Genomic DNA, 228322 nt, shown 5'->3' with positions numbered 1-228322 from the left:
AGGCAGCGAGAGCCGTGCTTCGGAACCGCTCGCGAGGCCCGGTGTGAAAGAGCCCGCAGCGAAAACGCCGAGTACGATGCAGGATAGGCGCCGGAAGCATCTCGGGAAGCTGCGATACATCGCGGAGCGTCCTCATGGAACATCGCGCTCATCAGGATCGTCCTTCGCAACTCCGGAGTCACTGTTCATAGGAAGACGCAACGCCGCTTCTTCAGCCGCTGCGGCGCATAAGTGACAATCGCAAGCCGAGACCCCGCACGCGTCAGCCGCGACCTCGGAGTACCGCTTGGAACACGGCGAGGCGGCCGACCACCAGTTCCGAGGCATCCGGCACGTCCGATCCCAGGCAGCGCTCGACGCACCGGTACGCCACGAACAGCGCCGGGTTCGGAACCCCAATGAAGAGCTGCTGGCGCCGGTCTCGCCGGTCGATGACCAACATCATATCCCGTGGCTCGCCAAGGGCGGCATATTGTGCCCGGAACATCTCGACGGCTCGTGCTTCGCATCCGCCGCCGGGACCAAGTCTTGCCCAGTACATGGCCTGAACTCCCATATCGGTTCGAGGATGCATGACCGGGTTGGTCGATAGGCTGAGATCGTGCAGATGCAGTATCTGCTGCGACGCGGCTCTTTCATCCTCGTCGAAATTGATAGGAGTTGGCCTGCCGCAGAGATATCCGACCTTTGTTGCTATGGATGAGACTTGAGTCTACGGATTCATACGGCCGTATATCGCAAGGTGGGCCAAGGCCCCATACAAACGGATCGATCAAGGGCTGCGGCTCGCAGACATCGTGGCCTGCCCGACCTCCGATCAGGGGTCATCCTGCCGCCGCGGCCTTCGAGCGCCACGGCTACGTGCGACGCACTCCGCGGCCTAGTGGCCGGCTCTCGGAAGCCGGACGCGGCGCCCTGCGGCACTCACTTCCGGGCACCGGCGGCTCATGGTGCACCGGGACATAGCGGTAGCCGGGGCCGTCACGCTCGGCGTGACCCACACCGGGGTAGGGCCAGTGGTAGCCGAGCAGCTTCGTGTGTTCGCTCGCCGCGCGATCCAGCAGGCGCCTGCGGCTTGCGATGGCCTGATCGTCGTCGGCGTCGAACCCGAAAGTCCATGCCGGATGCGGGAAGAAGATGGAAGGGGTCGTCACGACATCTCCGACGATGATCAGTCCGTCGCCTCCCGCAACCTCGAAGGAGAGATGCCCCGGAGTATGGCCCGGTGTCGCGATAGCTTGGATCCCCGAGACGACCTCGTCACCTGGACGGATCATGGTCACCCGGTCGCGTATGGCCGCATACTGGCGTCGGGCTCCCGTTGCAAACGGGTGTTGCGCGCTCGGCAGCTTCGTCCAGACGTCCTCGCCGTTCCAGAAATCCCACTCGGCCGCACCGGAGTAGTAGGTGGCGTTCGGGAAGCGTAGCGTTCCGTCGGCCAGCACGGTCCCCCAGATGTGATCCGGGTGTCCATGAGTGAAGATCACCTTCGTGATGCTGGCTGCGTCGATGCCTGTCGACAGAAGATGGTGCGAGAGCCGGCCAAGATCTGCCTGGAAGCCGACGCCGCCGGTGTCGAACAGGATCAGGTGGGCGCCGCTCCGGATCAGCGCTATGTTCGCTGCCGGCTGGTAGTTCCCGGAGACAATGGCGGCCGCCTCCAGCGCCGCCGCCCGCTCGCGCACCGGCACCTCCGGGGCAAGAAGCGAGGTGGGCAGCACCAGATGTCCGTCGCTGAGGACGACGACCTCGTGGTTTCCGTGCCGGAATCGGCGAGCCTCTGCCTGCGACGTGTCGCCGGTTCGGCCGGGCGACAGGCCGGAAGGCGAACCGAAATCGTTCGCTGGGTGGATTCCGTTGATCATGCAGCCACCTTCGAGGGCAGCAAGCCCATGTCGGAAACGGGCCGAGACGCCTGTCGCATGACTTCCTGAAGCATCCAGGAATGGCTTGAGACTGGGATGCGTTAAAACCCGAAGTCGCTCAAGCCAAGATGGGCGTCGGGGCGCCGCCCGAGCGGCCAGTGGAACTTGCGGTCGGTCGGTGTGATCGGATGCTCGTTGATGCTGGCGTGCCGTGCTCGCATGAGGCCGTCCTCGGCGAACTCCCAGTTCTCGTTGCCGTAGGTCCGGAACCAGTTGCCACTGTCGTCATGGTACTCGTAGGCGTAGCGGACCGCGATCCGGTTGCCTGCGAAGGTCCAGAGTTCCTTGATCAGCCGGTAATCGAGTTCCTTCGCCCACTTCCGTGTCAGGAACGCCTCGACCTCCTCGCGCCCGACCAGGAACTCGACCCTGTTCCGCCAGCGCGTGTCCGGCGTGTAGGCCAGCGCCACCTTCGCGGGATCGCGGCTGTTCCAGCCGTCCTCCGCGAGCCTGACCTTCTCGATGGCACTCTCCTGCGTGAACGGCGGTAGCGGGGGCGCGACATCGCACTTCTCCCTGTTGGACCGTGGTTGTGCCGGACGGGGATCGAGCGCTGGCCCGAAGGGCTAGCAGCCCTCGTGGACCAGCTTGGTGAAGAACGCGGGATCGATGACGAAATTGCCCCACTTGGCGTCGTAGGCCGCCGTAGGTCTGGCCGCGACGATCTCGTCCAGCGATCGTCCTTGCCGCTTCAGGGTCGCGACGTTTGTACGAACGGCGACCAGCATATCGCGGAACTCCCGAAGCTCGGACCGGTCGCTGACCGGATGGCCGTGGCCGGGGACGACCACCGTGTCGTCGGTCGCGATCTCCAAGTTCGCCTCGGCGGCCTGGATCGATCCGTCGATGCTGCCACCGGTGGAGTAGTCGATGAACGGGTAGGCCCCGTTCCAGAACGTGTCGCCGGTGTGCAGGACGTCGGCTTCCTCGAAATGAATCGAGATGTCGCTGTCGGTGTGGGCCGGGCCGTAGTAGTTCAGAGCGACGGTGGCGCCGTTCGCCGTCAACTTCCGCTCGGTCGCGAACACCTCGACGGGAAGCGCCGACGCGGCGGCAGGCGGGAAGTCGAAGTTCCAGTCCTCGACCCGCTGGGCCATGGCGAGATGCTTGCGGGTGTTCTCGTGCGCGAGGATGCGGGCGCCTTCCGCCTGCAGCCATTCGTTGCCGTCGGCGTGATCGAAGTGCCAGTGCGTATTGATCAGCCGCGTGATCGGATCGGGACCCAGGGTTGCCAGCGTCGTGGCGACCTGGGGCCGCGAGACGCCGATGCCTGCATCCACCAGCAGCTTGCCGTCGGAGCCGGTCAGAACGGCTATGTTGCCGCCCGAACCCTCCAGGGCGAAGATGCCGCCGCGAAGCTTGTGAACCGTGATCGGCGTCTTGGCGGCCTCGGATTTGATGAGATCGACGATGCCGCGCGCCTCGGCGAAGACTCGGTCCGGCGTCGGCCTTTCGTCGCTCGCCGCACGGCCGGAAGCGGTCATGCCGCAGATGCAGAACCCGCGGCGCGAGAGCGAATGCCGGGATGCGACAGACATCTCGTTCTCCCTTCAGGCCGGGTTTGCCGGCCGCCTCCATGTCGTCCGCATCGTGCAGGCGTCTACGGGTTCAGGAACGACAGCAGGTCCTCGTTGACCCTGTCCTTGAGCGTGGTGCACATGCCGTGCGGCGCGCCCTGGTAGACCTTGAGGGTGGCATCCTTGATCCTCTTCGACGATTGCAGGGCCGAGGCGGCGATTGGCACGATCTGGTCGTCGTCGCCGTGGAGGACCAGCGTCGGTATGTCGAACCGGCCGAGATCCTCGGTCAGATCCGTTTCCGAGAAGGCTTCGATGCAGAAGTACGATGCGGGGAAGCCTGCCATCATGCCCTGCAGCCAGAACGACTCGCGCACGCCTTCCGAAATCGTCGCGCCGGCCCGATTGTATCCGTAGAAGGGCAGGCTCAGGTCTTTCCAGAATTGGGACCGGTCCGCCTGCACGCCCGCCCGGAGCTGATCGAACACCTCGATCGGAGTCCCTACGGGATTGGTCGCCGTCTTCAGCATCAAGGGCGGAATGGCGCCGATGAGGACCGCCTTCGACACGCGCTCGGTCCCATGGCGCCCAATGTAGCGGGCGACCTCCCCGCCCCCGGTGGAATGGCCGACATGGACCACGTCCTTCAGGTCCAGCGCTTGAACCAGCGCGGCGAGGTCGTCGGCGTAGGTATCGAGATCGTTTCCGGTCCAGGGCTGGCTCGACCGGCCATGGCCGCGGCGGTCGTGGGCGATGCAACGGTAGCCTCGCGAGGCCAGAAAAAACATCTGGTCCTCGAAGGCGTCCGCGCTGAGAGGCCAGCCGTGGCTGAACACGACGGGCGGTCCTGCTCCCCAGTCCTTGAAGTAGATTTCGGTCCCGTCGGCGACCTTGATCGTTCCCATGATGAGGATCTCCTCGGACCGATCGTCCCGGCCAGTCTATGCCGATCGCCGGGACGCATGAACGTCCAGCTTGACCTCGACAGCGGTCAGCCACTCAGCGTACGAAGTCCACGCCGGGCGACATCGATCAGCGTGCGGATAGCCGATCCCGCGATGCGAGCGTCGCCCAGCCGAGCGGAAGGACGCAAATGGCCCCCGAGATCCGTCAGGGTGCGCCGTGGTTCACGGCAAGGTCGGGAAACCGTGCAGCAGCAGCACGACCGGCGCGTCCGCAGGGCCCGCCTCCCGATAGAAGACGCCCACGTCCTCGACCTTGACAGTACGGTAATGAGTAACCGGGATGCCGACGGAACTAGTCACGGTCACCCTCCTCGCCTCTAGCTAGTTGCCGAAAGTTAAGGCATCGAATGCGGGAGCAGAACGCCTAGTGTACGGGAGGCTAGGTTTCGCGAGGCGGAACAATGATCGATCGTCTCGACGCGATGCGGGTGTTCGTCGCCGCTCTGGACGAGGGCAGCCTCGCGCGCGCGGGTCGGCGCCTGGGCCGCTCGCCGGCTGCCGTGACGCGAGCCATTGCCGCTCTCGAAAGTCATGTCGGGGCCCAGCTCCTGCACCGGACGACGCGGCGCCTGTAGCTGACACCGCAGCGCGACGACCCATTTCCGGGTCGGCTGTGGCCCGCCCAGCCAGGGACCACAGCCTGATCCTGTGCGCGAACTTCGAGTTCAGCGATGCGTGCACGCAGCGGAACCGCCACCCGCTCGACCTCGGCCAAGTCTCCCGAATGTCCGATCCGGCATCGCTCTGCGGATACGCTTTTCGCGTGCCGCTGCCTCACCCTGAAGTTGGGATGTCCGAGAAGACGGTCATTCCGCCGGACTGCCCACTGCCTCCTGCAGGCAGCGGACGATCGCATCGCAATCGCAGGGCTTGCGGAGGAAGCCACTGGCGCCGGCCGCCAGGACGCTCTGGCGGACGGTCTCGGTCGGGAAGGCCGTGACGAAGATGATCGGAATGCGGTGCGCCGCCGCGATCAGGGCCTGCTGAAGCTCGACGCCGTCCAACTCCGGCATCTGCACATCGGTGATGAGGCAGGCCGGCTCCTGCTCGGCGCAGGCCTGCAGGAACTCGCTTGCCGAGGCGTAGGTCCGGGCCGCGTAGCCGAGCGAGCGCACGAAGCTACCCGTCGCGACGCGCACTCCCTCGTCGTCATCCACGATCGCGATCACCGATGTCTTGGACATGAGGTTGGACCTCGGGTTCTACCCGGCCGATTTGGCCGGGTGGAGGAACCCCGAACCGGATATGGGCCGTTCGTCCCACACCCGAAATCATACTCAGGTTTGCCCCGGACCTTCGTTGGCATGCTCAAGTCCGAACCACGAGTCGGCTCGGTTCTTCGACAGGTCCAGCTACGTCCGGTCAGTCTTGGCTATGCCGAGCGCCTCGGCCATGCGGACGAGGTCGGCGAGCGAGCGCGCGCTCATCTTGCGCATCACGTTGCCGCGGTGGATCTTCACGGTGATCTCGCTGAGGCCGAGATTGCCCGCCACCTGCTTGTTCATCAGCCCGGCCGTCACCTGCGCCAGCACCTCGCGCTCGCGCTGGGTCAAGGTCTCGTAGAGCGCGGCGAGCGCCTCGTGGGCGAGCTCAGCGTCGCGGCGGCGGGCGTCGCGCTCCAGGGCGACCGCGACCGCGTCGAGCATGTCCTGGTCGCGGAAGGGCTTCGCCAGGAAGTCGACGGCGCCGGCCTTCATGGCGCGCACCGACATCGGGATGTCGCCGTGGCCGGTCATCAGGATGATCGGCAGGCGGATGCCGAGCCCCGCCATCTGGCCCTGGAAGTCGAGGCCGCTGAGCCCGGGCAGGCGCACGTCCACGACGAGGCAGCCGGGCCCGTCCGGGCGTGAGCTCTGCAGGAACTCCGAGATCGACGGAAAGGTCGCGACCGTCAGATCGACGGAGCGGAACAGGCCCGACAGCGCCTCGCGGAGCTCGCCGTCGTCATCGACGACGAAGACCGTGGGTCGCAGCGAGGACGTGTCTCGCGGTTGGCTCCCTGTGCTGCGGATCATGCTATGCTCTCATGGGTGACCGGGACGGTGAGGTGGAAGGCGGCGCCGGGGCCAGAAGCTTCTCCGATCCAGAGGCGACCGCCATGCGCCTCAATCGTGGTGCGGCAGATGGCAAGCCCCATCCCCATCCCGTTGCCCTTTGTCGTGACGAACGGCTTGAAGATCGAATCGGCAATCTCCGGCGCGATGCCCGTGCCGCTGTCGATCACGGCGATCCCGACCTCCTTCCCGTCGCAACTCGCTTGAATGGTGAGAACGCGGGGGCGCTCCGATACGCCGGCCATGGCCTGGATACCGTTGACCATCAGATTGATCACGACCTGCTGAAGCTGGACGCGGTCGCCCAGAATCTCGGGGAGGTCCGGTTTGATCTCGCGCCGGGGCACGACGCCGTGGCGCATCATCTCCTGCTCGATCAGGAGCAGCGCCTCGTCGATCATGTCGACGAGATCGATACGTTCCCGGAGCGTCGGGGCCTTGTTCAGGAAGCTGCGGATGCGGGAGACGATGTCGCCGGCCCGAGTGCCGTTGGAGACCACACGCATCAGCGCCGCCTGCGCCTCCTCAAGGTCGGGCACCGGGCGGCGAAGCCAGCGCAGGGCCGCCTCGCCGTTGGTGACGATGGCGGCTAGCGGCTGGTTGACCTCGTGGGCGATCGATGCCGTGAGTTCGCCGAGCGTCGAGACGCGTAGGGCATGAGCCAGCTCGGCCTGAAGAGCGAGGAGCGTGGCCTGCGCCTCCTTGCGCTCGCTGATGTCGACGGCGAAGACCAGTACGCAGCCGTACCCGCCGACGTCGGGCGGGAAGGTGATGCCGAACAGGATCGGCACGAGCTCGCCCGAGCGCGTTCGGATCTGACTCTCGCCCTCGTAGAAGGTCTCGCCTCTTGCAATCGCCAGGAGCGCGCGTGGGAAGGTCGGCTCATCCTCCGGGAGGATGTCGTCGAGGTGACACAGGGCTTGTGTCTTCGAGTCGGCTCCGAGCAGCCGCAGGGTCACGGCGTTGAGGTCGACGATGCGCACGGATTGTCTCATCCGCCGCACGAAGTCGGGATGCTCCGCTAGGTACGTCTCGACGTCGGCCGTCCCGGCGAGGTCGTCGAGAGCCGCCTTCACGGGCGTCCAGTCCTGCTGGAGGATGGAGACGCGGGTCGTGTCGAAGATGGTGCGGTAGCGGCGCTCGCTCTCGACGAGGGCTTCGTGCGCGCGGCGGCGCTCGGTTATGTCCGTGTTCGTCTCCAAGACCGAGACAGGCTCGCCGCGCGCGTCCCGCTGCAGCGCCCAGCGGCTCTCGACGATCGCGGTCCGTCCGGACCGCACCGTCTGCACGAGCTCGCCCTCCCAGCGCCCCGTCCGCCTCAGCTCCCCCCGGATCGCCTCCCGGGGCATCGGGAAGACGGTGCGCAGGAGTTCATGCACGTTGCGGCCGAGGGCCTCGTCAGCGCGGAAGCCGTAGAGCTCCTCCGCGCCACGATTCCAGAATCTGACGATGTCGCCACGGTCGCGCACGAAGATCGAATCGTGCGTGAGATCGAGGAGACTCGCCTGCTCGGCAAGCCGCTCCGCGGCAGCCTGGTTGCGAAGCGCTAATGCCGTGCCGATCGCGATCGCCGCGAGGCTCACGAGCGCCCGCACCAGAGCCGCGTCCGTATTCAGCAGACCATGCGCCGGGAGATAGGCGGCCACCGTCAGCGTGATGCAGACGGTGGCCATCGCTATCACGCCTCGGCTCCGGAAGGCGCGGGCGGCGATCAGCATCACGACGACGTAGAGGACGGCGACAGCCCCTTCGAGCGGGGTCAACGCGTCGATCAGGAAGATCGCGAGCGCGAGCCCCACGGCGAGCCAGCCCGATGCGGTTCCGCTTCGACCCTGCCGATCTCCCGGAGCGCCGCCACTGCGACTGGACCACGTCTCCGCACGCGAATCCCGTCGCAGGGCTACCGGATCAGGTGTGGCGCTGCTCCGCATCCGACGTCTCCTCGTTTGCCGACCCTAGCTGCACGGCTCGTAAGGTCCGCCTTCTCCCCGCTGCGGAGATGAGGCTCACTGCTCCCGCCTAGCGCAGGCTTCCGCCTGAGGACTGTGTCTGATCTGCATGGATTTCACGTCGGCCGAGGGCTCAGCACGAAATCTGGAAGACATCGGAGCGCGGTCCGGATCACGTCAAGCCACAATCCCATCCCTTTGTATGGTCTTGCGACTGGCATGTATGTCCGTTGCAACCGCGCGTCTGAATGAAAGTAACAGTCTGATCCTTGAATATCCATCCATCGGCGAACTGCTTTCGCACCGCCGTACTATCGATGGAGATTCAGACCATGAAGTGCAACCTCATCCTCGCCCTCGCCCTGCTTGCCGGAACCCGGGGGCCGCTCTCGCGGACGGTAGCCGCACGATCAACGTGTGGGCAGCGAGTTGAGCGTCCCTGCACAAGGTCCCGGTGGGATCCTGAGCGGGCGCTCGAGCACATCCGGCACCATGACGGCCGGTTCGGCAAGCACATACGTCAGCCTGCGTAACGCGAGGTCCGCTGCTCCGACACGGCTCGATCCGTTCGGTGCTTCGTCCAGCTCGACCGAGCTCCGTCCCGGGCAGTGGCGCTCCTGCCCGTGGTGCTGAACCGCTTCACGAGACGGCACCTCCGGCTTCGGCGGAACTCAGTTCCGCCTGCCACGAACTGACGAACTAGGGATTCAGGTCATGAACACGTACATCCGTCAGGCCCTCGGGCTTGTCTCGGGACCGCTCTCCAGTCGCATCGGCCTTCACGCGGTGCGCATTGCCATCGCGATCGTCTTCCTTTGGATCGGCGGCGTGAAGTTCGCTCCCTACGAGGCCGACAGCATCACGCCCTTCGTCGCCCACAATCCTGTACTGTCGATGTTCTACAGGCATCCCGACCAATACGCCCGACACATGACACGCGAAGGCGAACTGAAGCCCGCCGAGCGCGCGTGGCAGACCGACAACAACACCTACGCGTTCTCGGACGGCCTCGGTGTCGTCGAGATCGGCATCGGTCTGCTGACCCTTGTCGGACTGTTCTCGCGCCGCTGGGGGATCGTGGGCGCCGCACTCGCGTTCGCCACGCCGTTCGTGACCCTGTCGTTCTTGGTGACGACGCCGGAGGCCTGGGTGCCGGCGCTGGGCGATGCGCAGCACGGCTTCCCCTACCTGTCAGGTGCCGGCCGGCTCGTGCTGAAGGACGTGCTGCTGATGGCTGGCGCGTGGCTGGTGCTCGCCGATAGCGCCCGAGCCCTCCTTGGGTACATCGACGAGCTGCCGTTGAGCAGCACCACCCGCATCTCGGGCCGCGTCGTCGCACGGAGTAATTGAGCATCGAGGACGCTGCCTCTCGGCAGCGTCCAACACCGATCCCTTTTCGATCGTCGGTTTCGAATACGGTGTCACAACCGACACCCTCTAAGCTCGACTTTGGCCGATCATGCGGCTTGGCAGAGGGCGTAGGCCCAGGGGCAGGGCAGGACGAAGCGCGGTTTCGGTCTGTGGCGTTGGCGGCGGGACATCACAGAAGTCTGTTCACGCCAGAGCGCGTGGCGCACCGCCGTGAGAGCGTCGACGAAGGTCGGCTTTGGTTTGGCGTACCATGCCGTTGTCGTGACCTGGGTACGTTTGCGGATCGGCAGACGGCTGGAGAGCAGCGTGACGATCGAGAACAGCGCGAGTAGGCAGGGTGTGGTGCGGGCAATCGCCTTGTCCGACCACTGTCGCTGGGTTTCCACGCCGAGGTGAGCGCGAGCCTCCTGGAAGGTGACCTCGACATTCCAGCGGCGCACGAACCAGGACACAATCTGCACCGGCTCGCGGTCGAGGTCGGTGCAGAGAAGGGCCTGAGGTGCAAAGCGGTTCTCGGGATCGCGCACCAGCACCCACCGGAGCGGCACGACGGGTAGGCCGCCGTGCCGCCAGACTGCAGTCGCAGAGGCGATCTCGATGGTGCGCTCGCCTGCACCGTACCAGCCGGGCACGACGATCGTATGCCACCTGGTGCGCGGGGTCGTGAGCACGTCGGACAGATTTGGCAGCCTGGCGCCTTTGGTGCGCGGACGTCCAATCGTGCCCGGCGGCCGTGGCGGGGCAGGCTCGTAGAGCGCCGCGTCGAGCCGCAGGCGGGTGATCGCCGTGATGCCGCCGCGGCGCATCGCGTCGAGGAACAGCAGAGCCGAGAAGCCGCTGTCGCCGACCAGCACGAGGTCGCGGCCCGGCAGCCAGCGACGGGCCTGAAGGGCGAGTTGGGGTCCGACGTCGAGCAGCGGCTTGTACCGGCATCGCTTCACGCGGCAGGCGCGCTCGGACGGCACCAGCGCGGTGAGGACCGGCAGGGCCCAGACGCGCTCCGCCCAGGAGACGGGGGCGAGCAGCATCAGGCTCATCCAGCGCAGCCCGCTCGCTTTGACGAAGTGAGCACCCGAGGAGCGGACCGGGTCGCGGTAGATGCCTTTGGCCGCGATGCGCTTGCCACGGCGGCGCTCGATCGTGTCGTCGAGCGCCAGGATGACCGGACCGCGCGGCGCGAAGGCTGAGATCAGCATCTCGAGCAGGATGCGACTGCCGGTCCGGGGACACCAGGCGGCGCGGTTGAGCACGCGATGGACGTTGACGAAGTGCCGGTCGCGTGTGTGGCCGGTGATGCGCAGCACGTTCGTCACGGTGCGCCGACCCGGGACAAGGATCGCGCCAATCAGCAGAAGCTGGGCATGGCGCCAGGAGCGATGGACGAACAGCGGCGCAAACGCCAGGATGATCCCGGCGAAGCGGGCAGGCAGGGAGGGCATGGCGGTGTCTCTTGCAGGAAACAGCGCCAGCCTACGCGTCACGCCCGCTTCGTCACCTCAGCCCACACAACACGCCGCAAATGGCCAAAGTCGAGCTAAGACCCCGTTTCATAACGGCGTGAGGGGCCTGCGGGGTGGGGTGAGCGACGAGCATCGCGAGCGTTGGAGAAGTGTCTGACGCTACTCCGGATCGCCGATGTGGACGCCCGCCGCCCGCGCAGAGCTTGCGCGCGAGAGCCTGCCTTACGCAACCAGCCTCAGCGACGCCGAATGGGCGGTCGTTGCCCCTCTGCTACCGGCCCCCGCCACGACGGGCCGTCCGCGCCGCTGGCCGATGCGCGTGGTGCTCGACGGCATCCTTTACGTGCTCAGGACGGGCAGCGCGTGGCGGCACCTGCCGCACGATTTCCCGCCCTGGTCGAGCGTGCATCGCTGGTTCTTGCGCCTGTCACAGGCGGGTGTGTTCGAGCGCCTCGCCCACGCCCTGACGATGGCAGACCGCGAGCGAACTGGATGCGAAGCAAGCCCCAGCGGTGCTATCCTGGATGCTCAAGCGACGCGCTCGGGCGGCGGCGGTGTCGAAGGTCCGCGCGGCTACGATCCAGCCAAGCGTGTCATCGGGCGCAAGCGTCACGCGCTCACCGATACGGATGGCCGTCTGCTGATCGCCGCCGTCTCGCCTGCCGACCTGCACGACAGTCATGGTGGCGTCGCAGTGTTGCGCGCCTCACGCCGTCTCTGGCCATTCCTGACGCATTGCTTTGCTGACCGCGCTTACAGAGGCGAGCGCGTCGGCACGGCGACCACCATCACCGTCGAGATCGTCCTGCCCGAGGAGGGACAGAAAGGCTTCGCCGTCCAGCCCCGACGCTGGGTCATCGAACGCACCTTCGGTTGGATCAGCCGCTGCCGAAGGCTGGTCCGCGATCACGAGGCCACGCCATCCTCGGCGCTCGCCTTCTTCGTCTTGGCCGCCTCCATGATCCTCGTCAGACGGCTCGCACGAGCGTTATGAAACGGGGTCTAAGGCGACCCGCAAGCGAAGCTCGATGATTGTAGATCCCAATTTTTTACTTCGGAATATTCGGTAAGTTACTGAAGTGCACCAGTCTAGTGGCCTTACCTTGGGCGCAGACATATCCCGGGACTTTCCATCATGGCCATCAAGCCCCTCTTCCGCCTGCTCGTGGCAGCCCTCAACGCTCAGTTCAACAATCTCGTCATGGCCACGGTCCTGGTCGATGTACGTGGTGCACTCGGCATCAGTCGCGATCCCAGGCTCTGGATCGGGAGCCTGTACGCGTCCGGTGTCGTGCTCGGGATGGCTCTCTCGCCGCCAGCCTGTGCCCCCGCCCATGTAGAGCTGGATTCGATCGTTCGTCACACAGGGTCGCCTGCCGCGCCTGGAAGTTTCCAGCGTCACCCGTAGACGGCGCGGAGCGTGCCGGGACGCGACACCGTCCATAGACAACGTCGGCGTCCGAGCTGAGTTGTCTCACGGTGGGAGAAGCAGCTCGTCGGCATGTCCGTACCGTTATCGAGAATGGTGCGCTGCTGGTCATAGTCCTCTCGATCCGCGTGATTTGATGAATTCAAGAGGATAGGGCCGGGCGGCTACAATCATGCGGCCGTCCAGCGTCCCTGGCCATCCCTACAGCGAGGCCGGCAGGCGCAGGTATGTCTGCTTCCAGGAAGCAGTAGGAGCATCGTGAGCGACCGAAATCGGCGGATTGTGTTGAAAAACTCCGCGGCGCGATCAAAGTCCTCTATAGCTAGTATTTGTCGCTCGATACGAACCCAGGTGTTGTAGGTTGATGTCCTCGAAAGGGGGGCAAACGGAGTTTTTCAACACAATCGGCGCAAAGCAGAAGGTCTGCTTGCCGACCGCGGACCAACTTTCACTCGCAGCACAGAGTGGGGGAACCTCATGCAGCTGACGAGAGTACGCGAACAACATAGCTTCAGGGCTTCCTCAGCAAGCCCCGCCACAGCCTCCCGAAGAGGCCGGGCTTCGCGTTCTCGGTCCCTCGCCGCGGATCGGCGGCGGGTGCCTCGTCCAAGCGTCGGGCTCCTCCGCGCCTGTAGCTTGAGGCGGCGCGCTCCGCAGGGTTGGAGGAGCGTCGTTCCGCCGGGCTCGCTGGCTGCTTGAGGTGATGCTTGTCGCTGGCCGGATCGAAGTAGGGCTGCGCCCAGGCCGCGACCTCGCGCTCCTCCACAAAGGCACGCAGTTCCTCCGCGCGCAGGCGCCAGCGGCGCTCCTGCGTCTCGGGGTTCCAAACTCGCCCATGCGCTGACACCGACAGCACCGCGCCAACTTCGATGCTGAAGGTTCGAGCAGCACCGGGCTTGAGAACAGACAGGACGGTGAAGCCGTCCGAGTGCCGCTCCATGACGCCCTGATAGACGACCTCGCGGATCGTCACGATCCGCCCGGCTTCGCCACGGCCGAGCGTGCGATAGGTCACCGCATCGAGGATGATGTGGGGCCCTGTGTAGATCACGACTGCTGCCCAGTGGAGGTTGCAGGTCTATCACAGACCTGCGGACGTTAGCTCGGGAGAAGCTATCTCATCCCGGCTGTCTCTGCGGAGCCACCGCCATGTCTCACCCGCTCATCGACCTCGCCCCGGATGTGCGCGCGGCCCTCGACACCCGCGCACCCGTCGTGGCGCTCGAATCCACGATCATCACGCACGGCATGCCCTATCCGCAGAACGTCGAGACGGCGCGCGACGTCGAAGCCGTGGTGCGCGACAACGGGGCGGTGCCCGCCACCATCGCGGTTATCGACGGCCGCATCCGCGTCGGCCTGCCCGACGACCTCCTGGACTGGCTCGGCACGGCGACGGACATCCTGAAGCTGAGCCGGGCCGATCTGCCCTACGCCGTCGCGAGCAGGCGTCACGGGTCCACGACGGTCGCGGCGACCATGATCTGCGCGCAACTGGCTGGCATCCGCGTGTTCGCCACGGGCGGCATCGGGGGCGTCCACCGCGGCGTCGAGGCGACGCTCGATATCTCGGCAGACCTCGACGAGCTCGCCCGCACGCCCGTGGTGGTCGTCTGCGCCGGCGCCAAGGCGATCCTCGATCTACCCCGCACCCTGGAGTACCTGGAGACGCGCGGTGTCCCTGTCGTGAGCTACGGCACCGATCGCTTCCCCGCCTTCTGGAGCCGCGACAGCGGGCTGCCGTCGCCGCTTCGGCGCGACACGCCGGAAGATGTCGCCGAGTTGGTGAGGACCAAGGAGGCGCTGAGCTTGGGCGGCGGGCTCCTCGTGGCGAACCCAATGCCGCCGGCCGACGAGATCCCCGCGGCGGAGATCGCCGGGCTGATCGAGGCCGTCCTAGCGCAGGCTACTGCGGCCGGGATCACCGGCAAGGCGGTGACGCCCTTCCTGCTCTCCCGCATCCTCGCACTGACAGGCGGCCGCAGCCTCTCCACCAACATCGCCCTCGTGAAGAACAACGCGGCGCTCGCGGCCCACCTCGCTGTGGCGCTTCAGGTATCGACCGGACCTCCTCCGGATCACGCTGCGGCATGACCCGCAGAACCGCGGGTGCGCCTCATCTCCACGATGTGGCGCGAAGCAGAAGCGCACGCAGCCACAGGGTTGCAGTCACTTCTCTGATTTCCCCCTTCAGTTGCTCGGAGCGATTGCAGCCTCGAGCCGAGCGCGAAACCGTGAGTGTGCCTCTTGGAGCAACCTGACACGCCGAGTTGCCAACCCGGGTTCGTCCGCGTCGGCAGCTATCAGGGCACGAACGCTGCCGTGCAGGTCATCGGCCGCGGCATCGAGGCCGGGATTTCGCTCTAGAAGTCCGAGCACGTCGATCAGGTTGTCGCGCATGTTCTCAGCCTCAGCCGAGGGATCGCCACCCTAACTGATGCTGCTGACAGATTGCTCGATGCCCTCTATGCGCTCCTTCAGCATCTCGGCCTGCAAGGCTGGGGCCATAGAGCCCTCGGGCTGAGCGCTTTGCCTACGCCATTAACGGCTTCGTTGTGCCGCCAAGCTCGCGAACCTTGGCGCCAGAATGTGTTGCGCCTGTGTTGCATGGAGCTGCCGGCCCTCGATCGTAACTCGTTGTAAAATCAGGGATTGTGCTGCGTCGTGTTGTCAGCCCCTTCGCGGCGGCTTTACACAGGAAAAAGCCCGCTAAGCCATTGACCGAGCGGGCTAATTCATGGCGACCCCGGTAGGGCTCGAACCTACGACCTGCCGCTTAGAAGGCGGCTGCTCTATCCAGCTGAGCTACGGGGCCTCGGCCGGGGATCCTCTATCAGAGGCGGGAGGGCGGGGCGAGTCGTTCTCGATCGCCCCCAGCCGAGAGCCGCGGCGGTAGGATGCCGTCAAGCATCCTTCTTTCGACGAGCGGGGCGCCGCTTCTTCTCGGCCTCATCGGCGGCCTCCTCGGGGCATCAGCCTGGACGACCTCCTCAGGGGCCGCCTTTGCCACGTTCTTGCGGCGTTGCTGGCCGAGGCCGAGGGCGCGGGCCAGCTCGGAGCGCTGCTCCGAGTAGCTCTGCGAGGTCATCGGATAATCGGGCGCGAGACCCCACTTGGCGCGGTATTGTTCCGGCGTCAGCCCGCGCAAGGTCAGGTGCCGCCGCAGGGTCTTGTACTGCTTCCCGTCCTCGAAGCTCACCAGATATTCCGGCGTGATCGAGCGGCGGATTTCCTGGGGCGTGGCCTTCTGAGGGCTGGCATCAGCACTCACGCTGCCGTTTCCGGACACCGTGCGGATCGCCTCGTGTACGTCGCTGAGAAGTTTCGGCAGCTCAGCGCTCTGTACATGATTGTTGCTGACGTAGGCTGAGACGATGTCTGCCGCGAGGGTGATGAGGTGGCCCTTATCGGTGTCAGTTTCGTTCATGATCGTTGTGCCGTATTACGGTGCGTTGATGATATTCTGAACCGTAAGCTCAGCAACGGAAATCGGCAAGATGTTTTGGCCGCGATAACGTCACCAAAAGGTCGATAAATGTGGATGGTTCGTCCGTTTTGCAGGAGGGGTGCGGTCTAAGACCGCGCGGGTCGGGTCTTCCTGCGGCTTTTCCCGCGCATTGGGCCATTGAATCTGCGCGATTTCTGCCCACGACAACGCTGGGCAAGGTCTTATCAGGATTGCGCAAAAACTGTTCAGAGCCAGCCCGGGCCCACGATCGATTCTTCGCGTCGGAACACGACAGCGCGAAGCTCGCCATCTGCATCGAGGCAGCGCGCGGATCGGTTCGACAGACTGACCGGCATGCCTTTTCTAACGGCATCTGCGCAGTCGACTTGTCCGAGCAAGCGACGCGTCGGTGCGCGGGAGCGTCCTGACCGTGCCATCGCGCGCATCCTGCCCGCGCGGGTCTTCGTATTGATTCGCGAGATTTGCTCTGGCGCGGCGGCCTGTCGCGGCGCGCGCGAACGCATGAGCACTCGCGGCGGCAACCGGATCGAGCCGGATGTTCGTCCGGAGGTCGCCGTTCGCGAGCGACGGGATTGCTGCCGGGCTCAGTCGAGCCCGAGCATCAGGCCGATATTCTGCACGGCCGCGCCGGACGCGCCCTTGCCCAGGTTGTCGAGGCGGGCGACGAGGACGGCCTGCCCGTGCTCGTCCGAGCCGAACACGCGCAATTCCAGGTGGTCGGTGTCGTTGAGGTCTTCCGCCTCCAGCCGCTCGCGATGCGCGCCCGTGGTCGCGCCTTCGACCACCGTGACGAGCTCCTGACCGGCATACCAGTCGCGAAGCGCCGCTTCGAGGTCGCCCGCGCCTGGCGCGCCGGGGAGGTCGTGCAGGTGGAGCGGGATGCTCACCAGCATGCCCTGGCGGAAATTGGCCACCGAGGGGATGAAGATCGGGCGGCGGGTGAGACCGCTGTAGGTTTGCGTCTCCGGCACATGCTTGTGCGCGAAGCCGAGCCCGTAGAGCTGGAAGGGTGGGGATGAGCCGCTCTCATAGGACTCGATCATGCTCTTGCCGCCGCCGCTGTAGCCGCTCACCGCGTTGATGCTGACGGGAAAGTCGGCCGGGATCAGGCTCCCGGAGACGAGCGGGCGAAGCAGTGCGATGGCGCCGGTCGGGTAGCAGCCGGGATTGGCGACCCGGCGGCTCGCACGGATCGCATCGGCCTGTTCCCGCGCCAGTTCGGCGAAACCGTAGACCCAACCCGGGCTGACCCGGTGCGCGGTGCTCGCGTCGAGGATCCGCGGACCTCCGCCTGCCAAGCCGTCGGCGAGCGCCACAGTCTCGCGGGCCGCCTCGTCGGGCAGGCAGAGCACTACGAGGTCTACCTCGCTCAGAAGCGCGCGCTTGGCGCCGACGTCCTTCCGGCTCTCGTACGGGAGGCTGCGCAGTTCCACGCGCCCGTCGCGCTCCAGCCGCTCGCGGATGCCGAGGCCGGTCGTGCCGGCCTCGCCGTCGATGAATACCCTGGGTATGTCCCAGCTCGTCCGGTCCGCCATCGCCTGTCGCCTCCGTGCGCGCCGCTGGTGCACCGCGAGGTGGAGGGCGGCGGCGCGCGAGTCAATGATGCCGGACGAACCTGACGGCGCTTTGAGGATCCGGCCTCGTCCACAGACTGTCCCGATGCCGCGGGTGATCGATCGGAACCGCTCCGCCTGCCTCCGGTTGACCGCCCAATCGTGCACGTACGGAGGTCAGACGATGTCGGGAACTGCCGAGAAGACCGATCCGAAGCTTTGGGACAAGGTCAAGACGCGTGTCACCCAATCCGCGAAGGGTGGCAGGCCCGGGCAATGGTCCGCCCGCAAGGCACAGATGGCGACCGCGGAATACAAGAAGGAGGGCGGCGGCTACGCCGGCAAGAAGAGCGACGACAACCATCTGAAGCAGTGGACGGACGAGGAATGGGGGACGAAGTCCGGCGAGACGAGTGCCGCCACCGGCGAGCGCTACCTGCCGAAGAGGGCCCGCAAGGCGGTGTCCGATGCCGAGTACAAGCGCTCCTCGGACAAGAAGCGGTCGGATACCGCGAAGGGCAAGCAGTTTTCGAAGCAGCCGAAGGACGTGGCCCGGAAAGCGGCCGCCGCCCGCAAGGGTGGCGCTGATGGATCGAGCGCGACGAAGGCCGAACTGATGAGGAAGGCGCGGGCGAAGAACATCCCCGGCCGCTCGAAGATGTCGAAGGGCGAGCTGGAGCGCGCGCTCCACGCATGAGCCAGATCGCGTCGGTGCCGGGGCAGGGTGTGACGGAGGCCACAAACAGAGAGGGCGGACCCTCGCGGATCCGCCCTGTTCGCTTGACCTGAGAGGTCGAGACCTCAGCGCTTCGAGAACTGGAAGCTGCGGCGAGCCTTCTTGCGGCCGTACTTCTTGCGCTCCACGACGCGGGAATCGCGGGTGAGGAAGCCCTCCCGCTTCAGCGGCGAGCGCAGCTCCGGCTCGTAGTAGGTCAGAGCCTTCGAGAGGCCGTGGCGCACGGCGCCCGCCTGGCCCGAGAGGCCGCCACCCGCCACCGTGACGGTGATGTCGTACTGGTCGACGCGGTTGGCCACCTGGAGGGGTTGGCGCAGGATCATGCGCAGCACCGGCCGGGCGAAATAGGTGTCGACCGGGCGGCTGTTGATGACGATCTTGCCGGAACCCGGCTTGATCCAGACGCGGGCGACCGCGTCCTTGCGCTTGCCTGTGGCGTAGGCGCGGCCCTGGGCGTCCAGCTTCTGGACGTGGACCGGAGCGTCACCCTGGGCATCCGAGGCGGTGTTCGCCCGGTTGAGGTCGGCGAGGGACTGAAGGGTCGCCATGATCAAGCGCTCACGTTCTTGCGGTTGAGGGCGCCGACGTCGAGCGCCTGCGGCTGCTGGGCATCGTGCGGGTGCTCTGTGCCCTTGTAGACCCGCAGGTTACCCATGATCTGGCGGAACAGCGGACCGCGCGGGAGCATGCGCTCCACGGCCTTCTCGACGACGCGCTCGGGGAAGCGGCCCTCAAGGATGAACTTGGCCGAGCGCTCCTTGATGCCGCCCGGATAGCCGGTGTGGTGGTAGTAAACCTTCTGGTTGTACTTCCGCCCGGTGAACTTCACCTTCTCGGCGTTGATGACGATGACGTTGTCGCCGCAATCGACGTGGGGCGTGTAGGCGGCCTTGTGCTTGCCGCGCAGGCGCATCGCGACGATGGAGGCGAGCCGGCCGACGACCAAGCCCTCCGCATCGATCACGACCCACTTCTTGTCGACGTCGGCGGGCTTCAGCGAAGTTGTTTTCATGGCCGAACCCGTGACTTGGGGTGTGACGTGGGGTGTCTCGAAAACGAGAGCCGCCGCGTTCGGTGGAACGCAGCGGCGTACGGCGGCTTCCATACGGGGCGAGCCGCGCCAGGTCAAGACACGTTCCGTGCGCCGGAAGGCGAAAAACCTGATATTTTGGAGACGTTTCCCCGATATGGTATTATGATACCGCGGAGCCCGGCGGGATCGAGTAGGTTCCGGTGGCGTGGCAGACGAGATCGTCGGACGCGGGCGGCGTGATGAGCACCTCGCCGACGGCGAGCCGCCGCCCGAGCTTCAGGAGCCGCGCCTCCGCCACCAGGCCGGTGGTGCCGGGCCTGCGCAGGAAGTTGAAGCTCAGGTTCGTGGTCACGGCGAGGCCGACCGGACCGATCTGCGCCAGGATCGCCGCGTAGAGCGCGAGATCGGCGAGCGCCATCATGGACGGGCCCGAGATGGTTCCGCCGGGGCGCAGGTGCCGTTCGTGATGGTCCATTCGCATGCGGGCGGAGAGCGGCCCCACCGCCTCGAGGTGGAAGGTGCGTCCCCCGTGATGCATCTGCGGGAACTCGCTCTCGAGGAAGGCCAGGACGTCGGCCAGGCTCATGCGAGGCGCGCGGCCCCGTTCGTCGCGCGTGTCTGACATCGCCCCCTCGGGTGCCCGTTCTCCGGCTGCCTTGCAGCACGCGCGCGGATGGCGGACAAGTCCCGCCATGATCCCGACTCACGACGCGCGTCCCGACGGCCTGCCGACCCGTCACGACAGATACCCCGACGCGCTGATCCGCCGGCTCCTTCGCGAGACGCGTTCGATCGCTCTCGTCGGCGCCTCGGCCAATCCGGCACGCCCCAGCTGGATCGTGCTCAAGTACCTGCTCGACCGGGGCTACGACGTCGTGCCGGTCAATCCGGGCCTTGCCGGACAGGAACTCCTCGGGCGTCCGGTCGCGGCCTCGCTCAGCGCGCTCGGACGCCGGGTCGACATGGTCGAGATCTTCCGCAATTCGGCGGCGGCGGGGCCGCTGGTCGACGAAGCTCTGGCGCTGCCGGAACCTCCGCGCGTGATCTGGATGCAACTCGGCGTGCGCAACGATGCCGCGGCCTCGCTGGCCGAGTCGCGCGGGATCACGGTCGTCATGAACCGCTGCCCCAAGATCGAGTACGGCCGCCTGTCGGGCGAGATCGGCTGGACGGGCGTCAACTCGCGCATCATCAGCGCGAAGAAGCCGGTCTTGGCGCGCGGAGGCGTTCAGAAGCTGACGATCGAGAGCCGGGGCGGCAGATCCTGAGGATCATCCATGCCGCACTCGCCGATCTGATGGGTCTGGAAAATTGGGCCGCCGCAGAGATCGCTCTGTGACATCGACGGCTCGAATGGTGGGCGCGACAGGGATCGAACCTGTGACCCCTACCATGTCAACTTAGTTCCCCTGGCCCAAGGCCTTCTAATCATTGAGGAACGGCTCGCCAGCTCCTCGACCAAATCGCGAATTGTTCCGTGGTTGTTCACGGGGAACAGGTTCGCCGAACCAGAGAGAACTACTTACGCCGTCGCGGCTAGCGGCTAGGCTGATTGGCGTCTCGGCGATCTCGGGCTAGAGCGCAGCAGCGCCTTTTGACACCGCCTCCGACGAGAAGCGGGCGTCGATCATGCGGTTACTCAAACTTTTAGTGTCCTCACGGAGGATATGGAGCCAAGCCTGCAAGTAGCAGGCGTGAGTCGGGTGTGGCTCGGCCGCCCAGCCCATTTTGGCCATCAGGAAGGCGAACCCGAGCTCTGTGACGAGCTCCTCCGCGGTGTTGGCCCGAGGCTTGAACCGGCTTGAGAGACCTCGGTCAGGCTGGTCGGGTGCCCGCTCTAGTGGGTCAGCACGTGCGCCAGGGTGCTCGCGTAGCCGTGTGCGGTTCAGAAGGCTGCTCGGGGCGGCATCACGATCCGGTCCTGCGCCGACTGGAAGAAGGCAGCCGCGCCCCCGTAGGGGATGGCGACACCGGGGCGCTCGACGAAGCCGTCGAACACTTCGGGCAGGGTCTATGCGCTGGCGGGCATGGACTACCCGACCTCGGGCACGCTCTCAACTTGCGCGGCATTGAAGGCGTAGCTCGCCTTCGCCACGCACCCGAGCTTGTCGTCCTCGCTCTCTTCGCCGAATTCCGTGAAAATGACCACTAGGGTGGAGCGCTCACCGCGGCGGACGTAGGCGCTTAGCTCGCCCCAATGCTTGTTGGTCGCCCAACTGCTGTCGGAGAACCAGTTCGCCCGTGCGCCATTCCAGAGGTAGTGGTCCAAATCTGACGCTTGTTACCCTCTGACGAGGATCTGCTGCCGACCTTCTGGTGCGTTCATGAAGTCTGCCTACCGACAGTCTGATTGACCTGAAACGACCGAACCTGGCCGATTGTGTTGAAAAACTCCGCGGCGCGATCAAAGTCCTCTATAGCTAGTATTTGTCGCTCGATACGAACCCAGGTGTTGTAGGTTGATGTCCTCGAAAGGGGGGCAAACGGAGTTTTTCAACACAATCGGCCGAGAGCGGCCTGTCCGCTTTGAGGGTCAAACTGTGGGTAACCGGACGTTCTTCGAGGCTCAGGTGGAGGCCTCAAAGGCACCCTTCTGGACCTTCCGCCTTGCTGGGTCGGGTGTCAGATTGGGAGGGAAAAGCGGACCTGACAGCGGGAGCCACATCATCAGGATATCGTGTCCCAATTAACGGGCCTGCGGCACCCAGCGCGAACCGCCGCGATACAGTACAGATCCGCACCGGGACCCCGCGTCAGTTCACGGGCTGGGCCTCAGGAAAGCTCCACGAACCGCCTAGGACCTCCGCTCGTGGTCGGTAGAGGCGCACCATGTAGTTCCAGCCCGGCATGATCGGCAGGCAGTTCGGAACCTTCCCGTCGCAGCCTCCAAACCGGACGTCGACGAACCCATCCTCGCCCTTCTTCGCGGTCAGGTTGTTGAGAGAGTAGGCGTTGTACGGGTTGGCTTGGTAGTAGCCTTCGGCGTCGTAGAGGCTGATCGACCAGAAGCCGTCGACGGGCACGGCGCCTGCCTCCAGCACGTAATTCGTCGTCCCATCGTTCCTGGGCGGCACCACGTTGAGGTAGATGGCATCGCGTGGCGCGTTCGCCCCCCAGGCTGAGGCGGCGCCGATCAGGTGCTGGACCGGGTCGACCTCGTCCTTCGAGCCGAAGGCGCGTCGCGTGTCGGTAACCGTGCTGGCGAGGACGAGCAGGGCGTCGCGCACCTTCTTCTGGCTCGCCGGATCCCAGTTCGGAGCCTCGAACTTGCCGGGCCCCCCCGGCTGCGAGACCTTGATCGCGTCTTGGAGCGCGTGAACCCGTTTCAGATCGCCGGGGTCGTTCGGATCGACCAAGGTTCGAACGCCCACGAGCGCGTAACGCGTGCCTGCCTTGGCCTTGTCGACGACATGCGGTCCGGCACCGTACTCGGTCGTCGTGTAGTGATCCTCGGTAATGACCTGCAGCGACATAAAGCGCTGCTCCACCTCGGGCAGGTCGATGGTCACCGGCCCGGCGTCGAGATCGAAAACCGCTGTCGAATACAGCGTGTCACGGTTACCGCGGATGACCGATTGGTGAGCGATGGGCATTAGCTCTCGGATGTGATGGAATTTCGCGAGGCCGTCTCCGCGCACCCTGTTGTTGAAGTACATGTGCGTCTCGGCGCGCACGAAGTTGTCGGGCGTGACCGGCACGGCGCCCTGCGCGAGCGCGAACACCGGCATCATCAGAAAACCGAAGCAGGCATAAGCTCGTAGGCTGCTCATCGTCATTGACCTCGCTGCTCCGCGACTTGCTCGATGTCCGGCAAACTCCACGTCTTCTCGAACAGGGGCTTCCGCGGGCCGTAGAAGCGGAAGATGACCTCCCATCGTTCTCCGGACCGGGTCGGTACCCAGTTCGTTTCCTTGCCGGCGGGGGCCTCCGGCCCGAACAGGATGTCGACCGAGCCGTCGGCGTTGGTCTCGAGCCCTGGGCTGTTTGAGCCGCGGCTCGACCATTTCTGGTCACGGATGAGCCCGTGCGTATCCCGGTCGTAGACCGTCGCAGACCAGTAGAGCGAGACGGGTGCCTTGGCCGGGACCGTCAGCCTGTAGCTGCTCCCGCCATCGAAGGCTTTGCCATCCTTGTCCCGGATGGTGACGAGGTAGAACTGGCCTGAGCCGAGATGCTTAATGCTGGAGAACGCGAACGAGAAGAACGTGCCGCGGTCGTCGACCGGATAGGTGCCGGGCTTGCTGAAAAGGTTAGACAATCCTTCGCTGAGGTCATGCGGCACAGGCAGGGCCCACTGCCTGCCCTCATAGAAAGGCGGCGTGAAAAGCGCCTCGTATCTTTGTTCGAGCAAGGCCTGGGCCTCGCCGGCCGCCTGCTCCAGGATCTTCCTCGTTTCGGGGCTGGGCTCGAACGGCTTACCCCGGTCGATGCCGATCGACTTGAGCTGGTCGATCATCGCCTTGTCGCGGTCGAGCCAGGGTTCCCGCTGAACGAAGCGGTCGAGCGCCTCGAAGAAGCGCAGGTCGTAAGGGATCGTGCTGTCGTACACCGTGCCGACCGCGTCGACGAAGGTCGTCGTCGGCGGATCGCTTGCCAGGGAAAGCGGGTAGAGCTTGACCTGCCTGGCGTAGGCGACCGCCTTCGCGACGTCCGCCTCGCTGCCGCTGCCGACGTTGGAGCGGAGCAGCGCGTAGGCCATGCGCGTGTCGGATGCGAGCCGGATGTACCCCTCGGGGATGGTTCCGGCATAACCGGGCGGGAGGATGAGGTACTTGCCGCCCTTGCCCTTATCCACGCCGGCCGGCCCGACATCGTCGAGGGCCGCCTGCCAAGCGTCCATGACCGTCCCGGTGATCTCGCCCCCGCTGGCCGGTGGGATTTCGAGCACCATCGGGTCGGTCCCCTTCGTGTCGATGAAGGGCATCAGGTAGACGGTGCTGGGGTTCGGGGTCAGCGTTTGGTTCTTCCAGTCGGGAATGCCGGACCAGTAGACGATCTGGTTCTCCTCCCCTCCTGCCTTCCGCATCGCCTGGAACATGCGGTCGAAGTTCACGGCCGGCATGCCCCAGATCACTGCCTCGACCGCGCGTCGGTGGATCGAACGCGCCGTGAGGTTCGGTGGTGAAGTCTCCTGTGCGATCGTCGGGGTTGCGGCGGCGATCAGAGCGAGCATTCCGACAACCATCCTCTTCATCGCACTCCCTCCAATCTTGCTCAGAACGGGTTGACGTAATTGAGGATGGCTGCCTGCCGCAGGACCACCTTGCGGACGACATGCGCCACCTGGACTCGCTCGGTGTAGATCGCGGCCGTGCCAATGCTGCCTGCTGGGAGGCGGCGGGCCACCTCCGGGTCGTCGAGCGTGAACCGGACCACGAACGGTGCAGACAGGACCTCGGGCGGCGCGACTGCCAGACCGCCGGGCTGTGCCTGCCCCGTCGCGATGGCTTGGAGCACCGCTTGGACACGTCCAGTGTGAATCGTGCCAGGATAAGCCTTGAACGTGACCTCGACGGGCTGGCCGGGCTCGATGAAGCGTGCGTAGATTTGCGGGATCTCCGCGCCGAAAAGGGTGTCGGCGCTGTCGATGAAGGCCATTACGGGCGTCTGGGCGGTGACCCGCGCCCCCTTGCGTAGCGCGAGGTTGGTCACGTAGCCGGCGGTCGGGGCCCGCACGGTCGTCTTGTCGAGGTTCCACTTCGCGCCTTCGAGTTGAGCGCGCAGCTGGTCGGCCTCGGCCTGGCGCTGCTCGACGTCGAAGGCCCGACCGGTTCCGCGGGCCTGCAGCTGGGACATCTCGCCGAGCCGGGTTTCCGCGAGCTTGAGCTGGGCCTCGATGGCCTCGACCTGCGCCTTGTAGGGCACGGGATCGATGCGGAAGAGGACGTCGCCGGCTTTCAGCTGCGCGTTGGCGGCGACGGGCACGTCGATGACCTCGCCGGCGACGGAGGGCACGATCTGCACCGAGTTGCGGATGACTGCCGCCGGGCCCGAGGGCGCCCCCCAGCCCATCGGAATGAACAGTCCGATCAGGAGGACGATGAGGACGAGCGCCGGCGAGAGCTTCCAGAACAGGTTGAAGGGGATGAACCGGAGCCAGACGAACAGCACCAAGAGCGCGAGGTAGCTGTTGAAGAGGAAGACGATCATGGCTTCGTCTCCCGGCGGGCCGGAGCGTCGACGTAGGCCCAGGTCAGGATGAGCGGCCAGAACACAAAGCCGCAGATTAGGGTGGCCCAGCTCCCGACTGCGACGGCTTGTGCCCAGGGATGCCCGCGGCGGCGGGCGATGCGGCCGGGCATCGCCCCAAGCGCGACGAAGGCCGCCACGAGCGTCAGGGCGGCAACAACGAGGACGATCCAGGCGAAGAGGTCGATGAAAGCCATCGTGGGGCCGCATTACTTGAAGGCGGAGCGGAAGGCGCGCCTCAGCCGCTCGCCGCCGGCGGGGCGCACGCGCAGGTGCGGGCCGATCAGCTTGCGGAAGGCGAAGGCGACTTGGTCGTACTCCTCGCCACAGCCCTCCGCCCGCTCCTTCGGCAGGTAGTCCTTGGCCACGATGGCGCGGTAACGCCGGCGGTCCGAGCCGTAGGCCATGCAGGCCAGGTTGTAGAAGCGCTGCCAAGACAGGCCGTGCACGTCGGCGAAGGCGCCCTTGTCGACCGGCTCGTCCTTGGCAGCCGTCGCGAAGTAATAGCCGCCGCCGGCCACCACCGTTCGGGCGTCGGCAGGCGAGAGATGGAGCAGGATCAGCGAGGCGATCTGGTCGGCCGCGTCCTCCTCGCGCCCCAGGATGGGCACGTCGAGGAGGTCGAACAGGGCGTGGCTGCTCTCGTGCAGCAGGATCTGGAAGACCGGACCCCGGATCGCCTCCTGGCGCGTGACGCCGGCCGGCGACTTGGTTTGGGGGCGGCCCGCACAACGCTGTCGAGTAGCTCGTAGCAGACCGTGACGCTCTGATTTTCGGGCGCGTACCAGGCGTTGAGCTCGCCGGCGCATTCCTTGAGCCGGTAGGTTAGCCGGGTTGGCAGGCGGACCAAACCGACGATGGCCCCGACGCGCTCCAAGACCCGGCGGTCCCGCATCTCCCGGTAGATCTCGCGATAGGCGGCCTTCTTCGGCAGGTCGTAGACGGCCCGGATTCGACCGGCGTCGGCCGCGCCCTTCCCCGCAGCGCTCCCGATGGGCACGATGGAGGCGGCGAGGGCAAGGAGGGCAAGGCAGGCTCGGGCGTTCATCAGCGTGCGCTCGCGCCGGGAACGTCCAGCCGGTCCATGGAGAGGACGGAAGCCCGGTCGTCCTTCGCGACAAGGCGTCCATTCCGCTTTGCCAGGCGGTAGAATGGGAGGGCGATCTGCCCGCTTCCCATCAGGCGCCGCACGCGGACGATCGCGGCCTCGTGCATGCCGTCCGGCGTGGTGCGCACGTCCAAGATGCGCCCGACGGCATGGCCGTCCGAGCTGTAGACCGTTCGGTTCAGCCCGATCCGCCGGAGCTCGTCGGCCATGATCTGGTAGTAGGCATTGTCCCATCCGTCGAAGGGGTTCGGCGGCGTCGGGGTCTGCGCCCTGGCCGAACCCACGGCCAGGGCGGCTACCAGGCAGAGGAGCGCGCGCTTGGCTGGGGCAGGACTGCGAGCGGCCATCCTCATCGCTCGCCACTAGGCAAGCGCGGGAAGATCGCATTCCAGTCCCGCCTCATGTCGACCACGGCCCAGCCTCGCCGGTCCGCCTCGTCGAGAGCCTTGTCGAGGCGTCCGACATGGGAGTGGCGGTCGTAGGCGTATTCGCGCTCGGCATCGGTGTGGTGGACGAGGCCGAGGAAGCGGGGACCATCCCCAGCCGCGGTCCACTCCAGCATCTGCCGCTCGCCATCGGAGTTGCCGAACGCGAGGACCGGCCGGCGCCCGATGAAGCGGTTGATGCCCGACGGCTTCCCCGCGCCGTCGTCGATGAACTCGACCTTGTCCTCCTTGACGAGGACCGGCGTACCGTCGGGCCTCGTCTCGAAACGCGTCACACCTGACGAGCCGACGACCTGCTCTGGTGGGATGCCGTAGGCGCGCTCGGCGAAGACCCGCAGGAATTCGACGCCTCCGCCCGAGACGATGAAGGTCTTGAAGCCGTTGGTGCGCAGGTAGCCGAGCAGTTCCAGCATCGGCTGGTAGACGAGGCTGTCGTAGGGGCGATCGAAACGCGGATGCCTGGCCGTCTTGAGCCAGTCCGCGACGATGCCGTTGAACTCCGCCGTGGTCATGCCGGAATGGGCTGCTGCCACGATCTGGACCATGCCCTTCTCGCCGGCCGCAGAGACCGCCTCCCGGTCGCCCTCGATCACACCCTTGAACGGCTGGGTCTCCCGCCACGCCGGGTGCCGAGGCGCAAGTGCCTTCACCCGGTCGAGGGCGAAGGCCACCTGGAAGTAGACGGGCTGCTCTGCCCACAGGGTCCCATCATTGTCGAAGACCGCGATACGTTCCGCCGGCGGTAAGTAACCGGTTTGTCCGTCGCGCGTGACGCGGGCGACGAAGTCTAGGATCGCACGCCTAGCGGAGCCATCGTTCCAGGAGGGCAGCGGGTCGGACTGGGCTAAGGCTGCCGGAACTGCCGGTAGCGTGACCGACAGCGCGGCAAGCACGAGGCGCCGGGTGAACCTCATCGACAAGCTCCTCGATTCGAGGTGTCCGCTCACTGGGTGATGGGATGCTGGCCGCCCTTCGCTCGGGCCGACGCGACTCCGGCTTAGTGCGGTGGCTCCAGGCTCCTCTGCATCTTCTCGACCAGTTGATCGATGCTGAAGCTCGATGGGCGCTGGCTTGGGGGATAGTCCTTGAACGTCGCCAGGAACGGCCCGATCACGGATTGCGAAGCCAGGAACGGGGCCGGGTTCGACATGAACCAGTCGTAGTAGGAGTTCGACGTGACGTCGGCGCGCTCGTAGGGGTCAGCCCGCAGATCGAAAGTCTTGGGAACCCGCAGCTTGGTGAAGGGCTCGGCCCAGATGCGCATTGTCCCCGTGGCGCGCTGCTCCTCGAAGACGAGCTTCCAGTTCTCGTAGCGCATGGCCACGAGATCCCCGTCGTCGTTGAAGTAGATGAACTCCTTGCGGGCACTCTCCGGCTGCTGGCCGGTGAGGTACGGCAGCTGATTGTAGCCATCGAGGTGAACCTTGAAGGTCTTGCCGGCGGCCTGATAGCCGTTGAGCAGCTTGCCCTTGATGTCCGGCTCTCCGGCCGCGGCGAGAAATGTGGGCAGCCAGTCAAGGCCGCTGACGATGTCGTTCGAGACCGAGCCGGGCTGGATACGGCCCGGCCAGCGGACCATGCAGGGCACGCGGAACGCGCCTTCCCAGTTGGTGTTCTTCTCGCTGCGGAACGGCGTCGTTCCGGCATCGGGCCAGGAGTTCTGGTGCGGGCCGTTGTCCGTCGTGTAGAGCACAATGGTGTCGTTCGCGATGCCGAGGTCATCTATTGCTTTGAGGATGTTGCCGACCACGGCATCGTGCTCGATCATGGCGTCTGCATACTCGGTCCTGGACTTCAAGCCAGGCTGGTCACGATGCGCCTCCTGCACATGTGTGCGGAAGTGCATCCGGGTCGTGTTGTACCAGCAGAAGAAGGGCGTATTCGCCCGCGCCTGACGCTGGATGTATTCGATGGCCGCCGCCGAGGTCTCGTCGTCGATCGTCTCCATGCGCTTCTTGGTGAGCGGGCCGGTGTCCTCGATGGTCTGCTTGCCCACCCGGCCCCAGCGCGGCTGCTCGGTCGGATCGTCCCGGTCGGAGGCCTTGCAACGCAGGACGCCTCGCGGGCCGAGCGCCTCACGGAAGCGCGGGTCGCGCGGATAGGTGCGGGATTCCGGGTCCTCCTCGGCGTTAAGGTGGTAGAGGTTGCCGAAAAACTCGTCGAAGCCGTGCACCGTCGGGAGGTACTCGTTGCGATCGCCGAGGTGGTTCTTGCCGAACTGTCCCGTGGCATAGCCGAGAGGCTTGAGAAGCTCCGCGATCGTGGCGTCCCGCGCCTGCAGGCCGACCGTCGCCGCCGGCATGCCGACCTTCGAGAGCCCGGTGCGCAGCGTGCACTGGCCGGTGATGAAGGTCGACCGACCCGCCGTGCAGCTCTGCTCGGCATAGTAGTCGGTGAACATCATGCCTTCCTTGGCGATCCGGTCGATGTTCGGCGTGCGGTAGCCCATCAGCCCGAACGAGTAGGCGCTGAGGTTGGTCTGGCCGATATCGTCCCCGAAGATCACGAGGATATTGGGCGGCCTGCTCGCCGTCCCCGAGCGCGTCGGCGTGGCTGGGCGGGGCTGGGGTTGAGGCTGCTGCGCGTAAGCCCCAGTCGCGCCACCGAGGGTGGCCGCAACCAGCGCGGTGCCCCGCAGCAGCATGGCCCTGCGGTTCACGGCCGCGGATCGACGCTCGTCGGCGGCTACCTGGGACGACACGGGCTCGGTCATGACCCACTCCTTATGACGCACCGGAAGCCGATATGGCTGGTGGAGGTGTCGACCGGGTGCGGATGGCGCGCGGCCGGGCGGTAGCGGCGGCAATAGTTCGGGGCGCATAGGTGCGAGCCGCCCTTAACCACCCGGCGGGGGATGCGGATTGCGGGCTGGTTGGGGTCGTAGCTGCCGTCCTCTCGGCCGCCGCGGGGGTTCTGGGGGATGCAGCAGGCCTTTGGAGCATCAGCCTGATGCCGTTGCGCGAACCAGTCGGTCGTCCACTCCCAGACGTTGCCGATCATGTCGTGGAGCCCGTAGCCGTTCGGCGGGAAGGCCGTGACCGGCGAGGTGCGCTCGTAGCCATCGGCGGCCAGGTTCTCGTTCGGGAAGGCGCCTTGCCAAGTGTTGGCCATGTGCCGACCATTCGGCGCGAGCTCGTCGCCCCAGGCGAACTCCGCCCCGTCGAGCCCGCCGCGCGCCGCGTATTCCCATTCGGCCTCGGTCGGCAGTTCCTTGCCGGCCCAGGCCGCGTAGGCCTCGGCGTCGGCGTAGGCAACGTGGACCACCGGGTGGTCGTCGAGCCCAGCGATGGAGGAGCCGGGGCCGTAAGGTCGCCGCCAGTGCACGCCGGCCTTGAACCGCCACCACGCACTGAAGTCCCGGAGGTCGACAGGCCGCTTGGGCGGCTTGAAGACCAAGGACCCGGCTTGCAGCATGTGTGGCAGCGCGCCCGGATAGTCCTCCGCCTTCGGCTTCCGCTCTGCGACTGTCACGTGGCCGGTGGCCCGTACGAAGGCCCGGAACTGGCCGTTGGTGACGGGCGTGCGGTCGATCCGGAAGCCGTCGACGGTGACCTGATGGACGGGCGCCTCCTCCGGGTAGTGACGGTCCGAGCCCATGCGGAAGGTTCCGCCCGGCACGAAGACCATGCCCCCGCCTGCTTGAGGCACGGCAGCTTGGACGAGGACGGTCGCACTCGACATCGGTCGCTCCCCTAAATGGCTTGGAGAGGGTTCGTCGTGCGCTCACTCCGCTGGGGCGGGGGGCACCATCCCGGTGATCTGAGCCGAGGGCTGCTCGCTCAGCCAGCGGTAGAGGATGCCGCCAAGGACGCCGCCGAGCACTGGCGCGACCCAGAATAGCCAGAGCTGCGCTATGGCCCAGCCGCCCGCAAACAGGGCTGGCCCGGTGCTGCGGGCCGGATTGACCGAGAGGTTGGTGACTGGGATGCCCACGAGGTGCACGAGCGTCAGGCAGAGCCCAATGGCCAGCGGCGCAAAGCCGACCGGCGCCTTGCCGTGCGTCGCCCCCATGATCACGAACAGGAACATCATGGTGAGCACCACCTCGGCCAGGAGGCACGAGAGCAGGCCGTAGCGTCCGGGCGAGTGCTCGCCGTAACCGTTGGCGGCAAAGCCCTTCGCCAAATCGAAGTCCGGCGCACCGCTCGCGATGGCGTAGAGCACCGCAGCGCCTATGACGCCTCCGATGACCTGGGAGGTCACGTAAGGCGCGATGTCATGCGCGGGGAACCGCCCGCCGGCCGCGAGCCCGCAGGTCACGGCCGGGTTGAGGTGGCAGCCCGAGATGTGGCCGATGGCGTAGGCCATCGTGACCACGGTCAGGCCGAAGGCGAGGGAAACCCCGACGAGGCCGATGCCGACTTGCGGGAAGGCTGCCGCGATGACGGCGCTGCCGCAGCCCGCGAAGCTCAGCCAGAAGGTGCCGATGGCCTCGGCACTGCACTTTCGGATGTCCATGGAAGCCTCCTGCGCTCAAGCCGGGCAGCGATCCCAAAAGCCCTGCGTTCGAGAGGAATCGGTGTAGAACCAGCAGTAGCCAGGTGCCGGCGGGGCCCCCGCCCAGGCTGCTGCTGTCGCCGCGCCAACGAAACCGAGGGCGGTTCCGGCGGCGATGGCACCGCCAGCCGGCCACCAGGCGCCGAAGGGCCGGTAGGCACCGCCGACCATGACGTTTCGGCGCACGACGACACCGCGTCGCTGCACACCGCCTCCGTGCCAGCCGGGCCTCGGTCCGTACCCACCCGCGATCCCGCGCCGCCGGACGCCCCCGCCGTCGAACCTGGGGCGAGCAATACCCCGGCCGTAGCCGCCGAACCGGCCGCGCCCTGCGAAACCGCCTCTGAAGGCGCGGCGCTGCGCGATAAATTCGGTGGCGGACTCCGTCGGCGGTACGATGACGGACGGACTCAAGGGCGCCGACCGCGCCGTCTGTGTCGTGGTTGAATAGAGAGAAGCGGCGACAGCAATGCACAGCGTGCGGCAATGCACCCGCATCGACATCTCCCCGTCATGATGCCCGCTCGGTGAAGTCGGTCGCTCGTCTTGCGAAAGCTTCAGCCGTTAACTTGCGGCAACCTTAGGGGGTGAAGTGCGCCCGAACTATCGGGCGAAACCCTGATTTGAGCACCGGATATGCCTGGGAAGGGCAGGAAATTGCCCTTAGGGCTCCACCAGCTTGTTCCGCACGGCGTAGCGCACCAGGGCGGCCGTCGTCTCCAGGCCAAGCTTGTGCATGGCGGACGCCCTGTGGGTCTCGACGGTCTTCAGGCTGATGGCGAGCGCCGCGCTGACCTGTTTGCTCGAATTGCCCTCCGCGATGAGCTGCACCACCTCGCGTTCGCGGCAGGTCAACGCGTCGAGCTGCGAGCTCTCGCCCCGATGGGCCAGGTAGTGGGCGAGCAGGGTCTCGTTCACGCGGCCGGTGAAGTAGGGCTGTTGGTGGGCCAGCGCCTCGACGGCGGCGATCAGGTGCTGGTCGGCGTCCGATTTCAGGAGGTACCCGCGTGCGCCGGCGCCGAGCACGTCCCGCACCAGTGCGTCGCTCTCGTGCATCGTATAGACCAGCACCTCGGTGCGTGGGCTGGCCTCCCGCAGGCGCCTGGTCAGTTGCGATCCGTTCATGGCCGGCAAAGAGTAGTCGATGACCGCCACGTCCGGCTTGTGCCGCGCCGCGAGGTCGATGGCCTTGGCCCCGTTACCAGCCTCGGCGGCGACCTCAAAGCCGCCGCGCCCCTCCAGGATGGCCCGGACGCCGCGCCGGATGGCGATGTGGTCGTCCACGATCAGGATGGTCACCGTCACGAGATATCGACCTCCCGCGTAGCTCCCGGGCATGCCGAACACCCACCGCCCCGGGACGGGCGATGGGCTCGCGGATTGCGGTATCAAGCGCCCAATGCCTGCCCTCGGCAAGCCTCGGTGCCACCGCTACGGTTCCTCCATCAGCCGGGACGCACGCTCAAAACTTCGTCGCCAGCGGCCTGGGTTCCGGTACTGGCTTCGGAGGGGCGACCCACAGCGGGAAGGACACCTGGAAGAAGCCAATGGTACCCTGGAAGCGGTTCTCCACCTCGACCTCGCGCAGTACCTTGATCCGGGCGGTGACCGGGATCTTCCCGAACTCGCCCGTCACGCCGATGGTCCCTCCAACGGCCGTCACGCGTCCCTTGAAGGGGCCGAGCCGGGCGCCGGGACCGCTATCGCCGGTGATCTGCAGGTAGTGCGAGGCGATGACGCCAACCGACACCTCCTTGGAGAGGTACTTCGAGGCCGAGACGTCGATGTGAAACTCGTCGCCGGTGTTGTAGCGCGTGGACGGGTTCGTGCCGTTGAGCGTGAAGCCGGCCGACGCGGAAAGTTCGTAGCCCTGCACCGGATCGAGGTAGGTCGCGGCGGCAGAGATGTCGCCGATGTAGCGGTTCAGGGCGACGTTCGAGAGCTGCCCGGGCTCGTAGGCGCCCGCTGGGATGCTGAGCACGCCCGAGAGCTTCCAGTGCCAGTTGCCGGAGTGCCAGCCGAGCGTGGCCGACACGATGGGGTCACCGAAATTGAAGTCCCGGTCGCTCGCACCGATGCCGATCGGGCGACCGACCACTTGGTTGATCAGTGGCCCGTTCAGGAGGACGCCAGCGCGCACGGCCGGCTCCCCGAACGGCATCACGAAGGCGAACCCTAGGTCGCCGCCGAGGACGTTGACCGGCGTGACCCAGAGCGCAGTCACGAAGTCGGCAACGAGGTTCACCTTCGCATTGGATATGACGTTGCCGCCGATCTGGGTTTGACGATTGCCGCCGATCCGAGCGCTGTAGAAGTAGGTGGTGCTATCGAAGTAGAGGCCCTGCGGCGGCACGATGCCGCCGAGCGGCACCGCCTGACCCTCGACGTAGAAGCTGAGGCCGCCCTCGGCGGCCCTTGCGTCGGGGACGGGAGCGAGCGCGGACGCCAGTGCGAGGCTTCCGACGAGACGCCGCGCGAAGGACCCCATCCTTACCTCCCCGGGTGCTACTTCGTATCCAAGCCGTAACTTCCCTATCTGGCGTGGGCTCTGGCAATCAGGGTAAACCCCGAGAGGGGTGGATTGGAACCCTGATGTGTTCGCGCTGCCGCGGTCTACACGAGCGCCGGTGGATAGTTCGGGGGTGCCGGCGTAAGCCGGCCTGATGCGGTCCGAGACCGCCTCAACGCGGGAATCCTTGCAAAGTCATCAGGGTTTATTAACCGACTGCTACACCATTCAACCTTAGGGTATACGTACGCACGCTGCGCAATCTGAGGGTAGGACGGCGTGCCGGAGGATTGGCCGACAGGGAGGTGTTCCCGTGGAACCGAGCCGGGCCGAGGGTAGGAGAAAGCCCGGCCCGGATGGGCCGGCAGCCACGTTCGGCTGGCCTTCCGGATCATGGATGAGTGCGCGTCTGCTGACGCCTGCCCTGTTCCTGGGCGTCTGGTCGGCATTCGCGGCGATGCTCGCCGTTCCGACAACGCTTTGGGCGATACGGGCCCATGACGCGGCTCTTGCGACGGCACGGGATGAGGTCGCGCATGTGGCCGCATCCAGCGCACGGTTCACCGAGAGCACCTTCGGCGTCGTCGACGTCGTCCTGAGAAGGCTAACGGAGATCGCGGTCGAAAAGGACATCGACCGCATCACCGACGACAAGATTTGCCCATCCCTGGTCTGCTCCAACAATGAGCGGGGGTCGCCATACCTGCTCCTCGCCTTCGCCCGTCCGAACGGGGACGTGTTGGTCCACAGCCCGAAACTGCAAGGGTTGAGCGTGGCGGACCGGGACTATTTCCACGCGCAGCGGGAGCGGGACGCCGGCTTGTTCGTGGGCGCGCCCAGACCCACCCCGTTTATGCAGGGCCTCGTCCTTCCGATGAGCCGACGCCTGTCCTCGGCGGGCGGGGAGTTCCGAGGCATCGTTGCGGCGGGCGTCAGCGTCGACCTGCTCCGAACCGTGTTTCAGGGACTGGGAGCCGGTAGGTCGAACACGGTCAGCCTACTCGGTGCCGATGGCCGGCACCTGGTCGATTGGACGGTGTCCACCCTGGAAAATGACCCGGGCCGCACGGGGCGGTCAGGGGACCCCGCATGCGCATTGGCGGATCACGGAAGCGCGGCGGACAGGATCACGTCGCGGGTCTCGGTCGGTTTGGGCAGCCTCTCTGTGGCGGTCTGCAGGTCGACCTCGGGAGCGCTCGAACGCTGGCGCGAGGAGGTCCTTCGAGCCGGCGCCGGTGTGGCCCTGCTCCTTCTGGTCCCGGTGCTCGCATTCCCGGCCGCTCGCCGCCGCCTGCGCCGCTACCTTCGACAGCAGACCGCCCTGACGGATCTCGTCGCCGGGTCGTCCGACGTACAGTTCATCATCGCGCTCAAGCCGAACGGCCAGTTCGTGCTGGAGGCACTCACGTTCAGCGAGGACCCTGAATGGGGTGTGCCGTCCGCGCGACTGATCGGGCGAACGACCCAGGAACTCTTCCCTCCGGAGGAGGCCGAGCGCGTCGAGGCCGACTATCGCTCGGTGCTTGCCTCCGGAAAGACGCGGCGCATTGAACGCGAGACTCGGCTCGGAGACAGACGGTTCGTCTGGAGCACCGTCCTCGTCCCGCTTCGCGATGCCGGCCACGAGGGCTACATCTACGGCGCGGCCACGGACCTTTCCGGCGACGGGACGCTCGGCGACGGCTTGCGCCGCTTCACCGAGGATGCCCTCCACCGTGAGGACAACGAGCGCCGGCGCATCGCGCGCGAGCTTCACGACACGACCGGACAGAACCTGATCGCCGCAGGGTTCGAACTCGGGGTCGCCGAGCGTGGCCTTGTCGACCCGCCACCGAAGGTCCGTGCTGCCCTGGCGCAGGCGCGGGCGCTCGTCGACGCCAGCGTGACGGAACTGCGGACGCTTTCCTACGTGCTCTACCCGGCCCTCCTCGACGAGGCAGGCTTGGGGACCGCCCTTCAGACCCTCGCGGATGGGTTCAGCCGGCGGGCGGGGGTGCAGGTGACCGTGTCCGTCGCGGACGGCTTGGTGGGCCGGCGCTGGGCTCCCGAGGTCGAGCTCGCGCTCTATCGCGTCGCGCAGGAGGCCCTCACCAACGTGCAGCGCCACTCCACGACCAAGGCCGCCCGGGTCGTCCTGCAGGGCGTCGGAATGCGGTTCTTGGAGTTGACGGTTGAGGACGGAGCAGCCCCGGACGGAGCCCCGAGCGCCTCGCCCATCGTTGAGGGGACCGGCATCCGGGGCATGCGAGACCGTATCGCGGCGCTGGGCGGCACGCTGAGTGTCTCACGCCAGGACGGCGGCATCCGGGTCGTCGCGGCGGTTCCGGAGCGAACCCTCGCCGAAGCGTGAGACACCGTTGCGGAGCTACCGATGGAAGCGGCCGCCACCGTGGAAGCCGCGGCCACCATGGAAGCCCACGACCCGACCTCCTCGGAACCCGCCCGCGCGGTAGGCGCCCCCACGATAGACCCGCCCTCCGTAGACACGCCGGCCATAGACGGCTCGGCCTCCGTAGACGGCGCGCCCGCCGTAGACCACGCCGCCGCGATAGTACCCGGGACCGCCGTAGTAGTTCGGCCGGCAGCCGCCGTAGGGGCCACGGTGGAAGTCGACGCCGCAGCCTCCGGCAGCCTCAGCGGGCGCGACGCCGATCAGGCCGCGTTCGAGCGAGCCCAGCGTCAGCCAGGCAGCCAAGGTCACAGCACCAAGGGTCATCCACTTCAGAGGGTTCATGGCAACCTCCTGTGATGAAGTGGCAGTGAAGCTATGAGGAAGTGTGGTCAGGGCCTATCGGGGAGAACCCGGGCCGTTTGCGGGAATAACCCTGAGGCAACGGCTCGGTCGGCCCTGCAATGGTCATCCTACCGCCCTTTCAGGACTTGGTCCGCCTTGGCGTCGACCTTCCTCTTATCCGCCGCGGACAGGTTTCCGGCCTTCGCCTGCTGGGCGGCGCGGGCCTTGGCGTTGCGGGCGTGGGCCTTGTCCTCGATGGGGTACTTGCGCTCCTCCGGCAGGGCGAACTTGCTCTTCGGGATGTCCTCCCGCTCGTCGGTGGTGAGCTTCGACATGGTGGCCTCCAGCTTAGAGGCTTGGTCAACGTCCCGCTTGGCTCGGCGTTCGGCCGAGGCGAGCCCTGCTCGAGGACGTCGAGGCCACCGGAGGATGCCGGGTGCATTAGGGTCTGGCTTTACCCCAGAAGCGCAGCTCCATTGGTCTGGATATGAAGGTCCGGAAGTGCCGCAATCCTGACTTATGATCCGACCTTCTTCTGTGCCTGCTCCGGAGAAGCGGCTCGGACGTATGAACGGCAGGGATGGGCGGATTTCGTTGAAAAACTCGCGGTTGGCCTGGATTGAGATTTGACCGGGTGCTTGGCCGGGGGGGCTCCCGCCAGCCGGTCAGGCTAGGCTCGGCTGCCCCAGCGGGATCAGCTTGGCCAGCTTCCGTAGGTTCTGGGCGGCGGCCGCGAGGTGGAACTCGTCTCGGGCCCCGTCTGGCCCCCGCAACCGAAGCCGATCCAGCCGCAGGATCCGCTTAAGGTGGGCAAACAGCATCTCGACCTTCTTGCGCTCACGCCGCGAGGTACGGCCCGCCTCCGAGGCGCAGATGTCGCGCGCCATCTGCCGGGCGCCCTCGTGGATCGAGCGTGGGATCTTGCGGGCGGATGCGTTGGGGCAGCATCGTGGCTTCAGCGCGCAAGCTTCGCAGTCGTACTTGCTCGCGCGGTAGCGCAGCATCCCGTCTGCGTCGACGAGCGGGGGCGGTGACCGATAGACCTTCTGGCGTTGCCGCAGGTGCTTGCCGGCCGGGCAGGTGTAGGCGTCGGCGCCAGGGTCGTAGGTGAAGGCCGACCGGCTGAAGGTGCCGTCGCGGCGCTCGGACTTATCGAAGACGGGGATGTGCGGCTCGATGCCCTGCTCGTGGGCGAGCCAGCCCAGCATCGCGGCCGAGCCGTAACCGCTGTCACCGGCGAGCCGGGCCGGGTAGAGGTCGAAGCGCTCGCGCGAGCGCACGATCATGCGCTTGGCGGCCGTGACCTCGGCCTGCCGGATCGCGGTGGTCGGCTCGACGTCCACGATGACCGCGTGGTCGAGGTCGATCAGGTAGTTGGCCGCGTAGGCGAAGTAGGCCAGCCCACCGTCCGCACCCGTCCAGCGCGCGGCCGGGTCGGCGGGGGAAACGAGCTTAGGCACGACCGGCGTCGCAGCTCCGAACGCGGCGTCGTCGAGCACAGCCAGGTACTCCCGGGCGGCGCGGCTGACGCTCTCGGGTGGCAGGCCGTTCGTACCCTCAACACCCTTCTGCCGGTTGGCATCAGCCTTGATAAGGCTGGCGTCGACCGCGAAGCCCTCGCCGCCCACGAGCCCCTCGGCGATGCAGCGGGCGAGCACGGTCTCGAACAAGCAGCGCAGCAGGTCGCTGTCGCGGAAGCGGCCATGGCGGTTCTTGGAGAAGGTCGAATGGTCCGGCACCCGGCCGTCGAGCCCGAGCCGGCAGAACCAGCGATAGGCGAGATTGAGGTGGACCTCGTCGCACAGGCGGCGCTCGGATCGGATGCCGAAGCAGTAGCCGATGAGCAGCATGCGGATCATCAACTCGGGGTCGACCGAGGGCCGGCCCGTCGAGCTGTAGAACGGCTGCAGGTGCGCGCGTAGACCCGACAGGTCAACGAAGCGGTCGATGGCGCGCAGCAGATGGTCGGCTGGGATATGTGTATCGAGCGAGAACTCGTAGAACAGGGCACCCTGCTCGACTTGCCGAGGTCCCATCATCTGCTTCGGTCTCCGTCTCTCGACAGAAGTGAATCACCTCACGACTACCGCCGCAACACCCGAGTTTTTCAACACAATCGGCGCATAGCTGCCGGCCGAGTTCAGTCGAAGGCGTACTGGCGGCGTTCGAGCAACCCAACAGACTAGAGCTGTTGCCGGTCAGTCTGAGTCGGCCGGGGTAGCGTGGTGGCCGTTGCTGTGACTCCATGGTGTTCGGATCACGGAGAAGCACCATGGTTGCAGCCCTGTCGCAGGATCTTCGCGAGCGGGTGATCGCCGCTATTGAGGCGGGCGCCTCGTGCCGACAGGCGGCGGAGCGGTTCGGCGTGGGCAAGGCGAGCGCGATCCGCTGGCACGCTCGCTTCAGGGCGGACGGCGAGATCGCTGCCAAGCCGATGGGCGGCGACCGGCACTCGCATCGAACCGAGGCCCATGCGGCCCTGATCCTGCAGACCCTTGAGGACCGGTCTCAAGCCTACCTGCGCGAGGTGCGGGCGACCTTGCAGGAACACGGCGCCACAGTGAGCCTGAGCGGGCTATCGCGCTTCTTCAAGCGCCACGGCATCAGCCGCAAAAAAGGGCGCTCCACGCGGCTGAGCAGAACCGCCCAGACGTGATGGAGGCGCGAGCGGCGGTTCGAGGGCCAGCTCGACCTCGATCCGGACCGCGACGTGTTCCTGGACGAGACCGCAGCCGCCACCAACATGGAGCGGCGCTAAGGGCGGGCGCCGCGCGGGCAGCGCTGCCGTATCGCAGTTCCTCACGGCCACTATAAAACCACCACGGTCACGGCGGCCCTGCGGGCGAGCGGCCCCTTCGCCCTTGAGTTGATGGACGGAGCCACGAACGGCAGGCGCTTTCGAGCCTATGTGGCCGACGTCCTCGTGCCAGCGCTCCGGCCGGGCGAGACGGTGGTGATGGACAACCTCGCCGCCCACAAGGTCGCCGGCATCCGGCACCTCATCGAAGCGGCCGGGGCGAGCCTGCTCTACCTGCCGCCCTACAGCCCCGACTTCAACCCGATCGAGAACGCCTTCGCGAAGCTGAAGGCGTTGCTACGCACGGCGGCAGTCCGAACCGTCCCGGACCTGTGGGCCGCTATCCGGGGGGCCTTCACCTGCTTCAAACCCGACGAGTGCCGAAACTATCTCGCAGCCGCAGGTTATGACGCCGACGACCCAGTCTGAGCGGCAACAGCTCTAAGCTAAAGCCCTTTTGTGTCATTGCGTCCCTTGGCAGGCTTTCGGAGCCGACGTTTCAAAAGGGTCTGATACGTCGATGTGTCAGCTGCTCCAAAATGCCAGGCGACTTGTACGGAACGAGGTACGTCGGCTAGCGGAACGTTCCGTTAGGGCAAGCCCTATTGGAACGGCGCGTCCGGCAGCGCTGGCTGCCCTGAGCCGCCAACATTCTTTCCGGCAGCTCTCCCGTCCGTTTGCTACGAACCCTTGCCGTACCATGCTCTGAAGCGCAGCATTCCTGTGCGCTTTGTTCGCACGAGGCGACTTCGATGGGCCAAGCCGGCCGGTAAACGGCAGCGCCTTGTGCTGCACCGCCTCCCTGACCTCGCGCTGCGCGAGTGGATGATGATGGGCCCTTCGGCCACCGGCACGACGATCAGGTTTACCTGAAGTGATCTGTCCGAGCCGGCCATTCACAGGAGGCGGTCATGGATGTCACCAGACGGATCTTCACCGCGGGCGCTGCCACGCTTCCCTTCGCTGGCTCGGGCCTGCCGCTCGCCCAGGCTCAGAGCACAGCACAGGACGCACCTCTCATCAGCAACAACGCGGTGGCTGATCCCCTGGAGCTGGCGACCGACGCCTACGTCTACGGCTATCCTCTCGTCACCATGGAGATGACCCGCCGCGTCCTCACCAATGTGGCCGCACCCGAAGGTAAGAACGCCCCGATGGGCCAGTTCGCCAACCTGCGGGAGTACCCGGACGCGAAGTTCCGCGCCGTCACCGCGCCCAACGCGGACACCCTCTACTCCAGCGCTTTCCTCGACGTTGGCCGGGAACCTTACATCCTCAGCATCCCGGATGAGGACGGGCGCTACTTCCTCATGCCGATGCTCAGCGCCTGGACGAACGTCTTCGCGGTGCCGGGCAAGCGCACCACCGGGACGGGGCCGCAGACCTACTTCATCGCAGGCCCCGGCTGGAGCGGCAGCGTGCCCGCCGGCGCCAAGCTGATCCAGGCTCCCACCAGCCTGGTCTGGATCCTCGGCCGGACCTACTGCACGGGCACGCCCGAGGACTACAAGGTCGTGCACGCCGTGCAGGACCAGTACAAGCTCGTTCCAGCGAGCGCAGCCGGCCGGTCGTACACGCCGCCGGCAGGCCGGGTCGATCCCGGCATCGACACGAAGATGGCCGTGCGCGAGCAGGTCAACCGCATGGACGCGACGACCTACTTCAACCTCATGGCCGCCCTGATGAAGGACAACCCTCCCGCGCTCGCGGACGGGGTTCCGGTCGCCAAGATGGCCTCGCTCGGCATCGTGCCCGGCCAGCCCTTCGACCCGAGCCGCCAGCCGCCCGCCGTCCGGGCGGCCATCGAGCAGGCACCCCGGCAGGCGCTTGCCCGCATCATGGGGCACCTGAAGGAGACGGGCAGCCACGTGAACGGCTGGACCTTCACGACCGACGGCGGCGACTACGGCAAGGACTACCTGCAGCGCGCGCTCGTCACGGCGGTGGGGCTCGGCTGCAACCTGCCGCAGGACGCGGTCTACCCCCTGACCACGGTCGATGCGGCGGGCCGGCGCCTGAACGGGACCTCGAAGTACGTGATGCGCTTCCCGGAAGGCGAGCTGCCGCCCGTCAACGGGTTCTGGTCGCTGACGATGTACGACGCGGACTATTTCTTCGTCGACAACCCGATCAACCGCTACTCGGTGAGCCCGCGCGACGACCTCAAGGCCAACCCGGACGGCTCGGTTGATCTCTTCATCCAGACCGAGAGCCCCGGCGCGCAGCGGGAGTCGAACTGGCTGCCAGCGCCGAAGGGACCGTTCGTGCTGATGCTGCGGACCTACTGGCCGAAGGACGCCGTGCTCAACGGATCCTGGTCGCCGCCGCCCGTCACCCGCAGCACGAGCGCCACGCTCTGAGCCGTCTGGTGGAAGCCGTTCGGGTCAGTCGCCAGGTCTCAGTTCTTCGCGACGATCGCTCTGGGCTCGGGCGCCGGCTTGGGCGGCGCGACCCAGAGCGGGGCGGCTACAGTCAGCCAGGTGGCAGTGCCCTCGAAGCGGTTCTGCGTGTCGATCTCGCGCAGCACCCGCACGCTCGCTGAGACCGGGATCTCGCCGAGCTTGAACGTGTAGCCGATCTGACCGCCTAGCGCCGTCACCCGCCCCTTGAAAGGGCCGATGCGGTTGCCCGAGCCGCTGTCGCCGGTGAGCTGGTCGTAGAAGTAGCCGACGAACCCGACCGTCAGCTCCTTGGTCAGATACTTCGAGGCCGACCACTCCAGGTGGAACTCGGTGCCGGTCAGGTACTGGGTAGCCGGATTGATCCAGTTGAAGGTGATGCCCGGAATGACCGAGAGCTCGTAGCCGAGGACCGGGTCGAGGTAGGTGAGCGCCCCGGAGAGGTCGAGCGCCGGGCGGTTGAGGGAGATGTTGGACAGCTGGCCGGTCTCGTAGGAGCCGGACGGGATGACGCCTGTCAGCGTCACGTTCCAGTGGAAGTTGCCTGAGTGCCAGCCGACGAAGGATGAGGCGTAGATGTCGCCGATGTTGAAGGCGGCATCGCGCTCGCGGCCGGCGATGATGCGGTCGACGCGCGGCGAGAACAGAACAGCCTGAGCATCGACAGCGGGCGTCCCGTACGGGATCAGGGGTAGCGTCCACGGACGAGGTGTAATTTCCGGGACCGTTTCGGTGGGGATTGGGGTGGCCATCGGGGCCGGCGGCTAAGGTGGAGTTTGCGGACTTCAACCTGAGCCGGGAGCACCCGATGACCGACGACAGAGTGGCACTGATCGAGGCGCTGCAGAAGGCTGACGACGGCAACTTCCTGCGCTCGTTGGCCGAGACGGTCCTGCAGATCCTGATGGAGGCCGACGTGGAGGGCCTGATCGGCGCGGGCCGCTACGAGCGCACAGGCGAACGCAGCACCTACCGCAACGGCTATCGCGAGCGCAGCCTCGACACACGGCTCGGCTCACTCAACCTGAAGATCCCCAAGCTGCGGACCGGCAGCTACTTCCCCGGCTTCCTGGAGCCGCGCCGCACGGTCGAGAAGGCGCTGGTCGCCGTGATCCAGGAGGCGTGGATCGCCGGCGTCTCGACCCGGCGCGTGGACGACTTGGTGCAGGCCATGGGCCTGTCGGGCATCTCCAAGTCCTCGGTGTCGAAGCTGTGCAAGGAGATCGACGAGCGCGTCGGAGCCTTCCTGACGCGTCCGCTCTCGGGTGCGTGGCCCTATCTCTGGCTCGATGCCACCTACCTGAAGGTGCGCGAGGGCGGTCGCATCGTCTCTGTCGCTGCCATAGTCGCCGTCGCGGTGGACACCGAAGGCCGGCGCGAGATCGTCGGCCTGCACATCGGTCCCTCCGAGGCCGAGGTGTTCTGGACAGACTTTCTGCGGAGCTTGGTCAAGCGCGGGCTCTCGGGCGTGCAGCTCGTCATCTCGGATGCCCACGAGGGGCTCAAGGCGGCCATCCGCCGGATGCTGAAGGCGACCTGGCAACGCTGCCGCGTTCATTGGACCCGGAACGCGCTGGCTTACGTGCCGCGCACCCAGCAGACCATGGTGGCTGCCGGCCTGCGCCACGCCTTCCAGCAGCCCGATCAGGACGCCGCCCGGGCCGCCCTTCAGCACCTGGGCGAGCAACTGCACAACCGCTGGCCGAAGCTGAAGGTCTTCATCGAGGCCACGTGCGAGGACGTGCTGGCCTACCTGACTTTCCCGCTCCAGCATCGGGCCAAGCTTCACAGCACGAACCCGCTGGAACGCCTCAACAAGGAGATCAAGCGGCGCGCCGATGTGGTCGGCATCTTCCCCAACACGGACTCGATCCAACGCCTGATCGGTGCGGTGCTTCTGGAGGCCAACGACGAGTGGCAGCTTCAGCACCGCTATATGCAGATCGAGGGCATGGCCGGGTTTGCTTCGGCGTTGATCGAGGAGAGCGTCACGACACTTCCACCACAGGCTGCCTGACCGATGGCGGCTCCAATTCCACCCCGAAAGTCCACCTCATTGACGGACGTAACCGGATCAGGACCTGGAAGCCGAGTGAGCCGCCGAAGATTTCCGCTGGCGTGATCCAAATCGGGTTCGCCACGCCGAGGTAGGTATCGAGCTTGACCCGGGACGCGACGACACCGCCACTCTGAAAGACGCGCCCCCCACCGAGGTCGCCCTGGTAGAAGAAGGCGTCGTTCTCGAAGTAGAAGCCCGGCGGCGGGGTCACGCCGGCGAGCGGACCGCGAAAGCCGAGCAGGTAGACGCCTTGGGCCGACTCGGCGGCCTGCGCGTCTGGAGTGGCCTGCAGCCCGGCGGCGCACAGGAGTGCCGTTGCGAGCGAGCGCCAGGTTCGCGACATGGTCACGCCTCCAAGTAAGCGAGATGCGGCCAAGCTTTCATGGGGCGCGCAGGTCATCAAGGGTTCAGACTTATACGCTGACGTACTACTACCGTTCTGTTGAAAGGCTGCATCAGGCGTTTACTGCTGCCGCTTTCACAAGCTGAACAGCCTGCCGGCTGATTGATCTTGCAGAACCGGACTTCGACACACTGCGTACGCCATGCTGGCGCAGCAAGAAGCGCTCACCCGCTCCATAACGCCCAATCGGCGAATGACCGCTTTGGAGATGCCGTCCGGAACGGCTGGACGGCAGCAATGGGCGCAAGGCGGAACGACCGCTTGCGGGCGCCAAGCCGATCTCCACCTCCCACCCTTTGCGGACCTCGCGAGTACGCATGCGAGACGTACGATCTCGGGTGATATAGCGGATCCACAGGTCAGCTCGCTGAGCACCTTGCGAGCCGGGACCGATAGGTAGCTTTTCTCCCGCGAGGGCGGAGGGAGGCAGCGAAGCTCAGTGGTCCGGTGAACCTGCAGAGTGCGAGGCTTGAACCCGAGACAGGTTCGTTGAACCTAAAATCAGAAATTTTTGGGAAAGCCTCGGCAGGGAAAACCCTGTGACATCTGAGACTTAAATGGTGGGCGCGACAGGGATCGAACCTGTGACCCCTACCATGTCAAGGTAGTGCTCTCCCGCTGAGCTACGCGCCCGTCCGAAGCCGTTCCGCTTCGGTGAGGCCGCGGCTATAGCTTCTGCCGCGGGGGGGCGCAAGTCGAAGTTCGGCGCCGATGCGAGAGTTTTCGCGCGGGGCCCGGTTCGGTCGGGCGCGCCCGCTGCAACCGCGGGTGAAATGCGTTAAAGCGCTCGCCGATCCGGCAGGGTTCGCACTGAACCGGGTGGTTCGCACGGCAGCGAGAGGGAATGCGCTTCTTCGTCGATTTCGATCGGGGCGACCTGATCCGGTTCTGGATGACGCCCGACAACCCCACCGCCATCGGCCGCGTGGCCGTCTCGGTTGGCGGCCGCCGGGTCGCCGAAGTTCCGGCGACCATCGTCGATCCCAACATCCGCGCCTTCGGCTGGCACGCGACCGGGCAGTGCACCTACGAGCTCACCGAGGCGGAGGTGCCGGGCCTGCCGGGCCTGCCCGAACTGGAGATCCACGACCTCGACACGAATCTGCTGATCTACCGCCGGGCGGGTGCGGAGGGCCTGTGCCGAAGCAAGGTCCTGCTCATCAACACCGGCATCAAGCCTGAGACCGTCATCCAGGGGCTGATGTACAAGCACTTCCAGCAGAGCTACTTCGGCCTGGGAAAGCTGACCGAGGACATGCTGCGGTGCATCTTCGAGAGTGGCACGATCGCCTCGTCGTTCCTGTCCGGCTCGATCGTGGTTCCGCGCTATGAGAACTTCCTGCCGCCCGACCAGATCCTCACCGCGGCCCTCATCCACGATCCCCATGTCGAGATGGCAACGCGCATGCTCTGGTTGCGGGCGCAGGCCGATCTTGGCGCCGATCCCGGACAGGTCTGGCGGTTGGGGCGCCTCGCCGAGGCGGCGACCTTCATGGCGGAATTCGATCTCCTCGACCTGAAGAGCCTGAAGCGGCTGTTCCGGCTCCTGCCGGAGCCCGCCTATCGCCTGCTCTACAATCCGCTGACACGCCAGCTCGGCACGCGCCTGCCTGACGACCGGGTGCATCCCGGCAACTCGATCGTTGCGGTGGAGATCCTGTCGCGGATTGGGATCGTCGGCCATCGGGACGCCTTCGAGGCCTTCGTCGCGACCTTGCTCGACCGCCTGGGGATCCAAGATACGGTACCCGCGCCGGAGCCGATTCCGGCGGACGTGATCGATCTCGCCGGACGTCTCCGGCAGGTGCGTCCCGTCGACGACATGCTGATCTTCGACACCGTGATGGCGGACGTCGTGCGCAGTTCGGTGGCCAAGGCCTGGACGACCTGAGCGAGGCGGCGTCCGGCCTGTCGATGAGCCGCCGGACCAACCAGGATTGTCGTCCGGTCGCCCGGCCGCGAAAGTGGGACGGGCGCTCCCATCCGGCCGGATGGTTTCCCCGGCCGTCAAACACCGCTAAGGATGCGGTGCGGCAAAGATCGCCCCGGGCGTAAGCTCGGGCCGGCGGAGGGTGGTGTCCGTGCGCATCGCGATGATTGGGTCTGGGTATGTGGGCCTGGTATCGGGCGCCTGCTTCGCGGATTTCGGCCACAGCGTGGTCTGCGTCGACCGCGATCCGGCCAAGATCGATGCGCTGAACGCGGGCCGCATTCCCATCTACGAGCCGGGCCTGGAGGCGCTGGTCTCCGACAACGTCCGCCAGGACCGCCTCACCTTCACCACCGAGATGGGTGAGGCAGTCGCAAAGGCCGATGCCGTCTTCATCGCCGTCGGCACGCCGTCCCGTCGCGGCGACGGCTTCGCCGACCTCTCCTTCGTCTACGCAGCCGCCCGCGAGATCGCCCGCAACCTTAGCGGGTACACGGTGGTGGTCACGAAATCGACCGTGCCGGTCGGCACGGGCGACGAGGTCGAGCGCATCCTGCGCGAGGCGGCGCCGCAGGCCGAGGTGGCGGTGGTCTCCAACCCCGAATTCCTGCGCGAGGGCGCGGCGATCGCCGACTTCAAGCGTCCCGACCGCATCGTCATCGGCGCCGAGGACGAGCGTGCCGCCGAGGTGATGCGCGAGGTCTACCGCCCGCTCTACCTGAACGCCGCCCCGATCCTCGTGACGGGCCGACGCACGGCGGAGCTGACGAAGTACGCGGCCAACGCGTTCCTGGCGACCAAGATCACCTTCATCAACGAGATCGCGGACCTGTGCGAGCAGGTGGGTGCCAACGTTCAGGAGGTCGCCCGCGGCATCGGGCTCGACAACCGGATCGGCGCAAAGTTCCTGCATGCGGGCCCGGCTACGGCGGCTCGTGCTTTCCCAAGGACACGTTGGCCCTGGTGAAGACGGCGCAGGATGCTGGCACGCCGGTACGCCTCGTCGAGACGGTGGTGGCGGTCAACGATCAGCGCAAGCGGGCGATGGCGCGCAAGGTGGTCGCGGCCTGCGGCGGGCAGGTACGGGGGAAGGTGATCGCCCTGCTCGGGCTCACGTTCAAGCCGAACACGGACGATATGCGGGACGCGCCGTCCCTGTCGATCGTGGCGGGTCTGCAGGATGCGGGAGCGACGGTGCGGGCCTACGATCCGGAAGGCATGGATCAGGCGCGCGCGCTCTTGCCCGACATCACCTATGCGACCGATCCCTACGATTGTGCGGAAGGGGCGGACGCGCTGGTTCTGGTGACGGAGTGGGACGCATTCCGGGCCCTCGACTTCGACCGGCTGAAGGCGACCTTGGCTGCCCCCGTGGTCGTCGACCTGCGCAACGTCTACCGGCCGGAGGACATGGCCCGGAGGGGCCTCAGATACTCCAGCATCGGGCGTGCCCAAAACCGGACCGAGTGATTGTGCGGATCCGCCCGGATCGCGCCGCCTTGCTGCCGGAAATCGATGGATAAAGCGCAGCGTCGGGGCGTCGCGGTACGTTCCGGTACGTTGCTGGACTGACGAGCCGCTTGTCTCGGAGGCTCAGGTAAGTGTTGCCCGGTCGGGCCCGTGCCCAGAGCAATTCAGTTCTGCGGCCGAAGCCAGAATTGTGGCAATTTCTGGATGATCAGCTGTGGATTCGGCGCAGATCTACCGGGTCGGACATTCCGTTCCTGCCAAGGGGCGCCGGCAACAGGTGATGAATACGTGTCACAGCCCGCCGCCATCTCGATTGCTTCCATCGGAAGCGGCCGTGGCGGGTTGGACACCATGATAGTGCCATACTAAGGGTGGACGGGATTGTTCCGTCGTCGGCAATCCGAATCGTCCCCCGTAAACGAGCGTGTGCGAATCGAACGTGACACAACGTGTAGACATCGCGATCGTCGGTCGCTCGTGCCGGCTCCCGGGCGCTCCCAGCGTTGATGGGCTCTGGCAACTCCTGACCGAGGCGCGCTGCGCCGTCAGTCGCATTCCCGAGAACCGCTGGTCGCTCGAGCGTTTCGGGCACCCGCGGGCGCAGGAGCGCGGCAAGAGCTACACCTGGGCTGCGGGTGTCCTCGACGACATCTGGTCGTTCGATCCGGCTGTGTTCGGCATCTCGCCCCGCGAGGCCGAGCAGATGGATCCGCAGCAGCGGCTCCTGCTGGAACTGACCTGGGAGGCCCTGGAGGATGCCGGGCTGCGCCCCTCCGCGGTGGCGGGCGAGAACATCGGCGTGTTCGTCGGCGCTTCCTCCCTCGATTACGGCAACCTGCGCATCCTCGACGCTTCGTCGGGCGACGCCTACGCGGCGACGGGCAACACGCTCTCGATCCTCTCGAACCGGATCTCCTACATCTTCGACCTGAAGGGCCCGAGCTTCACGGTTGACACCGCCTGCTCCTCCTCTCTCGTCGCCCTCGACGCGGCGGTGGCGGCGATCCGGGCGGGCCGGGTCGACACGGCGGTCGTGGCCGGCGTGAACCTCCTCGCCAGTCCCTTCAACTTCATCTGCTTCTCGAACGCGCAGATGCTCTCCCGCACCGGGCTCTGTCAGGCTTTCTCGTCGAGCGCTGACGGCTACGTGCGCTCCGAGGGCGGCGTCGTCCTGGTCCTGCAATCCGCCGAGGCCGCGCGTCGGCAGGGCAGCACCGTCCGCGGCGTCATCGCGGCGAGCGGCGTGAATTCGGACGGCCGCACCACCGGCATCTCCCTGCCCTCCGGCTACGCCCAGGGCGCGCTTCTGGAGAAGGTCTACCGCGAGGCGGAGATCCCCCTCGACGACGTCGCCTTCGTCGAGGCGCACGGGACTGGCACGCCGGTCGGCGACCCGATCGAGGCGAGTGCCATCGGCGGGCGGCTCGGGCGCCTGCGCCAGGCGCCGCTGCCGATCGGATCGATCAAGACCAATATCGGCCACACCGAGCCGGTCTCGGGGTTGGCCGGCCTCCTCAAGGCGAGTCTCGCGCTCGAGCACGACCTCGTACCGACCTCCCTCCACGCGGCCGAGCTCAACCCCGAGATCCCGTTCGGGGACCTGAATCTCGCGGTCCTGCAGAGGCCGCTCTCTCTAGAGCGGGGCTCCCGCGAGCGCTTCGCTGGCGTGAACTCCTTCGGCTTCGGCGGCACCAACGCGCACGTCGTGCTCACCGACGGCCGGCCCGTCGCGGCGGACGCTGCGCCCGGCCGAGCGCCGGAGATGCTGCTCCTCTCGGCGCAGAGCCGGGCGGCGCTGAACGAACTCGCCCTCGACTACGCCGACCGCCTCGAGGCGGCCGAGGGCGGCGAGGCGGCGCGGATCGCGGCCGCGGCCGCGCACCGCCGCGAGCGCCTTCCGGCTCGCGCCGCCATTGCCCTCGACGGCAAGACCGACGTGCTCGCTGCCCTTCGCGCCGTCGGCGAGGCCGAGGATACGGACGGGGCCCTCGTCGGCACCGCCGTCGACCGCTCGGCCGAGGTCGCCTTCGTCTATTCGGGCAACGGCAGCCAATGGGCCGGCATGGGGCAGGAGGCCTACGCCGAGAACGCGATCTTCCGCGAAGCGTTCGACCGTATCGACGCGCTCTTCGAGCCGCTCTCGGAGTGGTCGCTCAAGGACGCGATGTTCGCCGAGGATCTCGACGAACGCCTGATCCTGACGAGCGTGTCGCAGCCCCTGATCTTCGCGATCCAGAGTGCCTCCACCACGGCGCTGCGCGCGCAAGGCCTGAAGCCGGCCTACGTCCTCGGCCACAGCGTCGGCGAGATCGCCGCGGCGGAAGCCGCCGGCATCCTGAGCCTGGAACAGTCGGTGAAGGTCATCTTCTACCGCAGCCATCACCAAGAGACGACGCGCGGCCAGGGCACGATGGCCGTGATGCTCGCTCCCGTCGAGGAGAGCGAGGCTTTCCTCAAGGATTACCCGACCCTCGACATCGCGGCCTACAACAGCCCCAAGGCGATCACGATCGCGGGGCCCGAGGCCGCGATCGATGCCGCGCTGAAAGCGGCCTCGCGCAAGCGCCGCCGCGGGCGCAAGCTCGATCTCGCCTACCCCTTCCACGGCCGGATCATGGATCCGACCGAGAAGCCGCTGCTGCGCGACCTCGCGGGGCTGAAGCCCGATGCGGGCCACACCGCCATGGTCTCGACCGTGACCGGCAAGGTGCTGGCCGGCGACGCCTTCGGTGCCGGCTACTGGTGGCGCAACATCCGCGAGCCGGTGCGGTTCTGCGCGGCCGTGCAGGAGGCGACCCGCCTCGGCGCCCGCGTCTTCGTCGAGGTGGGCCCCCGCGCCACCCTGATGTCGCATGTGGGCGACGCGATCGAGCCGCTCGGAATCGAGAACGCCGTGGTGGGCGTCATGCACCGCAAGGCGGCCGGTGGCGATCCGATCCGCAAGGCCCTCGCCGCCGCCTTGGTGCAGGGCGCCGCGGTCGATGAGACCTGCGTCTTCGGCGACGCGCCGAAGGGCGCCGTCAGCCTTCCGGCCTATCCCTGGCAGCGCCGCAGCTTCCGCCTCGCTGAGACCAACGAGGGCGTCGGCGGCACGGCCCCCGCCCCTACCACCCGCTCGCCGGCTCGCGCATCGCGGCGGACGGCCTCGACTGGCACGGCTACGTTGACGTCGTCACGGTGCCGGAACTCGACGATCACCGCATCGAGGGCCAGCCCATCATGCCGGGCGCGGGCTTCGTCGAGATGGCGCTCGCGGTCGCCCGCGAGTCGCAGCGCAGCGAAACCGTGGTGCTGGCCGATTTCGAGATCCACGGGCCGATGGTGTTCGGCGAGGAGGCCCTGCGTGAGGCGACCGTCCGCCTCTCCGGCAGCGGCAACCAGCTCCAGATCCTGAGCCGCCCGCGCCTCACCCAGGCACCCTGGCAACTCCACGCCTCCGCCAAGATCGTCGAGGGCACCTACGCCCTACCGGCTCGCGAGGATGTCGAGATCCCGGCCGAGCACGCGGTGACGGGCGACGAACTCTACGCCCGCGCCGTCGCCGCCGGCCTCGGCTTCGGCCCGAGCTTCCGGCAGGTGGCGCTGAGCGCCCGCCTCGACGACACCACCATCGTCTCGGAGCTGATGCCCGCTGAAGCCGATGCGCGTTACGGCCTCGTGCCGGCGCGGCTCGATGCCTGCTTCCACGGCCTGATTCTGCTCTTCACCGATCTCCTCGGCGAGAACTCGACCAAGGCCTACATCCCCGTTCGTTTCGGCGAGGTCCGCCTGCTGCGTCCCGGCGCCGCGATCGCGAAGGCGGTCATCCGCACCCGTCGCTGCAACGAACGCAGCATCCTGGCCGATTTCTCGGTGCTCGACGCCGAGGGCGAGGTCATCGCGACGATCCGCGAGGGTCGCTTCCAGGCGCTCCGCGCCAAGGGTGGCAACGAGCTCGCGGCCTACGCGATCACGCAGCGGCCGGAACTCGCCACCGAGCCGACGGCAATCCCGACCGAGCGCGGCCCCGGCATCGCCGCCGCGATCGAGGCGCGGGCCCGCGTCGCCCGCGCCCCGGCCGATGCACCGCTCTCGCCCGGACACCTGCTTCTTGAGGGCTGGGCGACCTCGCTGGCCTATCGCCTCGCCAAGGGACTCGAGCGCGCCGGCGCGGTCTCGATCGACGGGCGCGTGCCCGCCGAGATCCGTCCTTGGCTCGTGAATGCCCTCTACGGGCTGGAGAGCAGCGGCCTCGCCGAGCTGAAGGGCCGGAACTGGAGCCTGCTCCAGGACGTGACGCTTCCCGAGCCCGACGCGATCATGCGCTGGATCGCGGCTGACCATCCCGACCTGTCGGCCGAGCTCGTGCTCATCGCCGATGTCGGCGCCCTGGTCGACCGCCTGCTTGCGGGCGAGCTGACTGAGGCGCCCGCCCTGCCGCAGAACGCGCTCGACGCCTTCGCCCTGCGCAGCGCCACTGCCCGCGCCTCCGCCGACGTCGCCGCGGCGATCCTCTCGGAGAGCCGCGAGGGGCTGCCGAAGGACCGAGCTGTCCGCCTGCTCCAGGTCGGCTTCGGGCCCCTCTCGGCCCAGGCCGCCACCTTCGCGGAGGCCGCCGAGGCGCGCCTGACCGTGTTCGAGACCGACCGGCGCCTCGCCGAGCGCGCTCGCCTCGCGTTGCCGCGGGGCGTCGCGGTCATCGAGGAGGCCGAGGCGCTGGGACATGCCGCCTTCGATGTCGTGATCGCGAGCGGCGTGCTGCATCGCGGGCCCCGCGAGATGATGGATCGGCTTGCCGAGGCGCTCGCCACCGGCGGCGTCCTGATGGCCGTCGAGCCCGGCGCCTCGCTGTTCCGCGACCTCGTGTTCGGACTCACCCCCGGCTGGTTCGAGGCCGCCGCCGACGACATGCCGGTCGGTCGCCTCGACGACATCACCGGATGGCAGCGCTCCCTCAGCGCCAGCGGCCTCGTGAGCGTATCGGTTGACAAGGCTAAGACCGGCAATGGCAACGACCTGCTGCTGACGGCGGAGGCGCCCACGCGTCCGGAGCCGGCCGCGGCCCAGAGCTTCGCCTTCGTGATCGGCTCGGACGACGAGTTCGCCGCGGAGACCGCCTCCTCACTGGCGACGCTCCTCGTGGCGAATGGCGTCCACGTCTCCATCATCCTCGATTCCGAGGCCTCTCTGATGGAGCTGGAGCGCGAGACGCCGGACACGGTAGTGTTCCTCGCCGGCGCCTTCACCCGCGGCGGTGACGCGGCCGAGCGCCTGCGCGATCGCTGCCTCAGCCTGAAGCGCTGCGTCGAGCATCTCGGCAGCCGCCAGACCCGCCTCTGGGTCGTGGCGCCGGGGGCCACCCGCGAGCGCGGCGGCTCGGCAGCCTCCGTCGAGGCCGGCGTCTGGGCCTTCACCCGGACGCTTGCCAACGAGATCGCGAATCTCGACGTCCGGCGGATCGATCTCTCGCCCGCGATGCTGTCGAAGCGGGCGGCCGAGCGGCTCTGCGACCTGATCCTGTCGGGCACGCCCGAGACCGAGATCGTCCTCGACGAGGATCGGACCCGCGTGATCCGCTTCGCGCCGGGGATCGCGCCCCGCCGCGCCTCCGCCGACGCCGTGCCGGCCGAGGCCGCGCGGCTCGAGCGCAGCAACACGGGCGGCCTCAACGAAATGGTCTGGGGCCCGGCCGAGCGCCGCAAGCCCGGCCAGGGCGAGGTCGAGATCGCGGTCGAGGCCACCGGACTCAACTTCCGCGACGTGCTCTGGGCCCTCTCGATGCTGCCGGAGGAGATCCTGGAGGACGGCTTCGCCGGGCCCCGCCTCGGCCTTGAATGCGCCGGCCGCGTCGTTGCGGTCGGGCCGGGTGTCCGCACCTTCAAGGTTGGTGATCCCGTCGTCGCCTTCGCGCAGTCCGGCTTCGCCACTCACATCGTGGTGCCCGAACTCGTCGTGGCGCCAAGCCCGCCCGGGCTCGATCCGAGGGCGGCGGCGACCGTGCCGGTCGCCTTCCTCACCGCCTATTACGGTCTCGTCTCCCTCGCTCGCCTCAAGAAGGGCGAGTGGGTGCTGGTCCATGGCGGCGCGGGCGGCGTCGGTCTCGCGGCGCTCCAGATCGCCAAGCTCAAGGGCGCCCGGGTCATCGCCACCGCCGGCTCGCGGGAGAAGCGGGCGCTGGTCAAGGCACTCGGGGCCGAGCACGTGCTCGATTCGCGCTCGCTGGCCTTCGTGGACGACGTTCGCCGGATCACCGGCGACGGCGTCGACGTGGTGCTGAACAGCCTGTTCGGCGAGGCGATGGAGCGTTCGCTTAACGCCCTGAAGCCGTTCGGCCGCTTCGTCGAGCTCGGCAAGCGCGACTACGTCGCCAACACCCATATCGGCCTGCGGCCGTTCCGCCGGAACCTGACCTATTTCGGGGTCGATCTCGACCAGGTGCTCCAGCACCAGGGCGAGGACGGCGCGCGCCTCTTCCGCGAGGTGATGTCCCTGTTCGACGACGGCGGCCTCAAGCCCCTGCCCTATCAGCCGTTCACGGCCGAGGAGACCTCGGACGCGTTCCGGCTGATGCAGCAATCCGGGCATGTGGGTAAGATCGTGATCGCCCCGCCGGCTCCCGGCCGAGTCCTCGCACAGGCGAAGCACGCCTTCTCGATCGCGGCGGACGGCGTTCACCTCATCACGGGCGGCCTCGGCGGCTTCGGAATCGAGGCGGCGCGTTGGCTCGCCGACAGGGGGCCCGCAACCTCGTCCTCGTCGGCCGGAGGGGCGCAACGAGCGAGGAGGCGAAGTCCCTCGTGGCCGAGCTGACGGCGCGCGGCGTCAGCGTCGAGGCGAAGGCCTGCGACATCACCAGCCGCGGGGCGGTCGATGCCCTGCTTGCCGAGGTCGAGCGCGGCGGCCGCAAGCTCGCCGGCATCATCCACGGCGCGATGGTGCTGCAGGACGGCCTGATCGCCAACCTCGACGCCGCAGCCCTGGACGCGGTGATCCAGCCGAAGGTGGTGGGTGCCCAGCATCTCGACGCGGCGACCCGCAACCGCAGCCTCGACTATTTCGTGCTGTTCTCGTCGGCCACGACCTTCATCGGCAATCCCGGCCAGGGCGCCTATGTGGCGGCCAACGGCTTCATGGAAGGCCTCGCCCGCCAGCGCCGTCGCCTCGGGCTGCCCGCGATGGCGGTCGCCTGGGGTGCCATCGGCGATGTCGGCGTCCTCGCCCGCAACAAGGCGGTGATGGAGACCCTCGCCGGCCGCGTCGGCGTCACGCCGATGGACGCCCGCCGCTGCCTCGACCTGATGGCCGAGGCGCTGGAAGGCCAGGGCTCGGGCCCGGACGAGGCCGTCGTCGCGATCGCGGCGATGCATTGGGGCAAGGCGCGCGAGCGCCTCGCCACGATGCGTTCCCCGAGCTACGCCGACCTCGGCTCCGACCAGCAGGCGGAGGCCGGTGGCGTCGCGACGATCGACATCGCGAGCCTCCTCAAGACGCAGGACATCGACACGGTGCGCAAGACGGTGGCCGACGCCATCGTCGAGGACATCGCCCGCATCTTGCGCCTGCCGAAGGACGACATCAGCCGCGTGCGCCAGCTCTCCGAGATCGGCCTCGACTCGCTGATGGGCGTCGAGCTCGGCGCGAGCCTGCAGGAGCGCTTCGCACTCGACGCGCCGCCCGCCGGCATCTCGTCGGGGCTGACCGTCAACGAACTCTCCGAGACGTTGATCCAGTCGATCTCGGCCCCGGTGGACGAGGCAGCGGGCGTGGCGCTCAGCCTCGCGCAGAAGCACGTCGGGGACATCGACGCGGAGAAGCTCGAGCCGTTCAAGACGCTCGTCGAGCAGAACAGCCTGGAGATCAAAGAGATCCTGCCATGACAGAGCCGGTTCGACCGGACGACGGGCGCGCGGCGCTCGCGGGCTTCGTCACCAATCGGATGGGTCGCGCGTCCGCGCGGCCCGCGCAGAACCGGCCGCAGCCGAAATCGGGCGACGCGGGCGTCCAGGATTTCGAGACGCTGCCCGGCTACCGGGAGCTCAGGCTTCAGCGTTCGGCCGCCGACCTGATCGGCCTCGGCAATCCGTTCTTCCGCGTCCACGACGCCAAGGCCGGCGCCACGACGCGGATCGACGGGCGGGACTTCGTCAATTTCTCGTCCTACGACTATCTCGGCCTGAACGGGCACCCGGCGATCAACGCGGCGGCGCGCGACGCGATCGACGCCTACGGCACCTCGGCCTCGGCGAGCCGCGTGGTGGCGGGCGAGCGGCCGGGTCACATCGCCCTGGAGAAGGCGCTGGCGCAGCATTACCGGACCGACGCCTGTGTCGTGATGGTGAGCGGGCATGCCACCAACGTCACGACGATCGGCGCGCTCCTCGAACCGGCCGACGTCATCTTCCATGACGCGCTCATCCACAACAGCATCGTCACGGGCGCGCAGCTCTCCGGCGCCCAGCGGCGCTCCTTCGCCCACAACGATCTCGACGCCCTGGAGAGCCTGCTCGCCGCGACCCGCCACGAGCATCGCCGCGCCCTCATCGTGATCGAGGGCCTCTACAGCATGGATGGCGACGCGCCGGATCTCGCGGGCTTCGTGGCGCTCAAGGAACGCTACAACGCGTGGCTGATGGTCGACGACGCCCACGGCCTCGGCGTTCTGGGCGCCACCGGCGCCGGTCTGTTCGAGCATTGCGGCGTCGACCCGAGTGCGGTCGACATCTGGATGGGCACCTTCTCGAAGACGCTCTCCACATGCGGCGGCTACATCTGCGGCCCCGGCCCCCTCATCGAGTACCTGAAGTGCACGGCGGGCGGATTCGTCTACAGCGTCGGCATGTCCCCGCCGCTCGCCGCCGCCGCGGAGGTCGCGCTCGGCGTGATGCATGCCGAGCCGGAGCGGGTGGAGCGGCTGCGCCGGAATGGCAACCTGTTCCTCTCCTGCGCCAAGGCCCGCGGCCTCGACGTCGGCACCAGCCTCGGCCTCGCGGTGATCCCGGTGATCATCGGCGACTCCCTGAAGTCCGTGACGCTGTCCGACCGCCTGTTCAAGCGCGGCATCAACGTCCAGCCGATCATCCATCCGGCGGTGCCGGAGCGGGCCTCGCGCCTGCGCTTCTTCCTGACTTCCGAGCACACGGAGGAGCAGATCCGCTCGACGGTCGATGCGATCGCCGAGGAACTCGCCGAGATGGAGAAGGGCGGTTCGCTGATCGAGCAGCTTCTCGCCAAGCGCGGCTGACGACCGGCCTTCGCCTCCGGGGTGATTCGCGGATTTTGCACCGCCGCCCCTCTGCGGTGACCATTCCGGCTAACTGTCGGAGCGGCGACGGAAGCACCTCAAATTCTGCTCAAGCCGCAAAATTCTACTTTAAAGTGTATAACGCAAGTTTATTTCCAGGGTGCAGCAGATTTCGCGCTCCCATCAAAATCGGCTGTCTCCGGCCATCATGCAACCGGAAATCGCATTGTTTCGAAATTCAGCGTTGGCACGCGTGAACCATCGAGATGATGCATTTGCTGCTGCTTTCCGGGTCACGGCAACAAAAAATTCGGCTCGCTCCGAGTTCGGTTACGCAATTTTTGCTCTCCGCCCTTTCTCATCCTGTTATGGTGAGCAATCTTCAGCCTTGTTCGGCCATGGTTGCCGATGGGAGCGGACATGGGGACTTCGGGAGTGGCCGCCCGGGCGGCGGCGACGGAGGCGGATCTGCGCGCCGCTCTGCACGCTTCGGGTGTCGTCGGCGTCTGGGAGTGGAATGTGCCGCAACGGCGCATCATCCTCGATCATGGAGCCGCAGGGCTCATCGCCGGTGATGCCCGCCTGGCCGGACGGCCCTTGTCGGTCGAGGAGGCGACGACCTGCATCCATCCGGACGATCAGGGCTGGCTCACCGAATACATCTTCAGCACGGCTCGGGTGGGCGGCTCCTTCCTCTGCGAGTACAGGGTCTGCACGCCCAGCGGCGAGGAGCGCTGGTTGCTGAGCCGGGGCCGGATAGATCTCGGCGAGGATGGCCAGCCCGTGCTGGGGCACGGCATCCTGATCGACATCACGGAGAGCCGCTCCGGTGGGCAGACGTTCTTCGCCATCCCGGACGATCCGAGCGCGCATCCCCTGGAGCGCGCGGCGGACCATTGCGTCGCGGCCCGAGAGGCGCTGTCGGGTGCAGGCAACTCGGTTCTGCAGACCCTGATCGACGTCGCGCTGTGGGAGATCGGGCGCGAACTCGCCCGCCTGGAGCGGGCCCAGCGGCGGCGCGCCATGAACTGACGCGCCGTCCGGTTAGTTTCAGCGGGTGTAAGCGTATGTTGCGGCGGCGGCGCTGATGGGTCCGGAGGCTGCGGCGAAGGCGGAGAGGACCTTCTGCACCTCGGTGAAGGGGGCGTTGGAGACGTAGATCAGGTCGCGGTTGCGCATCCGGAAGGCCTGGGTCAGGAACAGGCTGTTGGGGTCGCGCATGTTGACCCGGTAGACCACCGGCACCAGCGGCGTGCCCAAGAGCGCCGAGCCCGGGTTGAGGCGGCGCACCACGCTGGCCGGCTCGAAGCGGAAGATGAAGGTGCCGGCCGGATCGGCCTGGAAGTCGGACAGGCCGCGCGCCTTGGCCAGCGCCTGGGCGAGCGTGATGCCCTCGGCCTGGAACGGGATCTCGGTGGAGTTGCCCAGCGCGCCCACCGCCAGGAAGGTCTGGGGATCGCGCACGAGCGTCAGCACGTCGCCGGGGCGCAGGTAGATGTTCTCGCGCGGGTTCGAGACCACGGTGGTCAGCGGCACGGTGGCGGTGGTGCGCCCCCGCGAGAGCCGCACGAAGGTCTCGGAGACCGGCGCGCGCACGCCGCCGGCCGACGCCACGATGTCGAGCAGCCGGTCGCCCTTGGCCGAGAGCGGCAGGCGGGCGCCGCCGGCGACCTCGCCGGTGACGGTGACGGCCTGCGAGATCGGCTTGGTGACCGAGACCAGCACCTGGGGCTGGATGGCTTTGCCGGCCAGTTCGGTCTCGATCAGGGCCTGCACGTCCTGGGGCCGTCGCCCGGCGACCTGGATGCGGCCGGCATAGGGCACCGAGATGGCGCCGTCGCGGGCGACGACCTGCTCGGGGATCAGGGCGGATTTCGAGCCGGCCGAGAAGCGGTCGGCGACGAGGGGGCCGGAGAACAGGCCGCCCGAGCCCGCCTCCCAGATCGAGACCGCGACGAAGTCGCCAATCCCGATCACGCTCTCCAGCGCCGGGCGGTTGTCGCCGAACGAGGCGAGCAGGCTGTCGAGCGGCCGGGTGCGCAGGGCCTCGACCACGGCCGGCGAGATCTCCAGAAGCTCGTAGCGGGCGAACGTCCCCTCCGGCGTCGTCGTCTCCGCTCCCGACACGATCGCGCCAGCGGTCGGACCCGCCGCAGGCAGGACCGAGCAGCCGCCGACGAGGCAGGCGGTCAGCGCGGAGAGCGCCGTGATACGCAGCATGTACTCATCTCCGTCCCGCCGTCCTGCGACGGGCCTGGTGCCCGGCGCGCGACCTTTGCGCGCCAAACGCTGAAATCCGTTTAACGGTGGCTCAACCACGCCGTTTGCGACCACGGGCAGGCCCTGCATTTCATCCCGGGCCGGCCGCGTGCGTAGCCATCGGCCGACTTTGCGTCACGACCGTGGCACGGCCACGCTCGCGCCGGACGGTGCCCAGGATGAGCGGAGAAGGCGGCCGAGTGCGTCGGCGCTCAGGTCGACGCGGTCCCTCGGTGGCGCCTCCATCCTCCCGAAGCGGAAGATCGCGTAGTCGGTCGCCGTCTCGCCGAAGCCCGGCCGGCAATTCGGCAGCGCGGGGGCATGGTCGCCGAAGACGCAGAGCGTCGCGTTTCGCCCGGCAAGGCCGCGCACCAGATCCTCCACCATCTCGCCGGTGTGAACGACGTGGTGGAGATACTGGGCCAGCGGGTCGTCGAGACCGGGCAGGCGACCGGGCTTCCAGGGGCCGTGGTTCTCCATCGTGACCCCGAAGAGGAAGAGCGGCCCGCGCGCCGCCTCGACCTCGGCGAGGACACGCCTGCCGAACGCGCGGTCGTTCACGTAGGGGCCGATCCGGGGCGCGTCCGCGAAATCCTCTTCCATGACGAGGCGCTCGAAGCCGAAGGCGCGCATCACGGCGGCCCGCTGGAAGAAGTCGCGGTGGAACGGATGGACGAAGGCCGACGTGAAGCCGGCCGCCGCGGCGAGCCGGGCGAGGCTCGTCGGCTCGCACCCGCCGCCGCTGAGATACGGATCGAACCGCGAGAAGCCGAGGCTGCGGACATCGAGCCCGGTGAGCACGGCGTGCTCGGTGCGCATCGTGTAGGCCCCGTGCGCGGGCACGCGCAGGCGGCCATACTGGTTGGCGCAGGCACGCACCGTCTCCATGAGCGGCAGCGCCGGCCCGCCGAGGCGGGTCGGATCGATGAAGGATTCGAGCTGGATCACCACGAGGACGTCGTCGTGCCCCGCCCGGGGCGGTGCGGGCAGGGCCGGCGCCGCCGGCGGCCGGCGCGTCGCACGCCAGCGCAGAAGATAGGCGAGGATCGTCGCGGGCTGCCCGTAGCGGGCGATGTCGGCCTCGAGGTCGGGCTCGGGACAGCGACGCGCGGCCAGAGCGGCGAGCGGCGCCCGCTCTGCGGCGAATGCGAGCCCGGCGAGAAGCAGGGGCAGGGCGACGATCGAGCCGAGCGCCGGCAGCGTTCCCCCGGGCAGCACCGTCGGTTCCAGCCAGAACCAGAGGCCGATCAGGGCGAGCGCCGCCATCAGCGGCAGCCCAATCCGCGGATCGGTGACCGGCCGGGTGTAGTAGAGGTCCGGGTGGCGCGGGACCTGCGGCAGCAACGCGAAATCGCTGAACACCAGCGGCTCCCCGATCACGCCGCGCTTGAGCCGGCTAACGAGGGCGAGGCCCGTCACGGTGAGGACACAGGACGCTGCCGCGAGCCAGGGCCGCCAGGAGAACGCGAACCAGAACAGCGTGAGCAGCGCGTAGGACAGCAGGCGGATCGCGAGATCGCCCGGCCGCAGGCTGACGGGCCGGAGCGAGCCTCCCTCCGCGGCCTCGATCGCGAGGGAGACGGCGAGCGCGGCGAGGAGCGCGGACAGGAACGTCGTCACCGGTTCAGGATCCTCAGCGCGGCTCGCCGCCCGGACCGCGGGTGACGCCGCGCCGGGCGCGCAGGCGACGCACGATCGGGTTCAGCAGGGCGTAGCGCGCCCGCATCGTCGCATGCGCGATCCGGCCGATCGAGAGGGCCGTGCGCGGGGCGGCGTCACGGGCCGCGCTGAGCCGATCGAGGAGCCGCTCCGGCGTGCAGGGCTTGTTCGCCACCGGATCGAGATAGAGCGGATAGAGGATGAGCGCGCCCGCCACCAACTCGTCGAGGCCGAGCCGGCGTCCTCGATCCGCTTCCGGGGCGAGATCCTCGGTCAGGCCCCAGCCGGAATAGAAGGGGCGGCCGTGGACCGCGACCGTGAGGCCGCGGATCAGCGCCTCGAAGCCGGCGAGCGAGGTCATGGTCTCGACGTGATGCACCCGGTCGAGGAGATCGACGATGCTGAAGCCGCCGACGACCCGGTCGGCGAGCCTCAGCGCTTCCTCCTCGGGGATGGCGCCGGGACGGAACCCTGCCTCGACGTCGGGATGCGGCTTGAACAGGACGAACGCATCCGGATTGCGCGCGCGGGCGGCACGGAGCAGGTCGCGGTTCGATCGCACGTGAGGCGAGCCGTACATGACGGACGCGTCGTCCTCGACCTGGCCCGGGACCAGGACGAGGCGCCGCCCTTCCGGGACGTCGAGGGCAGGGGCGGCGAGGCCGACATTGTACTTGCTGAGGCGCCGCGCGACGATCGCCTCCCGCAGGCGACCCGCCCGGCTGACCAGGTCCGGCGGAAACCGGGTCTGCGCGAGAAGGACCGAGAGGCCGCTCTCGCGGCGCGGGTCGTAGTAGATGCCGCGATCGTCGACCACGATGGAGGCGCCCGGCTGCAGGCTGGCGCCGAGCCCGACCGAGCGCAGGAAGCCGTCCTCGATCCGCGCGAGTGGCAGACCGACCTCGGCGCAGCGCGCTTCCAGTTGGGCGGGCTCGCGGGTGGCCCAGGCGCGGATGCGGGCATTGTGCAGCATCCCGGCCGCCACGGCGTCCTCCGCGCTCATCGTGTGGATCGGTGGGCCGTAGGGGCCGGCTGCGAAGACGTCGAGGGCAGGCCGCTTCCAGCCCGAGACCCCGACATAGACGATCCGGCGGTCGTTGCCGGCGAAGCGATCGCGCAGCCAGGTGACGTGGTCGAGGCATTCGCCGAATCCGATCGGCCGGCGGGTCCAGGGATCGAAATAGTGCACGCCCGTGCCGAAGGCGGCGGCGAACAGGGCCGCGTCGGAGGGCGTCCCCGCCGCGCCTCCGCCGTCCAGGCAGATCGTCTCGACACCGGCGAGCCGCGGGCCGCAGCCCGTCTCCCAACGGTCGACGTAGACGCGCCCCGTGCGTTGGAACAGGAGCCAGGGGTTCACCGGATCGCTGAGCACCGCGAGACGGCTGGACAGGTGGCGGCCGAGGCCGGGGGCGCCGTCCGGACCTGCGACGACGAGCCGTTCGGCCGGGTAGGCGGCGAGCACCCGCTTCACGAAGGCGCGCAGACGGGCGGGACTCGATGCCGCCGGCCCGTCGGCCAGGACGAGGGCGGGCGTGGGTCGGCCGCCGAAGATCTCGTCGAGCGTCACGCCCGCGCTGCGCGGAAACAGGTTCCGGCCGTAGAGCCCGCGCTCGCGCAGGCTGGCGGCGAGGTCGCCGTCCGGGGCCTGACCGCCGACCGGCACGCCGCGGTGTCGGATCCGGAGGCTCGCCATCCCGCGCGCGGGCGTATCGTAGGGGCTGAGCAGGGGGCCGGGCTCCACGATGAGGCCGGGACGTCGCAGTCGCCTGAGGAGGGCTGCGGCCGGGTTGCCGCGTCCCCAGACGGCGCCCGTCGCGCCGCCGCTCCACAGGCTCGCAACCCGCGCGCCGGTAGCGGTCTCGATCTCGGCGCGGAGCTTCGCCGTGGCTGGGCCGGTCGGAAAGAACGCGGTTGGAAAGTTCGGCTGCATCGTTCAGGTTTTCGCCGCGACGGCCCCGGGCCGGCGCCGTACTCGTAGGTTCCACGCCACGGTCAGGCCCCCCGCAGCCTGCCGTCCGGGAGGGAGTTATTAGCGCAATTCACAGCCTAGGGGCGACCACCCCCGGCCTGCCGGAACGCGGACACACCCTCGCCGTGTTTTCTGCCTACCCGATACAGGCCGGAACTCACCGCGACCAGCGTTGCGGGCGGGTCACGGTGGTCAGGAATCACGGTTCGCGCTTCCGGGTTCGCATTGCGGGCATTCGGCGCCCGTGCGACCTCAGGTGTCGGACCGCCGGCCGGGTCTGAGAGCCCGGTGAAGGACAAGCGCCTCGTGATGCTGCAGCCTCGCTCCGACGCCTCTCCGGATTGCCCTGCGACATTCCTCTTCCTCCAGGGCATCGCCTCGCCTTTCTTCTCCGATCTCGGACGTGCCCTGAAGGCGCGCGGATACGCGGTGCGCCGCATCAACTTCTGCGCGGGTGACTGGCTGTTCTGGCCCCTCCCCTCCGACCATTACCGGGGCCAGCGCGACGGTTGGGAGAGCTACCTCGACGCTTACGTGGCCCGCCATGCGGTCACCGACATCGTCCTGTTCGGCGATTGCCGGCCCTACCACGTGATCGCCCGCGAGGTCGCCACGACTCGCGGCCTCCGGGTGCACGTCTTCGAGGAAGGCTATATCCGGCCGAACTGGATCACCTGCGAGCTCGGCGGCGTGAACGGACACTCCTCGCTGCCGAAGACCGCCGAGGATGTGCGGGCGCTCGCCCGTCGCCTGCCCCAGCCCGGACGGGCGATGCCATCCACGGGCAACATGGCACGCCGCGGGCTGTGGGATGTCGCCTACAACATCGCCAATATCGGCTTTCCCTACCTCTATCCCAACTTCCGCACGCATCGCCCCCGCCACATCGCGGCAGAATATGCGGGCTGGATCAAGAAGTTCGTCCGGCGCGGCCGCACCCGCCGGGAGGCGATCCACTGCAACGAGCTCTACACCGCGGTTGGCGCCGACTACTTCCTGCTGCCGCTTCAGCTCGACAGCGATTACCAGATCCGGGTCCACTCGCCCTTCCTCGGGGTCGAAGGCTTCATGGATCGGGTCATCAAATCCTTCGCGGATTCCTCGAAGGCGCCGACCCGCCTCCTCGTGAAGCTGCACCCGCTCGACAGCGGCCTGATCAACTGGCGCAAGTTCGCCCGCGCCTCGGCCCGGCGTCACGGCGTCAGCGAGCGGCTCGACTTCATCGACGGAGGCGACCTGCCGACGCTGATCCAGGGGGCGCGGGGCGTCGTCATCGTCAACAGCACGGTCGGCATGCTCTCGCTGGAGATGGGCCGTCCCACCCTCGCGATGGGCACAGCGATCTACAATATCGCCGGCCTCACGCATCAGACCGGGCTCGACGGTTTCTGGACCGAGCCGACCGCGCCCGACATGGGCCTGATGGCGGATTTCCGCCGGGTCGTGCTTCACCGGACACAGGTGAACGGCGGCTTCTTCTCCCGCGGCGCGATCGACCGGGCCGTCGCCGGTGCGGTGCCGCGCATCGAGGCGAGCCTGCCGGACGCGATGGTCGGTGCCGCGCGGGGCATCCGCGAGGGAGGCGCCGGGGACGGTCGCCTCGCACCGGTCTATTGATCCCGTACCCCTGCCGGGGGTAGCAGGCGGGCCATGTCCGTCATCCTGATTACCGGCGCCTCGAGCGGCATCGGCGCGGCGCTTGCCCGGCACTACGCCGCCCCGGGCCATCATCTCATTCTCAACGCCCGCGGGGCTGACCGGCTGGAAGCCGTGGCGCGAGCCTGCCGAGATCGGGGCGCTACGGTCGACGTCGCGGCGCTCGACGTCCGCGACCGGGAGGCGGTCGGCCGCTGGCTGCGGGACTCCGACGCGCTCCATCCCCTCGACCTCGTCATCGTGAATGCGGGGGTCAATGGCGGTCATCCCACCGGCGGCATCGAGACGGAGGAGACCGCTTTCGAGACGGTCGACATCAACCTCAACGGCGCGCTCAACGTGGCGATGCCCTGCGTGACGCTGATGCTCGCCCGCGGGCGCGGCCAGATCGCCCTGGTCTCCTCGCTCGCGGCCTACGCGCCGCTCCCCGACGCGCCGGCCTACAGCGGCACCAAGGCCGCGCTCCTCGCCCACGGGCTCGCGCTGCGCGAGAAGATCCGCCACCGCGGCGTGCGCATCAACGTCGTCACGCCGGGCTACGTGAAGACGCCGATGGGAGGCGACTACAAGGGATGGCGGCCGCTCGAGATGAGCGCCGACCAGGCCGCCGTCCGGATCGCCCGCGGGCTCGAGCGCGACCTCGACGTGATTGCCTTCCCCCGTCGTCTGGCGGCCGCCGCCCGCGGCGCCGGCCTCCTGCCCGAGCGCCTGCGCCGGCTCGGCATGCACGGGTTCCGGTTCCAGATCCGCAAGCGGCGCTGATGGGCCGGCCCCGCCTCGCCGTCTTTGCCCTCGAAGCCCTGCCGAACGCTCGAACGCTCCGCCGGTTCGTCGCCGAGCACGCGGCGGAGATCGCGTTCGTCGGCCTCTCGAACGCGGAGCGGCCGAGCACGGGCGGATTCACGGGCCAGATCCGGCGCCACCTCGCCCGGTCGGGCCCCGGCTTCCTGCCCTATCTCGGCGTCAATTTCGGATTGCCAGACCTGATGCGCCCGCTCGCTCCGGTGACACGCCGTTTCTCGGGGAGCGGCGACGCGCCGGAGGCGACGCCGCTTGAGCCCCTCTGCCGCCGGCTCGGCCTTCCGACCCTCAAGGTCGACGACGTGAACGGGCCGGCGGTGGCGGAGGCGCTGCGAGGGCACCGGGCCGACCTGATCCTGACCTTCCACTTCGACCAGATCCTGTCCGGCGCGACGCTCGCCACCGTCCCGCTCGGCGGGCTCAACGTCCATCCCGGCCTGCTGCCGCGCCACCGCGGCCCGGTGCCGACGGTCCACGCGCTGAGCGAGGGACCGGACGCGTTCGGGATCACCGTCCAGCACCTCGCCGTCGCGATCGACACGGGCGCGATCCTGGCGCAGGAGGCCGTCCGGCTGCCCCCCGACATCACGGCGACCCGCGCCTCCGTTCTGCTCCACGAGCGCGGCCGGGTGCTGGTGGACGGGATATTGGAGCAGGTCGCGGCCGAGGGCCGGCTGCCTTCGGGCCGGACTTTCCCGAGACTGCCCTATTGCGGCTTCCCGGACCGGGCGATGCTGAAGGATCTCCGCCGCCGCGGGCTCAAGCTGACGGACGCGCGCGACCTGCGGGAGGCAGCCTCGCTCAACGCGTGAGGACGAGGTGCCACCCCGCGCGTCGAGGCGGCAGATCGGGGTCCGCCCGAACGCTACCGGCTGAACTTCTTGTACTTCAGCCGCTTCGGCAGGATCGAGTCGGCGCCGAGGCGGCGCTTCTTGTCCTCCTCGTAATCCGAGAAATTGCCCTCGAACCATTCGACGTGGCTGTCCCCCTCGAAGGCGAGGATGTGGGTCGCGATGCGGTTCAGGAACCAGCGATCGTGGCTGATGATCACCGCGCAGCCCGCGTAATCCTCCAGGCCCTCTTCGAGCGCCCGCAGGGTTTCCATGTCGAGGTCGTTCGTCGGCTCGTCGAGGAGCAGCACGTTGGCGCCGCTCTTCAGCGTGCGGGCGAGGTGCACGCGATTGCGCTCGCCGCCCGAGAGGGTGCCGACCTTCTTCTGCTGGTCGCCGCCCTTGAAGGCGAAGGCCGCGCAATAGGCGCGGGAATTGATCTCGCGCTTGTTGAAGTAGATCACGTCGTTGCCGCCCGAGATCTCCTCCCAGACGGTCGCCTTCGGGTCGAGGGCGTCGCGCGACTGGTCGACGTAGCCGAGCTTCACGCTCTCGCCGACATCGATCCTGCCGGCGTCGGGCTTCTCGGCGCCGGTGATCATCCGGAAGAGCGTCGTCTTGCCCGCTCCGTTCGGGCCAATCACGCCGACGATGCCACCCGGCGGCAGCTTGAACGACAGGTTCTCGATCAGCAGCCGATCTCCGAACGCCTTGTTGAGGCCGTCGAACTGGATGACGTTCTGGCCGAGCCGCTCCGAGATCGGGATCACGATCTGGGTGGTGGCGTCGATCTTGTCCTGCTGCTTGGCGACGAGTTCCTCGTAGCGGGTGATGCGCGCCTTCGATTTGGTCTGGCGTGCCTTCGGCGAGGCCGCGATCCACTCCTGCTCGCGGGCGATGGCGCGCTGGCGGGCCATGTCCTCGCGGCCCTCCTGCTCCAGGCGCTTCTGCTTCTGCACGAGCCAGGCCGAGTAGTTGCCCTCGTAGGGGATGCCCCGGCCCCGGTCGAGCTCCAAGATCCAGCCCGTCACGTTGTCGAGGAAGTAGCGGTCGTGGGTCACGATCAGGATCGCGCCCGGATATTGCCGCAGGTGACCTTCGAGCCAGTTCACCGTCTCGGCGTCGAGGTGGTTGGTCGGCTCGTCGAGGAGGAGCAGCTCCGGCTCCCACAGGAGCAGGCGGCAGAGCGCGACGCGGCGGCGCTCACCGCCAGACAGCTTGTCGACGGGCTGCTCGTCGCCGGGGCAGCCCAGAGCCTCCATCGCCTGATCGACCTTCGAGTCGAGCTCCCAGAGGTTCTGGGCCTCGATCTGGTCCTGGAGGGCCGTCATCTCGTCGGCCGTCTCCTCCGAGTAGTTCATGGCGAGCTCGTTGTAGCGGTCGAGCAGCGCCTGCTTGGCGGCCACGCCCTCCATGACGTTCTCGCGGACCGTCTTCGTCGGGTCGAGCTGCGGCTCCTGCGGCAGGTAGCCGACGCGAGCGCCCTGGGCGACGAAGCCCTCGCCGGTCCACTCCTTGTCAATGCCGGCCATGATCTTGAGGAGCGTCGACTTGCCGGCACCGTTGATGCCGAGCACGCCGATCTTGGCGTCCGGATAGAAGGAGAGGTTGACGTTCTCCAAGACCTTCTTGCCGCCCTGGTAGGTCTTGGTCAGACCCCGCATGTGGTAGATGAATTCGCGGGCCATCGCCGTTCCCTTGCGTCTGAGATTCCGTGCGGCGCGCGGATGCGCGGCCGCGATGGGTCTTCATCGGGCGCCGGCCGATCGGTCCAGTCCCCGGCGCTCCGAACCCGGAGCCGCCCGCGGCGCCACTCTCCCGTGTGATGATCCGGCCCGAGTATCAGGGCCGCCCGGGAGGGGCAAGGACGCGGGACGATTCGCCCTCCCCTCAGGCGAAGGGATTGCGCAGCTTGCGTGTCGGTTCGGCGGGCGCCTCGCCGACGGATTCCGGCAGATCGGTCGAGCCGAGCGCCCGCACGATGGCGTCGACGGTGCGCTTGAGATCGCGCGCCTGGGCGAGACCGGCCCGGTCGCGGGTGATCTCGACGGATCCGTGCAGCGCGATCCGCTCGGTCCCGTTCTCGATCGAGAGGCCGCCCACGTTCTGCACACCCGTCTCGTCGGAGAACGGCGCGAAGCCGGGCTTTACCGTGCGGCGTGCCATGATGGTCCTCCTAGAAGAGGGAGCGGAGCGCGTCGCGCAGCGCCCGCCGCAGCGCGCGGAACAACTCGGACTTGAGCCAGGATTGCCAATCGTCCGTGCGGTGCGTCTCACCCGGCTCGCCGCGAGAAAACTCGCGCGGCTCCGGCAGGTCCATGATGTCCGCCTTGACGCGCTCCGGCAGGGTCGGGAAGACGTCGATACCCGCGACGGTGTTGAGCGTCCTCAGCGAGACCGCGCGCCACGTGCCGTCGGCCCGGTTCGAGGCGAGGTAGGCCCCGGCCTCGCCGCGCTTCGGGTCGTAGACGGCCTTGAAGATCTGGGTCGGCACCAGGACGCGGCCTTTGATCGCCTCGACCGAATCGCCCTCGAAGACCGGGCCTGTGACCACGTAGAGGTCGCCCCGCTGGCTCGCGAGGCGGCGCACGCTCTCCTCGATCGCCGACCACAATCCCCGATTGAACGCCCGGTTCTGGGGCACGATGTTGGCGAGGCTGAACGACTGGGCCTGCGCCTTCGCGCTCGGCATGTCGCCCGCGGGCGCCATGTGGCCGCGGTCGTAGCCGCTGCGGACGTAATCCTCGATGCGGGCGCGTTCGTCCGAAGGCACCCGGTCCTCGTCGTGGAACGCGTCCTCCCGGTCGACCCGCCGCGCGGCGGCGACGCTCGCCCGGGTCAGGTGCTCGGCCGCGTAGAGCGGCGTGCGCGAGACACCCGAATGCAGCACCGCATAGGCGTCGAAGCAGAGCGGCAGCGTCCGCGTCGCGAGCTTGGCGTTCGTCAGCACCGGCGCAGCGCCGTCGAGGTACAGGGTCGGGCAGGTTTCCGCCCCGTCCGGGACGGCCGCTTCGCTGGACGTGGTGAGCGCGATGAGCGCGACCGCGATCGACCCTGCGACTCGCCGCGCCCTCAGTAGCACACGCGCACCTTTCTCGAGCCCGACGGAGTCGCCCGCCAGCGCCAGCCGCAGGGGCGGCCGAGGCTGCCTTCGAAGGGTTGCACGTCGCGGTCGGGTGCGCCGGGAGAGGCCTGCAGCGGGCAGCGGCCAAGAAAATCGCACGCGAACGTGATCTCCGAGCTGCGCGATTCGACGGCCTCGGCCGAGGCGGCGAGGAGAATCAGCCCGGCCGCGCCGAGGCAGGCCACGAGAATGGACCGGATCATGAACCGAAGTGCACCTTCATCTCGCGGCAGAACAAGGAAATTCGAGTCGAGTAACATTGATCGTCGCGCCGTTCGTTCATAGGTGCCGCACTCTCAGTTGCATCCACCCGGCGCGTTCCCGCGCTGCCGGTAGCGGCAGCTCCGCAATCATGGACGTTGAAACCGGAGCGTTTGGGAGCCTAGACGGGCCGATGCCACCGCGGCGATTAGGGCTGCACCATGGCAATGCTGGCCGAGATCGGTATATAGGACCGAAATTCTCATCGATCGCTGCGGTGACTCGATGTCCGCGCCGACCCCGACGCGGCATTCATCGGATCGATGTGAGAGACGAGCAAGCGGGTATAGATCATTGGCACGGCAGGATACTTCCCCTCTCGACGGCATTGTGGATCCTTCGGCGCTTCGGCGTGTTGCGGAGGCTGATCTGCAGGGTGTGGCGGACGCGGTTCGCGCGGAGATGATCGACGCGGTCTCGGTGACCGGCGGTCATCTCGGCTCTGGGCTGGGCGTGGTCGAGCTGACGGTGGCGCTGCATCATGTCTTCGACACGCCTGACGACCGCATCGTCTGGGACGTGGGCCACCAGTGCTACCCGCACAAGATCCTGACCGGGCGGCGCGACCGCATCCGGACGCTGCGCCAGGGCGGGGGGCTGTCGGGCTTCACCAAGCGCTCGGAGAGCGTCTACGACCCGTTTGGGGCGGCTCATTCCTCCACCTCGATCTCGGCCGCGCTCGGCATGGCGGTGGGGCGCGACCTCGACGCGGCGGCGGCCCGGGCGGCCAACGCGAGCGCGAAGCGCCGCAACGTGGTGGCGGTGATCGGCGACGGCTCGATGTCGGCGGGCATGGCCTACGAGGCCATGAACAACGCCGGGGCGATGCACTCGCGCCTGATCGTGGTGCTCAACGACAACGACATGTCGATCGCGCCGCCGGTGGGGGCGATGTCGGCCTATCTGGCGCGGCTGGCCTCGGGGGGCACCTACCGGAGCTTGCGCGAGACCGCCAAGCAGCTCGGCAAGCTGTTGCCCAAGGCGCTCTACCAGCGCGCGGCGCGGGCCGAGGAATACGCCCGCAGCCTGCTGGTGGGCTCGGGCACGATGTTTGAGGAGCTCGGCTTCTACTACGTGGGCCCGGTGGACGGTCACAACCTCGACCACCTGCTGCCGGTCCTGAAGAACGTGCGCGACTCGGAGCAGGGCCCGATCCTGCTGCATGTGGTGACGCAGAAGGGCAAGGGCTACGCGCCGGCGGAGGCCTCGGCCGACCGCTACCACGGCGTGGTCAAGTTCGACGTGGTCTCCGGGGTGCAGGCCAAGGCCAAGCCGAACGCGCCGGCCTACACGCGGGTGTTTGGCGAGAGCCTGGTCAAGGCGGCGGACGCCGACCCGAAGGTTGTGGCGATCACGGCAGCGATGCCGGGGGGCACGGGCATCGACATTTTCGGCAAGGCGCATCCGGACAAGACCTTCGACGTGGGGATCGCCGAGCAGCACGCGGTGACGTTTGCGGGGGTCTGGCGACGGAGGGCTACAAGCCGTTCGTGGCGATCTACTCGACCTTCCTGCAGCGGGCCTACGACCAGGTGGTGCACGACGTGGCGCTGCAGAACCTGCCGGTGCGGTTCTGCCTGGACCGGGCGGGTCTGGTGGGGGCGGACGGGGCGACGCATGCGGGGGCGTTCGACCTGGCGTATCTGTGCTGCCTGCCGAACATGACGGTGATGGCGGCCGCCGACGAGGCGGAGCTGGTGCACATGGTGGCGACGGCGCATGCGCACGACACGGGCCCGATCGCGCTGCGCTACCCGCGCGGCGAGGGGGTGGGGGTGGACCTTCCGGAGCGGGGCGAGGCCCTGGCGATCGGCCGGGGCCGGGTGATCCGGCGTCCGGAGGGGGCGCGGGTGGCGCTGGTGAGCTTGGGCACGCGTCTGGCGGAGGCTGTGAAGGCGGCGGACGTGCTGGAGGGGTTGGGGATCGGTGTGAGCGTGGCGGATGCGCGGTTTGCCAAGCCGCTGGACGAGGCGCTTCTGCTGGATCTGGCGGGCACGCACGAGGTTGTGGTGACGCTGGAGGAGGGGTCGGTCGGCGGGTTCGGTGCGATGGTGCTGCATCTTCTGTCGGCGCGGGGCGTGCTGGACACGGGCCGGGTGCGGGTTCGGACGATGACGCTGCCGGACGCTTATCAGGACCACGACGCGCCGGACCGGATGTACGCGGAGGCCGGCCTCGACGCCGCCGCCATCGTCACCCTCGTCCAGAACACAATCCCCGAACGACAGGACAGCCGCACGAACCGTCTGCGCCTCGCCTGACTTCCGTGACCGGGCGGCCTGCTGGCTGCGGCCGCGTGTGGCCGCCCGATCCTTGTTCCTTCCGACGTTCGATGACACAAGCGCGCGGCGCGTCGCGGCGTCAGGGGTGACGGCGCCCTGCCGCGGCTGCAATCCGTGACGAAACGAGAGCGATGGCAGAGGCGACAGAGACCGGACTCTCCGATCCCGGCCCCGTGCTGATCACGGGCGCGAGCGGATTCCTCGGCGCTGCCCTGGTCGACGTGTTCCGCAACGCGGGCTTTCCCGTCCGCATCCTCGTGCGAGCCACGAGCCCGAACACCAACCTCGTCTGGCCGGACGTCGAGCGCGCGATCGGCGACATGCGCGATCGCGATGCGGTCGCCGCCGCGATGCGGGGACAGCGCTATCTCGTCCACGCGGCGGCCGATTACCGGCTCTGGGCGCCGGACATGGAGGAGATCGTCCGCACGAACCGCGACGGCACGCGCATCCTGATGGAGGAAGCGCTGAAGGCCGGGGTCGAGCGGATCGTCTACACATCGAGCGTCGCCACGATCAAACCGCACGACGACGGCACGTCGGCCGACGAAACGCGTCCGCTGACCCCCGAAACCGCGATCGGCGCCTACAAGCGCAGCAAGGTCGTGGCCGAGCGGGTTGTCGACGAGATGGTGACGCGCGATCGCCTGCCGGCCGTGATCGTCAATCCCTCGACCCCGATCGGGCCCCGCGACGTGAAGCCAACGCCGACCGGGCGGATCATCCTGGAAGCCGCGCTCGGCCGGATGCCGGCCTTCGTCGATACGGGCCTTAACCTCGCCCATGTGGACGACGTCGCCGCAGGTCATCTGCTAGCACTTCGGAAGGGGCGCGTGGGCGAGAAGTACATCCTCGGGGGCGAGAACGTGATGCTCGCTCAGATGCTCGCCGACATCGCCGGCTTGGTCGGCCGGAAAGCACCGACGATCCGGCTGCCTCGGGTGGCGACATACCCGGTGGCCGTCGTCTCCGAGCTGATGGCGCGGGTCACCGGCAAGGCGCCACTCGCCACGATCGATGGCATCCGCATGGCCCGCTACCGGATGTTCTTCTCGGACGCCAAGGCGCGCGCCGAGCTCGGCTACACCGCCCGGCCCTACCGGGAAGGGCTGTCGGACGCGATCCAGTGGTTTCGCGGTGCGGGGTACCTGCGATGAGCGCGAGCCTCCAGACCGCGACCGAGACCCGCTCGGGCAAGGGGCACCGCGACGAGAACTTCCCCGTCGCCTCCCACCTGATCCACCCGCGCCACCGGGGGGCGATCCTCGCCTTCTACCATTTCGTGCGCGCGGGCGACGACGTGGCGGACCATGCCGACCTGACGCCCGAGCGCAAGATCGCGCTCCTCGACGGTCTCGCCGACGCCCTGACCGGACGGGGACCCACCGATTCGGAAGCCGAGCCCTTGCGGCTTGAGCTCGCGTCCCGGAGCCTGCCGCCGACCCACGCGCTCGAACTCCTCGACGCCTTCCGGATGGATGCGCGCAAGAGCCGCTACGCGGACTGGGACGAGCTGATCCACTATTGCCGCTACTCGGCGATGCCGGTCGGCCGCTACGTCCTCGACGTGCACGGCGAGGATCCGGCCCGGGTCTGGGCGGCCTCGGACGCCATCTGCGCGGCCCTGCAGATCCTGAATCACCTGCAGGATTGCGACAAGGATTACCGCAATCTCGACCGGGTCTACATCCCGCAGGACTATCTCGACCTGCACGGCGCGACCGTCGAGATGCTCGGCGCCGACCGGGCGAGCCCGGAACTGCGCGGCGTGATCCGCGATCTCGCGGCCCGCACGCTGCTCCTCCTCGACGAGGGCGCCGTGCTGCCGAGCCTGATCGACGATCTGCGGCTGTCCCTGGAGATCGCCGCGATCCATCGGCTCGCCATCGTGCTGACCCGCGGCCTCCTCGATCGCGACCCCCTCTCCGAGAAGGTCCATCACGGCAAGGCCGGCTTCGCGCTGACGGCGCTCGGCGGGATCGTCGGCAGCCTCGCCCGCCGTCCCTTCCGCGGCCGCAGCCTGCGCGCCCTCCAGGAAGCTTCGCAATGAGCGCCACAGCGACGCCCATGCCCGACAGCGCGCCCGGGGCGGCCCCTGCCCTGCCGGCGGCCGGATCCTCGTTCTACACGGCGATGCGGCTGCTGCCGAAGGAGCGGCGCGAAGCGATGTACGCCGTCTATGCCTTCTGCCGGGCCGTGGACGACGTCGCCGACGATGGCGGGCCGGCCGAGATCCGCGCCGCCGAGCTCGACCATTGGCGCGCCGACATCGATGCCCTCTACGCGGGCAAGCCCCCCGGCCGCGTGCGCGACCTCATCGTGCCGGTGGCGCGCTACGACCTCCGCCGCGAGGATTTTCACGCCGTGATCGATGGCATGGCCATGGACGCCTTCGAGGATATCGTGGCGCCCGACGAGGCCACACTCGACCTCTACTGCGACCGGGTGGCGAGCGCGGTGGGACGCCTGTCCGTGCGCATCTTCGGCATGCCGGAGCAGGACGGGATTCGCCTCGCCTGGCATCAGGGCCGGGCCCTGCAGCTCACCAACATCCTGCGCGACATCGACGAGGATTCGGAGCGTGGGCGTCTCTACCTGCCGCGCGAGAAGCTCGCCCGGATCGGCCTCAAGGCGCCGACGCCGCGCTCCGCGATCCAGCATCCGCGCATCGGCGAGGTCTGCGCGGCCCTGGCCGCGGAGGCCGACGCCCATTACCGGGCGACGTGGGAGATCATCGGCCGCTCGCCCCGCAAGGCCACGAAGGCCGCCCGCCTCATGGCAGCGGCCTACCGGCTCTACCTCGACGCGCTCCTGAAGCGCGGCTGGTCGGCGCCCCGCGCCCGGGTGAAGCCCGGCAAGCTCGCGCTGCTGGCCGTCGCGCTCCGCCACGGGATCGTCTGATGGGCACCGTCCACGTCGTCGGGGCCGGCTTGGCCGGCCTCTCCGCGGCCGTCTCGCTCGCCGAGCGCGGGCGTCGCGTGGTCCTGCACGAGGCCGCCAAGCAGGCGGGCGGGCGCTGCCGCTCCTACTACGATCCGAGCCTCGGCCTCACGATCGACAACGGCAACCACCTCCTCCTGTCGGGCAATGCCGACGCGCTCGGCTTCATGCGCACGGTCGGCGCGCCCGCCGACGCGCTCACCGGCCCGGACGAGGCCGCGTTCGACTTCGCGGACCTGAAGACCGGTGAGCGCTGGCAATTGCGCCCGAATGCCGGGCGCCTGCCCTGGTGGATCCTGAGCCGCGCCCGCCGCGTGCCGGGCAGCCGCGCCCGCGACTACCTTGCTCCCTTGGGCATCCTCAAGGCCGCCTCCGGCAAGGCGGACGGCGCCGGCGGCACGATCGGGCAGAGCATGGCCTGCGAGGGCCTGCTCTACGAGCGGCTCTGGAACCCCGTCCTGCTCGCGGCCCTCAACACCGACCCCCGCGAGAGCGATGTCGGGCTCGCCGCCACGATCCTGCGTGAGACGCTGGGCGCGGGCGGCTCCGCCTGCCGCCCCCTCGTCGCGGTCGCCGGCCTCTCGGCGGCTTTCGTCGATCCGGCCGTCGCCTACCTGGAAGGCAAGGGGGCCGAGATCCGGTTCGGCCGGCGCCTGCGCGGCCTCGGCTTCGGTGCCGGGCGGATCGACCGGCTCGATTTCACCGACGAGCCGGTGGAACTGGCCGCCGACGATTCGGTCGTGCTGGCCCTGCCGCCCTGGGTCGCGGCCGAGTTGCTGCCGGGCCTCGCCGCGCCGCAGAGCTTCCGGTCCATCGTCAACGCGCATTTCGCTGTGGTTCCGAAGCCCGGACGCCCGCTCGTTCTCGGCGTGGTGAACGGGCTCACCGAGTGGCTGTTCGCCTATCCGGACCGCTATTCGGTGACGATAAGCGGCGCCGACAGGCTTCTCGACGTGCCGCGCGAGGATCTCGCCCGACAGATCTGGGGCGAAATCGCAAAGCTCGACTGCCTTGCTCCGGAACTGCCAAGCTGGCAGATCGTCAAGGAGAAGCGCGCGACTTTCGCGGCGACGCCGGCCGAGGCCGCCCGGCGCGCGAAGGCCGTGACCGCGCAGACGAATCTCGTCCTGGCGGGCGATTGGACCGCGACCGGCCTGCCATCGACGATCGAGGGAGCGATTCGCTCCGGCAAGACCGCTGCGCTTGCCCTGATGTGCGATCCGGCACTGGGGCGCGGCGCAGCTTGAGTCATAGGGCATCCTTTCGAGGAGCCGCTGAGGCGAGGATGATGCGAGAGGCTGTGAGCAAGGTCGAGGCGCTGCAGCGCCCGAAGACCCAGGACATCTCCCTGGACGACGTCGAGCGCGGGGTGGTCAACGCGACGCGGGCGCTCACGCGCCTCGCGCACGCGGACGGGCATATCTGCTTCGAACTCGAGGCCGACGCGACCATCCCCTCTGAGTACATCCTGTTCCATCAGTTCCGCGCGACCACGCCGCGCGCCGGCCTTGAGGCCAAGATCGGAAATTACCTGCGCCGGACGCAGGGCAAGCATGGCGGCTGGGCCCTCGTCCACGACGGTCCCTTCGACATCAGCGCCAGCGTGAAGGCGTATTTCGCCCTCAAGATGATCGGCGACGACATCGAGGCGCCCCACATGCGTCGGGCGCGCGAGGCGATCCTGTCCCGTGGCGGCGCCGCGAACGCCAACGTCTTCACGCGGTTCCTGCTTGCCCTCTATGGCGAGGTACCGTGGGCCGCGGTGCCGGTGATGCCCGTCGAGGTCATGTTCCTCCCGACGTGGTTCCCCTTCCACCTCGACAAGGTCTCCTACTGGGCGCGCTGCGTGATGGTGCCCATGTTCGTCCTGCAGGCTGAGAAGCCGCGGGCCCGGAACCCGCGCGGGATCGGCGTTCAGGAGCTGTTCGTCACCCCGCCCGAGCACGTCCGCACCTGGCCCGGCTCACCGCACGCCACTTGGCCCTGGACGCCGATCTTCGGCGGCATCGACCGGGTGCTGCAGAAGGTCGAGAACTACTTCCCGAAGACGCCGCGCCTGCGCGCCGAGGAGAAGGCGGTCGCCTGGGTCAGCGAGCGCCTGAACGGTGAGGACGGGCTCGGCGCGATCTTCCCCGCCATGGTCAACTCGGTGCTGATGTACGAGGTGATGGGCTACCCGGCCGATCACCCGCAGGTCCGCATCGCCTGCGACGCCATCGAGAAGCTCGTCGTCGAGAAGGACCACGAGGCCTACGTCCAGCCCTGCGTCTCGCCCGTATGGGACACGGCGCTCGCCAGCCACGCGCTGCTCGAAGCCGGTGGCTCCGACGCCGAGCGGCAGGCGCGCGACGGCCTCGACTGGCTGAAGCCCCGGCAGGTCCTCGACATCGTCGGCGATTGGGCGGCGGCGAAACCGAACGTTCGGCCGGGCGGCTGGGCGTTCCAGTACGCGAACGCCCACTACCCCGACCTCGACGATACGGCAGTCGTGGTCATGGCGATGAACCGCGCCATGCGCCAGCACGGGCTGGTGGCCGACATGCCCGATTACAGCGCGTCGATCGCCCGGGCGCGCGAATGGGTCGAAGGCCTGCAGTCGAAAGATGGCGGTTGGGCCGCGTTCGATGCAGACAACAACCACATGTACCTCAACCACATCCCGTTCTCGGATCATGGGGCGCTTCTCGACCCGCCGACCGCAGACGTGACGGCCCGCGTCGTCTCGATGCTGGCGCAACTCGGCGAGACCCGCGAGACCTCGCAGGCTCTCGACCGGGGCGTCGCCTACCTGTTCAAGGAGCAGGAGAAGGACGGCAGCTGGTACGGCCGCTGGGGCATGAACTTCATCTACGGTACGTGGTCGGTGCTGTGCGCCCTCAACGCCGCCGGCATCGACCCGAATTCCCCGGAGGTGCGCCGGGCCGTGACGTGGCTCATCAGCATCCAGAACCCGGACGGCGGCTGGGGCGAGGACGCGTCGAGCTACAAGATCGATCCGGCTTTCGAGCCCGGCTACAGCACCGCTTCGCAGACGGCCTGGGCCCTACTGGCCCTGATGGCCGCGGGCGCCAACGACGAGCCAGCGGTGACGCGGGGCATCAACTACCTTGCCCGCACGCAAGGTGCGGACGGTTTCTGGACCGAGGAGCGCTATACCGCGACCGGGTTCCCCCGCGTCTTCTACCTGCGCTACCACGGCTACTCGAAGTTCTTCCCCCTCTGGGCCATGGCGCGCTACCGCAACCTCAAGCGGAGCAACAGCCGTGAGGTCGCCTTCGGGATGTGACCGGGCGGCGAGCATCCGGGGCACTCCCGACCGCCTTCGGCGCGCTTTGTTGCCGGCTGGCCACAGGCCGGCCGCATTGGGATTGGTATGAAGGCTGCTAGAGCTTCACGCCCGGTCCGTCGACCGGGTGGTTCAGCCTCGAACAGCCGGGTTTCCATGATTCTGCCCGAGCCAGCCCCGAGCGGCCGCGTCGTTGCGGTTCGCACAGGCCCGATGGCCCTGTCCTTGCCGGTGCTCGCCGTGACCGGTCTCGCCAAGGAGGGCCGCCTCGCCGCCGGTCCCGGTGTCGCCGCGATCGGCGCGGGTGGAAATCCCCACCGCCTGCAGGCGATGCTGGCCGAGCGCGTGCAGCCGGGCTGCCGGGCCGTCGTCAGCATCGGGATCGCGGGCGGCCTCGATCCGGATCTGCTGCCGGGTGACGTGGTGATTGCCTCCGCCGTGCAGGCCGGCAACCGCCGCTACGAGGCCGACGCATCCATTGCCGCCGCCCTGCTCGCCCGCCTCGCCCGGCCCGGGCTGAAAGTCCTCCCCGGCGATCTCGCCGGCGTCGACGCGGCGGTGCTGAGCCTAGAGGGAAAGGCCGATCTCTGGTCCCGCACAGGCGCGGCTGCCGTCGACATGGAATCGCACGTCGCTGCCGCCTTTGCCGAGCGGCACGGCGTGCCCTTCGCTGCGATCCGCGTGGTCTGCGATCCGGCCCACCGGGCGCTGCCCGCCTTCGCCGCCCAGGCTCTGAAACCGAACGGCGAGCCCGATATCCTGGCGGTCCTCGCCGCCCTCGCCCGCGGTTCGGCCAAGGTCGGCGGCCTCGTCCGCCTCGCCCGGGATTCGAAGGCCGCCTTCGGGTCGCTCGCCCGCTGCCGCGCCCTGCTCGGCCCCGGGCTCGGTATCCCGTTGGCGGAGGAGCCCCTGCGCGAGGTCGCCTAGATCGAGGAAGCCACGTCCCTTTTTGACGCCGGCGGACGCCATGAAAAAAGCCCCGCGGCGGCGCCGCGGGGCTTTCTCGTTGGGATGACCTCGGCGCTGCCTCAGGCGGCCGTGCGCTTGCGAGCTTCCTGCTTGGTGTCTGCACCCGAGGCTTTGATCTCGGACAGCTTCTGAGCGACGTTGCGCGAGAACACGAACTCCGCCGGGCGCTGCTTCTCCAGGCTGACCTCGGGCGCCATCTCGCCCTCGGTCCGGATGCCGCGGATCGCGTGCAGCACGGGTTTCCAGGGCTTGCGCACGGAATCGACCACCGAGGACGCCTCATAGCCCGAATGGACCATGCAATCGGCGCACTTCTCGTAATTGCCGGTGCCGTACGAATCCCAGTCCGTCTCCTCCATCAATTCCTTGAAGGTCGCGGTGTAACCCTCGCCCAGCAGGTAGCAGGGCTTCTGCCAGCCGAACACGGTCCGGGTCGGATTGCCCCAGGGCGTGCAATGGTAGGTCTGGTTGCCGGCCAGGAAGTCGAGGAACAGGCCCGATTGCTGGAAGGTCCACTTCTCGCGGCCCTTCTCCTTGCCGTGGCGGAACACGCCCCGGAACAGGTCCTTCGTCGCCTTCCGGTTCAGGAAGTGCTGCTGGTCGGGCGCGCGCTCGTAGGCGTAGCCCGGCGAGACCGTGATGCCGTCGATGCCCATGCGGGTGACGGAATCGAAGAAGTCCGCGATCTTGTCAGGCGAGGAATTGTTGAAGAATGTGCAGTTGATGGTGACCCGGAAGCCCATCTCCTTGGCCGTCTTGATGGCCGCGACGGCCTTGTCGTAGACGCCGCGCTGGCAAACCGATTTGTCGTGCATCTCCTGGTCGCCATCGAGGTGGATCGACCACGTGAAGTAGGGGCTCGGCTTGTACTCCTTGATCTTCTTTTCGAGGAGCAGTGCGTTCGTGCAGACGATGGCGAATTTCTTCTGGGCGATGATGCCCTGAACGATCTGCGGCAGATCCTTGTGGAGAAGCGGCTCGCCACCCGCGATCACGACCACGGGTGCGCCGCACTCGCGCACGGATTCCAGCGCGTCGGCCACCGGCAGGCGCTTGTTGAGGATCTCGTCCGGGTAGTCGATCTTCCCGCAACCCGCGCAGGCGAGGTTGCAGCGGAACAGGGGCTCCATCATCATCACGAGCGGGTAGCGCTTGCGGCCCGTCAGATGCTGCTTGAGGATGTAGCCGCCGATCTTCGCGACGTACCGGAGGGGAATGCCCAAAACGCGGCTCCTTTGTTTTTGGCCCCAGATTGTCGGGCTGCTTAGCGCGAAAAGAACACGAATTCCAGCGATCTAGGTTGGAAACGGTCTCAATTGCCGTCCGCGAACGCGGGCGGGCGCACGTGTTTCGGCCGATGACGCAAGCGGGCCACAGATCACGGGATCGCGCCCGTCATCACACTGCGTTCCGAGCCGACGCCTATCCCAATCCGGGTGGTCTTTCCTAGTGCGCAGACCCAATGCCAGCTTTGCGTCCGGAATGCGACCAGACCAGCGATCTGAGCTTGAGCATAAGTTTGCTGCAGTGCGAAATCGCACCTCGAGACAGCTCTTCCACTGGAATTGCCCCTGCGTTGCATTCGCGGCTCAGGGCCTTTACTGAGCAGGCCGACCGCGAAGGGTCGGCGGCCGGATCGAGCGTCCGGTATCGCGCGGGCGGCTGAAACCGGCCGTCCCCGCCACTCGTTCCGGTCTCGGAGATGCCGGATCGGCGATCAGGGCATTTTGCGCGAGCCAAGGTTCGTGGCAGATGCCCCGTTTCCCCGTTGCGTCGCGCGGTCTCGACCGGACACCCGCTCCCGGTTTCCGGTGAGGGCTCTAGGCAGGCAGGATACTCGTGATCGAACGACTCGTCGCGTTTTCCGTTCATCGTCGCTGGATCGTCATCGCGGTCGTCGCGCTGATGACCGTCGTCGGCGCCGGCACCGCCGCGCATCTGTTCCGGATCAACACCGATGTCGAGCGGCTGATCGATCCGAAGGAATCCTGGCGCCAGGACGAGATCAACTACGAGAAGGCCTTCCCTCAGCGCACCAACACGGTGGTGGCCGTCATCGACGGGAAGACGCCGGAGGAGGCCGAGGAGGCCGCCGCCGAGCTGACCAAGGCGCTGAGCAATCAAAAGAAGTTGATCGAGACCGTGTACCGCCCGGACGGCGGCCCGTTCTTCGACAAGAACGGCTTCCTGCTGATGTCGCAGGCGGAGCTCGAGAAGACGACGGAGCAGCTCGTCCAGCAGCAGGGCCTGCTCGGCCCCCTCGCGGCTGACCCGTCGCTGCGCGGGATCATGCGTGTCCTGAGCCTGGGCGCCCGTGGCGTGAAGAGCGGCGACGCCAAGCTCGAAGAGCTCGACAAGCCGATGGCGCAGATCAACAGCACGCTGGAGACGGTGCTCGCCGGCAAGCCCGCGCGCATGTCCTGGCAGATGCTGCTCTCCGGCGGCGAGACCCGCGTCACGGACCTGCGTAAGTTCGTGATCATCCAGCCGGTCCTCGACTTCAACGCCCTCCAGCCGGGCGCGGAGGCGACGAAGCTGATCCGCGGCACCGCCAAGGATCTGAGGATCGACGAGGCGAACGGCCTGCGCATGCGGCTGACCGGACCGGTCGCCGTGGCCGACGACGAGTTCGCTACGCTGTCGGACGACGCCTTCCTCAACAACAGCGTCACGGTCGGCGCCATCGTCCTGTTCCTGTGGCTGGCTCTGCGCTCCGCGCCGCTCGTCACCGCCGTGATCATCACGACTTTCGCGGGTCTCATCGTCACGGCGGCGCTCGGCCTCCTCATGGTCGGCGAGCTGAACCCGATCTCGGTCGCCTTCGCGGCTCTGTTCGTCGGCCTCGGCATCGATTTCGGCATCCAGTTCGCCGTGCGATACCGGGCCGACCGCTACGAGCAGCCGACGCTGGAGGCCGCGATCCGGGCGGCTTCGCGGGGCGTTGGCTGGTCGCTGACGCTCGCCGCCGTCTCGCTGCTCGCCGGCTTCTTCGCTTTCCTGCCGACCGCCTTCCGCGGCGTGTCCGAACTCGGCCTGATCGCCGGCGTCGGCATGATCGTGGCCTACCTGTTCTCGCTCACCCTGCTGCCGGCGCTGATTGCCGTGTTCAAGCCGCGGGGCGAGAAGGAGGCCGTCGAGACGACCTGGCTGTCCGGCGTCGATCCGTGGATCATCCGCAACCGCAAATGGGTCCTGACCGGCGTCGGTCTCATCACCCTCGCGGGGATGCCGCTCCTCTGGAAGCTGCCCTTCGATTCGAACCCGATGCACCTGAGGAGCCCCAAGGTCGAGTCGATCGCGACCTATCTCGACCTGATCAAGGACCCGGCGACGAGCCCCAACATCATCGACGTGCTCGTTCCCTCCGTCGCCGACATTCCGGAGACGATGAAGAAGCTGCGCGCCCTGTCCTCCGTCGCCGAGATGAACAGCATCGACACCTACGTGCCGCGCGACCAGGACCAGAAGCTCGCCACGATCCAGGAGACGGCGCAGCTTCTCGATCCCGTCTTGAATCCCGGCCGCAAGCCGCCGCCGCCAACGGACGCCGAGAACGTGAAGGCGATCAAGGATGCGGCTGTCGCCCTGCGCGGGGTCGGCGGCGGCAGCGAGCCCGGCGCCAAGAGCGCGGACGCGCTCGCCAATACGCTCGACAAGCTCGCCAACGCCCCGGTCACGATCCGCGAGGCGGCCTCGGTCGCGTTGACCACCGACTTGAAGACCCTGCTGAAGCGACTGCGCGACCTGCTCCACCCGGAGAAGATCACGCTTGAGAACCTGCCCCCGCAGGTGAAGGCCGAGTGGGTCGCCGCCGATGGGCGCGCCCGCATCGAGGTCCATCCGAAGGGCAACTCGAACGACGATCAGGTCCTGCGCAACTTCGCCAAGGAGGTGCAGACCGTGGCGCCGCACGCGACCGGAGCGCCGGTGGCGACGACCGCGTCGAGCTACACGATCCTCGGGGCCTTCGTTCAGGCGGGCCTAACCGCGCTGGCGCTGATCTTCATCATCCTCTCGGTGGCTCTGCGCAAACCCTGGGACGTCGCGATGACGCTCGGGCCGCTGGTGCTCGCCACTCTCTGGACGCTGATGGCGCTCCACGTGGTCGGCATGCCGCTCAACTTCGCCAACATCATCGCCCTGCCGCTGATGCTCGCGGTCGGCGTCGCGTTCCACATCTATTACGTGATCGCGTGGCGAGCGGGCGTGACCGACATGCTGGCCTCAAGCCTCACCCGGGCGATCTTCTTCTCGGCGCTCACCACCGGCACGGCCTTCGGCTCGCTCGTCCTGTCGAGCCATCCCGGCACGGCGAGCATGGGTAAGCTGCTCGCGCTGTCGCTGTTCTTCACCCTGCTCGCGGCCTTCTTCGTGGTGCCGGCCTTCCTGGGCCCTCCGCCCAAGAAGCCCGACCCGAAGCGGCCCGAAGCGAAGACCATCGACGACGACGCGATGATGCCGAAGCGTTCCGAGGCGGCGCTGGCGAAGTAGGCCATCGAACGACGCGCGGTGCGGCCGGACCGCACCGCGCGCAAGCCCTGCCCGTGCCGGGCGGCATCGCGAGGTCGATCCTCGACGGCCACGTCCTGCCAGGCGGCGGCACCCAGGATCATCCCTCGGCGGCGACGTTCGCCGCGCGCGCGTCAGCGCGCGAAATCCGAGAACCCGCCGCGGATCGCTCCGGCCCGTTCCACCGCCTGCCGCGCCTCTGGCGCCGTGAGTGCGTCCCGCTCCGCCGCGTAGGCGTAGCCCGGCGCCTCGCCGGGAAAGCCACCCGCCGTGGCCGGATGGGTGTATAGCTCCGTCAGCCCCTCCGGCAGCTGCGACAGCAGGGCCGCCACGCGGGCCGGATTCATGGCGCCGGACCAGGCCAAGCCAAGCGTCCGGTCCGGGATCAGGAGGCCGGCGGCGCGGGCGCGTACGGCGAGGAGCGCGGCCCAGGGCGCGATGTCGAGGGCCGGTCGTGGATTCGAGCCGGGTTCCGCCCGCCGCAGGATCTCACGGGGCTCGCGGGGGACGCGGAGCGCCCGCATGCCGAAGGCGCGCCCGATCCTCAGCACGGCGCCCGCGATCAGCGGATGCACGTGGAAGTGCTTGTGGGCGTTGACGTGATCGAGCGGCAGCCCGGTGGCGCGGAAGGCCTCGAACTGGGCCCCGATCTCGGCGGAGAGCTGCCGTCGCGCGGCGGGTCTCAGGGCGAGGTCGAGCCCGAGCCGCTCCATGTCCCGGCGCATCAGCCCGGCCGCGTCGGTGAGATCGGGAAGCTCGACGGCCGGTAGGGTCGGCCACGCCTCGACGAGGACGAGGTGTAGCCCGACCCGGAGCGACGGCAGGCGCCGAGCCCGCTCGATCGCGTCGGCGGCCGCGGGCGCCGAGACCATCAGGCTCGCGGCGGTGAGGATTCCTTCGCGGTGCGCCTGCTCCACCGCTTCGTTGACCTGAAGGCTCAGGCCGAAATCGTCAGCCGTGACCACCAACCGCTTCACGGGATCTCCTCGCCGGGGCCGCCGCGAAGGCGAGGCCCCGGAACCTGGAACGACGTGCGTGTCGCGGGCGGTCTCGACCGCCCCCGTCTCAGAAGTAGGATTTCAGCGTGCCGCGGCGGCGCACGTCGAGCGTCGCGCAGTGGAAGGAGCCGCCGAACGGGCCGTAGGACAGGAACGGCGCCGGGATCGGATCGAAGCCCCAATCCTTCAGGGCCTTGATCAAGGTCGGCTGGCTCGCGTCGACGACGATCTTCTTCTCGTCGAGCATCAGCACGTTGATCGAGGTCCAGGGCGAGCACATCGAGATCTTGCTCATGAAGCCCGCGACGGGGTCGGGGCGCGGCGCGATCAGGACGTCCCACTTCTTGAGGACCGCCGGCAGGCGCTCGACATCGACGTAGTCCGGATTGACCAGCACCTTGCCGGGCGCCAGCGGCATGAACGACGAGTCGATGTGCATCGGCTGCGGGCAACGGCTCTCGATCTCGTGGATGCGAAAGCCCGGCCCGAGGTGGCGGCGCAGCCACTCGATGCCCATCAGGTTCGTGACGTTGGAGCGCGTGACGAAAAGGTCACGCCCGCAGCGCACGAAATCGGCCGCGTCGAAGACGGGCTCGAACTCGTTGACGGTGAACTGCATCGGCTCGCCGGCCTTCAGGTTCGGCACCCGATAATCGTAGTTGTAGAGATCGTCGGTGAGCTGGGGCCGCGGCGCCGAGGTCCAGCGGGCGCCGGCGCGGAAATACTCCTTGAACAGGGAGCGGTAGGCATCCCCCTCGAAGTAGCGGGAGCGCCAGCACATCGGGCTCTCGATGATCTCGTCACCGATCACGAGGTAGGGGTCGCGCGGGCAGGCCACGCAGAAGCCGCGCGAGGACCAGCGCGGCGCCTTGAACTTCCGCGAGAAGTCGACGCTGTCGGGGCGGCGCACCTTCACGCCCTCGCCGGCCAGGATGCCGATGAAATTGTCGAGCTCGGCCTGGGCGAGCTTCTTCATGAACTTCGGATAGCGCCAGCCGCTCGCGAACCGGTAGAAGGGCTGCGCTGCCCGCGGCAGGTTGAAAATCACCGTGAGATGGTGGGTCGGGATGGTCGCGCCGTCGAGCGAGCCGACGATGACCTCCTCCAGCGGATCCCACTCGTTCCAGGCCATTACCGGGGATTGAGGCGCCGGCACGCCCGCGCTGCCCTGATTGTGGCCGTTGAAGGCACCGGCGTGAGCGTCGTCGAGCACGGCCTCGCCGGCCGTGATGTGTGATTCGCGATCCATCGGTCAGTCCCCTTCGGCGTTCCCGCAGCAGTTCTTCGGGAGGCATTTCGCCCCTGTGCCGCTTTGGACCGCGGTGTGTCTCCCGGGTGATAGACAACGCTGACCAAAGCTGCAACTTGCCGAGATGCTCCTCGCTCCCGGCGATTTTTTTCCGTCGGAATCACGGCGGGAATTCAGCATTTCAGCCTTCGACGAACCCGAAAGAGGATCATGAAGCGCCTGACGACCCTGGCTCTCATCGTCGGACTCTGCACGGTCGTCGGCCTGTTCCTGTCCTCGGGTCTTGAGGATGTGGCGGCCGCGGTGGTGAGCGCGGGCTGGGGTGCCCTGTTCGTCGTGGCGGCGCGCGCCGTCGCCGTCGCGTGGGCCGGCCTCGGCTGGTTCGTGATCTTCCCGAAAATGGAGCGTCCGGCTCTTCCGGCCTGCGTGAACCTCCGCTTCGTGCGCGAGGGCATCAACACGCTTCTGCCCGTGGCGACCGTGGGCGGCGACTTCGTCGGGGCGCGCCTCCTCACGCGCCGCGGCGTCACCGGGGGGCTCGCCGGCGCCAGCATGTTCGTCGACCTGATGACGCAGGCGCTGACGCAGCTCCTCTTCACGGTGGCCGGCCTCGGCATCCTCGTCTGGTTGGCGGGTGACGGGCCGGTGGTCCGTGCGGTCGCGGGTGGGCTCGCCATCGCCGCCCCGGCGGTCGGTGCCTTCTATCTGATCCAGCGCCGCTCCGGGCATCGCCTGATCCAGGCCCTTGTCAGCCGGTTCGCCTCGGGCCGCGAGTGGCGCGCGCTCGGCGCCATCGACGTGCTCTACGACAACCTGCGCCGGCTCTACGGCCAGCCTACCCGAATCCTCTCCGGCATCGCGATCCACCTCGTCGGCTGGCTCATCGGCACGCTCGAAGTCTATGTCTGCCTGCATTTCATGGGCTATCCGGTGAGCTTCGCCGAGGCCGTGATCATCGAGAGCCTCGCCCAGGCCGTGCGCGGCGCCGCCTTCGCGGTGCCCGGTGCCCTCGGGGCGCAGGAGGGCGGCCTGATCGCCCTCTGCGCGATCTTCGGGATCCCGGCCGAGGCGGCGCTCGCCCTGTCGCTCGTCAAGCGCCTCGCCGACCTCCTCGTCGGCGTGCCGGGCCTCATCGCGTGGCACCTGATGGAGCGTGGCACCGAGGCCGAGGAGAGCGAGGAGCGCGCCGCCGAACTCGGACGCCGCCTCGGGGCGGTGCTCCAGCCCGCGACCTTGGGGCCGCTCTACAGCTACGCCCCGCCGCGCAACGCCTACGCCCCCTCGTTGAGCGAGGCCGAGCGGGGAGACCTGAAGAAGTGCGCCTGATCCGCGAATTCCTGGCCGCGCTCGTCTGCGTCGCCGTCCTGGCGGCAGCGCCCACCGCGCGGGCCGCGGACGATCCGGCCGCCAAGACGGTGCAGTCCCTGTACACCAGCTACGAGGCTGCGCTGAAGGACGGGTCCCGCGACGTGAAGGCCCGGGCGGATGCCATCTCCGGCCCGATGCGCGAGAGCTTTGACTTTCCGGCCATGGTCCGCGTCGCCGTGGGCCCGAAGTGGAAGGGCCTTGCGGCCGACCAGCAGACGGCCCTGACCGAGGCTTTCGCGCAACACTTCATCGCGACCTACGCCACGCGCCTGTCCGAGGCGATCGGCGGCAAGTTCGACGTCAACCCGAAGAGCGAGGCCCGCGGCGGCGCCCGCGTCGTCCGCACGCGGGTGGCGAATGCGGGCGGGGAGGATTCCGACGTCGACTTCGTGGTGAATGCGGGCAACCGCATCCAGGACGTCCTTCTGAACGGCAACGTCAGCGAGGTCGCCGCGCAGCGCACGAGCTTCGCCGAGCCGCTGAAGGCCGGTGGCGCGGACGGGCTGCTCAAATTCCTGCGCGAGCGCACGGACAAGATGCTCGCCGCCAAACCAGCGCCTTGAACGAAGCCGACACGTCACACCTCTGACGCCGCGCCTACCGGCGCGCCCCCTCCCTTCCGTGACCGAGCGATGTCCCTCATGGACCTGACCTGGCTCTCGCCGATCCTTCTCGTCCTCGCGCTCGCCGGTTGCGGCTACGGGCTCATCGCGGCCCTCCTCGCCGGCCGCTTCGCCGCTCGCATCCCGGCCCGCCTCGCCGCGGATGCGGCGCGACCCTCGGTCACGATGCTCAAGCCCCTCTGCGGCATGGAGCCGAACCTCTACGAGAACCTGGAGACGTTCTGCCGGCAGGATTACGCGGGCCTGGTCCAGATCGTCTTCGGCGTGCAGAACGCGGCCGACCCGGCGATCGGCGTCGTGCGCCGCCTGCAGGAGGCGCATCCGTCCGCGCGCATCGACCTCGTGATCGATGCACGCCAGCACGGCTCGAACCGCAAGGTCTCGAACCTGATCAACATGTCGGCTCTGATCGCCAATGACGTGATCGTGCTCGCCGACAGCGACATGGTGGTGCGGCCCGACTACCTGGAGCGGGTGGTCGCCGAGCTCTCCGCGCCCGGCATCGGCGGCGTCACTTGCCTCTATCACGGCGTGCCGGCCCACCGCGGGATCCATGCCCACCTCTCCGGCCTCGCCATAGACGTACAATTCCTGCCGAACGTGGTGATGGGCACGGCGCTGAAGCTCGCCAAGCCCTGCTTCGGCTCGACCATCGCCTTCCGCCGCACCGCGCTCTCCGCGATCGGTGGCTTCGAGGCGTTTCGCGACGATCTCGCCGACGATTACGCGATCGGCGAGGCCCTGCGCATCCATGTGGGCGAGGTGGCGATCCCAAACTTCACGATCGGGCATACCTGCGTCGACACCGAGATGTCCGGCCTCTGGCGGCACGAGCTGCGCTGGAACCGCACGATCCGCAACGTCGATCCGGCCGGCTATGCCGGTTCCGTCGTCACCCACGCCTTCCCGCTGGCGCTGATCGGCGCGCTGCTGCCGGGGGCGGGCCACAGCGCCCTCGTCGTGGCCGCCCTGGCGCTGGCCTGCCGCATCCTGCTCTGCGTCCGGCTCGAGCGCGCTTTTGGGCTGGAGCCGCACGCCTACTGGCTGTTGCCGATTCGCGACATGCTCTCCTTCGCGAACTTCTCGTGGAGCTTCGTCTCGGGTGCGGTGACATGGAAAGGTCACGATTATCGCGTCGTTGCGGACGGAACGCTTATTCCGGAGGCGACGCTCAGCCGCGATGCTGAAGCCACCTCCGTCTGATCTTCGCTTCGTCTGACTTCGTCTCGCATTGCACTGAGGCCTTGAACCCCATGCGCACGCTCTTCCTCCAGGCACCGACCTTCGACGGCTTCGACGGGGGCGCCGGCTCCCGCTATCAGGCCAAGCGCGAGATCAAGTCGTTCTGGTATCCGACCTGGCTCGCGCAGCCGGCGGCGCTCGTCGAGAACTCGAAGCTGATCGACGCCCCGCCGCACAAGACCAAGCTCGACGAGATCCGCGGCCAGGCCAAGGATTTCGACCTCGTCGTGCTCCACACCTCGGTGCCGTCCTTCAAGTCGGACGTGAAGACCATCGAGGCGCTGAAGGCCGAGAACCCGAACCTAAAGGCCGGCCTGATCGGCGCCAAGGTCGCGGTCGATGCCGCCGGCAGTCTCGCCCAGGCGCCCGCGGTCGATTTCGTGGCTCGCAACGAGTTCGACTTCACGATCAAGGACGTCGCCGACGGGATCGACATGTCCAAGATCAAGGGCCTGTCCTATCGGAATGCCTCGGGCGTCATCGTGCACAACGAAGACCGTCCGATCATGACAGACATGGATCAGCTGCCTTTCGTCACGAGCGTCTACAAGCGCGATCTCGTGATGGAGAACTACTTCATCGGCTACCTGAAGCACCCCTATATCTCGTTCTATTCCGGCCGCGGCTGCAAGAGCCGCTGCACGTTCTGCCTGTGGCCGCAGACGGTAGGCGGCCACACCTACCGGACCCGCTCGGTCGGCCACGTGATCGAGGAGATCAAGTACTGCCTGAAGGCGTTCCCGCAGACGAAGGAGTTCTTCTTCGACGACGATACCTTCACCGACAACCTGCCCCGCGCGGAAGAGATTGCCCGCGAACTCGGCAAGCTCGGCGTCACGTGGTCGTGCAACGCGAAGGCGAACGTGCCGCGCGAGACCCTGAAGGTCCTGCGCGACAACGGCCTGCGCCTCCTCCTCGTCGGCTACGAGTCGGGCAACCAGCAGATCCTTCACAACATCAAGAAGGGCATGCGCGTCGAGGTGGCCGAGAAGTTCACCAAGGATTGCCACGAACTCGGCATCGCCATCCACGGCACCTTTATCCTCGGCCTGCCGGGCGAGTCGAAGGAGACGATCCAGGAGACGATCAAGTTCGCCACCCGGATCAACCCGCACACGATTCAGGTCTCGCTCGCGGCGCCCTACCCCGGCACCTTCCTCTACAAGCAGGCGGTCGAGAACGGCTGGCTCGATGTGGAGAACGCCGAGCTCGTCGACGAGAACGGGGTGCAGGTGGCGCCGCTGCACTATCCGCACCTCTCGCACACCGAGATTTTCAACTCGGTCGAGGATTTCTACAAGAAGTTCTACTTCCGCGCCCCGAAGATCGCCTCGATCGTCGGCGAGATGGTCCGCTCGCCGGACATGATGAAGCGCCGACTGCGCGAGGGCGTCGAGTTCTGGCACTTCCTCAAGGAGCGTCAGTCGAGCGCCAAGGCCGCCTGAGGCCCGAGCAGATCGGAAGCCAGGAGCGGCCGGGCCTCGTGGCCCGGCCGTTTCCTTTTCAAGCCGGCCTCAGCGCTCGACCTCGGCTCTGACGGCAAGCGGGGCCCGCCGATAGGCGGCGCGTGCCAGGATGACGGCGCCCCCGAATTGCACGAATCCGTTCTCGGCGAGGTCGCTGGGCGCCACCTGACAGATCAGGGCGAGGCGGGTCAGGGCGTTGAGGGCAATCAGGCCGAGGCAAAACGCGGCGGCGGCGGTGAGGGCGGCGACGAAATCGGGCATGGCTGCGCATCCCACGAATGAGATGCCAAGCGTAGCAAGAGCTGCGCCATTGCGCACTCACCCGACGATTTAAGCTTGAGCGCTTAACACCACTTTAGATTGATCTGGCCGCTGCGCGCCGAGACAGCCAAGCAGGTCGGCCCTTCCGAGCAACGCTCCCCGCGCCTCGGCCCATCCGGGATGGCGGCCGAATTGGCCGGATCATGCAGAGCGACGACGCATCAGCCGGCCGGCGGACGGCTCAGCTGCATCGAGGGCCGCTCGGCGAACGCCCTGTACCACGCGGCGAGGCGCGGATGCTGCGCGCTCCAGGCGAACTCCGCGAAGCGCAGGTCGAGATAGGCGAGCGCGACGGCCGTCGCGATCGTCCCGATGTCGAGGCGCTCGCCGAAACCCTCGGCCCGTGCCTCGAACCAGGCGAGGCTGCTCCCGATCTTCGCCTGCTGACCCGCGATCCAAGCGGCGGAGTGCTCGGCGTCCGGTCGTGCGGTCAACTCATAGCGGATGAGGAGGGCCGCATCGAGGAGCCCGTCCGCGACCGACTGCTCGTTGAGGGCGCGCCAGCGCTCGGGTCCGGCTGCGGGAAAGAGGCGGTCCCCGCCCAGCGCGTCGAGGTATTCGCAGATGACCCGGCTGTCCGCCACCGCCTCGCCGGCATCGTCGAGGAGCGTCGGCGCCTGGGCGAGCGGGTGATGCGCAAGCACCTTGCCGTCACGGTTCGTCGGATGAACGGCGCTCGGCAGAAGCTCGATCCGGTCCGCGAGACCGAGTTCGTGCGCGCAGACCATGACTTTGCGCACGAAGGGCGAGAAATGCGAGTGGAACAGCTTCATCGTCGATCAGGCGGATCTCTCGAGGGACATTCTGCTCAGCGGCGAGCCGGTGCCGTAGAACTACGGGCCGCCGGGGCGGTGCTGCTCGCCGCGGGCGTCGGAGCGGGCTGGGGGGCGGCCCGCGGCGTCTCGACGGCGAGGCGTTTCACCGGCCATCCGTCGGTCCAGCGCTCCATGTCGCTGAAGCGGGCGTTGTTCTTGAGCGCTCCGGCATCGGCGCCCGAGAAGGCCGCCGCGGCGGCGAGGTCGAACGTCTTCCAGAAGGCGAGGTAGTCCAGCGCGTCGGTGCGGGCATTGTTGATCTGGGAGACCAGCGTCTGCTGCTCGCCCGTCAGCGCCATGTCGGCCGACCACTTGAAGGGGGGCGCCTTCTGATCCTTGGGGTCGGGCGGCAGCTTGATCGCACCCCCGTCGTACCCGGATTCGACGCCGGCCGGCGCCGCGAGCGTCGCGGTCAGCGCCGGAAACCCGTGGTCGTCCGAGAGGGCCCGCACGAACAGCTTGCGCTCGGGCGGCACGGCGCTCGCCTCGCGCAGGATGCGGCGGGCGGCGGCGTCGGCCGCACGGGCATCCCTGTCGCCGATGACGGTGATCACCATCGTGCCGGCGGGGATCGCGGCGAGGTCCTTCAGGGCGATGCCGCGGGCCTTCGGGTTGCTCGCGATGCCGCCCGGCATCACGGCGAAGACGAGCTTCGGCGCCGGCAGGTCCTGCTCCTTGGCCCCCGCGGCGAGGTTCAACGCCAACGGCGCTCCTGCCAGATGCCCGATCACGGCGACCCGCTTCGGGTCCGGCTTCGCATCGGGATCGCTCGCGAGTTCGGCCAGCGCCGCCTTGAGAAGACTCTCGGCATTCGCCGTGGCGTCGGCGGGACGGGTCCGGTTCACCTCCTGGAAACGGGGAAACAGGACGAGATTGCCCATCCGGGCGAGGTGGTCGATCCAGGCGCCGTAGCTCTGCGGGTTCGGCGCGCCCCAGGCATGCAGGAAGATCACGACGGGGCGGCCCTCGGCGGGGGCGGCGCCCGCCGCGTAGAAGGCGAAGGTCGCCGCGCTCGCCCGGCCGACGGCCCGCTTGACGATCGTCGCGGAGCGGTCTCCGACGCCGCCCGGCCCCTGTGCCGGTTGCGGCGGCGGCGCGGCGGCGCGCGCGGGGGCAAGGCCGGCGAAGCCGAGCCATGCTGCGGCCAATCCTGCGGCCCCTAAGCCGTGCCAAGCTGTCAGACGCATGAAGTGCTCGATCGTACGGGACGCGACGGCTGAGCCGGTGCGCTTCCATAGCAGATTTGCGCGCCCTGGCGATGCCGCGCCGGGACGTTGTGCGTTCGATCGGGCAGCGGTCGGTTCAGGCGCGGGCCGAGTGCGCGCGCCGCTCGTCGAGGAGATGGGCGAGCCGCGCGAGCTGGAGCGGCGGAGCGCCCGCGGAGACCTCGCGGTAATGCTCGCGCAGATCCTCGCCGATCTTGGCGAGGAGGAGCGCGTCGGCCATCGACGCGGTGGAGGCGCCGGGACGACGGTAATTCGCGGCGTGATTGAGGGCGACGGATTTCATGACGGCTCACGGCACCGGGGGCGGCGCATCTTGCGGATCGCCGTCAACGGGGATCGGGCGTCAAGTTTCCATCTCGCGGGAGATAATTTTTCCGCCCGGGCCGATCACGGAGGGTCCGCGATCCGGACGGCCGGCCGCCTGCTCCACCCAGGCGAGAATATCCTCCGCGCGCCAGGGCTTCGGGATGAAGGTCGCCGAGACGCGGAGATCGCTTGGCTGGTCGCCAGCGTCGCCCGAGGTCAGCAGGACCCGCACCCGCGGCCAGGTCACCCCGATGATGCGGGCGAGTTCGAAGCCGCCGATCGGGCCGGGGGTGCGGACGTCGGAGAATACGACGCTTACCTCGTCCGCACGGTCGTTCAGGATCGCGAGCGCCTTCTCGGCGGTCTCGGCCTCGATCACCGTGAAGCCGGTCTCCTCCAGCAGGGTCGCAGCGAGAAACCGCTCGTCGGGTTGGTCTTCCACGACAAGGATGACCGGCTTCCTTCCCGACGGCTTCACGTCATTCATGATTGGGCCACTCTATGGGGGCTGAACGGCGAGGCCGTCCTTTTGTTTCATCGCGCCTTCGCCGTAACTCGCCAGCCCTGAGACAAAGCAAGTCCTGCACCGCACCCTGGCACAGAATGATTGGGCTGAGCGTGTCCCGAAGAGCACAGGCCGACCGAAGATCAGCCCGCGCGCTCTACGATCGAGACGGCCGGAAAGTCCCCGAAAATGCCGCGCGCCCCGTCGCAGGACGGGCCGCGATCAGGAATGCAGCGCTCGAAAATCCGAGTTGCGGCTGCCGTTGCGCGGCGTGATCGGCGGCCGCGCCCTCAAGCCCGCGCGGAGACCTTCGCGGCGCGGCGCTCGCCGCGCCCTGCCCGCCCCGCATGGCCCGCCTGCGGGCGCGGCCTCACGATCTCCGAGAGGCTGACGAAGCCCTCGCCGGCGACGCCCTGCCCAGCGCGTATGCCGATGCCGACCGCGAAGGACGGGGCCAGCTCGGCGTCGCGCGCGATGCCAAAGCGGTCGAGCGCCACCAGGAACGCCTCGCGGAACAGGCTCGGCGTGCACCAGCGCTTCTCGGCCATGTGGAGGGGCCAGGCCCAGAGGTTCTCCTCTCGGCGCTGTCCGAGCGCGTCCCGATCGATGAAGTAGCCCGAGCGGTGCTCCAGCCCGTCCTTGGACAGGGTCCAGTCGTCGTTGCGGAAGAGGATGCCGCCGCAGGTGCCGTCGTACCGCCCGCTCTCGATCATCGCCGCGCCCCTCCCGTCCGCTCCCTGTCAGGAAGCTGGAACAATAGAGGAACACTGGCCCGAATCGGGACGAGGGTCAAGCTATGCGTTCACGGTGCGTTCGTGTTTCGCACCGTCGGTGAGCGCAGCCGCTCGTCAGCGCGGGCTCCGGAACAGCGGGTGGTCGATCCGGTCGCCGGGCCGGAGGCCGAGCTTGTTCGCGACGCCCGCGTTGAGTTCCAGCACGGACAGGACCGGCTCGCCGGACGCGATGACCCGCGTCGACAGCGGTTCGGTGTCCGACTCGATCCGGGCGATCGTCCCGTCCGCGCGGATGAACACCATGTCGAGGGGAAGGTAGGTGTTCTTCATCCACATGGTGACCGGCAGCGACCGCTCGAAATCGAACAGCATCCCGCGATTCGCCGGCATGCTCCGGCGGAACATCAGCCCCCTGGCTCGGGACGCGTCGTCGCGCATCACCTCGACCTGAAACGCGTGCGCCCCGGATCTGGAGACGACGGTCAGGGGCTCTGTCTTCGCCTCCTGCGGGGCCGCCTGCGCCAGGACGGGCGGCACCGCGGCGAGGCCAGCAGGACAGGTGAGCGCGAGGCCGGCACGGAGGAGCGGAACGACGCAACGCAACGGAATACACCCATCATCAATGGGAGGACGGCAGGGCCCCGTCGATCAGACGGACCTCGGCGGCCATCGCCCCCTTCGATCCGTCGCCGTAGCGCACCAGCACCGCCTCTCCGGGCTTCAGCTCGGCGATTCCGTAGCGGCGCAACGTCTCCATGTGAACAAAGATGTCCGGCGTCCCGTCGCCGCGGCTGAGGAAGCCGAAGCCGCGCAGGCGGTTGAACCATTTCACGACGGCGGTCTCAAGGCCGCTCGTCGGCGTCACGGTGACGTGCGTGCGGGGCAGCGCCAACTCGGACGGATGCGTCGCCGTCGACTGGTCGAGGGAGATCACCCGGAAGGCCTGCCAGCCGCGCGCGCGCTCCACCGCCTCGACGACGATGCGGGCCCCCTCGCTGGCGCCCTGATGGCCGTCCCGGCGCAGGCAGGTGACGTGCAGCAGGATATCGGCGCTGCCGTCGTCCGGAACGATGAAGCCGAAGCCCTTGGAGACGTCGAACCACTTGATCCGGCCGGCCACCTCGACGAGATCGAGCGGCTGGTCCTGCTCGCCGGTCTGCGCAGCGCTGCCCAAGCCATCTGCCGAATGCAGGCCCCGCGGCCCTGATCCGAATTCGTCAGACATGATTAAGCAACCCACACCGAATCGCGACTTGCGGTTCACAAACGAGATTAACAAAGTCCCGACTCGGCGGAAGCCTGTTTGGCCGGCAGGTCTGGCGCGCGCCTACGCAATTTCCCGCGAGACGGCAGCTGAGCCACAGGTCGAGCCCGCCTCGAACAGGCGGGTGCCGCGGCCAAGCCCGTGATCCGATTCGCAGATTGCCGGACGCAAGATTTGCGGCCCGCTCGTGCGCCGCCCCGCTTTCACGTTTTCGAGAGCGATGCGGCCGGACGTCGCGTATGCAACCGCGCATTGCGACGACCGCCAATACGCAACGGGACGCCGTGATCAGACCCCATCCCTCGACCTCGGGGAGGCGCCAGCGGCCGTGTCTTCGCCTATGACACGCCGATGTCGCTCTCACAGACCATGAGTTCTCGGGCTCCCGCTTCGGAGGTTGCGGCCTCGCCCGGGCCGCGCCTCGCGGTCATCGACGCGGCCCGCGGTGCGGCCATCGTCGCTATGGTGGTCTATCACACGGTCTGGGACCTCGGCTTCCTGAGCCTGACACCCGACAATTACGCGCTGACGTCGCCCGGGCGCGCGGCCGCCCACCTCATCGCGGGCAGCTTCCTGTTCCTCGTCGGGGTAGGCCTCGTGCTGATGAACGGCGACCGGATCCGGCCGCGCCCGTTCGGGCTCAGGCTCCTGCGGATCGGGGCGGCGGCGCTTCTCATCACCCTCGCAACCTACTTCGCCTTCCCAGACAGCTTCATCTTCTTCGGGGTGCTCCACTGCATCGCGCTCGCGAGCGTCCTCGCTCTTCCCTTCCTGCGTCTTCCGCCGGCCCTGATCCTTCTGGCGGCGGGGCTCGTCGCGGCAGCGCCGCACCTGATCGCGAGCCCGCTTCTCGACGCACCCGCCCTGCGCTTTCTCGGACTCGGGGTCACGCTCCCCCGCACCAACGACTACGTGCCGCTGTTTCCCTGGTTCGGCGCCGTACTGGCCGGGCTCGTCGCTGGGAGAGCGTTCCTGCCGAGGCTCGCGGCCTCGCGCATTGGGCGCTGGCACCCGGGCCGGGCGGGGCGTGCGCTCGCCTTCGCCGGGCGCCACAGCCTCGCGATCTACCTCCTGCACCAGCCGCTGCTCCTGGCCGCCCTGACCGGGATCGTGACGCTGACCGGGCCGCATCCGCGCGCCGGGCTCGCGCGATTCCACGCGGATTACGAGGCCAATTGCGTGCGCACCGGCGGCGAGGCGGCCGCCTGCGCAAGGGCTGCGCGCTGCACGGCCGAGGCGCTGCGTCGGGAGAGCCTGTGGTCGGCCGACGGGCGCCGCTTCACGCCGGCCGAGACCTTGCGGGCGCAGGCGCTGTCCGAGACCTGCTACGCTGAGGCCGAGGGCGCGGCACCGAACCCCTGAAACGGATCGAGGCCGGGCGCTTCCGCCCGGCCTCGACCGCAAACCCCGCTGCGGCCCGGGCTAATCCTTTGCGCGCTCCACGTAGGAACCGTCCGCGGTCATGATGACGACGCGGGTGCCGGCCGCGATGTGCGGCGGCACCGTGGTGCGCACGCCGTTCGAGAGGACGGCCGGCTTGTAGGAGGAGGAGGCAGTCTGGCCCTTCAGCACCGGCTCCGTCTCCGCCACCTCCAGGGTGACGCGCTGGGGCAGCTCGATGGTGAGCGGCGTGCTGTTGTGGATCGAGAGCATCACGGCCATGCCCTCCTGCAGGTAGGGGGCGGCGTCGCCGACGACGTCCTCCGGCACCGCGATCTGCTCGTAATTCTCGGGGTTCATGAAGTGGAACCCCTCGCCGTCGCTGTAGAGGAAGGTGTGCTCGCGGTCCTCCACGAAGGCGCGCTCGACCTGCTCGGTCGTGCGGTAGCGCTCCGAGACCTTCACCCCGTCGGTGATGCGGCGCATGTCGAGCTGCGTCACAGGGGTGCCCTTGCCGGGATGGATGTTCTCGGCGAACAGGATCACGTAGAGCTTGCCGTCCTTCTCGACGACGTTCCCCTTGCGGAGCGTTGAGGCGATCACCTTCACGGGGTTCTGGTCCTGACGTTGACAAATCGGGGTGGCGTCCCCCATCGCGGTTTCCCGCGGGGACGACTCGCTCCCGCCACTATCGCATCCGCGGCCCGGTTGCCAGTCGCCGCGAGCCGAGGCCCCGCCCGTTCCATGCCGTCTCGCCCGGACTTCCACGCCAGAGCGCCGTTCGGAGTGTTCGGCCCGTGACCACGCCCACGCCCTGGTGGTCGCCGCAGGTACACGCCGATCGGCGCCCGCTCCTGATCCTGCGCAACCGCATCGCCGCCCGCATGCGGGCGCATTTCGCGGCACTCGACTTCGTCGAGGTCGAGGCGGCGGCGCTTCAGGTCTCGCCGGGCAACGAGGCGCATCTCTCCGCCTTCGCCACCGAGGTGATCGGGCCGGACGGGATGCGCAGACCCCTCTACCTCCACACCTCGCCCGAATTCGCCTGCAAGAAGCTCCTCGCCGCGGGCGAGCCGCGCCTGTTCAGCCTCGCCCGCGTATTCCGCAATCGGGAACGGGGCGCGCTCCACCATCCCGAGTTCACGATGCTCGAATGGTATCGCGCGAGCGAGAGCTATACGGTGCTGATGGCCGATTGCGCGGAGCTCCTGGCGCTCGCCGCCGAGGCGGCGGGCGCGCGCCGCCTCGCCTTCCGCGGGCGGGAGACCGATCCGCAGGCCGATTTCGAGCGGCTGACGCTCGCCGAAGCCTTCGCCCGGCACGCCGGGATCGATCTCCTCGCGACGATCGGCTTCGACGGCTCGCCGGACAGGGAACGCCTCGCCGCGAGCGTTGCTGCCGCGGGCCTCCGGGTCGCCGAAGACGACACCTGGGCCGACCTGTTCAGCCGCGTCCTGGTGGCGCGGATCGAGCCCAATCTCGGCCTCGGCCGCCCGACCATCCTGTGCGAGTACCCGGTCAGCGAGGCGGCGCTCGCGAAGCCCTGCTCCCGCGACCCCAGGGTGGCCGAGCGCTTCGAGCTCTACGCCTGCGGGGTCGAGCTCGCCAACGCCTTCGGCGAGCTGACCGACCCGGACGAGCAGCGCCGCCGCTTCGAGGTCGAAATGGCCGAGAAGGCGCGGATCTACGGTGAGACCTACCCGATCGACGAGGATTTCCTCGCCGCGCTCGCCGCGATGCCGGAGGCGAGCGGCATCGCCCTCGGCTTCGACCGGCTCGTGATGCTGGCGACCGGCGCCCCGCGGATCGACGACGTGATCTGGACGCCCGTCGCGGAGGCCGGACCGTGACCCGCCCGCTGCGAAACCCCGACGATCTCGCGGGCGCCGGCCTGATCCGGGCCGAGGATCTCCCGGCCCTCCGGGCGGTCGCCGCCCGTTACGCGGTCGCGGTGACGCCGGACATGGCCGAGCTGATCGACGCGGCCGACCCCGCCGACCCGATGGCGCGCCAGTTCCTGCCACGGCCCGAGGAGATCGAGACCCTGCCCGAGGAGCGGGCCGACCCGATCGGCGACGGCGCGCACGCGCCGGTGCCCGGCCTCGTCCACCGCTATCCCGACCGGGTGCTCCTGAAGCCGCTTCACGTCTGCCCGGTCTATTGCCGCTTCTGCTTCCGCCGCGAGATGGTGGGGCCGGACGGACTCGGGACCTTGAGCGAGGCGGAGCTCGCCGCGGCCTACGCCTACATCGCGGCGCAACCCGATATCTGGGAGGTGGTGCTCACGGGCGGCGATCCCTTCGCCCTCTCGGCCCGTCGCCTCGGCGCCATCGCGCAGGCGCTCGCCGCGATCCCGCATGTCAGGGTCCTGCGCGTCCACACGCGGGTGCCGTTCGTCGCGCCGGACCTCGTCAGCGAGGACCTTGTCGCGGCGCTCAGGCGCTTTCCGGGCGCGGTCTTCGTGGCGCTTCACGCCAACCACCCGCGCGAGTTCACGCCGGCCGGCCGGGCCGCGGTCGCGCGGATCGTGGATGCCGGCATCCCCATGGTGAGCCAGAGCGTGCTGCTGCGGGGCGTCAACGACGACGCCGCGACGCTGGAGCGGCTGATGCGCAGCTTCGTCGAGAACCGCATCAAGCCCTACTATCTCCACCACGGCGACCTCGCCCCGGGGACGGGCCACCTCCGCACGGGGATCGCCGAGGGGCAGGCGCTGATGCAGGCGCTGCGCGGGCGGCTCTCCGGCCTCGCCCAGCCCCTCTACGTCCTCGACATCCCGGGCGGACACGGCAAGGTCCCGGCCGGGAGCGCCTACCTGCGCGAGACCCGGGACGGCTACCGCGTCACCGACCCGGCGGGCGCGGAACACGATTACCCGCCCGGACCTGCGGACGCGTGATCGTCCGGCCGTGACGGCGCGCGATGCGCGACGCCGCGAGCAGGGCGTTTTGCACGTGTCACTGTGGTTTCCAGAATGATTCCAAGTCGGCTTCATCGATGAGGCAACGTTTTCGGCCATTGCGCCCAGTGGTCGTTGTCTGAACAGGCAAGTACAATGCCGGTACGTTTCTCGACCGTTCCGGCCGGTTGCGCGCTTTCCTATGGCTCGATTCTTGGCGCGAGCGTATTGCAGGGGACGGATCGCAGGCCCACACGTTTCGGTCGCCTCTTATCGCGTCGCGGTTCGATCCTCCGGCGCTCGCGCCGCGGAAGACGCCGCATCCTCATCGTCCCGGTCGACCCTCGCCTGCATCACGCATGGAGTCTGGTCATGAGCGACGATCTGATGCGCCGTGCCACGGCGGAATTCTTCGGCACCTTCTGGCTCACCTTCGGCGGCTGCGGCGCCGCCGTCCTGTCCGCCGCGTTCCCGGGCCTCGGGATCGGCTTCCTCGGGGTGGCCTTCGCCTTCGGCTTCACGGTCCTGACCATGGCCTACGCGGTCGGTCACATCTCGGGCGGCCATTTCAACCCGGCCGTCACCCTCGGCCTCTGGTCGGCCGGGCGCTGCGCCAACCACCACGTCGTTCCCTACATCATCGCGCAGGTCGTCGGCGCCATCATCGCGGCGGGCGTGCTCTACGCCATCGCCTCGGGCAAGCCGGGCTGGATCCCGGAGGGCTTCGCCTCGAACGGCTACGGCGATCTCAGTCCCGGCAAATACGGGCTCGTGGCCTGCGTCGCGACGGAGGTGCTCGCGACCTTCTTCTTCCTGTTCATCATCATCGGCACGACCTCGAAGGGCGCGGCGGTGGGCTTCGCCGGCATCCCGATCGGCCTGACGCTGGTGCTGATCCACCTGATCTCGATCCCCGTCACCAACACCTCGGTGAACCCGGCCCGCAGCACCGGTCCCGCGCTCTTCGCGGGCGAGCCCTACGTGATGCAGCTCTGGCTGTTCTGGCTCGCCCCGATCGCGGGCGCGATCCTCGCCGGGATCGTGGCGCGCTGGCTCTACGAGCCGGCCGACATCGTCGACACGGTGATCGTCGAGAAGCGGGCGGTGGCCTGAACTCCGCGGCGCCCCGCCCCCGCGGGCGGGGCTTGCGCGCGGGCCGCGCAGGGTCGATGTCCCCTCGTCGCCGGCCGACCCGGTTCGGCGGAGACGGGAGGGATACGGCATGCGCAGGCTCTGGGGCCGGGCCAACTCGGTCAACGTCCAGAAGGTTCTCTGGGGCCTCGACGAACTCGAGTTGCCCTACGAGCGGCTCGATGCGGGCGGCGCCCACGGCATCGTCAACGATGCCGCCTACCGGGCCCTCAACCCGAACGGTCTCGTGCCGACCCTTCAGGAGGACGGCTTCGTCCTGTGGGAATCGAACGCGATCCTGCGCTATCTCGCCGAAGCCCATGGCGGCCCGCTCACGCTGCCGGGCGACGCCCGCGCCCGGGCGCGGATCGCCCAGTGGCTCGACTGGCAGGCGACGAGCTTCACGCCGGCCATGCGCGACGCATTCCTCCAGACCTTTCGCGTCGCGGAAGCCGAGCGGGACGGGGCCGCGATTTCGGCCTCCCTCCTCCGCACGGAGCGCCACGCTGAGACTCTCGACCGGCATCTCGCGGGTCAGGCCTTCGTCGCCGGGGAGCATTTCAGCATCGCCGACATCGCCGTCGGCTGCGCGGCGCATCGCTGGCTGCACCTGCCCCACGCGCGAGTCGAGCGTCCGGCCCTGTCCCGGTGGTACGCGGGGATCGCGGCCCGCCCCGGCGCCGCTCAGGTGATCGCCGAGCCGATCTGCTGATCCCCGGCGCGGCTTGCCGGAACCCGTGCGCGACCCACCTTGGGCGGAGGCCGAACCCCTCGGCATGGAGATCTCTGGCATGCCGATCGACACGACCCTGCGGGATGCCCTGTCGGCCGTCACGACGGCGAGCCTCGCGCGGGCCCTGATGCGCCGGGGACTCGGCGCCTGCGTGCCGCGCGGCCTGCGCCGGCGCACGGGCGGCACGCGCGCGGTCGGCGCCGCCGTGACGATGCGCCTGATCCCGGCCCGCGACGAGGCGGGCCCCTCGTTGGCCGAGGCTGTCGAAGCCGTCCCGGAGGGCGCCGTGGTCGTGATCGATGCGGGAGGTGCCGGCAGCGCCCTCCCCTTCGGCGCGATCCTGGCCGAGCGCCTCCTGCGCCGCGGTGCAGCCGGACTCGTCGTCTCGGGCGCGCTGCCGGTCGGCGGCAGCCTGCCCGTCTGGGATTGCGGCGAGGCACCGGCGCTCGCGGCCCCCGGCCTCGTCCTCGCCGGCACGAACGAGCCGATCGGCTGCGCCGGCGCGGCGGTCCATCCGGGCGACATCGTGGTCGGCGACGGCCACGGCGTTGCCGTCGTGCCGCCGACGATCGCGGAGGTCGTCGCCTTCGAGGCGGTCGAGCAGCAGCGCCTCGACCTCTGGATCCTGCGCGCCGTCGAGAATGGCGGCAGCCTCGCGGGCCTGCTGCCGCCGGACGAGGCCGCCCTCGCCCGCTTCAGGGCCGAGACGGAGAACCGCTGAGCGCCCGCCGAAGCCATCCGAGATCATCCGCCAGAGGCCCGTCCGGACGATGTTCTTCCCGCTTTCGAAGGTGATCTTCTTCGTCCTGACGCCGTCGAACTTCCTGATCTTCGTCGGATGGCTCGGGCTCGTTCTTCTCGTGGCGACGCGCTGGCGGCGCACCGGCGCGGGTCTCGCCGGCTTCGGCCTCGGCGGCCTCGCACTCGCCGGGCTCTCGCCCCTGCCCTTCCTGGCGCTCGCGCCCCTCGAGCAGCGCTTCCCGGCCTTCGCCGAGGACGGCGCCCCGCCCACCGGCATCATCGTCCTCGGCGGCGGCGTCGATTCCGGATTGTCCGAGGCGCGCCGCCAGATCGTCGTGAACGACGCGGGTGAGCGTCCGATCTACCTCGCCGACCTCGCCCGCCGTTTCCCGAGCGCGCGGCTCGTTTTCTCGGGTGGCAGCGGCAGCCTCAGCCAGGGCCTCTCCGAGGCCGAGATCGTCGGCCGCATGGGCGACGTGCTGGGCGCTCCGCGCTCACGCCTGATCCTGGAGCACCGCTCCCGCAACACCCGCGAGAACGCGCTCTTCACCGCCGATCTCGTCAAGCCGAAGCCCGGCGAGCGCTGGCTCCTCGTCACCTCCGCCTGGCACATGCCCCGGTCGATCGGCTGCTTCCGGCAGGCGGGTTTCGAGGTCACCGCCTTCCCGGTCGACTACCGGACGCGCGGCTTCGCCGACGCGTTCCGCTTCAACAGCTTCGCCTCGGACGGCCTCCTCCATCTCGACCTCGCGGTGAAGGAGTGGATCGGCCTTCTCGCCTACAGGCTCGCCGGCTACACCTCGGACGCGTTCCCGGCACCGTCGCCCGAACTGGTCCCCGAAGCCGCGCCCGAAGCGTCGCCCGGGGCGGCTGCCAGCCGGTAGATGCCGCGGAAATCGTCCGGGTCCGGCACCGGTCGTCCCTTGCGCAGGATCACGACCTGTCCGGATTTCGTGAGCCGCACCGCGACGCGCCGCACCGGCTGCATCAGCGGGCCCCAGCCGTCCGGGTGCGGGCCGCCGAGGGCCCGAGCGACCTCGGAGGGACAGATCGTCTTGCCCGCCCCACGCTCGGCGACGAGCCGCAGCATGGTCTCGGCGATCGCCTCTTCGCTCGCGCGGGCCGGGCGGATCGGGTCCGGAGGGTTCGTCATGGATTCGGCTCCCTGACCTTCAGCGGGTGCTCCGAGAGCAGCGCGGCCCGGATCTCGGAGACGAACTGGCGCCGCCACATCACCAGGACGACCGCGGTCGTCGTCAGCATCAGGATGATCGGGCTCACGAACCAGCCCAGATAGGCGAGCGCGAAGAAGAAGGCCCGCTGGCCCCGCGCGAAGTGATTGCCGGCCGCGATGTTCATCGCGGCGGCCCGGCGGGCTGCGCGCAGCATCTGGGCCTCCGAGGCGCCGCTGCCCTTGGGGGGCACCGCGCCGATCAGGATGGCGCCGTAATTGAACAGCCTGTAGGCCCAGGCGAACTTGAAGAACGCGTAGACGAACACGACAGCGAGCCCCGCCACCTTGATCTCCCAGGTGGTGCGCGTCGTGATCGCGCCGAACGGCAGCGTTCCGAACAGGCTCAGCACCTCGTCGCCGGAGCGCGAGAGCGTGAGGACGCCGCCGAGCGCGATCAGCGAGGTCGAGGCGAAGAAGGCGGTGCCGTTCTGCAGCGAGGCGTTGATGGTGGTGTCCACCACGCGGTTCTCGCGCACGATCATCTGCCGCGCCCAGGACTCGCGCTGCGCGTTCATGATCTGGCTGAGGCTCACGAGCCGCCCGCGCATCCGCCCGACCGAGAGGCCGTAGCCGACCCAGGCAATGACGAAAAAGATCAGCGCGGCGAGATCGAGGTGCGAGAAGGCGGCGTCGGTGGGAAGGTTGGTCATGCGGTCGGGGGTCGGGCGGAGCGCCGCCGCTCGCTAGCCCGGCGGCAGGTCACCTGTCGAGGGGGTGGGCCGCGCGAGCGGTCGGACGCGGGAAGTGCGCCGGGCGTCAGGCGCCGCGGATCTCGAAATCCGGAAACGTCTCGGATCCGGGCTGCTCCGTCACCGCGACCGCGTCGACCCGCGCGCCACGCGGGCCCGCCTCGCAGGCCTTCAGCATCGCGCCGATTGCGTCGGCAGGGCCCGAGAAGGTGGCGATGACCGCCCCGTCGTCGCGGTTGCGCACATGGCCGGTCAGCCCGTGCAGCTGCGCCTGATGCTGCGTCCAGACGCGGTAGCCGACGCCCTGCACGCGGCCGGTGATCACGACGTCGACGGTTCTGGTCTCGCTCAAGCGCGACTCCCGTGTTTGCGCAGGCCCCTTGGCGGCACCCTCGTGTTCAGGCCGGGGAGGTATCACGCGGGAGCGCGGATGAGAACGCCGTCCCGAACAGGGGGCGAGCAGGCCGGTCATGCCGGCGCCAGGGCCCGCAGGCGCGCCCGGCGGGAGCGCCAGACGGCGAAGCCGGAGGCGAACAGGAGGAGGGGCGCGAAGCCCGCCGCGAACACGAGGAGGCGCCCGGGCAGGCCGGCCACGGAGCCGTTGTGCAGCCAGATCTGAAGCGCCTGATAGCGGTTCCCGTTCGACATCGCGCCCCAGCTCCGGTCCTCGACGATGCGCCCGCTCCAGGGATCGAGCCAGAGCACCCCGTCGCTGCGGAAGGCGGGGTCGACGCCCGGGGGCGCGAGGAAGACGCGCCAGGAATTGCGGCTGCCGGAGGGCGGGTTGATCCGCGTGACCGCAGCCTCGGGATGGGCCGACCGGACCGCCGCCAGGATCGCGTCCGCGCCGAGCCGCGGGGCATCCGAGGCGGGCAGGTTCGGCGACGGCAGGGCCGTGACCGGCGAGAACGCGCCGACGACCGGCCGCATCAGACCCGGGAAGATGTGGCCGATCCCCGTCACGGCGACGACGACGAGCACGGCGCAGGCCCAGAAGCCTGCGGCACCGTGGAGATCGAGCCAGAAGCGCTGGCGCGACACGCCGCGCCGCAGGGTGACGGAGCGACGGAAGCGGCCCGGCCTCGGCCACCACAGCCAGAGGCCGCTCAAGCAGGACAGCAGCAGCCCGATCCCGGCCACGCCCACCGCCTCCTTGCCCCACCAGTCGCGCAGCAGCAGCGTGTGGTGCAGCCGGTAGACGAGGTGGGCGAAGGCGGTCCCCGTGTCCCGCCGGCCGAGCACGCGGCCGTCCGACGGGTCGATCATCGTCGTCCAGGTCCGGCGGTCGGGGTGCGCGTGAACGATCACCCAGACCGGCCAGACGCAGTCCGGCGGCGCGATCTGGCTCACGGGCTCGCGGTCGGCCTGCGCGGCGGCGGCGAGCGCCTCCGATGGGCCGATCCGCCGCTCCGGCGAGGCCGGCCGGTAGAGGGCCGGATTCAGCGCCGCGTCGATCTCCCGGTAGAAGACGTTGAGGCTCCCCGTCAGACCGATCAGCACCAGCAGCGCGCCCCCGCCGAGGCCGAACCAGCGGTGCAGGCGCTTCCAGGCCGCGCGGAGCCGCCCCCGCGGCGATTCCCGCCCCGTCACCGGCCCGCTTCCGCCCTCGGATCCGCGGCGGGGTGCGCGACCAGCCCGTGAATCAACGTGCGATTGCTAATGGTGGATTTCATTTCAACCAAGCATCTGTGCATTTCTTGAAATACTTCTAAAGACGACGCGAAATAGAAATAGATCTTCATCCAGAACAAGGTTGATGCAATAAGTCTATTCCGTCAAGACTTCTAAATTTATAGTTGTATCATGCACAGATCGAACGATATTCACCGCGCGGCGCGCGTCGCGTTGCTGTGGCTTGCCGCCGGCTGCACGGCCGCCGGGGCCGCTCCGGGCGCCGAAGGTCCGGCACAGGCATCCGTGACGCTGGAGGAACTCGACGTGACCGCGAGCCCGCTCGCCACCGTTCGCGTCCCGGCGGCGGCGCGCATCTATGCCGGCAGCCGCGGCGAGGCGACCCGGACGGATCTTGAGGCCGCCGGCGCCAAGAACATCACGGACGCGCTGCGCCTGATCCCCGGCGTGCAGACGCCGATCCCGAACGGGCCCGCCACGGGTGACTTCGCGCAGAGCGTCGGCATCCGCGGCCTCGCCTCGCGGCTCGGCGGCTACGCAACCGTGCTCCTCGACGGCGTGCCGCTCTCCAGCGCGCCCTATCTGCAGCCCGAACTGTCCCTGGCGCCGGTCTCGTTCGGCATGCTGGAGCGGATCGACGTGATCAAGGGTGGCGCCGCCGTGCGCTACGGGCCGCAGAACGTCGGCGGCGTCATCAACTACGTGACCTGGCCGATCCCGAGGGATTTCGGCGGGCAGATACGATTGCGGGGCAATCTCAACGGCTCGGACCCGGCCGGCGGATTCCTCAACGGCCAGTCGGACATCGTGATCGGCGGCTCTAACGGCGAGGGCAGCGGCCTCGCGCTGCTTTACTCGGGCAACCACGGCCCCTCCTTCCGGCCGCGATCGAACCAGGACATCGACGACGTGATGCTCAAGTACCGGGTCCAGCTGACGCCGGAGAGCTACGTCGACGGGCGCGTGCACGGCTACAGCGCCTCGGCGGAGCTGCCCGGACCCCTCGATCAGGCGGCCTACCGGCGCAACCCCTACGGCTCGACCAACGCGTATCAATCCTACGACGGCAGCCGCATCGAGGGCGTGGCCCGCTACGTCAACGAGTTCGACGGCACCAAGTACTTCGAGACGACCGTGTTCGATCTCAGCAGCCACCGCAGCTTCGCGCTCTCGAACCGGAACCGCGACAGCCTCGCGACGCAGTTCGACGTCACGCCGCGCAACTACAACACGTTCGGCGTCGAGCCGCGCTTCGGCCTCCGCTCGGACCCGTTCGGCGTCCCGCAGGAGACCTCGATCGGCTACCGCTACATCCGCGAGGATGCAGACGAGAAGCGGCTTCGGCGCAGCTTCCGCGCCGGCTCCTACCCGTTCCTGTACAGGCCCGTGCCGAACCGCGACTCGGTCGGCGCGACAGAAGCCCACGCCTTCTACCTCGACGACAAGCTGACCTTCGGCGCCCTGACGGTGATGCCGGGCATCCGCGTCGAGGACGTCACGATCGGGCGGGCGAACAACCTGAACGGGTTCCGGGCGGAGGAGCACTACACCGTGCCGCTGCCCTCGCTGCGCCTCGGCTACACGGCGAGCCCCGACCTGTTCCTCTACGGCAATGTCGGGCGCTCGTTCGGCTCGCTCAATTTCTTGCAGCTCCCGCTCAGCCGCAGCGACCAGAAGCTCGCCCCCGAGATCGCCACGACCGCCGAGATCGGTGCCCGCACCACGCTCGGCGGCCTCACCGCCGAGATCGCATGGTTCCGCCTGAGCTTCGACAACCAGATCGAGTTCGACGCGATCCGCAGCGACTACGTCAATGTCGGCCGCACGCTCCACCGCGGCGTCGAGATGGGCCTGCGCTACGATTTCGCCAGCCTCGACACGGCGCTCTCGGGCCTCAGCGCCTACGCCACCTACGCCTACACCCGCGCGACGATCCAGGAAGGCGCTTTCGCGGGCAACGACCTGCGCCTGTATTCCCGGCACACGGGTACGGTCGGGGCGGGCTACGCCACCGGGCCCTGGAGCTTCGACTGGTTCGGCTACGCGCAGTCGGACCAGTTCGCCGACGAGGCCAACACCGTGCCCCCCTCCGCGGACGGGCGCTTCGGCCGCATCCCAGGATGGGTAATCTGGAACGCCCGCGCCACCTACGCGGTCACGCCCGCATCCCGCCTCAGCCTCGGCGTGGCGAACGTCTTCGACAGGCGCACCTTCACCCGCGCCAGCGCGGAGGACAATGGCGGCATCTTCGCGGGCCCGCCGCGCACCCTGTACGTGGAGCTGCGCACCCGCTTCTAGCGGTGCGGCCTCAGCCGGGCCCGCGCAGCCACGCGCGCATCTCCTTCCGGTAGGCGGCGGGCAGTTGCGCCGCCTCGCCGGCCCGCAGCACCGCCTCCAGGTAGCCGGGGCGGGGGACGCCCGGCGCGGTCGAGCGCCCGAGATAGATCAGCGCCCGCTTGACGCCGCCCTCGGTCGCGATCGGCTGCGACGCCTTCGCGTAGAGGCCGCCCGCGACGCCCTCGTAGCGGTCGAGAGCGGGGATGTCGGCGAGGGCGAGGTCCCAGAGCACGCCCCAGACGGTGCGGGCGGGGTCCCGCACCACGGAGGCGTAGCCTTCCCGCATCACGATGAAGCGGTGCCGGTGGAGGCGGCCCTGCCCCACCAGCCGCGAGGCGGGGCAGCGCAGCGCCATCGCGGCGGCGTCCATGTTGGCGCCGTAGGCGAAGTAGAGCGGCAAGGGACCGCCCGGTCGCTCAGGCGAATTCCAGGATCACGGCATCGACCGCGAGGCTGTCGCCCTCCTTGGCGTGGATCTTCGAGACCGTGGCGTCGCGCTCGGCGCGCAGCACGTTCTCCATCTTCATCGCCTCGACGATGGCGAGCGGCTCGCCGTTCTTCACCTCCTGGCCGTCCTTGACCAGGATCTGCTTCACGAGGCCCGGCATCGGGCAGAGCACCTGCTTGCCCGAGCCCGCCTGCTCCTTCACCGGCATCAGCGCGGCGAGCTCCGCCTCGCGCTTCGTGAAGACGCGGGCCTCGGCCGCCGCGCCCGCGTGCTGGAGCGCGACCCCGTTGAGGAGGCCGCGCACCTGGATCGCGACGCGCTCTCCGCCGATCGTTCCGGTCCAGACCGGCTCGCCCGGCCGCCAGGTGCTCGCCACGGCGAGCGGCGTGCCGTCGGCCTCCGTCACGACGAGGTCCTCGCCGTCCGAATCGACGGTGACGGGGTAGGATTCGCCGGCCAGGATCACGACGCGGTCCCGCTCGAAATGCAGGAGGCCGGGGTCGCGCATCTGGCCCGAGATGCCGCGCTTACGCTGGTTGAGCTTGTGGTCGATGGCGGCTGCCGCCGCGGCCATGTGCCGGGCGATCTCGCCCCGCGGCTCCGGCGCCGCGAAACCCTCGGGGAATTCCTCCGCGATGAAGCCCGTCGAGAGCCGGCCCTCGCGCCAGCGCGGATGCGCCATCAGCGCGGAGAGGAACGGGATGTTGTGGCGGATGCCATCGATCGCGAAGGCGTCGAGCGCCTCTCCCTGCGCCTCGATCGCCTCCGCCCGGGTCGGCGCCCAGGTCACGAGCTTGGCGATCATCGGGTCGTAGTGGATCGCGATCTCGCCGCCCTCCTCGACGCCCGTGTCGTTGCGCACGATCGCGGTGCCCCGGCGTCCCTCCTCCGGCGGCTGGTAGGTGGTCAGCCGGCCGATCGAGGGCAGGAAGTTGCGGGTCGGGTCCTCCGCGTAGACGCGGCTCTCGACGGCCCAGCCGTCGAGCTTCACGTCGGATTGCGTGAGCGGCAGCCTCTCGCCCGCCGCGACCCGGATCATCAGCTCCACGAGGTCGAGGCCGGTGATCATCTCGGTGACCGGATGCTCCACCTGCAGGCGGGTGTTCATCTCCAGGAAGTAGAAGGACTTGTCCTGGCCCGCCACGAACTCGACGGTGCCGGCCGAATCGTAGTTCACGGCCTTCGCGAGCGCGACGGCCTGCTCGCCCATCTTCCGCCGGGTCTCCTCGTCGAGGAGCGGGGACGGGGCCTCCTCGATCACCTTCTGATTGCGGCGCTGGATCGAGCACTCGCGCTCGCCCAGGTAGATGACGTTGCCGTGCTTGTCGCCGATCACCTGGATCTCGATGTGGCGCGGATCGGTGATGAATTTCTCGACGAACACCCGGTCGTCGCCGAAGGAGGAGGCCGCCTCGGATTTCGCGCGGGCAAATCCCTCCGCGACCTCCGCCGCCGAATGGGCGATGCGCATGCCCTTGCCGCCGCCGCCGGCGGAGGCCTTGATCATCACGGGGTAGCCGATCTCGTCGGCGATCGTCACGGCGTGCTCGGGGGAATCGATGACGCCGAGGAAGCCCGGCACGGTCGAGACCTTGGCGGCGGAGGCCGCCTTCTTGGACTCGATTTTGTCGCCCATCGCCGCGATGGCGCCGGGATTGGGCCCGATGAAGACGATGCCGGCCTCGGCGAGCGCCTTCGGGAAGGCCTCCCGCTCGGACAGGAAGCCGTAGCCCGGATGCACCGCCTGTGCGCCGGTCTGCTTGCAGGCGTCGATGATGCGCTCGATCAGGAGGTAGGACTGGGCCGCCGGCGCCGGGCCGATATGGACGGCCTCGTCCGCCATCGCGACATGCACCGCGTCCCGGTCGGCATCCGAGTAGACCGCGACGGTCTTGATGCCCATCCGGCGGGCCGTCTTGATGATGCGGCAGGCGATCTCGCCGCGGTTCGCGATCAGAATTTTCTCGAACATCGAATACCGTATTCAGTTCAAAGGAACTCGGCGGCGAAACCGGCGCCCAAGCTTCGCCCCCGTTAAAGCACTTGCGCGCGTTCTGGAAGGCGACCTTCGTCGGTGGGGACAGGTTTCGCGCGGGCGCGCACCCGGGACGGCCCCGGCTGCCGCCTCAGGCGGCGCGGACGTCGCCCGTCTCGGCGGGCGCGACCTTCATGGCCCAGGCGGCGACCACGCTGTCGCGTCCCCGAGCCTTGGCCTCGTAGAGGGCTGCATCGGCGCACTGCAGGAGCCCCTCCGCCACGGATGCATCGCCCTCGGCGGGTGCGAGCGCGATTCCGACGCTCACCGTCACGGAGCGGCCGTCGGAGAAGCCCGGATGGGGCAGCGCGAGGGCGGCGACGTCGGAGCGGATCCGCTTGGCGATCGTCGCGCGGCCGGGTGCCGGGCACGACGGCGACGAATTCCTCGCCGCCGTAGCGGGCCGCGAGCGCGCCGTCCGGCATCGTCGCACGGATCGCCGCAGCCACGGCGACGAGGCAGCGGTCGCCCGCGGCGTGGCCGGCGCTGTCGTTGAAGCGCTTGAAGTGGTCCACGTCGATCAGGATGGCGCCGATCGTGCCCGATCGTGCCGCCTGCTCGGCCCAGTCCCGGGCGAGGCGGCCCTGGAAGGCGCGGCGGTTCGGCAGGCCGGTGAGCCCGTCCGTGTCCGCCAGGACCGCGAGCCGCGCGTTCGCGGCGGCGAGCGCCTCTGTCAGGATCCGTTTGCGCAGGCTCAGAAGGTAGGCATGTGCGAGGACGGTGTTCATCGCCTGCCGGGCTGGCACGAGGCAGCCGATCACGAAGGTGAAGAAGGTCGTCTCAAGGATCGGCACCTTGGCGTCGACATTCGGGTTCATCAGCCCGAACATCAGGAACAGGCCGATGACGACGACTGTCCCGGCGATCGACCAGACCCGCTCGATCGGGAAGACGACGATCGCGGTCGACGTCGCGAACAGGCCGCCCATGAGGTAGCGCTCGTGCAGCGCGCCGCCTCCGGCGCTGCCGAGGAGCTCCGCCACGAGCATCATGGCGGCGACGGTCAGCGGCAGGGTCACCCCCTCGATCCAGGACGCCCTCGGCCGCACCCAGATCCAGGCCAGGACGGCGTAGAAGACCGGGATGAAGACGCTGCGCAGGGCCAGGGAGACGCCCAGGAGCGGCGGGTGCATCACGTAGTCGATCAGGCAGGTGACGGCGCTGAAGACCGAAACCCAGAGCAGCCAGAACCGGATGGTGCGGCTGCGGTGGCGCCAGCTCGCGGCGCGGTAGATCTCCCGGAGCCGCCCCGTCAGGCTGATGTCGCGGACACGGCACGCCAGGACGGCGTCGAGTTCGGCGAGGAGCTTCTCGCGTCCCGCCGCGTCGAGACCGTCGAGGGCCACGTAGCGGGACGAGCGGCGTTCCACCTGCCCTTGCTCGTCCGCCTTCCGTGAGACGCGTCTGGCCATCCCTGCCCGCCCGATTGCCACGGCGGCGAGTATCCGATCTTCGGCCGGCCATTCCGTTACGATCGGCGCGCTCTCACGCGGGGGAAGACGGCGGATCGGCGAACATTTTTGCTGAAGGGCGCGTCTTACGCGGCCGATGACAGCACTATCTGTCCAATCCTCGGGTCGGGCGACCGCTCACGCATAGAATGGCTCAGGCCGCGAGGCGGGTCTCGACGTCGACCCCTTCCGCCACGCGCCTGTTGGCGGCGAGCGCGAAGGCGATCAGCGTCTCGTCGCTCGCCTGGGCCTCGCGCACGATCTCGACCGCGATGCGGGCGCCGGTCGCCGTCGGACCGCGCCCGTTGCCGATCGAGGCGGCGAGCCAGCGCGCCGTCTCCGCGTTGATGTAGCCGGTCGGCCGTTCGCCCCAGACGGCGAAGTCGACGATCGCGGCGACGAGGAAATCGGCGAAGGCCGGGTTCGAGACCGGCACAGCGCGGTCGAGGGCGATCAGGAGGTCGGCCTCGTCGCGGACCGTGATGCCGTCCGGCAGAAGCTCGTCGCCGAGCACCGACAGGTCGGCGGTCGTGATGCGTCCGGCGGCGGCAATACGGTTACAGAAATCCTGCAGCGAAGCGTTGATCATCTCTTGATGCTCCCCCGGCTTTTGCTTGAGCCGGTCTTTGAACCTGTCTGAAATCGACTATGCGGGAGCGGATCGACTTCGCGGTTAACGGGCAAGTCTGAACTGGCGTTCAGGTTAAAGCGTGCTCACGAAGCAGCCTTTCGCGAATCTTGCCGGCGCGCGTTCCTCGTAGCTCGCGCCGACCGTTCCATGCCACAGTCGACCCGCGTCCGGCAGCGACGCGTCGCGAGCGGTTTGCCGGGAACGGCCGCCGGGAGGATCCGCGTGAGCACCCTGTACATGAGCCATCCGGCGGCCCTCGACCACGCGATTCCTGAGGGGCATCCCGAGCGGCCGGACCGGATCCGTGCCATCGAGCGGGCGCTCGAGGACGAGCGCTTCGCCGGCCTCGTGCGCGGCCTCGCCCCGAAGGCGGAGCCCGAGGTCGCGACCCTCGTCCATCCGGCCGCCTACGTGGAGGCGATCGTGGCGGCCTCGCCCGCGAGTGGCTACGTCCAGATCGATTCCGACACGCTGATGTCGCCGGGCACCCTGGAGGCGGCGCTCCGCGCCGTCGGCGGCGCGGTGCACGCGGTCGACGCGGTGATGGCGGGCGAGTGCGCCAACGCCTTCGTGGCCATGCGCCCGCCGGGCCACCACGCCGAGCGCGCCACCGCGATGGGCTTCTGCCTGTTCAACCACGCGGCGATCGCGGCGCGCCACGCGCAGAGGGCGCACGGCGCCGAGCGCGTCGCGATCGTCGATTGGGACGTGCACCACGGCAACGGCAGCCAGGACATCTTCTGGGACGATGCCAGCGTCATGTACGCCTCGACGCACCAGATGCCGCTGTTTCCGGGCACCGGCGCGGCCTCGGAACGGGGCACGCGGGACACGATCGTGAACGTGCCGCTGCGCCCCAACGACGACGGCGCGGTGTTCCGCGAGGCGTTCGAGGCGGGCATCCTGCCGCGGCTGGAGGCGTTCCGGCCGGACATCCTCATCATCTCGGCGGGCTTCGACGCCCACCGGCTCGACCCGCTCGCGAACCTGCGCCTCGACGATGCCGATTTCGCCTGGGCGACGCGCAAGCTGATGGACCTCGCCGACCGCCACGCGGGCGGCCGGATCGTCTCGGTGCTGGAGGGCGGTTACAGCCTGGAAGGTCTGGCGCGCTCGGCCGCCGCGCATGTGGACGCGCTGCTCGGGCGCTGACCCGCTGGAGCATGTCCCGTGATCATCGGATCACGGGACATGCTCCAGCTCATTGATAAGGCCGCCTTTTCTTTCGCGGAACCGGCAACCACCCCCGCGGAAAATGCTCTAGCCGTCCAGCGGCTCCTCACCGAGCATCTCGATTCCGAAACCCGACAGGCCGACATAGGCGCGCGACGACGCGGACAGGTTGCGGATCGAGACCACGCCGAGGTCGCGCAGGATCTGGGCGCCGAGCCCCACCTCGCGCCACTGGCGCACGCGCTGCGCCTCCGTCCCCTCCTCCGCGAAGCGCGAGAGCGGCACGCCCGCCGTGCCGTCGCGCAGGTAGACGAGGACGCCCCGTCCCTCGCGGGCGAAGCGGGCCATCACGCTCTCGATCAGCTTGCCACCCTCGATCACGTCGGCGACGACGTTCGAGCGGTGGAGCCGCACCAGAAGGTCGCGCCCGTCGCCGATGCGCCCGTGCACGAAGGCGAATTGCTGGATCGACTCGAAGGGCGTGGTGTAGGCGTAGCCCGTCATCTCGCCGAACTCGGTCCGGACGGGGAAGCTCCCCACCCGCTCGACCAGCTTGTCGCGGGCCTGCCGGTAGGCGATCAGGTCGGCCACCGAGACGCGCTTGAGGGCGTGGCGCTCGGCGAAATCCTCGATCTGCGGCCCCTTCATCACGGTACCGTCGTCGTTGGCGAGCTCGCAGATCACGCCGACAGGCGGCAGGTCGGCGAGCCGGCAGAGATCGACCGCCGCCTCCGTATGGCCGGAGCGCATCAGCACGCCGCCGTCCCGGGCGATGAGCGGGAAGACGTGGCCCGGCCGAACGAAATCCGAGGCGCCCATGTTGCCGTTGGCGAGCGCCCGCACGGTGTTGCAGCGCTGCTCGGCCGAGATGCCGGTGGTGAGGCCGTGCTTCACGTCCACCGTGACGGTGAAGGCGGTGCCCAGCGGCGCGTCGTTCGAGGCCACCATCGGGTCGAGGCGCAGGCGGCGCGCCTCCCCTTGCGTGATGGGCGCGCAGACGATGCCGCAGGTGTTGCGGATGATGAAGGCCATCTTCTCCGGCGTACAGAGGGAGGCCGCGACGACGAGGTCGCCCTCGTTCTCGCGGTCGTCATCGTCGGTGACGACGACGATCTCGCCGCGGCTGAACGCCTCAATGGCTTCGGTGACGCTGGTATGGGGCACGAACAAGCTCTTCTCTCAAACGGGCGGCTCAGCGGCGCTCGCCGGTCTCGCCGCCCACCTGCCCCCGGTGGCGCAGGTAGTGATCGGCCAGGACGCAGGCCATCATCGCCTCAGCCACCGGCACGGCGCGGATGCCGACGCAGGGGTCGTGGCGGCCCTTGGTGACGAGGTCGATGTCGCGGTTGTCGCGGGTCACCGAGCGGCGCGGCGTGAGGATGGACGAGGTTGGCTTCACGGCGAAGCGGCAGACGATCGGCTGGCCGGACGAGATGCCGCCGAGGATGCCGCCCGCGTGGTTGGCGAGGAAGGTCGGGCGGCCGTCGTTCGAGGCGCGCATCTCGTCGGCATTCTCCTCGCCCCGCAGGGCCGCAGAGGCGAAGCCGTCCCCGATCTCGACGCCCTTGACCGCGTTGATCGACATCATGGCCGCGGCAAGGTCCGCGTCGAGCTTGCCGTAGACGGGCGCGCCGAGGCCCGCGGGCACGCCCTCGGCCACCACCTCGATCACCGCCCCGACCGACGAGCCGTCCTTGCGGATGCCGTCGAGATAGGTCTCGTAGGCCGCGGCGGCCTTCGGATCGGGGCAGAAGAACGGGTTGCGGGCGACCTCCTCCCAGTCCCAGTTCCCCCGGTCGATCGCGTGCGGGCCCATCTGCACGAGGGCGGCGCGGATCACCACGCCGCCGGGCAGCACCTTGCGGGCGATGGCCCCGGCCGCGACCCGCGCCGCGGTCTCGCGGGCCGAGGAGCGCCCGCCGCCGCGATAGTCGCGGATGCCGTACTTGGCGTCGTAGGTATAGTCGGCGTGACCCGGCCGGTAGCCGTCGCGAATCTCCGAATAATCCTTCGAGCGCTGGTCGGTGTTCTCGATCATCAGGGCGATCGGCGTGCCCGTGGTGAGCTGGCGCCCGCCGGTTCGGTCGTCGGCGAAAACGCCGGACAGGATCTTGACCTGATCGGGCTCCCGCCGCTGCGTGGTGAAGCGGGACTGGCCGGGCTTGCGCCGGTCGAGCTCGGCCTGGATCTCCGCAGCCTCCAGCGGCAGGCCGGGCGGGCAGCCGTCCACCACGCAGCCGAGGGCGACCCCGTGGCTCTCGCCGAAGGTGGTGACGCGGAAGAGATGGCCGAACGTGTTGTGGGACATGGCTCGCCCGCTCTAGCGCGGGATCGCGCGGCCCACAAATCCGATCGGAAGACGGGCCGCCCTGCTCCGGATGCGTACCGGGAACCCGAGCGGACACGCCCGCGCCGATCGGCGAAACCGTCTCTCGACGTCCGGCGTAGGGATGGGGCAGGTCCCTCGCAGGGGTTCGGGATCGGGAGCGTTTCGGGATGGCGTTGCGGGATGTTCTGACGGCCCTCCTGGTCGTGACCCTGCTCGGCCTCAATTTCGTGGCGATCAAGGTCGGGCTCGAGACGCTGCCGCCCCTGCTGCTCACGGCGCTCCGCTTCCTGCTCGCCGCCGTTCCGGGCGTCCTGCTGGTGCGGCCGCCGCGGGCGCCGGCCCGCACCGTCGTTGCCTTCGGATTCTCCCTCGGCGTCGTCCAGTTCGGCCTGCTCTTCCTCGCGATCGCCATCGGGATGCCGGCGGGCCTGTCCTCCCTGATCATCCAGGTCCAGGTCTTCTTCACGATCGGCCTCGCCTTCGCGGTGTTCGGCGAGCGGCCGACCGCGCTGCAGATCGTCGGAGCCCTCGTCGCGGCGCTCGGCGTCGGGATCATCGGGGTGTGGAAGGCGCAGCACGCGCTCCTCACGCCGCTCCTCCTCGTGCTCGGCGCGGCGCTCGCCTGGGCGACCGCCAACATCATCGTGAAGGCCGCCGGCCGCATCGACATGCTCGCCCTGATGGTCTGGGGCAGCCTCGCGGCGAGCCCGCCCCTCGTCGCCCTGTCGCTCGTCTTCGAGGGGCCGGCCGCCATCGCGGGCGGCTTGGCCCGCGCCGACGCGCGGACCCTTGCGGCGATCCTGTTCATCGCCTACCCGACCACGATCCTCGCCTTCGCCCTCTGGAACCGGCTCCTCAGCCGCTATCCGGCCGCGACGGTGACGCCCTTCGCCCTGCTGGTGCCGGTGGTCGGCATCTCCAGCACGAGCCTCCTCCTCGGCGAGCCGTTCGGCCCGGTCGAGGCGGCCGGCGCCGCCCTGATCCTGCTGGGGATCGCGATCAACGTTCTGGGTGCCCGAAAGCAGCGGCGCGCTCATCCCGCGAAGGATCGCGCGCGCCTCATCCCGGCACCGCCGCGAGCCCCCGCGCGCCCTGAGCGCCCGGTAGGCGGCGAGCGCCGCTTCGAGGTCGCGCCGCAGCCGCCGCTCGTCCGCGAGCTCGCCGATCCCGTAGCGCAGGCCGAGAATATGGGCTGCCTCGTAGCCGTCGGAGAGCGCGCTGCCGCCGCCGAGGCGGATCTCCCGGACCGGCAGGCGCCCGGTGAAATCCGCGAGCACCCGCCGCAGCCGCTCGCCCGAGGCGCGCAAGGCCGCCGGTGCGCCGGCCCCGTGCTCTCGCAGAGCCGCGACCGTGCCCTGGACGAGGGCGAGATGCACGGAATCGGCATCCGCCGGGAACAGGTAGACGAGGTAGTAGCCGCGGGTCGGACTCGTGGTGACGGCCGGATCGAGCGCCGCGATCCAGGGCACGGCGGCCCAGCGCGGGCCGCGCCCGGCGCTGCCCCGCACGACAAGCCCCGCCTCCGGCCCGAGGGCGCGGCGCAACTCGTCCGGGGCGCCCTTGCGGATGACGGCGCCCAGGGGATGGTTCGCCGCCGGGTCGAGCCGCGCCTCCGGGTATTCCGCGACGATCCGCGCGAGGGCGTGGCCGAGGCTCACCGGCGCCGCGTCACGGCTGCGCCAGCACGCCCCCGCTGATCGCCTCGCGCACGCCCGTGGTCGACGGGAAGGTGATGGGCAGCCCCTTCAGGGAGCGCACCGCAAGATGGGCGAAGGCCTGCGCCTCGAGATAGGCCGAGGACCAGCCGATCGCGTCGGCGGTCGTGATCTCGGTGCGCAGATGGTAGTGCAGGAGGCGCACCAACTCGCCGTTGCGGGCGCCGCCGCCGGCCACGATCCAGCGGGTCGGGACCTCCGGGGCGTGGTCCAGCGCGCGCGCCACCGCCCGAGCGGTGAAGGCGGTGAGCGTCGCCGCCCCGTCCTCGGTCGAGAGCTGGCCGGCGAGCTTGTGCGAGAACCAGTTCCGGTCGAGCGATTTCGGGGGCTTCCTCACGAAGAACGGGTGCATCAGGAGCCAGGCGAGGAGCGACTCGTCCGGCCGGCCGCGAGCGGCGGTGCGGCCGCCGTCGTCGAGGTTCTTATTCTCGCGCTCCTGCATCCACTCGTCGATGAGCGCGTTGCCGGGCCCGGTGTCGAAGGCGATGATACCGCCCTTCGCGTCGATCAGGGTCGCGTTCGCCACGCCGCCGATGTTGAGGATGCCGAAGGGCCCTTCGAAACCCGAAGCCTCGGCGAGCGCCTTGTGGAAGATCGGGACGAGCGGCGCCCCCTGCCCACCCGCCTCGATGTCGGCGCGTCGCAGGTCCGAGACGACCGGAATGCCGAGCCGGCGCGCCAGCGCCTGCCCGTCGCCGATCTGGATGCTGATGCGGTGGTCGGGCCGGTGGATCACGGTCTGCCCGTGGAAGCCGATGACGTCGATGTCGGCGGTCGAGAGACCGTTCTCCGCGAGGAATTGCTCCACCGCCTCGGCATGAGCCCGCGTGACGAAAGCTTCCGCCTCCGGCAGGCAGCCCGGGCGGTCCTCCGGTGCCACCACGCTCTCCGCATCCTTGGTGGCGGCGCGCAGGAGCGCCTTCTCCTCATCGGCGTAGCCGCGGTAGCCCGTCGGGCCGAGCGGCTCCAGGAAGTTGTTGTGGCCCTTGACGACGTTGACCCGTTCGCCGTCCGTCTCGATGAGCGCGACGTCGACGCCGTCGAGGGAGGTGCCGCTCATCAGCCCGATCGCGCGCATCATCGCCATGCCGTCCCGCCCCCGTGCCTTTCCCGGGCCGCCCTGCTAAGAGCGCGGCCATCCGTGCCGAAGCGCAGGAGCTAGCACGCGGGCCGCGATCCTGTCCCGCCCGCGACGCCTCGCACCCGGTACCCATCGAGATCCGACCGCGCCATGACCACCGCCCCCGACGAATTCAGCCCGAAATCCGACTTCCTGCGGATCCTCACCGAGCGCGGCTACATCCACCAGGCCTCGGACCTCGCCGGCATCGATGCGGCGGCCCGGGAGGGGCGGCTCACGACCTATGTGGGATACGATTGCACGGCGGCCTCGCTCCATGTCGGCCACCTGCTCTCGATCATGATGCTGCACTGGCTGCAGGCCACCGGCGGCAGGCCGATCGCGCTGATGGGCGGGGGCACCACCCGCGTCGGCGACCCCTCGGGGCGCGACGAGGCCCGCAAGATCCTGACGCTGGAGCAGATCGAGGAGAACAAGGAAGGCATCAAGAAGACCTTCTCGCGCTTCCTCAGCTTCGGCGAGGACGGCAACGGCGCCCGCATGGTGGACAACGCGGAGTGGCTGACGAAGCTCAACTACATCGAGATGCTGCGCGATATCGGGCGGCACTTCTCGGTCAACCGCATGATGTCGATGGACAGCGTGCGGATGCGGCTGGAGCGCGACCAGGAACTCTCGTTCCTGGAGTTCAACTACATGATCCTCCAGTCCTACGATTTCGTGGAGCTGAACCGCCGCTACGGCTGCATCCTGCAGATGGGCGGCTCGGACCAGTGGGGCAACATCGTCAACGGCATCGACCTCGGCCGCCGGCTCGGTACGCCGCAGCTCTACGGGCTGACCTGCCCGCTGCTGACGACGGCGTCGGGCGCCAAGATGGGCAAGACCGCCGCCGGCGCCGTCTGGCTCGATGCCGGGTTTCTCTCGCCCTACGATTACTGGCAGTTCTGGCGGAACACCGAGGATGCCGACGTCGCCCGCTTCCTCAAGCTCTTCACCCTCCTGCCGATGGACGAGATTGCGCGGCTCTCCGCGCTCGCCGGCGCCGAGATCAACGAGGCCAAGAAGGTGCTCGCCACCGAGGCGACCGCCCTCATGCACGGGCGCGAGGCGGCGGACGCCGCGGCCGAGACCGCGCGCAAGACCTTCGTGGAGGGCAGCCTCGCCGCCGATCTGCCGACCGTCGCCGTCTCGCGGGATCTCCTCGCGGCCGGCCTCGGCGTCCTCACCGCCTTCGGGCCGGAGCACGCCAAGCTCGTGCCCTCGACGAGCGAGGCCCGCCGCCAGATCAAGAATGGCGGCCTGCGGGTGAACGACGTCGCCGTCACCGACGAGCGCGCGGTGCTGCGCGAGAGCGACCTCACGGGCGACGGCGTGATCAAGCTCTCGTTCGGGCGGAAGAAGCACGTCCTGCTGCGGGTGGGCTGAGCGCCTTAGCGCTCCATCGGCGCGGCCTGGACGCCGTCCGCGAAGGCGTCGGGCCCGCCGCCGGCGCTGAAGAGCTTGCGCAGGAAGCCCGGCGCCACCGCCGAGAGGGGGTTCACGCTCACGTCGGGCGCGCCGAGCTTGCCGGCCACGCGAAAATTCACCGCGAACAGCCCCTCGTTGTGGCCGCCCGCGAGCAGTGGGCCGAACAGGGGCACCTGCGCCACCACGTTGTTGAGCCCGTAGAGCGGCACGAAGGTGCCGTTGATGTCGGTGCGCTCGCGTCCCGTGTCGAGGTAGCCGCTGAGCGTGAAGCCCATCGCCGCGTTTGAGATCGCCGCGTCCGTGAAATCGACCCGGCTGCCGGTGCGCACGAAGTTCGCCCGCATCCTGTCGAAGGTGACCTCGCTGCCCTGGCCCTGCACGACGCGGCGGCGCCCGCGGGTATCCGTGACCTCGCTGCTCGCCGGTCCCTGCGCCATGATGCTCGACAGGGCCGGCTCGTTGCGCAGGGCGAAGTTGCGGACGTTGACCGCTCCGGCCTGCGGACCGTCATTCATCGACACGTTGAGGAGGAGGCGGCCGCCATACATCCGGCGGTAGATGTCGACGAAGCGCAGCGTCGCGCCCGCATCGGCCGAATCGACGTTGAGCACCGGTGCTCCGCGCTCGCCGCGGGCGATGTTGGCGGTGAAGGGCGCCGAGCGGAAGCGGCCCTGGAAGCTCGCCTGCCGCACCTCACGCCCGCGAAGCGAGAGCTTGAGGCTCGCGTTCGTCAGCGCCTCCTCGTTGAACCCCGTCAGGATGTTGAGGGCGAGATCAGCCTCGATCTCCTTCGGGCTCGCATCCTTCGGCGTCTTGGTATCGGGCCCCGTCAGCGAGCGCAGGAAGGGCCGCGCGTCGGCGACCGCTCCCTTCACGCTGAGGCGGTAGCCACCCCCGCCGCGCTCGACGCTGACGCGCATCTCGTCGCCGGGCGAGAGCTTGAGTGTCGTGAAGTCCGCCCGCTCGATCCCGCCATCCGCGCTCAAGGTCGCGGTGCCGCGGGCGCTCGCCGGGGCCGCGTCGAGGACGATGTCCCGCAGGTCGGTCGGGCGCTCCGGCCCATTGTCGATCAGGTTGAAGGACAGGCGCCCGGGCTTGCCGGCGGGCTTCACGAAGCCCGGCACCAGTCCGTCGATACCGGCGCGTGAGAGGTCGGCCTCGACCCGAACCGGGCTCTTGCCGGGCCCCGTCCGGCCGAGCGGCACCACTGCCCGGACGGCGATCGGCCCGGTGAGCTGGGGCGCGCCCGGCAGCCCCTTGCGCACCCGCAGGGCCTCGTCGAGGGTCAGGCTCACCAGGACCTCGCCGACGCCGCCGGCCTTCGGCTGGCGCAGATCGACGGTGATGGGCGACCCGACGATGCGGCCGTCGCCCTTGAGGGAGAAGCCGCCGCGATCGTAGCCCACCGCGAACTTGCCGTTCTCCAGCTTCTCCTTGCCGAACACCTTGTCGACCGTGAGATCGGTGAGCGTCCCGCTCAGGGTCACAGGCAGGTCGACGAGGTCGGGCAGGTGCTTGAGGTTCAGCGGGAAGTCGACGCGCAGATCGGCGTTGCCGCGCACCGTCGCCGGGTCGAGGTCGGAATTGGTGAGGCTCCGGAACATCTTGGTCTGGAGGAGGGCCGCCAGCGCGTCGGCGCCGCCGCCGAGGTGGAAGCCGATCTGCGCCACCACCTTGTCCGGCGTGATCTCGGGGATCACGAAGCTCCCGTCCGTGATGGCGAGGCTGCGCCCGTCGCTCACACGGATGTCGGCGGTGACGCCGCGGATCGTGGTTGTGCGACCCGTGATCACGCCGCTGACCCGGCCCTTCGTCAGGGGCGGCGCGTCCGCCGAGACGTTGAGCGTGGCGTCCGAGACGCCGAAGGCGATCCGCACCGCGTTGTCGGGCATCGGGTCGCCCTTGGTGGCTGCGGCGAGTTCGGCCGCGGACATGTCCACCGTGATGTCCACGCTGTCGACCCGGCCGCCCCTCAGCTCGTCCGACAGGTAATTGCGGGTCGGGGGCGCGATATGCTCCGGCCACAGCCGCAGGGCGGTGCGTACGTCTGCGTTCGAGGCCGTCACATGCAGCGTCAGCCCGTCGTCGTCTCCGCTCGTGCCGATCGTGCCCGTGATTCGGCCGCCAAAGGTCTCGCCCGCCATCGCGAGGTCGTCGATCGCGATGCCGCCGGACCGGCCCGAGAGGCGGGCGTCGAGGGTTGCGATCCGCACGGGCTTGTCGGCGGCGCTCGCGCCGCGCAGCACGGCGTCGCGGCCGGACACGGTCGCCGTCCAGGCCGTGTCGGCGCCGGGCGGGCTCTCGGTCCAGGCGCCGGTGAGACGCACGGCGTTGCCGGCGCCCGCATAGTCGAGCGCGTCGAGCTTCAGCGCGCGGTTCGCCTCGTCCCAGCTGGCGCTCGCCTGCAGGGTCTCGATCGTGACCGGGTTGAAATCCTTCTCTTCGATCAGGAAGCTGCCGTCGCTGGTGCGCAGGGTCGCCTTCATGGCCTCGATGCGGCCCCCGTCGAGGGCGACGTCGGCCTTGGCCGAGAGCTTCAGGTCGGTGGTGATCGGCAGGCGCGACTGGCCCGAGAGCAGCAGCAGGTCCGTCACCGGGAGATCGTCGAGGGTGATGATGCCGGTGCGCTTCGTGCCGCCCGCCTCACGCAGGTTGCCGCCGAAGCGCCACTCGCCGTGCGGCCCGTCGATGCGCAGTTCGAAGATGCGCGCCTCCTGCGCGGCGTCGCGGCCGAACAGGCCGTTGACGCGCTCGAAGACCGCGCGCTCGCGGGCATCGTCGTCGACGAGGGTGAGGCGGGCATTGGTGATGCGCGCCCGGTCGAGGGCGCCGACGATCCCGGCGGAATCGAGCACCACGCCGAAGATCGAGGCGACCGCCGCCGAGATCGGCGACACCGTGCCGCGGGCCGGGTCGACGCTCGGCAGCGTGTGGGGCTTGGCCTCGCCAGGATGGGCGGGCTCCGAGGCCGCGAAGGCGATCGAGCCGTCCCGGTGGACGAGCGCCGTCATCTGCAGGTCCCGAAACTCGATTGAGCGCGGCTGCACCGCCAGACGCATCAGGCTCCAGGTGTCGAGGCTGACGACGGCGAGCGGCGCCCGCACGACCAGCGCGCCCTGCGGGTTGCGGATGTCGAGGCCGGCGACGCGCAGTGCCAGCGAACGCTCGCTGTCGAGCTCGAGCGCCGAGTCGCGCAGGGTGATGGTCCAGCCGGGCCCGATCCGGTCGGCGATCGCGGAGGCGACCTGGGAGGAGAGGCCGTCGATCCGCAAGGGGCCGTAGGTCAGACGCAGCAGGGCGACGCCGATTCCGAGGCCGAGGACGAAGACGAGGGAGAGCGCGGTGAGGAGGCACACGCCGCCCCAGCCACGGGCCGGCGGCTTCGGTCGAAGTCCCTGGGCCGTATCCTCAACCATTCGAACCTTGACCGCTGGATCGGCTTGCCCGCTCGGCCTAGAGATCGAGGGACATCCGTGTTTCGTGGCCGCCTCTTCGGCGTCTCGCGGATGGCGTTCCCCACCGGACACCCATAATCGGCCGAAAGGAAGGCACGATGGCCCTCGAAACCGGCAATCCCGCCCCCGATTTCACTCTGCCGGGCGCCGGCGGCGAGGACATTCGCCTCCAAGACCTCAAAGGTCACAAGATCGTGCTCTACTTCTATCCGAAGGACGACACGAGCGGGTGCACCCTTGAGGCGCAGGGCTTCAACGCGTTGCTCGACGCGTTCGCGGCGGCAGACACGCGGGTGATCGGGGTCTCGCCGGATCCGGTGAAGAGCCACGACCGGTTTCGGGCGAAATACGGCCTGACCTTCTCGATCGCTTCGGACGAGACCAAGACCATGCTCGAAGCCTACGGCGTCTGGGTCGAGAAGAGCATGTACGGCCGCAAATACATGGGCGTCGAGCGCACCACGATGCTCCTCGACCGCGAGGGCCGCATCAGCCGGATCTGGCCGAAGGTGAAGGTGCCCGGCCACGCCGACGCGGTGCTGCAGGCGGCTCGCGATCTCGGTTGAGGCCGGGCGCTCGCTCACCGGGCGGGTAGGTTCCTTCTCTCAGACCTTCGCGGTTCGTTAACCTTGATCCCCGCTTAATTCCGGCTCGTCTCACGGGTCGGTCCCGATGCCATTCCCCTTCCGGGCCACGACGCCGACGCCCCTGCGTGCCGGGCATCTCGCGCTCGGCATCGCGCTCCTCCTCGCGACGCTCTGGGCCGCGGGTGCCACCTACGTCCTCGTCTTCCACGACGAGGTTCTCGCCCGCTTCGTCGCGCGCCAGGCCGCGATGCAGGCCGCCTACGAGGCGCGCATCACCGACCTCCAGGCAAGTCTCGACCGGAGCACGACCCAGCGCAGCCTCGACCGCGACGGGGTCGAGGCACGCCTCTCCGCCCTCGTCGAGCGCCAAGCCGGCCTCGAGCGTCGTCAGGCGGCGATCGCCGACCTCGTCGGTGTCGCCGGGTCGGAGTCGGGCGCTGACCCGTCGCCGATTGGCGCATTGCCGGAGCCGGTTTCACCGGGGCTCGAACTGCGTACCGGCGAGGGACCACCCGGCCGACGATCCGCCCGCGAGACGGGGTCGCGGCTGGCCGCCGTGGAGCGCGCCCTCGACAGGTTCGGGCAGGTCCAGGCGCTGAGTCTCGGGCGCCTCGCGGCGCGGGCCGGGCGCGGCACCGAGCGCCTGCGCAGCCTCGTCGCCCGGACCGGTCTCGATCCGAACCGGTTCGACCAGCCCAAGCCGGGCCTCGGCGGGCCCCTCGTTCCCGTGAGCGGCGATCCCTTCGCCCTGGCGCTCGCACAGGCCCAGCGAGCGCGGGGCGATGAGGAGCGCCTGCGCCGGGTTGCGGCGGATCTGCCGCTTCGACGCCCGATCCTTGGGGAATTCAGCCTGTCGAGCGGCTTCGGCACGCGTCTCGACCCGTTCACGCGCGGGCTGGCGCTCCACACCGGACTCGACCTGAAGGCGGAGTACGGGGAACCCGCCCGCGCGACCGCGCCGGGGCGGGTCACCGCCGCCGAGACGGCCGGCGGCTACGGCAACATGGTCGAGATCGACCACGGGCATGGCGTCGTCACCCGCTACGCCCATCTGGCGCGGCTCGCGGTCAGCCCCGGTCAGTGGGTCCGGGCCGGCGACATCGTCGGCCGGGTCGGCTCGACCGGCCGCTCGACGGGCAGCCACCTGCATTACGAGACACGGATCGACGGGGAGCCCGTCGATCCGCAGCGTTTCCTCAGGGCCGGCGCCGCCCTCGACGCGTGGCAGTTCAGCGGTCGCTGAACCGTCAGTCGATGTCCTCCACGGCTTCGGCGCCGCCGTAGACGCGCTGGGCCAGGGAGGATTCCATGAACGGATCGAGCTCGCCGTCGAGCACGTCGTCGGGACTCGTCGATTGTGTGCCGGTGCGCAGATCCTTCACGAGCTGGTAGGGCTGCAGCACGTAGCTCCGGATCTGGTGGCCCCAGCCGATATCCGTCTTGGCGGCGGCCTCGGCGTTGGCCTTCTCCTCCCGCTTCTTCAATTCGGCCTCGTAGAGGCGCGCGCGCAGCATGTTCCAGGCGGTGGCCCGGTTCTTGTGCTGCGAGCGCTCCTGCTGACAGGCCACCACGATACCGGTCGGGATGTGCGTGATGCGCACCGCCGAGTCGGTGGTGTTCACGTGCTGGCCGCCGGCACCGGACGAGCGGTAGGTGTCGATCCGGCAATCAGATTCCTTGATCTCGATCTCGATCCGGTCGTCGATGACCGGGTAGACCCAGACGCTGGCGAAGCTGGTGTGGCGCCGTGCGCTCGAATCGTAGGGCGAGATCCGCACGAGGCGGTGCACGCCGGACTCGGTCTTGAGCCAGCCGTAGGCGTTGTGGCCCTTGATCAGGAGCGTGGCGCCCTTGATGCCGGCCTCCTCGCCGTCGGACCACTCGACGATCTCGACCTTGTACTTCCGGCGCTCCGCCCAGCGGGCGTACATGCGCTGGAGCATGTTGGCCCAGTCCTGGCTCTCAGTGCCGCCAGCGCCCGAATGGACTTCGAGATAGGTGTCGAAGCCGTCGGCCTCGCCCGAGAGCAGGCTCTCGATCTGGCGCCGCGCGGCCTCGGCCTCGACGGCGCGGACCGCCCGCTCCCCCTCCTCGATCGTGGCCTGATCGTCCTCGGCCTCGCCGAGCTCGATCAGGGTATGGGCGTCATCGAGATCCTGCTCCAGCCGTTTGATGGAGGAGACGGCCTCGTCGAGTTGGGTGCGGTCGCGCATCACCTTCTGCGCGGCCTCGGCATCGTTCCAGAGTTCCGGGTCCTCGGACGCCGCGTTCAGTTCGGCGAGGCGTTTCTCGACGGTATCCCAGTCAAAGATGCCTCCTCAGCAGTCCGATCGACTGCTTGGCGGCATCCGAGGCTTGCTCGATCTCGGCGCGCATCTAGGGGTTCACTCGTGGTGCGGATGGTGGAGGGGCCTGATACCGGCCCGGCGGCGCCCTGTAAACGGCGCCGGCCCCGCGGACGCGCCCCCTCTGGAACCTGCTCGCGGCCACGCGTTGATAGGCAGGTTTGCAATCGGAAGTGAGCGCGTGCGCGATGGCGAAGTCGGAGGACGACGACAAGACCTGGGCGGAGTTCAACGAGGCCGTGAACATGACGCCGGCCGCACTCCGCAAGCACCTCGACAGCGAGGAGAGTCAGGCGGTCGGGCAGAAGACGGACGGCGGCGAATCGACCGGCCACAAGGAGGGCCGGCGCATCCTGGCGATCAAGGACAAGAGGAAGACCGACCTCAGCGAAGACGATTACGCACACATGCGCAAGGTCGTCTCCTACGTCCATCGCCATCTCGCCCAAGGAGGCAAGGCGCGGCAGGACCCGGACTCACCCTGGCGGATGTCCCTGATGAACTGGGGTCACGACCCGCTGAAGACGTGATCGCTCCGGATCGGGCCGAGGGCGCTCAGCGCGCCACGAGCGGCGGCACGGGCGCCGGTACGAGGACGAAGACGCGGGGGTGGCGGCGTCCGCCGAGGCGCCCCTCGCTGTCGCTGTCGTTGTAGTAGGCGTTGCCGGTCAGGCCGAAGCCGCCGCCGTTCATCACGTGCGGCACCGGCACGGCCGGCACCGCCAGCAGATCCGGGCGCCACGGGGGCGGGATCGGCCGCCCCGTGTCCGGGTCGGGCTGGAGCACCGTCGGGCCCTCGCCACCCATGTAATAGGACGGCACGCCCTGCGCGGCCGCATTCAGCGGGAGCGCGAGGGGCAGGCCGAGGAGGCACGCGGCGATGAGAGGGCGGAAGATCGTCACGCAGGGTCTCCAACACGGGTGCCGGGGCCGGCTCGCGGCCCCGGAGCCGACGAGCCTAGCCCGATCTGCCTTGTTCGTCCGCTCCGGCTCGGCCTTCAGCCCTTCGAGCGCAGGACCACCTGCGGCTCGCGGGCGACGGGGTCGCACTTCGTGTCGAAGGCGTTGAGCACGAGCGGCCGCGAATCGCAGACGTAGCCGACCTCGGGACCCGGCGCGGGCACCGGATCGCGGGCGATGATCGGATTTGGCGCACAGGCGCCGGCGGCGCCGGTGAGCAGGAGGGCGGCGAGCAGGTTCAGGCGGCGCATGCAACCCTCGGAACGCGGGCATCGAGACAATCGCCCCGAGCCTTGCGGGCGGGGAGGCCGCCTGACAAGCGCCGATGACCGTACGGCTCCGCTTTGCCGCCGCCTGTCGCCCCGCCGCAACATCCAGCAGGCGGGAGGAGGGTCCGGTCAGACGGCCTTGGCCATCGGCACCACGTTGTGCAGCGTGCGGTCCGAGGTCTCGAGGAAGCGCCGAACGTTGCGCGCGGCCTGCCGGATCCGCTGCTCGTTCTCGACGAGGGCGATGCGCACGTACTCGTCGCCGTGCTCGCCGAAGCCGATGCCCGGCGCCACCGCGGTGTCCGCCTTCTCGACGAGGAGCTTCGAGAATTCGAGGCTGCCGAGTTCCTTGAACCGGTCGGGAATCGGCACCCAGGCGAACATCGAGGCGGAGGGCGCGGGGATCTTCCAGCCGGCCTTGGCGAAGGATTCGACCATCACGTCGCGGCGCTTCTTGTAGATCGCGCGCATCTCCGCGATGCAGGAATCCGGGCCGTTGATCGCGGCGGTCGCCGCCACTTGGATCGGCGTGAAGGCCCCGTAATCGAGGTAGGATTTCACGCGGGTGAGCGCGGCGAGCAGGCGCTCGTTACCCACCGCGAAGCCCATCCGCCAGCCCGCCATCGAGTAGGTCTTCGAGAGCGAGGTGAACTCGACCGTGCAGTCGATCGCGCCCGGCACCTGCAGCACCGAGGGCGGCGGCTCGCCGTCGAAGTAGACTTCCGCGTAGGCGAGATCCGACAGGATGATGATTTCGTGGCGCTTCGCGAAGGCGACGAGGTCGCGGTAGAAGTCGAGGGACGCGACGTAGGCCGTCGGGTTCGACGGATAGCAGACGACGAGGGCCACCGGCTTCGGGATCGAGTGCTGCATCGCCTTCTCGACCGCCGGGAAGAAGGCCGGCGTCGGCTCGGCCGGCACGGAGCGGATCACGCCGCCCGCCATCAGGAAGCCGAAGGCGTGGATCGGATAGCTCGGGTTCGGCACCAGAACCACGTCGCCGGGCGCCGTGATGGCCTGCGCCATATTGGCGAAGCCCTCCTTCGAGCCGAGCGTGGCGACGACCTGCGTGTCGGGGTTCAGCGTCACGCCGAAGCGGCGCTGGTAATAGCCCGCCTGGGCCCGGCGGAGGCCGGCAATGCCCTTCGAGGCCGAGTAGCGGTCCGTCCGAGGGCGCCCGGCCGTCTCGACGAGCTTGGCGATGACGTGGCGCGGGGCGTCGAGGTCGGGATTGCCCATGCCGAGATCGACGATGTCGGCGCCGTTGGCGCGGGCGGCGGCCTTGATCCGGTTCACCTGCTCGAAGACGTAGGGCGGCAGTCTTTTGATGCGGTGGAAGTCGGTCATGGTCTTCGCGTTGTCCATCGGCGCGATCCCGTGATTCGCGCGTGCGGGGTCATCGAACAGCGGGATCGGCCTGTCTAGCACCTCGCGGGGCGTCCGCCGACCCTGAAAATCTCACTCCGAACCGGTGCCCTTGCCGGCACCCTCTCCGGCACCGTGGCCGCCGCTCGTGCCGGTGCCCCGGGCGGCGCCCTGCGCGGCCCGTCCGCGGGCCTCGTTGCGGTTGCGCGCGCCTTCCAACTCGGCCTCCAGCGCCTTCTGGCTCTCGGCCGACTTCGCCCGCACTGGCCGCACCGGCGCCGAGATGCCGACGGGCAGGTAATCCCCGCTCGTGCGCGACTGGGCCACGAAGTCGGGCGCCGGCACCGGCTTGGGCTCGGCCGCGGCGAGCCGCAGCGGACTCGTGTCGGCCGAGCAGGCCGCTGTCAGCGCCGCGCCGGCGACAGCGATGGCGCGCAGGACGTGTCGGGCTGAGTCCATGAATTTTCTGTAGCGCTAAACAGAACCGGCGGGCTGGCGAAAGTTCGAGGTGAAGCGTTAATTTGTCGGAAACGAGGCCCCGGGACAGTTGCGGCGGGCGAGCGTGCGGCGGGGCCCGGAACCCGCGGCGACAGGGAGAGAGAAGCGCGTGACGGAGCACAAGACGCCGGCACAGATGCCCGACTTCGAGGCGCTGTCGCGCAATGCGAGCCTGTTCGTCGAGGAATTCGGCCGCACCGCCGCCACCTACTTCAAGCCCCTCGACGGAGAGGGCGCGAAGGCGGGCGGCTCCGACGAAGTCGGCGACGTGGTCAAAACGCTCGGCACGGTGGCCGAGAAGTGGCTGTCCGATCCGCAGAAGACGCTCGAGGCCCAGACGGCGCTGAGCGAGGCCTTCATCAATCTCTGGGGCACGACGTGGTTTCGGATGCAGGGCAAGAACCCGCCGCCCATCGCCGTGCCCGAGCCGAGGGACAACCGCTTCGCGCACGCGGAATGGTCCACGAACCCGGTCTTCGACTTCCTGAAGCAGAGCTACCTCATCACCTCGCGCTGGGCGGAGGGGCTCGTCGAGCGGGCCGAGGGGATCGACGAGCACACCCGGCACAAGGCGCAATTCTACCTCCGCCAGATCACCGGCGCCCTCTCGCCCTCGAATTTCGTGATGACGAACCCGGAGCTGATCCGGCACACGCTGGAGGAGAGCGGCGCCAACCTCGTCCGCGGCCTCAAGATGCTCGCGGAGGACATCGAGGCGGGCAAGGGCGAGTTGCGCGTGCGGCAGACCGATCCGTCGGGCTTCGAGGTCGGCGTGAACGTCGCCGTGACCCCGGGCGAGGTCGTGTTCCGCAACGACCTGATGGAGCTGATTCAGTACGCGCCGCAGACCGAGACCGTGCTGAAGCGCCCGTTCCTGATCGTGCCGCCCTGGATCAACAAGTTCTACATCCTCGATCTCAACCCGCAGAAGAGCCTCATCAACTGGATGGTCTCGCAGGGCCTCACGGTGTTCTGCATCTCCTGGGTGAACCCGGACGAGCGGCACGCCGACAAGGATTTCGAGAGCTACATGCGGGAGGGCATCGAGGCGGCGATCGACGCGATCGGCGTCGCCACCGGCGAGACCGAGGTCGCGGCGGCGGGCTACTGCGTCGGCGGCACGCTGCTCGCCGTCACGCTCGCCACGCAGGCGGCGACCGGCAACCGGCGCATCCGCAGCGCGACGCTTCTCACGACCCAGGTGGACTTCACCCACGCGGGCGACCTGAAGGTCTTCGCCGACGAGGCCCAGATCCAGGGCATCGAGGCGCGCATGAAGCAGCGCGGCTACCTAGACGGCTCGCGCATGGCCAACGCCTTCAACATGCTGCGGCCGAACGACCTGATCTGGTCCTACGTCGTTAACAACTACGTGAAGGGCAAGGCGCCGATGGCCTTCGACCTTCTCTACTGGAATGCCGACGCCACCCGCATGCCGGCGGCCAACCATTCCTTCTACCTGCGCAACTGCTATCTGGAGAACAACCTCTCCAAGGGGACGATGGTGCTCGGCAACGTGCGGCTCGACCTGAAGAAGGTGAAGATCCCGATCTTCAACCTCGCCACGCGGGAGGACCACATCGCGCCTGCGCGCTCGGTCTTCGAGGGGTCCGCCCGGTTCGGCGGCAAGGTCGATTACGTCCTGGCGGGCTCGGGCCACATCGCGGGCGTGGTCAACCCGCCCGCGAAACCGAAATACGGCTACTGGACGGGTGGCCCCGCCAAGGGGCGGCTGGAGGATTGGATCGAGGCCGCGACCGAGAACAAGGGCTCGTGGTGGCCCTACTGGTTCGAATGGCTGGAGAAGCAGGCGCCGGAGCGTGTTCCAGCCCGCAAGCCCGGCGGCGACGCCCTGCCCTCGCTGGGACCGGCGCCCGGCACTTACGTCCGCATGAAGGCGTGAGCGGGCGGGCGCCGGTATTCGCCGCTGGTGGAGCGGGCTGAGAGGGGCGGGAAGCCCCGTCTCCGGAATGGGCCGGCCATTCCCGCATCAATCCGGGCCTGCCGGATCCTGATGCCTCGACCGGAATGGATCGAGCGCGGCTCATCTCCCCCGAACGGAAGAGCTGAGCCGCGTTTCTCGTCGTCAGTACTTGCGCACCAGCGGCGCCGGGGCGATCGGCGCGGCCGGCTCGCCGAAGACGTAGCGAATGCCGACCGACACGATGTCGGCGCTGCCTTCCGCGAGGCCCGCGAAGGTGATCGGGATCGCTGGCGCGGCGATGTAGCGGCTGTCGTAGTCGCGGCCCGGCCCGGCGAGGAGACGGCCGCGATCGACGAAGAGGTGCGAGTAGGCCGCGTTGAGCGTCAGCTTCTCGCTCCAGCGGTAGCTCGCGCCGACCGCGAGGTTGATGCGATCGGCATCGGGGAGGCGGGCCGAGCGGTTCGAGAAGTCGATCGGCGATTGCTCGTAGGACACGCCGGCCCGGACCGTGAGCGCCGGCGACCACTCGTACTCGGCGCCGACCGAGTAGGTGAACCCGTCCTTATAGTTGAGCGGCAGGGCTTGGACGGCCGCGCCGGTCACGATCGACGTCACCGGGATCACCCCGAGCCTCGACCAATTGTCCCACTCGAAGCCGAAATTCACCCGCGCGACCGGGCTCAGCGCCTGCGTGATGCCGAAGCTGACCTTGTCGGGCGTGTCGAGGATCGCCTTCACCGCGGTCTTCGGCGCGATCAGCGGGTTGATCGGCGGCAGCAGCAGCAGACCCTCGATGCCGTGATTGACCGAGGAGCGGTAGCCGACGCCGACCTGCGTGCCGGCCCAGGGCGTGACGAGCACGCCGGCCGTGAAGCCGACGCCCCAGGACTCCCCCTTCAGGATCGCGGTCGGCAGGTTTGCCGGCGGGATCAGCGGGCTGAAGGGAAAGGCCGATTTCAGGTTGAGCTTGAAGTACTCGAAGGTCGGGCCGGCGGCGACCGAGAGCCACTCGTTGACCTTGTAGCCGATCACCGGGTTGATGTTCAGCGAGAAGATGCGGCTGGAGCGGGCGTAGACCTCGCCGGCCCAGACCGGGTTCGGCTTGGTGACGAGGCCGAAGGGCGCGCCGGTTTGCAGGCCGACCCAGAGACGGTCGTTCAGCTGGTAGGAGGTGGCGCCGGACGGCACGACCGCGCCCTGGCCGATCTCGCCCGAATTGCCGAGGGCCGCGAAGCCCGGGGAGGTGCCCGGCTGCGTGCGGATGTCGCCCGACAGGTTGATGAAGGTGAAGTTCTGCTCGCTGACCCAGCCGGGACGCATCGTCACCGTGGCCGGGTTCCAGAACATCGACGAGACGCCGCCGGCGCCGGAGGCGGCGCCCGCATCGGCGAGACCTGCGGCAATCGTGCTCTGTTCGCGGATGCCGAAGGCACCCGCCATCGCGTCACTCACCCCGAGGGCGAGCACCGCCCCCGATACCCCCGCCAGAGCGAGCGCGCGCAGATTCCCCTTCATGGTCGTCCCAGCCTTGTTTGCGACGCTCGATTGTCCCGTCGCCACAACGGGCACGACGCCTTAAAACCAAGATTGCCCTGCTCGGCGAGACTTAGCAATCCCACGCTGCGTGCGATAACGAACACGCGAAAATCTTGCGAATACAGATGAGAACCGAATATATCGCTCTCCGCCGAACATCAGGCCCGCGCCATTCAGATTCGTTCACATCTAAACCTTCTGCACGATTGTGCTGGCGACTCGTCCGAAAACGGCGGCTTCGGCGTTTTTGTGCAAGCCGTGTGTGCTTTGCGCAACAAGGGGACGGCGGCGATCCGATGACGGTCGCTTGACCGGCGCCGGATGGGACCCACTTGCCGTCCTCAGGATCTGAATCGGGTTGGGAGGGCGGCGACGATGAAGCTGGTGCGTCACGGAGAGAGCGGGGACGAGAAACCCGGCCTGATCGATCAGGACGGGGAGTTGCGCGACCTCTCGGGCGTGCTGCGCGACCTCTGCGGGCCGGCCCTCGCCCCGGCGGCGCTCGACCGACTCCGCCTGATCGATCCGGAGACGCTGCCGCTGCTGCCCCCGGAGACCCGCCTCGGTCCGTGCGTCGGCGGGACCCGCAACTTCATCGCGATCGGCCTGAACTACGCGGACCACGCCGAGGAGACCGGCGCGCCGATCCCGACCGAGCCGATCGTCTTCAACAAGGCGCCGTCCTGCCTGTCCGGGCCGAACGATCCCGTCATCCTGCCGAAGGGCTCGGCAAAGACCGACTGGGAGGTGGAGCTCGCCATCGTGATCGGCACCCGCGCCTCCTACGTCCACGCCAACGAGGCGCTGAGCTACGTGGCGGGCGTCTGCGTCTGCAACGATCTCTCGGAGCGGGAATATCAGTTCGATCGCGGCGGCACCTGGACCAAGGGCAAGGGCTGCCCGACCTTCGGGCCCCTCGGGCCCTGGCTCGTCACCCTCGACGAGGTGCCGGACCTCAAAAACCTGAACCTCTGGCTCGACGTGAACGGCGAGCGGATGCAGACGGGCTCGACCGGCACGATGATCTTCGACGTACCCCAGATCGTCGCCTACCTCTCGCATTTCATGATGCTGGAGCCCGGCGACATCATCACCACGGGCACGCCGCCGGGCGTCGGGCTCGGCCGCAGGCCGCCGCGCTACCTGCAGAGCGGCGACGTGGTCACGCTCGGCATCGACGGTCTCGGCGAGCAGCGCCAGGAGGTCGTCGCCTTCGACGACTGGACCGCCAAGGTTGCGGCGGGCGAGCCGACGAACTGACGGGTCGGCAGGGGAGGAAGCGTGGGCTCGTGCGGCGGGTTGCGGCCGGCCCCGCTTGATTTTCCGGCCAAGTTCCGCTGGATGGGGCCCATGACGCTGACCCCCGCCCCCCTGCCCGCTCCGACCAGCCCCGCGATCCGCCACGATTGGACGGTGGCCGAGATCCAGGCGATCCACGATCTGCCCCTCCTCGATCTCGTCTACCGGGCGGCCGAGGTGCACCGGGCCCACAACGACCCGGCGGACATCCAGCGGGCGAGCCTCCTGTCCATCAAGACCGGCGGCTGCCCCGAGGATTGCGCCTATTGCCCGCAATCGGCCCATCACAAGGGGGCGGGGCTGGCCCGCGAGCGGCTGATGCCGGTCGAGGCCGTGCTGCAGGAGGCGGCCGCCGCCAAGGCCGCCGGGGCCCACCGCTTCTGCATGGGCGCCGCGTGGCGCCAGCCGAAGGATGGGCCGGAATTCGACGCGGTGCTGGCGATGGTCCGGGGGGTGCGCGGCCTCGGCATGGAGGCTTGCGTCACCCTCGGCATGCTGACTCCGAGCCAGGCGCAGCGCCTCGCCGAGGCCGGCCTCACCTCCTACAACCACAACCTCGATACCGGGCCGGACTTCTACGGAGACATCATCTCGACGCGGACCTACGAGGATCGCCTGCGGACGCTGGAGAACGTGCGCGACGCCGGCATCGGCGTCTGCTGCGGCGGCATCGTCGGCATGGGCGAGGGCGTCAAGGACCGCGCCGCCATGCTGCAGGTTCTGGCGAACCACGCGCCCCATCCCGAGAGCGTGCCGATCAACGCCCTCGTCGCCGTCGAGGGCACGCCGCTGGAGGGCCAGGCGCCGGTCGATCCGATCGACCTCGTGCGCATGTGCGCCACCGCCCGCATCGTGATGCCCCGCGCCCGCGTGCGCCTCAGCGCCGGTCGCCGTGGGCTCACACGTGAGGCGCAGATCCTGTGCTTCCTCGCCGGTGCCAACTCGATCTTCTACGGCGAGCGCCTGCTGACGACCGCCAACAACGAGACGGACGCGGACGCGGAATTGCTGCGCGACATCGGCGTGCCCGTGCCCGGGATCACACTCGCCGCCGCCGAGTGAGCGGACGGCGCACGCTCAGTGCAGCTCCTTCGGGCCGGGGATCCAGTCCGGCACCGTGATCCGGAAGCTCGCGCCGGGCACCCCCTCGTCCAGGCGCAGCGTCCCGCCGTTGAGCTGCACGAGCTCAGCCGCGATGGCGAGTCCGAGCCCGGTGCCGCCCGCGCGCATGGAGCCTTGAAAAGGCGCGAACAGGTGGGCCTTCGCCCGCTCCGGCAGACCGGGGCCGTTGTCGGAGACGAGGATCGTCACGAAGCCTGAGCCGACGCCGCCGTGGCGTGAAGCCGTCACCCGCACCTCCGGGGCCTCGCGGCCCGCACCCGCCGCGTCGAGCGCCTGGACGGCGTTGCGAACGAGATTCGTCAACGCCCGCGAGAGCTGCTCGGGATCCGCGCAGATCTGAAGGCCGGACGGCACCTGCTCGCGCACGCTCACGCGGGATTCCGTCGAGAGGCCGGCAAGTTCGGGCAGCTCGGCCAGGATCGGCTCCAGCAGGACGAGGCGGCGCTGCGGGTGGCGCTCGGTGGCGCGCCCATAGGCGAGGGTCGCCTCGCAGAAGCGAATCGCCCGGCCGAGCGTCGCCACGAGGCGCGGCGCCACGCGCTGCACGGTCGGGTCGGCGGCCCCTTCCAGGCGGTCGACGAGGAGTTGCGCGGTCGTGAGGAGGTTGCGCAACTCGTGGTTGATCTTGCTGACCGCGAGGCCGAGCTCGGCCAGCCGCCGCTTCTCGCGCAATTCGCCGGCCAGCGCCTGCTCCATCTTGGCGAGCGCCGTCTCGGCATGGCCGATCTCGTCGGTTCGGCGCGAGGGCGTGATCACGCGTTCCAGGCTCTCCGGGTCGTCGGCGAAGGCGGTGATGTTGTGTGCGAGCCGGCGCACGGGGGCGACGATCACCCGCTGCAGCACGATGAAGACGAGGCCCGCCGCCGTCGCCGCAATGATCAGCGAGGACAGGAGCAGTCGGATCGAGAAGTCGACGATCGCCGCCCGCAGCGGCGCCTCGTCGATCAGGATCTCGACCATGTCGAAGCCGGCGCGCCCCTGGTCGATCACGCGCAGCGGCTCCTCGGCCGGCGCGATCAGAGTTCGCCAGGAGCCGTGGATCGAGTCCCACCACGAATCGTCGCGCAGGTCGACCGTCTCGACGACGCCCTCCGGCATGGCCGCGTTCGAGAGGAGGCGGCGGGTGCCGCCGCCGCTCACGACGATCGCCCGGGCGCCGACGCCCGCGAGCAGGCGCCGGGCGAGATCCTCGGAGACCGGCTGGCCGGGCGCGGCGTCGAGCACGGTGGCGGCCACCTGCGCGGCGGCGATCCGGTCCGAGAGCCAGGTCAGGCGGTAATTTGCCACCGCCGGCACGTAGATCAGGATCTCGGCGATCGCCACGAAGGCGACGGTGATCAGGAACAGTCGTCCGGAGAGGCCGAAATGGCGCCCGAGCCCTCTCGCCGGGGCCGTCACGGCCTCCGTCGGCAGGCCGAGCATCGGCGCCGTCTCGGTCTCCGAACGCGTACTCACGCCCATCTCGATCCCTATCGGATCCTGAGTGCCCTCTTGCCTGCGGCCACCCCGGGTTTGCCTGAGATGCGCGCCTCGCCGCGGTCTACGGAAAATCGAACTGCGCCCGTCCGCAAACAAATGTCAGATCAGACCTGTCCTTCGTACGCGCCCGCAAGCGCGGCGTCGAGAGGCAAGCTCGACGAGAAAGCAACAGAACTGAACCGGCTTCGGCGTGACTAGTAACCGAGGGTTGACGGTATTTTTAAGTAATTTCTCTAGGTTGTATAACGCCCGCGAGCGTATACAAGATACCGGCGATTGCCGTCAGGATGTCGGCGGCAGGACCTTCGGCCCGAAACGCCGCCGCAAAAGGATCGTCAGCAGGGCGAAGGCGGCGAGGCTCGCGAGACCCGCCACCATCTTCGGCGTCACCAGGGCCGAGACGGCGATGGCCTCGTCGCAGGCGAGGCTGCCGGCGGCGCGGCAGGCGGCCTTGGCGCTCTCGTGGGCGGCGACCACGTCCTCGATCGCGGCGCCCGTCGCAGCGTAGACGAAGGCGCCCGGCAGGAGCCCGAGCATGGTGGCGAGGACGAAGATCCGGAGCCGGACGCCGCAGGCGGCCGGAGCCAGGTTCGTCATCCAGAAGGGGAAGATCGGAAGCAGCCGCAGGAAAGCGATGTAGCCGAATGCGTCCCGCCGGAACCCTTCGGCGAGGCGGCTGAGGCGCGGGCCGGCGACCCGCCGCAGCAGGTCGCCCGCCGGTCCCCGGCCGATCGAGAACACGATCGCGGCCCCCGTCGTCGCGGAGGCGACCGCGAGGAGCGCGCCGGTGACGATCCCGAACAGGAACCCGCAGATGATCGTGAGCACCAGCGAGGCCGGCACGGAGAGTACCACCGCGCAGACGTAGACGAGCCCCGCCACCACGATGGCGCGGAGGCGGTCGGCCTCGACGAAGCCCTGGAGCCAGGCGCGCGAGGCGAGCAGCCGGTCAAGGCTCAGGAGGTGGTAGGCGCCCGAGACCAGCACGGCGAGCGAGGCGAGGACGAGGATCGCCAGGGGCAGCCAGCGCAGGATGCGACCATCGCGCTCCTGCGCGGGAGGCTGCGGAGCCACGGTCCTCAGCCGGCCTTGCGCATCCGCAGGATCTTGAAGAAGCCGCCCGGGAAGGTCGGCGCGACGCCGACGAACTCGACGCCGTTGCGCCGCGCCCAGGCCTCGATGCGGGTCGACTTGAAGTCCGACGACCAGCCGATCTTCGTGCAGAGCGGCGCCACGATCTCCTCGACGCGGGCGACCGGACCTTCGGTTTGGCCGAAATGGTTCGCCAGCACGATGCCGCCGCCGGGGCGCACCACGCGCAGGAACTCGGAGAGCGCGGCCTCCGGGTCCGGCACGAGGGTGATCAGGAACTGCGCCACCACCGCGTCGAAGGAGGCGTCGGCATAGCCGAGGCGGCACACATCCATCACCTGCAGGCCGCGGACCTGGGAGAGGCCACGCCGCTGCACCTTGCGGCGCGCCCGCTTCAGCATGTCCTCCGAGAGGTCGACGCCACAGACGAAGGAGCCGGCCGGGTAGTAGCCGAGCGACAGCCCGGTGCCGACACCGGCCTCCAGGATGCGCGGCCCGTGCGAGACCGCCGCCTCGACGGCGGCGCGGGCGGCGGGCTCGGTGAGCTTGTCGTAGACGACGTCGTAGACCGGCGCCCAGCGGGCGTAGGCCTTGCGCATCAGGGCGGTGCTCGGCCCGGCCGCCTGCGGCTCGCTCAGCATGGTGCTCTCGGCTTCCTGTGGGTGTGGGGGAAGGGTCAGGCCGCGCGGGCGGCGCCTGCCTGCAACGCGTCGACGCGCCGGATGGTGCCGCCGCCGAGCACGCGGGCGCGCGGGCCGTCGTCGGCGTAGATGGCGCAGGCCTGACCCGGCGACACCCCATCCTCCGGCGTCGCGAGGACCACCTCCGTGGTGCCGGCGACGGGATCGTGGTGGAGCGTCGCGGGCCGCGGCTCGCGGGTGGAACGGACGCGCACGGCGACCGGGTGATCGGGGAGGCCGTCCAGCGGACCCTCGCCGAGCCAGTTCACCGCGTCGAGGCGGATCCGGCTCGTCGCCAGCGCCGCGCGGGGGCCGACCACGACGCGCGCGGTCTCGGGCTCAAGGCGAATCACGTAGAGCGGCTCGCCGACCGCGAGGCGCAGGCCCCGTCGCTGGCCGACCGTGTAGTGGATGATGCCCTCGTGCCGGCCGAGCACCCGACCGCTCGTGTCGACGATCTCGCCGGGATGCGCCGCGTCCGGGCGAAGCCGCGCGATCACGTCGGCGTAGCGTCCCTGCGGCACGAAGCAGATGTCCTGGCTGTCGGGCTTCTCGGCGACCGCGAGGCCGAGCTCGCGGGCGAGCCGGCGGGTCTCGTCCTTCGGCAGCTCGCCCAAGGGGAAGCGCAGGAAGTCGAGCTGCTCGGGCGTCGTCGCGTAGAGGAAATAGCTCTGGTCGCGGGCCGGATCGAGGGCGCGGTAGAGGGCACGCCGGCTCGATCCCGGCGCCAGCGGCCGGCTCGCCACGTAATGCCCGGTTGCGAGCGCGTCGGCGTCGAGGTCGCGGGCGGTGGCGAGCAGGTCCCGGAACTTGATCGAGCGGTTGCACTCGACGCAGGGGATCGGCGTCTCGCCCGCGAGGTAGCTCTCGGCGAACCGGTCGATCACGGCGTCACGGAAGCGATCCTCGTAGTCGAGGACGTAATGTGGGATGCCGAGCCGCTCGGCGACCCGGCGGGCGTCGTGGATGTCCTGGCCGGCGCAGCAGGCGCCCTTGCGGTGGGTCGCCGCACCGTGGTCGTAGAGCTGCAGCGTGATCCCGACGACGTCGTAGCCCTGGCGCTTGAGCAGCCCCGCCACCACCGACGAATCGACGCCGCCCGACATGGCGACGACGACGCGCGTCTCTTGGGGAGGCTTCGGGAGGTCGAGCGAGTTCATCGGGCCAGGTTTCAGGGGCCGTCGCGCGAGAGGGCGCGCCGCCTGCCGGGATCTATAGTGACTGTCGCCCGCAAGTTCCAGCGAGCGGGCGGCGGGAGAGGCCGAACCGGCAATTTGTGCCCGGCGGGCGGCAGCTTCGGCCCGGTCCGGCCGCTGAGGTCTCGAGCGCGCTCAGAAAAGCTTCGTTCTTTCAGAGGCTTGCCGTGCCGGGTTTCTGGCCTGCCCCTTGCTGACCCCTCGCCCAGGGAGTGTGGCATGGGCTTCTCGGCAGCGGATCTGATGGACGTGGTGGCGCGAAGGCCGTCGCAGGGCGCGGCCCAGGATTCGCGCCAGAGCCGCCCGAGCATGCCCGCGCGCGAGCGTTTCAGCCTCGATCTCAAAGCGCACGAGCGTCCGGTCCCGCGCGAATCTTCGCGGCAGACGGACGCGCGCGCCGCCGATCGGGCGAGCGATGCGAGGTCCGCGGCGCGCAGCGATCCCGAGGCGATCCGTCCGAAGACCGCTTCCGCGGATCGCCCGCGCGCGACCGCCCCCGACGCTCCGGCCCGCTCCGCCCGCGGCGCGGAGGCCGGGCCGCGCCCGCCCACACCGCAGGCACGCGAGGCAGAAGCGGCCGCGCCGGCCCCGCCCGCCGCGAAGGCGCCCGCGGCCGCACCGGCGGAGCCGGCGATAGGCGGCGACGGGCCGGCCGAGGCACAGGCCGAGGCACAGGCCCGGGCGCTCGCAGAAGCCGAACTGCCAGAGGAGGATGTCGAGACCTCCGAGACGAACATTGCGGAACCGGACCCGTCCGCGGGCGGCCTGTTCGCGCTCCTCTCCGCACTCCAGGCGGCGCCTCCCGTCCCGATGCACGCGCCGCCCGGCCAGGAACCGGTCGGTTCTCGGGCTCCGTCAGGGGACGGCGTCGAGGCGCAGGCGGCCGACGCCGCGCCGAAAGCTGCGCAGAGCGCCCCGGAACCTGGACCCGAGTCCAAGGCTGGCGGAGCGGCGGGTGCTGTTGCGCAGCGCCTGCCCCGCGCGGGCGATGCCGCGGAGGCAGTGCCGGCCGGCACCGAGGCGCTTCCCGAGGGCAGCCGTGTCGATTTCGCCGCGGACCTCGCCGCGCTGGCGCCGCAGGTGCCTGCGGCCGATCCCAAGCTCCTCACGAAGGACATGGCCGCGGCGATCGGGACGCCCTCCCACGTCGCGCAGGCGTCCGAGAAGGCGGCTGCGCCGGCTCTCCCCGCGCCGGTGCCCCTCGGACAGGTGCCGATGACGATCGGGCTGCGCTCGCTCTCCGGATCGAGTCAGTTCGAGATCCGCCTCGATCCGGCCGAACTCGGGCGGGTCGACGTGCGCCTGGAGATCGACAAGGAGCGCGGCACCGTGACGACCCACCTCGTGGTCGAGCGCGTCGAGACGCTCGCCATGCTCCAGCGGGACGCGAACGGGCTCCAGCAGGCGCTGGCCCAGGCCGGTCTCGACCCGAGCGAGGGCGGCATCAACCTGTCGCTGCGCGGCGAGGGCCAGTCCGGCGCCGGCACGGAGCAGCGCGAGGGGCAACGCCGCGGCGGGCAGGCCGTCGCGGATGCGCCCGAGATCCGCGCCCTCGATACGGCGCCCCTGCGCAGCCTGAGGGGCCTGACCGGCCTCGATATCCGGATCTGAGGAGAACGACATGGCCTCCGGCGTCGGCAGCACGACGAGCAGCACGTCCACTGCGAGCACCAGCACCGCGAAGGGCGACGCCCAGCAGATCGCGGGCAATTTCACGCAGTTCCTGACGCTGCTGACCACGCAGCTCAAGAACCAGAACCCGCTCGACCCGATGGACACGAACCAGTTCACGCAGCAGCTGGTGCAGTTCGCCCAGGTCGAGCAGCAGCTGAAGGGCAACGACCGGCTCGACTCGATCCTGACGAACGCGAAGGCCGCGAGCGCCGCTTCGGCCACGAGCTTCATCGGCCAGACCGTGACCTCCGACGGCAAGACGGCCCAGCTCAAGGACGGCTCGGCGACCTGGAACCTGACGCCGGCCCGCGCCGTCTCGAAGGCGACGATCACCATCCTCGACGCGAAGGGCAACGTCGTCGGCACCCAGACGAAGTCGCTGACCACCGGCTCGCAGACCTTCTCCTGGAACGGCCGCAACTCGGCGGGCCTCTCCGCGACGGAGGGCCAGTACACGCTGAAGATCGACGCGTTCGACGCCACGGGGCAAAGCGTGAGCGTCGACACCGCGGTGAGCGGACGGGTCGACGGGGTCGATCTCAGCGGCAGCGAGCCGGTGCTCGCGATCGGCGCGTCGCGCGTTCCGGTGTCGAGCGTGCGCTCGATCTCATCCGAGTTGTCCACATAGCGTGGGGAAACGAATCACATCCGAGGGATGCGCTTCAACATATCTTAAGCGGGCGCAAGTAGCGTCGGACATCGATAGGTCAGTCGAGTGTAGAGCGTATCTGATGACCGAACCCCACCGCCCGAGAGTGAAATACGTGATCGGGCCCGATGGCAGCCCCCTGACGATCGCCGATCTCCCGCCGACCACGACCCGCCGCTGGGTCATCCGCCGCAAGGCGGAGGTGGTCGCCGCCGTGAGAGGTGGCCTCCTCAGCTTGGAGGAGGCCTGCCAGCGCTACACCCTCACCACCGAGGAGTTCCTGAGCTGGCAGTTCTCGATCGACCAGCACGGGCTTGCCGGCCTGCGCACCACGCGCATCCAGCATTACCGTCACTGATCGCGCGTGCGCGGCCGGTTCCACCGGCCTCGCGCGGACAGGCGAGAGCACCGGAGCCGCGCCCGTTCCCACGGGTGCGGCTTCGTTCGTTCACGGTCCCGCTCCGGCGTTAACCCAGCGCTAACCACGAACCGGGCAACTTTTGCCGAGCGGAAGCGGGCCGTCGGCAGCGCGGCTTCAGGTGGGTGCGTCGCGTCGTGAAGCCGGTCCTCGATCTCGTGACGAAGCTGGGACCGGCGCGGCTCGCAGCGATGGCGGCCGTGACGCTGACCCTCGTGGGCTTCTTCGCCTTCGTGATCCTCCGCGTCTCGCGCCCCGACATGGGCGTGCTCTTCTCCGACCTGTCGATGCAGGATTCGAGCGCGGTGGTCCGCGATCTCGACGCCCGCGGCATCCGCTACGAGACCCGGGGCGATGCCGGCCAGACCATCCTGGCGCCGCGGCCCGATCTCGCTCGGCTGCGCATGGACCTTGCCGGTAAGGGCCTGCCGGCGCAGGGCGGCGTCGGCTACGAGATCTTCGACAAGGGCGACGCCTTCTCCTCCACGAACTTCGTCCAGAACGTGAATCACCTCCGGGCGCTCGAAGGCGAACTCGCCCGCTCGATCCGGGCGATCGGCCGGGTGCAGGCGGCGCGCGTCCACCTCGTCCTGCCCGAGCGGCGTCTGTTCGAGCGCGACCGCGAGGCGCCGAGCGCCGCGATCGTGCTCAAGCTGATGGGCGATCTCGACGCGGGCCAGGTCCGGGCGATCCGCCATCTCGCCGCATCGGCGGTCGAGGGGCTGAAACCCGAGCGGGTCTCGATCGTCGACGAGCGTGGCCGGCTCCTGGCCGACGGCGCCCGCGGCGCCGATGCCCGCACCGGCGCCGATTTCGAGGAGAAGCAATCGGGCCTCGAGCGGCGCCTGCGCCAGCAAATCGAGGAGATCGTGGCCGGCATCGTCGGCCAGGGCCGGGCCCGCGTGCAGGTGAGCGCCGAACTCGACACGAACCGGGTCGAGAGCCGCTCCGAGACCTTCGATCCCGAGAGCCGCGTCGTGCGCTCCAGCCAGACCCGGAACGAATCCTCCTTGACGGGCGGCACCGAGGGACAGGTGACGGTGGGCAACGAATTGCCCGGCGCGAACCAGCAGGACAAGGCACCGGCCCAGAAGGACCAGACCAACAAGACCGAGGAGACCACGAACTACGAGATCTCCCGCGTCACCAAGACCGAGGTGGTCGAGGGTGGGCGTCTCAAGCGCCTCTCGGTGGCGGTCGCGCTCGACGGGGTCTACGCGCCCGGCGCCGACGGCAAGCCGGCCTATCAGCCCCGTCCCGCCGCCGAGATCGAGCGGATCGCCGCCCTCGTGCGCACCGCAGTCGGCTTCGACAAGGCCCGCGGCGATCAGGTCGAGGTCGTCAACCTGCGCTTCGCCGAGGCGCCGAGCGTGGCCGAGTTCGCAGAGCCGTCGCTGGTCCAGTCGCTCCTCGCCCCGACGAAGGAGGACGTGCTGCGGGTCGTGGAGCTCGGCGTGCTCGCCCTCCTGACGCTGATCGTTCTGATGGCGGTGGTGCGCCCGCTCCTGCGCCGCGTGCTCGAGGCCGAGCCGGCGCCGCCCGCCCTCCTCGCAGGGCCGGCCCTCGCGGGGGCGGACGGGCTGGCCGGCGACATGCCGGTCCTGTCCCGAGACAACCCGACGGCGCGGCTCGTCGAGTTCGCCAAGATCAACGGGCAGGTACAGGCGGAGACGGTCCAGCGCGTCGTTGACATGGTGCGGGCGAGCCCGACCGAGACAGTCGAGGTGCTGCGCAACTGGATCCAAGAGAACTGAGACGCCGGCAGGCCGAGACCGGACGGATCGAGAGCGGGGTTGGAGTAGCGAGCGATGGCGGCGGGGCCGAACATATCGAGGGCGATCGAGCAAATCGGCGGGTCGGCGTTCGCCGCCATGCCGGGGCCTCAGCGCGCCGCCGCCCTGCTTCTTCTCCTCGGCGAGAGCGAGGGCGCCCCGATCTGGCAGATGCTGGAGGAGGACGAGATCAAGAAGGTCTCGCACGCCATGGTCCAGCTCGGCTCCCTCGACGCGGAGGTCGTCGAGAAGCTGATCGTCGATTTCGTGTCGCGGCTGTCGTCGGGCGGCGGCATCACCTCGAACTTCGAGCGCACCGAGTCGCTCCTCCTCAAGATCTTCCCGACCGATCAGGTCTCGGCGATCATGGCCGAGATCAAGGGCGCGTCCGGCAAGCGCGTCTGGGCGAGCCTGACCCAGATCGACCCCGAGATTCTCGCCTCCTTCCTGCGCAACGAGTACCCGCAGACGGTCGCGGTCGTGCTCTCGAAGGTGCGCTCGGACTACGCCGCCAAGGTGCTGACCATCCTCCCCGAGGAATTCGCCATCGACGTCCTCAACCGGATGCTCCGGATGGAGACGGTGCAGAAGGAGGCGCTCCGCCACATCGAGGAGACGCTGCGCGTCGAGTTCGTCTCCACGATCTCGCAGGCGACGCGCCGCGACGCGCACGAGCTGATGGCCGACGTCTTCAACGCCTTCGACCGGCAGACGGAGGGCCGCTTCCTCGCCGCCCTCGACCAGGCGAACCGCGGCTCGGCCAAGCGCATCCGCGAGCTGATGTTCACCTTCGAGGACCTGCTGAAGCTCGATCCGGGCAGCGTCCAGACCCTGATGCGCAAGATCGACAACGACACCCTCTGCCGGGCCCTGAAGGGTGCGGACGAGCGCGTGCGGGGCTTCTTCATGAGCCAGATGTCGACCCGCGCCGCCAAGAACCTGACGGACGAGATGGGCTCGATCGGCCCGATCCGCCTGAAGGAGGTCGATGAGGCGCAGGCCAAGATGACCGAGCTCGCCAAGGACCTCGCGGAGAAGGGCGAGATCATGATCGCCAAGAACAGCGCCGAGGAGGAGCTGGTCTATTGAACGCCCGGCCCTTCCTGTTCGACACCGATTTCCGCCGCCCGCAGGCGAGCCCGGCCGCCGCCGCCGCGGCGCAGGAACTCGCCGCCGCCACCGGCGCCGCGCATGCGCGCGGCGTGCAGGAGGGGCGCGCCCAGGCCGAGGCGCAGGCGCAGGGCCGCCTCTCCGATGCGCTGACCCGCCTCAGCCTCGCCGCGGCCGGGCTCCTGGCTCAGGCCGACGCGCAGGATTCCGAGCGCGAGGCGCAGGCGATCGCGGTTGCGACGCTGCTCGCCACCCGCATCGCGGGCGAGGCCCTCGACGCGCGTCCCCTCGCCGTGATCGGCGAGGCGGCGCGGACGGCGCTCCAGCACCTGCGTGGCGTGCCCCACCTCGTGGTCCGCGTGAACGACGCCCTGGTCGAGGAGACCGAGGCCCTGATGAAGGGGCTCGCCCGCGAGCGCGGCTACGAGGGCCGCCTCGTCGTCCTCGGCGAGCCCGACCTCCTGCCGGGCGATGCCCGCCTCGAATGGGCGGATGGCGGCATCGTGCGCGACCGTGCCCGCATCGAGGCCGCCTGCCTCGACGCCCTCGGTCTCACCCCCGTCCTCCCGACCCGATCCTGAAGACGAGCGATGTCCGACGATTTCAATCTGCCGCAGCTCAGCGACGGCGACCACGGCTTCGAGGGCGGCTCGATCCAGGAGGGGCCGACCTCGGCCAAGAGCGCGGGCGACCTGGAGCAGGTCTTCGACGTGCCCGTCGTGGTCTCGGCGGTGCTCGGCTCCTCCCGTATGCCGATCGGCGACCTGCTCCGTCTCGGGCCGGGCGCGGTGCTGGAGCTCGACCGCAAGGTCGGCGAGGCGATCGACATCTTCGTGAACAACCGGCTCGTCGCCCGCGGCGAGGTCGTGCTCGTCGAGGAGCGCCTCGGCGTCACCATGACCGAGATCGTGAAGAGCGATCACTGATCCCGCCGGGACGCGCCGCCGTCCCGCCCGCACGCTTGAGAGAACGGAGTGCCCGCGATGCGGCTCCTGATGATCGGACGGCTCAACGGCGAGCTCGTCACCGCCTCGAAGATCGCCATGAGCCGCGGCGCCGCGGTCACGCAGGCCGACGGTGTCGACCAGGGTCTCGCGACCCTGCGCGCCAAGGGTGCGGACCTCGTGATGATCGATGTCGGCCTGTCGGTCCGTGACCTCGTCAGCGCGCTCAACGATGAGCGCATCCGCACGCCCGTCGTCGCCTGCGGCGTCGCCGCCGATGCGCGGGCGGCCGTCGCCGCGATCCAGGCCGGCGCCAAGGAGTACATCCCCCTCCCCCCGATCCGGAGCTGATCGCGGCGGTCCTGGAGGCGGTGGCCGCAGACGGGCGCGCCTTCGTCTGGCGCGATGCGTCCATGGAGCGGGTGGTGAAGCTCGCCGAGCAGATCGCCCGCTCCGAAGCCTCCGTGCTGATCACGGGCGAGAGCGGCACCGGCAAGGAGGTGCTGGCCCGGCACGTCCACGCCCGCTCGAACCGGGCCGCCAAGCCCTTCGTCTCCGTCAATTGTGCGGCCATTCCCGAGGCGCTCCTCGAATCCGAGCTGTTCGGCCACGAGAAGGGCGCCTTCACGGGCGCCGTCGCAAGGCGGATCGGCCGGTTCGAGGAGGCGAACGGCGGCACGCTGCTCCTCGACGAGATCTCGGAGATGGACGTGCGCCTGCAGTCGAAGCTGCTGCGGGCGCTGCAGGAGCGGGTGATCGACCGTGTCGGCGGCTCGGCGCCCGTCAAGGTCGACATCCGGGTGCTCGCCACCTCGAACCGCAACCTCGCCGAGGAGGTCCGCAAGGGCACGTTCCGCGAGGATCTGTTCTACCGCCTCAATGTGGTGCACCTGCGCCTGCCGGCGCTTCGCGAGCGCCCGGCCGACATCCTCGAACTCGCCGCGCATTTCGCGAAAAAATACGCCGCGGTGAACGGCCTTCCGGACCGTGCCCTGAGCCGCGCGGCTCAGACCCTCGTGCGCGAGAATCCCTGGCGCGGGAACGTGCGCGAGCTGGAGAACACGATCCATCGCGCCGTGCTCCTGGCGAGCGGCGCCGAGATCGGCACGGAGGCGATCCTGACGCCCGAGGGCGAGAGCATCGGGGCGGCCCCCGCCGATCCCGCCGCCCGCGCCGCCCTGACGGCGGAGGCCGCCACGAGAGGGCTGGTCGGGCGCACGGTGGCGCAGGTCGAGTGCGATCTCATCCTCGACACGCTCGACCATTGCCTCGGCAACCGGACCCACGCCGCCAAGATCCTCGGCATCTCGATCCGGACGCTGCGCAACAAGCTGAACGAGTACGTCGAGTCCGGCCTCGACGTGGCGGAGCCCGGCAGCGTCCGCGCGGTGGCGGCCTACGGCTAGCCCCTTCCGCGAATGGGCGGTGAGATCCGGGACCGATCGCTCAGCGCCGGCCCTTGGCGTGGGCCTCGGCCTGCGCCACCATCGCCTCGTCGAGCTTGCGCAGGGATTCGTGGCGCGCGATGTCCGCCTCGACGTCGCGGATCGTCTCCTCGACGATATGGCGCTGCAGCGACACCCGCGCGTCGTCGGGGGGCAGCGCCTCGCGCTCCTGCAGGCGCAACACCGCCTGCCGCACCACCGCGTAGACCTGCTCGCGCTCGGCGCGGCTCATCGCGGGCGTGATCGCGCGGGCGACGAGGTCGGCGAAATCGGACATGGGAGCTTCGGGAAATCCTGCGCGGCGGGGCCGCGATCGGCTCCCGCCCGGCCGTGATTAGCAGATCCGCGCTCGGGCGATCCAGCCTGCCTTCAGGGTGGGCCTCGCCGGCTCCGAGCCACAGGAAACTGCTTACAGACGCTGGTCCTTGACGCCGGCCAGCACGAGCGAGACCGAACTCCAGATCACCAGGAAGCAGAAGAAGGCGATGAGGATGCCGTAGCCGCGGTGCGGGTACAGCGAGGCGATCGGCAGCACCGGGGGCACGAACGTCGCGAGGTAGATCTGCTGCTTGCTGGCCGAGACGCGGGCCCGGTCGAGCAGCGTGTTCGCCGATTCGTTGAGCTTCTCGGCGATCGTGCGCTCGATCAGCAGGCCTTCGTATTCGAGGAGCGCCTGCGTCATGTTCGGCGCACCCGTCGCGGTGCTGTTCTCGGTGGTGAGCTGGTCCTGCAGCTGCTTCATCTGGTGGTCGATCGCCGCGATGCTGGCGACGAGAACCTGAATGCCGCGCGAATTCTCGTTGAGGTTCGAGCCGCGCAGCACTTGAAGGTCGTTTTCGGCCTTCAGCTTGTCCTTGCGCAGGCTGGTGAGCGTGATCAGGGTCGATTCCGCGGACTTGATCGGGTCGATGATCCCCCAGCGGTTCCGGTATTGCTGGAGGGCGAGGTGCGCCCGCTTCAGGCGTTCCTGCGCGTCGGTCGCGTCTTTCTGGGCGTGCTCGATCATGTCGGCCTGCGCCCGCCGCGAGATCGCGTTGATCAGCCCTTCGGACTTCGCGACGACCTCCTTCGCGATCGCGAGCGCGTCCTCCGGCGTGAAGGCGCGGGCCGTGAGCGTGATCACGCCTGAGATCGCGTCGATCTGCGCCTCGACGTGGCGACGCCAATAGCGCGTCAGCTCCTCGATCGGCTGCGGAGGGTTGAAGCGAGCCCAGAAATCGGCGTCGCTGCGGGAGAACATCTTCGTGACGCCGATCTCCTTCTCCGCCGCCTCGACCATGGTCTGGCTGTGAATGAAGTCGCGGACGATGAAGCTGTCCTGGCTGTTGTGCTTCTGGATAAGGCTCGTGAACTCGCCCAGATTCACGTCGCCCATCGGCTCCACGTTGCCGCGCACGGCGAACTGCGCCTCGGCGATGTACTGATCGGAGGCGACGACGAAGAGGTAGACCGCCACCACCGCGGTCGGCAGCAGGACGAACAGGCTGAAGCGGCGGATCAGGAAGGGAAGGAGATTCTCCTCCTTCTGCGGCCGGGGGCGCAGGCCCGGGATGCGCGTCCAGTCGAGCCTGTCGCGCGCCTGCCGCAGCAGGGCCGGGAGCTTGCGGTCGGGGATCGGCTCGATCGTCTCGGCGTTGCGGCGCAGTTCAGGCACCGCGTTGCGCGCCACGTCGATGATGCCGCGGAGCCGCTCGCCTTGCTTGACCTCGTCGACGCTCATCCGTTCGTTTTCCTGGGGACACCGTCCCGCGGCCGGCGGAGATCGGATTTCACGTCTCGGGCTCCGAGGCCCGGTCCAAGTCCCGTTCTTTTCGGCCCTTTTTATGGCATCGACCCGCGCGTGGGGAAGCCTGGCCGTTCGGAGCGCTCCATTGACACGGGGCCCGCCGCCGCGGTTGCGCGGCGCCACCCGGCAGCCTAGGTGTTTGATCCCAGGGTTTGATGGTGCAGTTTTCTCACGAGAGTGGAAGGACGCGCTATGGGCCAGGTTCAGCACGGGAGCGCCACGACGACAGCGGCAGTCCGTCGAGCGATACAGCATAGTCAAGCGAGCCTGAGGGCGTTGGCGGCCCGTTACGGCGTCAACCCGAAGACCGTCGCGAAGTGGAAGAAGCGGTCCTCGGTGGCTGACCGGAAGACGGGGCCAACGGAACACCGGTCTACGGTGCTGACGGCCGAGAACGAGGCGGTGATCGTCGCCTTTCGCCGGCACACCCTGCTGCCACTCGACGACTGCCTCTACGCCCTGCAGCCGACGATCCCGCACCTTACACGCTCAAGCCTGCACCGGTGCCTGCAGCGCCATGGCATCTCGCGGCTCCCCGAAGTGGATGGCGACAAGCCGCTACGTGCAAAATTCAAGCGCTACCCGCTCGGCTACTTCCACATCGATATCGCCGAGGTGCACACCAAAGAAGGCCGACTCTACCTGCTTGTGGCGATCGACCGGACCTCCAAGTTCGCCTTCGCCGAGTTGCACGAGAAGGCCACGCGCCGGGTCGCCGGCAACTTCCTGCGGGCCCTTGCTGCCGCCGTTCCCTACAAGATCCACACGGTGCTCACCGACAACGGCACGCATTTCACCGAGCCGTCCGGGAACACTTGGACGCCGGAAGAGATCAGAGCGATGCGCGCCGAGAAGGTGCTGTTCCGCTGCCACTCCTTTGAGGGCGCCTGCGCCGACCTCAACATCGAGCACCGTCTCACGAAGCCGCGCCATCCCTGGACGAATGGTCAAGTTGAGCGGATGAACCGCACGATCAAGGACGCCACCGTCAAGCGCTTCTACTACGACAGCCACAGTCAGCTTCGGCAGCACCTCGCCGACTTCGTGGCCGCCTATAACTTCGCCCGCCGCCTCAAGACGCTACGCGGCCTCACGCCCTACGAAGCTATCTGCAAAGCTTGGACGGAGGAGCCCTCTAGGTTCACCCAGAACCCGCACCACCAAATCCCGGGACCAAACACCTAGGAGCCCGTCCGAGTAACGGTGTTTGAGGCCTGGGTAGAGGGGGCGAGACCGGAGCCGATGAGGGCGGACAGCGGGCTCAACGGTCGGCCTGTGCCAGCTTCAGGAGGTTATGGGCCGTGCAGATCATCGCCCACTCGCCCCGGACCTGCTCAAGCCCTCTCATCAGGAACTGTCGGAAGCCTCGGGCCTGCTTGATCTGCCCGAACACCGGCTCGACGACCTGCTTCCTGAGGCGATAGCGACTGCGGCGGCCAGCCCGTTTTAGGCGGGCGGCCATCGCGCTCATCAACGGCATCTTGGTCAGCCTCCGGCGGCCGGCCGCATCCGCCTCGCCGTGTCGCGCCCGGCCCGGAGCGAGGTAGCCCGTAATGCCCCGCTCCCTGAGCGCGACGAGGTTCGCCTCGTTGGCAAACCCGGCATCGCCCGAGACCTCCCGCGGCTTGCGCCTGAGATGAGCGCGGACCCCGTCCACAAGCGGCACGAGGGCGCGGTAGTCGGCCGAGTTGGTCACGAGGCGGTGCGCGACGATCACCTGATGCGCGGCGTCGACCGCGATCTGACCGTTGTAGCCCTGCACGAAGCCGTCGCGCGTGGGCAGGATCCGGCTGTCCGGGTCGGTGAAGTTGCGCTGCGCCCGGTCGGGCGGACTGCCGTCGTCACCGCGCAGTGGCCGACCCTGCCAGCGCATGCCCGACGAGGCACCCGGCCCGTTCTCGTCCTCCGGATCGGGCGGATCTGCGGCCTCCGCTTCCAGCGCGGCCTTGGCGGCGCGGATTGCTTCCAGCCGTCGCTGCTTGTCGGCCATCCAGTCCGGCGTTTCGTCGCCCCGACGGCCGGCACCGTGAGCCTGATCCTCCGCCGCGTCAGCCTCGCGCGCTCGCTCCAGCCAAGCGTCCACCTCGGCCGCCAGGGCCGGCTCGGCCGTCTTCATCCGCCCGTAGCTCATCGCTTTGTGGCGCGAGGCGTTTGCCTTCAGCTTGGTGCCATCCACCGCCACGTGAGCGAACTCGACGAGACCGGCCGCCCGACACAGGCGCAGCACCTGCACGAACAGGTCCGACAGGGCCACGAGGTGGCGCTTGCGGAAGTCGGCGATGGTTCGGAAGTCGGGCCGGTTCAGGCCGGTCACCGCCATGACATCGACCCGCTCCTCGCAGGCGCGGGCGAGCTGGCGCGAGGAGTACAGGCCTCGGCTGTAGCCGTAGAGCAGGAGCGCCACCATCATGCCCGGATGGTAGGGCGGGTAGCCGCGCTCCTCGGTGTAGGTGTCGAGAATGGCCGAGAGGTCGAGCGCCTCTCGCACCGTGTCGCGCACGAAGTGCGCCCTGTGCCCGGGCGGCACGAACTCGTGCAGCGAGGGCGGCAGCAGCCAGCCCTGATCGACGTCCCAGGAGCGAAACACCTTGGCCATGAGCCAAGTGAATCATCCCGCGGCCTCGTCGTCGAGACGCTTACTCGGACGGGCTCCTAGGCCGGCCGCATGAGCGATCCCGTTCCCGCCGAGACCGGCCGCCCGCGCACCGCGAAGACGAAGCTGTCCGAGATCGTCCTCGTCTGCGCCAAGTGCGCGAAGCGCCAGAGCGTCGGCAAGCGGGCGGTGCGCCGGCTCCTGAAGAGCGGGCTCAAGGGAACGCACCCGAAGCGCAAGGTCCGCATCGTGGAGACGGGGTGCCTCGGCCCGTGCCCGAAGCGAGCGCTGGCGGTGGCCACCGGCGCGAGCCTCGCCCGCGGGCGCGTGGTGCTCCTCGACCCCGCCGCCACGCCCGAGTCGGCGATCATGGCAATTCTCCCCGAATTCGGCCCCAAAGCCGCGCTAGCGCCCGGCTCGGAAACGGGCAAAGAACCTGTTCCCCTCACCTGACGATTGCAGCCGGCCCCGCGCCGGGCCCGAGGCGTCCGCCATGCCGGTTCATCGAAGACCCGTTCGAGACGTGCGCGCTCCGCGCCGCAAGCGGGAGTTCGCGTCCCGATGACGGCCGGAACCAGCGGACGGGCCGACGGCGGCCTCGGGCGGGCCCTCATCCGGCGGCTGCCCCTCGTCGGGACCGCCCTCGGGCTCGTCCTCGCGCTCTGGCTCGTCGCGACGAACGACGTCGGCGCCGTCGCCGCCGCCTTCGGCCGAATCGGCCTGACGGGCCTCGCCGCCGTCGTGCTGGTGCGGGCCGTCATCGTGTTCCTGTGCGGGCTCGCCTGGGCGCGCCTGCTGTCGGGCCTCTCGCCCGCGGAGACCGGAATCTTCGTGGTCCTGCGCTACGTGCGCGAGGGCATCAACGTGCTGCTGCCGGTCGCCTCCGTCGGTGGCGACGTGGTGGGCGGGCGCCTCCTGACCTTCTGGGGCGTGACGGGCGCCCTCGCCGCCGCCTCGATCCTCGCCGACCTGCTGATCCAGGCCGGCACGCAGGCCGTGTTCGCCCTGGTCGGTGCCCTGCTCCTGACGCGCCTCGACAGCCCGCCGGCCACGGCGCTGGCCGAGTGGATGCTGCACGCACTCGCCATCGCGGCGCTTGCGCTGGCCGCCTTCTTCGCCATCCAGCGCAGCGGCGCGGCGCGCTTCATCGAGCGCCATCTCGCCGGTCTCGCCCGCCGCTTCGCCCGGGAGACCGCGCCGTCCGGCGGGCCCGCGGGCAGCGCCGCCAGCGTACAGGACGCCCTCGATAGCGTGTGGGGATGGCGCCGCTGGAGCCCGATCGCGCAGGGAATCGGGCTGCATCTCGTCGCCTGGGGGCTCGGCGCCGCCGAGATCTGGATCGCGCTCGCCTGCATCGGAATCGAGGGGGTCACGATCGCCGAAGTTCTCGTGATCGAGGCGCTGGCGCAGGCGGTGAAATCGGCGGCCTTCCCCATCCCGAGCGGGCTCGGCGTGCAGGAGAGCGGCTTCGTCGTCGTCGGCGCGCTGTTCGGCATCGATGCGGGCACGGCGCTCGCCGTCTCCCTCGCCAAGCGCGTGCCGGACGTGGTGCTGGGGCTCCCCTCCCTTCTGGTCTGGCAGAGCCTGGAGGCGCGCCGCTCGGCCGGTCTCGCCCGATGAGCGCCGGTTCGCCGCGCGCCGATCGCTTGCCTCACGGCCAAGGTCCGACCACCGTCCCGTCCGTCATGACCGTTCCGAATCGGCGTTCCATCCCGCGTGCGATCTGCCTTGCGGCGGCCTCGCTCCTCCTCGCCCTGTCGCTCGCCGTCTGGGCGCGGCCCGCGCTCGCCCAGAGCGTGACCGTCGATCTCGGGGCTGGCGGCGTCACCGAGCGGGCGCTGCAACTCGTCGCCCTCATCACAGTCCTCGCGCTCGCGCCCTCCGTCCTTGTGATGGCGACCTCCTTCACGCGGATCGTGGTGGTGCTCTCGATCCTGCGCTCGGCGCTCGGCACGCAGACGGCCCCGCCGACCGCGGTTATCGTCAGCCTCGCCCTGTTCCTCACCGCCTTCGTGATGGCGCCGACCGCGCGTGAGGCCTACCGCGCGGGCATCGAGCCCCTGATCGCCGGCCAGATCACGCAGGGCGTGGCCTTCGAGCGCGCGTCCGCCCCGTTCAAGACCTTCATGCTGCGCAATGTCCGCGAGAAGGACCTCAAGCTCTTCCTCGACATGGCCAAGGTGCCGACGCCCTCAGGGCCCGAGGCGGTGGGGCTGGAGATCGTCACCCCGGCCTTCATGATCTCGGAGCTGCGGCGCGCCTTCGAGATCGGCTTCCTGCTCTTCATCCCGTTCCTGATCATCGATCTCGTCGTCGCCTCGGTGCTGATGGCGGTCGGCATGATGATGGTGCCGCCCGCGACCGTGGCGCTGCCCTTCAAGCTGATCTTCTTCGTGCTGGTCGACGGCTGGACGCTGGTGGCGGGCTCGCTCGTCCAGAGCTACGGGACCTGAAGCGCCGGGCCGTCAGCCCGGCGGCGGCGCCTCGCTCCGGTTCTCCGCCCGGCTCTCGGGCTTCTCGGGAGGCCGGCCCCGGTCCGGGACGCCGGTCTCGGGGTAGCGCTTCCGATACTCGGCGAGGAAGGCCGCCAGCGTCTCGGCGCTGGTGGCGCGCTGGGCGATCTCGCGGAAGCCCGGATTCCGGAGGGCGTTCGCCGCGGTCAGCAGCGCGAAGGTGCGCGCGTCCGCGCTCTCCGACATCGGCCCAGCGAACTTTCCCTTCAGGCGCTCCAGCCCGATCGTCTCGCCCGAGAGATCGTAGGCGATCGCCGCCCGGATCACGTCCGCCCGGGCCGCCTCGTCGAGGACTTTGCGCCCGCGCCAGATATCGCCGAGGAGCGCCTCGTGCGCCTCCCCGGCCTCGCGCCAGCGGCGTGCGCCCCACAGGATATCGGCGCGCAGGCGCTGCGCGTCGGCGGCCGTGTCGCCCTCGATCGTCTCCAGCGCGAGGTCGGTGCGCGAGAGGTCCGACAGGGCGCGGGCGCGGATCAGGCCGCGGGCGCGGCGCAGGTCGCCCGGCAACTCTGGCAGGTGGGTCGCCTCGAGGACGTCGAGGGCCATCAGCGGCTTGCCGTCCATCAGGCGAATCGCGGCGAGCCGCGCGGCGACGCTCGCCCGCGCCGCGCCGGTCAGCCGGTTCTCCACTTGGTGCTGCAGGAGTTCGGCCGCCGAATCGAGGAGGTCGAGCCCGACCAGCCGGTCGGCGAGGCGGCGCACGATCTCGTCCCCGCGTCGGCCGACGGGGGCGAAATCCCGGAAGTCGAAATAGAGGGCGACCGCCTCCACCCCCGACAGCTTGTCGCCGAGCGGGCTGAGGAAGAGGTCGTCGAACAGCGTCTGCGCCTCGGCGTAGAGGCTGCGCGAGACGGGCGAATCCGGTGCCGCCGCGTTCGCACGCCGGGTCGCCTGGAAGGCGTCGCGGTAGCGCCCGGCCTCGGCGTAGAGATGCGCGAGGCCGGCCGTCATGGCCTCCTCGGTGGCGCCGCCGTGCCAGGTCATCAATTCCCGCTCCAGGCGCTCGGTCGCCTCCTTGATGGAGATCTTGCCCGACGCGTGGGCGAGCAGGGTTCCGCGCAGGGCCGCTGCGACCGCCACGGGCCGCTCGGCCTCGGTGCCGAGGCGCTCGTAGGTCGCGAGCGCGGCCACATTCTTGCCGGTCGCCTCCTCCAGCCGACCCCGCAGCAGGGCGAAGCGGTCCCGCAGGAGAGGCGATGACGCGTGTTTCCCCGCGGCGACGAGCCCGCGGGTCGCGCCTTCGAGGTCGCCGGTCTCGATCGCGCCCTCGATGATCGCGGCCTTGAGGAGCGCCTGCAGATCCTCCGGATAGCGCTCGACGAGGTCGCCGGTGGCGCGGAAGGCGTTGTCGGCGGCGACCCAGCGGCCGGCTTCGGCCTCCGCGAAGCCGCGCCAGAGGGCGGCCTCCGGGTCCTGGGCCAGCGTGTCGGCGCTGAGCACGCGCTTGGCCTCAGCGAGGCGGCCGAGACGGGCCTGGGCGAGGCCGGTGAGGATGGGCAACTCGCGCTGCCCGGCGAGCACGGGATCGTCCGCGGCCGCGGTGGAAAGGACCGTCAGCGCCTCGGGGTCCAGTCCGTTGGCGAGGAGGACCCGGGCGAGGTCGAGCCGCGGCGGCCCGCGCAGGGCGGGGCTCGCCTCGATCACCGCGCGCATGTGCTCGCGCAACGTCTCGCGGACGTCGCCGCGCCGCGCGATCTCCCAGGGCGCTCGCTCAACGGCGAGCATGCCGGCCCTGGCGAGAGGCGCCTCCGCCTCGCGCGTCACCGTCGAGACGGCGAGCCCGCTCTCGCGGCCGATGCTGACGCCGTCGAGGTCGGGCCGCACCGCGAGGTCGTCGGCCTGCGCCGCGACCGCCACGCCGAGCCGGCTTGGCAGCAGCTCGAAATCGACGAAGCGCTGACGCTTGGCGACGCCTGCCGGGCGCCGGGCGCGGCTCGTCACCACGGCGACCCGCTCGCCGTCGAGATCGAGCCAGGTGGCGTTGCCGGGCTCGGGCAGGCGCAACCCGATGCCGAAGCGACCGCCGGTCCCCGCCAGGCGGCTGGCGACGAGGCTGTCGCTCGGGGCGAGCGCGTCGCCCGTCACGAGCTCCCACCCCCGGGGCCGCGCGCCGGCCCGACCGGCAGGAGGTCGATCAGGCGGCCCGCCGGCACGGCGAAGCTCAGGCTCACGACGCCCCCCGTCCGCTTCGGCTCGCCGAGGAGCTTCACGCCGAGCCGCTCCGCATCGGCGGAGGCGACGGGCTCGTCGGTCTCGAAGACGAGCGTGGCGATGCCCGCCCGCTCGAACAGGGCGGCCGGCGGCGTCTGGCGGAAGGTGAAGACGAGGCCGTTGCCGGGCGCGCGCGGCTCGGGGGCCGGGGGCACGGCACGCTTCTCCTGCGCGGGGGCCTCCGTCCGGCTCTCCGCCCGAACGGCCTCGGGGGTGGCCGTCCTCGCCTCGGCCGCCTTCTCCCCGGCCGGCGCGGGCTCGGCGACAGGCGGCGGCGTCGCGCTCGGCCGCGGCGCCGGCGTTCGCGGGATGAGATCGATCGTGAGGCCGTCGTCGTCCCGCTCCGTGGTCAGCAGATAGCCGTCACCCGGGGTGACGAGGAGGGAGGCGCCGCCCTCCTCCTCCTCCGCCGCGACGCTTGCGACCGCCGGCTTGGTGCGGCCGCGAATCTCGGCCGCCTCGATGCGCCACGGGCCCGCGACCCGGATCCGGGTCGCCGCGCCGGCAGGCTCTGCCGAGGTCGCATTGCCCGGCGGCAGCCGTATCGCGAGGCGGGTCAGGTTCGGCAGATGGGCCACTTCCACCGCGAGCGCCTTCCGCACGGGCGCCGGCGTGGCGGCCTTGAGCGCGGCCTCGGCCCGCTGCACGCGCTTGGCGAGGTCGGCGACCACGTCCGGCGGCAGCGGCGGCGGCAGGCCGGACCAGCCCTCGGGCAGCAGGTCGACGAAGACCTGCTCGCCGGCTTCCTGAACGTTGAGCCGGTAGGGCTTCTGGAGCGCGAGGCGCAGGCCCGAGCCGTCGGGGTCGCGCCGCACTGTCGCGACGAAGGCCGGCATCTCGGCCGCGAGCCGCTCCGAACCGGCCTGAACGCGCTCGCCGTAGCTCAGCACCAGCACCGTGCCGAGGAGCTTCGCCTTCACCGAGACGGGGGCGTCGAAGGTGAGTGCGATGCGGCCGTAGCGGTCCGGCTGGCTGCCCTTCATCGCCAGCAGCCGGGCCGCCTCCGCCGAGCCGGCCTCCAGGCACAGGCCGAGGCCGAGGGCGGCCAGTGCCGCGCGCCTCCGCAATCCTGTTGCGAGACCAGCCGCCATCGCGAACGCCACACCCGAGAGCGGCGCGCACCCCCTCGGGGGCGCCTCGCCTGAACGTCACATCGGGGATGGAGTGTGCCCGGACAGGGCTAATGGCCGCTTAACCGTGCCGGCGCCCGCCGGTCACTTCCTGACGATGAGGCCGGGAATCGCCTTGCCCGACGCGCCGAAGGTCTCGGCGGCGCGACTGCAGCTCGCCTCCGTATCCTTCTGGTATATCTCCGTGTAGGCCTTCGCGCGCAGCTGCAGGTCACCCCGCGTGAGCTCGTCCGGATCGACGCCGAGGCGGGTCACCGCCATCTGAAACTTCTCCGGATCACTCTTCAGGTCCGCGCAGGACGCGTCGACGAAGGCGACGAGGCCCGCGAGCTTCGCGGCGTTGTTGCGCTGGCGCTCGGCCTGGGAGGGCGGGCCGGGCTCGGACGGCGCCTCCTGCGCTGCGAGCGGGCTGCCGAGCAGACTGAAGAGAGCGATGGTGATGATCCCGCGCGTCATGATGAACCCTCGCCTGACGAACAATGTCCTCGGTGGTACTGCCGCCCGCGCGGTCCGGGCCGGCGGGCGTTTCGTTTCTCTCGGAACCGGGAGCCCGCCGCGGACGTCTCCCCGTCAGCTCCCGAACGCGATCACCCGCGCGAAGGCGGCCGCGAAGCCTGCGAGCGGCACCGTGATGACGGTGGGCTCCTGGCCCTCGGGTCGCTGGGCCGTAACCGTCAGGTTCTGCGCCGTCTTCATGGTGTCGGTGGCCAACGTCGGGAAGCTGATCGGCACGAGGCAGCCCTCCGAGCCGCAGGCGACGTAGGGGGCGCCCTTGCCGAGCACGGTCTCATCGAGCTTGAACGAGACGCCGGGCTCGATCGAGACGCCGAACGGCATCAGGATCAGCCCGTCCGATCGGCCGTCCTTCGGCGCCTTCAATTCGATGGCGAACTGGCGACGCCCCGTCTTCTTGTCGCCTTGGCTCTGGGTCATGGTGCACTGGGTCGCCGCGTTCTCACGGCTGCAATTGACCGTCCAATTGTCGTAGGTCTCGCTCACCGCGCTGGCGCCCGCGGGCCAGGTCGCCGCGCCCGCGGCGGCGGTCGGAGCGGGCTCAGCCGGCTTTGCCGCTTCCGCGGGCTTCGGGGCAGGCTTGCGCGGTTGGGGCTTCGGCTTCGGCTTGGCGGCGGGCGCCGCGCTCTCGCCCGCGGGTGCCTCCTCCTGCGCGAGGCCAGGTGCGGCCGCCAGCGGCAGCAGGGCAAGCCCCCCGATCAGAACGAAGGAGCGGATCGCGCGAAGCTGCGTCATGCGGCGGGTCCCCGGCCCGACGCGGACGGCGTCCAGGCTCGGGAATGCCGCCTAGCTGCCCCCGGCCCGCGATGCAATCGCGGGTCTCTGGGATTCTTGTCGCGCCGGCGCGCCTCAGAAGGCTGCGCCGAAGCCGTTGCCGCGGGCCTGGGCACAGCGGCGCGCGAAGGCGGCATCGTGGCCGCGGCGCAGGGAGCGCAGGATCGAGACGGCGAGGGTGAGGAAACCGGGATCGCGATCGAGGGGCTCCTCGACCGGGTCGGCGATGTTCGAGACGAGGACCGCGAGCATGGAGAACTCCGTGAAAGGCTGCGCGCGGGCGTTTCCGGCCTGTCTTTGCGTGCGATGTTGCGTTGCAATATCGATCTCTGCTGCAGCGCATGCAACGCGGTAGGCCGCGCGGCGGCCATGCAGGGCGCTCATGCGCTTGCAACGAAGCCTTCACATTTGCTCCGGCACCGGCGGTTGACCGCACGGGTCAGAGGCGCCAGTGAGCGCGTCGCTCATTCGTCACGTCCGCTGCGTATGGACGCCGCTTCGCCTGCCGAAGCGACATGAGAGGAAGGATTGCCCGCGAGATGACCGAACCCTCGACCCAGCACCCCGTCCACGGCCGCATCAGCGGTCCCATCGTGATGATCGGGTTCGGCTCGATCGGCCGCGGCACCCTCCCGCTCATCGAGCGGCACTTCACCTACGACAAGGCGCGCTTCACGGTGATCGACCCGTCGGACAAGGACCGGGCGCTCGCCGAGAAGCACGGCCTGCGCTTCGAGAAGGTGGCGCTGACGAAGGAGAATTACCGCGAGATCCTGACGCCCCTCCTCACCGAGGGCGGCGGCCAGGGCTTCTGCGTGAATCTCTCGGTCGACACCTCGTCGCGCGCCATCCTGGAACTCTGCCGCGAACTCGGCGCGCTCTACATCGATACGGTGGCCGAGCCCTGGCCCGGCTTCTACTTCGACAAGACGAAGAGCCAGGGCGACCGCACCAACTACGCGCTGCGCCAGGAAATCCTCGCCGCCCGCGAGGCGAGCCCCGGCGGCCCGACGGCGGTCTCCTGCTGCGGCGCCAATCCCGGCATGGTCTCGTGGTTCGTCAAGCAGGCGCTCCTCAACATCGCCGCCGATACCGGCCTGTCCCGGCCCGAGCCGACGTCCCGCGAGGAGTGGGCCGCGCTGATGAAGGATCTCGGCGTCAAGGGCATCCACATCGCCGAGCGCGACACCCAGCGCGCGAAGTCCGAGAAGCCGATGGGCGTGTTCGTGAACACGTGGTCGGTCGAAGGCTTCGTCTCGGAAGGCAACCAGCCGGCCGAGCTCGGCTGGGGCACGCACGAGACGTGGAAGCCGGACAACGCCCGCGAGCAGGAGAAGGGCTCGCGCTGCGCGATCTACCTGCTGCAGCCCGGCGCCGACACCCGCGTGCGCTCGTGGACCCCGACGGCGCAGTCGCAGTTCGGCTTCCTCGTCACCCACAACGAGGCGATCTCGATCGCCGACTACTACTCGGTGACGGAGGGCGGTCAGGTCGTCTACCGGCCGACCTGCCACTACGCCTACCATCCCTGCAACGAGGCCGTGCTCTCGCTGCACGAGATGTTCGGCAACGCCGCCAAGGTGCAGTCGGAGCACCACATCCTCGACGAGAACGAGATCGTCGACGGCATCGACGAACTCGGCGTGCTCGTCTACGGCCACGCCAGGAACGCATACTGGTACGGCTCGCAGCTCTCGATCGAGGAGACGCGCCGCGTCGCTCCCTACCAGAACGCCACCGGCCTGCAGGTGACAAGCGCCGTGCTCGCCGGCATGGTCTGGGCGCTGGAGAACCCGGAGGCAGGGATCGTCGAGGCCGACGAGATCGATTTCCGCCGCTGCCTCGAGGTGCAGACGCCGTATCTCGGCCCCGTCATCGGCGTCTACACGGATTGGACGCCGCTCACCGACCGGCCGGGCCTCTTCCCCGAGGACATCGACGCGAGCGACCCCTGGCAGTTCCGCAACGTGCTCGTGCACGGCTGAGACGGGATGTCGTGGCGGGGCGTTTCTCACGCCCCGCCCGCTGCGTATGCCTGTCGCGTATCGGCGGCGAGTGATACGCTCCCGCGCGGGAGCGGGAGTGTGCGATGGTGCTGGCCGTCCGGCGCGATGCGCGACAGCGGGTCGCTGAATTCCTGACGATGCCGGAAGCGGCGCCCGAGGGCGAGCGCTGGGAGCTGATCGACGGTCAGGCGATCCTGATGTCGCCTCCTTCGGAGCGACATCAGCAGATCACGGCAAACCTCGTCGGGCGCCTCGGCGAGATCGTGCAGCGGCAGGGCTGCCGCGCGCTGCCGGGGCTCGGCATCTTGAACGACTTCGTGGACGATTACGCGCGGTTTCCCGACGTCGTGGTGCGCTGCGGCCCGCTTCTCCCCGATGGCTTCGCCCGCGATCCGCTCCTGATCGCCGAAGTCCTGTCGCCCTCGACGATGAGCCGGGATCGCGGCTACAAAGCCGAGTTCCATCGCGGCCTACAGACCCTGCGCGTCTACCTCATCGACTACCAGGATGAGGAACGGGTCGAGATCTTCCGGCGGTCCGGCTCAAAATGGTCGTTCCACTCGGCGGGAATCGACGGCACGATCGACCTGCCCGAATTGGGCGCAAGTCTCCCCGTCTCCGCGATCTACGCGGGCCTCGATACCTGACCGCCCTGCAATCCCAGGTCTCCGCCCTTGCCCCACTTCGAAGAATTCTACGCCGACAAGCTGCGCGGCTCCCTCGGCCTCACCGATGCCGAATCGGTGCTCGATCTGCGCGGCACCAACCGCCCGACCGCGGAAGCCTCGCTAAAGGACATGCTCGAGCGCAGCCGCTTCGGGAATCGCAAGACGGTGGCGATCCGCCTCGACCCGCCCCCGGAGGGCGGCGGCGAGACCCTGTTCCAGCCGGCCGGCCGCCTGCTCCTCGACGCGAAGAAGCGCGGCCTGATCGAGCGGCTGCAGACGCTTCCCGCGCAGGACGGTCTCGGCTTCTACGTGTCGCTCGCCGGAAAGGCCGCCCGCGCGCCGGAATAGCGGCAGGCTCAGGCGGCGGCGCGCGCGAGGGCAGCGAGACCGTCGCGGGAGCTCGTCGCCGGCGTCCAGCCGAGCGCGCTCAGCCCGTCCGCCCGCGCGACGAGGCTCGTCGACAGGCTGGCATAGGCGTCGGGACGTCCGGCGACGCGGCAGGCGAGGCCGAGGAGAGGTCCCGGCATCGGCAGGAGGCCGGGACCGCGGCCGAGCCCGGAGCGGAGTGCCGCGATCATCTCGGGCAAGGTCAGGGCATCGGGATCGGCGACGATCATCGGGCGGCGCAGCGGCGTGTCCGTCCGCAGCACGGCCTCGACGGCGCCCGCGAGACTCTCGACCGAGACGAGGGAGCGCCGCTCGCGCAGGCCGCCCAGCGGCAGCGGATAAGGCAGCTTGGCGAGCCGTAGCAGCTCGGCCATGTTCCCCTTGACCCCGGCGCCGTAGACGAGGACCGGCCGGAGGGCGACCCAGTCGAGCCCGGCCTCCGCGAGCGCGCGCTCGGCGTCGAGCTTCGAGCGCCCGTAAGCCTCGGTCGGCGCGGCCTCATCGGCCTCGGTGACGACGCCGCGCGCGCCGGAGCCGCACTGCGCCCGGATCGAGGAAAGGAAGACGAACCGGCGCACCTTCGCGCGGGCGCCGGCCTCGGCGAGGCGGCGCGTCGCCTCCGTGTTGAGGGTGCGGTAATCGTCCTCGGGGGCGCCCGACATCGGATGGGCGATGCCGGCCGAATGGACGATCGCGTCGACGTCGGTGAGCGCGGCTGCCATGTTCATCGGCCGCGTGAGGTCGCCGACGACGGCGCTCGCCGCGCCGTCCGGCACCTCGACCGGCCGCCGCAGCAGGACCCGCACCCGGAAGCCGCGGGCCGAGAGCGAGCGCAGCAGGTGGCGGCCGATGAAGCCGGTTGCCCCGGTCAGTGCGACGAGCGGTGCACTCAAGGCCCGGACCTCACCCTCTCCGCATCCATCGCCGATCCTGCTTGGCCGATCCTGTGTGCCGGTCCGGGCGCGGCCGCCTCAATAGACCTGGGCCGCGCCCTCACCTTTGCGGGCCTTGCCGTCCTGACGACGGGCCTTGGCGGTGTCGAGGGACTTCTCCACGACCTTGGCGAGGCCGACCATGATCCGGTCGATGGCGTAGTCCTTCGGCGTGTAGACCGCCTGCACGCCCATGTTCTTGAGGACGAGTTCGTCCTCAGGCGAGATGATGCCGCCGACGACGACGGGCACGTGGTCGAGCCCGGCCTCGCGCAGCTTCGCCTTCACGTCGCGGACCAGAGGCACGTGGCTTCCCGACAGGATCGAGAGCCCGACGACGTGGGCGCCGGTCTCCTTCGCCTTGGCGACGATCTCGGTGGGCGTCTGGCGGATGCCGTCGTAGGTCACGTCGAAGCCGACGTCGCGGGCGCGCAGGGCGATCTGCTCGGCGCCGTTCGAGTGGCCGTCGAGGCCCGGCTTGCCGACGACGAGCTTCGGCGTCTCGCCGAGGCGCTCGCCGAGATCGGCGATGAGCAGGCGCGCCTCCTCCGCAGCGCCGGCGGACGCCGTCTCCAGAGTCACGCCGGTTGGCGCCCGGTACTCCCCGAAGACCGCCCGCAGCCGGCCGCCCCACTCGCCGGTGGTGACGCCGGCCTTCGCCGCGGCGATGGAGACCGGCATGATGTTGGCGCCGGACCGCGCGGCCTGCTCCAGATCCGCGAGGGCCTTGTCGACGGCCGCCTGGTCGCGCTCGGAGCGCCAGGCGCGGATGCGCTGCTCGGCCTCCATCTCCACCGTCTCCGAGACCGTGAAGATCGCGCCCTCGCCCGCCGTCAGCGGCGAGGGTTCGCCGGCCTGCCACTTGTTGACGCCGACGACGATCTGCTCGCCCGCCTCGATCGCCGAGATGCGCTTGGCGTTCGACTCGACGAGCGCGCGCTTCAACGCTCCCGTCTCGACCGCGGCGACGGCGCCGCCGATGCCGCCGATCCGCTCCAGCTCGGCGCGGGTCTCGGCCTTCAGCGCCTCGACCTTCGCGTCGATCACCCGCGAGCCGTCGAAGATGTCGTCGTATTCGAGAAGGTCGGTCTCGAAGGCGAGGATCTGCTGCATGCGCATCGACCATTGCTGGTCCCACGGGCGCGGCAGGCCGAGGGCCTCGTTCCAGGCCGGGAGCTGCACGGCGCGGGCGCGGGCGCGCTTCGAGAGCGTCACGGCCAGCATCTCGATGAGGATGCGGTGGACGTTGTTCTCAGGCTGCTGCTCGGTGAGGCCCAGCGAATTCACCTGCACGCCGTAGCGGAAGATGCGCTTCTTCGGGTCCGAGATGCCGTAGCGCTCCTGCGCGATCTCGTCCCAGAGCTCCGAGAACGCCCGCATCTTGCAGATCTCGGTGACGAAGCGCAGCCCCGCATTCACGAAGAAGGAGATGCGCCCGAAGACGTCGGCGAAGCTCGCCTCGTCGAATTCGGGGTCGTCCCGCACCGTGTCGAGCACGGCGATGGCGATGGCCAGGGCGTAGGAGAGTTCCTGGACCGGCGTCGCCCCCGCCTCCTGCAGGTGGTAGGAGCAGACGTTCATCGGGTTCCACTTCGGCACTTCCTTGGTCGTGAAAAGGATCACGTCCTTGGTGAGCCGCAGGCTGGGGGCCGGCGGGAACACGTAGGTCCCGCGCGACAGGTACTCCTTGATGATGTCGTTCTGCGTCGTGCCCTGCAGCGCCGAGATCGGCGCGCCCTGCTCCTCGGCGACCGCGAGGTAGAGCGACAGCAGCCAGGGCGCCGTCGCGTTGATGGTCATCGAGGTGTTCATCTGCGCGAGCGGGATCTGATCGAACAGGGTCCGCATGTCGCCGAGATGCGCGATCGAGACGCCGACCTTGCCGACCTCGCCGCGGGCGAGCTCGTGATCGGGGTCGTAGCCGGTCTGGGTCGGCAGGTCGAAGGCCACCGAGAGGCCGGTCTGCCCCTTGGCGAGATTGCCGCGGTAGAGCTTGTTCGAATCCGCGGCCGTCGAGTGGCCGGCATAGGTCCGGATGATCCACGGCTTGTCGCGCTTCACCTCGGCGATCGCTGCCTGCCCGCTCATCCGCTCGTACTCCGATTCCCTGAGACCGTGGCGCGGCATACGCGTGACGCGCCTTTCCGCCACCGTAGCCGAGGGCGCCGCCCCCGTCATCCGCCCCGAAGGTCCGAGACGGGTGGGAAGGCGCCGACGGGTTTCGAGAAAAATTCACCCAGGGTCTGAACCGGATTTGGCCCCGCGGCGACCAACGTCTCGAGGGCCGCGCTGGACGGCCCCGAGACCGGAGCCGATCCCATGACACTCACCGTGACCCGCGCCCTGCGCCTCCTCGCCGCCACAGTCGCCCTCGGCGGCGCCGCGCTCGCCGCCTCCCCGGCCGCGGCCGGCGGCTTCCACCACCATCACCATCACGGCCATTGGGGCCACGGCCGCTGGGGCCATCGGCACTGGGGCTGGGGCGGCCCGCGCCTCGTCGGCTTCGTCCCTGCCTATTACGGAGCCTGCCGGGTGAAGCGCTTCATCGACGAGGACGGCGACCTCGTGATGCGCCGCCGCTGCTACTGAGCCGCCGCTCCGCAGCGGAGCACGCGGACCTCCTCTCCCCTGGCCGAGGTCGGATTCGCGGCACAGGGATCGGGGGAGGGAGGCGGCCATCCCGGAGGTGCCATCCCCTCCCCCGCAGGTCGCGGGGCGAGACCTGCCAATACGGCCCGATCGGCCCGTGGCCGGGCAGCCCGGCCGGCGGATCGTCTTGCGGCCGAAGGCGTTCCGCAGTCGTAATATTGTATACAAGAGACGCACTCTTGAGCCGGCGCGCTTTTTTCGTGGAAACAGCCACCGCACTAGCCTTTGGTGCCACTTGGAGTGCCGAAACATCGTCGCTATAGGGGCCCAACGACGATGTCAGGGAGAGCTCAGATGGCTGCGAGTGCGGCGGTGCAGGCGGGGACCGAGGTCAAGGACCTCTACGAGATGGGCGAGATCCCGCCCCTCGGCCACGTGCCCGCCAAGATGTATGCCTGGGCGATCCGCCGGGAGCGCCACGGGCCCCCGGAGCAATCCCACCAACTCGAGGTGCTGCCGGTCTGGGAGATCGGCGACGACGAAGTGCTCGTCTACGTCATGGCCGCCGGCGTCAATTACAACGGCGTCTGGGCGGGTCTCGGCGAGCCGATCTCGCCCTTCGACGTGCACAAGGGCGAGTACCACATCGCGGGTTCGGACGCGTCCGGCATCGTCTGGAAGGTCGGCGCCAAGGTGAAGCGCTGGAAGGTCGGCGACGAGGTCATCGTCCACTGCAATCAGGACGACGGCGACGACGAGGAGTGCAACGGCGGCGACCCGATGTTCTCGCCGACGCAGCGGATCTGGGGCTACGAGACCGGCGACGGCTCCTTCGCTCAGTTCTGCCGGGTGCAGTCCCGCCAGCTGATGGCCCGGCCGAAGCACCTCACCTGGGAAGAGGCGGCCTGCTACACGCTGACGCTCGCCACCGCCTACCGCATGCTGTTCGGCCACGCGCCCCACACGGTTCGGCCCGGCCAGAACGTGCTGATCTGGGGCGCCTCCGGCGGCCTCGGCGTGTTCGGCGTGCAGCTCTGCGCGGCGAGCGGAGCCAACGCCATCGCGGTGATTTCGGACGAGTCGAAGCGCGACTACGTGATGAGTCTCGGGGCCAAGGGCGTCATCAACCGCAAGGACTTCGATTGCTGGGGCCAGCTTCCGAAGGTAAACTCGCCGGAATTCCATGCCTGGACCAAGGAAGCCCGCAAGTTCGGCAAGGCGATCTGGGACATCACCGGCAAGGGCAACGACGTCGACATCGTGTTCGAGCACCCGGGCGAGGCGACCTTCCCGGTCTCGGCGCTGGTGGTGAAGCGCGGCGGCATGGTGGTGTTCTGCGCGGGCACGACCGGCTTCAACATCACCTTCGACGCCCGCTACGTCTGGATGCGCCAGAAGCGCATCCAGGGCTCGCACTTCGCGCATCTGAAGCAGGCTTCGGCCGCCAACCAGTTCGTGCTCGACCAGCGGGTCGACCCCTGCATGAGCGAGGTCTTCCCCTGGGACAAGATCCCGGCGGCCCACACCAAGATGTGGAAGAACCAGCACCCGCCGGGCAACATGGCCTGCCTCGTCAACTCCCCGCGCGCGGGCCTGCGCACGGTCGAGGACGTGATCGAGGCCGGCCCGCTGAAGCGCTGAGGCACCCCGCACCGGCGGCAAGGGAGGCCGCGCGGCGACGCGTGGCCTCGACGCCTCCGGGCCTGTTACCGCGACCGGACGTAGCCGCGCTCGAACGGGCGCGGCCCGACCGAGCCGGTCGTCTCGGCATCCTTCGGTTCGATGCCCCCCGTCATGCCCATCACGGTGAGTTCCCGCCGCGGACGCGCGACGGACCCGGTCGCGTAGCCCTGGCCGTTGAGGGGGTGGCCGCATAGCCGAGGCTCGCGGCGGCCGGGACGTCGGCCGCCACGGTGCGGCTCTGGGCGATGGCGCCCCCGGCGGAGACCGTCAGGGCGGTCGCGACGAGCGCGGAACGGATCAGCTGGGCCGACATGGTGAGCCTCCTGGCTCTCGGGCCGGTCCGGCCCCCACGCGGCGCGGACCTCGATGCCGAGGCAGATGGGGCCCCGTGTCGCGAGGCAGCGTGCGGCAGCGCACGACGCCGGGTCCGCCGGACCCTCGTGTCTTCAGCGCCCCCGCGGCGGGTCCTGCGGGAGATGCCGGTTGTAGGCTTCCTCCTTCTCTTCCCGCTCCTTGATCATCTTCGCGTAGGCCTCGCGCATCTCCGGCGAGACCGCGACGTTGCGGCCCCGCATCGGCTTGCGCTTCGGCGCCTTCTTGAAGGTGTTGCTCGGATCGCTCATCGCATCGGCCCCCGGTCGAATGCCTCGCCGTCAGCATAGGGCGCGCCGCAGACAATCGCGAGACGCGTTCGCGAGACTTTGAGACGCCCGGCCCGACTGCTAAAAGCCGGCATCGCGCCGGTTCGCGAAACGGCCGGCCCCATCCTCACGGCACCGATCATGGACAAGTTCACCACCCTCGAAGGCGTCGCGGCGCCGATGCGGATCATCAACGTCGACACCGACCGCATCATCCCGAAGCAGTACCTGAAGACGATCAAGCGCACGGGCCTCGGCAAGGGCCTGTTCTCGGAGATGCGCTATCACGACGACGGCTCCGAGAACCCCGACTTCGTGCTGAACCAGCCGGCCTATCGCGACGCCAAGATCCTCGTCGTCGGCGACAATTTCGGCTGCGGCTCGTCGCGCGAGCACGCGCCCTGGGCGCTGGCCGATTTCGGCATCCGCTGTGTGATCTCGACGAGCTTCGCGGACATCTTCTTCAACAACTGCGCCAAGAACGGCATCCTGGCGATCGTGGTCTCGCCGGAGGATCTGGAGAAGCTGTTCGAGGACGCCGAGCGCGGCGCCAACGCGACGCTGACGGTCGATCTCGCCGCGCAGACGATCAAGGGGCCGGACGGCGGCACCCTGCATTTCGACATCGACGAGGGCCGCAAGCACAATCTGCTGAATGGGCTCGACGAGATCGGCCTGACGCTGGAGCGCGCACCGAAGATCGACGCCTACGAGGCACGGCTCGCGGAGCGCGGCTGGGCCTGATCGCGGGCCCGTCGTCACGGTTCGTTTACCATCAGGGCGCCTTAAAGATGGGGAATCGCTCGGATTCCCCAGGAGACGCCCCATGACGTCGCGCGCGAAGACCACCGCCCTCCTCTGCCTCGCGAGCCTCGCGGCGACGGGAAGCGCCCGCGCCGACTTCCAGTCCTGCCTCGCCGGCATCCAGGCGCAGGCGGCCGGTGCCGGCGTCTCCGCCCAGACCTTCCGGGCGGCGACGAGCGGCATCAGCTACGACGACAAGGTGATCGAGCTCTCGCAGGCGCAGCCCGAGTTCAAGACGCCGATCTGGGACTACATGGCGGCCCTCGTCGACGACGAGCGGGTCGACGACGGCAAGGCCGCCATGCGCCAGCACGCGCAGGCGCTCGCGGCGGCCGAGGCGAAGTACGGCGTCGACCGCTACACGATCGCGGCGGTCTGGGGGGTCGAATCGAATTTCGGCAAGAACCTCGGCAAGATGCCGCTGGTGCAGTCGCTGGCCACCCTCGCCTGCTCGGGCAATCGCCGGCGCGACTTCTTCCGCGGCGAGCTGATCGCCACCCTCAAGATCATCGAGCGCGGCGACATCGAGGCCTCGCGCCTCTACGGATCCTGGGCCGGCGCCTTCGGCCAGACCCAGTTCATGCCCTCGACCTACCAGCGCCTCGCGGTCGACCTCGACGGCGACGGACGCCGCGACGTGGTCGATTCGGCGGCGGACGCGGTGGGCTCCACCGCGAATTTCCTGCGCGTGGCGAAGTGGTCGAACGGGCACGGCTGGGGCTACGAGGTCCGCCTGCCCCGCGGCTTCAACACGGCCGCCGCCGGCCGCAAGAACAAGAAGCCGGTGGCGCACTGGACGAGCCTCGGCGTCACCCGCATCGACGGGCGGCCGCTGACCGCGGAAGGGCCGGTCGGCATCCTGGCGCCGGCGGGCGCGGACGGCCCCGCCTTCCTCGTCACCCGGAACTTCGACGCGATCTACTCGTACAACGCCGCCGAATCCTACGGGCTCGCCATCGCCGTCCTGTCGGACCGCCTGCGCGGCCGTCCCGGCATCCAGGCCGAGTGGCCCACCGACGACCCGCCCCTCTCCCGCGCCGAGCGCCGCGACCTCCAAGCCCGCCTCACCCGCCGCGGCTACGACGTCGGCGAGCCGGACGGCAAGGTGGGCGCCAAGACCCGCGAGGCGATCAAGGAGATCGAGGCGCAGCTCGGCATGCCGCGCACGGGGCGGCCCGGCGCGAAGGTGCTGGAGGCGCTGCGGCGGGGGTGATTCCGTTGCGGCCGACACGGCCGTCATCGCTCACCGTGACCCGTACGGATCGGCCGAGACGATAACGAATCTTGGCAGGAGGTCTCGCTGCGCCGTAGAGCGTTGGGGTCCGGAGCTCTCGTGGTAGCGCGCGACCAAAGATGCTACAGTAGCGCGCTACCAATGGAGAGGACGATGCCGCGCATTGCCCCCGAAGATGGCCTGACCAAGTTCCAGCGCTATCGAGAGGCCCGGCGCAGGAAGGGAATGAAGCTGCTCCGGGTGTGGGTACCCGATCCGGCAGCCCCAGGTTTTCAGGCTGAAGCCCGGCGCCAGGCCGCACTCCTGCGCGACGCGCCGGAGGAGGCGGAAGCGCTCCGGTTCATCGAGGGCGCTGCCGACTGGCCCGAACCGTGAAGCGCGGCGATCTCGTAACCGTCTCAGCACCAGGCGACTATGGCAAGCCCCGCCCGGCGGTGGTCGTGCAATCGGATTGGCTGGATGCGACGGACAGCGTGCTGGTGTGCCTTGTGACGAGCACGCTGCGCGATGCGCCGATCTTCCGGTTGACCGTGGAGCCCTCACCCGGAAACGGGCTGAAAACGACGTCGCAGATCATGGTCGACAAGATCGTCGCGCTGCGGCGCGAAAAATGCGGCGCGCCGATCGGTCATCTTGGTCCGGCGCCCTTGATGGCGCTGGGACAGATGCTGTCGGTCGTGCTCGGCATTGCCGATTAAGGGAGCGGCTGGCTCGTCATGGAAAAGCCCGCCGCGACGCGGTCGCAGCGGGCTCTCGCAATCCGGTGGAGCGGCGCTTCAGAGGACGCCAGCCCCGAAAAAGGCGTCACTCGGCGGCGGCGGGGGCCTTCTCGGCCTTGGCCGGACGGTCGGAGCGCTCGACGATGCGGGCCGACTTACCGCGGCGATCGCGCAGGTAGTAGAGCTTGGCGCGGCGGACCTTGCCGCGGCGGGCCACCTTGATCGAGTCGATCATCGGGGAATGCACCGGGAAGACGCGCTCGACGCCCTCGCCGTAGGAGATCTTCCGGACGGTGAAGCTCTCGTTGAGGCCGCCGCCGGACCGGGCGATGCAGACGCCCTCGTAGGCCTGCACGCGGGTGCGGTCGCCTTCCTTCACGCGGACGTTGACGATCACGGTGTCGCCCGGCTCGAAATCCGGGATGGTCTTGGCAAGACGAGCGACCTCTTCCTGCTCAAGTTGCTGGATGATGTTCATGGCAAAGCTCCGGCCGTTGCGCCCGCGCCCCGAGACGGGAATCGAGCGTCAGGATTTCGGCATCCTGTTGTGAGTTGGCGCTGCCCGTACACGAACCGGGGCCCCTTGTCGATTGCCCGTGCGCAGTTTTCGGCCCGCGGGTGCGGAGCGGACCCGTTGAGAAAATTCGCCCGGCGGTCCACATGGGACGGGGCGCCCCGCGCGCCGTTCCCGGCCGGCCTTGAACCGGCGCAGAGGACGAGGATCCGACGAAGCCATGTTCATCCAGACCGAAGCCACCCCGAATCCCGCCACCCTGAAGTTCTTGCCCGGCCGCGTCGTGCTGCCGGAGGCCACCTTCGAGGCGCGCGATGCCGAGGCCGCCGCCCGCTCACCGCTGGCGCAGCGCCTATTCGACGTGCCCGGCGTCGCCGGCGTCTATTTCGGGCACGATTTCATCTCGGTCACCAAGGCCGAGGGCGGAGACGGCTGGCCCCAGGTGAAGCCCGCCGTGCTCGGCGCCATCATGGAGCACTTCCAGTCGGGCGCGCCCGTCCTCGCCGAGGGCGTTTCCGTCGCTGAGGAGAGCGACGACGAATTCTACGACGAGGCCGACGCCGACACGGTGGCGACGATCAAGGATCTGCTCGAGACCCGCGTTCGGCCGGCCGTGGCGGGCGACGGCGGCGACATCACCTTCCGCGGCTACAAGGAGGGTGTCGTCTACCTGGAGATGAAGGGGGCCTGCTCTGGCTGCCCCTCCTCCACCGCGACGCTCCGGCACGGAGTGCAGAACCTGTTCCGCCATTTCCTGCCGGACGTGCGCGAGGTCCAGGCGGTCTGATCGCCGCCGACAGGGGGCCGCCGACGCAACGCGGCAACACTCGCCGCCGGCATGACGCTTCGGGGGCCGCGCCGCGCTGACGGGGCGGCCCTTTTGCCATACCATTTCGTTCGCGCTCGCAGCGCGTGGGATTTCGAGGGGCGACCGTCCGGCCCGTCGCCGGCGGCATCTGGAGTCAGCGTGCGTATCCTGGCCATCGACACGGCGCTCGACGCCTGCGCAGCCTGCGTCGCGACGGACACGTCGGACGACCTTCTGGCCGAGGAGAGCATGGTGCTGTCCCGCGGGCACGCGGAGGCCCTTCTGCCCCTTGTCGAGCGGGTGATCTCCCGGGTGGAGGGTGGCTTCGAGAGCCTCGACCGGGTGGCCGTCACGGTGGGTCCCGGCAGCTATACCGGCCTGCGCGTCGGGCTCTCGGCCGCCCGTGCGGTCGGGCTCGCCGCCCGCATCCCGGTCGTCGGCGTCACCACCCTGTCGGCGCTGCTCGCGCCGCTCCTGGCGATGAACGGCGGCGGCCTGATCGCCGCCGCGATCGATGCCCGCCACGGCGCCGTCTACCTGCAGGCGATGAGCGTCGGCGACGGCATCGTGGTGCCGCCGAGCCATCTCCCCGTCGAGGCCGCCCTCGACCGTCTCGGGACGGGGCCGCTCACCCTGGTCGGTTCGGGCGCGCCAGCGCTCGCCGCCGCCGCGAAGGCCCGCGGCATCGCGGCCGAAATCGCCGGCACGCACCCGCCCGAGATCGCTTGGGTCGCCTCCCTCGGCCTCCTCGCCGATCCGGATCAGGCACTGCCCCGACCCCTCTACCTGCGCGGTCCCGACGCGCAGCCGCAGGACCATGCGAGGCTCGCCCGCCGATGACGCGACCGGTCTCCCCGTTCTGGCCCCTCGAATGGTGGCTCGCCTGGTGGGATGCCTGGGGCCCCGAGCCCTACGTGGCGCCCCTGCGCGATTCCGGGCAGGCGCGGGCGCTGGCCCGCATCCACGCCACCGCCTTCGCCCGCCCCTGGGACGCGCACGAGTTCGAGCGGATGCTGTGCGAGCGCTCGACCGAGGCGCACGCCCTCTGGCGGGCCGGCGCGGTCCAGGGCTTCATCCTCTCCCGCCGGGTCGGGGACGAGGCCGAGATCCTGACCCTGGTCCTCGCCCCCACCGCGCGGGGCGGCGGCCTCAGCCACCGCCTCCTGCGCGAGCACCTGACCCATCTCGCCCATGCGGGCGTGCGCCTCGTGCATCTCGAGGTCGACGAGGGCAACCGGCCGGCGCTCCGACTCTACGCGCGCCACGGCTTCACGCAGGTCGGCGAGCGCACCGGCTACTACACCCGTGCCGACGGCAGCCGGACGACCGCGCTCACCATGCGCGCGACGCTCGCCTGAGCCGGCCTGCGCCCCGGACGATGAGCGCCCTCCTCACAGCCCTGCGCCTCGCGCTGTGCGCGCTCGCCTTCGCGGTGCTGATAGGCCCGCACTGGCTGAGCCTGCGCTTTGGGCGCGGCCGGGTCGCCGCCCACGCGCCGGCCTTGTTCCACCGGATCGTCCTGCGGATCTTCGGCGTGCGCGTCACGCAGAGCGGGACGCCGCCCGCCCTCGGCGAGCCGGCCCTGGTCCTCGCGAACCACGTCTCCTGGCTCGACATCGCGGCGCTCGGCTCCCTGCGGCCGCTCTCCTTCGTGGCGAAATCCGAGATCGCGGGCTGGCCCCTGATCGGGACGCTCGCCCGCCTGCAACGCACCGTCTTCATCGACCGCGCCCGCCGCGCGGCCACCGCGCACGTCAACGCCACGGTGGGGACGCGGCTCGCCGCGGGCGATCTCATCGTTCTGTTCGCCGAGGGCACGACGGGGGACGGCAACCGCATCCTGCCCTTCCGCTCGTCCCTCGTCGGCGCCGCCCGCGCCGCGATCCAGGCCGAGGGCGCCCGGCTCGACCGGATCCGGCTGCAGCCGCTGGCTATCACCTATCCGCGCCGGAACGGCCTGCCGCTCGACCGGAACGAGCGGCCGGAGGTGGCGTGGTACGGCGACATGGAACTCGCGCCCCATCTCGCCCTGTTCGTGCGCCGCGGGCCGATCGACGTGCACGTCGTCTGGGGCGCCCCGATCACCTTCGAGGCGGGCACGGACCGAAAGGTGGTGACGGCGCTGGCGGAGGCCCAGGTCCGCGCCGCCATGCGGCGGGCCGTGACCGGGCGGCCGGAGCCGCTGGCGCCCTGCGAGGAGCGCCGCGAGCCGGCTGGCCCCACCGCCGATCTCGGCGCCGCAGGCCTCCCGGCCGTCTAACGAAGCATTCCCGTCTCCGGACACGGCGAATTCCTCACCCTGTCCCTCTCGGAACGAGAAGGGACCCGCGCCCGGTCCATCCGCGTCGAGGCGGGCGGACGCCCCACCTCCCCCGTCGGAACGGGAACGGGCCGCCACCTCGTGGGTGACGGCCCGTCCGGGAAGGCGTGGCCGGCGCGGAGCCCGCGCCGGGTCTCGTGGATCAGGCCGCGGCCTTCGACGCGCTGCCGGTCTCGACCGACGCGATCGTCTTCAGGACCTGCGAGGCGATCTGGTAGGGGTCGCCCATGGAGTTCGGGCGGCGATCCTCGAGATAGCCCTTGTAATCGTTCTTCACGAAGCTGTGCGGCACGCGGATCGAGGCGCCGCGGTCGGCCACGCCGTAGCTGAACTTGTTCCACGGCGCCGTCTCGTGCTTGCCGGTCAGACGCATGTGGTTGTCCGGGCCGTAGACCGCGATGTGGTCTTCGATGTTCGCCTCGAAAGCCGCCATCAGCGCCTCGAAATAGGCCTTGCCGCCCGTCTCGCGCAGGTACGTCGTCGAGAAGTTGCAGTGCATGCCCGAGCCGTTCCAGTCGGTGTCGCCGAGCGGCTTGCAATGGTACTCGATGTCGATCTCGTACTTCTCGCAGAGGCGCTGCATCAGGTAGCGCGCCATCCACATCTCGTCGGCGGCCTTCTTGGAGCCCTTGCCGAAGATCTGGAACTCCCACTGGCCCTTCGCCACCTCGGCGTTGATGCCCTCGTGGTTGATGCCGGCGGCGAGGCAGAGGTCGAGATGCTCCTCGACGATCTGGCGCGCGACCGAGCCGACATTCGAGTAGCCGACGCCCGTGTAGTACGGGCCCTGCGGGGCGGGGAAGCCGGTCTCGGGGAAACCGAGCGGGCGGCCGTTCTTGTAGAAGAAGTATTCCTGCTCGAAGCCGAACCAGGCGCCCTCGTCGTCGAGGATGGTGGCGCGCTTGTTCGAGGGGTGCGGGGTGGTGCCGTCCGGCATCATCACCTCGCAGAGCACCAGCACGCCGTTGCTGCGGGCGGGGTCCGGAAAGTGGCGGACGGGCTTCAGCACGCAGTCGGACGAGCTGCCCTCGGCCTGCTTGGTCGAGCTGCCGTCGAAGCCCCAGAGCGGGAGTTGCTCAAGCGACGGGAAGCTGTCGAATTCCTTGATCTGGGTCTTGCCGCGCAGGTTCGGGGTCGGCGCGTAGCCGTCGAGCCAGATATATTCGAGTTTGAATTTCGTCATTGGAGATCTCTCGTCACCTGCTCATGCGATTCTGGCGTTGATTCTTGACGATCCGTCGCAGCCTCCGGCCGAAGCCCTCGTTAGCATGAATGATGCCAGCTTCGTTCCGGGGTCTTCTGCCCGCGCGTCGCCACTCCGTACGCCCCGCGCTTCTGCTCACGCCCGCGTTAACGAAGGCTGTGCCGCCCATCGCGTGGGCTCCGCGCGGGGGCGCTGCCGCCTCAAGCAGGCCCGTTGCACGGATCGGATGCAGGTCAAAAAAGCGCCAGGAGCCTATGCCGAGCGAATTGGCAATACCTTGGCTGCGCAAATTGCCGGCAAATGCTGATTTTATTGCAAGCAGGCGGTGCAAAGCCTGTGCAGCGCCGATATCTTGAACCGGAGCCTCGGTTCGAGGTTGTCGCGTCACAGGGAGATACGGTCCGATGACAGCGAGTCCCCGTCGCGAGACGGCCAAGATCTACCAGTTCCCCGTGCGGCCGCGGGCGGCCGGCTGGCACGCCGGCACACCGAAGGCTGCCGCGGCCTCCTATCCGGTCGTCGAGACCGGCGCCGGCGCCTGGTACCACGAGGCGGCGATCCAGGAAGCCGAGCGCACCCGCAAGCCCTGACCTCGTCAGGTTCCGAAGATCGACCAGCCCATCCGCCGGGTCAGCGCCTCGAGCGCGATCCGGCCGAGATGCGAGTTGCCGGCGGCGTCGAGGCCCGGCGACCAGACGGCGATCGACGCCTTGCCCGGAGCGACCGCGAGGATGCCGCCGCCGACCCCGCTCTTGCCGGGCAGGCCGACGCGATAGGCGAACTCGCCCGAGCCGTCGTAATGGCCGCAGGTCAGCATGATCGCGTTGATGCGGCGTGCCCGCTCCGGCTGCACCACGAGATGCCCGGTCGCCGGGTTGCGCCCGGAATGGGCGAGGAAGCGCCCGGCCTTCGCGAGCTGGCGGCAGGTCATCGCGATGGCGCAGTGGTGGAAGTAGACGCCGAGCGTGTACGCGACCGGATTCTCGATCACGCCGAAGGATTTCATGTAATTGGCGAGCGCACTGTTGCGGAAGCCCGTGCGCTGCTCGGAGGCCGCCACCGCCTCGTCGATCGCGATCGACGAATCGTCGGCCACGAACTGCATGAAGCGCAGGATCTCGCCCAGCGCCTCCCGCGGCTGGTGGCCTGACAGGATCACGTCGGTCACCGCGATCGCGCCCGCGTTGATGAAGGGGTTGCGCGGGACGCCCTGCTCCCGCTCCAGCTGCACGATGGAGTTGAAAGGGCTCCCCGAGGGCTCGCGCCCGACCCGCCGCCAGAGCCGGTCGCCGACCGTGCCGAGCGCGAGCGTCAGAGTGAACACCTTCGAGATGCTCTGGATCGAGAAGGCGACGTCGCTGTCGCCCCCCGCGGCCACGTTCCCGTCCGCGTCGATCACGACGAGCCCGAAGGCCTGCGGGTCGACCCGGGCCAGTTCCGGGATGTAGGAGGCCACCTCGCCGCGGTCCGGCCGCTGCCGCATCTCCTCGGAGATCTCCCGCACGGCACGCTCAAGCTCGGTCACGCACACCTCGTCATTCCGGCCCCGGCCGGTTCGGCGCCCGGGGGCAAGCAAGCGCGGCGCCAGCGCGCCGCCAGAGCGCCGCCAGAGCGCCGCCAGAGCGCCGCAGCGTGAATCGGGCCGCGCGACGCCCGGTGAAAAACGTGGTAGACGCGCGCCCTCGATGATCCATCCGGCCCCCGCGACGCGCGGACGGGCCCGCCCCCTACGCCGTCCGGGACCCGAATCGTTGAAGAAAGCCTTCGTCCGATCCTACGGATGCCAGATGAATGCCTACGACGCCGCCCGCATGGCGGACGTGCTCGGGCAGCAGGGCTACGCGGCGACCGATTCCGTCGAGGACGCGGACGTCGTCGTCCTCAACACCTGCCACATCCGCGAGAAGGCTGCCGAGAAGGTCTATTCCGAGCTTGGACGCCTGCGCGTGCTGAAAGGCGAGCGCCGGCAGGAGGGCCGCGACACCCGCATCGTGGTGGCGGGCTGCGTGGCGCAGGCCGAGGGCGCCGAGATCCTGGCACGGGCGCCTGCCGTCGACGTGGTGGTGGGCCCCCAGAGCTATCACCGGCTGCCGGAGCTCCTGGAGCAGTCGCGGGAGAAGCGCGTCGTCGACACCGAATTTCCGGTCGAGGACAAGTTCGACCACCTGCCCGCGCGGCGGAACAGGGGCGTCTCCGCCTTCCTCACCGTGCAGGAGGGCTGCGACAAGTTCTGCGCCTTCTGCGTTGTGCCCTACACCCGCGGGGCCGAAGTCTCGCGCTCGGTCCCGGCCGTGCTCGCCGAGGCGCGCGCCCTCGCCGAGGGCGGCGTGCGCGAGATCACGCTGATCGGGCAGAACGTGAACGCCTATCACGGGGCGGGCCCGGACGGCGGGCCGGCGACGCTCGCCGACCTGATGCGCGCCGTGGCCGAGATCCCCGGCATCGCGCGCCTCCGCTACACGACGAGCCACCCCAACGACATGGGCGAGGACCTGATCCGGGCCCATGCCGAGATCCCCGCCCTGATGCCCTACCTGCACCTGCCCGTGCAGTCGGGGTCGGACCGGGTGCTCGCGGCGATGAACCGGCGCCACACCGGCGACGCGTACCGCCGCCTGATCGACCGGGTCCGTGCGGCCCGGCCCGACATCGCCCTCTCCTCCGACTTCATCGTCGGCTTTCCCGGCGAGACCGACGCGGAGTTTTCCGAGACGATGCGCCTCGTGGCCGAGATCGGCTTCGAGAGCGCCTTCTCGTTCAAGTACAGCTCCCGCCCCGGCACGCCCGCGGCGGAGCGCGCCGACGCGGTGCCGGAATCCGTGAAGAGCGAGCGCCTCGCCGCGCTCCAGGCCCTCCTCGACCGGCAGCGCCACGCCTACCAGAAGGCGGCGGTGGGCCGGACGACCGAGATCCTCGTCGAGAAGGCCGGGCGTCACCCGGGGCAGGTCGCCGGCAAGACGCCGCACCTGCTCGCCGTGCAGGTCGACGCTCCGGCCGCCAGCATCGGCACGATCCTGCCCGTGCGCATCGTCGAGGCCGGCGCCAACAGCCTGTTCGGCGCGACCCTGTCCGAAGCGGCCGCCGCGTGAGACCGTTGACCAGAAGGACATCCGCTTGAGCACGAGCGACGGAGCCTCCGGCCGTGGGGGCGCCTTGCGGGGGCGCGGCCCCGCTTCCCGGCCCGGCGAGATCATGGAGACGGTCGAGGTGTCGCTGACCTTCGACGACAACCGCCTCGCGAGCCTCGTCTTCGGCCAGTACGACCAGAACGTCGCCCATATCGAGCGCCGCCTCGGCGTGACGGCGACGGCGCTCGGCAACCACCTCGTCGTGAAGGGCGCGCCGGACGCGGCCGAGAAGGCGCGCCGCGTCTTCGAGCGGCTCTACGCCCGCGCCCAGGAATCGGGCACCGCGCTGACGCTCGGCGACGTCGATGGCGCCATCCAGGAGACGACAGTCCAAGGCAACCTCTTTCCCTCGGCCGAGATCGCCGCCGAATCCGACCGGCCGCAATTCGACCAGATCGCCACCCGCCGCCGCGGTGCCGTACGCGCCCGCAGCGCCGCGCAGGACGCCTACATCAAGGCGCTCCGCAGCAACGAGCTCGTCTTCGCGGAGGGGCCGGCCGGAACCGGCAAGACCTGGCTCGCCGTCGGCCACGCGGTCTCGCTCCTGGAGCAGGGCCACGTCGAGCGCCTGATCCTGTCGCGCCCGGCGGTCGAGGCGGGCGAGCGGCTCGGCTTCCTGCCCGGCGACATGCGGGAGAAGGTCGATCCCTACCTCCGCCCGATCTACGACGCCCTCTACGACTTCATGGAGGCGCGCCACGTCGACCGCGGCCTGCAGACGGGGCAGATCGAGATCGCGCCGCTTGCCTTCATGCGCGGGCGCACGCTGACGAACGCCGTGGTGCTCCTCGACGAGGCGCAGAACACGACCTCGATGCAGATGAAGATGTTCCTGACCCGGCTCGGCGAGAACTCGCGCATGATCGTCACCGGCGATCCGAGCCAGATCGACCTGCCGCCCGGCCAGCGCTCCGGTCTCGTCGAGGCGGTCTCGATCCTCGACGGGGTCGAGGGGATCGGCCGCGTCACCTTCAGGGACGTCGACGTGGTGCGTCACGACCTCGTCCGCCGCATCGTCACGGCCTACGAGAAGGCGTCGCACGGCGAGGCGGAGGCCGACCGCAACCCGAACCCGCGCCGCCGCCCGCTCGCCTGACATGCCTCTCGAGATCGACGTCGCCGTGGAGGACCCGCGCTGGGAGGGCGTCGCGCCCGATCTCGAGGCGCTGGTGATCCGCGCCGTCGAGGCGGGGTACGCCGCCGCACCGGGGGCACCCGGGGGCGCGCTCGAGGTCAGCGTCCTGCTCACCGACGATGCCGCCGTGCAGGCGCTGAACCGCAGCTGGCGCGGCAAGGACAAGCCCACCAACGTGCTGTCCTTCCCGGCCGCCCCGCAGCCCGCAATCGCCGGGATGGCGGCCCCGCTCGGCGACGTCGTCCTTGCGTATGACACGATGCTGCGCGAGAGTGCCGAGCAGTCGAAGCCGCTCGCCGATCATCTCGCGCACCTTCTCGTTCATGGCACGCTGCACCTTCTCGGCCAGGACCATGAGACCGGCGAGGCCGAGGCCGATGCGATGGAAGCCCTCGAAGTGGCGGCCCTGCGCACCCTCGGCGTGCCCGACCCCTACGCCGATTGAGGCAGACGCCCGGCGCATACCCCAGACCCGAGAGACATGACGAACGATCGAAGTCGCGGCGCGGCCCAGGCCGCGCTCCCCTCCGCAGACGGTGAGGCCGGCGCCCGCGAGCCCTGGTACGACCGGCTGCTCCAGGCCCTCCACCTGAAGCCGCGCGATTCGCTGCGCGACGACATCGAGGGGCCCTCTCCGAGCCCGACAACGGCGAGAACGCCTTCTCGCCCCTGGAACGGGCCATGCTCAAGAACGTGCTCGGCCTGCACAAGGTGCGGGTCGACGACGTGATGATCCCCCGGGCCGACATCGTCGCGGTCTCGATCGACACGAGCCTCGGCGACCTCCTGAAGCTGTTCCGTACCGCCGGGCACTCGCGTCTGCCGGTCTATGGCGAGACCCTCGACGACCCCCGCGGCATGGTCCACATCCGCGACTTCGTCGACCATATCGCGGCCCGCGCCGAGGCCGGGGCGCGCCGCGCTGGCGCGAGCGCGCCCGAGCCTGCGCCCGCCGAGGAGAAGCCCGTGCCCCGCACCCGCCGCAACGGCGGCGCGCGGGCGCTGCGCTCGCTCAACCTCGCCCATGTCGATCTCGCCGCGACGCTCGCGGCGACGCGCATCCAGCGGCCGGTCCTGTTCGTGCCGCCCTCGATGCCGGCGATCGACCTGCTCGTCCGGATGCAGGCGACCCGCACCCACATGGCCCTCGTCATCGACGAGTACGGCGGCACGGACGGCCTGATCTCGATCGAGGACCTGATCGAGATGGTGGTCGGCGACATCGAGGACGAGCACGACGTCGCCGAGGGAAGGCTGGTGCAGCGCCTCGACGGCGAGGCCGAGATCTTCGTGGCCGATGCCCGCGCGGGCCTCGCCGAGGTCTCGGAGGCGACCGGCGTCGATCTCGTCGCGGCCGTCGGCGAGATGGCCGAGGAGATCGACACGATCGGCGGCATGATCGTCACGCTGGCCGGCCGCGTGCCCTCTCGCGGCGAGCTGATCGCGGGACCCGGCGATCTCGAATTCGAGGTTCTCGACGCCGATCCCCGCCGCCTCAAGCGCCTGCGCTTCCAGCGGGGCCCGGCCAAGATCGAGGCGGTCGTCCCCCTCGCCCTGCCGCCGCCGAAGCCTTCGGCCCCGAGCGTCGAGACCCACGGCACGTGACCGCGGGCGAGGCGTTGCTCCGGGCGGACCTGCCCGCGCGCGACCAAGCGGGCGGCCCCCTCGCCGCGCCCGTGCGCTGGCTGGCGCTCGCCCGCGGCTGGCGCCGGCTCGGCGTCGCGATCCTGGCCGGCGCGCTGGGCGCCCTCGCCATGCCGCCCTTCGGCCTGCTGCCGGCGCTCGCCGTCTCGCTGACCCTCGCGGTCTGGCTGATGGACGGGGCGGCCGCGGGCCGGGCCGGGCTCGCCCGCACCCTCATGCCCTGCTTCCTCGTCGGCTGGGCCTGGGGCTTCGGCTACCTCACGGCCGGCCTGTGGTGGCTCGGCTCGGCCTTCCTCGTGGAGGCGGACGAGTTCGCCTGGGCGCTGCCCCTCGGCGTCGTCGGCCTGCCCGCCGTGCTCGCCCTGTTCTACGGCGCCGGCTTCGCGGCCGCGCGCCTGCTCTGGTCCCGGAACGCCGGCCGCATCGCGGCGCTGGCCGTCGGGATCGCCGCGGCCGAGTGGCTGCGCGGCCACCTCTTCACGGGCTTTCCCTGGAACACGCTCGGCATGGCGCTCGGCCAGGATCTCTGGCTGATGCAGGCAGCCTCCTTCGTCGGGCTCTACGGGCTGACGCTGCTCGCCGTCCTGATCTGCGCCGCGCCCGCGACGCTCGCCACCGGCGCGCATCCCCGCGCGCGCTACGGGCCGACGGCCGCGGCCGCGATCACGCTCGCCGCCCTCGCCCTCTGGGGAGCGGAGCGCGTGCCGCCCGGCCACTCGGCGCCGGTCGCGGGCGTGCGACTGCGCCTCGTGCAGCCGAACCTGCCCCAGGACGCCAAGTTCCGCCCCGAGAACCGGGAGGACATCGTCGACCGCTACGTCGAGCTGAGCCAGCGCCCGCCCGAGGCCGGCGCGCCGGCGCCGACCCATGTGATCTGGCCCGAATCCGCCTTTCCCTTCCTGATCCAGCGCGACCCCGCCTCGCTCGCCAAGGTCGGCGCCGGCCTGCCGCCGGGCGCGCGCCTCGTCACGGGCGCGGCCCGCGCCGAGGAGCCCCTGCCGGGCGAGCGCCTGCGCTTCTTCAACGCCATCATGACGATCGAGGCGCCCGGCCGCATCAGCGACACCTACGACAAGGTCCACCTCGTCCCCTTCGGCGAGTACCTGCCGGGCCCCCTCGACGCGGCCCTGCGGGCCCTGGGCCTGCGCCAGTTCGTGTCGGTGCCGGGCGGCTTCTCGGCCGGGAGCCGCGCGGGCCAGCGCATCCTGACCGTGCCCGGCCTGCCGCCGGCCGCCGCCACGATCTGCTACGAGGCGATCTTCCCCGGAGCCATCGTGCCCGCCGGGCAGGCGGGCGCCGCGGAGCCGGCGCCGGGCCTGATCCTGAACGTCACCAACGACACGTGGTTCGGCGACACGCCCGGCCCTCGCCAGCACTTCGCGCAGGCGCGGCTGCGCGCCGTCGAGGAGGGGCTGCCGCTGGTGCGCGACGCAAACACGGGCATCTCGGCCGTGGTCGACGCCTACGGGCGCGTCACCGCGAGCCTGCCCCTCGGCCGCGAGGACGTCCTCGACGCCGACCTGCCCGCCCCCGTGCCCGGCCGCACCCTCTACGCGAGGCTCGGCGACATTCCCTTCGCCCTGATGCTCGCGGGCGCGCTCCTCTGCGCCCTGGCGGCTTGGCGCCGGGCGTGAGCGCCGGGGAGAGCCGGCCGCCCATCCTCCTCCTCGGGGCCGGCCTCCTGCTCGTGGCGTTCAACCTGCGCCCGGCCCTGACTACGGTCGGCCCGCTGCTTTCCGGCATCCGCGCCGAGACCGGGCTCGGCGCGGCGGGCGCGGCCTTCCTCACGACGCTGCCGGTCCTGTTCCTCGGGATCGCCAGCGCGCTGGGTCCCACGATCAGCCGCCGCCTCGGCCCCGACCGCGGCGTCCTCCTCGCGATCCTCGTCGTGGCCGCGGGCCTGTCCCTGCGCGCGCTCGGCGGCCTCGTTCCCCTGTTCCTCGGCGCCTGCGTCTCGGCCGCCGGGATCGGGCTCGCGGGCGGGCTGCTCCCCGGCCTCGTCAAGCGCGACTTCCCCGGCCATGTCGGTCTGGTGACGGGCCTCTACACGATGACCCTCTGCCTCGGCGCCGCCGCAGGCTCGGGGCTGACCGTGCCGCTCCTCGACATCCTGCCCGGCGGCTGGGCGGCGGCGCTCGCCGCCTGGGCCGTCCCGGCGCTGATCGCGAGCCTCGCCTGGGCGCCCCTCGCCCTCGCCCGGCCCCACCGGGCCGCCGCGGGAGCGGCCGGCTCGATGATCGCGGGGATCGCCCGCCATCGCCTCGCCTGGCAGGTCACCGGCTTCATGGGCCTGCAATCCTCGCTCGCCTACATCGCCTTCGCGTGGCTGCCGAGCGTGCTGCAGGATCGCGGCCTCAGCCCCGTCGATGCCGGCTTCGTCGCCTCGCTGATGAGCCTGGGCCAAGCCCCGAGCGCGCTCCTGGTGCCGACGCTCGCCGCCCGGGCGCGGGAGCAGCGCGCCTACGTCGTCGCCCTCGTGAGCCTGACGGTCTGCGCCTTCCTCGGCCTCCTGATCGCGCCGACCGGGCTCGTCGCGCCGCTGGCGGTCGGCCTCGGCTTCGGCCTCGGCGGCACCTTCGGCCTGGGGCTGACCATCATCGTCCTGCGCGCCCGCGATCCCGCCAGCGCCGCGGCGCTCTCGGCGCTGGCGCAGGGCGTCGGCTACGCCATCGCGGCGCTCGGCCCCTTCGGCTTCGGCCTCGCCCACGAGACGGACGGCTGGAACCTGTCGGCGGCCCTGTTCTGCGCCTTCGCGCTGGGCGCCCTGCTGTTCGGCCTGCATGCGGGCAGGGCCCGGACGATCTCGGCGGAATCCGAGCCGGTCGCGCGCTGACGCGGGCCGGCCACGCTCAGCCCGCCTCGCTCCAGCCGTCGAAGCCTTCCAGCGGCTCCTGGTCGTAGCGGCGCATCAGCCGCTCCATCGCGGCCTCGTCCGCGAGCCGGTTCTCCGCGGCGAGCTTGGCCAGACCCTCGAAGAAGCCCTCGCGCTCCAGGGCCGGCGTGAAGCTTAAGGTGAAGTGCACCGGGGCCTGCGAGCGGTTGGCGAAGGCGTGCGGCTGGCCGGGCGGGATCAGCACGAAGTCGCCGGGCCCGAGATCGACGTCCCGCCCGTCGATCCGCATGGCGAGCGTGCCCGCGTGCACCTCGAAGGTCTCGGTGAGCGCCGCGTGCCGATGCAGCCCCGCCCCGGGCGAGCGCGCCGCCAGCGTGACGCCGTAGATGCCCATCGCGTCGTGGGTCGAGGCGCTGCGGGCGAGGTAGGTGATCTCCATCCCGTTGATGCGGACATGCGCGCCCTCGCCGGCTCGGAGGATCTGGCCCATGCATCGTCTCCCGGATCGTTGCGCGGCCCCGGCGGGGCGCCCTCGCATCTGATGTGCGCACGCGGCCGCGAAACGAAAACCCCGCCCGGTCGGGGACCGGGCGGGGCGATGGCGTCCCGAACGGGGCGGGAGGCTTACTCGGCGGCGACCTTGTGGGCCTGCGAGCCGTCCGTGTAGGTCTCGGGCGTCAGGCGCTTGCCCGGCGCGGCGCGGCCCGGCAGCGGCGGCAGGGCCTTGGCCTTCTCGAGGTCGATCCCGGCGCCCTCGGCGACGCGGCGGCCGTAATCCTCGTCCGCGTGCCAGAAGTGCCAGACCATCCGGAGCTGGATGGGCTCGGGGCACTGCTTCATGTCGGCGACGAGGTTGGCGATCAGGTCCTCGCGCTCCCAATCCGCGAAGGAGCGGTAGCGGATTCCCGCCTGGGTGTAATCGTCCTCGGTCCGGGAGGTCTGGTAGCGGCCGAGATTGCCGCTCACAGGCTGGTGGTAGTCCTTCGCGGGCTTGGGCGCCTCGCGCAGGCCCTCGGCGAGCGTCGAGGGCTCGTAGTTGATGTGCCGGTTCGGGCCGGTGCCGTCGACCCCGTAGGTCATCTGGCCGTCGCGCTGGTTCGAGTAGACCTTCACGCCGGGCTGCGGCGCGTTGATCGGCAATTGCAGGTAGTTCGCGCCGACGCGGTAGCGCTGCGTGTCCGAGTAGGACAGGGTCCGGCCCTGCAGCATCTTGTCGTCCGAGAAGTCGATTCCGTCGACGAGCACGCCCGTCCCGAAGGCCGATTGCTCGACCTCGGCGAAGAAGTTGTCGGGCACCCGGTCGAGCACCATGCGGCCCACCGGCAGCAGCGGGAACTGGTCGACCGGCCACAGCTTCGTGTCGTCGAGCGGATCGAACGACAGGTGGTCGTTCGGCCCGTCCGGCATGATCTGCAGGCAGAATTCCCATTCGGGGAAATTGCCGGCCTTGATGTTGTCGTAGAGGTCGCGCGTGGCGTGGCCGACATCCTTGGCCTGGATCTCGGATGCCTGGGCCGAGGTCAGGTTGCGCACGCCCTGCTTGGGCTCCCAGTGGAACTTGCAGAGCACCGCCTCGCCCTGATCATTGACGAGCTTGTAGGTGTTGACGCCCGAGCCCTCCATCTCGCGGTAATTCGCGGGGATGCCCCAGGGCGACTTCAGGTGGGTCACCATGTGGATCGCTTCGGGGTGCTGGGCCACGAAGTCGAAGAAGCGCCACGCCTCCTGGCGGTTCGTCACCGGATCCGGCTTGAACGCGTGGATCATGTCGGGGAACTTGATCGCGTCGCGGATGAAGAAGACCTTCAGGTTGTTGCCCACGAGGTCCCAATTGCCGTCGACGGTCTTGAACTTCACCGCGAAGCCGCGCGGGTCGCGCTCGGTCTCCGGGCTCTCCTTGGCGCCGGCCACGGTGGAGAAGCGCACGAACATCGGCGTCCGCACGCCGGTCTCGTTCAGAACGCGGGCGCGGGTGTACTTGGAGGCCGGCTCGTTGCCGATCTTGCCGTAGGCCTCGAAATAGCCGTGGGCGCCGGCGCCGCGGGCGTGGACGACCCGCTCCGGAATCCGCTCGCGGTCGAAATGCGTGATCTTCTCGATGAACTGGTAGTTCTCGAGGGTCGCCGGGCCGCGCTCGCCGACCGTCCGCGTGCTCTGGTTGTCGCGGACCGGATGGCCCTGGCGGGTCGTCAGAATGGGACGTTGGTCGCTCATGCGTGGCGCCTCTCTGGATGTTCGGATGCGTCGTGCCGGATGCCGGGGCAACGCCCGGCAGGCTGGAACCGTTCTGGGCTGCCGTTATGAAGGCGGCGCGACCCATTGGCAAATGCATCGTCGCAAAGGCCGTGATAGACGGCGTCTATGAATGTCGCCGGCATCTCCCTTCGCGACCTCGAATACGTGGTGGCCATCGCCGACGAAGGTCATTTCGGCCGGGCGGCCGATCGCTGCAATGTGAGCCAGCCGACCTTGAGCGTTCAGGTCCGCAAGCTGGAGGAGGCCCTCGGCCTCGCCCTGTTCGAGCGCTCGAACCGGCGCGTCCTGCAGACGCCCGCGGGCCAGGTCATCGTCCGGCAGGGGCGCGCCGTGCTGGCGGAGGCGCAGCGCCTGCTGACCCTGGCGAGCGAGGGGCGCGGCGCCCCGCTGACCGGCCGCCTCGTCCTGGCGGCGATCCAGACGCTCGGCCCCTATTTCTTCCCCCTGATCCTGCGCCTGATGCGGCAGGAATTTCCTCTGCTCTCGCTCGCCTTGAGCGAGGCGCGCACCGCCGAGATCCTGGAGGGGTTGCGGGACGGGCGCATCGACGCCGCGCTGGTTTCCCTGCCGCTGCCCCCGGCCGGCCTCACCGTCTCGCCGCTCTTCGTCGAGCCCTTCTGGCTCGCCTGCCCGGCCGACCACGCCCTCGCCCAGGGTGGGGCCCTGCGCGCCACCGACATCGCCGGGCCGGATCTGCTGCTCCTCGACGAGGGCAATTGCCTGCGCGACCAGACGGTGGCGGCCTGCGGCGCCGGCAGCAGCGTCGGCCGCCACGCCACCAGCCTGGAGACCCTGCGCTCGATGGTGGCGGCCGGCGCCGGCTACACCCTCCTCCCGGCGCTCGCGGTGCCGGCGGGCCCGGACCCGAGCGGCCTCGTGGTGACGCGGAGCTTCGACGCGGACGGCCCCGGCCGCACCATCGCGCTCGCCTGGCGCTCCAGCGACCCCCGCGCCGCCGGCCTCTCGCACCTCGCCGCCTTCTTCCGCGCGCACGCGCCGCCGAGCACGGCGGCCTGCCGGGACGATGACGGCTTCCCCTAGCCGCAAAGCCGTCTCGCCCCTCCTTTGGTCGGGGAGACCGCGCCGCCGGCCTGTCGAGCACGGGTCCCCTCTCTCGTTCGGGAGAGGGACAGGGTGAGGGGTGCAGGTCTTTCCGGAGAGGTCGCATCCTTCACCCGGTCCGCCTTTGGCGGACCCGACCTCTCCCGGACGGGAGAGGTGGGGCAGGCTCGACGTTGGAAACCCGGCAGCAATGCTGGGCGCTGCAGGAATCCGTCGTACGACCTGGCCGGCATCGACGCGCGGCGGAAACGACCTGATGCCCAAACGCTCTCTGTTCAATTCCTATCTGGACGGCCTGGAGCGCGCCTTTCGGTTACTGATATCCTCATTCGTAGCCTTGGTTGCTGGTGCCCTCGGCTACGTTCTGCTCTGCTTGGCGATCGCATCTCCCCTGCTCGTGATCTTGGTGCTGATTTTTCCGCCCTTCCTCCTCGTCGTGCCGCTGCTGTTGCCAGCCATCCTGATGGATCTCTACCCGAGGTGGGTGCTCCCCATCGCCCTGTTCGTGTTCGTGCTGCTCCCGTCGCTGTCGTTGGTGCTGCCGAAGAACGACTGGCTGCAGCAGATCGGGATCGTCATCCTGGGGACGATGTCGGCCTGCTTGCTGCAGGTCTACGTGTCGTCTGGAATCCGCACCGGGCATGTCGGATTCGGCCTTGTCCTCGGAGCCATCCCTGGATCGATAGCATCGGCCGCTTTCGCGCGCTGCGTTCGCGATTTATGGGATGCGGAGGAATGACAGTACGCTCCTGTCCGGGGGCCTCCCACCGTGACAGGCCGGCCATTCCGGTGTAGCGCCGCGCCTCGGTCCGCGCGGCGCGCGGGCTCCCAGGATCATTGCCCCGCCTTGCCCGCTTCCCGTTCCCTCGGCCGCAGCCTCGGCCTCTGGGCGCTGCTGATCGCCGCGTCCGGGATCCTCGCCTACGCTCTCGCGCTCGCCCGCTTCCCCGCCGCCCTCCTGCTCGGGCCGATGCTCGCCGCCATCGCCTTCGGCGTGCGCGGTGCCGGGATCGCCCTGCCGAAGGCCCCCTTCCAGGCCGCGCAGGCCCTGATCGGCTGCCTCGTCGCCCACGCCGTCAACGCCGAGATCACCGGCACCCTCCTCGACGACGGGCTCCTCATCCTCCTCGTCGTGCTGGTGACCGTGGCGGCGGGCGCCGTCGTCGGCGTGGTGCTCACGCGGATGCGGATCCTGCCCGGAACCACCGCCGCCTGGGGCTCCTCGCCCGGCGGGGCCGCCGCCATGGTGGCGATGGCCGAGGAATACGGCTCGGATCCGCGCCTCGTCGCCTTCATGCAATACGTGCGGGTCGCCGCCGTCGTCCTGTCGGCCTCCCTGGTAGCGTGCCTCCTCACCGATACCGACCTGCCGGCCGGCGCCGGACAGGCGGTCGCCCCCGCCGCGCCGCTCGGCTCCGTGCTGGCGACGCTCGCCATCGCCACCCTCGGCGCCGGCATCGCGCTGGCCCTGCGCCTGCCCGCCGGCGCCCTCGTCGGCCCGATGCTCCTCGGCTCCGCGCTGCACGCGACGGGGATCGCCAGCATCAGCCTGCCGGCCTGGCTCCTCGACGGAGCCTACGCCGTGATCGGCTGGTATGTGGGCCTGCGCTTCACCCGCGAGACCCTGCGGGAGACGCTCCACGCCTTCCCCGGCATCGCGGCGGCGACGCTCGCGGTCATCGCGCTCTGCGCGGCCTGGGCCTTCGGCCTGACCCGCATCCTGCCGATCGACTTCCTCACCGCCTTCCTGGCGACGAGCCCGGGCGGATTCGATTCGGTCGCCATCATCGCGGTCGGCTCCAAGGCCGACGTGTCGTTCGTGCTGGCGGTGCAGACCCTGCGGCTGTTCGTGGTGCTGGTCACCGGGCCGATCCTCGCCCGGTGGATCGCGCGGGCGGCGCCGCCCGATCCGGCCGTGCGGGGCTAGAGCCGTGCGCGCCCTCGTTCTCGCCTTCCTGAATTCCTGGCGCGGCCTCGTGCACGGCGCCCGCACCGAGCGGGCGGTGCGCCAGGAGCTCGCGCTCCTCGGCCTCGGCATTCCCGTCGCGCTGATCCTCGGCACGAGCCTGTGGGTGCGGGTGGCGCTCGTCGCGAGCCTCCTCCTGATGCTCGCCGCCGAGTTCCTGAACACCGCGATCGAGAAGCTCTGCGACCATCTCCACCCGGACCGGCACGCGCGGATCGGCGTGGTCAAGGATCTCGCGTCGGCCGGCACCTTCCTGGCCCAAGCGATCGCCCTGATCGTGTGGATCGCCGCGCTGATCGATCGCGCGGCTTAAGATCCGGCCGGCGCTCGCATTTCGGGCCACGAAGGGCTATGTCGCGATCTACGTCCCGACATCCCGTTCATGATCGCTCCGGCCCGTGACCGATTACATCCGCAAGATCCTCACCGCCCGCGTCTACGACGTCGCGATCGAGAGCCCGCTCGACCCGATGCCGCGCCTTTCGGCCCGCTACGACCGGCCGATCCTCCTCAAGCGGGAGGATTTGCAGCCGGTCTTCTCGTTCAAGCTGCGCGGCGCCTACAACAAGATGTCGGGCCTCGACGGTGAGCAACTCGCCCGCGGCGTCATCTGCGCCTCGGCGGGCAACCACGCCCAGGGCGTCGCCCTCTCCGCCGCCAAGCTGAACGTCCGGGCCGTCATCGTGATGCCGCGCACCACGCCGGCCATCAAGGTCGATGCCTGCCGGGCCCGCGGCGCCGAGGTGGTGCTGCACGGCGACACCTTCGACGAAGCCCTGGCCGAGGCGAAGCGCCGCGAATCCGAGGAGGGCCTGACCTTCCTCCACCCGTTCGACGACCCGGACGTCATCGCCGGCCAGGGCACGATCGGCATGGAGATCCTGCACCAGCATACCGGGCCGATCGAGGCGATCTTCGTGCCGATCGGCGGCGGCGGCCTCGCCGCCGGAATCGCCACCTTCGTCAAATACTTGCGGCCCGAGACGAAGGTAATTGGCGTCGAGCCGGACGATGCCGCCTGCATGGCTGCGGCACTCGCCAGCGGCGAGCCGACGACGCTCAACAGCGTCGGCCTGTTCGCCGACGGCGTCGCGGTCCGCCGCGCCGGCGAAGAGACCTTCCGCCTCTGCCGCGAGAGCCTGGACGGCGTCATCACCGTCGACACCGACGCGATGTGCGCCGCGGTGAAGGACGTCTTCGACGATACCCGCGCCATCTCCGAGCCCTCGGGGGCGCTGGCGCTCGCCGGCGCCAAGCTCTACGCCGAGCGCGAGGGCGGGTCCGGCACGCTCATCGCCATCTCCAGCGGCGCCAACCTTAATTTCGACCGCCTCCGCCACATCGCCGAGCGGGCCGAGATCGGCGAGCAGCGGGAAGTCCTCCTCGGGGTCACGATCCCGGAGCGGGCGGGCGCCTACCGCACCTTCATCGGCACGCTCGGCCCCCGCGCCATCACCGAATTCAACTACCGTTACGCGAAGGATGCGGACGCGCAGATCTTCGTCGGGGTGAACCTCGCCGGCGGTTTGCCCGAGAAGCGGGCCCTGATCACGTCGCTGCGCGAGGCCGGCTACGCTGTCCTCGACATGAGCGACAACGAGATGGCCAAGGTCCACATCCGCTACATGGTCGGCGGCCGCGCGACGGGGCTCAAGGACGAGCGCCTCTACCGCTTCCAGTTCCCGGAGCGGCCGGGCGCGCTGCTCCGCTTCCTCGACAGTCTCGGGGAAGGGTTCAACATCACGCTGTTTCACTACCGCAACCACGGCGCTGATTACGGCCGGGTGCTGGCCGGGATCGCGGTGCCGGAGGCCGAGCGCGCCCGCTTCCAGAAGGCGGTCGACGACCTCGGCTATCCCTGCACCGACGAGACCGACAACCCGGCCTACCGGCTCTTCCTCGACAATGGCGGGAAGGCCGCGGCGTAGGCGCGGGAGAATCGCGCTCCGCGATCGCGCGGCAGGGGCGCTGTCAGGCCGGACCGAGGGCCGCCTTCTCGACCTCGTAGGCGGCCCGCACCGTGGCCTTACCGTAGGTGCGCTCCAGCCGTCGCACGGTGAAATGCGCCCGCGCCGTCGACTGGAAATGATCCATGAACGCCGTGTTGACGGCGGCACCGCCGACCGCCCCGAGGATCGGCACGGCCTGCGCGGCGACCTTCTGCGAGACGACGACGCCGAAACGCGCCGCGATCTGGGCCGAGAACCGGATCAGTGCGGGCGCGGTCTCGTCGACGAGGGCGCGGCTTCCGGCGTAGCGGGCCGCCTCGCTAAGGGTCTTGGCGAGCGCCGCCCGCACCGCGAAGTAGCCGCTCTCGGCCAAGCCCGTCTCGCCGCCGCGGCCGCCCAGGGCGAAGACCTGGACGCAGGCGAGCGCGCCCTCCGGCGTCTCGATGTCCTCCCCTTCCTCCCGGGCGATCTCGGCGATCGAGCGCAGCATCAGCGTCGTGGAGAGCGGGAGTTCGACGGCGAGCGTCGCGAGGCCGAAGGCGCCTCCAACCGCACCGGAGATCGCGGCGAGCGCCTTGTGGGTGGCCTCGCTCGAGCCGAGGAGCCGCGCGATCAGACCCTCGCGCGGGAGCCCGGCGGGCGCGACCTCCCGGCCCTCCGAGACGACCGCCTTCTTCGGCAGGGTCGCGAGCGCTACGCGAAGCGCGCCGCGCATCGCCGATTCGGTCGAGCGCGCGACCGCGTCGGTGACGGGGGCCGGCAGCGAGCGGCCGATGATGTCGAGTGGGGCGCCGGCCGCCGCCGAGAGGCGGGCGGCGAGGCCGGGGCGCTCCAGGGCGCGCACGGCCCGGCGCAGGGCGGCGAGATCCTCGTCGCTCAGCGCGCGCGGCTCGGAATCGACCGGGATGGGCAGGGTCTCGCCGGCGAGGGTGATGTCGCTCACGTCTGAGGTCCCTTGTCTGGTCACTGGGAGGTGGGGCTCGCGGAAAGTCCGGTCAAGGCAAGCGCTGCGGCCTGCACATGGTTCCGGATCCCGACGCGCCGCTCACGCCTTCGCGGCGATGGCCTCCTCCTCGGGCGGCGGGCCGTCCTCGGCCGCGTCGTCGGCGCCCTCGCGCAAAGCGATCAGGGCGAGGCAGAGGAGCGCCACGGGGATGCCGATCGCGGCCGAGGCCGCGAAGAATTTCGGGTAGCCCATCGCGTCGACCATGAAGCCGGAGAAGCCGCCCACGAACTTGCCGGGAAGCGCGTAGAGCGAGGAGAGCAGCGCGTACTGCGTCGCCACGAAGGCCGGGGAGGTCAGGCTCGACATGTAGGCGATCAGCGCCGTGCCGGCGAAATTGCCCGCGAAATTGTCGATCGAGATGCTCGCCACGAAGAGCCAGGTATCGTGGCCCGAGACCGCGAGCCACGAGAACATGAGATTCGACGCTGCCGCGACGATGCCGCCGAACAGCAGCGAGGCCTGGAGCCCGAACCGGATCACCGCGAAGCCGCCGGCCAAGGCCCCCACGATTCCGACGATGACGCCGTAGACCTTGGTGACGTTCGCGATCTCGGTGAGGGAGAATCCCTGCTCGATGTAGAAGGGCTGCGCCATCACGCCGGAGATGATGTCGGGCAGGCGGTAGAGCATGATCAGGGACAGGATCAGGATCAGCCGCGCACCCTTCCGGCGGATCAGGTCGCCGAAGGGCTCGACCACGGCGATCTGGAGGGTCCGAGCGACCGAGCGGTTCTCGTCCGGCACCGCGACCGGATCCTGACGGGGCGCCAGCAGCGCCGCGACGATGCCGACGAGCATCAAGAGCGCCATCGCCCCGTAGGCGAGCGACCAGCCCGCCCCTTGCGCGATGTAGAGCGCGCCCGCCCCGGCGAAGGCCCGCGCGACCGCGTAGCCGAGCTGGTAGGCGGCGAGCATCACGCCCTGGCGCTCCGTCGGCGCGGCATCGATGCGCCAGGAATCCACGACGATGTCCTGCGTGGCCGATGCGAAGGCCGTGATGAGCGCGCAGACCACCATGAAGCTCAGGGATGCGGACGGGTCGCCCTGGCTCATGCCGATCAGGCCGGCCGCCACAGCAAGCTGCGACAGCAGCATCCACGCCCTCCGGCGACCGAGGAGCCGCGCCAGAACCGGCAGGTCGAGCCGGTCGATCACGGGCGCCCAGATGAATTTCAGCGAGTAGGCGAAGGAGACGTAGGACAGAAGGCCGATGCTGGTGCGCTGGATCCCGGCGGTGGCAAGCCACGCCGAGAGCGTCGAGAACACGAGCAGGATCGGCAGGCCGCAGGCGAAGCCGAGGGCGAGCATCAGGGCAATGCGCGAATCCTCAAGGACGTCGCGCATCCGCAGCCGCGGCCGGGGCGCTTTCGCGGAGGCGGACGGGCGCTCGAGCTTGGCGGGCATGGTGCTGGAACTCCTCGGGCTCGAGACGTCTTGTTCCGCAAAAATCGTGGCAGCCTTGCGCTCGTGCCCGTATCGCGGTCGCCGAATCGCGAGATCTCAGGCGTGGGGGAACATGGTCGACGAATTCTTAACGGGCAGACCTCATCTTGACGGTGGACAAGGCAGCGCAGGCGGGAACCGTGGCCGCCGCATCCTGTTCGGATCCCATGGCGCGTCCGGCGCCCCTTTTCTACGCTCGGTCAGGCCCGCGTCCCTGGGCCGGACCGAGGATCGGCGGTCGACGATGGCATGACGGACGACGACAGATCGGCCCTCGACGCGTTCGGCCTCGCCGAAGGCATCTTCGCGGCCGCCTTCAGCGCCAGTCCGACGCCGATGGTCGTCACCGATGCGCGCCGGTCCGATCACCCGATCGTCTGGGCGAACACGGCCTTCCTCACGCTCACCGGCTACGGCCTCGACGAGTTGCGCGGGCGCAATTGCCGGATGCTTCAGGGCCCCGATTCCGACCCCGCCGAGATCCGCCGGATCCGCGAGGCGGTCGACGCCGCGCGAACGATCGAGTGCGAGCTGTTCAACTACCGGCGCGACGGCACGCCCTTCTGGAACGCGATGACCATCGCTCCTGTTCGCGATGCCTCCGGTGAGGTGGCATATTTCTTCGCGGCCCAGGCCGACATGACCGACAAGCGCCGCCTCGAGATGGCGATGCGCGGCACGAACGACGAGTTGGAGCGGCAGGTCGATGCCCGCACCGCCGATCTGCAATCGGCCCTGGAGCAGAAGACGGCGTTGCTCCACGAAGTCGACCACCGGGTGAAGAACAATCTGCAGGTGATCTCCTCGCTGATGCTGCTCAAGGCGCGGCGCACGCCGGAGGGCGAGGCCCGAGATGCTCTTCAGAGCATGGCCGAACGCGTCGGAGCCCTCTCGACCGCCCACCGCATGCTCTACTCGGCCGGGGATGTCTCGCGTTTCAACCTGCAGGACTTCGCCGCCGACCTTCTGGCCGACCTCGGCGCGGGCCTCGACGGTGAGCGGACGACACTCCGGTCGGAAGTCGATCCGGTCGCGGTCTCGGCCGCGATGGCCGCACCGCTGGCCCTGATGATCCACGAACTCGCCACCAACGCGGCCCGCCACGCCTTCCCCGGCGGCAGGCCCGGTCGGATTTCCGTCACCGCACGGCGGGACGGGCCATCCCTGCATCTCCTGATCGAGGACGACGGTGTCGGAATGAGCGCGACCGGCACCAACCCGGCGGGATTTGGCCGTAGCCTCGCCGAGATGGTGGTGCGGCAGCTGCGGGGCACGATCGTCTGGGCGGATGCATCACCCGGCACGCGGGTCGACATTCGCCTTCCGCTCGATGGTAGCGATTGAAGCGAACGTGCGGTCTGGGGTTGCGAAGCGAAGGGATGCGCTGCCGAGATGTCCGAGGCGGAGCATCCGAATCAGGGAGAGGGCATGACGGCAGATCCCGCAATGCGCATCCTCGTGGTCGAGGACGAGGTGCTCATCGCGCTGGAACTCGAGTACCTGCTGCAGGATCTCGGCTACGTCACGGTGGGCGTCGCCGGAAGCTCTGCCGAGGCGATCGCGCTCGGCCGCTCGACGAGCCCGGATGTGGCGCTCGTCGATATCCACCTGATTGACGGACCGACCGGCGTCGATGTCGCCCGGGCGCTGAGCGCCGACCCGCGCACGACGGTGGTCTTCATGACCGCCAACAGCAAGCGCATCCCCGAGGATTTCGCGGGCGCCTTCGGGGTGATCGCCAAACCCTATTCCGAGCGCGTGGTGGCGAGCGCCCTCACCTACGTCGCCGAGCGCCGGTCCGGCGGTCGCCCTCGCGCGGCCCCCGACGGTTTCAGCCTGGCCCCCGTGCCGTAGGTCTTCAGCGCGTCGCCGCACGCTCCCGCTTCAGGCCGTAGAGCGCTTCCAGCGCCTCCCGCGGTGTCATCGCGTCGGGATCGATCGCGTCGAGCATCGCGCCGAGCGCGTCGTCCTCGGCCGGCGCCGGGGGCTCGGGCGGCGGAGGGGGGGCGAGGCTCGCGAACAGCGGCAGGTCGTCGATGCGCGGCCGTCCCGGGCGGTCGCGCTCTGCCTTCTCCAGACCCTTGAGGATGGCGCCGGCCCGGACGATCACGCCTGCCGGAAGCCCCGCGAGGCGCGCGACCTGCAGGCCGTAGGAGCGCTCGGCCACCCCGGGAACGACCTCGTGCAGGAACACGACCTCCCCCCGGTGCTCGGCCACCCTCAAGGTTGCGTTATCGAGGCGCGCGAGGCGCTGGCTCAGCGCCGTCAGCTCGTGAAAATGGGTGGCGAACAGGGCTCGGCAGGAATTCACCTCGTGCAGGTGCTCCAGGCAGGCCCAGGCGATCGAAAGCCCGTCGAACGTCGCCGTCCCACGCCCGATCTCATCGAGGATGACGAGGGAGCGGCGGCTCGCCTGATTCAGAATGGCGGCCGTCTCCACCATCTCGACCATGAAGGTCGATTGGCCGCGAGCGAGGTCGTCCGCCGCGCCGACGCGCGAGAACAGACGGTCGACGAGTCCGATATGTGCGCGCGCTGCCGGAACGAACGCGCCCATCTGCGCCAGCACGGCGATCAGCGCGTTCTGCCGCAGGAAGGTCGATTTGCCGCCCATGTTCGGGCCGGTGATGAGGCGGATGCGCCCGCGGCCCTCGCCCGAAAGGTCGCAATCGTTGGCAATGAAGGGCTCGCCGGTGCGCCTGAGGGCCGCCTCGACCACAGGATGGCGCCCCCCCTCGATCGCGAAGGCGAGGCTGTCGTCGACTTGCGGACGCGCCCAGCTCTGCTCGACGGCGAGTTCGGCGTGACTCCCCGCCACGTCGAGCCCGGCCAGCGCCTCCGCCACCTGCGCGATCGCCGCGGTCTGCGCGAGCACGCTGGTGGCGAGTTCCTCGAACACTGCCCCTTCGAGGGCGAGCGTGCGGTCCGAGGCGCCGGAGATCTTGGTCTCCAACTCGCCGAGTTCGACGCTCGTGAAGCGCATCGCGTCGACCATGGTCTGCCGATGCACGAAGGTCTCGCGCATCAAGCCCTTCAGGCAGGACTCGCCCACCGCCTGCGGAACCTCGATGTAGTAACCGAGCACGTTGTTGTGCTTGATCCGGAGGGTCCGGCAGCCGGTCTCGTCGGCGTAGCGGGCCTGCAGCGCGGCGATCACCTTTCGTGAATCCTGGCCGAGGAGGCGCGCCTCGTCGATCTCCGGATGGTAGCTGGCACGCACGAAATTGCCGTCGCGCCGGTTGAGCGGCAGCTCGTCGGCGAGCGCCGCCCGAAGGGTCTCGACGAGATCAGTATCGGCACCCGCAAGGTGCTTGCCGAGGCGCCCAAGGCCGTCCGGCAGTGCCTGGACCTCGGACAGACGCGCCGCGATCAGGGCCGCCGCGTCGAGCCCGTCTCGGATCGCGGCGAGATCGCGAGGACCGCCGCGCCCGAGGCCGAGGCGCGAGAGGGCGCGGGCGAGGTCCGGCGCGCGGGCGAGCGCATCGCGCAGCGATCGACGCAGGGCGTGATCTTCGAAGAGGAAGGCCACCGCCTCCTGGCGTCGCGCGATGGCCTTCAGCTTCATCAGCGGCCCGGCGAGATGCTCGGCCAGCAGCCGCGCTCCGCTCGCCGAGACGGTGCGGTCGATCGCGTCGAGAAGGCTTCCTGCCCGCTCGCCCGAGAGCGTCCGGGTCAATTCGAGGTTCGCCCGCGTCGCCGCGTCGATCGAGAGGGTGGCGCCGCTCGCCTCGCGGGCGGGCGGGCTTAGCGGCGGGCGGGCCCCGATCTGCGTGCGCTCGATGTAGAGGAGGGCCGCGCCCGCGGCCGCGACTTCGGCGCGGGAGAAGCTGCCGAAGCCCTCCAGCGTCGAGACGCCGAACTGCGCCTTGATCCGTCGCTCGGCGGAGGCCGGTTCGAGTTCGGCCTGCGCCAGCGGGGTCACTGGCGCCGACACATCCTTCCACAGCCTCGCGAGGGCGGGGTCGGCGTGGATTGCCTCCGACAGGACGATCTCGCGCGGATCGTGCCGGGCGACGGCGCCGGAGAGATCCGCGCCCGTCACCTCGCTCAAGGAGAAGCGCCCGGTCGAGATATCGAGCGCCGCGAGCCCGTAGGCGAAGGCATCCTCCGCGACCTTCCGGCGGCCGATCGCGAGGAGAAGGTTCGCCCGGCCAGGATCGAGAAGCCGGTCTTCCGTGATCGTGCCGGGGGTGACGAGGCGCACGACCTCGCGCCGCACTACCGATTTAGGGCCCCGCTTCTTGGCGTCGGCCGGATCCTCGGTCTGCTCGCAGACCGCAACGCGGTGACCGAGCGCGATCAGGCGGTTCAGGTAATCGTCGGCCCGGTCGATCGGCACGCCGCACATCGGGATGTCGGCGCCCGCGTGCTTGCCGCGCTTGGTCAGCACGATGCCCAGCGCTCGCGAGGCCACCTCGGCGTCCTCGAAGAACAGCTCGTAGAAGTCGCCCATCCGGTAGAACAGCAGGCAATCCGGGTTGGCGGCCTTGATCTCGATGTACTGGGCCATCATCGGCGTGGCGCCCGGCACGGCCGGGCCGGACGCGCTCACGGCCTCGTCCGCGGGGCGGGCTCTCGCGATCGATCGAATAGCAGCTTGGGCCATGTCCGCTTCATAGCAGAGCGGGCGGGCCGAATCAGGGCGGCGGATGGTTTCGGCTGGGGAGAATGGAGCCGACGATGGGGCTCCCCTGTAACCGTGCGATGGGCCGGCGCCCGAGCCCGATCTTGTACGGTTTGTGCGCAATCGATAGGCGGCCTCCGGAGGAGGAGCCCATGACCGAGCCAACCAACCTGCCGAAGCGTGCCAAGCGCCCGACTTTCACCGACGACGAGGCCCTGCATTTCCACGCTCAGGGGCGCCCGGGCAAGCTGGAGGTCGTCGCCACGAAGCCGATGGCGACGCAGCGCGACCTCTCGCTCGCCTACTCGCCGGGCGTCGCCGTTCCGGTCCTCGCCATCGCGGACGACCCGGCGAAGGCCTACGACTACACGGCCAAGGGCAACCTCGTCGCCGTGATCTCGAACGGCACCGCGATCCTTGGGCTCGGCAACCGCGGCGCGCTCGCCTCGAAGCCCGTCATGGAGGGCAAGGCGGTTCTGTTCAAGCGCTTCGCCGACATCGATTCGTTCGACCTCGAAGTCGGCACAGAGGATCCCGAAGCCTTCATCAACTGCGTGCGCTATCTCGGGCCGACCTTCGGCGGCATCAACCTGGAGGACATCAAGGCGCCGGAGTGCTTCATCATCGAGGACCGGCTGCGGGAGCTGATGGATATCCCGGTCTTCCACGACGACCAGCATGGCACCGCGATCATCGCTACGGCGGGGCTGATCAACGCCCTCCACCTCACTGGCCGTGCAATCGCCAGCGCGAAGCTCGTGGTGAACGGCGCCGGAGCCGCCGGCATCGCCTGTATCGAACTCCTCAAGGCGTTGGGGTTCGGGCACGACAACGTCATCCTTTGCGACACCAAGGGCGTCGTCCACGAGGGGCGCACCGATGGCATGAATCAATGGAAGTCGGCCCACGCCGTGCGGACCGAGAAGCGGACGCTGGCGGAAGCGATGGAGGGCGCCGACATCGTCTACGGCCTCTCGGTCAAGGGCGCTTTCTCGGCCGATATGATCCGCTCGATGGCGCCGAACCCGATCATCTTCGCGATGGCGAACCCGGACCCCGAGATCACCGTGGAGGAGGTCGGGCAGATCCGCACCGACGCGATCGTGGCGACCGGCCGCTCGGACTACCCGAACCAAGTCAACAACGTCCTGGGCTTCCCCTACATCTTCCGCGGCGCGCTCGACGTGCATGCCAGCTCGATCAATATGGAGATGAAGATCGCTGCGGCCGAGGCTCTCGCGCATCTCGCCCGCGAGGATGTGCCGGACGAGGTCGCAGCTGCCTACCAGGGCGAGCGCCCGCGTTTCGGGCGCGATTACATCATCCCCGTCCCCTTCGATCCGCGCCTCATCCATACGGTGCCGCCCGCCGTCGCCAAGGCCGCGATGGAGACGGGCGTCGCGCGCAAGCCGATCGAGGACATGGCCGCCTACCGCGACCGCCTCTCGGCCCGGCGCGATCCCGTGGCGGGCATCCTCAACCGCGTGTTCGAGGAGGTGCGCAAGGCGCCGAAACGCGTCGTTTTCGCGGAGGGCGAGGAAGAACTCGTGATCCGCGCGGCGGTGACCTTCGCCAACCAGGGCCTCGGCACGGCGATCCTCGTCGGGCGCGAGGATCGCGTCATGGCCAACGCCGCCGCGATGGGGATCGATCTGTCGGGGCGCGATACGATCGAGATCCACAACGCGGCGCTCTCTCACCGCAACGCCGAGTACGCGCAGGCGCTCTACGGGCGGATGCAGCGCCACGGCTACCTGTTCCGCGACTGCCAGCGTCTGATAAACCAAGACCGCAACCACTTCGCGGCGACCATGGTGGCGCTCGGCGACGCCGACGCGATGGTGACGGGCGTCACCCGCAACTACTCGATCGCGCTCGACGACGTCCGTCGCGTCATCGACGAGAAACCGGGACACCGGCTGATCGGCCTCTCGGTCTGCCTCGCCCGCGGGCGCACCGTGATGGTCGCCGACACTGCCATCACCGAGATGCCATCGGCCGAGGAACTCGCCGAGATCGCCATCGAGGCGGCGGGTGCCGCGCGCCGGCTCGGCACCGAGCCGCGAGTGGCGCTCCTCTCCTTCTCGACCTTCGGCCATCCACGGGGCGAGCGCATGGAGAAGGTCCGGGAGGCCGTGCGCATCCTCGACCGGCGCCAGGTCGATTTCGTGTACGAGGGCGAGATGGCGGCCGATGTCGCACTCGATAAGGACCTGATGGCCCAATATCCGTTCAGCCGCCTCAGGGAGCCGGCGAACGTGCTGGTGATGCCCGCGTTCCACTCCGCCGCGATCTCGACCAAGATGCTGCAGGAACTCGGCGGCGCCATGGTGCTCGGGCCCCTCCTCGTCGGCCTCGACAGGGCGGTGCAGATCGTGCCGCTCGGGGCGACCGACGCCGACCTCGTCAACATGGCCGCGCTCGCCGCCTTCGACATCGGCGGCTGACCCGACGCGATGAGGGCCGGCGCGGGATGCCAGCCCTCCGGATGATCAGGGCTTTGTCGAGAGGTCAGTAGCGCGGGCCGCCGGAGGTAGTGCCGCGCTGCTGCATGTAGCTGGGGCGCTCAGGGTTGCGGGCGTTCGGATCGCCGTGGCGCATGCGATGACGGTTGACGTGCCGCCGGTACATCCGGTGGTGCGTTCGCCAATGGTGCATGCGGCGGTGGGCGATCGGCTCCGCTGCGGTCTCGGCAGCCAGGAGGCCGGGTGCGGGAACGGCCGGGGCCGCCGAGGCGGCAGTCAGTCCGAGGCCGCCGAGTATCATGCCGGCCGCGAGGGTAAGAGAAAGCTTCGTCATCAAATCCGGTCCCTTCGTGCAGGCGGCGGTGGACTGACGCGGTAAGCGGGCCAGGCCAGTTAAGTTCCGAGATTGTGCTTGATGAAAGCTGGCTTTATGCTCGAAACTACAGAAGGAATATATACGATTTTCGGACGTACGAGCATATATTCATCGTAAATATGTATGTGCGTCAAGTAATTCTATTTTTGGTTGCAAAACGCCGTCACCGGCCGCATGCGCTCGCGTGATGCCCGTCTCATCCTCGTTCGCAGCTGCCCCGCTCCCGATCGACGCCGTGCTGCCGGCCCTGGCAGCCGCGTTGCACCGCCGCAGTTCGGCGGTGCTCGTCGCTCCCCCCGGGGCCGGCAAGACCACGCGGGTGCCGCTTGCTCTCCTCGACGCGCCCTGGCTCGCCGGTCGGAAGATCGTGCTCTTGGAGCCGCGCCGTCTCGCGGCGCGGGGCGCGGCCGAGCGGATGGCGGCGACGCTCGGCGAGCGCGTCGGGGACACGGTCGGACTTCGGGTGCGGCTGACCTCGAAGATCTCGGCCCGCACTCGCATCGAGGTCGTCACCGAGGGCGTCTTCACGCGCATGATTCTGGACGATCCTGAGTTGTCGGGCGTCGGCGCGGTGCTGTTCGACGAATTTCACGAGCGCTCCCTCGACGCCGATCTCGGCCTCGCACTGGCCGCCGACGCGCAAGGCGGCCTGCGCGAGGATCTGCGCCTGCTCGTGATGTCGGCGACTCTCGACGGCGCCCGGGTGGCCCGCTTGCTCGGCGAGGCGCCCGTGCTCGAATCCGAGGGGCGCGCATTTCCCGTGGAGACCCGCTACACCGAGCGCGATCCGAACCGGCGGATTGAGGACACGATGACGGACGCGGTCCTGCGGGCGCTCCGTGCCGATCCCGGCTCGATCCTCGCGTTTCTGCCCGGCCAGGGCGAGATCCGCAGGGTTGCCGACGCGCTCGCGGAGCGCGTCGGGTCCGAGATCGAGATCGCGCCCCTCTACGGTGCCCTCACCCAGGCCGAACAGGACCGGGCGGTGGCGCCCGCGCCGCCCGGCCGCCGCAAGGTGGTGCTGGCGACCAGCATCGCCGAGACCTCGCTGACGATCGAGGGCGTGCGCATCGTCGTCGATTCCGGCCTATCGCGCGTCCCGGTCTACGAGCCGGGCATCGGACTCACCCGTCTCGTCATGGCGCGGGCCTCGCGGGCGTCGATCGACCAGCGCCGTGGGCGCGCGGGACGCACCGAGCCCGGAGTGTGCTGGCGCCTCTGGTCGGAGGCGGCGACGAGCGCGCTCGACCCGTTCGGTCGGCCAGAGATCCTGGCGGCGGACCTCGCCGGCCTCGTCCTCGACTGCGCGGCCTGGGGCGTGACCGATCCGACCACCCTCGCCTTCCTTGACCCGCCGCCCAAACCGGCGCTCACTGAGGCGCGCGCGATGCTGCGCGACCTCTCGGCCATCGACGCGGACGAGCGTTTGACCGCGATCGGCGCACGCTTGCGGGCGCTGCCGCTGCCACCACGCCTCGCACGGATGGTGGTGAGCGCCGCGGAGAACGGGCAAGCGCGCGCGGCCGCGGACATCGCCGCTGTCCTCGTTGAGCGCGGACTCGGTGGCGACGGTGCGGACATCGCTGATCGCGTCGAGCGTTTCCGCCGGGATCGGGGTGGGCGCGCCGCCGACATGCGGCGCCTCGCTGAGGGCTGGGCGCGGCAGGCGGGCGGTCGGCAGAACTCGGAGGCGCCGGACACGGGCGCTTTGCTGGCCCTGGCCTACCCGGATCGGGTCGCCCGTGCCCGCGGCCGCGAGGGCGAGTTCGTGATGGTGAACGGTCGCGCCGGACGCCTCGACCCTGCCGCAACCCTCGCCCGCGAGCCGTTCCTCGTCGTGGCGGATCTCGCGGGCGCCGCGGGCAGCGCGCGGATCCTCGCCGCGGCCGCGATCGGCGTCGACGCGATCGAGGCTTCGTTCGCGGATCGGATCGTGGCCGGCGCCAGCGTGGTGTTCGATCCGGCCTCGCGCTCGTTGCGCGCGCGGGCGGTCAGGCGCCTCGGCGCGATCAATCTCGGCGAGCGCACGCTGCCTGTGCCGGCCGATGCCGAGAGCGCCGCGATCCTCGCCCGCGGTGTCAGCCAGGTGGGTCTCGACGCTCTTCCCTGGACCCCGGCGCTCCGGCAACTCGTCGCCCGCATCTGCTTCCTGCGCGCCGCCGAGGGCGACGTCTGGCCCGACCTCTCGGACCAGGCCCTCGTGGCTGATCCGGAATCGTGGCTCGCCCCCGCCATTCTCGGGCGGACGAGCCTCGACGCGGTGACGGCGGACGATCTCGCTCGCGCCCTCGACGCGTTCCTGCCCTGGACCCTGCGCTCCCGCCTCGACGCGGAGGCCCCGACCCACATCACCGTGCCGACAGGCTCGCGCATCCCGATCGCATACGAGGCCCACGGCGAACCGGTGCTCGCCGTTCGCGTGCAGGAGCTGTTCGGCCTCGACCGGCATCCGGTGATCGGCGGTGGGCGCGTCCCCCTCGTCCTGCACCTGCTCTCGCCGGCTTCGCGTCCCATCCAGATCACGCGCGATCTGCCGGGCTTCTGGCGCGGCTCCTGGGCTGCAGTCCGCTCGGATCTGCGCGGGCGCTACCCGCGCCACCCCTGGCCCGAGGATCCGCTGAATGAGGCTCCGACCCGGAGGGCGAAGCCGAGGGGGACCTGAGCGCCGCTCATGCGCCGGGGCTGGCCGGTCCCGGGCCGCGTCTGCGTGTCGGCGCTGGCACACGCGCCGGGCCGAGCGGCGTGAGCCGCGCGACGACCGGGTTCGGCTCGTGGTCGAGGGCGGCTCCCGTATAGGCGTCGACTCCGACGCCGATCAGGCCGCCTGACAGGACATTGCCGGCCATGCCAACTGCGCCCCGCGTCGCCACCGTCGTGCGCACCGGGACCGTCTCCGGCCGATAGCCCGGCAGCGTGAAGGTCGCGTCGAACGCGTCAGAGCGGTCCACATCAAGCGTGCAGGGGGTCGACGCGCAGGCGTATTTCCGTGGCGTCGTCACCGTCGCGCCGGATGGCTCAGAGATGAACGTCACGGGCTCGCTGGTCCCCCGCGTGATGCTACCGCACGCGCCGACAGCCGTGGCTACAAGGGCCGCGGCACAGAGGCCACCTCTCACACTGCTTCCCCGAAGATCTTGCGACCGCACTTCTGGCGGCTGCTCGTCGATCGTGCCCAGTTCTTCTATTCTGATCAAGAAAAATCAGTCGATCTCGGCACGCATGCATCGACGCACTCGACATGACCAAGCATTTTTACGCGCGGAAATTGATAATGCCCTAACATTTCAATTGGCAGATGCTTGTTTTCGATCGACGCGTCGGCAGGCGGAAGTGGCGACGTCCGAGATGCCGGCCCGCCATCGCCTCCGCGGCTTATCCGTCGGCCGCGATTCAGTGAACCTGCGCGCCGTCAACGACCCGCTTCGCCGCCTCGAATGCTTCATCAGCGTCGAGTTCTGTCGTGTCGAGGATGACCGCGTCCGCCGCTGCCTTGAGGGGTGCCGTCGCGCGCGAGGCGTCGCGGGCGTCCCGCGCCTCGATGTCGGCGAGGATCGCGGACAGGGTCGTCTCCTCGCCGCGCAGCGCCAGCTCGCGATGGCGGCGGCGGGCTCGCTCGCTGGCCGAGGCCGTAATGAAGAGTTTCACCCGCGCCTCTGGGCAGACGACCGTGCCGATGTCGCGCCCGTCGAGCACCGCACCGACCGCGCTCCCGGCGAAGCGCTGCTGCAGGGCGAGGAGCGCCGCGCGGACGGCTGGCACTGCCGAGATGCGGGAGGCCGCCTCCCCCATCGCGCGCTCGCGCAGACGCGGATCGGCCAGCTTGTCGGCGATGAGCGAAGCCGCAGCGCGGGCCGCGGCGGCTTCGTCTTCGAGGGAGAGGCCGGCATCGAGCATCGCCATCGCCACCGCGCGGTAGAGGAGGCCGGTATCGAGGTGCGGCAAGCCGTAATGGTCGGCCAAGCGCTTCGCCAGCGTCCCCTTTCCGGAGGCGGCCGGACCGTCGATCGCGATCACCATCGGCGCGCTCACGCCGCGACCTCCCCGCGGATGTCGGCGCCGAGGGCGCGCATCGTCGGCAGGAAGCTGGGAAAGCTCGTGGCGATCATGGCACCGTCGTCGACGGTGACGGGATCGCGGGTGGCGAGCCCGAGCACGAGGAACGCCATGGCGATGCGGTGATCGAGATGCGTCGCCACCGTGCCGCCGCCCCTCGGTGCGATGCCGTCACCCGTCACGATGAGATCGTCTCCCTCGATCACATGATCGATCCCGTTCTGCTTCAGTCCGTCCGCCACCGCGGCGAGGCGGTCCGATTCCTTCACGCGCAGTTCGTGCAGACCGTTCATGCGGGTCGGTCCCTCCGCAAACGCGGCTGCGACAGCGAGAATCGGATACTCGTCGATCATCGCGGGCGCACGCTCGGCCGGCACATCGACACCCTTGAGGCGGCTCGCCCGCACGCGCAGATCCGCAACCGTCTCGCCGCCCTCCTCGCGTTCGTCGAGACGCTCGATCTCGGCGCCCATCTCTAGGAGCGTGGTGATGAGGCCGGTGCGCAGCGGATTCATCATGACGCCGCGGATGGTGACGTCCGAGCCCGGCACGATCAGCGCCGCGACGAGCGGGAAGGCCGCCGAGGACGGATCGGCGGGCACCACCACGTCGGTGCCGCGGAGCGTCGGCTGGCCGGTGAGGGCCACGGCGCGGCCGTGACCGCCCGGCCCGTGCGGAGTGACCGCAACTTCGGCGCCGAACAGGCGCAGCATCCGCTCGGTGTGGTCCCGGGTCGCTTCCCGCTCGATCACCGTGGTGATCCCCGGTGCGTTGAGGGCCGCGAGCAGCACCGCCGACTTGATCTGTGCCGAGGCCGCGGGCGTCTCGTAGGTGATCGGGATCGCCTCGCGAGGGCCGCGCAGCGTCAGGGGCACGCGGCCGCCGTCCGCTTCGTCGAGGATTTCGGTGCCCATGCGCAGGAGCGGGTCGAGGATGCGCCGCATCGGGCGCTTCCGGAGCGAGGCATCGCCGTCGAACGTCGCGGTCACGGGCTGGCCTCCGACCACGCCCATCATCAGCCGGGAGCCGGTGCCGGCATTGCCGAAATCGAGGGTCTCGGCCGGGTCGCTCAGCCCGCCGATGCCGACGCCGCGCACGATCCAACGCCCCTCGCCGAGGCGTTCCATGCCGGCGCCGAGGGCCCTAGAAGCGGCCGCGGTGCGCAGCACGTCGTCGCCTTCGAGCAGCCCCTCCACTCGCGTCTCGCCCTGCGAGAGCAGGCCGAGAATCATCGCGCGATGCGAGATCGACTTGTCGCCAGGCGGACGGAGCGATCCGGTCAAGCGCTGGCCGGGCGCGGCGGTGAGAGGCTGGGGATCGGAATCGTGGGACACGGGCGTCGGCTTCGCTGGAGGCGATCGGATGGCGGGCCGGTTATCATGCGCGCCGCCCGCCGTCATCCGGCAGGATCGGCAGCATGGCCCTGAGGCCCCGGGACGGTGCCAAAATTCCACCGAAGCCCTGTTGGCGCCTCACGAAACGCCGGCATTTGACACGGGCGCCCGGCGCGACTAACGGGGCCCCTCTCCCAGATCCGCACCTTAGAGGTTTTCGCCCGTGGCCAGACCGGAACTCGGCATGAAGCGCCAATGCATGAGCTGCGGCGCGAAATTCTACGACCTCGACCGCGATCCCGCGATCTGTCCGAAATGCGGCACCGTCTACCAAGCCGTCGCCACGAGCCGCGTGGCCGCCCCGGCCCTGGCCGCTCGCTCGACCGACGAGGACGAGGATACGGACGACAAGGGTCCGGAGATGGTCTCGCTCGACGAGGTCGAGGCTGCCGAGGACGACGCGGATACCTCGACGGATGACGATTCCAGTGACGACGCTGACAGCGGCGACAGCGACGACGACACCTTCCTCGAAGAGGAGGATTCCGGCGACGACGACGTGTCCGACCTGATCGACGGCGACATCGAGAACGACGAGGAAAGCTGAGGCGGCCGATTCCGCGCCCTCCATCTCCGTCCGGCGAAGCGCTGCCGGGTGCCAGCGAAAAACGGCTCCGCTGAGCGAAAAAAGGGGTTGAGTCCGGGCCGGGAGCCGCCTATAGAACCGGCCTCGCCGGCGGGCACTACGGACCCGGCGGCGAGACGAACTCCGCGGACGCTTCCAGCCGCCGCGGTGGATAGAGTGGGGCCTTAGCTCAGCTGGGAGAGCGCTTCCATGGCATGGAAGAGGTCATCGGTTCGATCCCGTTAGGCTCCACCATCCCCTCCTCTACGATTTCTAGAATCTGGACCATTTCGCCGACAGCTTCTATCGCGGGGCATCTCCACCTGCGAGGGTACGCGCGTGAGACGGGCTGCCTATATCCGAGCTGCGATGGCGATGCTTGTTCCGATCGTTCCCGTCCATGCCGAGGCGCCCGGGGCGCGGTCGGACGAGGCCACTCGGCCCGGCCCGGACACGGCTGAGGCGACGGCACTGATCGAGACATTGAAGGCGCGGCTCCTCTCGGGCCCGAGCGCCACCTCCGTGTTGGAAGCGTGGTGCGCGGAACGCGGCCTCGCCGAGGTGCCGAGTCTCGTGGCCCGGCGCGTCGGAGCGCCGGAGAAGCCTTTGAGCGAGGCCCAGGCCCGGCGCCTCGCCCTCGCTCCGGACGAACCGGTCCGCTACCGCCGCGTCCGGCTCACCTGCGGCGAGCACATCCTTTCCGAGGCCGATAACTGGTACGTCCCGGGCCGCCTCACAGCCGCAATGAACGCCGCGCTCGCCGACAGCGACACGCCCTTCGGCCGCGTTGTGAAGCCCCTCGATCCCAGCCGGCGCAATCTCGGCGTTCGCATGATCTGGAACACCGCGTCCGCGCATCGGCCCGCGCCGGACGAGGCTCTGTTCGCGGTCGAGGCTGTGCTCTCGACCGGAGACGGCAAGCCGTTCTGCGAGGTCGCCGAGATCTACAAGGGCGCCGTCCTCGGACCTCGCTGAGGCATCGCCCGTGCGACGCCGAAGTTGCATACCGTGTCTGCGAAGAATCCGGCGCGTGACCCGTCGGGACAGTGTGGGCTCGCATCTCGAGCCTTGCCGAAGCCAGACCGCGAACGCTAAAACTCGTTCAAGGTCCGCAACGGTACCGATGGGAGGAACCACGAATGACAAAGACGCGCGTGCGCCACCTGCTCCCCGCCCTGCTTCTCGCTCTCACCGCCGTCGCGTCGTCCGCGCAGGCGCAGAAGGGGGGCGACGCGAGCGGTGTCTGGCTGACCGAGACGGGAGATTCGAAGGTGCGCCTGAGCCGTTGCGGCAGCGGCCTGTGCGGCACGATCGTCAGTACCTCCGGCAAGGGCATCGACGAGAACAACCCGAACCCATCGCTGCGCACCCGCAGCGTGGTCGGCATGCAGATCGTCAACGCCACGACACCGACCGCAGACGGCTACGAGGGGACGCTCTACAACCCGAAGGACGGGAAGACCTACGCGGGCAGCCTCAAGGTGACCGGCCCGAGCACGATCGAGGTCGCGGGCTGCGTGATGAGCGTCTTCTGCAAGCGCCAGACCTGGAAGCGCGTGAACTGAGGCCGCGCCCGCTTCACATCCGAGGGCCGCTCGGCGGATCTCCGACGAACCGGGGCTCCGCCGAGGAATCCTCACTCAGGCTGCGGCGGAGAGAGCGTCCGCGATGGCAGCCAGGGCCGCTTCGGCGCCCGCTCCGTTCGGGCCACCGGCCTGGGCCATGTCGCGGCGCCCGCCGCCGCCCTTGCCGCCGAGATGGCCGGCACCGGCCCGCACCAGACCGACTGCGTCGTACCGCTCCGTCAGATCCTCGGTGACGCCGACCACCAGGCCGGCCTTGCCGTCCGCAGCGACGCCCACGATCGCGACGATGCCCGATCCGAGACGGCTCTTGCCCTCGTCGGCCAGGCTCTTGAGGTCGCGCATTTCAACGCCCTCGACGACGCGGGCCATCAGCTTGACGCCGTTCACGTCGCGAGCCGCATCGCCCCCCTGAGCGCCCCCGCCCATCGCGAGCTTCTTCCGTGTCTCAGCGAGTTCCCGCTCCAGGCGGCGGCGATCCTCCATCAGGGCCGAGAGGCGCTCGGCCACGTCGGCGACAGGTGCCTTCAGGATGCCGGCGAGCGCGCCCAGGGTCCGGCTCTCCTCCGCCCGGTGACGGCGGGCGGCGTTGCCCGTCATCGCCTCGATGCGGCGCACGCCCGCGCCGACGGCGCTTTCCCCCACCACCGTGATCTGGCCGATGTCGCCGGTTTGGGCGGCGTGCGTGCCGCCGCAGAGCTCGATCGAGAAATTCGAAAGGCGCCCGCCCTCGGTCTCGGTACCGGCGGCGTCCACGGGCCGACCCATCGAGACCACCCGGACCTCGTCGCCGTATTTCTCGCCGAACAGCGCGCGGGCTCCGGACTCGATCGCCTCGTCGACCGCCATCAGCTTGGTCACGACCGGAGCGTTCTGAAGGAGAACGGCGTTGGCGATATCCTCGACGGCGCGGAGCTCGGCGTCGTCCATCGGCTTCGGATGGCTGAAGTCGAAGCGCAGGCGCTCGGGCGACACGAGCGAGCCTTTCTGCGCGACATGGTCGCCGAGAACCTGCCGCAGCGCCTCGTGCAGCAGGTGGGTCGCCGAATGGTTGGCGCGGATCGCGTTGCGCCGCGCGTGATCCACCTGCAGCTCCACGGCCTGCCCCAGCGCGAGGCTGCCCTCGTCCACGGTCACATGATGGACGAAGAGATCGCCGAGCTTCTTCTCGGTGCCCGTGATGCGTGCCTTTAGGCCGGCGGCGACGATGAGGCCGGTGTCGCCCACCTGACCGCCCGATTCGGCGTAGAACGGCGTCTGATTGAGGAGCGCGAGGCCGCTCTCACCGGCCTTCAGCGCCTCGACCTCGGCGCCCTCGCGCAGAAGCGAGGTCAGGATACCCTCGGCCGTCTCGGTCTCGTAACCGAGGAACTCGGTCGCGCCGACCCGCTCTCGGATCGCGAACCAAACCGTCTCGGTCGCGGCCTCTCCAGAGCCCGACCAAGCGGCGCGGGCAGCCTGGCGCTGCCGCTCCATCGCCGTGTTGAAGGCCGCCGTATCGACGCCGATGCCGCGGTTCTTGAGGGCGTCCTGCGTCAGGTCGAGGGGGAAGCCGTAGGTGTCGTAGAGCGTGAAGGCGGTCTCGCCCGAGAGATTCTGGCCGGCCGTCAGGTCGCGGCTCTCCGCGTCGAGGATGGCGAGCCCCCGCTCCAGCGTGCGCCGGAACCGGGTTTCCTCGAGACGCAAGGTCTCGGAGATCAGCGGCTCGGCCCGCATCAGCTCGGTGTAGGTCGGACCCATCTCGCGCACCAGAGTCGGGACGAGCCGATACATCACCGGCTCGCGGGCTCCGAGCAGCTCCAGATGGCGCATGGCGCGGCGCATGATCCGGCGCAGCACGTAACCGCGGCCCTCGTTCGAGGGCAGAACCCCATCCGCGATCAGGAAGGACGTCGAGCGTAGGTGATCGGACACGACCTTGTAGGAGGCCGCAGTCTCGGGCGTCGGCGCCCGGCTAACAGCATGCGCCACCGCGTCAATCAGGGCCCGGAAAAGATCCGTCTCGTAGATCGTCGGCACGCCCTGGAGAATCGAGGCCATCCGCTCCAGGCCCATGCCGGTGTCGATCGAGGGCCGCGGGAGCGCCTGGCGCTCGCCGGGGGTCACCTGATCGTACTGCATGAAGACGAGGTTCCAGAACTCCAGGAAGCGGTCGCCGTCCTCGTCGGGGGAGCCGGGCGGGCCGCCTGCGAAGTCCGACCCGCGGTCGATGAAGATCTCCGAGCAGGGCCCGCAGGGGCCGGTATCGCCCATCTGCCAGAAATTGTCGGAGGTGCCGATCCTGATGATCTTGGCGTCGGTGAAGCCCGCGATCTTCCGCCAGAGGCCCGCCGCCTCGTCGTCGTCCGCGTAGACCGTGACGAGCAGGTTCTCGGGCGTGAGGCCGAATTCCTTGGTGATCAGATTCCAGGCCAGCTCGATCGCCTCGGCCTTGAAGTAATCGCCGAAGGAGAAATTACCCAACATCTCGAAGAAGGTCAGGTGGCGGGCAGTGTAGCCGACGTTGTCGAGATCGTTATGTTTGCCGCCAGCGCGCACGCATTTCTGTGCCGTGGTCGCCTTCGTGTAGGGCCGCTTCTCGACCCCGGTGAAGACGTTCTTGAACTGCACCATCCCGGCGTTCGTGAACATCAGCGTCGGGTCGTTCTTCGGCACGAGCGATGACGAGGGCAGCACGGCGTGGCCCGCCTTCGCGAAAGTGTCGAGGAAGGTCGACCGGATCTCGTTGACGCCGCTCATCGAAATAGACTCTGTCCTGATCTGGCCCTGCGCCACGCGCCTCACGGCGAAGCCTGGCTAGCGTTCTCCGTCCTCATAAGGAGAGGCGCGGCGCAAGTCACGGGTGGTTTCGCGCCGGTGAATTCACGTCCGCGTCGCTCCGCGCAACGACCGGCCGAGGGTCCACACCGTTTCTATCGGGGCCCCGCCTATGCCGATCGGAGTCCGACGCCTTGCCGTCGCCTGCTCGCTCGACCCGATCCACTCGGCTGACTTGAATGCGAGAAGGCCCGCCGCGATCTTTCGCGGCGGGCCTTCGCATCGGTCGGGTGCTGCCTGGAATCAGGCCTCGCCCTCGTCGAGGTCGTCGGCGGTCGGCGTCGCGTTCTCGAGGATCCGCTCAGCGACGAGGCCGGAATTCTGGCGGATCGACGCTTCGATCTTGCCTGCGATATCCGGATTGTCGCGCAGGAAGCCCTTGGCATTTTCGCGGCCCTGGCCCAGGCGCTGGCTCGCGTACGAGAACCAAGCCCCGGATTTCTCGACGATGCCGGCCTTCACGCCGAGGTCGATCAGCTCGCCGACCTTCGAGACGCCCTCGCCGAACATGATGTCGAACTCGACCTGCTTGAAGGGCGGCGCGACCTTGTTCTTGACGACCTTGACGCGGACCTGATTGCCGATCGCCTCATCGCGGTCTTTGAGCGTCGAGATACGGCGGATGTCGAGGCGCACCGAGGCGTAGAACTTCAGGGCGTTGCCGCCTGTCGTCGTCTCGGGGCTCCCGTACATCACGCCGATCTTCATCCGGATCTGGTTGATGAAGATGACCATGCAGTTCGAGCGCGAGATCGAGCCCGTCAGCTTGCGCAGGGCTTGGCTCATCAGGCGGGCCTGCAGGCCGGGCTGCGACTCGCCCATCTCGCCCTCGATCTCGGCCCGGGGCGTCAAGGCGGCCACCGAATCAACCACGAGCACGTCGATCGCACCCGAGCGGACGAGGGTGTCGGTGATCTCGAGCGCCTGCTCGCCGGTGTCGGGCTGCGAGATCAGGAGATCGTCCAGATTGACGCCGAGCTTGCGCGCGTAGACCGGATCGAGGGCATGCTCCGCGTCGACGAAGGCGCAGACGCCGCCCTTCTTCTGGGCCTCGGCGATGGTGTGAAGCGCGAGCGTCGTCTTACCCGACGATTCGGGGCCGTAGATCTCGATGACGCGCCCGCGCGGCAGGCCGCCGACGCCGAGAGCGATGTCGAGGCCGAGCGAGCCGGTCGAGACGGTCTCGACCTCCTGCACCTTGTCGGTCTTGCCGAGGCGCATGATCGAGCCCTTGCCGAAGGCGCGCTCGATCTGGGACAGAGCGGCGTCGATCGCCTTGGCCTTGTCCTTATCCATGCTGGGAGCTTCCACCACTTTCAGTGCGGCCTGGGCCATTCGTCGGCATCCTTATGCGTGGAAAGGGCGCCGTTCTCAATGCGCCCGGTTGCCGATTTATGTACCTGTTTTGTTCTCGTCCGGCAAGGGCGTACGGTACGTTGTCCAGCCTTTCGCCAGAGATTGATGCGGCATGCAGGGAGATGCCTGCCGTGGCCGTTCCTCAGGCCGACATGGTTTTCTTCACGGTCTCGACGAGCTGCTTCAGGCTGAAAGGCTTGGCGAGGAAATTGAAGGCCTCGCCCTCCGGCAGGTTCTTGCGGAACGCGTCCTCGGCGTAGCCGGAGACGAAGATGACCTTCAGGCCCGGCTGGTGCTTGCGGATCTCTCGCAGCAGAGTCGGACCGTCCATTTCGGGCATGACCACATCGGATACGACGAGGTCGATCTGTTGGGCTCCGTCCTCGACGATTCGCAGCGCCTCGGCACCGGAGGCGGCTTCCAGAACCGTGTAGCCGCGGGCCGATAATGCCCGGCTGTTCACGGCACGGACCGGATCCTCGTCCTCGACGAGGAGGATGATGCCCTGCCCGGTATGGTCGGCCGACGGCTTTCGCACCTCCTTGGGGACGGGGGGCGGCAACGCTTCGGCGGTGTCGGTCGACGCCGTCTCGGCCGCGCCGGTCTCCGCCGACTTCGCCGGCGGGGCGAGCTTCGCGGGCGGGCTCGGGATGGCGACGGGCTCCGGGGCCGGCTCTTCGGCCGGCTCGTGCCGCGGCAGGTAGATGCGGAAGGCGGTGCCTTCTCCCACCGTCGACTGCACGTCGATCGTACCACCGCTCTGCTTGACGATGCCGAACACCGTCGAGAGGCCGAGGCCGGTGCCCTTGCCGATGTCCTTGGTCGTGAAGAACGGCTCGAAGATCTTCTCCATCAGCTCGGGCGGAATGCCTTCGCCTGTGTCGAGCACCTCGATCAGGACGTGATCGCCGGCCGGCGCGCCGCCGCGCGCCTCCGCCTCGGACTGACTCGGCACGTTCGCGGTGCGCACGAGCAGGCGCCCGCCATTCGGCATCGCATCCCGGGCATTGACCACGAGGTTCACGATCACCTGTTCGAACTGGTTCACGTCGGCCTTGACCGGCCAGATGTCCCGCCCGTGCTTCAGCTCGAGGTCGACGCGCTCGCCGAGCAGCCGCTTCAGGAGCAACGTCAGCTCGGAGAGCGATTCGCCGACATTCATCACCTCCGGCCGCAGGGTCTGGCGGCGCGAGAACGCGAGGAGCTGGCGCACGAGACCCGCCGCCCGGTTCGCGTTCTGCTTGATCTGCATGATGTCCTGGAAGGCGGGATCGGTCGGCTTGTGGCTCGCGAGCAGGAGGTCCGAGTAGCCGATGATCGCCTGGAGGACGTTGTTGAAGTCGTGCGCGATGCCGCCCGCGAGCTGACCGACCGTGTCCATCTTCTGGGTCTGCGCGACCTGCTGCTCGAGCTGGCGCTGGGCCGTCGTGTCGAGCGCGTAGAGGATCACGCGCTCGCGGTCGGCCTCGTCGAGGCTCTGGTCGGTAGCGCTCTCGCCACCCGCCGGGGTCAGCCACACGCGCGCCGAGCGGTTGCCCGCACCCTGCAGGGCTACCTCGATCGGCTGGACGTCGCCGAGGCCGCTCGCCGCCTTGGCGAGCGCACCCTCAAGGACGGCGCGGTCGCGCTCGGTCACGGTCTCGCCCATGCTGGGATCGGGACCGGTCTCGGTCGCCCCGACCTCGATGGCTTGGCGCGGCATGGCGCCGAAGAGCCGGGCGAAGGAGGCGTTCGCCCGGGCGATCCGCCCTGTGCGATCGAGCGTCGCGATGGCGATCGGCGAATTGTTGAGGAAGCGGGCAAGCCGCACTTCCGCTGCCCGTTGAGGCTCGTCGAATTCGGCACCGGCCGAGCGATTGATCACGAAAGTGCGCGAGGAGCCTGGCTTTCCGTCCTTGCCGAAGGCGACGCGATGATAGAGCCGCGCCGGCAGCGAGTGGCCGTTGCGGCGGCGCAGGTCGAGATCGAAACGGTCGGTTCGAACCTCGCCGGGCAGTCCTGCCGCGCTCGTCAGCACGTCGGCGCCGGGCGCGATCTCGGACAGATGCGGGCCGCCGGGCCCGACGGTGGCGAGGTCGTAGCCGAGCCAGGACGCCAGCGTCGCGTTCATGTAGACGATTGAGCCCGCCGGATCGATCGAAAGGAAGCCCGCAGGCGCGTGGTCGAGGTAGTCGATCGCGTGCTGAAGCTCCTGAAAGACGTTCTCCTGGCGCTCGCGCTCGTGCGTGATGTCGCTGACCGTCCAGAGCGCGGCCGGGCGGCGGGGACGGCTCAGCGCCCGCACCGAGATGCGGAACCATGCGAATTCCCGCTCCGCGGTGCCGCTCGGCGGCGGCGACATCCGGATCTCCTCGGTGTGGCTGCGACCCTCGCGGGCGCCTTGCGCGAGACGGTAGACGGCCTCGGAGACCTCCGGCGATCCGACGAAAATGCGCTCCACCGAGCGCAGGTTCGAGAAGTTGTCACCGCCAGCGATGCGCAGGTACGCCTCGTTGGCGTAGATGAGGCGTCCGCCCTCCTCGACGACCACCGTCGCCTCCGGCGCGGCATCGACGATCGCCTTGGTGATGTCGTCGCGGGCGCCCTGCCCGCTCAGCTGGATCGCGCCGATGGCCAGTGCGAACAGGAAGAACACGCCGGCCATCGCCAGCAGCGCCAGCAGCCAGACGATCAGGGACTGAGCCTGCTCGTTCGCCACGAAGGAGAGGCCGATCGCGGCGCCGACGAGGAGGCCCGCGAGGACGAGGAGGAGGCCGACCCGGCCCGGTCGCTCGGACCGGTCGATCGAGCCCGACACGGGCGCCGTAGATCCCATCAGCTCAGCCATCAGGCCTCAATCCACCCGTACGCGAACCGGTTACGCCCGAGCCTTCCCGGGCAGCAAGGGATTTGTCTCCGGAAGCTGCGGCGGACTCTCACGAATAAAGGTGGACAAACAGTGGCTTTTCGGCACCGCCGCGCACGAATCGTGCGCATGGCGGATCGCGCCACGGCGGCACTCAGGCCGCGCGCTTGCGCAACCTGAGAACGAATCCGATCACTTCAGCCACCGCCTTATAGTGCTCGGCCGGGATCTCCTCGTCGATCTCGACGGTGGCGTGCAGCGCGCGGGCCAGCGGCGGGTTCTCCAGCACGGGTACGTCGTGCTCCGCGGCCACCGCGCGGATCCGGAGCGCGAGGGAGTCGACGCCCTTGGCGACGCAGACGGGCGCCTGCATCCCAGCCTCGTAGCGAAGCGCTACGGCGTAGTGGGTCGGATTCGTCACGATCACGGTCGCGGTCGGGATCGCGGCCATCATGCGCTTCTTGACGCGGGCGGCGCGCAGCTGCCTCATGCGGCCCTTCACCTCGGGGCTGCCCTCGCTCTCCTTCATCTCCTGCTTTAACTCCTCCTTCGACATGCGCAGGCGCTGGCGCCAGCGGTAGCGCTGGTAGAGGGCGTCGCCGAGGGTGATGACGAGGAAGACGGCGAGCACGCCGCCGAGCAGCTTCAGGGCGAGCGAGAGGATGGCGGGGAGGCAGGCGGCCGGGTCGAGCCGGGCGAAGACCTCCAGCCGGTCGCGGTCGCTCCACAGGATGGTGCCCGCAACGACCCCGACCACCGCCATCTTGGCGAGGCCCTTGCCGAACTGGAACAGGGCCTCGGTGCCGAACATCCGCTTCAGCCCCGCCATCGGCGAGATCCGGTCGAATTTCGGCTGAAGGGTCTCGGTGGTGAACACGAGGGGATGCTGGAGGAACCCGGCCGCGATGATCGCGATCACGATCGCGCCGGCCGGAATCGCAAGCGCCTTCAACCAGATGAGCAGGCCGCGACCCGCCATCACCTCATAGGCGTGTCCGTCGGAGGGAATCGTGTGCGCGTTCATCAGGAATCCGCGCATCTCGCCGAGTGCCGCCCTGGCAAGCGGACCACCGGCGAGCAGCAGCACCAGCGTGAAGGTGCCCAGGATGAAGAACGTGTTGATCTCGACGCTGTTGGCGACATCGCCGCGCTCGATCGCCTGGTCGAGCCGCCGCTGGGTCGGCTCCTCCGTGCGATCCTCGTCCTCGGTGCCCTCGGCCACGGCTCAGGCCTCCGTCCGGGCAAGGCCGCTCAGCGGCCGGTGAACTCCGCGAGGTAGCGGCCGAGATCGTCCAGGAACACCCCCATCATCACGCCGAGCGCCCCGAGCAGGATCGCCATGCCGATCAAGATGGAGGCCGGCACCGCGACGAAGAAGACCTGCAATTGCGGCATCAGCCGAGAAAGCACGCCGAGGCCGAGATTGAACAGGATGCCGAAGGCGATGAAGGGCGCCGAGATCTGCACCGCGAGCGAGAAGCCCCGCCCGATCGCCTTGAGAGCGAGCATCGCGGCCTCGCCCATGCCGGGCACGCCGTTCGGCGGCAGCACCGCGTAGCTGCGCCCGATCGCGTCGAGGGCGAGATGGTGGAGGTCCGCCGCGAGGATCAGGGTCACGCCGAGCAGCGTGAGGAAGTTGCCGAGCGCCGCCTGCTGGCCGCCCATCGTCGGGTCGACCGTCATCGCGTAGGAGAGGCCGAGCTGCTGGGAGACGATGAGCCCCGCGGTCTGGAGCGCGGCGATCACCATGCGCACGGCCAGTCCCAGCACCAGACCGATCAACGTCTCGCCGAACAGGAGCGCGATGAGCTGAGGCCCCGCGAGTGCGCCGTCCTGCAGGGGCAGGAGCGGGCGCACCGCCGGGAACAGGACGAGCGAGACGAGAAGCGCGAAGGCGAGGCGCAGGCGCGCCGAGACAAGCTGCTCGCCGAGGCCCGGCATCAGCATGATCAGCGTGCCGACCCTGGCGAAGGTCAGGAGATAGGCCGCCGCGATGCCCGGCAGGAGCAGGTTCATGCCGTCTCATAGCAGGGCGCGCCGGCTCAGTCTCAGCCGCCCGCCGCGATGCGCGCGGCGATGCGGGTCATGTAGCCCGCGAGCGCATCGCCCATGAAGGGCAGCATCAGGAGGAGCGCGGCGAAGACCGCGACGATCTTCGGGACGTAGATGAGCGTCTGCTCCTGAATCTGGGTCAGCGCCTGGACGAGGGAGACCGCGAGGCCGACGACGAGGGCGACGATCATCAGCGGGCCGGCCACCTTCAGGAACACGAAGATGCCGTCGCGGGCGACGTCGAGGATGGCGAGGCCGGTCATGGAAATTCTCGGATGAGCAGCGGGCCGGGCTTCAGATCTGCATCCGCATGATTTCCTCGTAGGCCGAGATCATGCGGTCGCGCACGGCGACGAGGGTCTGGAGGGCGGTCTCGCTCTCGGCGACCGCGGTGACGACGTCGACCACGTTGGCCTTGCCGGCGGCGACGGAGAGCGCCTGCGCATCGGCCTTGCGCCCGGTCTCGCCGACCGTGTCGAGGGCCGAGGAGAGGAGCGACGAGAAATTGCCGGCGCCCTGCGGCGCCTGCACGGATTGCGGTGCCTTGATGCCGCCGACGTTCTGGACGGCGGCGTAGGCGCCCGCCGCGAAGCTGCTCGTCGCCATGGCAGGCTCCCTATTTCAGGATCTCGAGGGTGCGGGAGATCATCCGGCGGGTCGCCGTGACCATGTTGAGGTTCGCCTCGTAGGAGCGCTGGGCCTCGCGCATGTCCATGTTCTCGATGAGCGCGCTCACGTTCGGCATGCGCACCTCGCCCTTGGCGTCGGCGGCCGGATTGCCGGGATCGTACTTTGCGCGGAACGGGGTCGAGTCGCGCCTCACCCGGCCGGTCTCGACGAGCGTCGCGCCGGTCTCGCGGTCAAAATGCTGGCTGAAGGTCGGGATCTTGCGCCGGTAAGGCTCGGCGGTCGGGCTCGCGGGCGCCGAATCCGCGTTGGCGATGTTCTCGGCGATGATCCGCATGCGGCCGGATTGCGCCTTCAGCCCGGAGGCCGCGATGCTCAGCGATTTCAGGAAATCCACGGCGCGGTGCCCTTAACGATCAGCCCCAGGATCATCGCTTGCCGACCGCGATCTTCAGGGCGTCGAGGCTCTTCTGGTAGAGCGAGGCGGCGAGCTGATAATCCGACTGGTTGTCGCCGGCCTTCATCATCTCCTCCTCGAGATTCACCCCGTTGCCGCTCGGGCGGATCTCGAAACCCTTGAAGCGGCGCGGATCGGCACCCGGCGCCTCGGTGCCCGCCGGCACGATGTGCGATTCCGATGTCCGGGCGAGACCGGGGTTGCCGCCGACCGGCTCGCCGGTCGCCCGGTCGAACGTCAGACCCGCGAGGTCGCGCGGGCGGAAGCCCGGCATGTCCGCGTTCGCGACGTTCTCGGCGATGAGCTTCTGGCGCGCTTGATGCCACTGCATCTTGGTCCGCAGCATTCCGAGGATCGGAAGATCGGTGACGGCCACGGTGCGCCCCTCACAGGAACTCCGCCGGACAATCTCCGCACGGTCGGCAAAATCTGCCGGCCTCATGGTTAACGTCGAGTTAAGCAATGCACGGGTTCGACTGCCGCGCCTCGGCAAAGCTGTTAACGAAGTCTTAAGGTTGATTGCCTGCTCCCGCTCGTGCCGTGATAGTACCGGCGGGTGTCGGATGGGGCGTCGCCGCCCCGGCAGCGAGAGAGTTCCGCTTTGTCAGCGTTCTTCGGCTCGGATGGCTCCTTCGTCCTCCAGTTCGCCATCATCTTCATCGTGATCCTCGCGGTGCTGACGGGCATCGTGCTCGTCGCGCGCCGCTTTCTCAACGGAGGCGGCCTGACGGTCGCGGCGAAGTCCGCGGGACGCGGGCGCCAGCCGCGCCTCGGCATCGTCGACGTCTACGAGCTCGACCGGCAGCGCCAGTTGATTCTGCTGCGCCGGGATAACGTGGAGCACCTGCTTCTCGTGGGCGGCCCGAACGATGTGGTGATCGAGCGTCACATCCAGCGCGGCCAGCCGGCATTGCGGCCCGAGCCGATGGCGGAGCCGCCCGCCGAGATCGAGGCGCAGCGGGCCGAGCCCCTGTTCGAGCCGGCCTTCGAGATGCCGTTGGTGACGCCGGGCGGCGTAGCCGGTGCGGCCAAGGCTCCGTCCGTGACCCCTCCCCTCGACGAAGCCGTTCTCGCTCCGGAGCCGGCCAAGACCGAGCCGGCGCTCATGCCGCTCCCTGCGTCCCCGGCCGCCGAGGAAGCGCCGCGCCGGCCTGAGGCTGCGCCGAAGCGGCCCCTCAGCCGCACGACGCCGCCGCTGATCAATCCGCGGCCGGACGTGGCGTCCGAACGCGCTCGCACCGAGCCCGAGTTCACGGCGACCGTCGGCGAGCCGCCGGCCCGCGCGGCCGAGCCGCCGGTCGCGCCCGCGGTTCCGCCGGTCTCCGCGCCCTCCGAACCCCGGGCCATCGACGCCAACATTCTCTCGGACATGGCGCGCCAACTCGAGATCGCGCTCGCCCGTCCCTCCTCCGGCGTGACTCCTCCGCCCGCGCAGGCGCGCCCGGCGCCCGCAGCCAAGGCGCCGCCGAAGCCTGAGACGCAGCCGGCCTCGCCGCCTCCGGTCTCGCCGCCGGTGATCGACCCGATGGCGGCCGGCATGGCCGCCGCGCAGGACGGACCCGTCGCCGAGCCCCCGCGGGACGCGCGGTCCGAGCCCCGCAAGCCGGCCGCCGAGCCGCAAGCGGACGCGAAGCCGTTCCTGCCCGAGCCTCCGCCGCCGGCCGCATCCCAGCCGCAGCCCGCCCCGCCGCGCCCGACGCCGGCCGCATCGCAGCCGCCGCCCGCCGCGCCGGCTTCGGCACCAGCGCCCGCCCAGAAGCCGTCCGCTGCGAACAATCCGTTCTCGGTCGAGGAGATCGAGGCCGAATTCGCCCGCCTGCTCGGGCGGCCGCTCGACAAGAAGAACTGATGAGGCGGACAATCGGCCAGCTTGGCGGTCCCTCTGGTTCCTAGCAGCGTCGGGATGGGCGCCGCCCGATCAGACGTCGGCCTCTGCGGTCTCGGGCATCAGCGCGACGGCCGCGAGGCTGATGGCGGCCGCGGCTGCGAGGTACGCGCCGACGAGGCCAATGCCGCCCCATTCGACGAGGCGCTGGGCGAGGTAGGGCGCGCCGGACGCGCCGATGATGCCCGCGAGATTGTAGGTCACGGAGGCGCCGGTGTAGCGCACCCGGGTCGGGAACAGTTCGGGTAACAGCGCACCCATCGGTCCGAACAGCCAGCCCATCGCCAGAAGCCCGAGGCAGAGGAAGCCGAGGACGAGGGCACCCTGCCCGCTGCCGAGCATCGGCCCGAGCAGGATCCCAAGCCCGATCGTGGCGAGAAGTCCGGTGATCAGGACCGGCCGCCGTCCGAACCGGTCCGCCGCGGCGCCCGAGAGCGGGATGCCGAGCCCCATGAAGCAGACCGCCACGCACTCGAACAGCAGGAAGACCGGCCGCGAGAAGCCGAGCGTGGTCGTGCCGTAACCGAGGGCAAAGACGGTCGAGAGATAGAACACGGCGTAGCAGGCCACCATCGCGAGGGTGCCGAGGATCGTCGCGCGGCGGTGCCGTGTCAGGATGGTGGCGAGCGGTACGCGCTCCGGCGCCGCCTGGGCCAGGGCCTCGCGGAACAGCGGCGTCTCCGTGAGCTTCAGGCGCACGTAGAGGCCGACCCCGACGAGGGCCGCCGAGGCGAGGAACGGGATTCGCCAGCCCCAGGCCTGGAAGCTCTCCGCGTCGAGACCGAGGCTGAGCGCCAGGAAGCCGAGATTCGCCGAGATGAAGCCGACCGGCGCCCCGAGTTGCGGGAAGATCCCATACCATGCCCGGCGTCCGGGCGGCGCATTCTCGACCGCGAGCAGCGCCGCTCCCCCCCACTCGCCCCCGAAGCCGAGACCCTGCCCGAACCGGAGAATGCAGAGCGCGGCCGGAGCGAACCAGCCGGCAGCCGCGTAGGTCGGCAGGCAGCCGATCAGCACCGTCGAGACGCCCATGATCATCAGCGAGGCGACGAGGGTGGCCTTGCGGCCGATCCGGTCGCCGAAATGCCCGAACAGGGCCGCCCCGATCGGACGCGCAACGAAGGCGATGGCGAAGGTCGCGAAGGCGCTGAGAAGCTGCACGCCGGGTTCGCCGGGCGGGAAGAAGCTCGGCCCGATCACCAGGGCTGCGGCGGTGGCGTAGACGTAGAAATCGTAGAACTCGATCGCGGTCCCGACGAAGCTCGCAACGAGGATGCGGCGGGCGCCGAGCTGTGAGGGATGGGTCATGGTCAAGCTGATGCTGAGAGGCGCGTCTCGTTAGACCGCACGGCCGGCTTTGCCCAGAGCATCGACGGGCGACCACGCCGCGCGCGCCTCTCGCGCGTCTTAACCTAGATCAAACTGAGTATTTTCCTTGAAACCCGGACGCTTCCCACGGGTTCGTTGAGCAGAACCGCCCTGAGCGGGCGAGCGGAGGAAGCGGACATGCGCGCACTCGTCTGGCACGGAACGCAGGATATTCGCTGCGATACCGTTCCCGATCCCGAAATCGAGCATGAGCGGGACGCGATTATCAAAGTGACGGCCTGCGCCATCTGCGGCTCTGATCTGCACCTCTACGATCACTTCATGCCCGGCATGAAGAACGGCGACATCATGGGCCACGAGACGATGGGTGAGGTCGTCGAGGTCGGCAAGGGCGTCAACGGCGCGTTGAAGAAGGGCGAGCGGATCGTGATCCCCTTCACGATCATCTGCGGCGAGTGCGACCAGTGCAAACGGGGCTTCTACTCGGTCTGCGAGCGCTCGAACCGGAACAAGCACATCGCCTCGAAGGCCTTCGGCCACACCACCGCGGGCCTGTTCGGCTACACGCACCTCACCGGAGGCTACGCGGGGGGCCAAGCCGAGTACCTGCGGGTGCCGTTCGCCGACAAGACGCACATAAAGGTGCCCGACTCGCTCACCGACGAGCAGGTGCTCTTCCTCTCCGACATCCTGCCGACCGGCTGGCAGGCCGCCGTGCAATGCGACATCGAGCCGACCGACACGGTGGCGATCTGGGGCGCCGGGCCGGTCGGACAGATGGCAGTGCGCTCGGCGATCCTGCTCGGTGCCAAGCAGGTGGTCTGCATCGACCGGGTCCCGGAGCGCCTCGACATGGCCCGCGCCGGCGGCGCCATCACCATCAACTTCGCCGAGGAGAGCGTGATCTCACGGCTCAACGAGCTCACCGGCGGCAAGGGACCGGAGAAGTGCATCGATTCCGTCGGGATGGAGGCTCACGCCACCGCGACGATCGACTCGATGTACGACCGCGCCAAGCAGGCGGTGATGCTGGAGACCGACCGGCCGCACGTCCTGCGCGAGATGATCTACGTCTGCCGTCCGGCGGGCATCCTCTCGGTGCCGGGCGTCTACGGCGGCCTGCTCGACAAGATCCCGTTCGGCGCGCTGATGAACAAGGGGCTCACCCTGCGCACCGGGCAGACCCACGTGAACCGCTGGACCGACGACCTCGTGCGCCGGATCGACGAGGGTCAGCTCGACCCGTCCTTCGTCATCACCCACCGCGTCGGGCTGGAGGACGGTCCCGAGATGTACCGCACCTTCCGGGACAAGAAGGACGGTTGCATCAAGGTCATGATCCGTCCCTGAGGAGGCTGCCATGCGCTACGAAGGAGCTCGATCCCGCCGCCGTGGGCACCCGGACGAGGCGACCGACCGCTTAGCCCGCGGCCTCGGCTGGTTCTCGATCGGCCTGGGCCTGTTCGAGATCGCAGCCGCGCGGAGCCTGACCCGGAACCTGGGTCTGGACGGGCGGGAGGACGTCGTGCGGGCCTACGGCCTGCGCGAGGTCGGGACCGGGATCGGCATCCTGACCTCCGCGGATCCGGCACCCTGGATCTTGGGCCGGGTCGCGGGCGACGCCCTCGACCTCGCGACGCTGGCGACGGGCTTGCACGACCGGAACCCCCATCGCGACAACCTGCTGCTCGCGATGGCCGCGGTTGCCGGGGTGACGGCCCTCGACGTCATCTGCGCGGAGACCCTACGCCACGAGACGCGGCGGCCGCTGCGGCCGCTCGCCGACTACCATGGCCGAAGCGGATTCCCGAAGGGGATCCGGGCCTCGCACGGCGCCGCACGCGACCTCGACATCCCGCGCGCCTTCCGCCAACCGGAGGCGCTGCGGCCCTACGCGGCCTGACCGGGGGGGCGCCGAGACCGGTGCCGACCGTGAGGTCTCAGGCGCCGGTCTCCGGAAGCCTTCAGCGTGACCCATCTCCCCGCCGCGCGGCGCGACGGGTCACGCCGCCGGACAGAGCGGTCGGGGCCCGCGTTCCGCCCCGTTGCCCATCTTTTGTGCGCAGCAGCATGCTTCGCGCACAATCAGCCCCTCCGCCGCGCGGACCGGCGGCCCGCGCGAGCCGCCGGCCCTCCTGCGGACTTGGCACGGATCCTGCTGACCTTCCTCTGCCCGCCAATGGCGACGGGCAGCCTCCGCCAGCACCGCCGCTGAACGACGCTCCGCACCCGCGATCGCACGCGGATGGAGTGGTGCGTTCGCGCGGCCGCAAGCCGCGCGCCGGTCGGGAATCGAGAGCAGGATCAGGTATCGATGCACAACGGTGAGTTGAAGACCCGGCGCGGCATCCTCAAGGGCGCCGCCGCGGCCCTCTACATCACGGCCGCAGCGCGGCTGGCGCTGCCGGGAGGCGCGTTCGCGCAAGGTGCGGGTCCCGAGGTGAAAGGTGCGAAGCTCGGCTTCATCGCGCTCACCGACGCGGCTCCTCTGTTCGTCGCGAAGGAGAAGGGACTCTTCGCCAAGTACGGCATGCCGGATGTCGAGGTGGTCAAGCAGGCCTCCTGGGGCACCACCCGCGACAACCTCGTCCTCGGCTCCGAGGGCAACGGCATCGACGGTGCCCACATCCTGACCCCCATGCCCTACCTGATCAGTGCGGGCCGGGTGACGCAGAACAACGTGCCGGTGCCGATGTACATCCTGGCGCGCCTCAACCTCGCCGGGCAGTGCATCTCGGTCGCCAAGGAGCACATGGGCGACAAGGTCGCCCTCGACGCCAAGCCCTTCAAGGCGGCGCTCGAGCGGAAGAAGGCCGCCGGCAAGTCGGTGAAGGCCGCCATGACCTTCCCGGGGGCACCCACGACCTCTGGATCCGCTACTGGCTCGCCGCCGGCGGCATCGACCCGGACAAGGACATCGAGACGATCGTCGTGCCCCCACCCCAGATGGTGGCGAACATGAAGGTCGGCACGATGGACTGCTTCTGCGTCTGCGAGCCGTGGAACGCGCAGCTCATCAGCCAGGGCATCGGCTACACGGCGCTGACGACGGGCGAGCTCTGGAAGGACCACCCGGAGAAGGCCTTCGCCATGCGGGCCTCCTTCGTCGACAAGTACCCGAACGCCTCCAAGGCCCTGCTGATGGCGGTGATGGAGGCGCAGGCCTGGTGCGACAAGCCCGAGAACCGAGACGAACTCGCCGGGATCGTCGCCAAGCGGCAGTGGATCAACGTCGCGGTCACCGACGTCGTCGACCGCATGAAGGGCACCTTCGACTACGGCGACGGGCGCAAAGTCGAGAACAGCCCCCACATCATGAAGTACTGGGCCGACAACGCCTCCTACCCCTACCAGAGCCACGACCTCTGGTTCCTCACCGAGGACATCCGCTGGGGCAAGTTCGACCCGACGACCGACACCAAGGCTCTGATCGGCAAGGTCAACCGCGAGGATCTCTGGCGCGACGCCGCCAAGGCCCTCGGCGTCGCATCGATCCCCACCTCCACCTCCCGCGGCAAGGAGACGATGTTCGACGGCAAGGTCTTCGACCCGGCCGACCCGAGCGCCTATCTCGCCAGCCTCGGCATCAAGAGGGTCGCCTGATGGCCTCTCCCACCACCATCGCCGGCAAGATCAGCCTCGGGACCAGCGGCCGCGATGCGGCCGCGGTCAGGGCACGCAGCCTGCCCAAGGTCTCGGGCAAGGGGCTCGCGCGGGTCGCCTCACAGATCCTGCCACCGCTCGTCGTCCTGGCGGCCTTTCTCCTGTTCTGGGAGGTGGCCTGCTCGAGGCCCGGCGCCGGCCTGCCGCCGCCCTCCCGCGTCCTGACCGAGGCGTGGCCGATCATCTCGGACCCGTTCTTCGACAACGGCGGCACCGATAAGGGCCTGTTCTGGCACATCATCGCGAGCCTGCAGCGCGTCGCGCTCGGTTTTGCGCTGGCGACCGTTGCCGGCATCCTGCTCGGGACCCTGGTCGGGCAGTCCGAATGGGCGATGCGGGGCCTCGACCCGATCTTCCAGGTGCTGCGCACGATCCCGCCGCTCGCTTGGCTGCCGCTCTCGCTCGCCGCGTTCCGCGACGGGCAGCCCTCCGCAATCTTCGTGATCTTCATCACCTCGATCTGGCCGATCATCATCAACACCGCGGTCGGCATCCGGAACATCCCGCAGGATTACCGCAACGTCGCGGCGGTGGTGCGCCTGAACCCGGTCGAGTTCTTCGTGAAGATCATGCTGCCGTCGGCCGCGCCTTACATCTTCACGGGCCTGCGGATCGGCGTCGGCCTGTCCTGGCTCGCGATCGTTGCGGCCGAGATGCTGATCGGCGGCGTCGGGATCGGCTTCTTCATCTGGGATGCGTGGAATTCCTCGCACATCAGCGAGATCATCGTGGCGCTCGTCTATGTCGGCGTCATCGGCTTCATCCTCGACCGCTTCGTGGCAGGCCTCGGACGCCTCGTCACCCGCGGCACCAGCGCGGCCTGAGGAGGGCGCCATGGCACATCTCGATCTCTCGCAGGTCGGCATCAGCTTCACGCGCGCCGGCAAGACCACGGAAGTCCTGCGGGACGTGAACCTCAAGATCGCCAAGGGCGAGTTCGTCTCGATCATCGGGCACTCCGGCTGCGG

General features: G+C 69.3%; 196 protein-coding genes, 3 tRNA genes and 14 pseudogenes (1 of these 213 cut by a window edge). 100 read left to right on the top strand and 113 right to left on the bottom strand.

What is annotated here, in order from left to right; genetic code table 11:
* Nucleotides 1–262 precede the first annotated feature (262 nt).
* The 6 genes and pseudogenes from DK389_RS19605 to DK389_RS19580 all read right to left on the bottom strand — a co-directional run.
* A complete protein-coding gene (locus DK389_RS19605) occupies nt 263–442 on the bottom strand; it encodes a hypothetical protein (RefSeq protein ID WP_162560723.1) in 180 nt (59 codons plus the stop codon).
* Between the two features lie 415 nt (nt 443–857).
* The gene (locus tag DK389_RS19600; RefSeq protein ID WP_109892027.1) at nt 858–1865 is read right to left on the bottom strand and encodes an MBL fold metallo-hydrolase; all 1008 of its coding nucleotides are present in this window, start codon (nt 1863–1865) and stop codon (nt 858–860) included.
* Nucleotides 1866–1966: 101 nt separating this feature from the next.
* A pseudogene (locus DK389_RS19595) lies at nt 1967–2422 on the bottom strand (nuclear transport factor 2 family protein); the annotation flags it as partial.
* Nucleotides 2423–2491: 69 nt separating this feature from the next.
* Nucleotides 2492–3463 (bottom strand): MBL fold metallo-hydrolase, encoded by a 972-nt coding sequence (locus DK389_RS19590; protein WP_109892023.1) that lies wholly within the window; start codon nt 3461–3463, stop codon nt 2492–2494.
* Nucleotides 3464–3525: 62 nt separating this feature from the next.
* Nucleotides 3526–4347 (bottom strand): alpha/beta fold hydrolase, encoded by an 822-nt coding sequence (locus DK389_RS19585; protein ID WP_109892021.1) that lies wholly within the window; start codon nt 4345–4347, stop codon nt 3526–3528.
* A gap of 231 nt (nt 4348–4578) precedes the next feature.
* Nucleotides 4579–4713 (bottom strand): annotated as a pseudogene (locus DK389_RS19580) (alpha/beta hydrolase); the annotation flags it as partial.
* A gap of 98 nt (nt 4714–4811) precedes the next feature.
* Here DK389_RS19580 and DK389_RS19575 point away from each other — a divergent pair.
* Nucleotides 4812–4979 (top strand): annotated as a pseudogene (locus tag DK389_RS19575) (helix-turn-helix domain-containing protein); the annotation flags it as partial.
* 234 nt (nt 4980–5213) lie between these two features.
* On the opposite strand, the gene DK389_RS19570 reads toward DK389_RS19575, so the two are convergent.
* The 3 genes from DK389_RS19570 to DK389_RS19560 all read right to left on the bottom strand — a co-directional run bounded on the left by DK389_RS19570 (nt 5214) and on the right by DK389_RS19560 (nt 8260).
* Nucleotides 5214–5591: a response regulator transcription factor gene (locus DK389_RS19570; RefSeq protein WP_109892019.1), complete on the bottom strand. Its 378-nt coding sequence runs from the start codon at nt 5589–5591 to the stop codon at nt 5214–5216.
* Nucleotides 5592–5759: 168 nt separating this feature from the next.
* Complete coding sequence (locus DK389_RS19565) at nt 5760–6422, bottom strand: response regulator transcription factor (RefSeq protein ID WP_109892017.1); 663 nt, start codon at nt 6420–6422, stop codon at nt 5760–5762.
* The gene (locus DK389_RS19560; protein WP_236960185.1) at nt 6419–8260 is read right to left on the bottom strand and encodes a PAS domain-containing sensor histidine kinase; all 1842 of its coding nucleotides are present in this window, start codon (nt 8258–8260) and stop codon (nt 6419–6421) included. Before DK389_RS19560 ends, DK389_RS19565 begins: the two co-directional genes overlap by 4 nt.
* Before the next feature lie 864 nt (nt 8261–9124).
* Between DK389_RS19560 and rclC the strand changes: the two genes are divergently transcribed.
* Nucleotides 9125–9760, top strand: a complete 636-nt coding sequence (rclC, locus tag DK389_RS19555; protein ID WP_109892013.1) for a reactive chlorine resistance membrane protein RclC — start codon at nt 9125–9127, stop codon at nt 9758–9760.
* Nucleotides 9761–9867: 107 nt separating this feature from the next.
* Here rclC and DK389_RS19550 read toward each other — a convergent pair whose 3' ends face one another.
* Nucleotides 9868–11220, bottom strand: coding sequence for an IS701 family transposase (locus DK389_RS19550; protein WP_109892011.1), 1353 nt, complete (start codon nt 11218–11220; stop codon nt 9868–9870).
* Between the two features lie 196 nt (nt 11221–11416).
* Between DK389_RS19550 and DK389_RS19545 the strand changes: the two genes are divergently transcribed.
* Together DK389_RS19545 and DK389_RS19540 are read left to right on the top strand one after the other, a co-directional pair.
* Nucleotides 11417–12235, top strand: coding sequence for an IS5 family transposase (locus tag DK389_RS19545; protein ID WP_109892009.1), 819 nt, complete (start codon nt 11417–11419; stop codon nt 12233–12235).
* Nucleotides 12236–12376: 141 nt separating this feature from the next.
* Nucleotides 12377–12649: a hypothetical protein gene (locus DK389_RS19540; RefSeq protein WP_194075093.1), complete on the top strand. Its 273-nt coding sequence runs from the start codon at nt 12377–12379 to the stop codon at nt 12647–12649.
* 532 nt (nt 12650–13181) lie between these two features.
* On the opposite strand, the gene DK389_RS19535 is transcribed toward DK389_RS19540, so the two are convergent.
* Nucleotides 13182–13721, bottom strand: a complete 540-nt coding sequence (locus DK389_RS19535; protein ID WP_109892007.1) for a hypothetical protein — start codon at nt 13719–13721, stop codon at nt 13182–13184.
* Nucleotides 13722–13819: 98 nt separating this feature from the next.
* On the opposite strand from DK389_RS19535, the gene DK389_RS19530 reads away from it, so the two are divergent.
* Entirely contained in the window at nt 13820–14764 is a 945-nt protein-coding gene (locus tag DK389_RS19530) for a pseudouridine-5'-phosphate glycosidase (RefSeq protein WP_109892005.1), read from the top strand.
* Between the two features lie 644 nt (nt 14765–15408).
* On the opposite strand, the gene DK389_RS19520 is transcribed toward DK389_RS19530, so the two are convergent.
* From DK389_RS19520 to argC, 3 genes and pseudogenes are all read right to left on the bottom strand, one after another.
* A tRNA-Arg gene (locus tag DK389_RS19520) sits at nt 15409–15485 on the bottom strand.
* Between the two features lie 88 nt (nt 15486–15573).
* Nucleotides 15574–16097: pseudogene (locus DK389_RS19515) on the bottom strand (Ros/MucR family transcriptional regulator).
* 626 nt (nt 16098–16723) lie between these two features.
* Nucleotides 16724–17674, bottom strand: a complete 951-nt coding sequence (gene argC, locus DK389_RS19510; RefSeq protein ID WP_109892003.1) for an N-acetyl-gamma-glutamyl-phosphate reductase — start codon at nt 17672–17674, stop codon at nt 16724–16726.
* Between the two features lie 202 nt (nt 17675–17876).
* Here argC and DK389_RS19505 point away from each other — a divergent pair, with 202 nt between their 5' ends.
* Nucleotides 17877–18389 carry a DUF5872 domain-containing protein gene (locus DK389_RS19505; protein WP_109896614.1) on the top strand — a complete coding sequence of 171 codons (513 nt, stop codon included), beginning with the start codon at nt 17877–17879 and terminating at the stop codon, nt 18387–18389.
* Between the two features lie 104 nt (nt 18390–18493).
* Here the strand turns inward: DK389_RS19505 and rpsI are convergent, their stop codons facing one another.
* The 3 genes from rpsI to DK389_RS19490 all read right to left on the bottom strand — a co-directional run bounded on the left by rpsI (nt 18494) and on the right by DK389_RS19490 (nt 20047).
* Nucleotides 18494–18976 carry a 30S ribosomal protein S9 gene (rpsI, locus tag DK389_RS19500; protein ID WP_109892001.1) on the bottom strand — a complete coding sequence of 161 codons (483 nt, stop codon included), beginning with the start codon at nt 18974–18976 and terminating at the stop codon, nt 18494–18496.
* A gap of 2 nt (nt 18977–18978) precedes the next feature.
* Complete coding sequence (gene rplM, locus DK389_RS19495; RefSeq protein WP_109896612.1) at nt 18979–19440, bottom strand: 50S ribosomal protein L13; 462 nt, start codon at nt 19438–19440, stop codon at nt 18979–18981.
* Between the two features lie 181 nt (nt 19441–19621).
* Nucleotides 19622–20047 (bottom strand): PaaI family thioesterase, encoded by a 426-nt coding sequence (locus tag DK389_RS19490; RefSeq protein ID WP_109896610.1) that lies wholly within the window; start codon nt 20045–20047, stop codon nt 19622–19624.
* Between the two features lie 106 nt (nt 20048–20153).
* On the opposite strand from DK389_RS19490, the gene DK389_RS19485 reads away from it, so the two are divergent.
* On the top strand, nt 20154–20729 hold the full coding sequence (locus DK389_RS19485) for a CoA-binding protein (protein ID WP_109891999.1): 576 nt from the start codon (nt 20154–20156) through the stop codon (nt 20727–20729).
* A 306-nt stretch (nt 20730–21035) separates the two neighbouring features.
* On the opposite strand, the gene DK389_RS35695 is transcribed toward DK389_RS19485, so the two are convergent.
* From DK389_RS35695 to DK389_RS19415, 14 genes and pseudogenes are all read right to left on the bottom strand, one after another.
* Entirely contained in the window at nt 21036–21350 is a 315-nt protein-coding gene (locus DK389_RS35695) for a zincin-like metallopeptidase domain-containing protein (protein ID WP_418292068.1), read from the bottom strand.
* A 143-nt stretch (nt 21351–21493) separates the two neighbouring features.
* Entirely contained in the window at nt 21494–21730 is a 237-nt protein-coding gene (locus DK389_RS19480; protein WP_109891997.1) for an ArdC-like ssDNA-binding domain-containing protein, read from the bottom strand.
* Nucleotides 21731–22214: 484 nt separating this feature from the next.
* Nucleotides 22215–23231 carry a DUF1254 domain-containing protein gene (locus DK389_RS19475; protein WP_109896608.1) on the bottom strand — a complete coding sequence of 339 codons (1017 nt, stop codon included), beginning with the start codon at nt 23229–23231 and terminating at the stop codon, nt 22215–22217.
* A 2-nt stretch (nt 23232–23233) separates the two neighbouring features.
* Nucleotides 23234–24499, bottom strand: coding sequence for a DUF1254 domain-containing protein (locus DK389_RS19470; RefSeq protein ID WP_335645482.1), 1266 nt, complete (start codon nt 24497–24499; stop codon nt 23234–23236).
* Nucleotides 24500–24675: 176 nt separating this feature from the next.
* Complete coding sequence (locus DK389_RS19465) at nt 24676–25611, bottom strand: HlyD family secretion protein (RefSeq protein ID WP_109891993.1); 936 nt, start codon at nt 25609–25611, stop codon at nt 24676–24678.
* The gene (locus tag DK389_RS19460; protein ID WP_109891991.1) at nt 25608–25847 is read right to left on the bottom strand and encodes a DUF3302 domain-containing protein; all 240 of its coding nucleotides are present in this window, start codon (nt 25845–25847) and stop codon (nt 25608–25610) included. Before DK389_RS19460 ends, DK389_RS19465 begins: the two co-directional genes overlap by 4 nt.
* Nucleotides 25848–25859: 12 nt before the next feature.
* Nucleotides 25860–26545, bottom strand: a pseudogene (locus DK389_RS19455) (DUF4344 domain-containing metallopeptidase).
* 152 nt (nt 26546–26697) lie between these two features.
* Complete coding sequence (locus tag DK389_RS19450; protein WP_109891989.1) at nt 26698–27105, bottom strand: PRC-barrel domain containing protein; 408 nt, start codon at nt 27103–27105, stop codon at nt 26698–26700.
* 2 nt (nt 27106–27107) lie between these two features.
* Nucleotides 27108–28118, bottom strand: coding sequence for an HAD family hydrolase (locus DK389_RS19445; protein WP_109891987.1), 1011 nt, complete (start codon nt 28116–28118; stop codon nt 27108–27110).
* An 83-nt stretch (nt 28119–28201) separates the two neighbouring features.
* The gene (locus tag DK389_RS19440; protein ID WP_109891985.1) at nt 28202–29917 is read right to left on the bottom strand and encodes an arylsulfatase; all 1716 of its coding nucleotides are present in this window, start codon (nt 29915–29917) and stop codon (nt 28202–28204) included.
* Nucleotides 29914–30885, bottom strand: a complete 972-nt coding sequence (locus DK389_RS19435; protein ID WP_109891983.1) for a formylglycine-generating enzyme family protein — start codon at nt 30883–30885, stop codon at nt 29914–29916. The genes DK389_RS19440 and DK389_RS19435 overlap by 4 nt, the downstream gene beginning before the upstream one ends.
* 42 nt (nt 30886–30927) lie before the next feature.
* Nucleotides 30928–31662, bottom strand: coding sequence for an aquaporin Z (gene aqpZ / locus DK389_RS19430; RefSeq protein ID WP_109891981.1), 735 nt, complete (start codon nt 31660–31662; stop codon nt 30928–30930).
* A gap of 702 nt (nt 31663–32364) precedes the next feature.
* Nucleotides 32365–33006: a response regulator gene (locus DK389_RS19420; protein WP_236960182.1), complete on the bottom strand. Its 642-nt coding sequence runs from the start codon at nt 33004–33006 to the stop codon at nt 32365–32367.
* Between the two features lie 157 nt (nt 33007–33163).
* Nucleotides 33164–34189 carry a SphA family protein gene (locus DK389_RS19415; protein ID WP_109891977.1) on the bottom strand — a complete coding sequence of 342 codons (1026 nt, stop codon included), beginning with the start codon at nt 34187–34189 and terminating at the stop codon, nt 33164–33166.
* A gap of 418 nt (nt 34190–34607) precedes the next feature.
* Between DK389_RS19415 and DK389_RS19410 the strand changes: the two genes are divergently transcribed.
* Nucleotides 34608–36560 carry a histidine kinase gene (locus DK389_RS19410; protein WP_109891975.1) on the top strand — a complete coding sequence of 651 codons (1953 nt, stop codon included), beginning with the start codon at nt 34608–34610 and terminating at the stop codon, nt 36558–36560.
* 15 nt (nt 36561–36575) lie between these two features.
* On the opposite strand, the gene DK389_RS19405 is transcribed toward DK389_RS19410, so the two are convergent.
* The 3 genes from DK389_RS19405 to DK389_RS19395 form a co-directional block, all read right to left on the bottom strand.
* Nucleotides 36576–36944, bottom strand: a complete 369-nt coding sequence (locus tag DK389_RS19405; RefSeq protein WP_236960180.1) for a GCG_CRPN prefix-to-repeats domain-containing protein — start codon at nt 36942–36944, stop codon at nt 36576–36578.
* Nucleotides 36945–37072: 128 nt separating this feature from the next.
* A complete protein-coding gene (locus DK389_RS19400; protein WP_109891973.1) occupies nt 37073–37279 on the bottom strand; it encodes a DUF6582 domain-containing protein in 207 nt (68 codons plus the stop codon).
* A gap of 330 nt (nt 37280–37609) precedes the next feature.
* A complete protein-coding gene (locus DK389_RS19395; RefSeq protein ID WP_109887551.1) occupies nt 37610–38983 on the bottom strand; it encodes a transposase in 1374 nt (457 codons plus the stop codon).
* 233 nt (nt 38984–39216) lie between these two features.
* On the opposite strand from DK389_RS19395, the pseudogene DK389_RS19390 reads away from it, so the two are divergent.
* Nucleotides 39217–40170, top strand: a pseudogene (locus tag DK389_RS19390) (IS630 family transposase).
* Nucleotides 40171–40652: 482 nt separating this feature from the next.
* Nucleotides 40653–42101 carry a DUF1254 domain-containing protein gene (locus tag DK389_RS19380; RefSeq protein ID WP_109891969.1) on the top strand — a complete coding sequence of 483 codons (1449 nt, stop codon included), beginning with the start codon at nt 40653–40655 and terminating at the stop codon, nt 42099–42101.
* A 38-nt stretch (nt 42102–42139) separates the two neighbouring features.
* Here the strand turns inward: DK389_RS19380 and DK389_RS19375 are convergent, their stop codons facing one another.
* Nucleotides 42140–42892: a SphA family protein gene (locus DK389_RS19375; protein ID WP_236960178.1), complete on the bottom strand. Its 753-nt coding sequence runs from the start codon at nt 42890–42892 to the stop codon at nt 42140–42142.
* Nucleotides 42893–42948: 56 nt separating this feature from the next.
* Between DK389_RS19375 and DK389_RS19370 the strand changes: the two genes are divergently transcribed.
* Entirely contained in the window at nt 42949–44157 is a 1209-nt protein-coding gene (locus DK389_RS19370) for an IS256 family transposase (RefSeq protein WP_109890153.1), read from the top strand.
* Here DK389_RS19370 and DK389_RS19365 read toward each other — a convergent pair.
* A complete protein-coding gene (locus DK389_RS19365) occupies nt 44129–44542 on the bottom strand; it encodes a transporter family protein (RefSeq protein WP_194075092.1) in 414 nt (137 codons plus the stop codon). The two genes, DK389_RS19370 and DK389_RS19365, sit on opposite strands and share 29 nt — an antisense overlap.
* A 618-nt stretch (nt 44543–45160) precedes the next feature.
* Nucleotides 45161–45235 (bottom strand) — tRNA-Val (locus DK389_RS19360).
* Between the two features lie 211 nt (nt 45236–45446).
* Between DK389_RS19360 and DK389_RS19355 the strand changes: the two genes are divergently transcribed.
* From DK389_RS19355 to DK389_RS19335, 6 genes and pseudogenes are all read left to right on the top strand, one after another.
* Nucleotides 45447–46493 carry a hypothetical protein gene (locus tag DK389_RS19355; RefSeq protein ID WP_109891967.1) on the top strand — a complete coding sequence of 349 codons (1047 nt, stop codon included), beginning with the start codon at nt 45447–45449 and terminating at the stop codon, nt 46491–46493.
* Nucleotides 46494–46695: 202 nt separating this feature from the next.
* A pseudogene (locus DK389_RS35690) lies at nt 46696–47501 on the top strand (UDP-glucose dehydrogenase family protein); the annotation flags it as partial.
* A 75-nt stretch (nt 47502–47576) separates the two neighbouring features.
* Complete coding sequence (locus tag DK389_RS35685) at nt 47577–48002, top strand: UDP binding domain-containing protein (RefSeq protein WP_418292067.1); 426 nt, start codon at nt 47577–47579, stop codon at nt 48000–48002.
* A 439-nt stretch (nt 48003–48441) separates the two neighbouring features.
* Nucleotides 48442–55858, top strand: a pseudogene (locus tag DK389_RS19345) (SDR family NAD(P)-dependent oxidoreductase).
* Complete coding sequence (locus DK389_RS19340; protein ID WP_109891965.1) at nt 55855–57222, top strand: aminotransferase class I/II-fold pyridoxal phosphate-dependent enzyme; 1368 nt, start codon at nt 55855–55857, stop codon at nt 57220–57222. The pseudogene DK389_RS19345 and the gene DK389_RS19340 overlap by 4 nt, the downstream one beginning before the upstream one ends.
* A 420-nt stretch (nt 57223–57642) precedes the next feature.
* On the top strand, nt 57643–58254 hold the full coding sequence (locus tag DK389_RS19335; RefSeq protein WP_162560722.1) for a PAS domain-containing protein: 612 nt from the start codon (nt 57643–57645) through the stop codon (nt 58252–58254).
* Nucleotides 58255–58272: 18 nt separating this feature from the next.
* Here DK389_RS19335 and DK389_RS19330 read toward each other — a convergent pair whose 3' ends face one another.
* From DK389_RS19330 to DK389_RS19320, 3 genes are all read right to left on the bottom strand, one after another.
* Nucleotides 58273–59442 (bottom strand): polysaccharide biosynthesis/export family protein, encoded by a 1170-nt coding sequence (locus DK389_RS19330; RefSeq protein WP_194075091.1) that lies wholly within the window; start codon nt 59440–59442, stop codon nt 58273–58275.
* A 174-nt stretch (nt 59443–59616) separates the two neighbouring features.
* Nucleotides 59617–61101 (bottom strand): LTA synthase family protein, encoded by a 1485-nt coding sequence (locus tag DK389_RS19325; protein ID WP_109891961.1) that lies wholly within the window; start codon nt 61099–61101, stop codon nt 59617–59619.
* A gap of 13 nt (nt 61102–61114) precedes the next feature.
* On the bottom strand, nt 61115–63070 hold the full coding sequence (locus tag DK389_RS19320; protein ID WP_109891959.1) for a capsular polysaccharide export protein, LipB/KpsS family: 1956 nt from the start codon (nt 63068–63070) through the stop codon (nt 61115–61117).
* Between the two features lie 348 nt (nt 63071–63418).
* On the opposite strand from DK389_RS19320, the gene DK389_RS19315 reads away from it, so the two are divergent.
* The 3 genes from DK389_RS19315 to DK389_RS19305 are packed head-to-tail and all read left to right on the top strand — an operon-like array spanning nt 63419 to nt 66378.
* Nucleotides 63419–64726 (top strand): capsule biosynthesis protein, encoded by a 1308-nt coding sequence (locus DK389_RS19315; RefSeq protein WP_109896600.1) that lies wholly within the window; start codon nt 63419–63421, stop codon nt 64724–64726.
* Nucleotides 64727–64759: 33 nt separating this feature from the next.
* The gene (locus tag DK389_RS19310; protein ID WP_109891957.1) at nt 64760–65527 is read left to right on the top strand and encodes an SDR family NAD(P)-dependent oxidoreductase; all 768 of its coding nucleotides are present in this window, start codon (nt 64760–64762) and stop codon (nt 65525–65527) included.
* Entirely contained in the window at nt 65527–66378 is an 852-nt protein-coding gene (locus DK389_RS19305) for a formyltransferase family protein (RefSeq protein ID WP_109891955.1), read from the top strand. The genes DK389_RS19310 and DK389_RS19305 overlap by 1 nt, the downstream gene beginning before the upstream one ends.
* A 53-nt stretch (nt 66379–66431) precedes the next feature.
* Here the strand turns inward: DK389_RS19305 and ettA are convergent, their stop codons facing one another.
* The 4 genes from ettA to DK389_RS19285 form a co-directional block, all read right to left on the bottom strand.
* Nucleotides 66432–68084: an energy-dependent translational throttle protein EttA gene (gene ettA, locus DK389_RS19300; RefSeq protein WP_109891953.1), complete on the bottom strand. Its 1653-nt coding sequence runs from the start codon at nt 68082–68084 to the stop codon at nt 66432–66434.
* Between the two features lie 202 nt (nt 68085–68286).
* Nucleotides 68287–68562, bottom strand: a complete 276-nt coding sequence (locus tag DK389_RS19295) for a hypothetical protein (RefSeq protein ID WP_109891951.1) — start codon at nt 68560–68562, stop codon at nt 68287–68289.
* A gap of 10 nt (nt 68563–68572) precedes the next feature.
* The gene (locus DK389_RS19290; RefSeq protein ID WP_109896596.1) at nt 68573–69472 is read right to left on the bottom strand and encodes a DNA/RNA non-specific endonuclease; all 900 of its coding nucleotides are present in this window, start codon (nt 69470–69472) and stop codon (nt 68573–68575) included.
* A complete protein-coding gene (locus DK389_RS19285; protein WP_236960176.1) occupies nt 69469–69723 on the bottom strand; it encodes a hypothetical protein in 255 nt (84 codons plus the stop codon). Before DK389_RS19285 ends, DK389_RS19290 begins: the two co-directional genes overlap by 4 nt.
* Before the next feature lie 352 nt (nt 69724–70075).
* Here DK389_RS19285 and dxs point away from each other — a divergent pair.
* The 7 genes and pseudogenes from dxs (at nt 70076) to DK389_RS19250 (ending at nt 79216) form a co-directional block, all read left to right on the top strand.
* Nucleotides 70076–72042, top strand: a pseudogene (gene dxs / locus DK389_RS19280) (1-deoxy-D-xylulose-5-phosphate synthase).
* A 152-nt stretch (nt 72043–72194) separates the two neighbouring features.
* Nucleotides 72195–73220: a hopanoid-associated sugar epimerase gene (gene hpnA, locus DK389_RS19275; RefSeq protein WP_109891949.1), complete on the top strand. Its 1026-nt coding sequence runs from the start codon at nt 72195–72197 to the stop codon at nt 73218–73220.
* Nucleotides 73217–74113, top strand: coding sequence for a squalene synthase HpnC (gene hpnC, locus DK389_RS19270; protein ID WP_109891947.1), 897 nt, complete (start codon nt 73217–73219; stop codon nt 74111–74113). The genes hpnA and hpnC overlap by 4 nt, the downstream gene beginning before the upstream one ends.
* Complete coding sequence (gene hpnD / locus DK389_RS19265; RefSeq protein ID WP_109891945.1) at nt 74110–74964, top strand: presqualene diphosphate synthase HpnD; 855 nt, start codon at nt 74110–74112, stop codon at nt 74962–74964. The genes hpnC and hpnD overlap by 4 nt, the downstream gene beginning before the upstream one ends.
* A complete protein-coding gene (hpnE, locus tag DK389_RS19260; RefSeq protein ID WP_109896594.1) occupies nt 74961–76250 on the top strand; it encodes a hydroxysqualene dehydroxylase HpnE in 1290 nt (429 codons plus the stop codon). The genes hpnD and hpnE overlap by 4 nt, the downstream gene beginning before the upstream one ends.
* Before the next feature lie 41 nt (nt 76251–76291).
* Nucleotides 76292–78289, top strand: coding sequence for a squalene--hopene cyclase (gene shc / locus DK389_RS19255; RefSeq protein ID WP_109896592.1), 1998 nt, complete (start codon nt 76292–76294; stop codon nt 78287–78289).
* Nucleotides 78290–78502: 213 nt separating this feature from the next.
* On the top strand, nt 78503–79216 hold the full coding sequence (locus DK389_RS19250) for a phosphorylase (protein WP_236960174.1): 714 nt from the start codon (nt 78503–78505) through the stop codon (nt 79214–79216).
* A 101-nt stretch (nt 79217–79317) separates the two neighbouring features.
* Here the strand turns inward: DK389_RS19250 and hpnH are convergent, their stop codons facing one another.
* Nucleotides 79318–80481, bottom strand: coding sequence for an adenosyl-hopene transferase HpnH (gene hpnH, locus DK389_RS19245; protein ID WP_109891941.1), 1164 nt, complete (start codon nt 80479–80481; stop codon nt 79318–79320).
* Nucleotides 80482–81097: 616 nt separating this feature from the next.
* Here hpnH and DK389_RS19240 point away from each other — a divergent pair.
* Nucleotides 81098–83749 (top strand): MMPL family transporter, encoded by a 2652-nt coding sequence (locus tag DK389_RS19240; RefSeq protein WP_109891939.1) that lies wholly within the window; start codon nt 81098–81100, stop codon nt 83747–83749.
* A 152-nt stretch (nt 83750–83901) separates the two neighbouring features.
* On the opposite strand, the gene hpnK is transcribed toward DK389_RS19240, so the two are convergent.
* Together hpnK and DK389_RS19230 are read right to left on the bottom strand one after the other, a co-directional pair.
* Nucleotides 83902–84744, bottom strand: coding sequence for a hopanoid biosynthesis-associated protein HpnK (gene hpnK / locus DK389_RS19235; RefSeq protein ID WP_109891937.1), 843 nt, complete (start codon nt 84742–84744; stop codon nt 83902–83904).
* 88 nt (nt 84745–84832) lie between these two features.
* Nucleotides 84833–86014, bottom strand: coding sequence for an amidinotransferase (locus tag DK389_RS19230; RefSeq protein WP_109891935.1), 1182 nt, complete (start codon nt 86012–86014; stop codon nt 84833–84835).
* Nucleotides 86015–86224: 210 nt separating this feature from the next.
* Between DK389_RS19230 and DK389_RS19225 the strand changes: the two genes are divergently transcribed.
* The 4 genes from DK389_RS19225 (at nt 86225) to hpnJ (ending at nt 90692) form a co-directional block, all read left to right on the top strand.
* Nucleotides 86225–87340 (top strand): flippase-like domain-containing protein, encoded by a 1116-nt coding sequence (locus DK389_RS19225; RefSeq protein ID WP_109891933.1) that lies wholly within the window; start codon nt 86225–86227, stop codon nt 87338–87340.
* The gene (locus DK389_RS19220; RefSeq protein ID WP_109891931.1) at nt 87331–87945 is read left to right on the top strand and encodes an MlaC/ttg2D family ABC transporter substrate-binding protein; all 615 of its coding nucleotides are present in this window, start codon (nt 87331–87333) and stop codon (nt 87943–87945) included. The genes DK389_RS19225 and DK389_RS19220 overlap by 10 nt, the downstream gene beginning before the upstream one ends.
* A 78-nt stretch (nt 87946–88023) precedes the next feature.
* On the top strand, nt 88024–89208 hold the full coding sequence (gene hpnI / locus DK389_RS19215) for a bacteriohopanetetrol glucosamine biosynthesis glycosyltransferase HpnI (RefSeq protein WP_418291954.1): 1185 nt from the start codon (nt 88024–88026) through the stop codon (nt 89206–89208).
* 50 nt (nt 89209–89258) lie between these two features.
* Complete coding sequence (hpnJ, locus tag DK389_RS19210; protein ID WP_109891927.1) at nt 89259–90692, top strand: hopanoid biosynthesis associated radical SAM protein HpnJ; 1434 nt, start codon at nt 89259–89261, stop codon at nt 90690–90692.
* 69 nt (nt 90693–90761) lie between these two features.
* Here hpnJ and DK389_RS19205 read toward each other — a convergent pair whose 3' ends face one another.
* The 8 genes from DK389_RS19205 to DK389_RS19170 all read right to left on the bottom strand — a co-directional run bounded on the left by DK389_RS19205 (nt 90762) and on the right by DK389_RS19170 (nt 95845).
* On the bottom strand, nt 90762–90974 hold the full coding sequence (locus tag DK389_RS19205; protein ID WP_109891925.1) for a hypothetical protein: 213 nt from the start codon (nt 90972–90974) through the stop codon (nt 90762–90764).
* 221 nt (nt 90975–91195) lie between these two features.
* Nucleotides 91196–91807 carry a glutathione S-transferase family protein gene (locus DK389_RS19200; RefSeq protein WP_109891923.1) on the bottom strand — a complete coding sequence of 204 codons (612 nt, stop codon included), beginning with the start codon at nt 91805–91807 and terminating at the stop codon, nt 91196–91198.
* 35 nt (nt 91808–91842) lie between these two features.
* Nucleotides 91843–93036, bottom strand: coding sequence for an alpha/beta hydrolase family protein (locus DK389_RS19195; RefSeq protein WP_109891921.1), 1194 nt, complete (start codon nt 93034–93036; stop codon nt 91843–91845).
* Nucleotides 93037–93151: 115 nt separating this feature from the next.
* Nucleotides 93152–93358: a hypothetical protein gene (locus tag DK389_RS19190; protein ID WP_109891919.1), complete on the bottom strand. Its 207-nt coding sequence runs from the start codon at nt 93356–93358 to the stop codon at nt 93152–93154.
* 60 nt (nt 93359–93418) lie between these two features.
* Complete coding sequence (locus DK389_RS19185; RefSeq protein WP_109891917.1) at nt 93419–93868, bottom strand: response regulator; 450 nt, start codon at nt 93866–93868, stop codon at nt 93419–93421.
* 308 nt (nt 93869–94176) lie between these two features.
* On the bottom strand, nt 94177–94599 hold the full coding sequence (locus DK389_RS19180; RefSeq protein WP_109891915.1) for a hypothetical protein: 423 nt from the start codon (nt 94597–94599) through the stop codon (nt 94177–94179).
* A gap of 135 nt (nt 94600–94734) precedes the next feature.
* Nucleotides 94735–95223: a DUF192 domain-containing protein gene (locus DK389_RS19175; RefSeq protein WP_418291953.1), complete on the bottom strand. Its 489-nt coding sequence runs from the start codon at nt 95221–95223 to the stop codon at nt 94735–94737.
* Nucleotides 95224–95239: 16 nt separating this feature from the next.
* Nucleotides 95240–95845 carry a cold-shock protein gene (locus DK389_RS19170; RefSeq protein WP_109891913.1) on the bottom strand — a complete coding sequence of 202 codons (606 nt, stop codon included), beginning with the start codon at nt 95843–95845 and terminating at the stop codon, nt 95240–95242.
* Between the two features lie 390 nt (nt 95846–96235).
* On the opposite strand from DK389_RS19170, the gene DK389_RS19165 reads away from it, so the two are divergent.
* Nucleotides 96236–97246 (top strand): acetyltransferase domain-containing protein, encoded by a 1011-nt coding sequence (locus DK389_RS19165; RefSeq protein WP_109891911.1) that lies wholly within the window; start codon nt 96236–96238, stop codon nt 97244–97246.
* A 60-nt stretch (nt 97247–97306) separates the two neighbouring features.
* Here DK389_RS19165 and efp read toward each other — a convergent pair whose 3' ends face one another.
* Entirely contained in the window at nt 97307–97918 is a 612-nt protein-coding gene (gene efp, locus DK389_RS19160) for an elongation factor P (RefSeq protein WP_210206680.1), read from the bottom strand.
* Between the two features lie 143 nt (nt 97919–98061).
* Between efp and epmA the strand changes: the two genes are divergently transcribed.
* The 6 genes from epmA to DK389_RS19130 all read left to right on the top strand — a co-directional run bounded on the left by epmA (nt 98062) and on the right by DK389_RS19130 (nt 103652).
* Nucleotides 98062–99114 (top strand): EF-P lysine aminoacylase EpmA, encoded by a 1053-nt coding sequence (gene epmA, locus DK389_RS19155; protein ID WP_109891907.1) that lies wholly within the window; start codon nt 98062–98064, stop codon nt 99112–99114.
* Nucleotides 99111–100163: a lysine-2,3-aminomutase-like protein gene (locus tag DK389_RS19150; protein ID WP_109891905.1), complete on the top strand. Its 1053-nt coding sequence runs from the start codon at nt 99111–99113 to the stop codon at nt 100161–100163. Before epmA ends, DK389_RS19150 begins: the two co-directional genes overlap by 4 nt.
* A 372-nt stretch (nt 100164–100535) precedes the next feature.
* Nucleotides 100536–101276 (top strand): aquaporin Z, encoded by a 741-nt coding sequence (aqpZ, locus tag DK389_RS19145; RefSeq protein WP_109891903.1) that lies wholly within the window; start codon nt 100536–100538, stop codon nt 101274–101276.
* A 109-nt stretch (nt 101277–101385) separates the two neighbouring features.
* On the top strand, nt 101386–102006 hold the full coding sequence (locus DK389_RS19140) for a glutathione S-transferase family protein (protein WP_109891901.1): 621 nt from the start codon (nt 101386–101388) through the stop codon (nt 102004–102006).
* A gap of 79 nt (nt 102007–102085) precedes the next feature.
* Nucleotides 102086–102748 carry an RraA family protein gene (locus DK389_RS19135; protein WP_109896588.1) on the top strand — a complete coding sequence of 221 codons (663 nt, stop codon included), beginning with the start codon at nt 102086–102088 and terminating at the stop codon, nt 102746–102748.
* Between the two features lie 49 nt (nt 102749–102797).
* On the top strand, nt 102798–103652 hold the full coding sequence (locus tag DK389_RS19130; protein ID WP_109891899.1) for a YdcF family protein: 855 nt from the start codon (nt 102798–102800) through the stop codon (nt 103650–103652).
* On the opposite strand, the gene DK389_RS19125 is transcribed toward DK389_RS19130, so the two are convergent.
* The 4 genes from DK389_RS19125 to DK389_RS19110 form a co-directional block, all read right to left on the bottom strand.
* On the bottom strand, nt 103562–103921 hold the full coding sequence (locus DK389_RS19125) for a DUF3253 domain-containing protein (protein ID WP_109891897.1): 360 nt from the start codon (nt 103919–103921) through the stop codon (nt 103562–103564). The genes DK389_RS19130 and DK389_RS19125 overlap by 91 nt on opposite strands.
* Nucleotides 103918–104652, bottom strand: a complete 735-nt coding sequence (locus tag DK389_RS19120) for a DUF599 domain-containing protein (protein ID WP_109891895.1) — start codon at nt 104650–104652, stop codon at nt 103918–103920. The genes DK389_RS19125 and DK389_RS19120 overlap by 4 nt, the downstream gene beginning before the upstream one ends.
* Before the next feature lie 106 nt (nt 104653–104758).
* Entirely contained in the window at nt 104759–105043 is a 285-nt protein-coding gene (locus tag DK389_RS19115; RefSeq protein ID WP_109891893.1) for an acylphosphatase, read from the bottom strand.
* Between the two features lie 116 nt (nt 105044–105159).
* Nucleotides 105160–106281 (bottom strand): PepSY-associated TM helix domain-containing protein, encoded by a 1122-nt coding sequence (locus DK389_RS19110; protein WP_109891891.1) that lies wholly within the window; start codon nt 106279–106281, stop codon nt 105160–105162.
* 255 nt (nt 106282–106536) lie between these two features.
* Between DK389_RS19110 and DK389_RS19105 the strand changes: the two genes are divergently transcribed.
* Nucleotides 106537–108621, top strand: coding sequence for a TonB-dependent receptor family protein (locus tag DK389_RS19105; RefSeq protein WP_162560721.1), 2085 nt, complete (start codon nt 106537–106539; stop codon nt 108619–108621).
* A 10-nt stretch (nt 108622–108631) separates the two neighbouring features.
* Here the strand turns inward: DK389_RS19105 and DK389_RS19100 are convergent, their stop codons facing one another.
* The 4 genes from DK389_RS19100 to DK389_RS19085 form a co-directional block, all read right to left on the bottom strand.
* Nucleotides 108632–109060 carry a gamma-glutamylcyclotransferase family protein gene (locus DK389_RS19100; RefSeq protein WP_109891887.1) on the bottom strand — a complete coding sequence of 143 codons (429 nt, stop codon included), beginning with the start codon at nt 109058–109060 and terminating at the stop codon, nt 108632–108634.
* Nucleotides 109061–109076: 16 nt separating this feature from the next.
* The gene (locus DK389_RS19095) at nt 109077–111080 is read right to left on the bottom strand and encodes an acetyl-CoA carboxylase biotin carboxylase subunit (protein ID WP_109891885.1); all 2004 of its coding nucleotides are present in this window, start codon (nt 111078–111080) and stop codon (nt 109077–109079) included.
* A 62-nt stretch (nt 111081–111142) separates the two neighbouring features.
* Nucleotides 111143–112513 (bottom strand): diguanylate cyclase domain-containing protein, encoded by a 1371-nt coding sequence (locus tag DK389_RS35680; protein WP_418291952.1) that lies wholly within the window; start codon nt 112511–112513, stop codon nt 111143–111145.
* 235 nt (nt 112514–112748) lie between these two features.
* On the bottom strand, nt 112749–113183 hold the full coding sequence (locus tag DK389_RS19085) for a hypothetical protein (protein ID WP_109891883.1): 435 nt from the start codon (nt 113181–113183) through the stop codon (nt 112749–112751).
* Nucleotides 113184–113447: 264 nt separating this feature from the next.
* Between DK389_RS19085 and DK389_RS19080 the strand changes: the two genes are divergently transcribed.
* On the top strand, nt 113448–114377 hold the full coding sequence (locus DK389_RS19080) for a histone deacetylase family protein (protein ID WP_109891881.1): 930 nt from the start codon (nt 113448–113450) through the stop codon (nt 114375–114377).
* A gap of 108 nt (nt 114378–114485) precedes the next feature.
* Here DK389_RS19080 and ribB read toward each other — a convergent pair whose 3' ends face one another.
* Both ribB and aroC read right to left on the bottom strand, forming a co-directional pair.
* A complete protein-coding gene (gene ribB, locus DK389_RS19075; protein ID WP_109896586.1) occupies nt 114486–115562 on the bottom strand; it encodes a 3,4-dihydroxy-2-butanone-4-phosphate synthase in 1077 nt (358 codons plus the stop codon).
* A gap of 28 nt (nt 115563–115590) precedes the next feature.
* Nucleotides 115591–116706, bottom strand: a complete 1116-nt coding sequence (gene aroC / locus DK389_RS19070; RefSeq protein WP_109891879.1) for a chorismate synthase — start codon at nt 116704–116706, stop codon at nt 115591–115593.
* A 188-nt stretch (nt 116707–116894) separates the two neighbouring features.
* On the opposite strand from aroC, the pseudogene DK389_RS19065 reads away from it, so the two are divergent.
* Nucleotides 116895–117722: pseudogene (locus DK389_RS19065) on the top strand (EamA family transporter); the annotation flags it as partial.
* 84 nt (nt 117723–117806) lie between these two features.
* Here the strand turns inward: DK389_RS19065 and DK389_RS19060 are convergent.
* Nucleotides 117807–118385: pseudogene (locus tag DK389_RS19060) on the bottom strand (DUF3578 domain-containing protein); the annotation flags it as partial.
* A gap of 10 nt (nt 118386–118395) precedes the next feature.
* Complete coding sequence (locus DK389_RS19055) at nt 118396–119529, bottom strand: anhydro-N-acetylmuramic acid kinase (protein WP_109891877.1); 1134 nt, start codon at nt 119527–119529, stop codon at nt 118396–118398.
* A 144-nt stretch (nt 119530–119673) separates the two neighbouring features.
* Between DK389_RS19055 and tyrS the strand changes: the two genes are divergently transcribed.
* Nucleotides 119674–120951 carry a tyrosine--tRNA ligase gene (tyrS, locus tag DK389_RS19050; protein ID WP_109891875.1) on the top strand — a complete coding sequence of 426 codons (1278 nt, stop codon included), beginning with the start codon at nt 119674–119676 and terminating at the stop codon, nt 120949–120951.
* A 5-nt stretch (nt 120952–120956) separates the two neighbouring features.
* On the opposite strand, the gene DK389_RS19045 is transcribed toward tyrS, so the two are convergent.
* The gene (locus DK389_RS19045; RefSeq protein ID WP_109891873.1) at nt 120957–124409 is read right to left on the bottom strand and encodes a YhdP family protein; all 3453 of its coding nucleotides are present in this window, start codon (nt 124407–124409) and stop codon (nt 120957–120959) included.
* A gap of 137 nt (nt 124410–124546) precedes the next feature.
* On the opposite strand from DK389_RS19045, the gene DK389_RS19040 reads away from it, so the two are divergent.
* Nucleotides 124547–125014 (top strand): peroxiredoxin, encoded by a 468-nt coding sequence (locus DK389_RS19040; RefSeq protein WP_109891871.1) that lies wholly within the window; start codon nt 124547–124549, stop codon nt 125012–125014.
* A gap of 106 nt (nt 125015–125120) precedes the next feature.
* Entirely contained in the window at nt 125121–126278 is a 1158-nt protein-coding gene (locus DK389_RS19035; RefSeq protein WP_109891869.1) for a M23 family metallopeptidase, read from the top strand.
* A gap of 4 nt (nt 126279–126282) precedes the next feature.
* Here the strand turns inward: DK389_RS19035 and prfB are convergent.
* A protein-coding gene (gene prfB / locus DK389_RS19030) for a peptide chain release factor 2 (RefSeq protein WP_109891867.1) occupies nt 126283–127411 on the bottom strand; the annotation gives its coding sequence in 2 pieces (ribosomal slippage) (nt 126283–127341 and nt 127343–127411; 1128 coding nt in all).
* A gap of 157 nt (nt 127412–127568) precedes the next feature.
* On the opposite strand from prfB, the gene DK389_RS19025 reads away from it, so the two are divergent.
* Nucleotides 127569–127910: a DUF3140 domain-containing protein gene (locus DK389_RS19025; RefSeq protein ID WP_109891865.1), complete on the top strand. Its 342-nt coding sequence runs from the start codon at nt 127569–127571 to the stop codon at nt 127908–127910.
* Nucleotides 127911–127935: 25 nt separating this feature from the next.
* Here the strand turns inward: DK389_RS19025 and DK389_RS19020 are convergent, their stop codons facing one another.
* The 4 genes from DK389_RS19020 to DK389_RS19005 form a co-directional block, all read right to left on the bottom strand.
* A complete protein-coding gene (locus DK389_RS19020; protein WP_109891863.1) occupies nt 127936–128283 on the bottom strand; it encodes a hypothetical protein in 348 nt (115 codons plus the stop codon).
* 95 nt (nt 128284–128378) lie between these two features.
* The gene (locus DK389_RS19015; RefSeq protein WP_109891861.1) at nt 128379–128591 is read right to left on the bottom strand and encodes a hypothetical protein; all 213 of its coding nucleotides are present in this window, start codon (nt 128589–128591) and stop codon (nt 128379–128381) included.
* 147 nt (nt 128592–128738) lie between these two features.
* Nucleotides 128739–129956, bottom strand: a complete 1218-nt coding sequence (locus DK389_RS19010) for an LL-diaminopimelate aminotransferase (protein WP_109896584.1) — start codon at nt 129954–129956, stop codon at nt 128739–128741.
* 111 nt (nt 129957–130067) lie between these two features.
* On the bottom strand, nt 130068–130433 hold the full coding sequence (locus DK389_RS19005) for a hypothetical protein (RefSeq protein WP_236960173.1): 366 nt from the start codon (nt 130431–130433) through the stop codon (nt 130068–130070).
* A 175-nt stretch (nt 130434–130608) separates the two neighbouring features.
* Between DK389_RS19005 and DK389_RS19000 the strand changes: the two genes are divergently transcribed.
* On the top strand, nt 130609–132375 hold the full coding sequence (locus tag DK389_RS19000; protein ID WP_109896582.1) for a PHA/PHB synthase family protein: 1767 nt from the start codon (nt 130609–130611) through the stop codon (nt 132373–132375).
* A 183-nt stretch (nt 132376–132558) separates the two neighbouring features.
* Here the strand turns inward: DK389_RS19000 and DK389_RS18995 are convergent, their stop codons facing one another.
* On the bottom strand, nt 132559–133911 hold the full coding sequence (locus tag DK389_RS18995) for an OmpP1/FadL family transporter (RefSeq protein WP_109891859.1): 1353 nt from the start codon (nt 133909–133911) through the stop codon (nt 132559–132561).
* A 396-nt stretch (nt 133912–134307) separates the two neighbouring features.
* Here DK389_RS18995 and DK389_RS18990 point away from each other — a divergent pair, with 396 nt between their 5' ends.
* Together DK389_RS18990 and bioB are read left to right on the top strand one after the other, a co-directional pair.
* Nucleotides 134308–135192 (top strand): fumarylacetoacetate hydrolase family protein, encoded by an 885-nt coding sequence (locus DK389_RS18990; protein WP_109891857.1) that lies wholly within the window; start codon nt 134308–134310, stop codon nt 135190–135192.
* 90 nt (nt 135193–135282) lie between these two features.
* Nucleotides 135283–136293, top strand: coding sequence for a biotin synthase BioB (gene bioB / locus DK389_RS18985; protein ID WP_109891855.1), 1011 nt, complete (start codon nt 135283–135285; stop codon nt 136291–136293).
* 15 nt (nt 136294–136308) lie between these two features.
* On the opposite strand, the gene DK389_RS18980 is transcribed toward bioB, so the two are convergent.
* From DK389_RS18980 to mnmA, 4 genes are all read right to left on the bottom strand, one after another.
* On the bottom strand, nt 136309–137814 hold the full coding sequence (locus tag DK389_RS18980) for a sensor histidine kinase (protein ID WP_418291951.1): 1506 nt from the start codon (nt 137812–137814) through the stop codon (nt 136309–136311).
* A 300-nt stretch (nt 137815–138114) separates the two neighbouring features.
* The gene (locus DK389_RS18975; RefSeq protein ID WP_109896578.1) at nt 138115–138915 is read right to left on the bottom strand and encodes a TVP38/TMEM64 family protein; all 801 of its coding nucleotides are present in this window, start codon (nt 138913–138915) and stop codon (nt 138115–138117) included.
* Entirely contained in the window at nt 138912–139565 is a 654-nt protein-coding gene (locus tag DK389_RS18970) for a class I SAM-dependent methyltransferase (protein WP_109891853.1), read from the bottom strand. Before DK389_RS18970 ends, DK389_RS18975 begins: the two co-directional genes overlap by 4 nt.
* A gap of 35 nt (nt 139566–139600) precedes the next feature.
* Nucleotides 139601–140764, bottom strand: coding sequence for a tRNA 2-thiouridine(34) synthase MnmA (gene mnmA / locus DK389_RS18965; RefSeq protein WP_109891851.1), 1164 nt, complete (start codon nt 140762–140764; stop codon nt 139601–139603).
* Between the two features lie 255 nt (nt 140765–141019).
* Here mnmA and DK389_RS18960 point away from each other — a divergent pair, with 255 nt between their 5' ends.
* From DK389_RS18960 to flbD, 8 genes and pseudogenes are all read left to right on the top strand, one after another.
* Nucleotides 141020–142411: a flagellar hook-length control protein FliK gene (locus DK389_RS18960; RefSeq protein WP_109891849.1), complete on the top strand. Its 1392-nt coding sequence runs from the start codon at nt 141020–141022 to the stop codon at nt 142409–142411.
* A 10-nt stretch (nt 142412–142421) separates the two neighbouring features.
* Nucleotides 142422–143102 carry a flagellar hook assembly protein FlgD gene (locus DK389_RS18955; RefSeq protein ID WP_109891847.1) on the top strand — a complete coding sequence of 227 codons (681 nt, stop codon included), beginning with the start codon at nt 142422–142424 and terminating at the stop codon, nt 143100–143102.
* A 103-nt stretch (nt 143103–143205) separates the two neighbouring features.
* Nucleotides 143206–143481, top strand: coding sequence for a CtrA inhibitor SciP (sciP, locus tag DK389_RS18950; RefSeq protein WP_055885701.1), 276 nt, complete (start codon nt 143206–143208; stop codon nt 143479–143481).
* Nucleotides 143482–143678: 197 nt separating this feature from the next.
* Nucleotides 143679–145295: a flagellar basal-body MS-ring/collar protein FliF gene (gene fliF, locus DK389_RS18945; protein WP_109896576.1), complete on the top strand. Its 1617-nt coding sequence runs from the start codon at nt 143679–143681 to the stop codon at nt 145293–145295.
* 54 nt (nt 145296–145349) lie between these two features.
* Nucleotides 145350–146402 (top strand): flagellar motor switch protein FliG, encoded by a 1053-nt coding sequence (locus DK389_RS18940; protein WP_109891845.1) that lies wholly within the window; start codon nt 145350–145352, stop codon nt 146400–146402.
* Nucleotides 146399–147004, top strand: coding sequence for a FliH/SctL family protein (locus DK389_RS18935; protein WP_109891843.1), 606 nt, complete (start codon nt 146399–146401; stop codon nt 147002–147004). The genes DK389_RS18940 and DK389_RS18935 overlap by 4 nt, the downstream gene beginning before the upstream one ends.
* A gap of 9 nt (nt 147005–147013) precedes the next feature.
* Nucleotides 147014–147349, top strand: a complete 336-nt coding sequence (fliN, locus tag DK389_RS18930) for a flagellar motor switch protein FliN (RefSeq protein ID WP_109891841.1) — start codon at nt 147014–147016, stop codon at nt 147347–147349.
* Nucleotides 147350–147406: 57 nt separating this feature from the next.
* Nucleotides 147407–148773 (top strand): annotated as a pseudogene (flbD, locus tag DK389_RS18925) (sigma-54-dependent transcriptional regulator FlbD).
* A gap of 40 nt (nt 148774–148813) precedes the next feature.
* Here flbD and DK389_RS18920 read toward each other — a convergent pair.
* The gene (locus tag DK389_RS18920) at nt 148814–149089 is read right to left on the bottom strand and encodes a hypothetical protein (protein ID WP_109891839.1); all 276 of its coding nucleotides are present in this window, start codon (nt 149087–149089) and stop codon (nt 148814–148816) included.
* 132 nt (nt 149090–149221) lie between these two features.
* A complete protein-coding gene (locus DK389_RS18915; RefSeq protein ID WP_109891837.1) occupies nt 149222–150532 on the bottom strand; it encodes a KpsE/RkpR family capsule polysaccharide export protein in 1311 nt (436 codons plus the stop codon).
* Nucleotides 150533–150790: 258 nt separating this feature from the next.
* Here DK389_RS18915 and DK389_RS18910 point away from each other — a divergent pair, with 258 nt between their 5' ends.
* Nucleotides 150791–151783, top strand: a complete 993-nt coding sequence (locus DK389_RS18910) for an IS481 family transposase (RefSeq protein ID WP_109887600.1) — start codon at nt 150791–150793, stop codon at nt 151781–151783.
* Nucleotides 151784–151859: 76 nt separating this feature from the next.
* Here the strand turns inward: DK389_RS18910 and DK389_RS18905 are convergent, their stop codons facing one another.
* Nucleotides 151860–153194: an IS1182 family transposase gene (locus tag DK389_RS18905; protein ID WP_109891835.1), complete on the bottom strand. Its 1335-nt coding sequence runs from the start codon at nt 153192–153194 to the stop codon at nt 151860–151862.
* A 69-nt stretch (nt 153195–153263) separates the two neighbouring features.
* Here DK389_RS18905 and DK389_RS18900 point away from each other — a divergent pair, with 69 nt between their 5' ends.
* The 3 genes from DK389_RS18900 (at nt 153264) to fliP (ending at nt 155644) form a co-directional block, all read left to right on the top strand.
* Nucleotides 153264–153644, top strand: a complete 381-nt coding sequence (locus tag DK389_RS18900; protein ID WP_236960169.1) for a (2Fe-2S) ferredoxin domain-containing protein — start codon at nt 153264–153266, stop codon at nt 153642–153644.
* 108 nt (nt 153645–153752) lie between these two features.
* Nucleotides 153753–154811 (top strand): lysylphosphatidylglycerol synthase domain-containing protein, encoded by a 1059-nt coding sequence (locus tag DK389_RS18895; RefSeq protein ID WP_109891833.1) that lies wholly within the window; start codon nt 153753–153755, stop codon nt 154809–154811.
* A 65-nt stretch (nt 154812–154876) separates the two neighbouring features.
* Nucleotides 154877–155644 carry a flagellar type III secretion system pore protein FliP gene (gene fliP / locus DK389_RS18890; protein WP_109896574.1) on the top strand — a complete coding sequence of 256 codons (768 nt, stop codon included), beginning with the start codon at nt 154877–154879 and terminating at the stop codon, nt 155642–155644.
* 12 nt (nt 155645–155656) lie between these two features.
* Here the strand turns inward: fliP and DK389_RS35300 are convergent, their stop codons facing one another.
* The 5 genes from DK389_RS35300 to DK389_RS33470 form a co-directional block, all read right to left on the bottom strand.
* The gene (locus DK389_RS35300; protein ID WP_335645480.1) at nt 155657–157789 is read right to left on the bottom strand and encodes a tetratricopeptide repeat protein; all 2133 of its coding nucleotides are present in this window, start codon (nt 157787–157789) and stop codon (nt 155657–155659) included.
* A complete protein-coding gene (locus DK389_RS35295; protein ID WP_335645479.1) occupies nt 157786–159006 on the bottom strand; it encodes a hypothetical protein in 1221 nt (406 codons plus the stop codon). Before DK389_RS35295 ends, DK389_RS35300 begins: the two co-directional genes overlap by 4 nt.
* A 123-nt stretch (nt 159007–159129) precedes the next feature.
* Nucleotides 159130–159501 (bottom strand): hypothetical protein, encoded by a 372-nt coding sequence (locus DK389_RS18880; RefSeq protein ID WP_109891831.1) that lies wholly within the window; start codon nt 159499–159501, stop codon nt 159130–159132.
* 114 nt (nt 159502–159615) lie between these two features.
* Nucleotides 159616–160293, bottom strand: a complete 678-nt coding sequence (locus tag DK389_RS18875) for an invasion associated locus B family protein (protein WP_109891829.1) — start codon at nt 160291–160293, stop codon at nt 159616–159618.
* Between the two features lie 114 nt (nt 160294–160407).
* Nucleotides 160408–160584, bottom strand: coding sequence for a hypothetical protein (locus DK389_RS33470; protein WP_194075089.1), 177 nt, complete (start codon nt 160582–160584; stop codon nt 160408–160410).
* A 287-nt stretch (nt 160585–160871) separates the two neighbouring features.
* Between DK389_RS33470 and DK389_RS18870 the strand changes: the two genes are divergently transcribed.
* From DK389_RS18870 to DK389_RS18860, 3 genes are all read left to right on the top strand, one after another.
* Complete coding sequence (locus tag DK389_RS18870; RefSeq protein ID WP_109891827.1) at nt 160872–162317, top strand: homospermidine synthase; 1446 nt, start codon at nt 160872–160874, stop codon at nt 162315–162317.
* A gap of 104 nt (nt 162318–162421) precedes the next feature.
* Nucleotides 162422–162985: a Uma2 family endonuclease gene (locus tag DK389_RS18865; protein WP_109891825.1), complete on the top strand. Its 564-nt coding sequence runs from the start codon at nt 162422–162424 to the stop codon at nt 162983–162985.
* A 27-nt stretch (nt 162986–163012) separates the two neighbouring features.
* The gene (locus DK389_RS18860; protein ID WP_109891823.1) at nt 163013–163354 is read left to right on the top strand and encodes a hypothetical protein; all 342 of its coding nucleotides are present in this window, start codon (nt 163013–163015) and stop codon (nt 163352–163354) included.
* An 8-nt stretch (nt 163355–163362) separates the two neighbouring features.
* Here DK389_RS18860 and DK389_RS18855 read toward each other — a convergent pair whose 3' ends face one another.
* Both DK389_RS18855 and DK389_RS18850 read right to left on the bottom strand, forming a co-directional pair.
* The gene (locus tag DK389_RS18855; protein ID WP_109891821.1) at nt 163363–164286 is read right to left on the bottom strand and encodes an NAD-dependent epimerase/dehydratase family protein; all 924 of its coding nucleotides are present in this window, start codon (nt 164284–164286) and stop codon (nt 163363–163365) included.
* Nucleotides 164287–164364: 78 nt separating this feature from the next.
* On the bottom strand, nt 164365–166413 hold the full coding sequence (locus DK389_RS18850; RefSeq protein WP_109896572.1) for a methylmalonyl-CoA mutase family protein: 2049 nt from the start codon (nt 166411–166413) through the stop codon (nt 164365–164367).
* A 231-nt stretch (nt 166414–166644) separates the two neighbouring features.
* Between DK389_RS18850 and DK389_RS18845 the strand changes: the two genes are divergently transcribed.
* Nucleotides 166645–166914, top strand: a complete 270-nt coding sequence (locus tag DK389_RS18845) for a sulfur globule protein precursor (protein WP_109891819.1) — start codon at nt 166645–166647, stop codon at nt 166912–166914.
* Between the two features lie 354 nt (nt 166915–167268).
* Complete coding sequence (ccrA, locus tag DK389_RS18840) at nt 167269–168555, top strand: crotonyl-CoA carboxylase/reductase (protein ID WP_109891817.1); 1287 nt, start codon at nt 167269–167271, stop codon at nt 168553–168555.
* 160 nt (nt 168556–168715) lie between these two features.
* Here ccrA and DK389_RS18835 read toward each other — a convergent pair whose 3' ends face one another.
* Both DK389_RS18835 and DK389_RS33465 read right to left on the bottom strand, forming a co-directional pair.
* Nucleotides 168716–168910, bottom strand: a complete 195-nt coding sequence (locus DK389_RS18835) for a hypothetical protein (RefSeq protein WP_109891815.1) — start codon at nt 168908–168910, stop codon at nt 168716–168718.
* Between the two features lie 133 nt (nt 168911–169043).
* Nucleotides 169044–169220, bottom strand: a complete 177-nt coding sequence (locus DK389_RS33465; protein WP_194075088.1) for a hypothetical protein — start codon at nt 169218–169220, stop codon at nt 169044–169046.
* A gap of 159 nt (nt 169221–169379) precedes the next feature.
* Here DK389_RS33465 and leuD point away from each other — a divergent pair, with 159 nt between their 5' ends.
* From leuD to DK389_RS18815, 4 genes are all read left to right on the top strand, one after another.
* Nucleotides 169380–169982, top strand: a complete 603-nt coding sequence (leuD, locus tag DK389_RS18830; protein ID WP_109891813.1) for a 3-isopropylmalate dehydratase small subunit — start codon at nt 169380–169382, stop codon at nt 169980–169982.
* An 82-nt stretch (nt 169983–170064) separates the two neighbouring features.
* Nucleotides 170065–171255 (top strand): lytic murein transglycosylase, encoded by a 1191-nt coding sequence (locus tag DK389_RS18825; protein WP_109891811.1) that lies wholly within the window; start codon nt 170065–170067, stop codon nt 171253–171255.
* A 174-nt stretch (nt 171256–171429) separates the two neighbouring features.
* Nucleotides 171430–171651: an antitoxin MazE family protein gene (locus DK389_RS18820; RefSeq protein WP_109891809.1), complete on the top strand. Its 222-nt coding sequence runs from the start codon at nt 171430–171432 to the stop codon at nt 171649–171651.
* A complete protein-coding gene (locus DK389_RS18815) occupies nt 171648–171974 on the top strand; it encodes a type II toxin-antitoxin system PemK/MazF family toxin (protein ID WP_109891807.1) in 327 nt (108 codons plus the stop codon). The genes DK389_RS18820 and DK389_RS18815 overlap by 4 nt, the downstream gene beginning before the upstream one ends.
* 106 nt (nt 171975–172080) lie before the next feature.
* On the opposite strand, the gene rplS is transcribed toward DK389_RS18815, so the two are convergent.
* Nucleotides 172081–172473: a 50S ribosomal protein L19 gene (gene rplS, locus DK389_RS18810; RefSeq protein WP_109891805.1), complete on the bottom strand. Its 393-nt coding sequence runs from the start codon at nt 172471–172473 to the stop codon at nt 172081–172083.
* Nucleotides 172474–172729: 256 nt separating this feature from the next.
* On the opposite strand from rplS, the gene DK389_RS18805 reads away from it, so the two are divergent.
* The 4 genes from DK389_RS18805 (at nt 172730) to olsA (ending at nt 175577) form a co-directional block, all read left to right on the top strand.
* Entirely contained in the window at nt 172730–173296 is a 567-nt protein-coding gene (locus DK389_RS18805; protein WP_109891803.1) for a NifU family protein, read from the top strand.
* Nucleotides 173297–173476: 180 nt separating this feature from the next.
* Nucleotides 173477–174157 (top strand): tRNA (adenosine(37)-N6)-threonylcarbamoyltransferase complex dimerization subunit type 1 TsaB, encoded by a 681-nt coding sequence (gene tsaB / locus DK389_RS18800; RefSeq protein WP_109891801.1) that lies wholly within the window; start codon nt 173477–173479, stop codon nt 174155–174157.
* On the top strand, nt 174154–174675 hold the full coding sequence (locus DK389_RS18795; protein ID WP_109891799.1) for a GNAT family N-acetyltransferase: 522 nt from the start codon (nt 174154–174156) through the stop codon (nt 174673–174675). The genes tsaB and DK389_RS18795 overlap by 4 nt, the downstream gene beginning before the upstream one ends.
* A 20-nt stretch (nt 174676–174695) precedes the next feature.
* On the top strand, nt 174696–175577 hold the full coding sequence (olsA, locus tag DK389_RS18790) for a lyso-ornithine lipid O-acyltransferase (RefSeq protein WP_109891797.1): 882 nt from the start codon (nt 174696–174698) through the stop codon (nt 175575–175577).
* A gap of 202 nt (nt 175578–175779) precedes the next feature.
* On the opposite strand, the gene DK389_RS18785 is transcribed toward olsA, so the two are convergent.
* Nucleotides 175780–176820 (bottom strand): glutamine synthetase beta-grasp domain-containing protein, encoded by a 1041-nt coding sequence (locus DK389_RS18785; RefSeq protein ID WP_109891795.1) that lies wholly within the window; start codon nt 176818–176820, stop codon nt 175780–175782.
* 425 nt (nt 176821–177245) lie between these two features.
* On the opposite strand from DK389_RS18785, the gene DK389_RS18780 reads away from it, so the two are divergent.
* On the top strand, nt 177246–177431 hold the full coding sequence (locus DK389_RS18780) for a DUF2735 domain-containing protein (RefSeq protein WP_109891793.1): 186 nt from the start codon (nt 177246–177248) through the stop codon (nt 177429–177431).
* Between the two features lie 5 nt (nt 177432–177436).
* On the opposite strand, the gene DK389_RS18775 is transcribed toward DK389_RS18780, so the two are convergent.
* Complete coding sequence (locus DK389_RS18775; RefSeq protein WP_109891791.1) at nt 177437–178366, bottom strand: glutaminase; 930 nt, start codon at nt 178364–178366, stop codon at nt 177437–177439.
* Nucleotides 178367–178592: 226 nt separating this feature from the next.
* Here DK389_RS18775 and miaB point away from each other — a divergent pair, with 226 nt between their 5' ends.
* The 6 genes and pseudogenes from miaB (at nt 178593) to DK389_RS18745 (ending at nt 185581) form a co-directional block, all read left to right on the top strand.
* A complete protein-coding gene (gene miaB, locus DK389_RS18770; RefSeq protein WP_109891789.1) occupies nt 178593–179930 on the top strand; it encodes a tRNA (N6-isopentenyl adenosine(37)-C2)-methylthiotransferase MiaB in 1338 nt (445 codons plus the stop codon).
* Nucleotides 179931–179955: 25 nt separating this feature from the next.
* Nucleotides 179956–181065: a PhoH family protein gene (locus DK389_RS18765; RefSeq protein WP_109891787.1), complete on the top strand. Its 1110-nt coding sequence runs from the start codon at nt 179956–179958 to the stop codon at nt 181063–181065.
* Between the two features lies 1 nt (nt 181066).
* Complete coding sequence (gene ybeY, locus DK389_RS18760; protein WP_109891785.1) at nt 181067–181549, top strand: rRNA maturation RNase YbeY; 483 nt, start codon at nt 181067–181069, stop codon at nt 181547–181549.
* A 36-nt stretch (nt 181550–181585) separates the two neighbouring features.
* Nucleotides 181586–182709, top strand: a pseudogene (locus DK389_RS18755) (hemolysin family protein).
* Nucleotides 182710–182738: 29 nt separating this feature from the next.
* Complete coding sequence (gene lnt / locus DK389_RS18750) at nt 182739–184382, top strand: apolipoprotein N-acyltransferase (protein ID WP_109896570.1); 1644 nt, start codon at nt 182739–182741, stop codon at nt 184380–184382.
* Nucleotides 184379–185581 carry an MFS transporter gene (locus tag DK389_RS18745; protein ID WP_109896568.1) on the top strand — a complete coding sequence of 401 codons (1203 nt, stop codon included), beginning with the start codon at nt 184379–184381 and terminating at the stop codon, nt 185579–185581. Before lnt ends, DK389_RS18745 begins: the two co-directional genes overlap by 4 nt.
* Before the next feature lie 16 nt (nt 185582–185597).
* Here DK389_RS18745 and DK389_RS18740 read toward each other — a convergent pair whose 3' ends face one another.
* Nucleotides 185598–186071: a cupin domain-containing protein gene (locus tag DK389_RS18740; RefSeq protein ID WP_109891783.1), complete on the bottom strand. Its 474-nt coding sequence runs from the start codon at nt 186069–186071 to the stop codon at nt 185598–185600.
* Between the two features lie 134 nt (nt 186072–186205).
* The gene (locus tag DK389_RS18735; RefSeq protein WP_109891781.1) at nt 186206–187795 is read right to left on the bottom strand and encodes a catalase; all 1590 of its coding nucleotides are present in this window, start codon (nt 187793–187795) and stop codon (nt 186206–186208) included.
* Nucleotides 187796–187942: 147 nt separating this feature from the next.
* Between DK389_RS18735 and DK389_RS18730 the strand changes: the two genes are divergently transcribed.
* The 5 genes from DK389_RS18730 (at nt 187943) to ilvA (ending at nt 192793) form a co-directional block, all read left to right on the top strand.
* Complete coding sequence (locus tag DK389_RS18730; RefSeq protein ID WP_109891779.1) at nt 187943–188878, top strand: LysR substrate-binding domain-containing protein; 936 nt, start codon at nt 187943–187945, stop codon at nt 188876–188878.
* 211 nt (nt 188879–189089) lie between these two features.
* Nucleotides 189090–189638, top strand: coding sequence for a hypothetical protein (locus DK389_RS18725; protein ID WP_162560720.1), 549 nt, complete (start codon nt 189090–189092; stop codon nt 189636–189638).
* Nucleotides 189639–189746: 108 nt separating this feature from the next.
* Nucleotides 189747–190826, top strand: coding sequence for an AbrB family transcriptional regulator (locus tag DK389_RS18720; protein WP_109891775.1), 1080 nt, complete (start codon nt 189747–189749; stop codon nt 190824–190826).
* Nucleotides 190827–190830: 4 nt separating this feature from the next.
* Complete coding sequence (locus tag DK389_RS18715) at nt 190831–191178, top strand: diacylglycerol kinase (protein ID WP_109891773.1); 348 nt, start codon at nt 190831–190833, stop codon at nt 191176–191178.
* A gap of 85 nt (nt 191179–191263) precedes the next feature.
* Complete coding sequence (gene ilvA / locus DK389_RS18710) at nt 191264–192793, top strand: threonine ammonia-lyase, biosynthetic (protein ID WP_109891771.1); 1530 nt, start codon at nt 191264–191266, stop codon at nt 192791–192793.
* Between the two features lie 43 nt (nt 192794–192836).
* Here ilvA and DK389_RS18705 read toward each other — a convergent pair whose 3' ends face one another.
* Together DK389_RS18705 and DK389_RS18700 are read right to left on the bottom strand one after the other, a co-directional pair.
* A complete protein-coding gene (locus tag DK389_RS18705; protein WP_109891769.1) occupies nt 192837–193757 on the bottom strand; it encodes an EcsC family protein in 921 nt (306 codons plus the stop codon).
* A 102-nt stretch (nt 193758–193859) separates the two neighbouring features.
* On the bottom strand, nt 193860–195224 hold the full coding sequence (locus DK389_RS18700) for an AmpG family muropeptide MFS transporter (RefSeq protein ID WP_236960167.1): 1365 nt from the start codon (nt 195222–195224) through the stop codon (nt 193860–193862).
* A gap of 288 nt (nt 195225–195512) precedes the next feature.
* Here DK389_RS18700 and DK389_RS18695 point away from each other — a divergent pair, with 288 nt between their 5' ends.
* Together DK389_RS18695 and DK389_RS18690 are read left to right on the top strand one after the other, a co-directional pair.
* On the top strand, nt 195513–196607 hold the full coding sequence (locus DK389_RS18695; protein ID WP_109891767.1) for a histidine kinase dimerization/phosphoacceptor domain -containing protein: 1095 nt from the start codon (nt 195513–195515) through the stop codon (nt 196605–196607).
* Between the two features lie 84 nt (nt 196608–196691).
* On the top strand, nt 196692–197117 hold the full coding sequence (locus tag DK389_RS18690) for a response regulator (RefSeq protein WP_109896564.1): 426 nt from the start codon (nt 196692–196694) through the stop codon (nt 197115–197117).
* 4 nt (nt 197118–197121) lie between these two features.
* Here DK389_RS18690 and mutS read toward each other — a convergent pair whose 3' ends face one another.
* Nucleotides 197122–199869: a DNA mismatch repair protein MutS gene (mutS, locus tag DK389_RS18685; RefSeq protein WP_109891765.1), complete on the bottom strand. Its 2748-nt coding sequence runs from the start codon at nt 199867–199869 to the stop codon at nt 197122–197124.
* Nucleotides 199870–200039: 170 nt separating this feature from the next.
* Here mutS and DK389_RS18680 point away from each other — a divergent pair, with 170 nt between their 5' ends.
* Nucleotides 200040–202334: an NADP-dependent malic enzyme gene (locus tag DK389_RS18680; RefSeq protein WP_109891763.1), complete on the top strand. Its 2295-nt coding sequence runs from the start codon at nt 200040–200042 to the stop codon at nt 202332–202334.
* Nucleotides 202335–202398: 64 nt separating this feature from the next.
* Here the strand turns inward: DK389_RS18680 and DK389_RS18675 are convergent, their stop codons facing one another.
* Nucleotides 202399–202686 carry a hypothetical protein gene (locus DK389_RS18675; protein ID WP_109891761.1) on the bottom strand — a complete coding sequence of 96 codons (288 nt, stop codon included), beginning with the start codon at nt 202684–202686 and terminating at the stop codon, nt 202399–202401.
* 229 nt (nt 202687–202915) lie between these two features.
* Between DK389_RS18675 and hrpB the strand changes: the two genes are divergently transcribed.
* Nucleotides 202916–205390, top strand: coding sequence for an ATP-dependent helicase HrpB (hrpB, locus tag DK389_RS18670; protein ID WP_109891759.1), 2475 nt, complete (start codon nt 202916–202918; stop codon nt 205388–205390).
* Between the two features lie 7 nt (nt 205391–205397).
* Here hrpB and DK389_RS18665 read toward each other — a convergent pair whose 3' ends face one another.
* The 3 genes from DK389_RS18665 to aroA form a co-directional block, all read right to left on the bottom strand.
* Nucleotides 205398–205760: a translation initiation factor 2 gene (locus tag DK389_RS18665; RefSeq protein WP_236960165.1), complete on the bottom strand. Its 363-nt coding sequence runs from the start codon at nt 205758–205760 to the stop codon at nt 205398–205400.
* A gap of 358 nt (nt 205761–206118) precedes the next feature.
* Entirely contained in the window at nt 206119–206745 is a 627-nt protein-coding gene (gene cmk, locus DK389_RS18660) for a (d)CMP kinase (RefSeq protein WP_109896562.1), read from the bottom strand.
* An 8-nt stretch (nt 206746–206753) separates the two neighbouring features.
* Entirely contained in the window at nt 206754–208115 is a 1362-nt protein-coding gene (gene aroA / locus DK389_RS18655) for a 3-phosphoshikimate 1-carboxyvinyltransferase (RefSeq protein WP_109896560.1), read from the bottom strand.
* Between the two features lie 223 nt (nt 208116–208338).
* On the opposite strand from aroA, the gene DK389_RS18650 reads away from it, so the two are divergent.
* The 4 genes from DK389_RS18650 (at nt 208339) to DK389_RS18635 (ending at nt 210305) form a co-directional block, all read left to right on the top strand.
* Nucleotides 208339–208722, top strand: coding sequence for a TIGR02300 family protein (locus DK389_RS18650; RefSeq protein WP_109891755.1), 384 nt, complete (start codon nt 208339–208341; stop codon nt 208720–208722).
* A 197-nt stretch (nt 208723–208919) separates the two neighbouring features.
* Nucleotides 208920–208995: transfer RNA gene (locus tag DK389_RS18645), tRNA-Ala, on the top strand.
* Nucleotides 208996–209109: 114 nt separating this feature from the next.
* On the top strand, nt 209110–209715 hold the full coding sequence (locus DK389_RS18640) for a hypothetical protein (protein WP_236960164.1): 606 nt from the start codon (nt 209110–209112) through the stop codon (nt 209713–209715).
* A 164-nt stretch (nt 209716–209879) separates the two neighbouring features.
* The gene (locus DK389_RS18635) at nt 209880–210305 is read left to right on the top strand and encodes a DUF2147 domain-containing protein (protein ID WP_109891753.1); all 426 of its coding nucleotides are present in this window, start codon (nt 209880–209882) and stop codon (nt 210303–210305) included.
* A 75-nt stretch (nt 210306–210380) separates the two neighbouring features.
* Here DK389_RS18635 and alaS read toward each other — a convergent pair whose 3' ends face one another.
* From alaS to flgB, 9 genes are all read right to left on the bottom strand, one after another.
* Nucleotides 210381–213062 carry an alanine--tRNA ligase gene (alaS, locus tag DK389_RS18630; RefSeq protein WP_109891751.1) on the bottom strand — a complete coding sequence of 894 codons (2682 nt, stop codon included), beginning with the start codon at nt 213060–213062 and terminating at the stop codon, nt 210381–210383.
* A gap of 321 nt (nt 213063–213383) precedes the next feature.
* Complete coding sequence (gene recA, locus DK389_RS18625) at nt 213384–214475, bottom strand: recombinase RecA (RefSeq protein WP_109891749.1); 1092 nt, start codon at nt 214473–214475, stop codon at nt 213384–213386.
* Between the two features lie 163 nt (nt 214476–214638).
* Nucleotides 214639–217323 (bottom strand): cell cycle histidine kinase CckA, encoded by a 2685-nt coding sequence (gene cckA, locus DK389_RS18620; protein WP_109891747.1) that lies wholly within the window; start codon nt 217321–217323, stop codon nt 214639–214641.
* Between the two features lie 172 nt (nt 217324–217495).
* Complete coding sequence (gene flhB / locus DK389_RS18615; RefSeq protein WP_109891745.1) at nt 217496–218563, bottom strand: flagellar biosynthesis protein FlhB; 1068 nt, start codon at nt 218561–218563, stop codon at nt 217496–217498.
* Nucleotides 218564–218592: 29 nt separating this feature from the next.
* A complete protein-coding gene (gene fliR, locus DK389_RS18610; protein ID WP_109891743.1) occupies nt 218593–219357 on the bottom strand; it encodes a flagellar biosynthetic protein FliR in 765 nt (254 codons plus the stop codon).
* A 32-nt stretch (nt 219358–219389) separates the two neighbouring features.
* Nucleotides 219390–219656, bottom strand: a complete 267-nt coding sequence (fliQ, locus tag DK389_RS18605; RefSeq protein WP_109891741.1) for a flagellar biosynthesis protein FliQ — start codon at nt 219654–219656, stop codon at nt 219390–219392.
* Between the two features lie 31 nt (nt 219657–219687).
* The gene (fliE, locus tag DK389_RS18600; protein WP_109891739.1) at nt 219688–219999 is read right to left on the bottom strand and encodes a flagellar hook-basal body complex protein FliE; all 312 of its coding nucleotides are present in this window, start codon (nt 219997–219999) and stop codon (nt 219688–219690) included.
* Nucleotides 220000–220009: 10 nt separating this feature from the next.
* Entirely contained in the window at nt 220010–220417 is a 408-nt protein-coding gene (gene flgC, locus DK389_RS18595; protein ID WP_109891737.1) for a flagellar basal body rod protein FlgC, read from the bottom strand.
* Nucleotides 220418–220448: 31 nt separating this feature from the next.
* Nucleotides 220449–220853: a flagellar basal body rod protein FlgB gene (flgB, locus tag DK389_RS18590; RefSeq protein WP_109891735.1), complete on the bottom strand. Its 405-nt coding sequence runs from the start codon at nt 220851–220853 to the stop codon at nt 220449–220451.
* A gap of 225 nt (nt 220854–221078) precedes the next feature.
* Here flgB and DK389_RS18585 point away from each other — a divergent pair, with 225 nt between their 5' ends.
* Nucleotides 221079–222326, top strand: coding sequence for a flagellar biosynthetic protein FliO (locus DK389_RS18585; RefSeq protein ID WP_109891733.1), 1248 nt, complete (start codon nt 221079–221081; stop codon nt 222324–222326).
* Between the two features lie 69 nt (nt 222327–222395).
* Here the strand turns inward: DK389_RS18585 and DK389_RS18580 are convergent, their stop codons facing one another.
* Nucleotides 222396–223670, bottom strand: coding sequence for an MFS transporter (locus DK389_RS18580; protein ID WP_109891731.1), 1275 nt, complete (start codon nt 223668–223670; stop codon nt 222396–222398).
* A 198-nt stretch (nt 223671–223868) separates the two neighbouring features.
* Here DK389_RS18580 and DK389_RS18575 point away from each other — a divergent pair, with 198 nt between their 5' ends.
* The 5 genes and pseudogenes from DK389_RS18575 to DK389_RS18555 all read left to right on the top strand — a co-directional run.
* On the top strand, nt 223869–225041 hold the full coding sequence (locus tag DK389_RS18575) for a zinc-dependent alcohol dehydrogenase (protein WP_109891729.1): 1173 nt from the start codon (nt 223869–223871) through the stop codon (nt 225039–225041).
* Nucleotides 225042–225051: 10 nt separating this feature from the next.
* Nucleotides 225052–225594 (top strand): cyclase dehydrase, encoded by a 543-nt coding sequence (locus DK389_RS18570; protein WP_109891727.1) that lies wholly within the window; start codon nt 225052–225054, stop codon nt 225592–225594.
* Between the two features lie 411 nt (nt 225595–226005).
* Nucleotides 226006–227294 (top strand): annotated as a pseudogene (locus DK389_RS18565) (CmpA/NrtA family ABC transporter substrate-binding protein).
* Nucleotides 227294–228178 (top strand): nitrate ABC transporter permease, encoded by an 885-nt coding sequence (gene ntrB / locus DK389_RS18560; protein ID WP_109891725.1) that lies wholly within the window; start codon nt 227294–227296, stop codon nt 228176–228178. The pseudogene DK389_RS18565 and the gene ntrB overlap by 1 nt, the downstream one beginning before the upstream one ends.
* Nucleotides 228179–228188: 10 nt before the next feature.
* Nucleotides 228189–228322 carry the 5' portion of an ABC transporter ATP-binding protein gene (locus DK389_RS18555; RefSeq protein WP_109891723.1) on the top strand. 661 nt of this gene lie beyond the right edge of the window, so 134 of the gene's 795 nt are visible here — the first part of the coding sequence; it begins with the start codon at nt 228189–228191; its stop codon lies beyond the right edge, outside the window.

This window comes from Methylobacterium durans, from assembly GCF_003173715.1.
Lineage (GTDB): Bacteria > Pseudomonadota > Alphaproteobacteria > Rhizobiales > Beijerinckiaceae > Methylobacterium > Methylobacterium durans.
This window is presented reverse-complemented; position numbering and strand designations above follow the sequence as displayed.

Excerpts from the sequence above, each read along its gene's own strand:
- fliQ (WP_109891741.1), bottom strand. The coding sequence starts at position 219,656 with ATGACCGGCCTCGCCATCCTCGACGTCGCCCGCGACGGCATCTTCGTG.
- DK389_RS19225 (WP_109891933.1), top strand. The coding sequence starts at position 86,225 with ATGAAGCGCCTGACGACCCTGGCTCTCATCGTCGGACTCTGCACGGTC.
- DK389_RS19330 (WP_194075091.1), bottom strand. The coding sequence starts at position 59,442 with ATGCTGCGTATCACGGCGCTCTCCGCGCTGACCGCCTGCCTCGTCGGC.
- DK389_RS19335 (WP_162560722.1), top strand. The coding sequence starts at position 57,643 with ATGGGGACTTCGGGAGTGGCCGCCCGGGCGGCGGCGACGGAGGCGGAT.
- rplM (WP_109896612.1), bottom strand. The coding sequence starts at position 19,440 with ATGAAAACAACTTCGCTGAAGCCCGCCGACGTCGACAAGAAGTGGGTC.
- DK389_RS19130 (WP_109891899.1), top strand. The coding sequence starts at position 102,798 with ATGTTCTTCCCGCTTTCGAAGGTGATCTTCTTCGTCCTGACGCCGTCG.
- DK389_RS33470 (WP_194075089.1), bottom strand. The coding sequence starts at position 160,584 with ATGCTCGCGGTCCTCGTCTCGAACATCGCCGACCCGGTCGAGGAGCCC.
- DK389_RS19370 (WP_109890153.1), top strand. The coding sequence starts at position 42,949 with ATGACCGACGACAGAGTGGCACTGATCGAGGCGCTGCAGAAGGCTGAC.
- DK389_RS19540 (WP_194075093.1), top strand. The coding sequence starts at position 12,377 with ATGGCCATCAAGCCCCTCTTCCGCCTGCTCGTGGCAGCCCTCAACGCT.
- DK389_RS19305 (WP_109891955.1), top strand. The coding sequence starts at position 65,527 with ATGGGCCGGCCCCGCCTCGCCGTCTTTGCCCTCGAAGCCCTGCCGAAC.
- DK389_RS19395 (WP_109887551.1), bottom strand. The coding sequence starts at position 38,983 with ATGATGGGACCTCGGCAAGTCGAGCAGGGTGCCCTGTTCTACGAGTTC.
- DK389_RS19465 (WP_109891993.1), bottom strand. The coding sequence starts at position 25,611 with ATGATCGTCTTCCTCTTCAACAGCTACCTCGCGCTCTTGGTGCTGTTC.
- DK389_RS19585 (WP_109892021.1), bottom strand. The coding sequence starts at position 4,347 with ATGGGAACGATCAAGGTCGCCGACGGGACCGAAATCTACTTCAAGGAC.
- DK389_RS18735 (WP_109891781.1), bottom strand. The coding sequence starts at position 187,795 with ATGAGCGACCAACGTCCCATTCTGACGACCCGCCAGGGCCATCCGGTC.
- DK389_RS19355 (WP_109891967.1), top strand. The coding sequence starts at position 45,447 with ATGCGCTTCTTCGTCGATTTCGATCGGGGCGACCTGATCCGGTTCTGG.
- DK389_RS19015 (WP_109891861.1), bottom strand. The coding sequence starts at position 128,591 with ATGCGCCGCCTGAACCTGCTCGCCGCCCTCCTGCTCACCGGCGCCGCC.
- DK389_RS19605 (WP_162560723.1), bottom strand. The coding sequence starts at position 442 with ATGTTGGTCATCGACCGGCGAGACCGGCGCCAGCAGCTCTTCATTGGG.
- DK389_RS19190 (WP_109891919.1), bottom strand. The coding sequence starts at position 93,358 with ATGAAATCCGTCGCCCTCAATCACGCCGCGAATTACCGTCGTCCCGGC.
- DK389_RS19505 (WP_109896614.1), top strand. The coding sequence starts at position 17,877 with ATGTCGGGAACTGCCGAGAAGACCGATCCGAAGCTTTGGGACAAGGTC.
- hpnD (WP_109891945.1), top strand. The coding sequence starts at position 74,110 with ATGAGCGCCACAGCGACGCCCATGCCCGACAGCGCGCCCGGGGCGGCC.
- DK389_RS18680 (WP_109891763.1), top strand. The coding sequence starts at position 200,040 with ATGACCGAGCCAACCAACCTGCCGAAGCGTGCCAAGCGCCCGACTTTC.
- DK389_RS18780 (WP_109891793.1), top strand. The coding sequence starts at position 177,246 with ATGACAGCGAGTCCCCGTCGCGAGACGGCCAAGATCTACCAGTTCCCC.
- DK389_RS19445 (WP_109891987.1), bottom strand. The coding sequence starts at position 28,118 with ATGAGGTTCACCCGGCGCCTCGTGCTTGCCGCGCTGTCGGTCACGCTA.
- alaS (WP_109891751.1), bottom strand. The coding sequence starts at position 213,062 with ATGAGCGGCGTCAACGAGATCCGGTCGACCTTCCTCGACACTTTCGCG.
- hpnA (WP_109891949.1), top strand. The coding sequence starts at position 72,195 with ATGGCAGAGGCGACAGAGACCGGACTCTCCGATCCCGGCCCCGTGCTG.
- sciP (WP_055885701.1), top strand. The coding sequence starts at position 143,206 with ATGACCGAACCCCACCGCCCGAGAGTGAAATACGTGATCGGGCCCGAT.
- DK389_RS18880 (WP_109891831.1), bottom strand. The coding sequence starts at position 159,501 with ATGACGCGCGGGATCATCACCATCGCTCTCTTCAGTCTGCTCGGCAGC.
- DK389_RS19200 (WP_109891923.1), bottom strand. The coding sequence starts at position 91,807 with ATGAAGCTGTTCCACTCGCATTTCTCGCCCTTCGTGCGCAAAGTCATG.
- DK389_RS19340 (WP_109891965.1), top strand. The coding sequence starts at position 55,855 with ATGACAGAGCCGGTTCGACCGGACGACGGGCGCGCGGCGCTCGCGGGC.
- fliP (WP_109896574.1), top strand. The coding sequence starts at position 154,877 with ATGACCGTTCCGAATCGGCGTTCCATCCCGCGTGCGATCTGCCTTGCG.
- DK389_RS18640 (WP_236960164.1), top strand. The coding sequence starts at position 209,110 with ATGGCGATGCTTGTTCCGATCGTTCCCGTCCATGCCGAGGCGCCCGGG.
- fliR (WP_109891743.1), bottom strand. The coding sequence starts at position 219,357 with ATGAACCTGCTCCTGCCGGGCATCGCGGCGGCCTATCTCCTGACCTTC.
- DK389_RS19405 (WP_236960180.1), bottom strand. The coding sequence starts at position 36,944 with ATGAACCCTCTGAAGTGGATGACCCTTGGTGCTGTGACCTTGGCTGCC.
- olsA (WP_109891797.1), top strand. The coding sequence starts at position 174,696 with ATGAGCGCCCTCCTCACAGCCCTGCGCCTCGCGCTGTGCGCGCTCGCC.
- DK389_RS19530 (WP_109892005.1), top strand. The coding sequence starts at position 13,820 with ATGTCTCACCCGCTCATCGACCTCGCCCCGGATGTGCGCGCGGCCCTC.
- DK389_RS19010 (WP_109896584.1), bottom strand. The coding sequence starts at position 129,956 with ATGACCGACTTCCACCGCATCAAAAGACTGCCGCCCTACGTCTTCGAG.
- aqpZ (WP_109891903.1), top strand. The coding sequence starts at position 100,536 with ATGAGCGACGATCTGATGCGCCGTGCCACGGCGGAATTCTTCGGCACC.
- DK389_RS18795 (WP_109891799.1), top strand. The coding sequence starts at position 174,154 with ATGACGCGACCGGTCTCCCCGTTCTGGCCCCTCGAATGGTGGCTCGCC.
- DK389_RS18865 (WP_109891825.1), top strand. The coding sequence starts at position 162,422 with ATGGTGCTGGCCGTCCGGCGCGATGCGCGACAGCGGGTCGCTGAATTC.
- leuD (WP_109891813.1), top strand. The coding sequence starts at position 169,380 with ATGGACAAGTTCACCACCCTCGAAGGCGTCGCGGCGCCGATGCGGATC.
- DK389_RS19440 (WP_109891985.1), bottom strand. The coding sequence starts at position 29,917 with ATGACCGAGCCCGTGTCGTCCCAGGTAGCCGCCGACGAGCGTCGATCC.
- DK389_RS18740 (WP_109891783.1), bottom strand. The coding sequence starts at position 186,071 with ATGGGCCAGATCCTCCGAGCCGGCGAGGGCGCGCATGTCCGCATCAAC.
- DK389_RS19475 (WP_109896608.1), bottom strand. The coding sequence starts at position 23,231 with ATGAGCAGCCTACGAGCTTATGCCTGCTTCGGTTTTCTGATGATGCCG.
- DK389_RS19120 (WP_109891895.1), bottom strand. The coding sequence starts at position 104,652 with ATGACCAACCTTCCCACCGACGCCGCCTTCTCGCACCTCGATCTCGCC.
- DK389_RS19185 (WP_109891917.1), bottom strand. The coding sequence starts at position 93,868 with ATGAATGACGTGAAGCCGTCGGGAAGGAAGCCGGTCATCCTTGTCGTG.
- ettA (WP_109891953.1), bottom strand. The coding sequence starts at position 68,084 with ATGGCCCGCGAATTCATCTACCACATGCGGGGTCTGACCAAGACCTAC.
- rplS (WP_109891805.1), bottom strand. The coding sequence starts at position 172,473 with ATGAACATCATCCAGCAACTTGAGCAGGAAGAGGTCGCTCGTCTTGCC.
- DK389_RS19095 (WP_109891885.1), bottom strand. The coding sequence starts at position 111,080 with ATGTTCGAGAAAATTCTGATCGCGAACCGCGGCGAGATCGCCTGCCGC.
- DK389_RS18875 (WP_109891829.1), bottom strand. The coding sequence starts at position 160,293 with ATGACGCAGCTTCGCGCGATCCGCTCCTTCGTTCTGATCGGGGGGCTT.
- DK389_RS18990 (WP_109891857.1), top strand. The coding sequence starts at position 134,308 with ATGAAGCTGGTGCGTCACGGAGAGAGCGGGGACGAGAAACCCGGCCTG.
- DK389_RS19310 (WP_109891957.1), top strand. The coding sequence starts at position 64,760 with ATGTCCGTCATCCTGATTACCGGCGCCTCGAGCGGCATCGGCGCGGCG.
- DK389_RS19590 (WP_109892023.1), bottom strand. The coding sequence starts at position 3,463 with ATGTCTGTCGCATCCCGGCATTCGCTCTCGCGCCGCGGGTTCTGCATC.
- fliE (WP_109891739.1), bottom strand. The coding sequence starts at position 219,999 with ATGGCGACGAGCAGCTTCGCGGCGGGCGCCTACGCCGCCGTCCAGAAC.
- DK389_RS19035 (WP_109891869.1), top strand. The coding sequence starts at position 125,121 with ATGCCATTCCCCTTCCGGGCCACGACGCCGACGCCCCTGCGTGCCGGG.
- DK389_RS18570 (WP_109891727.1), top strand. The coding sequence starts at position 225,052 with ATGCGCTACGAAGGAGCTCGATCCCGCCGCCGTGGGCACCCGGACGAG.
- DK389_RS19285 (WP_236960176.1), bottom strand. The coding sequence starts at position 69,723 with ATGATCCGGTCCATTCTCGTGGCCTGCCTCGGCGCGGCCGGGCTGATT.
- DK389_RS19450 (WP_109891989.1), bottom strand. The coding sequence starts at position 27,105 with ATGGCCGCTCGCAGTCCTGCCCCAGCCAAGCGCGCGCTCCTCTGCCTG.
- DK389_RS19375 (WP_236960178.1), bottom strand. The coding sequence starts at position 42,892 with ATGGCCACCCCAATCCCCACCGAAACGGTCCCGGAAATTACACCTCGT.
- DK389_RS18845 (WP_109891819.1), top strand. The coding sequence starts at position 166,645 with ATGACACTCACCGTGACCCGCGCCCTGCGCCTCCTCGCCGCCACAGTC.
- DK389_RS19470 (WP_335645482.1), bottom strand. The coding sequence starts at position 24,499 with ATGTTCCAGGCGATGCGGAAGGCAGGAGGGGAGGAGAACCAGATCGTC.
- efp (WP_210206680.1), bottom strand. The coding sequence starts at position 97,918 with ATGGGGGACGCCACCCCGATTTGTCAACGTCAGGACCAGAACCCCGTG.
- mnmA (WP_109891851.1), bottom strand. The coding sequence starts at position 140,764 with ATGAACTCGCTCGACCTCCCGAAGCCTCCCCAAGAGACGCGCGTCGTC.
- DK389_RS18920 (WP_109891839.1), bottom strand. The coding sequence starts at position 149,089 with ATGTCCGATTTCGCCGACCTCGTCGCCCGCGCGATCACGCCCGCGATG.
- DK389_RS18575 (WP_109891729.1), top strand. The coding sequence starts at position 223,869 with ATGCGCGCACTCGTCTGGCACGGAACGCAGGATATTCGCTGCGATACC.
- DK389_RS19295 (WP_109891951.1), bottom strand. The coding sequence starts at position 68,562 with ATGGCACGCCGCACGGTAAAGCCCGGCTTCGCGCCGTTCTCCGACGAG.
- ntrB (WP_109891725.1), top strand. The coding sequence starts at position 227,294 with ATGGCCTCTCCCACCACCATCGCCGGCAAGATCAGCCTCGGGACCAGC.
- DK389_RS18915 (WP_109891837.1), bottom strand. The coding sequence starts at position 150,532 with ATGAGCGTCGACGAGGTCAAGCAAGGCGAGCGGCTCCGCGGCATCATC.
- aqpZ (WP_109891981.1), bottom strand. The coding sequence starts at position 31,662 with ATGGACATCCGAAAGTGCAGTGCCGAGGCCATCGGCACCTTCTGGCTG.
- DK389_RS19415 (WP_109891977.1), bottom strand. The coding sequence starts at position 34,189 with ATGGGGTCCTTCGCGCGGCGTCTCGTCGGAAGCCTCGCACTGGCGTCC.
- DK389_RS19550 (WP_109892011.1), bottom strand. The coding sequence starts at position 11,220 with ATGCCCTCCCTGCCTGCCCGCTTCGCCGGGATCATCCTGGCGTTTGCG.
- DK389_RS18725 (WP_162560720.1), top strand. The coding sequence starts at position 189,090 with ATGCTGGGCGCTGCAGGAATCCGTCGTACGACCTGGCCGGCATCGACG.
- DK389_RS19485 (WP_109891999.1), top strand. The coding sequence starts at position 20,154 with ATGATCCCGACTCACGACGCGCGTCCCGACGGCCTGCCGACCCGTCAC.
- DK389_RS18635 (WP_109891753.1), top strand. The coding sequence starts at position 209,880 with ATGACAAAGACGCGCGTGCGCCACCTGCTCCCCGCCCTGCTTCTCGCT.
- DK389_RS18905 (WP_109891835.1), bottom strand. The coding sequence starts at position 153,194 with ATGGCCAAGGTGTTTCGCTCCTGGGACGTCGATCAGGGCTGGCTGCTG.
- DK389_RS18910 (WP_109887600.1), top strand. The coding sequence starts at position 150,791 with ATGGGCCAGGTTCAGCACGGGAGCGCCACGACGACAGCGGCAGTCCGT.
- cmk (WP_109896562.1), bottom strand. The coding sequence starts at position 206,745 with ATGGTGATCGCGATCGACGGTCCGGCCGCCTCCGGAAAGGGGACGCTG.
- DK389_RS18870 (WP_109891827.1), top strand. The coding sequence starts at position 160,872 with ATGACCGAACCCTCGACCCAGCACCCCGTCCACGGCCGCATCAGCGGT.
- DK389_RS18785 (WP_109891795.1), bottom strand. The coding sequence starts at position 176,820 with ATGACGAAATTCAAACTCGAATATATCTGGCTCGACGGCTACGCGCCG.
- DK389_RS33465 (WP_194075088.1), bottom strand. The coding sequence starts at position 169,220 with ATGAGCGATCCGAGCAACACCTTCAAGAAGGCGCCGAAGCGCAAGCCG.
- DK389_RS19045 (WP_109891873.1), bottom strand. The coding sequence starts at position 124,409 with ATGGTTGAGGATACGGCCCAGGGACTTCGACCGAAGCCGCCGGCCCGT.
- hpnC (WP_109891947.1), top strand. The coding sequence starts at position 73,217 with ATGAGCGCGAGCCTCCAGACCGCGACCGAGACCCGCTCGGGCAAGGGG.
- DK389_RS19230 (WP_109891935.1), bottom strand. The coding sequence starts at position 86,014 with ATGGATCGCGAATCACACATCACGGCCGGCGAGGCCGTGCTCGACGAC.
- DK389_RS19170 (WP_109891913.1), bottom strand. The coding sequence starts at position 95,845 with ATGTCTGACGAATTCGGATCAGGGCCGCGGGGCCTGCATTCGGCAGAT.
- hrpB (WP_109891759.1), top strand. The coding sequence starts at position 202,916 with ATGCCCGTCTCATCCTCGTTCGCAGCTGCCCCGCTCCCGATCGACGCC.
- DK389_RS19250 (WP_236960174.1), top strand. The coding sequence starts at position 78,503 with ATGGCCCTGTCCTTGCCGGTGCTCGCCGTGACCGGTCTCGCCAAGGAG.
- DK389_RS19600 (WP_109892027.1), bottom strand. The coding sequence starts at position 1,865 with ATGATCAACGGAATCCACCCAGCGAACGATTTCGGTTCGCCTTCCGGC.
- recA (WP_109891749.1), bottom strand. The coding sequence starts at position 214,475 with ATGGCCCAGGCCGCACTGAAAGTGGTGGAAGCTCCCAGCATGGATAAG.
- DK389_RS19085 (WP_109891883.1), bottom strand. The coding sequence starts at position 113,183 with ATGATCAACGCTTCGCTGCAGGATTTCTGTAACCGTATTGCCGCCGCC.
- rpsI (WP_109892001.1), bottom strand. The coding sequence starts at position 18,976 with ATGGCGACCCTTCAGTCCCTCGCCGACCTCAACCGGGCGAACACCGCC.
- DK389_RS18580 (WP_109891731.1), bottom strand. The coding sequence starts at position 223,670 with ATGACCCATCCCTCACAGCTCGGCGCCCGCCGCATCCTCGTTGCGAGC.
- mutS (WP_109891765.1), bottom strand. The coding sequence starts at position 199,869 with ATGGCCCAAGCTGCTATTCGATCGATCGCGAGAGCCCGCCCCGCGGAC.
- ccrA (WP_109891817.1), top strand. The coding sequence starts at position 167,269 with ATGGCTGCGAGTGCGGCGGTGCAGGCGGGGACCGAGGTCAAGGACCTC.
- DK389_RS19320 (WP_109891959.1), bottom strand. The coding sequence starts at position 63,070 with ATGCAGCCGAACTTTCCAACCGCGTTCTTTCCGACCGGCCCAGCCACG.
- DK389_RS35295 (WP_335645479.1), bottom strand. The coding sequence starts at position 159,006 with ATGGCGGCTGGTCTCGCAACAGGATTGCGGAGGCGCGCGGCACTGGCC.
- ybeY (WP_109891785.1), top strand. The coding sequence starts at position 181,067 with ATGCCTCTCGAGATCGACGTCGCCGTGGAGGACCCGCGCTGGGAGGGC.
- DK389_RS19565 (WP_109892017.1), bottom strand. The coding sequence starts at position 6,422 with ATGATCCGCAGCACAGGGAGCCAACCGCGAGACACGTCCTCGCTGCGA.
- DK389_RS19140 (WP_109891901.1), top strand. The coding sequence starts at position 101,386 with ATGCGCAGGCTCTGGGGCCGGGCCAACTCGGTCAACGTCCAGAAGGTT.
- DK389_RS19135 (WP_109896588.1), top strand. The coding sequence starts at position 102,086 with ATGCCGATCGACACGACCCTGCGGGATGCCCTGTCGGCCGTCACGACG.
- bioB (WP_109891855.1), top strand. The coding sequence starts at position 135,283 with ATGACGCTGACCCCCGCCCCCCTGCCCGCTCCGACCAGCCCCGCGATC.
- aroC (WP_109891879.1), bottom strand. The coding sequence starts at position 116,706 with ATGTCCCACAACACGTTCGGCCATCTCTTCCGCGTCACCACCTTCGGC.
- argC (WP_109892003.1), bottom strand. The coding sequence starts at position 17,674 with ATGGCGGACCGGACGAGCTGGGACATACCCAGGGTATTCATCGACGGC.
- DK389_RS19400 (WP_109891973.1), bottom strand. The coding sequence starts at position 37,279 with ATGTCGAAGCTCACCACCGACGAGCGGGAGGACATCCCGAAGAGCAAG.
- DK389_RS19005 (WP_236960173.1), bottom strand. The coding sequence starts at position 130,433 with ATGGACTCAGCCCGACACGTCCTGCGCGCCATCGCTGTCGCCGGCGCG.
- DK389_RS35685 (WP_418292067.1), top strand. The coding sequence starts at position 47,577 with ATGGCGCGCAAGGTGGTCGCGGCCTGCGGCGGGCAGGTACGGGGGAAG.
- DK389_RS19205 (WP_109891925.1), bottom strand. The coding sequence starts at position 90,974 with ATGCCCGATTTCGTCGCCGCCCTCACCGCCGCCGCCGCGTTTTGCCTC.
- DK389_RS19315 (WP_109896600.1), top strand. The coding sequence starts at position 63,419 with ATGCTGCAGCCTCGCTCCGACGCCTCTCCGGATTGCCCTGCGACATTC.
- DK389_RS18695 (WP_109891767.1), top strand. The coding sequence starts at position 195,513 with ATGACGGACGACGACAGATCGGCCCTCGACGCGTTCGGCCTCGCCGAA.
- DK389_RS18730 (WP_109891779.1), top strand. The coding sequence starts at position 187,943 with ATGAATGTCGCCGGCATCTCCCTTCGCGACCTCGAATACGTGGTGGCC.
- fliN (WP_109891841.1), top strand. The coding sequence starts at position 147,014 with ATGTCCGACGATTTCAATCTGCCGCAGCTCAGCGACGGCGACCACGGC.
- DK389_RS18995 (WP_109891859.1), bottom strand. The coding sequence starts at position 133,911 with ATGAAGGGGAATCTGCGCGCGCTCGCTCTGGCGGGGGTATCGGGGGCG.
- DK389_RS18820 (WP_109891809.1), top strand. The coding sequence starts at position 171,430 with ATGCCGCGCATTGCCCCCGAAGATGGCCTGACCAAGTTCCAGCGCTAT.
- DK389_RS19435 (WP_109891983.1), bottom strand. The coding sequence starts at position 30,885 with ATGTCGAGTGCGACCGTCCTCGTCCAAGCTGCCGTGCCTCAAGCAGGC.
- DK389_RS19545 (WP_109892009.1), top strand. The coding sequence starts at position 11,417 with ATGTGGACGCCCGCCGCCCGCGCAGAGCTTGCGCGCGAGAGCCTGCCT.
- DK389_RS18850 (WP_109896572.1), bottom strand. The coding sequence starts at position 166,413 with ATGAGCGGGCAGGCAGCGATCGCCGAGGTGAAGCGCGACAAGCCGTGG.
- DK389_RS18980 (WP_418291951.1), bottom strand. The coding sequence starts at position 137,814 with ATGGGCGTGAGTACGCGTTCGGAGACCGAGACGGCGCCGATGCTCGGC.
- DK389_RS19165 (WP_109891911.1), top strand. The coding sequence starts at position 96,236 with ATGTCGCTCTCACAGACCATGAGTTCTCGGGCTCCCGCTTCGGAGGTT.
- shc (WP_109896592.1), top strand. The coding sequence starts at position 76,292 with ATGCGAGAGGCTGTGAGCAAGGTCGAGGCGCTGCAGCGCCCGAAGACC.
- DK389_RS18955 (WP_109891847.1), top strand. The coding sequence starts at position 142,422 with ATGGCCTCCGGCGTCGGCAGCACGACGAGCAGCACGTCCACTGCGAGC.
- DK389_RS18690 (WP_109896564.1), top strand. The coding sequence starts at position 196,692 with ATGACGGCAGATCCCGCAATGCGCATCCTCGTGGTCGAGGACGAGGTG.
- DK389_RS19570 (WP_109892019.1), bottom strand. The coding sequence starts at position 5,591 with ATGTCCAAGACATCGGTGATCGCGATCGTGGATGACGACGAGGGAGTG.
- rclC (WP_109892013.1), top strand. The coding sequence starts at position 9,125 with ATGAACACGTACATCCGTCAGGCCCTCGGGCTTGTCTCGGGACCGCTC.
- cckA (WP_109891747.1), bottom strand. The coding sequence starts at position 217,323 with ATGGCTGAGCTGATGGGATCTACGGCGCCCGTGTCGGGCTCGATCGAC.
- DK389_RS18805 (WP_109891803.1), top strand. The coding sequence starts at position 172,730 with ATGTTCATCCAGACCGAAGCCACCCCGAATCCCGCCACCCTGAAGTTC.
- DK389_RS18940 (WP_109891845.1), top strand. The coding sequence starts at position 145,350 with ATGGCGGCGGGGCCGAACATATCGAGGGCGATCGAGCAAATCGGCGGG.
- DK389_RS19000 (WP_109896582.1), top strand. The coding sequence starts at position 130,609 with ATGCCCGACTTCGAGGCGCTGTCGCGCAATGCGAGCCTGTTCGTCGAG.
- DK389_RS19025 (WP_109891865.1), top strand. The coding sequence starts at position 127,569 with ATGGCGAAGTCGGAGGACGACGACAAGACCTGGGCGGAGTTCAACGAG.
- hpnJ (WP_109891927.1), top strand. The coding sequence starts at position 89,259 with ATGCGCACGCTCTTCCTCCAGGCACCGACCTTCGACGGCTTCGACGGG.
- DK389_RS19125 (WP_109891897.1), bottom strand. The coding sequence starts at position 103,921 with ATGACGAACCCTCCGGACCCGATCCGCCCGGCCCGCGCGAGCGAAGAG.
- DK389_RS19460 (WP_109891991.1), bottom strand. The coding sequence starts at position 25,847 with ATGGCTTTCATCGACCTCTTCGCCTGGATCGTCCTCGTTGTTGCCGCC.
- hpnI (WP_418291954.1), top strand. The coding sequence starts at position 88,024 with ATGGACCTGACCTGGCTCTCGCCGATCCTTCTCGTCCTCGCGCTCGCC.
- DK389_RS18835 (WP_109891815.1), bottom strand. The coding sequence starts at position 168,910 with ATGTCGGCCCAGCTGATCCGTTCCGCGCTCGTCGCGACCGCCCTGACG.
- DK389_RS19410 (WP_109891975.1), top strand. The coding sequence starts at position 34,608 with ATGAGTGCGCGTCTGCTGACGCCTGCCCTGTTCCTGGGCGTCTGGTCG.
- tyrS (WP_109891875.1), top strand. The coding sequence starts at position 119,674 with ATGACCACCGCCCCCGACGAATTCAGCCCGAAATCCGACTTCCTGCGG.
- DK389_RS18900 (WP_236960169.1), top strand. The coding sequence starts at position 153,264 with ATGAGCGATCCCGTTCCCGCCGAGACCGGCCGCCCGCGCACCGCGAAG.
- DK389_RS19195 (WP_109891921.1), bottom strand. The coding sequence starts at position 93,036 with ATGCGTCTGACAGCTTGGCACGGCTTAGGGGCCGCAGGATTGGCCGCA.
- DK389_RS18825 (WP_109891811.1), top strand. The coding sequence starts at position 170,065 with ATGACGTCGCGCGCGAAGACCACCGCCCTCCTCTGCCTCGCGAGCCTC.
- DK389_RS19365 (WP_194075092.1), bottom strand. The coding sequence starts at position 44,542 with ATGTCGCGAACCTGGCGCTCGCTCGCAACGGCACTCCTGTGCGCCGCC.
- DK389_RS19380 (WP_109891969.1), top strand. The coding sequence starts at position 40,653 with ATGGATGTCACCAGACGGATCTTCACCGCGGGCGCTGCCACGCTTCCC.
- DK389_RS19040 (WP_109891871.1), top strand. The coding sequence starts at position 124,547 with ATGGCCCTCGAAACCGGCAATCCCGCCCCCGATTTCACTCTGCCGGGC.
- DK389_RS18960 (WP_109891849.1), top strand. The coding sequence starts at position 141,020 with ATGGGCTTCTCGGCAGCGGATCTGATGGACGTGGTGGCGCGAAGGCCG.
- DK389_RS18970 (WP_109891853.1), bottom strand. The coding sequence starts at position 139,565 with ATGCTGAGCGAGCCGCAGGCGGCCGGGCCGAGCACCGCCCTGATGCGC.
- DK389_RS19490 (WP_109896610.1), bottom strand. The coding sequence starts at position 20,047 with ATGAGCCTGGCCGACGTCCTGGCCTTCCTCGAGAGCGAGTTCCCGCAG.
- DK389_RS18675 (WP_109891761.1), bottom strand. The coding sequence starts at position 202,686 with ATGACGAAGCTTTCTCTTACCCTCGCGGCCGGCATGATACTCGGCGGC.
- DK389_RS19180 (WP_109891915.1), bottom strand. The coding sequence starts at position 94,599 with ATGATCGAGAGCGGGCGGTACGACGGCACCTGCGGCGGCATCCTCTTC.
- DK389_RS18700 (WP_236960167.1), bottom strand. The coding sequence starts at position 195,224 with ATGCCCGCCAAGCTCGAGCGCCCGTCCGCCTCCGCGAAAGCGCCCCGG.
- DK389_RS18895 (WP_109891833.1), top strand. The coding sequence starts at position 153,753 with ATGACGGCCGGAACCAGCGGACGGGCCGACGGCGGCCTCGGGCGGGCC.
- DK389_RS19055 (WP_109891877.1), bottom strand. The coding sequence starts at position 119,529 with ATGGCGATGATGCGCGCGATCGGGCTGATGAGCGGCACCTCCCTCGAC.